The organism is Streptomyces sp. NPDC051963 (assembly GCF_044593495.1).
GTDB lineage: Bacteria > Actinomycetota > Actinomycetes > Streptomycetales > Streptomycetaceae > Streptomyces.
In genome coordinates this window covers 55,919-286,604 of sequence record NZ_JBIUCC010000003.1, presented here as the reverse complement: position 1 = coordinate 286,604, position 230,686 = coordinate 55,919, and the positions used below count along the sequence as shown (strand labels likewise).

The following is a 230,686-nucleotide window of genomic DNA, read 5'->3' as shown; positions in this document are numbered from 1 at the left end:
CGTCATCAGCCCGGCCCCCGCCGGGCCCCTGCTGACGCTCACCGCCCAGCACGGCCGGGGGCCCCGAGGGGGCTGGCTGCGACGGGATCCGGAGACCGTGCGCGCCGTGGCCCGGCGGGGTCTGGGCGATGCCGCCCACTGGAGCCGCAAGGTGATCTTCTGGCCGGTTATCGGCAAGGACCACCGCCTCATCGGCTACTCGTCGGAGGACTTCTCCCTGCGGGAAGACAAGGGCTGGCACACGTCCGCGTTCTACGCCGAGTTCGCCCTCGGCACCCCGCCGAAGGCGTACGTGATCGCCTTTCCTGATCAGCGCCAGTGGGAAGCGATTGAGCTGGCATGGACCGGACTGGGACAGCCGGCTCCGCTCATCGCGGACAACCACGGTGAGGCCGGCTTCACCAGCTGGCACACCCCGCGCGGAGAAATGCAGACATCCGGGCGCAAGTCCGGCCGGATGGTCCGGGCCCTGCTGGCACTGACCGGACCGTCCGAGGGCTACTCCGTCTTCAGAAGCCAGTGCTTCTCCGCGATGCCCAGCACGCGATCGCGCCGCGATATGACCGAGCCGGTGCTCCGCCGGGGCGAGCCGCGCGGGGCCGATCCGCTCGTGGACGTACCGGAGTTCCAGTACGACGCGGATTTCAACGGCACGATGTACTCCCTCGGCTATTACGCGCCCAATATCGACTGGCTGGAGAGTGACATCCCGGGCGCGAACGCGGGGGAGGCCGTATTCATGGCGTACCCGGACCCGCGGGGCGAAGGAGTGACCCCGGACAACGCCGTGCACATCGCCCGGCCGCGCCCCCGGGGAGAGGCGCTCGACGAGCTCGCGCGTATCGCCGGACTGCACACCGAGCCGGGGCCTGCGGACGAGGCGGTGCGCGAGCGGATGCTGCGTCTGGTGATGGCGCTGCGCAACGTCTTCCCTCCCGTTACGGACGCCCGCGCGTTGCTGCGCGCCGTCGACGAGCATGCGCTGAACCGGGACCCGCGCGACCCGGTGGGCAGGCACACCCGAACGCTGGTGCAGGGCGTGGGCGCGCTGGACCGGATGCGCCAGGTTGATCCGGCACTGGCCCATCAGGCCGTTGGCCATTTCACCGTCGAACTGTTCGGAACGCTGGCGTGGGAACACGCTCTTCGCCGTCAGCCGGCTCTTGCCCGGGCCACCGTCGCGTTCGGGCTGCCTCCGCTCGGCCGGGAGGCCTTCCTCCGTCTGCTGGCGGACGCGGCGAAGATGGGACCGGCGGCCGGGACGCGTCCGCTCACCGATTGGCTGCCGCTCCCGCAGGTGACCGAAGCCGTGCAGAAGTTGGCCGCGCTGCAGAACCCCGAGCGACTGGTACGGGACGCACTGGCGCTCCGGGACTCCGTGGAGATCCAGGGAGCGGACTGGTCCCGGACCCTGTGGGCCGGGATCTGGACCGAGGAGCTCACCGGCGGGCTCCGCGGCGACGCCGAGAAGCGGGCGTTCGCGGCCAGCATCCTGCGCCTGCACGAGGACGAGTCCGGTCCGGAGCTGTTCCCCCGGGCCCGTGCGGCGGTTGTCAAGGCGGTCGCTGCCGGCCGCGACATCGGGCGGCTGGACTCGCTGGCCTCGCACGGCCTGGAAGAGGCGGGAGCGCTGTCCGGCAACCGGCTGCTCCGTGACGGCGACGGTCAGCAGTGGGGCAGGTCCCTGGACCGCGCGAACCCTGCGCGTGGCGAGTTCGACGCCAGCCGCGTCACGCTGATGGAACGCAAGGACGGCTCTCTGCAGCCGTACGACACGGAGCCGGCCCCGTGGACGACGGGCAGCGAGGGTGCCGGGCTGCCGCGCATGTTTGTGTACGTCGCCGACGGGGACTTCGCGCCCACCGGCCCGTTGGCCGACCTCCTCTCCCACGACCCCGCCCCGGTCGCTGTCGCGAACCCCATTTACAGCCGGATCCTGGTGATCGACCGTGCCGCACGTACCGGCCTGTCCGCGCAGGCCGCCCGCGGCGCCGACGGGCTGACGTGGGGCTCCGACCGTCCGGTTCAGCTCCACTTCGACGAGGCCAGCCGTACCTACACCGTCCGCGTGCTTCCGGAGAACGGCGAATCGCGGGCACCGAGCGGCACTTGGCACGCGTACAACCAGGTGGGCCAGGAAGAGCTCGTTGTCCCCCATGGCCCGACGGCTCCCACTCCCCCCTCGTCCGGCCGCCGCGGGCGAGTCGGTGACCCGGCGGACCCCCGCCCGGCCGCCGCGACCGCGCCCGGCAGGGTGCTCGCGGGCGTGCTCACCCGCGCCGAGCTGGAGGGACTGGTGGACGCGGTCGCCGACCAGGGCCCGTCGGGCGAGCCGCGGCTGGGGGAGTGCGCGGCGCTGGTACGGGGACTGACCGGCGCGGTGTTCCCGTCCTCCGGGGTCGGGGCGCTCGTGGGCGGGGCGCGGGCGGCGGTCGCGCTCGACGATCTGGTCGTGGGCCGGACGGTGACCGAGCACGCGCTGGCGGCGGGGCCTGGCTGGGAGTCGGTCGCGGCGTGGGCGCAAGTGGAGCACGGGCTGCAGAAGTCCGGGCCGGGATCGATGGCGTTGGTGCTGGGGCGGCGGCAGGACGGCAGGCTGGACGGCAGGGGGCTGCGGAGGAGCCGGCCGGGGCATGCATGGGCGGCCTACCTCCTGGCGGACCGTACGGTGGTGTGGGTGGACCTGCTCCAAAAGCGGGGCAGCCGGCTGTCGTCGACGCCGGAGGGTTCGGGCCGGGCGGAGCTGCTGCAGGAACAGGGCCTTGGCCGCTCGCCGTTGGAGCTGCCGCCGCTGGAGGGGCGTGCGGTGATCGTCGCGCCGTCGGGCCGGGTGGAGCTGGACGCGCTGGAGCCGTTCGCGCAGTCCGAGTCCCTCGCGCAAGCGCTCGTGGACGAACCCTCGGGACGGGAGTACGCGGGTTTGGGCCTTGAGGTCGAGGACCGGCATATCCTCCGGTTCTCGGACGGCGTGGACCCGTGGAATGTCCGCAAGGAGACTCTGGCCACCGGCCCCGGCATGAAGTACGTCGTGGAGGAGGCGGTGCTCTTCGAGCATCCGGTCACCGGGGAACTGACCTGGACTCCCCGGTCCATCCCCGGAATGCCGCTGCCAAAGGCGCGTGGGGTAACCATCGGTGAGTTTGTCCTCGACCCGTCGCAGACAGCGAGAGAGGAACACCGGCAGTCCCCTGAGAGGGCTCTCTCCCTGCTGGAGGCGGCCCGGCATGCGTTGGCTCGCGTCGACAGACAAGGGAAGTCGCTCCCGCTGTCGGACCTGCTGCGGAAAGCCGATGGCTGGACGACGACCGAACTCGGCGACAAGACCACGGTCGATCCCGGACTCCCGGATTACAACGGCCGCGCTCTCACACACCTCAGCCCTGGGGTGAGCGCACTCGACCGGCGGGGCCTCCTGTACCTGGCCCACAAATGGTTCTCCCAGCGAGGGCGACTGGGACCGCTCTTCGAACAGGGAAACTATTTCGGCCTAGTGGTCAGCCAGGCTTACGTGCGGGAGATTCTGGGTGCCGATGGAGCGGCGGAGTCGAACGCCATGCCATTCCTTGCGGCGGTCCCGGCAGTCGAGGAGGTATGGGGATACGCGTGGCTGCTGCTCAACCATGCCGCCGCGCATCCGGCGGCATACGTGCTGAGGGAAATGGTGCAGGAACGGGGTGAGCGCAGGGTAGTTGTCCCTCTCGTAAAGAATATGCTTACCCAGGCGTCCCGGCATTCTCTCGAACACTCCCTGCGTGCACTGGCACCCCGCAATCGCAAATTCCTCAGCGATCACTATGCCCAGGTCACGGAGATCGCCGCCGAGCAGCTGACGGGCGTTATGGTTCCCTACCGGCGGATGGCCCGACGGATGAATCCGGACCTCCCGGATCTTCCCGATGAATTCTTCGACACGGCCGTCGGCCAGGCCCCAAGTCCGCGTGAATTCATGACCTTCGGGACGACAGGTCGCACTTCCCAGGGTCTGACGGCAAGTCCATCCGCGAGTTTCGGCATGGCGGATTACGGTGGACTGGACACCGATTCCGGCCGGTTGGCGATCGCGCTCGCCCTGGAGGAAATGCGGCACGTCGGCGTGGACGACGCCCATATGACTCCGGAGCAGATTCGTGAGGCATTTCTAGAGGTCGCGGAGTTCCTCCGGGCCGGATACGAGCGGGCGAAGGCGAATGCGGTTCCGATGCCGGAGCCCGTGCTACGGGAGTCCCTCTCTAGAATCCTGCACAGTCCCGAAGTGCGAGCCATGCGACCGTTCCTGGAGCTGGCGTCCAAGCCGTGGCAGTCCGAAGGCGGGTGGCGTCCGCTGCTCACACTGCTGGAGCAAGCGGAGATCGCCAGGGCGGTCGGCGCCCACGCGCTGGGTACCTCCCTGCCCACAGGGAACCCCGTGTACCAGTTGCTGCACGGGGCGATCCAGGACGCGGAGGACCGGCTCTCCCAGGTGCGCCTGGAACACCGCGCGTTGGTTCAGGGGATCATCGCGGATGCGCGGGCGGCGTTGCCGACGCTGGCGGACGCCGGGCAGACGCCTGATCCGGTGCGGTGGGACGGGACTGTCGCCGCGCTGGACGGGGAGCTGGTGCGGGCCCGGGATGCGGACGTCGGTACGCATCTGGGCACGGCGGGTAAGCCGGTGGGAGTGTCCGCCCGCGGGGGCTGGGAGGCGGAGCGGGAGTCCCACCGTCTGCTGCCCGAGGTGCGGGGGTTCACGCAGGTCTGGAGGGGCGCACGGCATCCGGGCGGACCGGTGGAGGTGCTGGGGGAGACGGCGCTCATGCCGTTGCCGTTCGACAAGGCGTTCCTTGTGGCCTTCGACGGGGACGGCGCAAGCGCGTGGCTCGCCCTGCGGTCGGGTGCGGTCAAGGAGTTCGGCTATCCGGGGCTGGTGAACGTGCTGTTCGTGACCGCTCCGGACTTGACGGCCCAGCCGTCCGGGACGGCCATGCTGGTGATGGGTGCCGATGTGGCGGGGCCGTCGGCGGCGGATCCGCTGGAGCATCCGGTGGCCGGTGAGTTCCTGTCCACTGACTGGAACCAGTGGCTGTGGGTGACCGCGAGCGGACGGGAACCGGTCATCGCCCCTGCCGACCCGGGGCAGGGCACCGTCGCCCGCTTCCAACTGGCGGCGGACGACTCGTGGGTGGGCTTCCGTCCGGCCCCGTCACTGCCGGAACTCGACGTCATCTCCGCTCGGGTGACGGGTGGTCAGGTGCCGGGGGCGCGAGTGCTGCGCTGGGTGCGGGCCATCCGCTTGATCTACGGCCCGATGCTGGAGGACGAGCGCCTGGACGAGCGCCCGGCGGCGTTCGACGCGCTGCTGCACGGCTTCTGGCTGCTGGACCAGTACCGGGAATTCCAAGGCGATCCGTCACCGCTGACCTGGGCTGCCCTGCGGCAGTTGTTGGACACGCCCTACGCCGGTTCGGGCCAACCGGTGCGGCCGCCGGCATCGGGGCTGCCGATGCTGATGGACTCGGTGGCCACCTCGCTGGGCGTGCCCCTGAAGCTGTCCGGCTTCGACCTCACGCCTCGGTACGCACCCTCGCGCGTGGGGGAATGGGTGGCCCGGGCTCGGGAGGGGCTGCCGCCGACCGTTTCGGATATCGAGGCTCGCACGGACGCCGAGCTCCAGGGTACGGGGGTAATCCCATCGAATATCGAGACTGTTGCGGCACGGGATCGGGATCTGTCTGATTCGGTTCGGGACGCGGGCCTCGATGCCCGGGCAAAGGCCATTGCGCGACGCTGGAGAACCGGAACGAACCCTGATGCGCGGACATTGCAGCAGAAAGTCCGCACCGAGCTCAAGGGTACGGGGGTAATCCCACCGACTATCCGGATCGTTGCGGCACGGGATCGGGGTTTGCCTGATTCGGTTCGGGATGCGGGCCCCGATGCCCGGGCCAAGGCCATCGCGCAAGTCTGGGCCGCCGAAATCGGCAAGGGGCGTGACCGCTTTAAGGTCAGCGGAGCGCAGGTTCAGCAGGGCCCGGCGGGCGGTCCGGGCGGGCCTGCTGGAGGGGTCACCACCCCGGGCGGTTCACCTGATACGGGTGTTGAGCCGGCGGGGGCTGGGCGGCCGGTGGGCTATCGCATCACGGTGGAAGGGCCGCGGTTGGGCCGGCGGTTCCGGCTGGGCAGTGCACATAGCGGGAACTGGGGGAGCGGCGGAAAGGGCAAGGCGCCTGCGCGGTGGCACGAGATTCGTCTTCGGGAGTCCAACGGGGGTTCGTCCCGGCCGGGTTATGAGGTCGACGACAGTGGCGTGGTGAAGTTGCCCGGTGATCAGGAGTTGTCGCCCGATGGGTGGGTGAGTTTCGGGGCCGACTTCATCCACACCGGTACCGGCGCTTTCCTGCGTGGTGACAGCGGGTGGATCGGCGTGATCGGCAACTGGGACACGCTCCGTGAGGTCCTGCGTGAAATGGACCCTCGTTCGCAGCGGTTCGTGCTGGAAGTGGGTCCCCCCGATGAAGCGGGTCCCTCCGGGGGAGACCAGCCCCAGATCCGCCTCGTTCCCCAGGACCCCGATGCCGGGGCGGCGGCCGTCCGTATCCCGTTCATCCCCGATGACATCGCGGCGGCCGACCGTGGCGCGGTGGCCGAGCCCGCCACGCCCGACGGCGATCCGAATAGCGAGAGCGAACTCACCGACAGCACAATCGGCGAGGACTCCGACGGGTTTTGGGACGGTGACTCGGACACGACGAGCGTCTGGGACACCGACGCGACCTCCGTCAGCACAGATGACCCTCCGGTCGTCCCTGTCCCCCGGGGCTTCGCGCACCGTGGCTGGCTGGCCCGGCAGGTGGAGCCCGGCGACGTTCCGGTGGGCCTGCCCAAACCTGGCTCGGACGAGACCGTCACCTTGGCGGACATGGAGGCGGCGGGCATGGTGCCGTCCCAGGGGATGCAGGTCGATGTGGTGATGCGGGGCTCGGAGCGGCTGCCCCTCGGCCGCTTCGAGCCGCACGAGCAGGTGCGGCTGCGGATGGTGCTCTCGGACACCTGGCCGGAGGCGCTGGAGGAGACGGCGGCCAGCGTGGCCCGCAGGCTGTGGGCTTCGGCTTATGAGAGCTTCGCGGGTGCCGCTGCGGACGGTGCCGAGGAGGCGGACGTCGCCCGCGCGTGGGACGCTGCCGTATTCCAGGTCCTGCCGTCGGAGCCGCGTGATGTGCGCGCGGACTCCCGCTACGCCGGGCCCGAGTACCGGGACGCGGTCCGGCAGGCCGCGGAGCGGCTGCTGGCCGGGGATTCGGATGCCGGGGAGACGTTCCGTGTTCCGTTCATCGGCGATGACTCCGCGTGGGCCGGTGGGCGTCGTCGGGGGCTTGGTGATCTGTGGGCGTCTCTTGATACGGGACATCTGGATTCCTTTGAGGCGCAGTTGTTGTGGCAGGACGTTCACAATCGTCTGGACGATCTGCGTTGGCCTGGTTTGCGTCCGGATGTGGCGGCGATGGTGGCGATGGATGCGGGGCTGCCTGCGCAGGTGAAGCGGCTGGCTCCGGGGCAGCGGGCCGAGTCGATTGCGGCGCACTGGGTGAATGAGCGGCTGGGGAATGGGGCCGGTCGGAGTTTGGGGCTGCTTGGCGGCGCGCCGCCTCCCTCCGGGGGTGGGGCAGACGGGGCTCGGGATGGTTCGGCGGCCGGGGACGACGTTGAGATGGCGGGGGCCGGTGAGTTCGTCGGGGATCCGTTCGGCGGGGAGGAGTGGGAGGGGCACGCGGGGGACGGTTCGCGTTTGCTGAATGTGGAGGATATGGAGGCTCTGCTCGCGGGCCAGGAGCCGGCTGGTATAAGCGGCGACCTGGGCATGGAGGGGGCCGGTGCGGTGGACGGGGATCCGTTCGCGGGCCAGGGGTGGGCTGGTGATGGAGACGCCGAGATGGCGGTGGACGGGGATCCGCTTGCCGGGGACGGGTGGGACTGGCTGGTTGAGGGTTCGCCGGATCCGGAATGGCTGTTGGGGGGCTTGGAGGAGTGGCCTGGTGATGACGACGTCGAGATGGCGGAGTCTGGTGCGGTGTTCGGGGGCTTGGAGGAGGGGGCTGGTGATGGCGACGTCGAGATGGCGGAGCCTGATGCGGCTGCCGGGGATTCGAAATTCGAGGAGAGGTTGTGGTCGGCGTTCGATGGTGAGCTCTCGGCATGCGGGTGGGAAGACGTTCGTCCGGATGCTGAGGCTGTGGCGGCGCGGTATCGGGATCTGCCGCTTGGGGTTCAGGGCGGGGATGTCCGTTTTTGGGGCAGGTATCTAGCACGGGGTTTCATGGTGGAGGAGGTCCATGAGGGTCGTGGGGGGTTCCGTCCCGCGGCTGCGGCTGCGGCTGCGGGTGCGGTTGCGGTTGCGGTTGCCGGGGAGCTTTCCCGCGCCGATCGGGAGGCGGTGTGGTATTGGGTTCGTGCCGAACTCGCTGAGATCGTGTGGACGGACGGGTCCCCGGTTCTTAAGGATGTGATGGACGCGCACGGAACTCTGCCGGTATTGGTTCGCCGTCAGGGCCGCGATATCCAGGCCAGGTTCAGCGCGCAGGCATACGTGAGCGACCGGCTCATCCAACGTTACGGCGAGAGGTTGTCCGGTGACGAGCTGGTAGAGCTGTGGTCGGCGTTCGATGCGGAGCTCACCGCACTTGGGTGGACGGGTGATCGTCCGAATGCGATGACTGTTGCGGGGAGGCTTGGGCGTCTGCCATTTGGGGTGTGGAGTTTCGATGTTGGCGCTCGGGCCAGGTTCATGGCGCGGGACTATGCTTTGGAGGAGCTCGGTGCGGGGCGTGGCGGGTTCCGTTCCTTGGAGGTGGGGACTGGCGCTGCCGCTGGTGTTCTGTTCCGCTCTGAATGGCGGCACCTGTGGTTGGTGGCCCGCGCGGACTTCACCGACAGCCGTTGGTGGGGCCGGTATCCGCTGCTCAATGCGCTGATAATGTTGCATCGGCGTCTGCCCCGTTCAGTTTGGGGTCAGGCTCTTGGCGTTCAGGCGAAGTTCACCGCGCATTCCTATATGGTCCGCGAGCTCGAAGGGCGACGCCATCGGCTCAGGTCGCGAGGTCGGGGGAGGTATGCCCGGGTCACTGAAGCGGATGACGAGTTGTTGTGGGCGGTTGATGCCGAACTCACCGCCAAGGGGTGGCTGGGTGAGTATCCGTATCTGGCGAAGGCGCTGGAGCTCGGCGGGAATCTGCCGTATCCGGTGCTGGGTGAGGGTCTGGATATCCGGGCTAAGCTCATCGCACGGGCCTGGATGTACGACAGGATGATCGATGGCCGTGATGAGCTACTGAATCCGGCTAGCCGGACCCTCACGTTCGCCCCCGCGGTGCCGGTTGAAAAAAATAAATTGTCGTTGGCGGTCTACGAAGAACTCCGCCGTATGCGCTGGACGGGCTCGCTCATCCCGGAGGCGGCGATTGTAAATGAACAACAGTACAGTGATATTCGAAGTCGTGATATTGGTGTCAAGGCCATGGTCATCGCATGGCGACACATACTGACTGAACTCGACCAGAACCGTGGTGGGTTTGAACCCATTGGTGTGGAGGACCAGCCGGATCCGGGTCCGGCGGATACGAGTTCGCCGGCCGTGGAACAGGAGTTTCCGGCCGGCGCCGGTGAGGACGCCGCGGCCGATGCTCCGGGCCCGGAGTCCGGCGCAGTGGCTGAGGGTCTTTCCGGCGACGATGCGCTGGAGCTGGTGCTGGTGTTCCATGCGGAACTCGCTGGCAGTGAGTGGCTGGGCGGCTACCCGGGTCGGGAGACGGTGGTGGCTAAGCACGGATTGCTACCGGAATCGGTTCGACGCCACGGATACGCTGACCAGGCCAGGTTCATCGCGCAGGCGTATATGGACGACGAGCGGAGCCGGAAGCGCCACCGGTCGAGGGTGCATGCGACCAGCACCGACGCCGGGCGGGTGGAGCTGTTGCTGGCGGTCGATACCGCGCTCAACAACAGCTTCTGGACGGACGAACACCCGAATCTCAGGTATGTGTTGGCGACACAGGGGTATCTGAAGGATTCGCTGCCGAACGAGGCACCTGGCGTCCTGGCCGAGGCGATAGCGCAGGCATATATGGCCGAGGCAAGGAGCCGCCGGGGCTACGTGCCTGGGGGAGCCTTCGAGGGTCTGTCCACTGGGGAGCGGGCGGAGTTGGTGTCGGCGGTCGGTGACGAACTCGGTGGCAGCGAGTGGAGGGGTGCCGGCCTGGATGACGGGGCTGTGGCGGAGAAGTACGACCATCTGCACCCTGTGGTTCGGTGGCAGGGTGTGGCTATTGCGGCCAGGTTCATTGCTCGGGCACATATGCTCGGTGTACTCACGGTGGGCGGCGGTGGGCTCAATGCCCCGGACCCGGAGTCCGTTGTGGGCATTGCGGATCTGTCCGGCGACGACGAGCAAAGGCTGTCGCTTGCGGTTCGCAAGGAACTCACCAACAGCCGTTGGGCGGGACCGTATCCGAAGCGCGTTCGTATGCTGGCGAGGTTTCAGGGTCTGCCGCCTGCGATTCGGGTCCGGGGCAGCGGGATCCTGCCCGGGTTTATCGCCCATGCCTATATGGCCGCCCAGGTGAAGAACGGCCGGTCCCGTTTGACGGGCGAAGGAGGGGCCGGGGCCGTCACCGAGGAGCAGGTGGAGCTGTTGTGGGCGGTTGATGTCGTACTCACCCGCGATGAGTGGAAGGGCCGCTACCCGTATATCCGTGAAGTGGAGGCGAGTCAGAAGGATCTGGCGCCTTCGGTGGGGAACGGGACGCTTGGTGTCCGAGCCGAGGCGATAGCGCAGGCATATAAGGCCGGGCGAAGGGAGCGCCGGGGAGCCTTCGAGGGCCTGCCCGCTGAGAAGCAGGCGGAGCTGGTGTCGGCGGTCGGTGACGAACTCACCAAGAGCCGCTGGGGGGGCGATGGCCTGGGTGCCGGGGCTGTGGCGGTGAAGTACAACGATCTGCCTCGTTTGGTTCGGTGGCAGGGTGTGGTTAGTGCGGCCAGGTTCATTGCTCGGGATCATATGCTCGGGAAAATCACGGAGGTCAGTGGTGGGCTTGATGCCCCGGCCCGGGAGTCCGATGCGGACATTGCGGATCCGTCCGACAAGGAAGGGCTGTGGCTTGCGGTTCGCGAGGAACTCGCCAACAACCGTTGGACGGGCTCGTATCCGTGGCTCGATGGCACGCTGAGGAGGTTTCGGGCGCTACCGCCTGCGGTTCGGGTCCTGGACACAAGGGTGCTGTCCTGGTTTATCGCCCATGCCTATATGGCCGACCAGATCGAAAAGCAATTCGGCCGGACCCGGTTGAAGCGCAAAGGATTGTCCGAGGCCGTCACCGACGAGCAGGTGGAGCTGTTGCTGGCGGTCGATGTCGCACTCACCCGCGTCGGGTGGAAGGGCAGCTACCCGCTTATCCGGACTGTGTTGGCGAGGCAGAAGGATCTGAAGGATTCGCTGGACGGCCGGGATCTCAATTTCCGGGCCGAGGCGATAGCGCAGGCACATATGGCCAAGGTAGGGAGCCGTCGGGTCTACGGGGCTGTGGTTGCCTTCAAGGATCTCTCCGATCTGGAGCAGGAGGAGTTGCTCTCGGCGGTCAGTGACGAATTCCGTGACAGCGGGTTTGGGGGTGATGGCCTGGACGACGGGGATGTGGCGGACAAGTTCGACGATCTGTCGGCTGTGGTTCGGTGGCAGGGTGTGGTTAGTGCGGCCAGGTTCATTGCTCGGGGTCATATGCTCGGGAAATTCGCGGAGGTCGGTGGTGGGCTTGATGCCCCGGCCCGGGAGTCCGGTGCGGACATTGCGGATCCGTCCGACAAGGAAGGGCTGTGGCTTGCGGTTCGCGAGGAACTCACCAACAACAATTGGACGGGCTCGTATCCGTGGCTCGATGGCACGCTGAGGAGGTTTCGGGCGCTGCCGCCTGCGGTTCGGGTCCTGGACGCAAGGGTGCTGTCCTGGTTTATCGCCCATGCCTATATGGCGCGCCAGATCGACCAGACCTTCGGCCAGTCCCGGTTGAAGAGCAAAGGATTGTCCGGGGCCGACGCCGACGAGCAGGAGAAGCTGTTGCTGGCGGTCGACGCCGCACTCACCCGCGTCGGGTGGAAGGGCAGCTACCCGCTTATCCGGACTGTGTTGGCGAGGCAGGAGAATCTGAAGGATTCGCTGGACGGCCGGGATCTCAATTTCCGGGCCGAGGCGATAGCGCAGGCACATATGGCCAAGGTAGGGAGCCGTCGGGTCTACTGGACTGTGGTTGCCTTCAAGGATCTCTCCGATCTGGAGCAGGAGGAGTTGCTCTCGGCGGTCAGTGACGAATTCCGTGACAGCGGGTTTGGGGGTGATGGCCTGGACGACGGGGATGTGGCGGACAAGTTCGACGATCTGTCGGCTGTGGTTCGGTGGCAGGGTGTGGTTAGTGCGGCCAGGTTCATTGCTCGGGGTCATATGCTCGGGAAATTCGCGGAGGTCGGTGGTGGGCTTGATGCCCCGGCCCGGGAGTCCGGTGCGGACATTGCGGATCCGTCGGACAAGGTAGAGCTGTGGCTTGCGGTTCGCGAGGAACTCACCAACAACAATTGGACGGGCGCGTATCCGTACCTCGATGGCGCGCTGGATAGGTTTCGGGCGCTGCCGCCTGCGGTTCGGGTCCTGGACGCAAGGGTGCTGTCCTGGTTTATCGCCCATGCCTATATGGCGCGCCAGATCGTACGGAATGCTGGCGGGTCCCGGTTGAAGAGCAAAGGATTGTCCGGGGCCGACGCCGACGAGCAGGAGAAGCTGTTGCTGGCAGTCGATGCCGCATTCACTCGCAGAAGGTGGACGAGCGGCTACCCGAATCTCCGGACTGTGTTGGCGAGGCAGGAGGATCTGAAGGATTTGCTGGAAGGCCGGGATCTCAATTTCCGGGCCGAGGCGATAGCTCAGGCACATATGGACAGGGTAGGGAGCCATCAGGTCTACGGGCCTGGGGGAGCCTTCGGGCGTCTCTCCGGTGATGAGCAGAGGGAGTCGGTGTCGGCGGGCGGTGCCGAATTCGGTGGCAGCGGGTTGGTGGGTGATGGCCTGGATGCCGGGACTGTGGCGCAGGAGTACGACGGTCTGCCTCCCGTGGTTCGGGAGCAGGGTCTGGTTGGCGCGGGCCTCGAAGCCCCGGCCAAGGCCATCGCGCAACCGCGGATCGTCGAGCAAAGGGGCGAGGGCAATGCGGGATCGAGTTCCATGGTGCAGGGACCCGGTGCAAATCCCTGGTATCCCTCTCCCGCCGACGGGAACAAGCTGTGGTCCGAGGTGCGCACCGAACTCATCGACCGTGGCTGGGGGGAGAAGCCCCTGCCGGATTTCAGGTTTGTTGCGGTGAAGTTCGGGCAGCTGGAGGCTTCGGTTCGGGGTGCGGGCCTCGATGTGCAGGCCAAGGCCATCGCACATGAGTGGATGATCCGGGGTTATGACGATGTAGCCAGCCCCGAGACAAAGAGAATGCGGTGGGCGGTCCTAGACAAACTCAAGGGTGACAGTTGGGTGGGCAGGTTTCCGCCGCTTGGTCATGTCGCGAGAAGGCACAGAACCCTGGACGCCTCTGTTCGCGCCAAGGAGTTCGGCGTCCGAGTTGCGGCCATCGCGCAGGACTGGGCCACCGACCGCAATGGGCACGGCCGTTTTGAGGGCAGCGGAGCGCAGCTTCAGCAGAGCCTGCCGGCCGCTCCAGCTCCCGCGACGTCGGCAGCCGGGCCGCCGCCTGGGACCAGGCGTATCCCGGTGCGGCCCGTGTCGGACGGGGACGGGCGCGGCGCGCCGCATCTTTCCGCCCCGCTGCCGGACGGTGAGTCGGGCACTTTGGGAGCGGGCCCGGCGGATGTGACTGCCTCCCGTGCGTCCGGTATGGACATGGACACGGACATGGACGGCGACGGCGATCTGGGCGACGGCCAGTTGCAGGAGTGGTACGAGAAGCTGGCGGGTCTGGAGTATATGGACTCTCAGGGGAACCTACGGGGGTTGCCGTATGACGTTCCTGAGGGTGGTGATCCGCTTCGTGCGCATCACATGGCCTTGAGTCTGCTGCGGTTGGGTGCGGGCGCGCGGGTGCGGATGATTTCCGTGGCCCAAGCGTCAGGGCTGACTTTCCGTTCGCATAATGGGGCAGGGGTGGCCAACCGGGAAACGGGCGTTGTGAATGTTCCGTATCGCATTGTTCCGGCCGTGGTGAGGGCATTGTCGGATGACTCCGTCGAAGTGGCGGCCGTTTTCGATCCGGTGCTGGGTCGGGGGCCACTGTCGGAGCAGGAGTGGTTGGCGGCCGTCCATGTGGAGCGGGCGGTACGGCGTTTTGAAGGCGAGTCCTTCGCGGAAGTTCAGGGTATTCTCGGCAGGGAAGCGAAGGAGAATCCAGAGAAATGGGATGCCAGGTACTTTGAGAGGGGGCTTCCGAACGATCCGGTGGTGGTGATTTCGGAAGTATTTACGCCTTGGTTCCCGTTCCCCTTCCCGGGTCGGAGTCGTGATGGTTATCTGGGTGGTGATGGTTATCTGCCTCGGCCACCGAATGGCGACGGTTTCTTCGTGTCGCTGGAGGCGACGCGCGCGTATTTCCGCGGCCAGCTAGCCGAGCTTGACCGTGTGGCGGCGGAGGGCGTTAGGCGTGCGAAGACCAGGGGCCTGCTGGACAGTGTCCGTGCGGGGAAGGTCACGCCTGAGCAGGCGCGTGCGATGCGCGTGCGGCTGGAGCCCGGGAAGCGGCCGTTGGATGCGCGGCTGGCCAAGGCGTTGGCGCCGTTGCTCCAGGGCGCCGCGGTCGGCGCTCCAGGGCCGGGGCCGGAGTCCGGCGCGGTCATCGAGGTACTGTCCGACGCCGAGCAGGAGGATCTGTGGTTGGCGGTCCGTACCGAGCTCGCCAGAATCCCTTGGCTGGGCACTTACCCGTCGCCGGCCGCTGTGACACTGTGGCGAGGATATCCGTCGCATTCGGTTCGGGGCCAGGGTCGTGATGCCCAGGCCAAGGCCATCGCGGATGCCTATGCGAAGGACCCGGGAAACTTGCAGCGTCGCGAGCTGAAGCTGAAGGACCCGGAGGGTCGCAAGGCCACCGACGATGAGCGCAAGCTGTTGTCGGAGGCCTATTCCGAGCTCGCCAACAACCGTTGGAGGGGCAGATACTACCCGTCGCTCGAGAGTGTGCTGGAGAAGCAGCGGAGTTTGTCTCGTCGGGTTCAATCCCAGCACTATAAAGTCCGGGCCAGAGTTGTTGCATGGTCCTTTATGGCTGGCGCGGGCGGCTTCGGGTTGCGATCCTCGGATCGGCAGACCAGTGAAGGCACCGGGTATTTGTCAGATAACGAGCAGCGGGATTTGATGTCGGTGTTCATGGCCGTACTCAAAGGCGTCGGCTGGGAGGACACTCCTCCGGATAATGCGAATGTGGTGGCGAGGTATTGGGGTCTGAAGGAAGACATCCGAGGCTGGGGTCTTGACGCCGCGGCCAGGGTCGTCGCATGGACCCTTATGCGCGGGGAGCTCGATGAGGGACGGGGTGGGTTCGCGCCCGGTGTTGAGGATGAGGCGGGGCGGGCCGCGGAGCGTCCGTCGGCCGCCGGGCCCGAGCCGGAAGAGGACGGTACGGACTACAGCCAGGCGGAGAACCGGATCGGGCTCGAAGCGGGGCCCAGCCGTGCGGAGCGGGTCCAGCGGGTCAGGGCGGCCGTGGGTGAGGTGGTTCCTCGGCTGTTGAGCCGTGAGCAGCTGGTTGAGGTGGTGCGTGGGGTGGTCCGGCGGGGGCCGGCGCCGTCGCCGTCGGGGGAGTCGACGGTGGAGCGGTGTGCGGAGCTGGTGCGGGGGTTGCGGGATGAGTTGTTTCCGCAGGGGGTGCGGGGTGCGGAGATTCTGGATGACGCGGCGGTGGGCGGGAGTGGGTGGGAGGGGGTGATGGCGGCGGGGCCGGGGTGGCGGTTGGTGGATAGGGACACGGACGTGGTCGCGGGCGTGGAGGGGGCGGGTGCGGGGTCGGTGGCGTTTGTGCTGGCGGGCAGGCCGGGTGACCAGGTGGGGCATGCGTGGGCGGCGTACCACCTTGGTGATGAGGACGGTGTGACGTGGGTGGATCTGGAGAATCCGGAGGAGGAGTCGCGGGTCTCCGGTGTTGCGCCGGATGTGGCGTGGTTGGAGACCCGGGCGGTGGTCGTCGGTCCTGAGGGCATGGTGATGCCGGATGTGCTGTCGTCGTTCGTGCCGTCCACCTCGACACCGCGGACACTGCCGGATGCGTCCACGAATCGGCTGTACGGGGCCGGGAGGTCCGGCGGGTCCTCTTCGGGTTGGCCGGCACCGGCACCGGCACCGGCACCGGCACCGGCACCGGAGCTGGGAGCAGTCGGGGGCGACGTCGAGATGGCGGAGGCCGGTGCGGTCGCCGGGCCTGAGCAGGACGGGGGCAGACGGGTACGGCCGACGAGCGAGGGGGCCCTGGCGCCCGCCCAAGCCCCGGCGCCCGACCCCGCCGCGATACCCGCCCTCGTCGCAAACGTCGGTCGTGGCTACCGCGGGTTCCCGGGCGGGGTGTACCCCATGCCGCTCCCGGAGCCGATGCTGGAGTGGGTGCGTGCCTTTGTCACCCGTGCCGTTATGTCAAAGGCGGTCGAGGAGCAGGGGGCAGGAGAGGGCCGTAGCGGGGGGCGGGATCCGGAGGCGCCGGATCCGCGCGCCGTCGAGGCGCTGGCGGCGCAGGTGGCAGCGGAATTCAGCCAGCCGGCCCTCTACAACAACCGGACGTACGTGCAGAGCCAGAAGGGCATGATCCGCACGCTGACCTACCTGGGCCGCCGGTACCGGGTCGCGGTGCGCCGCGAGCTCATTGATGCCCAGCCCGCGCCGGGGATGGCCTCCGAAGGTCCCGAGGGACGCCAGGTGCACACCGAGTCACGCATCAGGTCCACCCTCAGGAACAGCGACATCAGCAGTCAGGAGACCGCGCAGACCATCGTTCTCACCTACCTCATCATCGCCCTCTCCCTGCTGTTGGGCGAGAGCGCCTGGGTGCTGTTCCTGCTGGGGTTCAGGCTGAAGGCGATGCTTGTCCACAACCGGGAATCCATTAAATGGACGGTCAGGAACGACATCACGGTGATGACCGCGCTGGATTTCTCCAGCGAATCCTCACGCGCGTACCGCTACGGGACAACGTGGCAGGCCGACGTCCTCCCGCTCGACGGCCCGGGCACGGGTCCGACGCTGGCGCTCACCACCACCACAACCGCTGCAGCCGCCACGAACGGCAACTGGGACGGGGCCGTCACCGGCACCGCGCCCGGCCGGCTCGCCCTGTGGTTCCCGCACTACCTCACCCAGGATCCGGAGCCGCTCCCGCCCGGCGAGGTCCCGGCGCGCGAACGGCCGGCGGACGGGCGGGTCCTGGCGGCCACGGAACTGTCGCTGATCCACATGCACACCGTGCACGATCCGCACGCCCTGCACGACACGATCGTCGCGGCCCCCGAGCTGCACCCGTATCTGCGCCGGATGTCTCCGGACTCCGCGAGCGACCTGAAGGTCTTCCTCTCCGAGGCGAACGAACGCGGGATGTTCCCGCTCGCCCTGGCCGGTGCGGGCATGTCGCCGGTGCTGTACGACCGCGCCATGGATCCGCTGGGCTACCTGGTGTTGTTCGTGCGGTCCATCCGACTGAACCCCGAGGTGCTCGCCAAGTCGAAGAACCTGGTGACGGAGAGCACGCTGCAGTACGTCACCGGCGTCGAGAACGCCTATCAGGTGACCAACGCCGTGCAGACGGGCTTCTCCGTCCCCCTCACCTTCCAGGATTCCGGAGCCCCCGGTGTCGGCGGCAGCGCGACCTTCAGCGGTTCCCACCAGTACGAGCGCGGCCGCGTCCTCAACTCGGGCGGGGTTGCCTACGACTGGTTCGGCCTTGCCAGCGAGAACCCGCAGCTCTTGGTGGGCGCCGAGGTCGAGTACGGGACTTACCTCGTCTCCTCGGAGGGGGGCACCAGCGACACGCACGTCTTCCGGCCGCCGGAGGGCTATGGCCTACGGGTACCGAGCCAGGCCGACATCGATGGCGTCGACCCGGAGGAGAGCCGGTATCTGCCATGGGAGCTGGCGGAGCTGCGCGGGCTCCCGGCATCCGCCAACCCGCTGAGGATCACCGACGGGGAGGAGCAGCTTGATCAGGCAGAGACCGCGCTGCGCGGCCAGGGATTCCTCCCTCCGGCCGAACCCAGGTCGCTGCTCTGGATGCCAGAGGTCGAGCGCACGAAGCTCCTCCAGGCCCAGACGGAGAACTCCAAAAAGCTCCGCCTCCTGCGCACGCAGATCGGGCAGCGCGCCGGACTGAAGGAGATGATGGGCGCCGGCCACGCGACGTACTTCGAGCGGCCGTTCGGAACGAGCGTCTGGCGGGTCAGCCTGGAGCTGTCGGTGGCGGCGCGGCCCGGCACCTCTCCCCACCACCGCAAGAACCTGCCCGGCTGGGCCGCGCTGAACGCCAACGGGATGTCGGCGCCGGGCGGCGCGTCGTACGCCTCCTCGCACACGTGGTCCTTCGCTTACTCGGGCGAGGCCCACGGCCCGGTGTCCGAGGAGACGGCCATGCAGGGCGGTCTCCCATCCGGCCTGTCGTGGAGCCGGCAGCGTGGGAAGGCGAGCGGTTCCGCCTCCGGAGTGGGCCTGGACATGTTCCAGTACGCCCAGAACGGCCTGGCTCTCTACGACATCCCGGCGGTCCGCACCCTGGCGATGTTCTCCGACGGGGACCCCAGGCCGTTGGCGGTGTTCGAACCGGCGAACGTGACCGTCACTCTCACCTATCCGCTCGCCGCGACCCTCGGCACGCCGCCGGCCCCGCTCCCCGCGCCCACGATCAGGGCCGCCACGGAGGAGGACTACCGGCTGGCCCGGATGGCGCCGGACGATGAAGGCAACCGCCCGCAGGAGGCGGTGTTGCTGCCGGCCTCCGCGCATGTCGAGCTGGCGCTCGGGAGCGCCGAGCTGGTCAAGGTGTACCAGTGGTTCCTGGCGAACGACGATCTGGCCGGGGCCTTCCGGCGGTTCCTGGAGGGGGAGCGCTCAGGGCGCGTGGCGTCGGAGCCGGAGGTGCACGATGAGACGGGCGAGGCCGTTGAAGCGTTCCGCCGGTTCCTGTGGGGGAGTTGGGCGAAGGGTCGGTCGGGGCCGGTCACGGATGCGATCCGCGGTGAGTCGGCCGAGGCGCGTGCCGGGCTGGTCCATGAGTTCCGGCAATTCCTGGAGGCGGAGGGGCCGTCGGGCGTGGTGTCCGAGCTGACGGATGTGGTGGCGGAGCCCACGGGTGCGGGCACGGACGTGGCGGTGGAGCCCACGGGCGCGGGCAGTGGGTCGCCGGACGCGCGCGAAGAGCTGGTCGTGGTGTTCGGGCGGTTCCTGGACAGCGGCCTCCTCGGGAGCCGCCCGGAGGCGAGTGCGCTCGGTCAGGTCATGAACTGGACCGCTGAGCAGGGTGCCCGGGTCGGCCGGATCGGCACAGCGCTCCCGGCGCTCGTCACCGGGGCCGGCCAGTGGCTGAAGGACGTGACGTTCGGCAAGTCCCTGGCCGGCGCCGCGACATTTGCCCAGGAGGTCGGCCGTACCAGCCTGTCCAGTACCGCCCTCCAGGGCCGGGATCACCAGATCATGCGCGGCGTGCATGCCTTCGAGGCCGGCGGAGACGGATCCGTGGTGGGCACCGAAATCAAGGTCGAGGTGCGCGGCTACCCCAAGGACCTGGTCTACGTGGGCACCGACATGCCGCCGGCGGAGGGCATCGACGGTGTCAAGCCCACGCGGGCGATCGAGAGTGACGTCACCGCCACCGACTCGGCCCTGAAGAGCACCAGCTTCAGCCACACCACGGAGTACGGGTTCAGCGGCTCGCTCACCGGCACCGCCGGGAGTGGCGCGGTCACCATCACGGGAAGCGGCGGCCAGAGCCGCTCGGTGTCGGGTAGCGAGACGAACGCCACCGTCGTGACCAACAACCGGCTGAACGTCGACGCCAGGGAGACCCACCACGGGTTCCGGGCCACCGGGGTCTACCTCCTCAAGCTGTCCAGGGCCTACAGCAACGCGCCGGCCAACTCCGTCGGCATCGGCGCGGCCGGGACTGAGGACGTCGCCGTGGAAGTGCCGGGCGGCCAGGTGTTCTGGGTGCCCGAGACCGACGTCAGGCAGGACCGGCGGCTGGCGGAGCTGGCCGGGCTCCCCTACGCGGAGCCGCGGCTGGACCGGCTCCCCCCGCCGTCCTTCGTCCGGTCGGGCGGTGAGTCGGTGGGAACGATGACCGTGCCGGACGTCGTTCCGGACGGCGCCCTGGACGAGATCTTCACTACGATCCGCACCCTGGTGGAGCGGGAGGCCCCCGGGGCGCTCACTACGGGCGGCGGCAGCCGCGTCCGCGGGCTGGACTCGCGTATCGGGGACGAGGGCATGGTCGTCGCCCTGAGGGCGGCGATCGGCGCGGGCGCCCGCAAGTGGCGGCGGCCCATAACGTTCGTCTACCGGGGATGGGGGAGCCTATACCTGATCCAGGTGGCCGTCAGGGCCCGCCCGGCGCGCGGGGTGCGGCTGGCCGACGTGCGCGGGGCGCTGCGCACGAAGTCGGGGGTGGAGCACCAGCTCTCCTCGGCACTCAGCTCGGTGACGCGCACGGCCGGGCGCTCGGGCACCGTAAGCCTCGGCCTCAGCGGGAGCGGAGGCCCCGCCGGGGCCGCGGCGAGCCTGTCCTCGACCGGGTCCGGCTCCCGTTCCCAGGCCGACTCCCAGCATCGCCAGCAGTGGGAGCGCGTCGGCGCCCCGTCGGCGCAGTTCACGGTGCCGTACGAGCTCGAGTACGCGGTCATCTCGGAGCGGCTGACCGACTCGCTGCCGAGCTTCCTGATCAACACCGTCGTCTCGCCCCAGGAGCTGGCCGAGACGCTGAAGCGGAGCGCGCTGTCGCTGAGCGAGGCCATCGGCGTCACCGAACTGATAGCCGGCATGGCCGAGGGCGTGACGGGCGAACTGGCCCGCTGGCGGGAGCAGGCCCTGAGCCGGATCTCGGCCATCCGGTCGCGAGGGCCGGTGCTTCCGACGACCACCTCCGACGCCGACATACCCCTCGGCCCGTTGGCGGCCTTGCCTGCGCAGGGCGCCGACGAGGCAGCGCGCGAAACCGTGATATCCGAGTCCGAGTCCGGGACCGAGTGGGAGCCCCCGGTCGGCACGCCCGTCGCCACGTCGAACGTCACCGCCACGCTGCGCTTCCCCGCCGAGGAAACGCCGTACGTGCGCCCGGACGGCACCGTCGATTGGCCGGCCCCGCCCACGCTGCTGCAGCCGGGCATCCACACGACCGACCCGCGGGAGACCAGGGAGCTGCCGGCTCTGCCCGTGGACCCGTTCCCGCACGCCGCCACACCCGCCGTCCCGGACGCCGATGCGGCCACGGCCCCGCACCCGCTGGACCGCGCCCGCCGCTGGATGCCCCGGCAAGTGGTCGTCGTCACGCACGTCGACGCGACCGATGAGATTGCCGACGCACTGCGCGCCGTCGACCCCGCCCTGCGGGACACGCGCCTGGGGAAGGCTTCGGATTCCCAGGAAGCCACTCTGCTCCGCATCGGCGACGCCGTGGGAGCCGGCGAGGTCGAGCTGTCCGCGGTTCAGGCGTCCAAGCTCGCCGGGCTGGAGACGGCGTCCGACAGCTCGGTGGTCGTCGAGCTGATGCTCTACCGGCCGCGGTTGGAAACCCCCCGCCGGGCGGTCCACAGGATGGGGATGAACACCGCCATCCGCAGCGCTTTGAGCTCCAGCAGCCAGACGCAGACCGCGGTCGTGAACGTGCCGCTGACCCATCTGCTGACGGACGACGGCACGCACACACTCGGCGGCACGCTCCCGGCCGTGGGTGGGAGCACCACGACGGGTCGGTCCAGCGGCGTCACGAGCAACCACCGCGAGATCATCAGCTACGGCACGAGCGTCTCGCAGAACGAGGCGGGGGAACCGGACGACAGCGGCGTACTCGCCTTCACGCTGACCACGCACATCGTCATGAAGATCACCGGCCCCGACGGCACCCGATGGGCCCTCGGAAACGCGGTGGTGGGGGCCACCCTGGAGGACACCCTCGGCTGGGGCATCGCCCCGCCCCGGCCGTCCCCGAACGTCTACGACCTCCCGGCGATGCTCGCCGGGCAAAGCCAGGCGCACCTGCGCGACTGGACCCGGCATCCCGTCTCGGGCCTGCCGCGGTTGCTGGCCGACGGCTTCCACCCGGACGACGCGACACCGCAGCTCTGGCTCGCGCTGGGAGAGCACCGGGACCCGGAACTGCTGGCGCGCGCCCTCTTCGTGGCCTCCCGCACGGCGGTCGTCGCGGGCAGGCCGGTCGAGCTGGTGGTCAGCAGCGACGGCAGCAAGCACTGGACGTTCGACGCCGACGGCGGACTCACCGGACTCACCGGACTCACCGGACCGTACGCCGAGGCCGCGGGCGCCGACTGGGCGGCGCTGCGCGGAGCGATGGAGACCCATCTCCGCTCCCGGCAGGACGAACAGGCGGGCCGGGCAGCCGAGTCCCGGCTGCGGCAGCGCCTGCGGGACGCCCGTACGGCGCGGGACGCGGCGCAGGCCGTGCACGAGACCGCCGAGCGGGAGCACGGCGCCGCCGACCGGTCCCACGCCGCAGCGCGGGGCAGCGCCGATGCGCTCCGGGCCGAACTCGGCACCGTACGCGACGACATCCGTCGGCTCGACGCCGACATCGCCCGCCTGACCGACGCCGCGCGCGCGTCGCGCGAACGGCTCGACGCCACCCCGCCCGACCAGCCGGCGACGCGCGAGGAGCACGCGCGGGCCGTGGAGGCGGCGGACCGGGACGTCAAGGAGGCCACAGCCGAGTACGCGGCTTTCCGCGAGCGCGAGCACGGTCTCGTCGCGGACGTCGAGCAAGCCGAGACGGCCGTGCGGTGGGCGGGGGAGGCTCAGCAGAAGGCGGCGGACGAACTGACCCGCGCGACCGCGGCCCTCGACGCGAGCCGTACCCGGACGAACGAGACCAAGGAGGAACTGGCCGCGCTACGGCGCGAGGCCGCCGAACACGCCAACAGCTACCTGAACGCCTGGCGCTCCCTCCCCGCCCTCACCCGACGCCTGGACAGGGCGGGTGCGGCCGGTCGGCACAAGAGCGTGCTGACGGCGGCCCCCGCGCAGCAGAGCGCCCCGGCCGACTGGAGCCGCACGGGGCCTCCGGCCCTGACAACAGCGGAGCCGCCCGCGTCGTCGATCACCCAGGCCGTGCACCCGCACGCCGTGCGACTGCCCGCCGATCAGGGGGCCCGGGACGCCCGGATCGCGGAGTTGCGCGCCCAGGCTCGCGCCCAGGCTGCCGGACGGCAGCAGACCCGGGCGGTGGAAGGCGGGGCCCCCTCAGCCGGCCCGCCGCTGCGTCTGGTCGCCGACCTGGACGGCGGTGGCGGTGCCACGGCCGACGCTTTCCTGCGCTCCGCCCGCAGCCTGGCGGTGTCCACGGGGGAGCCGGTCGACCTCGCGCTCGTCCACTACGACGGCACCACCCCCGACCGCCTGGAACACCAGCTGATCGACCCGGGCCACGCGCGGCACGCCGACGCCGAGCGGTCGCACGCCGAGCACCGGGCGCTGGAGGCGGAGCGCGCCCCGCGGCAGGAGGCGGTGGAGCGGTCCCTCGCGGCACTTGAGGACGTCGTGGCCGAGGCAGGGCCCGACATCGAGGCCGCGAGAGCGGCCGGCGCGGCGCTGGCCGACGCGGAGCGCGACGACCCCCGGGACCTGGACCGGCTGCGGGCCGACGCGCGGCTCGCGGCGGACCTCGCGGAGGAGCTGGCGGCGGAGCTGGAGCGGAGTGCCGCGGCGGCCGGGCCGGACGTGCCGCCCGAGTGGAGCCGCGTGGCGGCCGCGGCTACCGAGGCGGTTGAGGCTGCCGAGGCGGCGAACCAGGAGGTCGCCGACCGGCAGTCGCTGCTCGACAGGTACGAAGAAGCCGACCGCAGGGGCACGGCCGCGCAGGCGGCGATAACCGAGGCCCTGGGGAGGCTGGAGGCGGACGAGGCACGCGTCGCCGAGATCGGCACCGCCGCCGTCCGCGCGGCCGAGGCCCACCGGGCCTCCGGCCAGGACGCCCTGCGGGAGGGAGCGGCCGCCACCGCGGCCGCGGAGAGGCGCTCCGGCCTCTCGGACCGTACGCCTGCGGAAGCGGTCCGCACCGCCTGGCAGACCACCGCCTCCGGCTACGCCCTGCCGGACGACGACACCGAACTGGCCACTGCCCAGCAACTGTCCGCACTGCCCGGCGCCCGCACTCTCGCGCTCGGCGCACCGGGAACCGACGGCGGCTACGCGATCCGGGGCCGGGCCATGACGACCGCCGAACTCGCCGAGCAGATCGCGGCCAGGCTCACCGCCGACGGCGAGCAGCCCCCGCGCCGCCTGGTCCTGCACGCCCCGGGCAGCGCCGCACTCGCCCGTGAACTCAGCACCCGGCTCGGCCGGCTCGTCCCGCACCCGGTGGACGTCGTCGGGGCGCACGGCGACCCGTCCCCGGCCGTCTCGGCCGCCGGGAGGATCCGGCAGGCCGCCGACCGCTTCGTAGCGCCCGCGCGGTCCGGGTGGGCGGCCTACCGCGGCGGCGAACCGGTCGCGACCGGGCTGCTCGCCCCCCGTACGTCCCTGCCGGACCTGTTGAAGGAACTGGCAAAACCCAAGCACGCGGCGACCGCCACGCCCGAGTCTGTTCTGGTGGTGCGTGAGGTGCGTGGTGCGGGTGGGCGGATTGCGGCGGTGGGGTTGTTTGATGAGGGGGACTGGGAGGTGCGGCGGGGGGCGTATGCCCGGTTGGGTGAGGTGTCGGAGTACACGTCGTGGGGGCGGGACGCGGACGGCAAGCGGGTGGCGTCGCGTCGGGTGTTGCCGGGTGGGGGTGGTCCGGGTGGGACGGTGTTCTTCGCGTCGCACGATGGTGATGCGGAATCGGGGCTGGGTGCGGGGTCGCCTGCGGCGGAGGTGTTGCGGAGGGCCGTCAAGGAGGGGGCTGCCTCGTCTGTCACGTCGGTGGTGTGTGTGCGGGGCAGTGGGTCGGAGAGTGTGGAGCGGGCGCGTGCGCGGGCTCAGTTGATCGCGGATACGGCGGGTGTGACGGCGTATGTGTTGGTGGGGCGGGCCGCGGTGACGCCGGGGCGTGCGGGTGGTCTGCCGGCGGTGCATTTGCTGGGGGATGAGCAGGGGCGGGCCACGGATTTCGTGGCGGCGTATCCGGCCGGCGGCGGTCCGCCGCGGGTTTGGGAGGCGGAGGAGTCCGCCGATGTCGGGCGGTCGGACGAGGCGTATCCGGATGTTCGGTTTGTGAATGCGGGGGAGGCTTTCGGGGACGCCCTCGAGTCGTCGGGGCATCCGGCGGCGCAGAGCGCGCCCGGGGGCGCCAGGTCCGTTGGCACCGCGTCCGCATCCGCGGCCGGCTACCAGCGCACCGGGTCCCATACGGCCAAACTTGACGGCTATGTCTACACGTTGCGCGAGCTCGGGAAGTTTGGCTGGGGCGTTGATCTCCTGCACGCCGCGCTCTGGAAAGCTGTGCCCGAGTTGCTTGTCGCTGTGGGGGCCGACTTGGCTGACGGCTTCCGCCGGATCGTCGCCCGCGACGTCGTCGAGGACGACCTGTCGTCGGTGACGGTGCCGGAACTTCACGCGCACCCGCGCCTCTCGACCGGCCTGCTGAAATCGATCGGCGCCGACACGAACCTCACCGCCGTCCAGCGCATCGAAGGGGAACTCGCTGCGCTGGCCCCCGCCGAAGTCAGGCTGAACCCGCTGGACCGACTCCGGGTGATGATCGCCGCGCCGTTCGACGGGGAAGAGGGAAGCCGGATTCCGCTGGCCGCACTGGTGGCGCCGGCCAGTCGCGCGCTCGGCGTGGGTATCGCCCTGGTGGATCCCCAGGGCGAGGTGGCCTCGTACGGCGTGCCCTCCCGGGAAGCCCGGCCTGTTCTCATCGTGCGAGATGACGACGGCGATCGCGTCGGGGTACCGGGCGAACCCGGCGGTGCCTCGGAGGAAGCGCCCGAACCAGGCGCGCACCCCTCCGACGAGGACACCGACGAGGACACCGACGACGACACAACCGAGGGCCGCGACCCATCGATTCCCAGCGGCAAGCGGGATGCCGGCGCTGCGGACGGCTCCCGGTCGGCCTCCCAGACCGGTTGGGATGGTTCGTTCACCGGTTCCGGCTCCGGCACGGCCCCCGCGTACATCGAAGGCGACGTCAGCGAAAGCGAGTTGAGCCGCTACAGCGACTCCGAGTTCGAACCCGACTCCGATGACGATGACTCGTCCGACGGGTCTGCCAACGATCCCGCACCGCGGCTGTCGGACCGGCCGCAGCTGATGGCCGACCTGACCAATGATCGGGGAGAAACGGAGACCGTTCCGGTCGGGCGGAACCTCACGAGTCAGGCAGTGATCTGGGTGACGGCGGGCCAGCGGTGCCACCATAAGACCCGCGACGGCGTGCCGCGGATAACGAAATACAGTTCCGCGCCGTGGGGAGAGCTGGCGTACATGCTGGCGGTCGATGTCGACGACCACGGCAATCTCCTGGACAACGACGACCGGCCCATGGACCTCCCGAGCCTGGTGCGACGGGTTGCTTCCGACGATGTGCTGGCCGAACTGGATGCCCGAGCCGGCCAGAAGGTGCCGGTGGTGCTGGTCACGCCGTTCGGTGCGGCCGGCTTCTACTCACCGGCGCAGATGCACGCCGACCAGATGGACCGCAGTGTCTGGGCACACACGCGGATCGGGCGGCTGGTGGCGGACGACAGCGGCGTACACATCCCGGCCACCCTCGACAGGGACCCGGACCTCCCGTACGGCGACTGGGCCCGGATCGAGCCGAGACTCGAGCGCCGGCTGCCTCCCGCGGACCGCTGGTTCACCGCACTCGACGGCACTCGGTTCCGGGCGAGCCAGGTGGACACCCGGCTTCTCGTCGCTCCCCGCGGTGAGTCGTTCGGCCGTGAGTCGACTGAAGAGATGCACGAAGACCGCGACAGCGAGTGGAAGTTGCGCGGCTATCGGGACCACATGGCGCTCGACCATGTCACGAAAACTACTCGCCATGACAGGCAGTTGCTCTACCGCGAGGTGTATCCCTCGCCGCCGGCCATCCTCGCCTTCTCCGCACACGGCAATGCTGGGCTGGTATGGCTCGCCATCCATATTGACGGGGCGGCCAAGGAGAAGGCCGTCCGTGCCAAGGAAGGCGCACGGTTCGTGGCCAGCCTGCCCGAATTCGCCGAGGCCCGGGCGAAGCTGGCGCGGGGCGAACTACCGCCGGACTTCAAAGTGCGCTTCCCGGTCTGCTATGGCGCCACGGCCGGCCACCACTCCGAGACGCTGGAGCCGACGCCGCACGGGCCGCCAGGGGTGCGTCCTGTGGACGATCCGCTGGACACGGTGTCGTTCGTGCAGCATTTCATCAACGTGACCGGGCTGCCCGCCGAAGCCAGCATCCTCAAGGCGTACGGTTCCGACCGGGTCGCCCACTCGCCCGATGGCCGTGGCGGTTTGGCCACCCCCAGAAGGGAGCCAACACGGGAGGAACTGGCGACGCTGGCACGGCGCGCGGGGTTGCATCGCCGGGCCGGCCGGGTGCCGCCCACCGTGCTGAAACGGACCCTGCGGCTGGTCCGCGCGCTGCGCCAGGTGTTCGGCGACGACGTCGAGGACGACCCCAGCACCTTCGACAAACTGCTCACCGGTATCGGCGCGCTGGAGCGCCTGCGCGCCAACGACGAGAAGCTGAACCGCCTCACCCCGTTCCGTATGGAGATGTGGAACCTGCTGGCCCGGCAGATGGATAGGAGCGACCCGGACCGCGACCCGGAGAAGGCCGCGTACCGGAAGGTACTGGACGCTGCCCGCGAGCAGGTGGCCGCCGATCCGAATGCCCGCCTCTCCGCCAATCCCGGCCCGCGGCTGGGCGAAGGTCCCGTGGCCAGTCTGCTGCGGGATGCCATCACCAGGCTGGACGAGCTTGGCGACGACCTGGTCCGTAAGACTTTGGATATCGAGGACAACAGCGTCCGGGTGCGCCGCGCGCAGCGCGCCCGCGCGCTGTGGGCCAGGGTCGGTTCCGGCCTGGCACTCTCCGAACTTCCCGGGGACGAAGCCGAGGTGCTGGCGCGCCAGGTGCTGCATGGAGCGTTCGACCGTCCTCATGAGAAGGCACGCCAGCGCCGGGCCCTGCGTCAGCTGATGACGAGGGCCCTCGCCGCCGACTGGGATGTGCGGGACGACGACGCGCTCGGCGCCTTCGACCTCCGGACCCGAGGCGCCTTCGACCAGTCGCTCCGCATCGGTACGCGGGACGAATCGCAGGGCATCAATTGGAGCGGCGGGCAGTTTCCGCATGGAGTGAAGACGAGCCGGCTGTGGGTCGACCGGCCCGATGGTTCGGCCCGGCAACAGAAACGTCCCCCGTGGCGAGAGACCGATTTCCAGCATGCGTACGTCGTGACTCTTGATCGGGACGCACGTCCGGACCGTCTCCTCATGCACCTTCCGGGCGGCGAGGTACATGCGACGGAAGGCGAGATCCTGGCGCTGCTGCGGGCCAACCCCGACAGGAAAGCCGTGGCCAGGAGGGGGGACTCGAGAATGCCGGTGGCCGTCTTGGTCACCGGTCGGGGCGGCGGGGCCATGCCCGAACTGCAGCGGTTCTCGGACTACAGCGGGTCCGACACTCACCTGTGGACCGGCGAGGCGGCGCTACTCCCCAGCCCCCGTCCGGGCTTGGCGCACAGGATCGTGCTCCGGCCCCAGCACGACGCGACGGCGGGTCGCTTCGAGAGCACCACCTGGACGCCTCCCACGGAATACGGCCCTTTCGCTGCCACCGCCTCCGCATCGAGCGCGGTGTCGGCGTTCGCGCTGGGCGGGGCGGAGGCATTCTTCGGACAGCAGGCTGTTTCCCCGGGCGCGGAGGGCAGTTCGGCTCCGGACGGTTCCGGCACCCTGCCGCCCGGGGGCACGCATGCCTACGTCCTTCCCGAGCCCGTGCTGACGGCTGCGCCCTCCGCGGGCACGCTCGCGCAGCCCGAGACCGAGGGGCCGAGTGCCGCGGCCGGTTCCCCGGCGCCTCCTGGTGTGGATCCCACGACGCATCCGCTGTTGGCGGACTACACGTCGGTGACGGGTCCGGCGTCCGGCTGGCAGGGGCGTAGCTGGCTGACGGACACTCAGGTGAAGCACGTTCTGCCGGGGAAGATGCGCCGGTTCGTGAGCGAGAACGGCCGACTCCGACAGGCGGCGAGCGTCCCGGGCATGGCGATCTCGTGGCCGGACTCGGCGATCGTCATCGCGGCGGCGAAGGCCGATCGCCGCGGGCTGCTGCTGGGCGGCTGGACGCTGAACGGGCACCGGCTGCCGGTTCGGCTGGAGGACCACTCCGACCTGGCGCATCTGCCCCGGGACCCGGAGACCGGTTTCCGGATCATGGCCCCGTCCGCCCTGGCCGATGTGCTGAGAGCCGACCCGTCCCTGGCCGAGCAGCCCAAGGACGCGCCCTTGGTGTTGGCGATCCCGCACGCGGGTGTGGTGAACATGGAGTTCGCGCGGGCGCTCGCCGACGCTCTGGGCAGGCGGGTGTGGATTCCCACCAGCGACTGGGGGCTGCACCCCGACGGGACCGGCCAGGGGCATCTCCTCGGGCTGGTCGACCCCGAAGGGGACACGCCGGTCGGAGGCTGGGTGCCGATCGATCCGAAGCCGGACCGGCTGCGGCGAACACCGCTGCGGCTGAAGGATCTTGACAGCAGCTTCGAATTCTGGGACGCAGACCTCCACCGCAGACCCTGGGTGGATGACGATCCCAAGTGGTCCGGCACCTCGTTCATGCCGGACAGCGACTTGGGGCGGGGCCGGGAGGCGCGGGGCCGGATGCTGGCGGCTCTCACCGAGCTGCACCACTACGCGAGGAGCGGCGAGAAGGGGGGTCTCTACATGATCACCAGTCAACTGGTCGACCTCCCCCCCAGGCTCTTCGCCCTCAACGTCCACGGGTTCCGGGGCGGCGCCCAGTTCACCACCTACTGGGGACAGATCGTGCATCTGGCTGCCCGGGAAGCCGGTCAGGTGCTCGGCACCCTGGCCGAGGTGGCTGACCAGCCGCCGGACGTCTGGCTGTATCTCAACGCCTGCTCCGGCGCCACGCCGGGCGACCCCATGTGGCGGATCAGGGGAAGTGCGCTGGTGCCGCCTGTCGATGATTCCCTGAGGGAGCGCCCACTCGGGCACTGGTTGGCAGCGGCCAGTCGGCGGGGCGTCCTCGCGTACACCTCGATCACCGGCATCTGGGGCGGCGCCCTCCAAGCCGAAGCCACTGCTGCCGGCCGACTGGGGCAGATCGTCCTGTTCAAGCCGCCGCCGGTTCGGGCCGAGTTGGCCGAGCTGGCAAGGAAGGCGGATCTGTACAGCGACCACGGCCCCGTACCGAAGGAGATCCTGGAGACGACGGACGTGCTCGTGTACGCGCTGCAGCTGCGGTTTCGCCACGTCGTGGAGGACGATCCGGTTGAGTACGAGAAGAAGCTGCGCGGGATTGCGGCGCTGGAGAAGATGCGCGCCAACGACTCACAACTCGCCTCCGTCACCCCGTTCCGGCTGGATTTGTGGACCTACATCGCCCGTGTGGTCGCCGGCCCTACGGTCGATCTGACGTTGGACCGCTATCTGGCCGTTCTCGAAAAGGCCCAGCAGCGGCTGGACGCCAAGCCGGACATCAAGCTGACCGAGGCGTTCCCCGACCCGGCGCTCCAGGCGGTCCTGACGCGATGGCAGGACGGCTCCGTCGACCACCGGGCCCGCGAGGTGCTCGGGCTGGCGACCAGCCCTCTGCCGCTGAGCGCGGCGAAGATCGCGCGAGCCTTCTGGGCCGCCGCCCGGACCGAACACGAACTGAGCGGGAAGCCGCAGATCGACCCCCAGGCGTCCGGCCCCGCCACCCTTCACCTCGATGTGAAGCTGTCCCCGGGGGAGTGGCGGGAGAAGCTGGCGGAACTGATGTCCCAGACCGATGCGGCGGGCCGGGTCAGCCGAACCGGCTTCGAGCACCCCTCGTTCGACCTGGAGAGGCGCGGGGCGTTCAAGCAGCTATGGAGGGCGCCGGACGGCACGGCCCATGGGTACGGTTGGGGAGGAACTCCGTTGCCCCAGGGCATCGACATGACGCAGGTCTTCTGGGAGGAGCAGCAGGCCGGGGGCGGAACTGTCGTCCGGGCGGAAGCCGCGCCGTGGCCGAGGAAGGACCATAGCGGCAAGGCACTGCCCGTCTACGGGATCCACCTGGAGGTGTCGAGCGACGGCCGCCGGGTGATGCACCTGCCCGGTGCCGCCGTCCCAGTGGCCGATGGTGAGTTCCGCGAACTGCTTCGGAACGCGCCCCTGGAGCGGGATCTTGAGCTCGAGGCGCGGATCGTGTTCCTGATCTCCGGCCTGGGAAGTTCGGGCCTCCGTCTGGTGCAGCAGCACAGCAACTTCACCGCTCGGTCCGGATGGGCCTTCACCGGTGATATCCGTCTCCGTGAGAACCCGCGGGGGCCGCGGCAGATCCTGCTGCTTCCCGAAGCCGGCACCGGAAACCCGGGCGTCTGGAAGAGCACAAACTGGCGGGTTCCGAAAGCGGTGCCGCCACCACCACCGCTTCAGCTGCCCGCCCACGTGCGCCACCAGCTGGGCACCTCCTGACCTGTGGGACAACGACACCACACATACCGACCGTTGGAGAGCAGCCATGTCGATCCCGGAGGACGACGTCCAGGAACAAGGTGCCGTCGAGGAACCACCCACGCTCGTACGCCCCGGTGAGCCGGGCTTCCCGGCTCCTCCCGAGGACGTCGTCGAGGCGGCGAAGCTGGCGCCCGACCACTGGCTCACCGTCGTCGACCAGCAGTGGGACGGCGAGGACGGCGAGGACGGGGAGGAGCCGCCGGCCTGGGCGATGCTCGGCCGCTGGCGCGCCGACGAGTACGGGGAGATCGTCGAGTGGCAGCGCAATCCCGGCTACCGGCCGTCGCCCGAGAGGATGGGGTGGCCCGAGCCGGTCAGCGCCGCCGACCGGGCCGCTCAGCGTGCTGCCACCGGCTACGGGCCGGACGAGGACGTCATCCGTGCGCTGGCGGACGCCGAGGTCGCCGTGTGCGTGGACGACGAGGGGCGACCCTCGGTCGACGAGACGCCCGAGGGGGCCCAGGCCGTGGCCGTCTTCTCCGCCTCGTCCGGCCTGGAGGCGGACCAGCTTCCCCGGCACGACGTGATGCCGATGACAGATCTGTTGGAGCGGCTGGGCGACGACGAAGAGGTGCTGTTTCTCAGCTCCTCCGCCCCGGTGGCGCTGCTCATCGGGAAGGGCGCGCTCCGGGCCGCGTCCCGGGACTGAACTCTTCCGGGCCGAAATCCGTGGCATGTGACGCGAGGTCTGATGCGGCGGTGCCGATGACCGCTCCGGAGCCATGCGACACCGTACGAACCAGTGAGTGAGGACAGGATGAGTGAGCCCAACGGCGAGGTCCGTACCGCAGACGTGGACGTAGACGTGGACGTAGACGCAGGGGCTGGCACGGACACGGACACGGACGCCGCGACGGGTACGGCGGCGGTGGACCCCGCCCCGCCGGAGGAGTTCGTCGAGGCGGCCCGGCTCGCGCCGAACCACTGGCTGTACCTGATCGACCCGGCCTGGTCCGGTGACGGACCGCCGCCGAACTGGGCCGTGGTCGGCCAGTGGCGCTCCGACTTCGACGGGGAGATCGTCGAGTGGCGGGACAACGAGGACTACCGGCCCTCGCCGGGCGCGATGGACTGGCCGGCGCCCACCGACGAGGTGGACGCCGCCATCCAGCTCGCCACGACCGGCTACGGCCCCGCCGAGGACGTCACCAGCGCCCTGGCGCGGGCCGAAGTGGCGGTACTGGTCACGGCGGAAGGTGACCCGGTACGCGCGTCGGCGCCCGACGGCTCCCCGGTGATTCCGGTGTACACCTCGCCGCAGTACCTCCACCTCGCCGGGCGGCTCGGCTTCGAGCAGGTGCAGGCGCGGGAATTCCTGGACCGGATACCCGAGGGGTACAACCTGTGCCTGAACAGCTCGGCTCCGGTCAGCATGGTGCTGCACACCGCCGGCCTGGAGGAGGCGATGGACAGGGCGGAGGCCGGGTCGGAGGACGGCTTGGAGGCCCGGTCGGAGGCCGAGTCCGAGCTGGAGACTGCCCCCGTCTCCGCCTCCGCGCCGGGGCCCCGTAGCCCGTCCGTGGACGACTGGCCGATGACGATGAGCACTGAGGACCTGGCCGGAGAGCCCGGAGAGCACAGCATGGAAGACGCCCCCGGCGGTCCGGAGAATTCCGAACCTGCCCCGGAAACGACACCGTGAGCCGCACCGGCGGCGGCCGGCCGAGGTGGTTCGGCAGACGTGGCGACCGGTCGGCCGTGGCGGAGTCGGCACCAGCCTCGCAGGCCGAGGGCTTCGCGAACTCGGGTGCGGGAGGGGAGCCGCTGCTCGTCGAGGAGTACGACGGCCTACGGCTGCTCCGTACGCCCTCCGACGACGCCCTCGGCACGTCCGACGTCGCGGACCTCGCCAGGGTCCTGGCCGCCGACACGGACACGGTCACGGTGCTGACCGGGGCCGACGCGTCGCACTCCGCCGACCTGTGGCCCCGGCTCGGCGGCGTCCTCGACGAGCTGCGGGACGACGGCATCCGCACGGTCCGGCTCGTCATGACGGCGGCCGGGGAGGACCGTCCGGAGGCACCCGCGCTGGCCCGCCGGATCGCGGACGCCTGGCGGCTGGAGGTCGTCGCGCCCGACGGGCTCGCTCTCGTGGTGCCCGGCGGTGGGCTGTTCGTGCCCGCTCGGGGGCCGTACGCCGGCGGGGGAGCCGTGGCGGAAGAGGGGAGCTGGTGGCGGTTCCTGCCCGACGGGGCCGAGCCGGAGCGGATCGGTCCCCGCCAGCCGGCGCCCGACTGGCAGGCGGCGATCGAGGTGCTGCCCGAGAAGGTCGGTGCCGCCTGCGTGATCGAGCAGATCCCGGCCGGGGTGCTCGCCCGGTCCCCGGACGTGGACCCGCCTGGCCTGGGCGACCTGTGCTACGCCGTACCGGTCGATCCTCGGGGACCTACCGTGCTGCTGGGCGTTCCCGGGGGCGGGGACGTCTCGGCCGGCGATGTCGTGGAGCTCCTCACCGCGCTGCCGGAGCCCGCGCGGAACCTGGTCAGGATCGCCCCGGGAGGCCACCGGGATGTGCTGCCCACCGTCCAGGCGGTGTCCGACACGCTGGGCGCCGAGGTCACGGCGTGCACCGGAATGCCGCTGCTGACGCACGGCCCGGCGGCGCGGTCCGGCGTGCACGCGGTGGTGCTGGGCGTCGACGGCTCGCCCAGGTGGCAGGCGTTCGTGGACGAGGTGCGGTGCCGTCCCGCCGAGCCGGGCGCGCCCGCGCCGGCCCCCCGGCTCCAGCGCTGGACCCCGCCTGTCGACGACGTGGGGCACGATGGCGACGACGGTCACGACGGCCGGGTGCGGCCCGAAGAGGGCGTCTTCCGGCTCTCCGAGGGCTGGCAGGTCGCGGTGACCCGCGCCGGCCTGTGGCTGACCGAAACGGACGAGCAGCGCCCGCCGTTGGCGGACCGGCCGGCGGATCCGGACGGCCCGGCGATAGAGGTGGGAAGCGCCGGGCGGTCCCTGGACGAGTCGCTGACCCCCGTACTCGGCACGCTCCTGGGCGGGCTCGCCGGTGAAGTCCGGGGAAAGGCACGGTTGTTCGTGCACGGCGTGAGCGCGGACGACGGCCGCGCGCTGCGCCGTACCGCCGCCGAACACGCCCTGCGCGCCATCCGCTTCGAGACCACCTCGGCCGCTCCGCAGGAGGCCGGCTACGGCACGACAACGCTTCCCCGGACCCCGCCGCGGCACGCGGCCAAGGAGCCGCCCGCCCCTGCTCGCCAGGCCCGACCTGCCCCCGAGGCCACGGCCGCCCCCGCCGCCGACGAATTGACTGCCCCTGCGGCTGCGCCCGTTCCCGGCTCCGTTGCCCCGTCCACCGGCAGCGAGTCGCCGCCGACGCCATCTTCCACCCCGCTGTCCGTACGGGAACTGAGGCAGGGCCTCCCTGTCTCGATGCAGAACATGTCCCCGGCGTCGCCGCCGGACCCACTCCCGCCGAGCCCTCCACCGGACATCCGCACCACCTCCGCCCCGGCCGAGCCCGCATCCGCCCGCGACCTTCCCGCGCGCGACGAGGCAGGCGAGGAGACCCCGGAGCCACGGACCCCGGAGGCACGGACCCCGGAGCCACGGACCCCCGAACCACCGCCCGTTGCGGCACCGGAATCACACCCGGCCGGTCCCTCGCACCGACGGCCCGCCGTCGTGTCCGAGTCCGCGGGACCGCTGCCCGCCGTCCCGTTCCTGCCGGAGCACGCCAGTACGGCAGCGCAACGCGCGGCGTTCCGGAGGCTGGCGGGGGAGAGCTGGGAGCGGCACGGCGCCGCCGTCACGCGGGCGCTCACCAGGATGCCCGCGCTGCGCGGGCCGGAGCTGTTGGACGCCAGGGACGACCTGATCGCGCTGCACGCGTATCTGCACGCCGCCGAAGGCCCGCTGGGGCATGACGAGTTGGCCCGGGGCGTGCGGGCCGGTGACGAGCGGGCGTTGTGCTACGCCGCGTGCGTGGCGTCGGCGCTGCGCCGGCTCCCGTCGTACCGCGGCCCCGCCTTCCGCGGCACCGATGGCGCGGACGACGGCGTCGTCCCGGGGAACCTGGTGCGCGATGCGGCCCCCGTCGGCGGGCTGCCGCATTGGCCGGGCACGCCGCGCCCCGGCGGTCCGCAGTACGTGATCTGGTCGGCGACGGGCCGCCGGGTGCGCGAGCTGACGGGCGGACCGGGAGCCTCCGCGAAGCGGGACGAGATCGTGTTCGCGCCGGGCACGCTGCTGCGCGTGCTCGACGTCCGCGAGAGCGACGGCGACGGCGCTCGACTGGTGCTGATGCGCGAGGTGTCCAGCGCTCCCGCCGCCAGGAACGCCGGAGCGATTCCCCAGAGCACGGAGCTCGACGAGTACGACCGCGCAACGCTCGACCGGCTCGACGAGACGCTGCGCAGCCAACCGCTCGCGCCCGGACCGTTCCACTGGCCGCAGACGTGCGCGGGGCCGCTCGGGGGGTAGGACGGGAACGCGGCCGGTGCAACGCTCGGCCAGGCGAGCTGATTTGAACCGTTGGGCGCCGCTCCACGTGTTGGGGGAGGTGGCGCGGCGGGAACCCCCCGTACCCGCCGCGCCCCCCCCGCTGCCGTCGGCATCGTTCCTTCGAAGGAACTGAGCACGTATCCGGACGACGGCGCCCCGACCGCAAACAGATGAGCCGCTGTGCCCATGTCCTCGTCTTCCGGTGATACGAAGCACTCTCGACCGGGCTTCGACCCACTGGCCATCGCCGCGATGACGGTCACCGTGGTCTCTTTCGCCGCCACCGCCCCGCTCACCGCCGCTGCCTCCGCCCCGCCTCTGGCCATGGCCTTCTGGCGCAACGCCCTGGGCTTCGTCACGCTCGTGCCGCTCCTCCTGCTGGTGCTGCGCCGCCGAGAGGTGGCGCGGGTCGCGCGCGGTGAACGCGGAGTGCTGCGGCGCGAGCAATGGCGGCCCCTGGCCCGCGGCTTCCTGGCCGCCACCTCGCTCGCGCTGCACTTCGCGACCTTCATGACGAGCACGCGGATGACCACGGTGGCCATGTCCACGGCGCTCGTGGCCACGCAGCCGGTCTGGCAGGCGTTGATCGCCGCGGGCCAGGGCGTGCCGGTCGCCCGCCGCACCTGGGCGGGGCTGCTGCTCGCGGTGGTGGGCGCGGCCCTGGCCGCCGGGCCCGGTGTGCAGGCGGGCGGTTCGGCGCTGATGGGCGACGTGCTCGCCCTGGCCGGTGCCATGGCCCTGGCCGGGTACACCGCGTTGAGCCAGCAGGCGCGGGCGGACCTGAGCACACCGCTGTACTCGGCGTTCACCTCACTGATCTGCGGGCTGGAGCTGGCTGGCTGTCTGCTTGCTGGCCGGCATCCCGCTCGCCGGCTTCGACCGGACGACGCATCTGTCGCTGCTCGGCCTGCTCCTGCTGCCTCAGCTTCTGGGGCCCGGCTCGATGAACTTCGCCCTGGGCCGCGCCTCGGCGACGACGTTGAGCGTCTTCCTCCAGCTGGAGACCCCGCTCGCCGCGCTGGCCGCCTGGCTGTTCATGCGCTCGATGAGCGCTACGACGATCCCAGGGTGGCGTGGGCGTCCCGCCGGTCCGGAACCCCCACGGTGACGCTCGTCCACCACGGCACCGGCGCCTTCGATACGTTGACGTTGCTCAGGATTTCCCGCGAGTAACCGCTTCCCGAATATAAGGCTCTGGTAAGAGCGGCAGTTACATTCGAGAAATGTTTCCGCCGTGAATTTAAAGGGACTTCACCGTGAGGGTGTCGAGATCCCGGTGTTTCTTGGTAGAGTTCCCATGCCGCCGAGGAATGCACTCCAGTGGCGGCAGTGAATGCTGTATGCAGTGCATCAAGAAATGAGGAACCTCATGAAGCTCTACAAGATGATACCCCAGCGTATGACGAAGATTACTCCGGCTAAGGACGAATTGTCGCGCCACAAGCAGCGCCGCGCACAGCCGGCGCGGAAGGCTCGTCTCATCGGCCGTAAAGGCTGACGTAGGTACATTCCGGAGGCGGGCCCAAGGGGTCCGCCTCCGGGCATGGGGGGCGCCGTGTCTGCGAACAACGATCAACCGAAGGTGCGAGTGCGGGCCATCCCGCTCGTATCGAAATTCCCGGCACCCAGCCCGGCGGCGGAAATCGCCGGTGGCAGCGGCGGTAAGGGCGATTCCGCAGACTCTGCCGGCGCCGATGTTTCAATAAGCGCGTCAGCGCGCCTTGCTTTCCGTTCCTTCTGGCCGCTGACCAAGGGCGACCGGCGCTGGATCGTGCTGATCTGCGCGTGCGTCATCGTCGCGGCACTCGCGGAGACCGGAGCCGTCCTGCTCTTCGGGAAATTGACCGACCATGCCCTTCAGGAGGGTTCGGTCAGTGCGTTCTGGATGCCCGCCGGTCAGTGGCTGGGACTCGCGGTCCTCGGCGCCATCATCGGATACGCCGGGAACTCCGCCGCCGTCTGGGTCGCCGAGCGCTTCGTCCTGCGGCTGCGTGCCCGGGTCTTCCGCCATGTGCAGGGGATGCCGCCGCACTTCTTCCAGCGCCACCGGCAGGGCGACCTCGTCGAGCGCCTCACCGGGGATGTCGAGGCCATCGAGCAGATGGTCGTCTCCGGCGTGGTCCAGACCGTGTCCGCACTGTTCAGCACGGTCTTCTTCTTCGGTGCCGCGCTGCTGCTGCGCTGGGATCTCGCCCTGGCCACCTTCGTGCTCGCCCCGCTGTTCTGGCTGGCGGCACGGCAGTTCGCCTCCCGGATCAAGAAGGCCTCCCGCCAGGAACGCGTCGCCGACGGGGCCATCACCTCGGTCGTCGAGGAGTCGCTGGGCAACATCGTGCTCACTCAGGCGTACAACCGGCGCCGCGACGAGGAGGCGCGGCTGGACGTCCAGGCCGGCGCCTGGCTGCGCGCGTCCGTGCGCGGCAACCGGCTCAGCGAACTGTACGAGCAACTGGTCGAGGTGATGGAGACCGTATGCGTGCTGGCCGTCATCGGGCTCGGCGCCTGGGAGATCTCCGAAGGACGAATGACGCTCGGACAACTCCTGTCCTTCGCCGCCTTCCTCGGTTACCTCTTCCCTCCGATCCGGCAGCTGGGCCAGCTCGGCCTCGCCGTCACCGCCGCCACCGCGGGCGCCGAACGGCTCCTGGAGATACTCGACGCCCGGCCCGCGGTCACCGACCCGCCCCCTGACGCACCCCGCCCGCCCCGGTTGATCCGCGGCGTCCTGGACGTGGAGCGGGTCTGGTTCCGCTATCCCGGGCAGGAACAGGACTCGGACGAGAGCGCTCCCTCAGAGTTCGAGCGCATCCTCGCCCCCGGCCCCGACGCCGCCCCGTACGCCCTGCGCGACCTCTCCTTCACGGCTCGGCCCGGAGAGCTCATCCTGATCACCGGACCCAGCGGCGCCGGCAAATCCACGCTCGCCAAACTCCTGCCCCGCTTCTACGACCCGGCCCTCGGCCACATCCGCCTGGACGGCTTCCTGCTGAGCGCCTTCCCTCTGGAACGTCTGCGCGAGCACATCACCCTCCTGCCCCAGCAAACGCTCGTCCTGCACGACACCATCCGCGAGAACATCGCCTGCGGACGCCCCGGGGCCACCGACGACGACCTGCTCCGAGCCGCTCGCGACGCCGCCGCACACGACTTCATCCAAGCCCTCCCGGACGGCTACGCCACCCTTGTCTCCCCGGGCACCGCCCAGTTGTCCGGCGGCCAGCTCCAGCGCGTCGCCATCGCCCGCGCCCTGCTGCGCGACTCCCCGGTGCTGGTCCTGGACGAGCCGACCGCCGGCCTCGACGCCGTCGCGGCGCGCCAGGTCATCACCCCGCTGCGCCGCCTGATGGCCGGCCGCACCACCCTGCTCATCACCCATGACCTGCGCCTGGCCCCCGACGCGGACCGCATCCTCGTCATCGACCACGGCCGCCTGGCTGAGTCCGGTCGCCATGACGAACTCCTGGCCCGTAAGGGCATCTACGCCCACCTCCACGGCACCGGCACCGGCACCCGCTGACGAAGGAGCCGGGTGCCGCAGCCGCAGGCGATACCCCGCCTTCCGCACGGTCTCCACCACCGTCGGCTCCCCGAGCTTCGCCCGCAGCCTGCTGACCGTGATCCGTACGGCATTACTCTCGACCTCCAACTCCCCGCCCCACACGCGCTTCACCAGCTCCCCGCCGCCGATCACCGCCCCCTCGGCCCGCATCAACACCTCCAGCACATCGCACTCCCGGCTCGACAACCGCACCGGCCGACCCTCTCGGCTGACCAGGCGGCGCGGCACGTCCAGAACGATCCCCGCACCCTCCAGAACGGTCGGGCCGTCCCGGCCGCTCCGGCCGCCGAGGACGCCGTCCGCTCCGCCCTCTCCGACGACCTCCACGTCGTAGCCGGAGCGCCGCAACTCATCAGCCAGCCGCTGGGCCGGCGACGTCCCACCCGCGAGGTCGTCCTCCACGATCAGCACACGCATGGTCACCGCAGGCCCTCGTAATCCGGCCCCACGGTGAGCGTCACCGCTCCCGACGAGTCATTGTCCGCCCACGTCGTGGAGTCCGGCAGGCGGGAGGCGAGCGCCTCGCCGGAGCGCCGCAGGCTCGCGGGGTAGCTCATGGTGGTCTTCCGCACCGGTTCGGGGGCGTTGCCGGCCGAGGTCACGGTGAAGCCGAGCGCCCGCAGCTCCGCGGCGGCCTCGGCGGCGCGTCCAGCTTTCCCGGTGCCGTTGAGCACGCGGACGCGGACGGAACGGGTGGGAACCGGGTTCTTGCTCTCGGCCTCCATCCGCTTCTTGTCGACCTCCTTGTCGTGGGCGAGCTGGTCGAACAGCCGGGCCGCCTGCGGGTACTGCCACACGACATTGGCCTTGTCGGTGGGGATGTCGGCCTCCCGGGGGTAATTGGGCACGGTCAGGAAGGTGAGCCGGTCCTTGGGGATGCCCTTGACCTCCGAGGCCAGCTCGTAGAGCGGCTTGAGCCCGGCCAGCCCTTTGTCCGTGGTGAGGGACTTGGTCATCGAGTCGAGGAAGTCGTACAGCTCGGCCGGGCTGGTGACCTTCTGCTGCGCCTTGCGGGCGAGGGCCCGCATGAACTCCTGCTGGCGGCCGATGCGCCCCAGGTCCGAGCCGTCGCCCAAGCTGTAGCGGGTACGGACATAGGCCAGCGCCCGCTCGTCCTTGACGGTCTGGCAGCCGGCCGCCATGTCGAGATGGGCCTTGGTGTCGTGGATGGGAGTCTTGGGGCAGACCTCGATGCCACCAAGGGCGTTGACCATACCCTTGAAGCCCTGGAAGTCGAGCGACATGAAGTGGTCCACGCGCAGGCCGGTGTTCTTGTCCACGGTCTTGATGGTGCAGGCCGACGCGGCGCCCATATCGCCCTTGCTGCCGCCGATGGCGAACGACTCGTTGATCTTGAACGAGTGCGGCGCCGACTTCTTGCCGTCGCCCCGCTCGCAGGAGGGGATGTGCACATAGGAGTCGCGGGGCAGCGACATGACCGTGGCCCATTCCCGGTTCGCGGCCAGGTGCACGACCGTCAACGTGTCCGACTGCATGGTGCTGAGATCCTTGCCGTACTTCGCGTTCGCCCCTGCCCGGCTGTCCGAGCCCACCAGCAGGATGTTCTTCGAGCCCGAACTCGCCTTCTCCGGACGGTCGCCGTCCAGGCGGTGCTCCACGTCGGCGGACGTGATGTTGCCGTCAAGCTGCCGGTACGCCCAGAAGCCCGCACCGGCGCCCTCGAGGACCAGCACCGCGAGCACGCCGCCCGTCCAGGCGAGTATCCGCCCGCGCCGCGTGCGGCTCCGCTCCTTTACCGGGCGTTTCCTCCGGTGGCCGCGGCCCGGTGGCCCGGCACCCACGACCGGGCTCCGTTCCGCGAGGCGTATCGCACTCTTGCTCACTCGGATCCTTCTTCGATGCGGATGCCGGACGGGGTGTTCCGTCCGGGGCGCCATGCCCGTATCACGACTCGCGTGGGGGAGGAGTTCACTGGCGTGACGGTTGACGACGAAACCCCTGCGGGGCACTGCCTGCCGCGGGGGTTTCGTCGGTCCCAAGGGGCCGCGGGCGGTCAGCTCATCCGCCACTCGTGGTCGTCCTTCGAGTTGCAGCGAAGGACTTTGAGCCGGGCGTCCTCGCCGCCACTGCCGTACGTCTTGCCGTCGACGTCCAGGCACATCTGCTCGCTGCGGTAATTGCGGATCCAGGAGTTCCTGCCGTCCTCCCGGCGGTCCAGCCACCAGAGCTGGTTGTCCTTGTACGTGCCGTCGCAGGGGGCCTCGACCACTCCCGTCCCGCCGGGCACGCCGCTGTATCCGGGCAGGTCCAGGCACAGGTTGTCTTTGGCGTTGCGGAACACGACGAGCCTGCCGTGCTTGGACGTCGTCTTCTTCACGTCCATGTACCACCCCTGGTTGTCCGTCCGCCGGTCCTTCGCGCACGGGTCCTGGTTGACGGGGCCGTTCACCCTCCCCTTGCCCTTGCCCGGGACGTCGACGCACATCCCGGTCATGGCGTTCACCAGAATCAACTGGTCCGGGAGCAATGGGCCGGGACCCAAGTACTGGGCCGTCGGGGATTCCGAGGAGTCCGGGGACTCGTCGCCCCGCGAACCGTCTTCCTTGAGGGAGTCGTTCCGGCTCCCCTTCTCTTCGCCGCCCTCATCCTCGGCCGCCTTCTTGGTGGCGGAGTCGGGACCGACGTCCGAGCCGTCCTTCTTGTCGTTCGTGCGCTCGGGCGAGGGGGACTTGCCCTGGTACGAGCCGGGGTTCTGCGGATCCTCGTTGTCGGGGATGGTCGCCCCGACGGCCTGTTCGGCGCCGGAGTCCTTCTTGTCGTCGTCCCCGGTGCTGAGGGCGATCAGGGGTACGGCGATCAGGAGGGCGCCGGCGAGGGCTGCGGCGGCGCGCAGCGCCTTGGTGGGGCGGCCGGAGGGGGGCTCCTCGTCCGTGCCGGTCGCGGTGGCGGACTCCGGCGGGTCGTTGTCGGCCCCGACAGCCGTCGCCCCGGCGGCGCCCTTGCTGCCCCGGCCCTCGTCGGGCACGGCCGAGGACGAGGTCTCGAAGGTCGTTGTCGGCCCCTCGGGGCGGACCGAAGCGGTGGGCTCGAAGGAGTCCGGTGCCGCGGCCGACCTCTCGGCCGATCCGGCCGATCCGGCCGATCCGGCCGATCCGGCCGATCCGGCCGGTTCGCCCGGCGCCGGCGCGCCGGGCGCCAGCGCGTCGGGGGCGGTCGCGGGCGTGGACCCGGGCAGCGGCACGGCGCGGCGTACCGCCGGTCCTCCCGGATCCGTCGGTTCCTTGTTGGGCATCGTGTCTCCGTTTCGGATCTGAGGTCAGGCGGCCGCTCAGTCGCGGAGGGCAGTGCTCCAGCCGCCGGGAGGGACAGGACGGGCGTGCCCGACTGGTCGCTGCGAACATAGGTGGAAAGCCGCGTGCGCCTCGAATCGCGCAATTACGGATGTTCGCCGTGGAAAATCGCCAACCGGGTGTTTCTGATGTGCATTTGGCAAGCGAAAAGCAATACCGACGCAAGGCAGCGGCGGCCGGGTCAGGAGGTGACGGCTTCGACGATGTAGTACGGAGGGGTGAGTGGTGTGGTGTTCGAGCGTTTGAGTCCGGCTGCTGCGAAGAGTCGGTCGAGGTCGTCGTGGTCGCGTTCGCGGCCGGGTTGCAGGGTGAGCATGTTGACGTCCATCGGTGCGGCGGGGCCGGGACGGGAGACCGGTCCGATCAGCATGTCGACGACAACGACTCGTCCGCCGGGCCGCATTGCTTCCCGGCATCGCTCGAGGAGCTGGGTGCAGGCCTCGTCGTCCCAGTCGTGGAGGACGAACTTCAGCAGGTAGATGTCGGCCGTCGGAACCGCTTCGAAGAAGTCACCTGCCTGGGCGGTGCACCGCTCGCTCAGCGAGCGGGCTTGAATGTGTGCGCGGGCGGAGTCCACCACGTGGGGAAGCTCGAAGAGGATGCCGGTGGTCCCGGGATGCTCGTCGAGCATGGAGAGCACGAATGCTCCGGTGGCGCCGCCGAGATCGACGATCGTCTCCCCGGGATCGGCAGGGATCTCCGGGACCGCCTCGCGGATGATCGGGAGCGACAGTTCGGTGATGCCCTGGGTGAAGAGCTCGCCTTCCTCGGGGGTGGCGCTGAAGTACTCCCACAGGGGTTGCTCGAGGACCTCCATAGCCCGGTCCTTGCCGGTGCGCACCGCGTCGGGCAGGCTGCCCCACAGCCGCCAGTGCCATACGATCGCGAGGTTGCGCAGCGAGTCGGCCGCGTCGGTGCGGAGCCGGTCGAGCAAGGGTGTGCTGGTGAACCGGCCGGAGGCGTCGTCGTGGCCGACCAGGCCTGTCCCCACGGCCCCTCGCATGAGCCGGAACGTCGTCTCGGGGTGGGTACCCGCGGCCTCGGCGATTTCGTCAGGTGTACGCGGAGCTTCGTGCAGCAGGTCGGGGACCCGCATTTCGGCGAGGGTCCGTGCTATCTGGCTGACCCACTGGGCGGTGATGATCGACATCATCGTTTCCTGGTCGCCGGTCTCGTAGTCGGTCACCGGGTACTTCTCCTAGACGTCGTCGCATATCGACCAGCGGCGTCAGCTGTACGCCCCGGGACGGTTCGGTGCCCCATCCCGGACGGTCCCTCCGGTGCCGCGGGTCGTCGTCCGTACGACAGGCGACAACGGAGGAAACCGGGCCGCGGTTCATTCGGGAGGGCCGCCCTGGGCCTCCGGCTTCCGGCCGACACGCTCGCGGATCAGCGCGATGCCGACGACCACAACCGCGGCCGGCATCGACATCGTGACCTGCTCGCGCGCGTCGGGCTCGGCCAGCATGTAGACGAGAACGAACGAGATCATCCCGATCGTCGCCCAGGTCGGATACGGAAAGAGCCACATCCGCACGGTCAGCTTCTCGGGGGTCTCGCGCAGGATGATGCCCCGCATCTTCAGCTGGGTGCCACAGATGACCAGCCAGACGAACAGAGCCACCGCGCCGGAGGAGTTGAGCAGGAAGGAGAACACCGTCTCGGGCCACTGGTAGTTGAAGAAGACCGCGAGGAAGCCGAAGACGACGGAGCCCAGGATCGCCGTCTGCGGGACGCCCCGCGCGTTCGTACGGGCGAAGGAGCGAGGCGCGTCGCCGCGCTCGCCGAGCGAGAATGGCATTCGGGAGGCCGTGTACAGGCCGGAGTTGAGACAGGACAGCACCGCCGTGAGCACAATGACGTTCATGACCTGCCCGGCGTGCCCGATGCCGATGGAGTCGAGCGCCGCGACGTACGAGCCCTTGTCGGCGATCGCCTTGCTGTCCCAGGGGAGCAGCGTGAGGACGACGAAGATCGAGCCGAGGTAGAAGACGGCGACGCGCCAGATCACGCTGTTGGTCGCCTTGGTGACCGCGCGGCGCGGGTCCTCCGACTCGCCGGCCGCGAGGGTGACGATCTCGCTGCCCATGAACGAGAAGACCACCAGCAAGGTGCCGGTGAGGATGCCCCGGGCCCTCGGGGAAGAAGCCGCCATGCGACCTCCCGCAGGTCACGGGATCCGGCATCGCCGGTGGCAGACCGTGCCAGACGCTCCCGCTTCCACGCCGTGTTCATCGGCTCGATCAACGGCCACCGCTCGTCCGAGAAGTCGCTCCGTCATACCTCTCGCTCCACACGTCGCATCGCTGCTTGCACACGACCTTCCCCAGCCCCGAGCGGCGATCAATACCACGAACAGGCAATCGCCAACCTACGGAGAAGGGACTCAACGCCCGGTCAAACTGAACCGTTGGCGGCGCGGGTCCGTTGTGCCCTGCAGGGCAGCGGGGCGCATTCCGCACCGGCACCGGCCGCTGCTCATGGAGCCACCGACCCAGCCATAGCATGTGGAGGATCAATGAAGCCCTCGCGCTCTCGCGTCACCGCCGCCCTCGCCGTCGGCGCAGCAGCCATCGCAATTCCGCTGACCGCGAGCCCCGCTTCAGCCGCTGACGTGGGCTCCCCAACGGCCATGGTCAAGTACGAGTGGGTGATTGCCGGTGGGGGGATGACCAAGTCGGATTGCCTAGACGCTCTGGCGAACGACGTGAAGTACGGACCGGCGGTAGATGGGTTCTGCTTCACCGAGGACGGGAACACGGACCCGGGAAGGAGCGTTTGGGCCGAGGTGCTCAAGAAGCCCCTCTAGCTTGATCTTTAAGAGCGTCCGCCAGTAGGTGGTGAGTTGTGGTTATCGGATGCGAGGGCTGGTGGGTCGGGTGTCCCAGCGGGGGGTGTACCAGGTCCTGCGGATGAGGCTGCGGACGACAATGGTCGCGGTGGCCAGCTGAAGGAAGAACTCGGTACAGGCGCGGCGGCGTTCGGTGTTGCGGCGGAGTTTGCCGAAGTTGTTCATCCAGGAGTTTGTGCGTTCTGCGCCCCAGCGGCCGTCGGTGTGGATCGGGGTTTTCGTGTCCCGCTTCGAGATCCGGTGTGTGATGTCACGCTCGGTGGGATCGCGGTAGACCGGCCCAGAGTCCTAGCCGGCGTCCAGGCTCAGGGCCGGGTGCCGCGGGACTCCGAGTTGGTCGGTCAGCTCGGCGAAACCATCGAGGGTTTCGGGCAGCAGCGTGTGGTCACGGATGTTCGCTCCGGTGGGCACCGTGACCACGGGTATGCCGTAGCTGTCGGTGAGCTGGGACCGTTTGAGGCTCTGCTTGCCCCGGTCCACCGGGGACCGGCCTGCGCACTCGCCGCCCGTTGGTGCCTGGGTGATACAGCCGTCCGCGGCCAGGTCCTCCAGCTCAAGACCCACCATCTGGTCGTGAGCCGGCAGGGCCGCGAGGACCAGGTGGCCGGCAACACCGGCAGCGATCCACTCCTCTCGCCGGCGCCGGATCGTCGTGGCCGAACACGCCTTGTCCGCGACCCGCTCGTAGCCCATCCCCGACACCAGTGTCACAACGAGCCGGTCGAAGACCACCGCGTCCTTGATCCGGGGATTGTGGCAGCCCAGCGGGTGCGAATCTTGCCGGGCGGGCAGCAGACGGAGGAACTCCTCGCGGATCGGAGCAATGATGGACGCAGACACGACGGACCTTTTCGAGTGATGTGGATGGGTGTCAGGATGCCTACGACCCATCGCTCCATCGACGGAGTTCAGGCGTGGAACCCTCCCCGCTGACCGTCGCCGAGTGGCGCAGGTTCCTCAGTGACTACAGCTCCACGTTCCTGAACTCGGGCCTTCTCCGTGAGGCCGAGTCGGATGGGAGGGCGCAGTTCCTGCTGAGTGAGGCCCAACTGGAGGCTGGATGGCTTGGCTACGGGCCGGCGAGCGAGGAGGCGGTGCTGGCTGCTGAAAGGCGACTTGGGGTCCGGCTGCCGCCGACGTACCGGAACTTCCTGCTGACCAGCAACGGCTGGAACAGCATCGGCCTTCTCGATCTGCTCAAGGTCGATGAAATCGGGTGGTTTCCTGACCTGACCGATCTCCTCGACTACTGGTCGTCGCCAGACTCGGGATACTTCGCCGAGGATCTCGAGAAATTCGAGCGGTGCCTGTTGATCTCAAATGACGACGGCGGCAGCGGTGGCCATTGGGTGCTGTATGCCGACAGCGCCGGGCAGGACGGCGAGTGGACCGCGTACGAGTGGTGGCCGGGCGACGGCACCGGTCCTGAGCGGCACGATAACTTCGCCGCCATGCTAACAAGCGCAGCGGAAGTCATTTCCTGACCATGTCTTTTAGAGCGTCAGTCGGTAAATCATGGATGCGTGGAGTTGGCGGCGCGGCGGGCAGGGGTTTGATGATCATGGAGCCTTGTGCGCTCTGTGACCGTCGGGAGAGTTCGTGTCCGTCGTGCCTGCATGATTTCGCCAGAGATGCCGGTCTGGATCGCTGAGCACTCCGAAGCCCCTGGGGGGGGAGGGTGAAGAGCCCCCAATACTTCCAACCTCGGCCTGACAAAGATCCCTGGCTGAGATGCTTTTCGGCCACGCAGGTTCAGGCGCGGTCGACAGTCGGGCCAGATTATGTGTCCAGCGCCAGGCTGGTGCCGGCAAGGCGGCCGTCGATGACGTGCGGCCGGCCCTGGATATTATTGAGGTTGCGTTTCGCGGCGCCGACGGATCCGACGTGCGTGACTCGCCTGTCTTCGACGTCGTGGGGACCTCGAGGGAGTGGGTGAGCATCTCCCGCACTGACCTGACGGTGCATCAGGAAGGTCGGCAAATGGTCAGCATGAGTCCTGAGAAACCTGGGGACCCATGCTCGAACATGCGACACGTTGTACGCTACGGAAATAGCCCTTGACCTGCAAAAACGCAGGCAGGGAGCCTACCTTCCGGAGTGCTTCGATGTTGCGTACAATGTTCAAGTCCAAGATCCACCGAGCCACCGTCACCCAGGCCGACCTGCACTACGTGGGATCGGTGACCATCGACGCCGATCTGCTCGACGCCGCGGACCTGTTGCCCGGCGAGCTGGTCCACATCGTCGACGTCACCAACGGCGCCCGGCTGGAGACGTATGTCATCGAGGGGGAGCGCGGCTCCGGCGTCGTCGGAATCAACGGAGCCGCCGCGCACCTCGTACACCCCGGAGACCTGGTGATCATCATCAGTTACGCTCAGATCCCCGACGTCGAGGCGCGGGCGCTGCGGCCGCGGGTGGTGCATGTGGGCCGCGACAACGCGATCGTGGGCCTGGGCGCCGACCCGTCCGCACCGGTGCCGGGCTCCGACCAGGAGCGCAGCCCGCAGGCCGTATCGGCCTGAGCTCGTCGGTGTGACCACTTCGGACCAGGAGCGTGCTCATGAGTGAGATCGACATCCGCGACGACCGCGCGGCGGGGCGCCTTGAGGCCCTCGCGGACGGCGAAGTCGTCGGCCGCATCGAGTACTTCGTCCTCGAAGTCCCGGGGCGCGCCCTGGTCCCGGTGCACACCATCGTGGAACCCGCTCACGAGGGGAAGGGCATCGCCGGCTCGCTGGCCCGCGAGCTGTACGCCATCGCCGAGCGCGAGGGCGTCGCCGTCGCCCCGCTGTGCCCGTACGTCGTGAAGTGGGCCGAGCGCCACCCCGCCGAGGCTCCGGTGGCCGACCCGGAGTTGCTGCGGGCGGCGATGGACTGGCTGGACGCACACCCCGACCGATTCTGAGGCAAAACCCTTGCTGGCACTTCTGCACACCTCACCTGTCCACATCCCCGTCTACGACGCTCTGCGCGACGAGGACCACCAAAGCCTGGAACTAAGGCACTTCGTCGACGAGTCGCTGCTCGCCCGTGCCCGCGCCGAAGGCCCCGAGGCGGTGGCGGACGACGTTCGCACCGCCGTGGAGCGGGCCGTCGCCGACGGTGCACGGGCCGTGCTGGTCACGTGCTCGACCCTCGGCGGAGTCGCGGAGGAGGCCGCCGACGGCATCGGGGTGCCGGTGCTGCGCGGTGACCGTCCGATGGCGGCCGCCGCCGTGGCCGCGGGGTCCCGGATCGTCGTCCTCGGGACGGTGGACAGCACGTTCGGACCCACCGCGTCGCTGATCGAGGAGGAGGCCCGCCGCGCCGGACGCCCCGTCGACGTAAGGACCGCTCTCGTGGCGGGCGCCTGGGCGCGCTTCGAATCGGGCGACCTGGAAGGCTACGCGCGGCTCGTCGCCGCCACGGCCGACGAGGTCACCGACGCCGACGCGATCGTCCTCGCGCAGCCTTCGATGGCCCCGGCCCGGCAACTGACGACGACACCGATCCCGGTGCTGTCCAGCCCCCGGCAGGGCCTTGCGGCGGGGGCAACGGCGGCGGGCCCACCCGGGTGAGTGGCCGAACCGGCCCCGGGTACGCGGGGGAGTAGTCCAGAGCCGACGTTTCATCACTGGCCGGAGGACCTCATGACCAACCCGCACCCCGACCCCGTCCCACCAGGACCCACACCGGGCCCAACACCCGGCCCCGACCCCGTACACCCCGACCCCCCACTCCCGCCCCCACCCCCGACCCCCCACCCGGACCCGTCCCCCATCCCACCGGGCCCGGACCCCGTACCCACCCCAGAACCGGGCCCCCCACTCACGTGACCCGAGACTAAAAGCAAGGTGGGCGGCACCCCAGAACCACCGCCCACCCCAACGCGGCCAGGGGCGCGGGGAACTGCGCGCCAAGCCCCCACGCACCCGCAGACGAAAAGGAAGGTGGGCGGCGCCCTAAAGCCGCCGCCCACCGCATCACGGTCAGGGGCGCGGGGAACTGCGCGCCAAGCCCCCACTGACCCGCACACGAAATGCCAGTGGGCGGCGCCACAAGAACGCCGCCCACCACATCACCGCAGGGGGCGCGGGGAACTGCGCGAAAAGCCCCCACTCACCCGCACCACGACCGATCCTCCCGAGCCGCTAGGCGGAAACCTCGGACTGGTCCCCGCCCCACAGCGTGTGGAACGACCCGTCCCGGTCCACCCTCCGATACGTGTGCGCCCCGAAGAAGTCCCGCTGCCCCTGCGTAAGCGCCGCAGGCAACCGCTCGGCCCGCAGCCCGTCGTAGTACGCCAGCGCCGCCGAGAACCCGGGAGTCGGCACGCCCTGCCGGGTCGCCGCGATGATCACCTCGCGCCAGTCGTCCTGCGCGTCGGCGATCTCCCGGGCGAACGTGTCGTCCGAGAGCAGACTCGGCAGGTCCGCCCGCGTGTCGTACGCGGCGCGGATGCGGTCCAGGAAGGCGGCACGGATGATGCAGCCGCCGCGCCAGATCGCCGACACCGCACCCAGGTCGATGTCCCAGTCGTACTCCTCGCTGCCCGCGGCGATCTCATGGAAGCCCTGGGTGTAGGAGACGATCTTGGAGGCGTACAGCGCCTGCTCGACCCGGTCGGCGAAGGCGCCGGCCTCGGACTCGCTCAGCGGCGTGGCCTTCGGGCCCGCCAGCCCGCGCGAGGCCTCACGCAGCGCCGCATGCCCGGACAGGGAGCGGGCGAAGACGGCCTCCGCGATGCCCGAGACCGGGACACCGAGGTCCAGGGCGATCTGGACCGTCCACCGCCCCGTGCCCTTCTGCTCGGCCTGGTCCACCACCACGTCCACGAACGGCTTGCCGGTCGCCGCGTCCACGTGCGACAGCACCTCGGCCGTGATCTCGATCAGGTACGAGTCCAGCCGCCCGGTGTTCCAGGTACGGAAGATCTCCGCGATCTGCGCGGGCTCGTACCCGGCGACATCACGCAGCAGCTGGTACGCCTCGCCGATCAGCTGCATGTCGGCGTACTCGATGCCGTTGTGCACCATCTTCACGAAGTGCCCGGCGCCGTCGGGACCGACGTGGGTCACGCAGGGCGCGCCGTCCGCGGCCTTCGCGGAGATCTTCTCCAGCATCGGGCCCAGCGAGTCGTACGACTCCTTCGGGCCGCCCGGCATGATGCTCGGCCCGTGCAGCGCGCCCTCCTCGCCGCCGGAGACGCCCATGCCGACAAAGTGGATGCCCTGCTCGCGCAGATCGCGCTCCCGGCGCCGGGTGTCCGCGAAGTGTGCGTTGCCGCCGTCGATGATCATGTCGCCGGGCTCGAGCAGCGGGGCGAACTCCTGGATCACCGCGTCCGTCGGGTCACCGGCCTTCACCATGATGACCAGGCGCCGGGGCCGCTCCAGCGCCGCCACGAACTCCTTCGCGGTCTCGGCCGCGACGAAGTCGCCCTCGCTCCCGAACTCCTCGACCAGGGCGTGCATACGTGCCGCCGTCCGGTTGTGCACCGCGACCGTGTAGCCGTTGCGCGCGAAGTTGCGGGCGAGGTTGCGGCCCATGACCGCGAGACCCGTGACGCCGATCTGGGCTGAATTGCTCATTGCGTTGGCTCCTAGTGACCTCGGTATCAGCGGTGCCGGTCCTGCATGCCCGCCAGTATTGCCCCATCGTCCATCCTGACGTGCCGGTACGCCGACCGCACATCCGGGTGGCCCGATGTCGCGCAGGCACATACGCATGGAAGGCCTCGCCGCACTCAGCCGTCCCGGGTGTCCCGTCAACGCCCGCCGATTCCTCGCCACTTGGCGTGACCATGCGGCTGATTGCGGTCTTGTCATGGCCTGTTCGCGGCGCTTACTTTTGGCCCTCCGACGTATGTCGAGGGGGCTCTTTCATGGCCGTACGCGGCCGGCACCGCCGGTATCAGCCGAACAGGATCAACCGCGCCTCACTCACCGTCACCGCGGGCGGTGCCGGAATGGCGCTGCCGCTCATCGGTACCGGTGCCGCGCACGCCGCGGACGTGGACACCTGGAACAAGGTCGCCGCCTGCGAGTCGACGAACAACTGGAGCATCAACACCGGCAACGGCTACTACGGCGGACTCCAGTTCGCCCAGTCGACCTGGGAGAGCTTCGGCGGCACCCGGTACGCGCCGCGCGCGGATCTGGCCACCAAGGACCAGCAGATCGCCGTGGCCGAGAAGGTGCTGGACGGACAGGGCCCGGGCGCCTGGCCGGTGTGCTCGGCGCAGGCCGGGCTGACCCGGGGCGGCGACACCCCCGACATCCAACCGGGCGGCACGGCCCCGCGTACCGCCAAGAGTTCCGTGGCCGACGTCCAGCCGCAGACCACGCCCCAGTCCCGGGCGGGCACCGCCGAGATGTACACCGTCGTCAGGGGCGACAGCCTCTCCGGGATCGCCGAGAAGAAGGACGTACGGGGAGGTTGGCAGGGGCTCTACGCCGCCAACCGCAAGACCATCGGCGCGGACCCCGACCTGATCCTGCCCGGCCAGCGGCTGAGTCTGCGCGGCAAGTCGGTCACGACGACGAGTGCGACGCCGAGCACGACGACAGTCGAGCCGGCACCCAAGAAGCAGCCCGTTTCGGACAGTGCCCCCAAGACGGAGACCCGCAAGAGCGGCTTTGTCGCGCCGGTGAACGCCGGGACCGGCACGCCGTACCACAAGGCGGGCTCGTCCTGGTCGAAGGGCTACCACACGGGCGTCGACTTCGCCGTCGCCACGGGGACCTCCGTGAAGGCCGTCGCCCAGGGGCGGGTCGTCAACGCGGGCTGGGAAGGGTCCTTCGGCTACCAGGTGGTGATCCGGCACGACGACGGCCGCTACACCCAGTACGCGCACCTCTCGGCGATCTCCGTGAAGAGCGGGCAGTCCGTGGGTGTCGGGCAGCGCATCGGCCGCTCCGGGTCCACGGGCAACAGCACGGGCCCGCATCTGCACTTCGAGGTGCGGACCGGGCCCGGCTTCGGGTCGGACATCGACCCGGTGGCGTACCTCCGGGCCGGTGGCGTCAGGATTTGATGCGCATGCGGTGCCGGTCCAGGACCGGCATCGGGACGTACGGGCCGCCGTAGAACGGTCCGTACAGCTGCGGGGGAGTCACGATGTGCGCCGGGTCCTCCTCCTTCTCGAGGTCCGGCGCCGGTGCCTGGGACGGGACCAGGGCCTCCGACGGGAGTTCAGCCGCGGGCTGCTTGAGGAGCTTCTTGACGGCCTCGGACGACTCGCCCGAGTGCTGTGCGAGCAGTTCCTCCACGGGTGCCGGCTCCGCCGCGGGCTCGACCACCGGGTGCGTACGCCCGATCCGCTCGGTCGTCAGCAGGATCAGCCCGCCGGCCGCCACGACGCCGCAGCTCAGCGCGAGCACGGTGCCCGTGGCGCCGTAGCGGAAGGTCTCGCCGAACATCGTGATGCCGACCGCGGCCGCCAGCACGGGGTTCACGACCGTGAGCGTGGCCAGCGGGGCGGCGAGTCCGGCGCCGCGGTAGGAGGCCTGGGAGAGCATCAGTCCGGCCGTGGCGAAGACACCGATGGTGGCCAGGGACGGCAGATCCGCCGCCGTGACACCGCCGGTCCAGTCGACGGCGACCGTCTTGGTGAAGACCGAGGACATACCGAACGCTATGCCGGACGCGGTGGCGAGCAGCACGCTGCGCACCGCCGGGTGCCGGTGTGCGGCCCGGCCCGCGATCATCAGTGCCACGACCGCACCAGCGGTGACCAGGGCCACGCCCACCCGCTGGGTCGAGTCCAGGGACTGGGTGTCGGCCGTGCCGACCAGAGAGAGGAGACCCGCGAGTCCGACGGTCGCCATGATCGCGCCCCGCCAGGCGGTCGTCCCGGCCTTGCGGCCCACGAACAGCGCGGCCATCGGCAGTGCGAAGACGATGGTCAGCGCGCCCAAGGGCTGGACCACGCTCAGCGGCCCGAACGCCAGAGCCACCACGTGCAGCAGACCGCCGAGGCCGTTCAACGCCACTGCCGCCCACCAGCTCGGCCGGCGCAGCGGCGCGTACTGCTGGTCGGGGGAGGAGTCCGCGACGCGCTCTTGTACGATCGCCCCGCCCGCGTACGCGACGGCGGAGACGAGCGACAGCAGAACGGAGAACGCGAGGGCACTCATGAGCGGCTCCTCTGCGTGAGGCGGGGGCCCCGGGCCCGTCGCGACGATCGGTCGGCTTCCATAATCAACACGATGCCCCGAAAAACTCTTCCCGTCGTCGTACCTGAGCACTCAATGGTTCCTACTACCGATGGAGTACGACTGGAGCCTTGTCCTCCCTCAGAGGGGTGACACCCCCTGGTGGCCCTCCTGGTCGGGACCCCTAGGGGCCTTGGTACTACTGGCCTTCGTGGACCTCGTCCCGGATCCCCCCGCGCTTCGCCGCGCTGGCCGGCTTCTTCGTACTACGCACACCCGGAGACGTTCACCGGCCACTTCCGCCCCGCGCGCAGACGTACGTCCACGGGCCATCGGATGTTTCAAGAAATTTCCTGAATTTTCCCGCCCGGAAGATCGCGAAGGCGCTGCGGGCTCCCGAGTTGCGGATCGCGGCGACTGTTGCTTCCCACGACCCCCGTGCTCTTCCCCGAGCGCCGCTCTTGAGTGACCATGAGGGAGCCGGGTGCCGAGACAGGGGGTTGCGGGTGCGAGTGGGACTGCTGACCCGGGAATACCCCCCGGACGTCTATGGCGGCGCGGGCGTCCATGTCGAGTTCCTCGCACGCGAGTTGCGCGGCCTCGTCGACCTGGACGTGCACTGCTGGGGCGAGGGCCGGGCGGAGGGCGTCCTGCGGCATCGCCCCTGGCCCGCACTGGACACCGCCAACGACGCGCTGCGCACCTTCTCCGTGGACCTCGCCATGACCGCCGCCCTCGAGGGCCGCGAACTCGTCCACTCCCACACCTGGTACGCCAACCTCGGCGGCCACCTCGGCAAACTCCTGTACGGCATCCCGCACGTGATGACCGCCCACTCCCTGGAGCCGCTGCGCCCCTGGAAGGCCGAGCAACTCGGCGGCGGCTACGCCCTGTCGAGCTGGGCCGAGCGCACCGCGATCGAGGCCGCCGACGCGGTGATCGCCGTATCGGGCGCCATGCGCGAGGACATCCTCGGCTGCTATCCCACGCTGGACCCGGCGAAGGTCCACGTCGTGCACAACGGCATCGACACCACCCTCTACCGGCCCGACCACGGCACCGAGGCCCTCACCCGCATCGGCGTCGACCCCGGCCGGCCGTACGTCCTGTTCGTCGGCCGCATCACCCGCCAGAAGGGCGTGCCCCAGCTGCTGCGCGCGGTTCGGGACATCGACCCCTCGGCGCAGGTCGTGCTGTGCGCGGGCGCCCCCGACACCCCGGAGATCGACCGGGAGTTCCGCGACCTGTTCCAGGAGCTCAGCAGCGTCCGCGAGGGCGTGCACTGGATCCCCCAGATGCTGCCGCGCGCCGACGTGATCCAACTCCTCACCCACGCGGCCGTGTTCGTCTGCCCTTCGGTGTACGAACCCCTCGGCATCGTCAATCTGGAGGCGATGGCCTGCGGAACGCCCGTCGTGGCCTCCCGGGTCGGCGGTATCCCGGAAGTCGTGGAGCACGGAGCGACCGGCCTGCTGGTGGACACCGAGAGGAACTTCGAGGCGAACCTGGCCCTCGCCCTGGACTCGGTGCTCGCCGACCCGGAGAAGGCCGAGCGCATGGGCGAGGCCGGACGGGAGCGCGCGGTGGGGGAGTTCGGCTGGGATGCGGTCGCCCGGAGGACGGCCCGGCTTTACCGGGAGATCCTCAAGCAGGCGTAGGACGGGGGCAGGCCCTCGAACAGGCTTAGCGGCCCCTGATCAAGGGCACATCATGGTCAACCAGGGTGAGGGGAGCGGCCATGCGGCGTGGCGGACCTTCGGTGCTCGGAATAGTACTCGCGGGCGGAGAAGGCAAACGCCTGATGCCCCTGACCGCGGATCGCGCCAAACCCGCGGTCACCTTCGGCGGCACATATCGCCTCGTCGACTTCGTTCTCTCCAATCTCGTCAACGGCGACATCCTGCGCATCTGCGTCCTGACGCAGTACAAGTCGCACTCGCTGGACCGCCACATCACCACCACCTGGCGGATGTCCAGCCTGCTGGGCAACTACGTCACACCGGTCCCGGCCCAGCAGCGGCTCGGCCCGCGCTGGTATCTGGGCAGCGCGGACGCGATCCTCCAGTCGCTGAACCTGATCTACGACGAACGTCCCGAGTACGTGGCCGTGTTCGGCGCCGACCACGTGTACCGCATGGACCCGCGCCAGATGCTCGCCCAGCACATCGAGAACGGCGCGGGCGTGACGGTCGCCGGGATACGCGTCCCGCGCACCGAGTCCTCCTCCTTCGGCGTGATCAGCCCCGGCTCCGACGGCCGCACCGTGGAACGCTTCCTGGAGAAGCCCGCCGACCCGCCGGGACTGGCCGACGACCCCGAGTGCGTCTTCGCCTCGATGGGGAACTACATCTTCACCACCAAGTCCCTGATCGAGGCACTCCAGCGCGACGCCGAGGACCGCAACTCCGTGCACGACATGGGCGGTTCGATCCTGCCGCAGCTCACCGACCGCGGCGAGGCCCAGCTGTACGACTTCAGCGACAACCACGTCCCCGGCGAGACCACCCGCGACCAGGGCTACTGGCGTGACGTCGGCTCGCTCGACGCGTACTACGAAGCCCACATGGACCTGATCGCCGAGCGCCCCGCCTTCAACCTCTACAACCGCCAGTGGCCCATCTACACCCACTCCGGCCAGCTCTCGCCGGCCCGCTTCAACGCGGGCGGTATCGCAGGCGAGTCCATCATCAGCGCCGGCTGCCTGATCCGCGGGCAGGTCACCCGGTCGATCCTCTCCCCGGGCGTCGTCGTCGACCCGGGAGCGGTCGTCCAGGGCTCGGTGCTGCACGACAACGTCCACATCGGCCGGGGCGCGGTCGTGCGCGGCGCCGTGCTGGACAAGAACGTCGAGGTGCCGCCGGGCGCGACGATCGGCGTCAACCCGGATCGGGACGCGGAGCTGTACACGGTGTCCAAGGGCGGGGTGATCGCGCTGGGGAAGGGGCAGTTGGTGACGTAGGCCGGCTACTCCCTCAGAGGTACGGGCGGCGTCGCCACGGGTACGACGACTGCACGGCAGGGACTGCGGACGATGATGGCTCACCGTCCGGAAGGAGCCCGTCGTGCGAAGTTCCACAGCCGTTCTCGTCGCAGCGACGTTCCCGTGCCGAATCAGCAGGCCTTCACCGTCACACTGGCCGTCGGCCGCGGCGGCACGGTGGCCGTCTCGTACTCCGACTTCCGCCGCAATGACGCGGGTGCTCCCCTGTTGACCGACCGTTGGCTGGTCCGGTGCAGGCCGCAGGCCGCCGATTGCGCCTCGAAGGGGGCGACTTGGCGGGAGGCCCGGCTGACCCCGGCCTCCTTCGACATGCGCCGGGCGCCCCGCATCCCTGACGAGTCCAGTCCCCGCGGATACTTCCTGGGCGAGCAGACGGGCCTGGTCGCCGCCGGGAGCGGGTTCGCCGCCGCCTGGGCCGCGCCGGACGCACCGGGCAGCGCGGCCGTTCATGCCGTGACGGTGCGCTGATCCAAGGGCCCGCCTCCCCGGGGAAGAGGCGGGCCCTTGTCATGTCCCTGGACATGAAGCGGAACGCCGTGTTGGGATGCCAACTGCCGTTGATGACAACGTTTCCGCGCAAGAGCCGCCACCCGTCCTCGACGAGGAGGATCCCGTGCGCCACCGACGACTCAGAAGCCGCCTGGTGCTGCTGCTCGCAGCAGCCCTCGGACTCGCGTGCCTCACCACCACGCCCAACGCGACCGCCGCATCCGACGACCCGGTCGAGATCCATGGCCTGAAGGGCGAGTACTACACCCACTCCGCCCCGGGCGCCTTCGACTTCCACGAGCTCAAGGCCACCGGCTTCGACCAGAACCTCGACTTCGACAACCTGGAGCCGCGCCTGCGGTTCGCCACCGGTCAGGACAACGATGTCAGCGTCCGCTGGACCGGAAAGATCGTGCCGGAGAAGACCGGCCCCACCACGTTCTCGATCATCGGCGACAACGGCTTCCGTCTCTGGATCGACGGACAGCCGGTCATCGACCACTGGGTCGACGACTGGGACCGTGAACAGACCGCCCAGCCCGTCGAACTGACGGCGGGCCGGGCCTACGACTTCAAGGTCGAGTACTTCGAGCACTTCGGCGGCTCCAACCTCCACCTCCGCTGGACGCCCCCCGGCGGCAGCAAGGCCGCCGTCCCGCAGTCGGCCTTCCGGCTCCCCGACGGCTACGACTACGACGGCGCCATCGCCACCACCGTCCTCGGGGACGGACGTACGCTCAGACTCGACTTCGCGCACGAGCTGTCCGCGCCCCCGGCCTCCGTCACCGACCACATCGAGGCGGTGATCGGCGGCGCCAAGTGGCCCCTGACCAGCGCCCGGTTGGACCCGTCCGACCCGAAGTCCCTGCTGGTCGGCCTGAAGGAACCGGTCGTCGGCAACAAGACCGGCACCGCGCCCGGCACGTCCGACGTGCGCTACGACGGTCAGGGCGGACTCACCGCCGGCGGCGAGGAGATCGGCGCCTTCTGGAGCAGCGGCCCCAACCACTCGACGTACGAACTGCGCACCCCGTGGGCCGAAGAGGTCGGCCCCGACAACGCACTGCCCGAGTACCCGCGCCCGCAGCTGACCCGCGACGCCTGGCAGAACCTCAACGGACGTTGGCAGTTCGCGGCCGCCGAGGCCGGCGAGCAGCCGCCCGTCGGCAAGAACCTGGCCGAGCGCATCCTCGTCCCGTACCCCGTCGAGTCCCAGCTCTCCGGCGTCCAACGGCACGAGGACCGCATGTGGTACCGCCGTACCTTCACGGTCCCGGCCGACTGGCGCATCGGCTCAGGCAAGCGGCTGCAACTCAACTTCGGCGCCGTCGACTGGCAGACCGAGGTGTACGTCAACGGCAGGAAGGTCACCGAACACAAGGGCGGCTACGACAAGTTCAGCGCCGACATCACCGACGCGCTGAAGCCGGGACGCACCCAGGAGCTGATCGTCGGCGTGTACGACCCGACCGACGCGGCCGACGGCGAGAACCCGCCGATCGGCAAGCAGCGACTGGACCCCAGCGGCATCTGGTACACGCCGAGTTCGGGCATCTGGCAGACGGTGTGGATGGAGCCGGTCGCACGCGACCACGTGGGCTCCCTCAAGCTCACCCCCGACGTCCCGAACAGCAGCGTGAGCGTCGAGGCGCAGGGCGTCCGTGCCGGCGTACCGATCACGGCGACGGCGTACGACGGCAAACAGAAGGTCGCCACGGCGAGCGGCCGGACCGGGCAGCCGCTGACCCTGACCATCGACGACCCGCACCTGTGGTCGCCGGACGATCCGTTCCTCTACGACCTGAAGGTGAGCGTCGGCGCCGACCGCGTCGGCAGCTACTTCGGGATGCGGTCCATCGCCGTGGAGAAGGTCGACGGCGTCCCGCGCACGGTCCTCAACGGCGAGCCGATCTTCCTGATGGCCACGCTCGACCAGGGCTTCTGGCCCGACGGTCTGCACACGGCTCCGACGGACGAGGCACTGGCCTACGACCTGAAGGTGCACAAGCAGCTCGGCTTCAACTCGGTGCGCAAGCACATCAAGGTCGAGCCGGACCGCTGGTTCTACTGGGCCGACAGGCTGGGCCTGATGGTGTGGCAGGACATGCCCGCGATGACCGCCGGGGTGACACCGAACGCCGCCTCGCGCGCCGAGTACGAGCGCGAGATGAAGGAGATGATCGACGAGCACATCAGCAGCCCGTCGATCGTCATGTGGGTGACCTTCAACGAGGGCTGGGGCCAGTACGACATCGGCCGCGTCGCCGCGCAGGCCAAGTCCTGGGACCCGACCCGGCTGGTCAACGGCCAGTCCGGACTGAACCTCGGGGCCGACGGCGGCACCGGCGACATCATGGACGAGCACGGCTATCCCAGCCCCGCCCTGCCACCCCGACCGGACGGCGAACGCGCCCTGGTCAGCGGCGAGTACGGCGGCCTCGGTCTCGCGGTCCCCGGGCACGCCTGGTCCGTGCAGCAGTCCTACGTCGACGTCGACCCGGCGACCTACACCGACGACTACCTCACCAAGCTCGACGAGGTGCGTGCCCTGGCCTGCCGGGGCGGCAACGGCGCCGTCTACACCCAGATCGCGGACGTCGAGGGCGAGCTCAACGGCCTGCTGACGTACGACCGCAAGGTCCTCAAGCCGGACGTGGCGCGTGTGAAGGCCGCGCACGAGGCCCTGATCCGCGACATGTCCCGGCCGGTACCCGCCGACTGCCCGTAACCCCTGGAGGCCCTGCACGATGAGATGGACCCGGCACCTGCGTCTGTGGGTGGCCGGGGCGGTGGCAGCGTCCGCGCTGTGCACCGTCCCGGCCGCCCGGGCCGCCGAGCAGCACGACGGGCACCTCACCGATCTGGTGAACCCGTTCATCGGCACCGAGAACGAAGGCAACACCTATCCCGGCGCCGCCGTGCCCTTCGGCATGGTGCAACTCTCGCCCGACACCGGCCACGGCACGGGCTACGACTACTCCGACGACCGTATCCGCGGCTTCTCCCTCGTCCACCTCTCCGGTGTCGGCTGCGGCCTCGGCGGAGACCTGCCCGTGCTGCCCACGACGGGTGACGTCACACAGACGGACTACGCGCAGTACGCGGCCGGGTTCAGCCACGAGGACGAGGAGGCGAGCCCCGGTTACTACAAGGTGGGGCTGGCATCCGGCATCGACGCCGAACTCTCCGCGACCGAGCGCACCGGCGTCCAGCGCTACACCTTCCCGGCCACCGACAAGGCCAACGTCCTGCTCAACGCGGGACAGTCGCTGCACCGGAACATCTCCACCGAGGTGGAGATCCTCGACAGCCGTACCGTGCGCACGGCCATCACCGGCAGCGGCTTCTGCCAGGACACCAAGCCGTACACCGTCTACACCGTCACCCGCTTCGACCGGCCCTTCACCGCCTACGGCACCTGGGACGGCAGCGCGGTGACCGCGGGCTCGAAGAGCGGGCGGGACGGCGCCTACGTCCGCTTCGACACGACCGGGGACCGCACCGTCGAGGCGACCACGGCACTGTCGTACGTCGACGCCCGTGGCGCGGCCGGCAACCTCCGTGCCGAGGGCGGGCGTTCCTTCGACTCCGTCCGCCACAAAGCTCAGCGGGCATGGGAGGACCGCCTCGACGACGTGCGCGTCCAGGGTGGCAGCGACACCCTGCGCCGCACCTTCTACTCCTCCCTGTACCGGTCGTTCCTCGCGCCGAACATCGGCAGCGACGCCGACGGCCGCTACACCGGCTGGGACCAGAAGATCCACCGCGCGCGGGGCTGGACGTACTACCAGAACTGGTCCCTGTGGGACACCTACCGCACCCAGTCCCAGCTGCTGGCCCTGCTCGCACCCCGCGAGGCCCGGGACATGGCCATCTCGGTGATCAAGATCGACGAGGAGAGCGGCTGGCTGCCCAAGTGGGGCTACGGCACGGTCGAGACGAACATCATGACCGGCGACCCGGTGACGCCCTTCCTGACCAACGCCTACCAGCAGGGACTGCTCCAGGGATACGAGGACTATGCGGAGCGGGCCTACCGGGCGCTGAAGAAGAACGCCGACGGCGTGCCGCCCGCGGACTCGCCGGCCGTGGGCCGGGAGGCGAACCAGGAGTACATCGCCGAGGGCTTCGCGCCCTACATCAAGGGCCGCCCGCATGCGAAGCCCGGTGACTCGGACTACGACCACGGGGCCTCGGCCACGCTGGAGTACGCGCTGTCGGACGCGATGCTCGCGCAGATGGCGCGGGATCTCGGCCACCCGGCGGACGCGGCACGCTATGCCGCCAGGGCCCAGAGCTACCGGCACGTCTTCGACGCCTCGACCGGTTTCTTCCGGGCCCGTGACGCCTCCGGCGCCTTCACCGGACCCGCCGACCCGGCAAAGAGCGAGGGCTTCCACGAGGGCACGTCCTGGCAGTACCAGTGGCTCGTGCCGCAGGACCTGCCGGGAATGGTCGACCTGATCGGCGGCACGCAGGCGGCCAACGAGCGGCTCGACTCCTTCTTCGCCTACGAGCAGCTCCTGGCGGACCCGGCGAAGACGGCGCGCGAGGTGTGGGTGAACGGGCCGTACGACTACTACAACGCCGACAAGTACAACCCGCAGAACGAGCCCGACCTCATCGCCCCCTACACCTACCTGTCCACCGGTCAGCCGTGGAAGACCACCGATGTGGTGCACGCCGCGCTGACCCTGTTCACCGACGCGCCGACCGGCATGACCGGAAACGACGACCTCGGGACCATGTCCGCCTGGAACGTGCTGTCGTCGATCGGGATCTTCCCGGTGCAGCCCGGTTATGACACCTGGGGCCTGTCCACGCCCGTCTTCGACCGCGTCGACCTCACCCTGGACCGCCGCTACTACCCGAAGGGCGGGCTCACGATCTCGGCGTCCGGTACCTCGGACACCGATCGCTACATCCAGTCGGCCCGGACGGACGGGTCGGCCTACGAGCGCACGTATCTGACCACCGGCACGCTGCGGTCCCTGCGGTCGCTCGTTTTCACGGTCGGCCCGCGCCCGTCTGAGTGGGGAACATCACCGGAAGCGGCGCCACCTGCGCTGAGGTGACCCCAGACGCCTCATGAGTCCCGCCCCTTTCGGCAGGGGCGGGACTTAATCTCTTGTTAACTGTGCGTAGCTTGATCGTACTTGACCGTAATCGGTCGAGGGAGGTTGACTGCTGCCTCACCCTTCTTCGACGCGAGGCAAGCCATTGACTTCTGACGTGCTCGCACCTCTCGACCTTGCGTTCTGGAACATCGAGTCCGACCGGAACCCGATGCACCTGGGCGCGCTCGGCGTCTTCAGCACGAACTCGCCGACCGCGGGTGCCCACGCGGCCGACCTGCTCGCCGCCCGGGCCGCCGCCGTGCCCGGGCTGCGGATGCGGATCCGGGACATCTGGCAGCCGATCGGCTTTCCGCCGGCGTTCCCGTCCGCCTTCGGCGGCGCCGCCCGCGTGCCCGCCGCCGACTTCGACCCCCTGGACCACATCCGGCTGCACGCCCCGACCGCGGACTTCCACGAGGTGGCGGGGCGGCTCATGGAACGGCCGCTGGACCGTGCCCGGCCGCCGTGGGAGGCGCATGTGCTGCCGGGGGAGGACGGCGTCTCGTTCGCCGTGCTGTTCAAGTTCCACCACGCACTGGCCGACGGGCTACGGGCGCTGACGCTCGCCGCCGCGGTGCTGGACCCGATCGACCTGCCCGAGCGCCGCCCCCGCCCGGAACCGCCGGCCCGCGGGCTGCTCCCGGACGTGCGTAAGCTGCCCGGGCTGCTGCGCGGCGCCCTGTCCGACGTGGGCCGCGCCCTCGACATCGGCGCCTCCGTCGCCCTGTCCAACCTGGGTGTGAGCTCCTCGCCCGCCCTCACCACCGAGCCGAGCGGCACCCGGGGCACGGCAGGTGCCGTCATCGACATCGACGATGTGCACATCGTCCGCAAGGCCGTCGGCGGGACCGTCAACGACGTGCTGATCGCGGTCGTCGCCGGCGCCCTGCGCCGCTGGCTCGACGAGCGCGGCGACGGCAGCGAGGGGGTCGCGCCCCGCGCCCTGATCCCCGTCTCCAAGCGCCGCCCGCGTACCGCCCACCCTCAGGGCAACCGGCTCTCCGGCTACCTGATAAGGCTCCCCGTCGGTGACCCGGACCCGCTCGGCCGGCTCGGCACGGTCCGCGCGGCCATGGACCGCAAGAAGGACGCCGGACCCGGGCGGGGCGCCGGTGCCGTCGCCCTCCTCGCCGACCACGTCCCGGCGCTCGCCCACCGGCTCGGCGGCCCCCTGGTCAGCCAGGGCGCGCGCCTCTGGTTCGACATCCTGGTCACCAGCGTGCCCCTGCCCGGCCTCGGCCTGAAGCTCGGCGGCCACGCCCTCACCGAGGTCTACCCCTTCGCCCCGCTGGCCCGCGGCCAGTCCCTGGCCATCGCGATCTCGACCTACCGCGGCCGCGTCCACTACGGCCTCGTCGCCGACGCCCAGGCCGTCCCCGACCTGGACCGACTCGCCGCCGCGATGTCCGAGGAGGTGGAGACACTGATCGCCGCGTGCGGTCCCTGACGGGGGTGGGGGTGGTCGGGGCGTGGTCCCACATGGGCCGTGGGGCGCGGTGCGGTGTGGTCCCTGGCGGGGCGCCGGCGTGATCGGTGCCTGTGGTCGCTGACCGCCGCGGGTTCGGGAGCCGTCTGCGGTTGTCGAACACCGCGGGTTCGATCTCCGGCCGGAGGCATGCGCACCCGCAGGTCCAGTCGCCTGCCGGTGAGTGTGGCCGCGGCTTGTGGCCCCTGGCGTATGCGGGCGCCATCGGCGTCGGCAGTCGCTGATCACCGCAGGTGCGAGAGCTGCACTTGGTCGCTGACTTCGGCGGGTTCGATCGCTGCCTGCGGTGCCGAGTACCCCGGGTCCGATCGCCGCCTGCCGTCGCGGCCCCGCACGTCCGATCGCCCTCTGCGGTCGCCGGCCACCGGGCGCTCGCCGGCCGGCCGGAGGCCCCCGCACCCGCAGGTTCGATCACCCGGCGCCGTTCATGATCGTCGCGGGTTTGGTGGTGTGGCCCGGTGCTCCGTAAAATTCCTCGTTCGAAAGCGGACTCGACCGGAGTGCCGCGCGGTGGATCAGGAACGGCAGCGGCGATGACGGTGACAGAGGACGGCTCGGCGGCCATGGATGAGGTCGTGTACGGGCCCGGCATCGACCCCGAGCGGCTGGCCGTCTGCCTCGGTGTGCTGGAGGAACTCGACAAGCTGGACGTCGACCACCCCGACGCCATCGCCGTGCGCCGGGCGACCGCGGGCATCTACCGCACGGTGAAGCAGCGTCGGCGGCAGGAGCGCCGGGCCGCCAAGACCGCTCACGACAAGGCGGTCACGGAGGCCACGGCGACCGGCTCCGCCGAGCGTATCGACGACGAGACCGAGGGCCTCCTGCCGTCGTCGATCACGGCGGAGGGCAAGATCGCGGGGATACTCCAGCGCCCGCGCTCCTGCTACACCTGCAAGGCCCGGTACGTCGAGGTCGACTACTTCTACCACCAGCTCTGCCAGAAGTGCGCCGCCGAGAACCGCGCGCACCGGGACTCCCGCGCCGACCTGACCGGCAAGCGTGCGCTGCTCACCGGCGGCCGAGCGAAGATCGGCATGTACATCGCGCTCCGGCTGCTGCGTGACGGCGCGCACACCACGATCACCACGCGGTTCCCCAAGGACGCCATCCGCCGCTTCAAGGCGATGGACGACTCGGCGGACTGGATCCACCGCCTGGAGGTCGTCGGCATCGACCTGCGCGACCCGGCCCAGGCCGTGGCCCTGGCCGACCAGATCGCCGGGCAGGGTCCGCTGGACATCCTGATCAACAACGCGACGCAGACGGTGCGCCGTATGCCCTCCGCGTACGCCGCGCTCGTCGAGGGCGAGAGCGCCCCGCTGCCGGCCGGTGAACTCCCCGCCCACCACGTCATCGGCGCCTTCAACTCCGGCGCGGTCGACGGACTCGCCGCACTGCCCGTCGGAGCCACCGGGCTCGACGCGCAGAAGGTGGCCGATCTCGCTCTGGTCGCCGGGAACGCCAGCGTGGAGCGGCACCGCGACGGCACCGCCATCGACGCCGGCGGTCTGGTCCCCGACGTCGTCGACAGCAACACCTGGGTGCAGAGCATCGAGCAGATCTCCCCGGTGGAGCTCCTCGAGACCCAGCTGTGCAACTACACGGCGCCGTTCATCCTGATCAGCGCGTTGCGACCGGTGATGGCCGACGCCGCGCGCAAGGCGTCCAGCAAGCGCGCGTACGTCGTCAACGTCTCGGCGATGGAGGGCGTGTTCGGCCGCGGCTACAAGGGCGCGGGCCACCCGAACACGAACGCCGCGAAGGCCGCCATGAACATGGTGACGCGCACCAGCGCCCAGGAGATGTTCGAGACCGACGGCATCCTGATGACCTCCGTCGACACCGGCTGGATCACCGACGAGCGCCCGCACTACGACAAGCTGCGGCTGGCCGAGGCCGGCTTCCACGCCCCGCTGGACCTGATCGACGGCGCGGCCCGCGTCTACCACCCGGTCGTCGCCGGTGAGCAGGGCGAGGACCTGTACGGCGTCTTCCTGAAGGACTACGCGCCGGGCAAGTGGTGAGGCGGGGCGGACGACGACGAGGGGGCCGTCACTCCACGGCCCCCAGCCGTGAGTTGCGGGCCGCCACCAGCTCCAGCACCGTCCGCCAGTCCTCCAGCACCCCCGCGTCGAACCCCGCGCTGCGGCCCTCCTCCTCGGCCTGCCGCAGGCTGACCAGGTCGTCGTCGACCGGAGTGCCGAGCCGGGAGTGACGGCGCACCAGACGGGAGACCCGTTCACCGAGCAGCCCCCGCACCGCGTCGGCCGTGCGGTCGGCGAGGCCGGCCGTGTCGCCGGGCCAGAGCAGCTGCCCTATCGGCTGCACCAGGCCCGCGACTTGGAGCTCCTTGTCGGCAGGCCGGCTGCGGCGCAGCAGCGCGGCGGTCCGCAGGGCGTGATCGTACAGATCGACGCGGTCACCGGCGTGCTGCCCGGCGTCCCACGTGCCTCGGCACGCATACAGAAGATCCATCAGCTCCTCGACGCTGCGCAGCTCCATGCGTCAGTCCTCCCGCGAGACAGCCGTTGTCTGACGGCAGCAGATCATGGCGAGCTTTCGACACAGCCAACGGGACTTGAACTGCTCGGCGATCGAAACGGCTGTCTCGATTGCGTCGCCCCTGACGCAACCCGGCGTAGGCCGAACGAGTGACTTTGTTGTAAGGCATCTCGTAAGAAATAATGGCATATCATGACCCAATGAACACGGGCGACTTGTGACGGTTACCCCAAGTTTTCAGCCCCATCGAGCGGACCCCCGCTCATTTGGTTACTCTGTAGGGGACGGACAGCAGTACGGGGTCCTACCCACACCCACAGTCCGTCCCGGGGCGGGCCGGACATCACGGCCTGCTCTCAGCTGAGTTACCGGCGCCACCGCGTCCGAACTGTTCTCGACCCAGACCCGAGCGGGCGTCAGGCGCACAGCAGCAGAGTGGCCGATACGCCCCGAGGGTGACCCGACACATAAGGAGTGCGCGGTGACACCGGAGAAGACGAATCGCGAACAGCGCCCGAAGGAACGTTCGGAGCGCGCGGGCCAACGGCCCGGGGAGATCGGCAGTCTCGACGTGTGGGCACGTTCCGCCCCCATCCGCCTGGCCGGCTACGAGGACGACCTCGCCGAGCCCCACATCCTGCCCAGCGTGGACTGACGCCCCAGGCAAGCCCCTTCGCGATCGAAGCCGCGGCCGACAACCGGCCGCGGCTTCGGCCTTTGCGGGACCTGGGCATCGCGCCCCCGTAAGGGGCGCGGGGAACTGCGCGGCCAGCCCCCACCGGCCCGCGGGTTCAGTACGGCGTTTCCGGCAGAGCGCCTAGTCGAGCGGTGCCGTCCGCTGCCACGGATGCAGCTTCTCCACCTGCTCCGCCAACTCCAGCAGCAACGCCTCCGACCCCGGGCGCCCCACGAGTTGTACGGCGCAGGGGGCGCCCGAGGGCAGCGAGCCGAACGGGACGGTGAGCGCGGGCCAGCCGGTCAGGTTCCACGGCGGAGTCAGCGGCGAGTAGTTCGTGTTGGCGAGCACATTGCGCAGCCAGCCCCGCTCGTGCCAGGCCTCTGCCTTGGGGGAGCGGCGGGCCAGCGCCGGTGTGAGCACCACATCGTGCTCGGCGAAGAACGGCTCCAGGCTTCTGCGCAGCTTCTCCCTGCTGTCGCCGCGGGTCACCCGGACCACGAAGCGCCGCCCCACGGCCGCGTGCACCCGGGTGCGCCGGGTCAGCAGCCCGGGGTCGAGATCCCTGGCGTCCACCGCCGTGCCCGCCGTCCAGTGGGTGAGCGAGGTGAAGCTCAGCGACATCGGGTACGGCGGGTCGGCGCGCCGCACCTGATGCCCGGCCTTGGCCAGGACACCGGCGGCCTCCCGGGTCGCCGCCGCATAGGGCTTGCTGATGGCGACGCCGGTGAGCGGGCTGCGCAGGGACACGGCGACCTTGCGCGAGCCCGGCTCGTGCGGTCGTACGGCATCGGTGTCGGCGAGGACCGACAGCATGAGACGGGCGTCCTCGACGGTCGTCGCGAGCGGGCCGTTCTCGGACATGCCGAACCAGTTGCTGGTCCCCGCGGGCACGACGCCGTGGCCCGGCTTGATGGTGACGAGGCCGCAGTTGGCCGCGGGGATGCGCAGCGAGCCCATGCCGTCGTTGCCGAGGGCGATCGGCACCATGCCCGCGGCGACCGCGGCCGCGCTGCCCCCCGAGGAGCCGCCGGCGGAGCGCGAGGTGTCCCACGGGTTGCGGGCCGTGCCGTGGACGCCCTCCGTCGTGCCGAAGACGCACAGCTCCGGCACGTTCGTCAGGCCCACGACCACCGCGCCCGCCGCCCGCAGCCGGGCCACGGTGACATGGTCCTCCTCGGCGGGGGTGTCCGGGATCGCGGCGGAACCGACGCGGTTCGACTCGCCGCGCACCGCGAGGTTGTCCTTGATGGCCACGGGCACGCCCGCAAGGGGCAGTTCGGCCAGGTCGCCGCGCGAGCCGACCTCGTCGGCCTCGGCGAGCGCCGCCTCGGCGCGCACCACGCGGAACGCCCCCACCCGGCCGTCCAGCCGCTCGATCCTGGCCAGGTGCTCGGCCACCACCTCGCGCGGTGTGGCCCGCTTCTCCCGTACGGCGGCGGCGATCTCGACGGCGGTCCGGCCGGCCCAGTTGGTCACGTGTGTTCCTCCGAGGTGTGTGTACCGGCGAGTATGTAGGGAGAACTGTGCTCGCGTCGGCGCGGCACGTCGAGAGGGAGCGGGGCTTGGACATTCGGGCCGCTGTTCTTGGACTTTTCGCGCGGGCGCGCACAGGAGCCGCCCGCTGAACAGCCGATCCTCCGATCAATCGCTCAACTCTCCTGCCGTTCCACCCCATTGACAGGCTCTGGAGCCCGCTCAATCATCAGACATCCGATGAATTGGAGCCGCTCATGAGTACGTATCCAAGACGTCTGGTCCTGGGTGTCGCGGCGGGCGCAGTCGCCTCCGCAGCCCTTCCGCTCACTGTCGCAGGCGAGGCGCACGCCGCCGCCGGTCAGTGGGTTCCCGTCCCGGACCCGGTCCCCGTCCCGCTCGACGGGCTGTACGACAACGACGGCATCGACACCGCGGCCTCCCCCGGCGGTGACTTCGACGGCTCGGGCTACACGTTCCCGGGCGAGGAACTCCCCTCCGGCCGGGTCGAGGTCGACGGCATCTCCTTCGACTTCCCGGGCTCGGCGGCGGGCGCCAAGAACAACGTTGTCGCACTCGGCCAGCGCATCGAACTGCCCCCGGGCCGCTATCTGTCGGCCCTCTTCCTGACCGCCGGCAGCTACGGCAACGCCACCGGCACGGCCACCGTCCACTACGCCGACGGCTCCACGACCACCGCCGGCATGGGAGGCGCCGACTGGTACTCGGCGGGCGGCCCGCTCTCGGCGCCGTACCGCTACACGCCGGGCGGCACCAAGGACGAGCACAGCGTCGGGATCGGCGTCTCGGAGGTGTGGACCGACCCCCAGCGGGAGGCCGTGGCCATCACCCTGCCGGTCACCAACCCGGCCGAGGAGGGCAAGACCTCCCTGCACGTCTTCGCGCTCGCCCTGCAACCGGTCGCCCAGGGACGGGCGTTGGTGCTGCGTGACGCGCACTCCACCAACTCCCTGCTGGACTCCACCGGCGCGCAGAGCGTCGAGGCCACCGTCATCAACGCGGGCACCGTCGCGATCCTCGGCGGCGACAAGGTGTCCGTACAGGTCGACGTGGACGGCGCACGCACCGTCGGACCCGCCCGCATCCGCCGTCTCGATCCCGGAGAGCAGTCGCGCGTGCGGGTCGGGATCCGCAACCGCACGGGCACGGCGCCCGGAACCGAGCAGGACGGCTCGGTGACCGTACGCGGCCGTGGAACCCAGGCCGCGGCCGCCCGCCGCAGGCTGACGCTGGGCGTGGCCGACTACGGGCCCACCGAGGCGTCCCTCTCCGGCCATCAGGCGCCCTACTGGTTCAACGGCGCCAAGTTCGGCATCTTCATCCACTGGGGCGTCTACTCGGTGCCCGCATGGGCGCCGGTCGGCGTGCAGTACGCCGAGTGGTACTGGGACCAGATGCAGGACCCGGCCAACCCCACACACGCCTACCACCGCACCACCTACGGCGAGGACTTCGCCTACGACGACTTCATCCCGCGCTTCACCGCGGAGAGGTTCGACCCGCGCGCGTGGGTGGAGCTGTTCCGCGAGGCCGGCGCCGAGTACCACGTACTGACGTCCAAGCACCATGAGGGCTTCGCCCTGTGGGACACCAAGGTCTCCGACCGCAACTCCGTGAAACTGGGCCCGAAGCGGGACCTCATCAAGGAGCTCTTCGAGGCGTCCCGCCGGTACACGCCCGAACTGCACCGGGGCCTCTACTTCTCCATGCCCGAGTGGTTCAACCCCGACAACCCCTGGATGGGACACGCCCCGCGCAACCCGTACACCCTTCAGCCGGTCCCGTACACCGGATACACCGCGGGCAAGGACTATGTGAAGGACCTTCAGGCCCCGCAGATGCTGGAGCTGATCCACGGCTACGACCCGGAGGTCATCTGGGCCGACATCGGCGGCGTCAACGACAGCCTCAACGTCCTCGCCGAGTACTTCAACCACGCCAAGAACCGGGCCCGTCCGATCGAGGTCGCCGTCAACGACCGCGCGGGCATCGGCTTCCACGACTTCACCACCCCCGAGTACACGACGTACGCGAACACGGTCGTCGCCAAGTGGGAGGCCAGCCGCGGGCTCGACCCGCGCAGCTACGGCTACAACCAGGCCACCCCGGACGACGCCTACATGACGGCCGAGGAGGTCGTGCACAGCCTCGTCGACATCGTCTCGAAGAACGGCAACTTCCTCCTGGACATCGGCCCCCGCGCCGACGGCACCATCCCGGAGATCATGCAGACCCGGCTGCGTGAGACGGGCCGCTGGCTGCGCACCAACGGGGAGGCGATCTACGACACCACGTACTGGTCGCGGATGGCGCAGCTCGGCGAGGACCTGCGCTTCACCGTCCGCCCGAACGAAGCCTTCTACATCCACTCCCTGGCCCGCCCGGGCGCACAGCTCACCGTCGAGGCCCCCGTTCCGATCCGGAGCGGGGACAAGGTGACGATGCTCGGCCACGACCGGCCCCTGACCTGGACCGTGAGGAACGGGGCCCTGGTGATCGACGTGCCCGAGGCGGCCCGGAAGGCGGGTCTGCACGCCTGGGTGTTCAAGGTGGAGTGGCATGGCTGAGCGAAGAAGGAGACGGTTCGCACTGATCGGCCTCGTCGCCGTGCTGATGCTCTTCGGAGTACCGGCACAGGCGACGGCCGGGCAGGTACCGCCACCGGTCACCGTGCCCGCGCTGACCAACTGGACGGCAGAGGCGGGCAGTTACTCGTACGGGCCAGGGACCCGTCTGGTCGCCGACTCGGGGACCGAGCGCCGGGTCGCCCGGACCCTGGCCGACGATCTGCGGGCCGCGGGACATGGCACCGTGCCCGTCGTACGCGGCGGGGCGCGCGCCGGTGACATCGTGATCGACGTACGGCCCGGCAGGACCTCGCTCGGCACGGAGGGCTACGAACTCCGGGCCGGCAAGCGGCTGTCGGTGACCGGCGCGACCGGGACCGGTGCCTTCTACGGCACCCGGACGCTCCTGCAACTCCTCGCGCAGGGCGACCGGATCCCCGCCGGACGCACCGTCGACGTGCCGCGCTACCAGGAGCGGGGGGTCGGGGTCTGCGCCTGCTACATCCACATCTCGATGCCCTGGCTGGAGAACCTCGTCCGCGAGATGGCGTACCACAAGCTCAACCAGCTGCTCCTGGAGCTGAAGGTGAAGAGCGACGCCCATCCCGAGGCCAACACCTGGGGCTACTACACCAAGGACGAGATACGCGGCCTCGTCGCCCTCGGCGCCGAGTACCACGTCGAGATCATCCCCGAGATCAACTCCCCGGGCCATATGGACCCGTGGATAGAGAACCGCCCCGATCTCCAGCTGACCGACGCCGACGGCAACAGGCAGCCCTCCCGCCTCGACATCACCCGGCCGGAGGCCTTCGCCTACTACACCGGCCTGATCGACGAGTACGCGCAGGCCTTCACGTCCACGTCCTGGCACATGGGAGCCGACGAGTACATGCTCGGCTCGGACTTCGCCAAGTACCCGCAGATCCTGGCGTACGCACGGGAGAAGTACGGCCCCGACGCCACTCCCCAGGACGCCTTCGTCGACTTCGTGAACCGCGTCCACGCCTACGCGGCCGCCAAGGGCAAGAAGCTGCGCATCTGGAACGACGGGCTCACCGGCGCCAACACCGTGCCCGTGGCGGCGGACACCACGGTCGAGCACTGGCTGAACATGGCGGTGAAACCGAGCCGGCTCATCGACCAGGGCCATCCGTTGATGAACGCGGCGTACGCCCTGTACCTGGTCCGCGGCGGCTTCCACTCCGACACCGAGGCGCTGTACGAGCAGAGCTGGGATCCGCGCAGCTTCGAGGGCGAGCAGCTCACCTCGGCCGACGGCATCACCGGCGCGAAGATCAGCCTCTGGCCCGACAACGGCCGTGGCGAGACCGAGAACGAGGTCGCGGTCGCCCTCTGGCCCGCACTGCGCCACATCGCCCAGGCCGCCTGGGGCGATCCGCACCCCGACGCCACCTACGCCGAGTTCACCGCGCGCGGTACCGCTGTCGGGCACGCGCCCGGGTGGCGGGACCTGACCAGGACGCCGGTCGCGGACGGGACGTACACCTTCCGGACGGACGGGCTCTCGTTCACCGCCCGGGTGAACCGTACGGCAGACGGCTATCTGACCCTGCGGACCGCGGACGGCTGCCTGGAGGTGCGCGGCGGCAAGCTGACGCTGAACGTGCCGCTCCAGCCGGGCGTCGAGGCGTCCGCGCAGGCCTGCGATACCGCGAACACCTTGCAGCGCTGGGAGTTGGAGCCCGTCGCCGGCGGCCACCGGCTCGTCAACGCCATCACCCGGATGACCCTGAGCCCGGACGACGGCCGGCTCGTGCAGTACCCGCCGGACCAACGCCCGTCCGCCGTCTGGCACCTGAGCTGAGGAGTCCCAGCCCATGACCGTCTCCAGACGCCTCTTCGTCAGTGCCGCCACCGCGGTCACCGCGCTCGCCGTGACCGGAATCCCCGCGGTGGCCGCACCCACCGAGGCCGATGACCCCCGCTACCGCATCCCCGTCTCCCCGGACGACACCGAGGCGGACCTCGGCCGCAAGGCCTCCCAGGTCCGGCCCACCGCACGGCAGATCGCCTGGCAGCAGCTGGAACGGACCGCGTTCCTGCACTTCGGCGTGAACACGTTCACCGGTCTGGAGTGGGGCACCGGCGACGAGGACCCCGATGTGTTCCAGCCGACCGGCCTCGACACCGACCAGTGGGCCGGGGCCCTGCGCGACGGCGGCTTCAAGCTCGCCATCCTCACCGTCAAGCACCACGACGGCTTCGTGCTCCACCCCTCCCGCTACACCGACCATTCCGTGGCCTCCAGCAGCTGGCGTGACGGACACGGCGACGTGCTGCGCCCGTTCGCCGACTCCCTGCGCCGGTACGGCCTCAAGGTCGGCGTCTACATCTCGCCCGCCGACGAGAACCAGTACCTCCACGGCGTGTACGCCAACGGCAGCGCCCGCACCGAGCGCACCATCCCGACCCTCGTCGAGGGCGACGACCGCTCCCCGGACTGCTACTTCACCCTGGAGGCCACCGACTACGGCGCCCATATGCTCAACCACCTCTACGAAGTGCTCACCGAGTACGGCCCGATCGACGAGGTCTGGTTCGACGGAGCCCAGGGGCGCATCCCGCCGGACAAGGTCGAGAAGTACGACTGGGACAGCTGGTACGCCCTGGTGCGCTCGCTCGCCCCGGACGCCGCGATCGCGGTCTCCGGCCCGGACGTGCGGTGGGTCGGCAACGAGGGCGGGCTGGCCCGTGAGGACGAGTGGAGTGTCGTACCGGTGCAGGAGAAGGACTACGGCCGGACCGACTACGCCCTCGCCTACGACGCCCCTGACATGGGCAGTCGTGACGCGCTCGTCGCGGCTCTGCCGACTGCGGACTATGTGCAGTGGTGGCCGGCCGAGTGCGATGTGTCCATCCGGGACGGCTGGTTCTACCATGCCGACCAACAGCCCAAGACCGTGGAGCAGTTGACGGACATCTACTTCCGGTCCGTCGGGCGCAACTCGGTGCTGCTGCTCAACATCCCGCCCGACACCGACGGGTTGCTGCCCGCCGCCGATGTGGTCCGGCTGCGGGAGTTCCGCGAACGCGTCGACCGGGAGCTGCCCGAGGACCTGGCACGGGGAGCCCGTGTCACGTCCGCACCGGGGCGGGTCACCGTCGATCTCGGAAGGGAGCGGGAGGTGGACCGGGTACGGCTGGCCGAGGACATCCGGCACGGCCAGCAGGTGGAGAGCTTCGTCGTCGAGGCGCACCTGGACGGCGCGTGGACGGAGGTGACCCGGGCGGGGGCCGTCGGCGCGAGCCGCATCCTGCTGCTGCCGGCTCCGGTGCGGGCCCGGCGGTGGCGGTTGCGGGTGACCGGTGCCCGGAGCGCCGTACGGATCACGGAGTTCGGGCTGTACCGGTCCCGGGTCTGAGGGACCGGGTGGCCACCGGGGCGTCGGTGACCCGGTGGCCACCCTTCAGCGCAGGTGTTCCTCGAAGAAGTCCATGGTGGTCTCCATCGAGCGCGGCCACTGCCCGTAGAAGGTGTGGCCCTCGCCCTGGTACGTGCGCAGCCGCACGTCCTTGCCGGCCTTCTCGAACGCGGCCACCGTGTGCCTGGTCCAGGCGATGGGGCAGGTGTCGTCGACGGTGCCGTGATGGATCAGCAGGGGCTCGGTGACCCGGTCGACGTAGGTGAGCGGGGAGACCTCGCGCCAGAACTTCGGGTTCTCCTCGGGCGTGCCGTGCTCGGCCTCGATCTCGGCCACCACCGGGTCGGCGTCGGGACGCTGGAACTGGTCGATGTTCTCCTCCGGGTGCGCACTGACCGGGGCGAAGGCGACGGCCGCGTCGAACAGGCCCGGAGCCACCACCAGCGAGTTGTAGACGACGCCGCCGCCCATCGACCGGCCCAGCAGCCCGAGTCGGTCGCCGTCGATCTCCGGCCGCCCGGACGACCGCAGCGCCATCGCCGCGCCGATGGCGTCCTCGGTGTAGCCGAGGCGCAGGCTGACGTTGTTGTCGGGGTCCTTGTCCGACCTCGCGTGGTTGCGGTAGTCGGTGTGCAGGACGACATAGCCGTTGCGGGCGAGGAGGTCCTGCTCGCGTGCGAGTCCCCGGCCGGTGGTGTAGACGGCCGGGTCGATGTAGCCGTGCGCCAGGACCAGCGCCGGGAACGGTCCCTTGCCCTCGGGGATGTTCATAAGCCCCGAGATCGTCAGCCCGTTCGCCTCGTACGTCACCTCGTAGCTGGTGTAGGCGGCGGTGCGGGCCAGGACGGTGCCGAGCTTCAGGCCGGAGCCCGTGTGCTCGCGCTGGATCAGGGCGGGGATCGACACGGGGTCGACCGGGCTGGGGGAGGGCGATGCGGTGGGACTTGCGGTGCGGGTCGATGCCGGTGGGCTGGTACGCGCCTGGTCGTCGTCACCGTCGCTCGCCGTGCAGCCCACCGCGGCCGACAGCGCCAGTGCGACGGCGACACGTACCGTTCCCCTGATCCGCATACGCCCATTGTCCCCATCGGGGCCCGCGATGTCCTCCGCCCGGTTCAGCTCCCTCGCGCCGACCCCGTGCTGTCCCGCACGATCAGCCGCGGCACCGGCACCCGCACCGTGCGGGCCGGGCCGCCGTCCAGCAGGGCGGTCAGTTCCGTCGCCGCCGTACGCCCGAACTCCACGCTGTCGCGGGACAGGGCGGACAGCCAGGGCTTGACCATGCGGCACAGCGCCGAGTCCTCCCAGGCCACCACCGACACGTCCCGGGGCACCGAGAAGCCCAGCTCGGTCGCGGCGGCGACCCCGGCGAGGGCCATCACGTCGTTGTCGTAGATCAGCGCGGTCGGGGGAGCGGAGGTCTCCAGCACACGACGGGTCACGGCCGCGCTCGCCGCGTCCGAGTAGTCGGTGGGCACCGATTCCACCCCGGTCAGTCCGCGCCGCCCGGCCTCGGCGCGCAGCGTGCGGATGCGGCGCTCGGTGTGCGCGAGCCCCGGCAGCCCCGCGATGTGCACGATCCGCCGGTGCCCGAGCGCGTACAGCTCGTCGACGACCGCGGCCATCGCGCCCGCGTCGTCCGCCCACACGGTCGAGAGGCCGGGGTGCCGTTCGTCCGGGGCGCCGCCGATCACCACGGCGGGCAGCCCCAGCTCGTCGAGCAGGTCCGGCCGGGGGTCGTCGGTACGCGGGTCGACCACCAGGACGCCGTCCACCCGGTGCTCGGCCCACCAGCGCCGGTACACCGCGCACTCGTCGTCGATGTCCTCCACCACCTGGAACAACAGCCCCAGATGACGCTCCGCCAGCACCTCCTGGATGCCCGAGACGAGCTGGAGGAAGAACGAGTCCACGCCCAGCGTCTCGGCCGGTCTGGCGAGGACGAAGCCGACCGTGGCCGCGCCCTCCCCGGACAGCGCGCGGGCCGCCGTGCTGGGCCGCCAGCCCAGCTCCTCGGCGACCTGCCGCACCCGGTCGCGGGTGTCCTCGGAGACTCCGGGCCGGCCGTTCAGAGCGAAGGAGACGGCGCTCTGGGAGACCCCGGCGTGGCGCGCGATGTCCTTCATGGTCGGCCGGCGGGCCGGTGACCGCTTGCCTGACATGGTGATTCCCCCATTCCACCGACGCATTACCGGGCCAGTATGCACTAATGCGGTTCAGCTCGGTGATCCTAATGCGCATTAGTCACTAATGAAATTAGCTGTGCGAGAGCCATTGACGGGCCGGTGAGAGGACGTGCAAGGTCTGCGTCGTTGGCCAACTCCGCCGTAAAGGAGGCCGTTCACGGTGCCTATTTCCCGCAGAGCCCTTGCTGCCGCTTTCGCCGTCTGTGTCCTCCTGCCGCTGAGTGCCTGCGGCTCCGGCGACGACGGCGGCTCGACCGACGCCTCGGGCAAGGTCGAGGGCGACATCACCTTCCAGACCTGGAATCTCCGCGCCAACTTCAAGGACTACTTCGAGGGTCTGGTCGCCGACTTCGAGAAGAAGTACCCCGGCACGAACGTCAAGTGGATCGACCAGCCCGCCGAGGGCTACGCCGACAAGATCAGCGCGGACGCGGCCGGCGGCACCCTCCCCGACGTCGTCAACGTCTCACCGGACCTGGTCGCCCCGCTCGCCAAGGCGGGCCTCGCGCTGGACCTGGACAAGGCCGCCGCCCAGTACAAGAAGGAGTACCTGGACGGCGCCTGGGCCAGCCACCGGATACCGGGGATGACCGGCACGTACGCCTTCCCCTGGTACCTCAACACCGGGCCGCTGTTCTACAACAAGTCCCTCTTCGAGGAAGCCGGACTCGATCCCGAGCAGCCGCCGACGACGTACGACGAACTCTTCGCCGACGCCCTCCGGATCGCGGAGAAGACCGACGGCAAGGTCGCCACCCTCGCCAACGTCCCCACCGTCGAGGACTTCGGCCGCTACGGCGTCCCGCTGATGAACACGGAGGGCACGGCCTTCACCTTCAACGACGCGAAGGGCGTTGAACTCCTCACCAAATACAAGGAGTTGTACGACGCGAAGGCGCTCGACCCGCAGGCGCTGACCGCCACCCCGGAGTCGTCCGGCAAGAAGTTCCTCACCGAGGCCGTCGCCATGAATCCCGGCAGCGCCCTGGACCTCGGCAACTTCAAGAAGCAGGCGCCGAACCTGTACAAGAACATCGGCATCACCGACCAGATCACCAGCACCGGCCACGTCAACATGTACGTGATGGGCGTGATGGTGAACGCGCAGACCAAGCAGAAGCCCGCCGCGGTCGCCTTCGCGCACTACGTCACCGACGCCGCGCACCAGATGTCCTTCGCCAAGAAGGTCGCGATCTTCCCGAGCACCGCCGGTTCGCTCGACGACCCGTACTTCACCAAGGAGGACGGGACCGACGAGACGCGGGTGCGGGTGGCCGCCGCCAAGTCGCTGAAGAACGCGGTCAATTACACGCCCGTGCTGTTCAGCGAGCAGATGAAGACGGAACTGCGCAACGAGGTCGCCAAGGCGTTGCAGGGCAAGGAGAGTCCGAAGGAAGCCCTCGACAACGCTGTCGAGGCCTGCGACCGGCTCCTTCAGCAGCAGGGGTAGCGATGTCCACCGTGACCCGGGTGCGGCGCCAACTGCCGGTGAGCCCGTGGCTGTTCGCCGCCCCCGGCCTGCTGGTCATCGGCGCCTTCATCCTCTACCCGTTCGTCTCCACGCTGATCAACGCCTTCACCGACCGCCGCACCCTGATCCCCGGCGAGTTCGTGGGCCTGGCCAACTTCCGCGAGCTGCTGCACGACGACATGTTCTGGATCGGGCTGCGCAACAGCACGCTGTACGTCGTCGGAGTCGTCCCCGCCCTGGTGATCCTGCCCCTGCTCCTGGCACTGCTGGTGCAGAAGAACATCCCCGGCATCACCTTCTTCCGCTCCGCCTTCTACACCCCGGTCGTCGCGTCGATCGTCGTGGTCGGGCTGATCTGGGTGTGGCTGCTCGACGAACGCGGCCTGGTGAACTCGCTGTTGGAGACCATCGGCGTCGGCCGGATCGGTTTCCTCAGCGACCAGTGGCTGCTGCTGCTCAGTGCCATGGCCGTCACGGTCTGGAAGGGCCTCGGCTACTACATGATCATTTACCTGGCGGCGCTCGCCAACGTGCCGCGCGAACTGCACGAGGCCGCCGCCGTGGACGGAGCGGGCGCGATACGCCGCTTCCTCACGGTCACCGTGCCGGCCGTCCGCTCCACCATGGTGCTGGTCGCGGCCCTGTCCTCGGTCGCCGCGTTCAAGGTGTTCTCCGAGGTGTACCTGATGGCGGGGCCGAGCGGCGGCCCGGCAGGTGAGGACACCACCCTCGTGATGCTCGTCCAGCGCACCGGCACCGGACTCACCGGCCGCGTCGGCTACGCCTCCGCCATCTCCGTCGTCGTCTTCGTCGTCACCGTGGCGCTGATGCTGCTCGTGCTGCGGGCCGACCGGAGGGAGGAGCGGTGAGCGTCATCGAGAAGGTGCGACCCGCCCAGCGCCCGGCAGCCGTACGCGAGCCCCGGGTCACGGACGAACACGGCCGCCGCATCCGCGTCTGGGAACTGGTCCTGCGCTACGCCCTGTTGCTGGCCGTACTCGCCCTGACCGTCGGCCCCTTCCTCTGGCAGCTCTCCACGTCCCTGAAGGGCCCGACCGAGGACATCTACACCTCGCCGCCGAAGTTCCTCCCGGGCGACCCGACGCTCCACAACTACGAGCGTGTCTCCGAGACCATCCCCGTCTGGGACTACGCCTTCAACTCGCTGAAGGTCGCCACCGCCAACGTCATCACCAACTGCGTCGGCGCGGCACTCGCCGGGTACGCCCTCGCCCGGCTGCGCTACCGGGGCCGTCGCGCGGCCACGCTCGCCTTCATCCTGGCGATGCTCGTGCCCGTGGAGGGCATCATCATCGCCCAGTTCACCACCATGCGGGAGCTCGGCCTCAACAACACCCTGGTCGGCGTCGTCCTGCCGGGCTGCATCGGCGCGATGAACGTGCTGCTGATGCGCAACGCCTTCCTCAACCTGCCGTACGAGATCGAGGAGGCGGCCTACGTCGACGGCGCCAACGTGTGGCAGCGGTTCCTGCGGGTGGCGCTGCCCTCCGTGAAGGGGACCCTCGCGGTCGTCGCGATCTTCGCCTTCATGGGCGCCTGGGACGACTTCCTGTGGCCGCTCATCGTGCTGAGCGATCCGTCCAAATTCACGCTGACCATCGGCCTCAACTATCTGCACGGCACCTTCGCCAACGACGAACGGCTCGTCGCGGCGGGCACGGTCATCGCCGTGGCACCGCTGATCGTGCTGTTCGCCTGTCTCCAGCGGTACTTCTTCCGCGGCGTCGGAGAGGGCGCCGTCAAGGGCTGACCCGCACCCGGCCGACCCCTCACCCGTACACCCGATTCGCAAGGATCCCGTATGCCCCCTGCCGTGCGCTTCGGCGTCAACTACACCCCGAGCGTCGGGTGGTTCCACCACTGGCTCGACTTCGACCCGGAATCCGTGCGCGCCGACCTCGACTCGATCGCCGCACTGGGCCTGGACCACATCCGGGTCTTCCCGCTGTGGCCGTATTTCCAGCCCAACCGCACCTTCGTCCGCCCGCGAGCCGTCGAGCAGCTGCTCCAGCTCGTCGACGCTGCCGCCGAACGCGGACTCGACGTCAACGTGGACGGTCTGCAAGGGCACTTGAGCAGCTTCGACTTCCTGCCCGCCTGGACCCGGACCTGGCACCGGCGCAACCTCTTCACCGACCCGGACGTGATCGACGGCCAGGCCACCTTCCTGCGCACCCTCGCCGCCGCGCTCGCCGACCGCCCCAACTTCATCGGCATGACCCTCGGCAACGAGGTCAACCAGTTCTCGGCCGGTCCGCATCCCGACCCGGACCGGGCGACCGGCGCGCAGATCGACGCCTGGCTGGAGCGGATGCTCGCCGCCTGCGAGGAGGGCGCCCCCGGCAAGCTGCATCTGCACGCCGAGTACGACGCGACCTGGTACCAGGACGACCAGCCCTTCACCCCGGCCCAGGCCGCCCGGCGCGGCGCCGTCACCGCCGTGCACTCCTGGGTCTTCAACGGCACCGCCCAGCGGCACGGCCGTACGTCCGTGCCCACCGAACACCACGCCGCCTATCTGATCGAGTTGAGCAAGGCATGGGCGGACGAGCCGCACCGGCCCGTGTGGCTCCAGGAGGTCGGCGCGCCGGCGCCCCTGATCCCGGCCGAGCACGCCGCAGCGTTCACCGAGGCGACCGTGGCCCATGCGCTGGACTGTCCGGACCTGTGGGGCATCACCTGGTGGTGCTCCCACGACGTGTCCCGGGAACTGGCCGACTTTCCCGAACTCGAGTACGGGCTGGGGCTGTTGACCAATGACCGGAGGCCGAAGGAGTCGGCCCTGGTGCTGGCGCGCGCGGCCCGGGAGCACACCCACGCCCCGGCACCTCGCACCACGGCGCTCGTCGTCCCCGCCGATCCGTTCGCCCGTTCCCTCTGCGCCCCGGGCGGCCCCGTCTTCGACGCCTACTTCCGGCTGGTCGCCGACGGTGCCCGCCCCACCACCGTTCTCGACGTGCGCGCCGACGACAGGGACCACCTCGCCGCGCGCGGCATCACCGAAGTCGTCACTCCCGAACAGGTACTCCCCGCCCCACAAGGAGGCACCCGCTCGTGAACCCCACCGGACGCACGGTCCTGCCCGACGGTACGCGGCGTGGTTCGAAGTGCTCGCCGTGGGGAGCTGTACTCCTCGTCGGCACCTGTGACCTTCAGCCACACCTGGTAAGAACCGCACCCGGACGACCTACGGAGCACCCCGCATGCATGACGACCGCAGCCTGGTCGAAGCCCGCCTCAAGCGCGTCCTCGACGAACGTGTCCGCCCCGCCGTGTACCCCGAGTCCGTACCGCTGGAAGTGGCGGTGTGGCACGCACCCGGCGAGCCCGTGCCGGTCGAGGAAGGGCTCGCCGCCGCACCCGAGCCGATCGAGGTGGGCGCCCGGTGGGGTGCTCCGTGGGGCACCAGCTGGTTCCGGGTCACCGGGACCGTGCCCGAGGCCTGGGCCGGACGGACCGTAGAGGCGCTCCTCGACCTCGGCTTCGACGAGAACATGCCCGGCTTCCAGTGCGAGGGCCTGGTCTACCGGCCCGACGGCACTCCGGTGAAGGGTCTCAACCCGCGCAACCAGTGGGTCAGGATCGGCGCGCCCGTCGAGGGCGGCGAGGAGGTCCGGCTGCACATCGAGGCCGCGTCCAACCCCGTCATCCTCGACTACCACCCCTTCCTGCCGACCCAGCTCGGCGACAAGGAGACGGCGGGAGGCGAGCCGCAGTACACGCTCACCCGCATGGACCTCGCCGTCTTCGACGAGACGGTGTGGCAGCTCGTCCTCGACCTGGAGGTGCTAGGCGAGCTCATGGCCGAGCTGCCGGTCGAGTCGGCGCGTCGCTGGGACATCCTGCGGGCGGTGGAGCGGGCCCTGGACGCCATCGACCTCCAGGATGTGGGCGGCACGGCGGCGCAGGCACGTGCACGGCTCGCCGACGTACTCGCCACCCCTGCCGCCCCGTCCGCACACCGCATCAGCGCCGTCGGACACGCGCACATCGACTCGGCGTGGCTGTGGCCGCTGCGCGAGACCGTGCGCAAGGTGGCCCGTACGACCTCGAACATGACCGCGCTGATCGAGGACGAGCCGGAGTTCGTCTTCGCCATGTCGCAGGCCCAGCAGTGGGCTTGGGTGAAGGAGCACCGGCCCGAGGTGTGGGCGCGGGTGAAGAAGGCCGTGGCGGACGGGCGGTTCGTGCCGGCCGGCGGCATGTGGGTGGAGTCGGACACCAACATGCCGGGCTCGGAGGCGATGGCCCGGCAGTTCGTGCACGGGAAGCGGTTCTTCCTCGACGAGTTCGGCATCGAGAACGACGAGGCCTGGCTGCCGGACACCTTCGGCTTCGCCGCGGGACTGCCGCAGATCATCAAGGCCGCCGGGTCCAAGTGGCTGCTGACGCAGAAGATCTCCTGGTCCCGGACCAACAAGTTCCCGCACCACACCTTCACCTGGGAGGGCATCGACGGCACGCGTATTTTCACGCACTTTCCGCCCGTCGACACCTACAACTGCTCCATGAAGGGCAGTGAACTCGCCCACGCCGCCCGCAACTTCAAGGACAAGGGCAAGGCCCGGCACTCCCTCGCGCCCACGGGCTGGGGCGACGGGGGCGGCGGCACCACCCGTGAGATGGTCGCCAAGGCGGCCCGACTGCGCGACCTCGAAGGATCGGCGACCGTGGTGTGGGAGACCCCCACGGAGTTCTTCCAGCAGGCCGAGGCCGAATACCCCAATCCGCCCGTCTGGGTCGGCGAGCTCTACCTCGAACTCCACCGGGCCACCCTCACCAGCCAGGCGAAGACCAAGCAGGGCAACCGCCGCAGCGAACACCTCCTGCGCGAGGCCGAACTCTGGGCGGCGACCGCGGCCGTACGGACGGGATTCCCCTATCCGTACGAGGAGTTGGACCGCATCTGGAAGACGGTCCTGCTGCACCAGTTCCATGACATCCTGCCCGGCTCGTCCATCGCCTGGGTGCACCGCGAGGCACGCGCGACCTACGAGCGGCTCGCCGGCGAGCTGAACGGCATCATCGACGCGGCCCAGCGCGCCCTGGCCGGGCAGGGCTCGACTCCGCTCGTCTTCAACGCGGCCCCGCACACCCGCGACGGCGTCCCGGCGGGCGGTGCGCGAACCCCCGTCACCGAGGGCCGCACCGCGCTCGCCCCGCGCACCGACGGCAGTCACGTCCTCGACAACGGCCTGCTCCGGATCGAGATCGACGCCCGAGGACTCGTCGTCTCCGCCTACGACATCGCCGCCGACCGCGAGACCATCGCCCCGGGACGGCCCGCGAACCTCCTCCAACTCCACCCCGACTTCCCGAACATGTGGGACGCCTGGGACGTCGACGAGTTCTACCGCAACACGGTCACCGACCTCGTCGACGCCGACGAGGTCACGGCGGGTGACGACGGCGTGTCGATCCGGATCGTACGGTCCTTCGGCGCGTCCCGCGTCACCCAGGTGCTGTCTCTCGCCCCGGGGGAGCGGCGGCTGGTGCTGGACACCGAGGTCGACTGGCACGAGACCGAGAAGTTCCTCAAGCTCGCGTTCCCGCTCGACCTGCACGCCGAACGGTATGCGTCCGAGACCCAGTTCGGGCACTTCCACCGGCCCACGCACACCAACACCAGTTGGGAGGCCGCCAAGTTCGAGGCGTGCAACCACCGGTTCGTGCACCTGGAGGAGCCCGGCTGGGGTGTGGCGATCGCCAACGACTCCACCTACGGCCACGATGTGACCCGTACCGTCCGCACCGACGGCGACGGTGGTACGACCACCACAGTTCGCGTGTCCCTCCTGCGCGCCCCGCGCTTCCCCGACCCCGAGACCGACCAGGGCATCCACCGGTTCCTGCACGCCCTGGTACCGGGCGCGGGCATCGGTGACGCCGTCCGTGAGGGCTGGCGGATCAACCTCCCGGAGCGGCGGATCACGGGCGCGTCCGACGTGGCCCCGCTGGTGAGCGTGGATCAGGAGGCGGTCGTCGTCACCGCGGTCAAGCTGGCCGACGACGGCAGCGGCGATGTGGTGGTCCGGTTCCACGAGGCCCACGGTGGGCGCGCCCGTGCGACGCTCACCGCGGGGTTCGAGGTCGCGGGCGTCGAAGTGACGGACCTGCTGGAGCGGCCGCTGACGGAGGCCGAGCCGCAGCGCGACGGCAACAGGATCACCGTACGCCTGCGGCCTTTCGAGCTGGTGACGTTGCGGCTGAAGCGGGCCTGAGCGGTGTAGGGCCGTGGGCTCAGCCTGCCAGCTGGGCCCGCAGCCACTCCTCCACTTCCCCCACATGCGCGGCCGCCGCCGCCCGTGCCGCCTCCGGGTCGCGGGCGGCCAGCGCGCGATGGATCGCGGCGTGTTCGCGGCGGGTGCGGGCGAAGGCGCCCTCTTCCTGGTAGCCGCGCCAGACGCGGGCGCGGAAGGTGCGGGAGGAGAGGCCCTCCAGGATCGCGGCCATGGTGTCGTTGCCGGCTGCGGCCGCGATCTCGCGGTGGAAGGCCAGGTCGTGGGCGAGGATCTCCTCCGGGTCGTCCGTCGCGTTCATCGCCGTCAGATGCTTCTCCACCTCGGCCAGCTGGTCCGGGGTGATGCGCGCGGCGGCCAGTGCGGTCGCGGTGGACTCCAGGATGCGGCGCACTTCGAGCAGTTCGACCAGGCGCGGGCCGCGTGAGAGGTCGGCCACGACACCGAAGGTCTCCAGCAGATCGCCGGCCTGGAGCTGGGTGACGTAGATACCGGAGCCGTGCCGGGCCTCCAGCACACCGAGGACGGTGAGCGCGCGGATCGCCTCGCGCATCGAGCTGCGCGAGATGCCCAGCTGGACCGCCAGATCGCGCTCGGTCGGCAGTCGCTGGCCGGGCTCCAGCCGGCCCTCGCCGATCATCGCCTTGATCTGCTCGATGGCGCGCTGGGTCACCGTGCCCTTCTGCGGGGCGGTCTCGTCCACGCCAGTCCTCCTGTCGCCGGTGCGCCGCAGTCTAATCACGGATGTGGTCGGACCACTACGGCCGGAAACCGCGATTATTTGCTGCGAGAGGGTGTTGTCAGGCCAAAGTGGTCTGATAAATATGCGGGCAACTGCTCGATCACGCTCGATGAGGAGCTGGCAGATGGCCGACGGATCTGTGCGGAACGGACGGTGGCGGATGTCCACGACAGCGGTGCGCCTGGCGGCGGTGGCCGCGTGCGGCGCCCTCGCGCTCACGGCATGCGGCAGCACCAAGGACACCGGCTCCGCGAGTGCCGGAGCCGGCGGCACCGGCAAGGTCGGGGTGATCCTGCCCTTGCTGACCTCGCCGTTCTGGCAGTCGTACAACGACTACGTGCCGAAGATGGCGACATCCGAAGGCGTGGAAGCGCTGAAGACGGTCAACTCCAACAGTGACCCCTCTCAGCAGATCACCGATATCAACAACCAGCTCAACCAGGGCGTGAAGGGCCTCGTCGTGGCCCCGCTGGACAGCGCCGCCATCGAGGCCGGCCTCGACCAGGCCGAGCGCAAGGGCGTGCCCGTGGTCGCCGTGGACGTGGCGCCCGAGAAGGGCAAGGTCGCCATGGTGGTGCGCGCCAACAACGTCGCGTACGGCGAGAAGGCCTGCGAGTACCTCGGCAAGCAGATCCCGTCCGGCAAGGTCGTACAGATCATGGGCGACCTCGCCTCGGTCAACGGCCGTGACCGCTCCGAGGCGTTCCGCGCCTGCATCAAGAAGAACTACCCGAAGCTGAAGGTCCTGGAGATACCGGCCAAGTGGGAGTCGGACACCGCGGCCTCCAAGCTCGACACGCTGCTGAACGCCAACCCCGACATCAAGGGCATCTACATGCAGGCGGGCGGCGTCTACCTCGCGCCCACGCTCCAGACCCTGAAGTCCAAGGGGATGCTGAAGAAGACGGGCCAGGCGGGCCACATCACGATCGTCTCCAACGACGGCATCCCGCAGGAGTTCGACGCGATCCGCAAGGGCGAGATCGACGCCACCGTCTCCCAGCCCGCCGACCTGTACGCCAAGTACGGCATGTACTACATCAAGGCGGCGATGGAGGGGAAGACCTTCAAGCCCGGCCCGACGGACCATGACTCCGAGATCGTCAAGCTGCCCAGCGGCATCCTCGAGGACCAGCTGCCCGCGCCGCTGGTCACCAAGGACAACGTCGACGACCCCGAGCTGTGGGGCAACACGATCGGATGAGCACACCACTTGTCGAGGCGCGTGGCATCACCAAGCGCTACGGCCCCACCACCGCCCTGTCCGAAGGCCGACTCACCGTGTTCCCGGGCGAGTCCCACGCCCTCGTCGGCCGCAACGGCGCCGGAAAGTCCACGCTGGTGAACATCCTCACCGGCCTTCAGCCCGCAGACGAGGGCACGGTCCTCTTCGACGGCGAGCCCGCGCCCCCGCTCGCCGACCGGGACGCCTGGCGAAGCAGGGTCGCCTGCGTCTACCAGAAGCCCACGGTCGTCCCCGAGTTGACCGTCGCCGAGAACCTGTTCATCAACCGGCAGCCCCTGAGCCGCGGCTTCATCAGCTGGCGCAGCCTGAGGTCCGAGGCCGCGGCGCTCCTCGCCACCTGGGACGTGCACGTCGACCCGGAGGCCCGCACCGCGGACCTCAAGGTCGAGGACCGCCAAATGGTGGAGATCGCCCGCGCGTTGAGCTTCGGGGCGCGGTTCATCGTCCTCGACGAACCCACCGCCCAACTCGACAACCGCGAGATCGAGCGGCTCTTCACGCGCATGCGGGCCCTCCAGGACTCGGGCGTCACCTTCCTGTTCATCTCGCACCACCTCCAGGAGGTCTACGAGGTCTGCCAGACCGTCACCGTGCTCCGCGACGCCCGCTGGATCACCACGGCACCGGTCACCGAACTCCCGCGGCAGGCGCTGGTGGAGGCCATGGCGGGGGAGTCCATCGAGACCATCGCGGAACAGGCCGTGGACCCCAGGGACGTCGACCACGACGCCCCCGTCCTACTCGCGGCCCGAGGGCTCACCTCCCCGTCGTACGAGGACATCGACCTCGTCGTCCGCCGCGGTGAGGTCGTCGGACTGGCCGGCATCAGCGGCAGCGGCAAGGTCGAACTCGCCGAGTCCTTCGCCGGACTGCACACGCCGACGGGCGGGACCGCTCAACTGGACGGGAAAAAGCTCCCGTTCGGCGATGTGCAGGCCTCGCTGAAGGCCGGGGTCGGCTGCGTCCCCCGCGACCGGCACGAGCAGGGGCTCGTCTCCGGCATGAGCATCGGCGACAACGCCACGATGACCGTCCTGAGCCGTCTGGGCCGGTACGGCTTCGTCGGCACCGACCGCAAACGCCGGGTCGCCACCGAGCTGATCGACCGCCTCGACATCCACACCGAGGGTCCCGACCAGCCCGTCTCCGACCTCTCCGGCGGCAACGCGCAGAAGGTCGTCATGGCCCGCGCCCTCGCCTCCGACCCCAAGCTCCTGGTCCTCATCAACCCCACCGCGGGCGTGGACGTGAAGTCCAAGGAGTCCCTGCTGGCCCGGATGGACAGCGCCCGCGAGGACGGCATCGCCGTGCTCGTCGTGTCCGACGAACTCGACGATCTGCGGCGCTGCGACCGCGTACTCGTTCTCTTCCACGGCCGTGTCGTCGCCGAGCACCCGGCGGGCTGGCGCGACCGTGAGCTGATCGCCTCCATTGAAGGAGTGGACCATGGCTGACACCAAGGCCCCGCCGGTGAAGCAGTTGCGGGTGCCCGAGGTGCGGGCGGCCCGCACGGTACTGTTGCGTCGCGCCCGTGAACTGGCCCTCGTACCAGCCCTGTTGCTGCTCATGGTGCTCGGTGCGGTGGTCAACGACTCGTTTCTCACCGAGCGCAACCTGATCTCCATCCTCGGTGCCTCGGCGGCGCTCGCGATGGTGGTGCTGGCCGAGTCGCTGGTGCTGATCACCGGCAAGTTCGACCTGTCCCTGGAGTCGGTCGTCGGTATCGCGCCCGCTGTCGGAGCGCTGCTGGTGCTGCCCGTCGCCCAGTCCGGCTGGGGCACCGAGTTCCCGGCCGCGCTCGCGCTGTTGGCGATTCTCGTGGTGGGCGCGGCGATCGGCGCGTTCAACGGCATCCTGGTCGTGAAGTTCCGGCTGAACGCGTTCATCGTGACGCTCGCGATGCTGATCGTGCTGCGCGGTCTGCTGGTGGGCGCGACCAAGGGCAAGACGCTGTTCGGGATGCCCGACAGCTTCTACTCCCTGGCCACCACCACCTTCCTCAACGTCCCGATGTCGGTGTGGCTCGCCGCCGTCGCCTTCGCGGTCGCCGGGTTCGTGCTGAAGTACCACCGCATCGGGCGGGCGCTGTACGCCATCGGCGGCAACACGGACGCGGCCCGGGCGGCCGGTATCCGGGTCGAGCGGGTGATGCTCGGCGTGTTCGTCGTCGCGGGAATGCTGGCCGCGGTGGGCGGGATCATGCAGACCGGCTATGTCGGGGCGATCAGCGCCAACCAGGGCAACAACATGATCTTCACCGTGTTCGCGGCGGCGGTCATCGGCGGCATCAGCCTCGACGGCGGCAAGGGCACCATGTTCGGCGCCCTGACCGGCGTACTGCTCCTGGGAGTCGTGCAGAACCTGCTCACCCTCGCCCAGGTGCCGTCGTTCTGGATCCAGGCCATCTACGGCGGAATCATCCTGGTCGCCCTCATGATCGCCCGCGTGACGACGGGCCGCGCCCAGGACTGACCCGCCCTGTCCCTGCCAGCGACCGAAAGGCCCTCTGTGTCCCAGACGCCCGGCTCCTCTGCCCGCATCTCCGCGCTCGACACCCATGACATCCGTTTCCCCACCTCGCGGGAGCTCGACGGCTCCGACGCGATGAACCCGGACCCCGACTACTCGGCTGCGTACGTCGTGCTGCGCACGGACGCCGAGGGCGGTCCCGAGGGGCACGGTTTCACCTTCACCATCGGGCGGGGCAACGAGGTCCAGGTCGCCGCGATCCACGCACTGCGCCACCACGTGGTCGGACGGTCCGTCGACGAGCTGTGCGACGACCCGGGATCCCTGTTCCGCGACCTGATCGGCGACAGCCAACTGCGCTGGCTCGGGCCCGAGAAGGGCGTGATGCACATGGCGATCGGTGCGGTGACCAACGCGGTGTGGGACCTGGCCGCCAAGCGGGCCGACAAGCCGCTCTGGCAACTGCTCGCCGACGCCGACCCCGAGTGGCTGGTCGGCCAGATCGACTTCCGCTATCTCACGGACGCGCTCACGCCCGAGGAGGCGCTGACCCTCCTGCGCCGCGGCCGCGAAGGCGCCGGGGACCGCCGGGCCCGGCTCCTGGAGCGCGGCTACCCCGCCTACACCACGTCCGCCGGCTGGCTCGGCTACGACGACGACAAGCTCACCCGGCTCGCCGCCGAGGCGGTCGCCGACGGCTTCCGGCAGATCAAGCTGAAGGTCGGCGCCGACCTGGAGGACGACATCCGGCGCTGCCGGGTCGCCCGGTCCGTGGTCGGCCCGGACATCCGCATGGCGATCGACGCCAACCAGCGCTGGGACGTCGACGAGGCGATCCGCTGGACCAAGGCCCTCGCCGAGTTCGACCCGTACTGGATCGAGGAGCCCACCAGCCCCGACGACGTCCTCGGCCACGCGGCGATCCGCCGTGCCGTGGCCCCGGTGAAGGTCGCCACCGGCGAGCACGTGCAGAACCGGATCGTCTTCAAGCAGCTGCTCCAGGCCGGCGCGATCGATGTCGTCCAGATCGACGCGGTCCGGGTCGCCGGCGTCAACGAGAACCTGGCGATCCTGCTGCTCGCGGCCAAGTTCGGCGTGCCGGTCTGCCCGCACGCGGGCGGGGTCGGCCTGTGCGAACTCGTCCAGCACCTGTCGATGTTCGACTACGTCGCGGTCTCCGGGACCACCGACGACCGCGTCATCGAGTACGTCGACCATCTGCACGACCACTTCCTCGCCCCGGTGGTGATCCGCGAAGGTCACTACACGGCACCCACCGCGCCGGGCTTCTCGGCTGCCATGCGGCCGGAATCCATCGCGCGGTACACGTTCCCGGACGGCGCCTTCTGGGCCGCCGACCTCCAGACGCAGAACGTCACGGACAAGAAGGGCCAGGCAGCATGAGCGACTTCGAGGGCCTCAAGGCGTTGGTGACGGGCGGCGCTTCCGGCATCGGCCGGGCCACCGCGGAACTCCTGGCCGAGCGCGGCGCCCAGGTCGCCGTCCTCGACCTGGACCCGTCCTCGGTGGAGAAGCCGCTGCTCGCCCACCGTGCCGACGTCACCGACGACGCCTCCGTCCGCGAGGCAGTCGCCGCCGCGGTCGCCGACCTCGGCGGACTCGACATCCTGATCAACAACGCGGGCATCGGCGCCCAGGGCACCGTCGAGGACAACGACGACGCCGAATGGCACCGCGTCCTGGACGTCAACGTCGTCGGCATGGTCCGCGCGGCCCGCGCCGCCCTCCCGCACCTGCGCAGGTCCTCGCACGCCGCGATCGTCAACACCTGCTCCATCGCCGCCACCGCCGGCCTTCCGCAACGCGCCCTGTACAGCGCGACGAAGGGCGCCGTGTACTCGCTCACCCTGGCGATGGCCGCCGACCACGTCCGTGAGGGCATCCGCGTCAACTGCGTCAACCCCGGCACCGTCGACACCCCGTGGGTCGGCCGTCTCCTCGACTCCGCTGACAGCCCGGCCGCCGAACGCGCGGCCCTGGAGGCCCGCCAGCCCACCGGCCGACTGGTCACCGCGGCCGAAGTCGCGGGCGCCGTCGCCTACTTGGCGAGCCCCCTGTCCGGCGCCACCACCGGCACCGCGCTGGCCGTCGACGGCGGCATGCAGGGCCTGCGACTGCGCCCGGCGGGCCAGTGAGCACCCTCGGCAGGAGCGGCGTCGAGGTCACCGACCTCGCCCTCGGCGCCGCTCCGCTCGGCAATCTGTTCACCGAGGTCACGGACGAGCAGGCGGACGAAGCCGTGGCCGCCGCCTGGCAGCAGGGCATCCGCTACTTCGACACCGCCCCGCACTACGGCCTCGGCCTGTCCGAGCGCCGACTGGGCGCCGCCCTGCGCGAACACCCGCGCGAGGCGTACACGATCTCCACGAAGGTCGGCCGCCGTCTGGAACCCTCCGACGCCCCGGGCGACGACCTGGCGAACGGCTTCGCCGTGCCCGCCACCCACCACCGTGTGTGGGACTTCAGCGCGGACGGCATACGACGCTCCCTCGACGCGAGCCTGGAACGGCTCGGCCTCGACCGCGTCGACGCCGTCTACCTCCACGACCCCGACGACCACGCCGAACAGGCCTTCCGCGAGGGCTATCCGGCTCTGGAGAAGCTGCGCGCCGAGGGCGTGGTCGGCGCGATCGGCGCGGGCATGAACCAGGTCGAGATGCTCACCCGCTTCGTCCGCGACACGGACGTGGACGTGGTGCTGTGCGCCGGCCGGTACACGCTGCTCGACCAGAGCGCGCTGACCGATCTGCTGCCCGCCGCCCTCGCGCGCGGCACGTCCGTCGTCGTCGGCGGCGCCTTCAACTCCGGCCTGCTGGCGGATCCGAAGCCGGAGGCGACGTACAACTACGCCCAGGCGCCTGCGGAGTTGCTGGACCGCGCCCTGCGCATGAAGTCCGTCGCCGACCGCCACGGCATCACCCTGAGAGCGGCCGCGCTCGCCTACTGCGCCGTGCACCCGGCCGTCGCCTGCGTGCTCGTCGGCGCGCGGTCGGCGGCCGAAGTCCGGGACTGCGCCGAGCAGTTCGCGACGGAGGTGCCCGCGGCGTACTGGCAGGAGCTGAGAGAGACCGGCCTGCTGACCGACGAGGAGCCGTCATGAGAGTCGCCCTGCACACCAAGGTCCGCGCGGACCGCATCGCGGACTACGAGGCCGCGCACCGCGAGGTACCCAAGGAACTCGTGGTCGCCATCCGCGCCGCCGGTGCCACCTCCTGGACGATCTGGCGCAGTGGCACCGACCTCTTCCACCTCCTGGAGTGCGAGGACTACGCGCGACTCCTCGCCGAGCTGGACGAGCTTCCGGTCAACGTCGCCTGGCAGGCCCGGATGGCGGAAATCCTGGACGTGGTGCACGACTACTCCGACCAGGGGGCGGGCGACGCCCTGCCCGTCGTATGGGAGCTGCCGTGACCGTCGACGCCCACCACCACGTCTGGGACCTCTCCGTACGCGACCAGGACTGGATCACCGGGGACGAACTCCGGCCGCTGAGGCGGAACTTCACCGTCGCCGACCTGGAACCCGAGGCGCGGGCCGCCGGAGTGGACCGGACCGTCCTCGTCCAGACGATCACCGTGCCGGAGGAGACCCCGGAGTTCCTCGCCCTCGCGGCCGAGCACGAGCTGATCGCCGGTGTCGTCGGCTGGACCGACCTCACCAGCCCGGGCGTCGCCGACGAGCTGGCCCGGCTGCGCGAACTCCCCGGCGGCGGCTACTTGAAAGGCATCCGTCACCAGGTCCAGGGCGAATCCGACCCGGAGTGGCTGCTGCGTCCCGACGTACGCCGCGGCCTCGCCGCCGTCGCCGACGCGGGCCTGGTCTACGACCTCGTCGTCCTTCCCCAGCAGCTGCCCGCCTGCGCGAAGGCCGCAGTCGACCATCCGGGCCTCACCCTCGTCCTGGACCACCTGGGCAAACCCCCCATTGCCGCCCGTGAACGGGAACCCTGGGCGAGCGCCGTCCGGACCCTCGCCGCGCTGCCCAACACGGTCTGCAAGCTCTCCGGCATGGTCACCGAGGCCGACCCGGGCTCCTGGACGGTCGACGACCTGCGCCCGTACGCCGACATCGTCCTCGAAGCCTTCGGTCCGGACCGCCTGATGTTCGGCTCGGACTGGCCGGTGTGCACACTGGCGGCGACCTACGGTGAAGTGATGGAGACGGCACGGCAGTTGACGGACGCAGCGGATCGCGCCCGGATCCTCGAATCCACCGCCACCCGCGTCTACGACCTCTGAGCCGTCCCCGCCAGCCGCGTCGGCGGCAGATACTCCCGGACGTACGTCCGCTCCCAGCACGCGCCCGTCTCCCGCAGCTCGCGCCAGGTGGTGTAGCGGTAGCGGAAGAGCCGGGCGCGGACGAACCGCGGGGGCCCGTCGGGCGGGAAGGGGGAGCGGCGCAGCAGCTTCAGGGTGGCGGGGTCGTTCTCCAGGAGCCGCTCCACCAGGGCGCCGAACCAGGATTCCGCGTAGGCGGGCGACAGCGCGGCGAACCACATCATCCAGTCGAGTCGCAGATGGTAGGGCGCGAACTGGCGCGGCCAGCGCCGGGGATCACCCGGCTTGCCCTTGAACTCGTACTCCCGCCAGTCCGAGTCCTCGTGCGGCACCGGATCGGCCGTGCCCTCGACCACCACCTCGTAGCGGATCCGGCTGACGCTGCCGAACGCGCCGTAGGTGTTGACCAGGTGGAGCGGGTCGAAGGAGCGGTTCATCACCTGGCGGCGGGAGATCATGTTGCGGACGGGGTGGTAGCTCAGGCCCACGAGCAGTGCGGCGACGGCGAGGACGAGGACCTCGTACCAGAGCGGGGCGTCCGCGGCGGACGGCGGTGAGCCCGGGAACCGTACGGCCGACAGGGCCAGCACGATCGTGATCCAGTTCAGCCAGGAGAAGTTGCCCGACAGGACCAGCCACAGCTGGGTGACGATCATCAGTGCCGCGGCGGCCGTCGCGAGGGGCTGCGGGGTGAACAGCAGGACGGGCACGACGAGTTGGGTGAAGTGATTCGCGGCCACCTCCGCCCGGTGCAGGGGCCGGGGGAGATGGTGGAAGAACCAGCTCAGCGGGCCCGGCATCGGCTGGGTCTCGTGGTGGTGGTCCAGGCAGGTCAGGTTCCGCCAGCAGGCGTCACCGCGCATCTTGATCAGACCCGCGCCGAACTCCACCCGGAACAGGATCCAGCGCAGCAGGAACAGGACCACGATCGGCGGGGCCACCTCGTTATTGCCGAGGAAGACCGCGAGAAACCCGACCTCCAGAAGCAGCGACTCCCAGCCGAAGCCGTACCAGGTCTGGCCGACGTTGACGATCGACAGATACAGCACCCACGGCACCAGCCACAGCGCCATGCCGCCCCACAGCGGCAGCAGCGAGTCGACCCCCGCCAGCAGTGCCGCCGACACCGCGCAGCCCGCCCAGGCCGAGGCCGCGAAGAACCGGTCCGAGTAGTGCCATTGGAAGAGGCTCGGCGCCCGCCCGAAGGGCACCCGCGCGACGAACCGCGGGATCGGCAGCATGCCGCGCTCGCCCAGCAACGCGCGGAACTGCAGCGCCGCCGTCACAAACGCGACGAGATACACGGCGGCCAGAGCCCGCTGGAAGACCAGCCGGCTCAGCCAGTAGTCGGAAGCGGTGAACCAGTCCACAGCCCTGCTTTCCTGACTCCATTGTCGCGCCGGAAACCCATGTCACTCTCCGTGTGTATCTTCTCCCGCTTGCGTAACCCAAGTGAGCGAAGCAGACAATAGTGACGAACTGTGCCCGGGACGAAGCGGGAGGACGACGTGCGGCTACCCATCCGAACCGTCGTCATGGCCTGTGTGCTCTCGGCGATCCTCTTCGTCGCCGGCTGCGGCGACACCGGCGGCGACACGGACCGGGCTGCGCATGCCACGCGGGCCTCGCAGCCGAGCGGAGAGCTCTTCCTCCAGCCGGCCGCCGCCCGGGGCCCGGATCCCTTCACGGCCTCCACCGCGACCTCGACGGCCACCCCGCCGACGGTCGTACAACCGGCCTCGTCGACGCCCACGGGGAGCGCCTCCGCCCTGCCCGGAGTGCGGTCCTTCTCCGGCGGGACGCCCGGTCTGTACGGCGGCCGGCCGAGGCAGGGCAGTTGCGACCTGAACCGGCAGATCGCCCTCCTCGCCGCCGACCGGACCAAGGCCGGCGCCTTCGCCCGGGTCACGGGCGTCTCCGAGGCCTCGGTCCCCTCCTATGCGCGCGGTCTGACCCCGGTCGTGCTGCGGGCCGACACCCGGGTCACCAACCACGGCTACCGCAGCGGCCGGGCGACCGGCTACCAGTCCGTGCTCCAGGCCGGTACGGCCGTCCTCGTCGACAACCGGGGTGTGCCGCGCGTCCGCTGCGCCTGCGGCAACCCGCTCCGGCCGCCGGTCGCGATGCGGGGCACTCCGGGCACCAACGGCCGCCCCTGGTCGGGCTACCGCCCCGCGCAGGTCGTCGTGGTCGCCCCCGCGCCCCGGATCATCACCGACATCACGATCGTCAGCACCGTCGACAACACCTGGATCGAGCGACGGGTCGGCCATGACGTCCGCCACGACCGCAGGGTGCCCCCGCCGCGCCCGGTGACGCCGACGCCGCCCCGCACGTCCGAGCCGACTCCCACACCACCGCCGAGTGAGTCCGGCGCGTCTCCCGGCGAGGAGAGCCGAGCCCCGAGCGACCGCCCCTCCGACGGGCAGCGCCACTCCCCGGAGGAGTCGGCCACCGTCACCGCGACGCCCCCGACCAGCGAGCCCGAGAGCCCGCCCGAGCCGCCGGACGTCACCACGACCCCTCCGGAAGAGAAACCCGACTCCCCACCCGACACCTCTCCGGAGACCTCACAGTCCCCGGTGTCCCCCGACGAGGTCGGCCCCGAGACCGTGCCGGACACCCCGGACGCGCCCGACGGCGGCGGGCTGGTCCCCGACGAGCCGGAGAGCACCGACATCATCCTCGGCAGCCCGACAGACGTCTTCGGCGGCTGACCACCGGACCATTTCCCGGAGCTGCGCTCACCGGTCGAAGAATCCGTCGAATCCTGGCAAGGTGGGCCCATGGTTGATCGGGGAGCGAGCGCCCCGTCACTCCCGGACGACTGGCCCGCCCACCCGGACCCGATCCTGGCGCTCAACCGAATGGGCAGCTTCGACTGGGACCTGGACACCGGCCTGTTCCACATGGATGCCCAGGCCCACGAGGTCTTCGACCTGCGCCCTGACGAATACGACGGACACCCCGAAACCCTGGCCGTCCGGGTCCCACGCCCCGAGGCATACCGGCTCGACGGCCTCGTCTCCCAGGCCATGAAGGACGGCAGCGAGAACTACGGCGTCTACTTCCGCATCCGCCGCAGAGACGGCACCCTGCGCTGGACCCACACCCAGGGTTACATCCGTCGCGACGAGACCGGCCGGCCACGCCGCATCATCGGCATCGTCCGGGACGCCACCCAGGAACTCGCCGAGATCGAGGACCGCCGCAACCAGGCCGCACAGGACGAGGCCCACCGCCGGCAGACCAACGTCGTCCAGCTCACCACCGCCGCCCTCGCCCACGCCCGTACCGTCCAGGACGTCATCGACGCCCTCAAGGACACCCACGGCCTCACCCACCTCGGCGCCACCAGTCTGGTCATGGGCCTGGTCGAGGCCGGCCGTATCCGGCTGATCGCGGAGGGCCCCGCGGGCAGCTTCGTGCCCGGCACCGACGTCACCCGCATCGACGAGCCCTACCCCATGAGTGAGGTCGTCCGCACCCTCACCCCGAAGTTCATCGAGTCGCCCGAGGAGTTCGCCGAGGGCTATCCCGTGCTGTGGCCGCACATCACCGACCTGGACATCACCTCGGCCGCCTACCTCCCGCTCATCGCCCAGGCCAGGCCCATCGGCGCCGTCGGCCTGCTCTACAGCGACCGGCGCGGCTTCACCCCCGACGAACGCAACGTGCTCGTCGCCCTCGGCTCCAGCATCGCGCAGAGCCTCCAGCGGGCCATGCTCTACGAACAGGAGAAGGACCTCGCCGCCGGCCTCCAGCAGGCCATGCTGCCGCGCAGCATCCCCAGCGTGCCCGGCGCCGAGGTCGCCGTCCGCTACCGATCGGGCTCCCTGGGCCGGGACATCGGCGGCGACTGGTACGACCTGATACCGCTGCCGGGCGGCCGCGTCGGGGCCGTCATCGGCGACGTCCAGGGCCATGACACACACGCCGCCGCCGTCATGGGTCAGCTGCGCATCGTCCTGCGGGCCTACGCCGCCGAGGGCCACACGCCCGCCACGGTGATGGCCCGCGCCTCCGTCTTCCTGCACGAACTCGACACCGACCGCTTCGCGACCTGTCTGTACGCGGAGGCCGACCTCTCGACCGGGGTCGTCCAGGTGGTCCGGGCCGGCCACATCGACCCGCTGGTCCGGCAGACCGACGGGACCTGCCGCCGGGTGGCCGTGGAGGGCGGGCTCCCGCTCGGGCTGTCCGCCGAGTTCGGCCGCATCGAGTATCCGGTCGGCACCATCGAGCTCGATCCCGGCCACACCCTGCTGCTGTGCACCGACGGCCTGGTGGAACAGCCCGGCGCCGACCTCGACGACGGCATGCAGACCCTGGCAGCGATGATCAAGACCGGCCCGGACGACGTGTACGACCTCGCCGACCTGCTCATCGACGTGGCCGAGGAACGCGGCGGCGACGACGACGTGGCCCTGCTCCTGCTGCGCCGACGCAGTCTGGACACCCCCAAGTCCGGCGGCCGCCTCCAGCAGCACGTGGCACCCGGCGACCCCGAGGCGCTCAGCCAGGCCCGGCACATGATCCGCGCCGCCGTCCGGGCCTGGGGCGCCCGTGAGCGCGCCGACGAGATCGAACTCGTCGCCGACGAACTGATCACCAACGCCCTGATGCACACCGAGGGCTCCGCCGTGGTCACCCTGCGGGTGCTGGCCGGCACCGACCGGCGGCTGCGTGTCGAGGTCGAGGACTCCTCCAGCGCTCTGCCACGCCGCCGCGACGCGGGGGAGTCGGGTGTCTCCGGGCGCGGGCTGCTCCTGGTCGACATGCTGACGGACGTGTGGGGCGTGGAGGCGCGGGGCGGCGGCAAGTGCGTGTGGTGCGAGTTCGTGGTGCCGGAACGGGGCTGAGTCCTTCGGTCCCGGATGGCACTCTGGACGTATGCCGGAACTGCCCGAGGTGGAAGCGCTCAAGGACTTCCTGACCGAGAACCTGATCGGCCACGAGATCGTCAGGGTGCTGCCCGTCGCGATCAGCGTCCTGAAGACGTACGACCCTCCGCTCACGGCCGTCGAGGGCCGCGCGGTCACCGCCGTGCGGCGGCACGGCAAGTTCCTCGACCTGGAGACCGACGGCGGCCCGCACTTCGTGACCCATCTGGCCCGCGCCGGCTGGCTGCACTGGAAGGACAGGCTTCCCGACGGCCCGCCCAAGCCCGGCAAGGGCCCCCTCGCGCTGCGCGTCGCCCTGGAGACCGGCGAGGGCTTCGACCTGACGGAGGCCGGCACCCAGAAGCGACTGGCGGTGTACGTCGTACACGATCCCCAGGAGGTCCCGGGCATCGCCCGCCTCGGCCCGGACCCGCTCGCCGACGACTTCGACGAGCCGCGCCTCGCGGCCCTGCTGGGGGACGAGCGACGGCAGCTCAAGGGCGCCCTGCGAGACCAGAGCCTGATCGCCGGCGTGGGCAACGCCTACAGCGACGAGATCCTGCACGCGGCCAAGATGTCGCCCTTCAAACTGGCCGTGTCCCTGACCCCGCAGGAGACCTCCCGGCTCTACGAGGCGCTGCGCTCCACGCTCACCGAGGCCGTCGAGCGCTCCCGAGGTGTCGCCGCCGGACGTCTGAAGGCCGAGAAGAAGAGCGGTCTGCGCGTGCACGGCAGGACGGGCGAGCCCTGCCCGGTGTGCGGCGACACCATCCGCGAGGTCTCCTTCAGCGACTCCTCGCTCCAGTACTGCCCGACCTGCCAGACCGGCGGCAAGCCGCTCGCGGACCGCAGGATGTCGCGGCTGCTCAAGTAGCGTGCCGCGCTCAGCCAGCGCCGGCGGTCAGGCAGCGCCCGAAGGGGCGCGGGGCTGTATCAATTTGCGGCTCCGCCGCGCGGGCGCGACCAGCCACGACGGACCCGCAGCCGACCGACGGCCCATCGCGGCCACACAGCCCGCGGAGCCTAGCTGGGTTCGAGTGTCACCAGATGCTCGCCGTCCGTCGTGCGGACCTCGTACCGGTCGATCTGCTCGGTGTGCATGGACGAGCTGCCGTGCATGGTGTTCTCGCGGGCGTCGTGGCGGGGGGTCATCCAGTTGGTGACGGTCTCCTCCGAGCCGTCGCGGCCGAGGACGACCAGACGGCAGGGGCGCGGCCCGGCCCCGTCCTTCACCTTCAGCTCGATATGGCTGCCCGAGGCCCCGTTCTCGGCCGTGACCTGCGCCCATACGCCCGACCGCTCGTCGGTCGCGGTGATGCTCACCCCGCTGTTGCCGCCGCCCGCCGTGATCGCGAGTGCCGGTGCCGCCACCGCGATCGCCACGGAGGCCGCCACGGAGTACAGCAGGCGCCTGCGCCCGACCCGTCGCCGGGCGGTCACCTCGCCGAGCAGCCGGTCCAGCAGCCGGGGGCCGGGCTGGGTCATGGGGTTGACGAAACGCGGCGTGGCCCGCCGGTACAACATCAACTGTCGGGTCGCCGGCCCGAACTCGGTCACGTGTGCCGCACAGCTGGGGCACTCCATGAGGTGGTCCTCGAAGCGGAACGCGTCCGCCTCGTCCAGCACGCCGAGCGCGTACGCGGCGACGTCGCGATGCCTCTCCAGGGACCTCATGCCGAATCCTCGTGCCGTTGGGTGCGGGTGGGGTTACTCCTTGCTCCCACCGGTACGCACCAGGCCGCCGAATCACTCAAGCCGCTTACCGAATCGTGAACCTTGGGATTCGGAGCGGCCCGGGCCGAGGATTGGTCGGATCCCCGCCGAATCTAAAAAAGATGGATGGCGAGATGTCCCAGCGGCAGTCCCAGCTGCCAGGCCGGCGTCCACACCTTCGGTCCTTCGTCCTCGCCGACCACGGCACCACCACCGGGCACCGCGTTCAGGTCGGGCGCGAGCAGTTCGGTCTCCTCCAGCCAGCGCCAGGCCGCCTCCGCCAGCTCCAGGTCGGGCGTGGGGTCCCCGGACTCGATCGCCTCCGCGGCGAGCTTCGCCATACGCTCGCAGACCCAGTCCTGCCACGGCTGGTCGTACGCCGTCAGCGAAAGCCAGGTCTCCAGTTGCGAGACGACGCGGATGCCGGAGAGCTCGCCGTCGGTGTCGGAAAGGAAGATGGTCAGCGCCAGTGCGTCCCGTCCGGCGCGGAACTCGAAGGACGTCGGCGGCATCAGGTCGCCGGTCCGCAGCAGTTCATCGGCGATGTACTCGGCGTACAACCACGCCATGGGGACGGTCAGTTCACCGCCGCCGGTGCCGTCCGTGCTCTCTTGACCTCTGTGCAGCATCCCTTCCTGCCTTCCTCCGGTGCGTGCGCGTCGCCCGACCCCGGGCTCCAGTCCGGAACACGGATGAAGACAGCTGATTGCTCAACAGGGGTCTTAAGCAAGGCGCTTTACGGAGGTTTGACTCACCCATTGGTTTCACCGCAGGTCGGCCGCGTATCCCGGAAGCACCCTGCGCAGGGCGCGCAGCGCGTAGTACGCGCGGGACTTCACCGTACCGGGAGGAATTCCGAGCGCCGCCGCGGCCTCCGCCACACTCGCACCGTGGAAATACACGAGCACCAGGACTTCACGGTGCTCCGGAGTGAGTGTCTTCACAGCCTCGCGCACATCGAGTGCCGCGGCCGCTCGTTCGGCGTGGTCGGCGATCACGCGCGAGTTCTCCAGGACCGCGTCCCCGACCTCGGCGGGTCGTGCCTGCCGGGCCCGCCGCGCGTCGATGGCGAGCCGCCGTCCCACGGTCAGCAGCCACGGCCGTACTGACTCGAAGTCGTCCGCGCGCAGCGCCTCGGGATGCTGCCAGGCGCGTACGAGCGTCTCCTGCACGAGGTCCTCGGCGCGCTGCCGGTCGCCGTCGCAGAGCCGGAGCAGCAGCGCGAAGAGGGGCCGGCCGTGCTCGCGCTGCAGTGCGGCGAGCTCGTGCTCGGCGGTCGTCCCGTTCGTGAGGGTGGTTCCGGCCGTCATGGCCGTATGGCATCGCAGGGTGTCCGCAGGGGACAGGGACCCGACCAGGATCTGCGGCGGACGGTCGATCGCGTCGACGAACGGTTCGGTGAACGGTCCCTTCCGCTGCCCGTGAGTGCCGGACGGCCTAATGAAACCAGTCGGGTTGTTTGCGGAAGCGTGCAGACTCGTACCTATTTATCTGTAAATAGGATTACAGCGGGGTGAGTCGATGATTGCACGCAGACGACAGGTTGCCCTGGCCCTCACGGCCGTTCTCGCCGCGGGCGCCGCCTGTCAGGCCCGAGCCGGCGACCCGTCCGACACGGGGCGTCCGGCCCCTTCCGGCGCCGGGACCGGCGGCTTCACGCTCGTCGCATCCGGCGACGTCCTGCCGCACAGCTCGGTCATCGACCGGGCGAGCTTCGACGCGGGCGGCGCCGGATACGACTTCCGCCCGATGTTCGCCGGGATCGAACCCGTCGTCTCCCGCGCCGATCTGGCGCTGTGTCACATGGAGACGGTGTACGGAGAGAACGGCGACTACACCGGCTACCCCACCTTCAAGTCCCCTCCCGAGGTCGCCACCGGCCTCGCCGCCACCGGCTACGACGGCTGCTCCACCGCCTCCAACCACAGCCTGGACGACGGCACCGAAGGCATCCGCCGCACCCTGGACGCCCTCGACCGCGCGGGCCTGCGGCACGCCGGATCGGCGCGCAGCGAGGCCGAGGCGCGCACCGCCACCGTCCTGCTCGCGGGCGCGGCGAAGGTCGCCCACCTCGCCTACACGTACGACACGAACGGCTTCCCGATGCCGCCGGAGCAGCCCTGGGCCGTCAACCTGATCGACGAGGACAAGGTCATCGCGGACGCCCGCGCGGCCCGGCAGGCCGGTGCCGATGTGGTCGTCGTGTCCATGCACTGGGGCACGGAATGGCAGGACACGCCCGACCGGCGGCAACTGGACCTGGCGCAGAGACTCACCGCGGCCCGCACCGGGGACCGACCGGCCATCGACCTGATCCTCGGCACCCACGCCCATGTCCCGCAGGCCTACGAGAAGGTCAACGGCACCTGGGTGATCTACGGAATGGGCGACCAGATCGCCGGCCCGATGTTCAACAACCAGGGAACGCAGGACCCGCGTGGCAACCAGTCCACGCTCGGCCGCTTCACCTTCGCGCCGCCCGCCCGGCCCGGCGGCCGCTGGCAGGTGACGAAGGCCGAGTTCGTCCCGCAGCTGTTCGACATCGACGCCGGCCGAGCGGTGAACCTCAACAAGGCGCTGGCGCAAGGCGCCGACGTGGAGGGCGTGCGCGACCGGATCCGGGACGTGGTGCTGAGCCGCGGCGGGGCGAGCGACGGACTGGTGATGGGGGAGTAGGCACCCGGGGCCCGGCGGTTACGGAACCACCGTCACCGGCCACCGCCCCGCTTTCACCAGGCGGATCGCGACGGACCCGATGATCCGATGGCCGGCCTGCTCGGAGGCGCCCACCACCACGGCGTCGGCCTTGAGTTCGTCGGCCGCCTTGACCAGGCCGTTGAAGGGGTCGCCGCGGAACGTGTGGAACTCCCAGCGCACGTGGAATATCCCCTTCATGCGCTCGGTCGCGTCCCGGATCTCGGCGACGAGGTCCTCGGCGATCTCGTCCGTCGTCTCCGCGACCGGCGCTCCGAGCGCCGCGCCCGCCGACATCACGGGCTGCACGTACACGATCGCCAGGAGCGCATGCTGGCGCCGGGCCAGCCCACCGGCGTAGGACGCGGCCCGCCACGAGGAGTCGGAGCCGTCCACGCCGACCACGATGACCTTCGGCCCGTCCGTGCCCCGCTCGAACCCCTGCGAGTGTGAGTGCGAGTGCTGCTGTTCCGTCACGCTGCGAGGTTATCGGAAGCAGCTGGTCCCGCAGGTGCGGGCGTACACCTCTCCATCGATCCGATCACCGGTGGGGCACCCGCCGTTTCCCTGACGGACCGTCATACGCCGCCCGGGTGGATTCATGCCGCCGCTGAGGTGTTGACCTGGTGCGTCGGGGCCCGAAACGGCGACTGATCAGTCATGAAGAAGGATCAGTTGATCACCCGGCGCCGGGCGTTGGCCGTCGGCGCCGCCGCTGTCGGAGCGGCCGGCACCGCCGGTCTGTTCGCCGTGCGCGCGGGCGACCAGCCGGTCCGGTCCGCCGCCGGGTCCGCGGGCGCCGCGGGCCCGCAGGCGCGCCGCGCCCTCAAGCCCTCCGCCTACCGTCTCCAGCCGCTGACCGGCCTCGGTCCGCCGAAGGCCGCCTCCCGGCGGCTCCTGGTGCGGCGCGAGCCCTTCCTGCGTGTCTCCGGCCGCGGTCGCACCATGGTGCTGACCTTCGACGACGGCCCGGACCCCCGCTACACCCCGGAAATCCTGGACACGCTGTGGGAGTACGACGTCCGCGCGATGTTCTTCGTGTGCGGCGAGATGGCGGCCGAGAACCTGGACCTGGTGGAGCGCATGGCCGACGAAGGCCATGTCGTCGGCAACCACACCTGGTCCCACCCCCTGCTCACCCAGCTCACCAGGAAGCAGATCCGCTCCGAGATGGAACGTACCTGCAAGATCATCGAGAAGGGGAGCGGCGAGTGGCCCCGCTGGTTCCGCGCGCCGTACGGGGCCTGGAACCGCGCGGCCTTCCAACTCGGTGCCGAGCTGGGCATGGAGCCGCTGGCCTGGACGATCGACACCCTGGACTGGACCGAGCCCGGCTCCGGCAGCATCATCGACCGGGTCGAGAACGGCGCCGCCCCCGGTGTCGTGGTGCTCTCGCACGACGCCGGGGGCGACCGCTCGCAGAGTGTCCGGGCGCTGCGTGACTATCTGCCGCAACTGCTGGACGACGGCTACCACATCACGGTCCCGCGGCGGCGGCGCGTCTGACGGGCGGGGCCCGCCCGGGCGGGACCGTTCAGCGGACCTCGACCAGGCGGGCGAAGACGACGACGTTCCCGTCGTAGCCGTTCTGCTTGGAGAAACCGCCCCCGCAGGTGATGACCCGCAATTCGGGGCTGCCCTTGGAAGCGTAGACACGGTCGCCGGGGAAGTTGTTCTTCTCGAAGACCTCGATGCCGTAGATCTCGAATACGGCCGTTTTCCCGTCCTTGCGTGCGACCTCGACGCGATATCCCTTCTTGAGGGCCCCGAGTCCGTAGAACACGGCGGGGCCCTGACTGTTGTCGACATGCCCGACGACCACGGCCGTGCCCTTTTCGCCCGGGGAGACGGCGCCGGTGAACCAGCCGGCCAGGTTCGGGTCCTCGGGCGGCGGCGCGTCGACCCAGCCGGCGGCGTCCAGACCGACCGGCATCACGGGTGCGTCGACCTGGATCGCCGGGATCCTGACCCGGTCCGGAATGGCGTACGGCAGCGCATCCGAGGCCTGGAGGAAGGCGCCCTGGGGTGCGCGGCTCTCCGCGGCGGCCGCCGTGGCGGGCTGCGGGGGGCCCACGTCGAACTCTCCCGAACCATTTCGAATGAGCGCGAGACCGGTCAGCAGAACAAGCGCTATCACGCCCCAAGGAGCGCGCTTCTTCCGCTGCTCCTCCTCTTCGGCCAGCTCGTACCCAGACATTCGACTTCCCCTCTCGACGAGGCCGTCGCCGCGTCAATAGCGCATAGGAGAACGCTAAGTCCCGCGGACTCGGCCGGCGACGGGGCGAACGCGAATGGGTGGCCCTCAAGCGCAGGTGGTGAGCCATCCGAGTCGCCGTGAACAGGAATTTTCTGACGGTCCGTGACCTGCGACAATATCCGATTGTGTGGTTTTCCTTCGGCGTGTCCTCTCACCAGGACGGACCATTCTCGAAATGCGGGCGGGTGCACAGCAACTGAGGGTCTATCTGGGAGGCGCTTTCTCGCCGATCGACCGGGGACGGGTCCCGGGGCGTCTTCCGCGGAGGATCACATGCGTACTACTCGTGCCCTGGCGGCCTCGGTCGCCGCGGTCGCCGTCCTCGGGCTCGCCGCTCCCACGGCCGTCGCTTGGGACGGCATGAACGACCCCGGCGGCAGCGGCGACATCAGCGGTGGCTTCGGCGGTGACGGTGGCGATCTCGGCGGTGGCTTCGGCGGGGACGGCGGTGATCACGGTGGTGGGTTCGGCGGGAATGGCGGCGACCACGGTGGGTTCGGCGGCAACGGCGGTGGCTTCGGTGGCAATGGCGGCAACGGTGGTGGGTTCGGCGGGAACGGCGGTGGCTTCGGCGGCAATGGCGGCGGCCACGGCGGCAACGGCCGCTTCTTCCCGAGCAATATCGTCGCGCTGCCCAGCGTCATCCCCCGAGGCGGTCGGCTGACCGTCACGGTCGATGGCTGCCCCAACGGCGGCTCCATGACATCCCGGGCCTTCCCGAGGGCGAGGCTCTCACCGATCAGAGGGGCCAACGACACGTCGAGGGGCAGCGCGACCATCGACAACAATGCCAGGCCCGGCCGGTACGACATCACCGTCAACTGCTCCGGCTCCACCCTCACCCGGCCGAACGCCTTCACCGTCATCGGCGGTGTGCGCGGCGGTATCGGCGGCAGCAGCTCCACCGGGGCGACTGGGACCGACATGGTCATCGGCGGCGGACTGGTGGCCGCCGCCGTCATCGGCGGCGGGGTGTTCTGGATGCGCCGCCGGTCAGAGAAGCAGATCTGAACCGCCGTAAGAGATCTGACCCAATCTCTTCGGAGTTCCGATCGCTTCTACAGGCCTTCGCCCCGGACCCTTCTCGGGATCCGGGGCGAAGGCCTGTGCGGACGGGGTGCGGTCAGGCGCCGTCCTCGTCCGTGCGGCGTCGGGAGAAGTGGTACGCGGTTCCGACCGCGCCCGCGACGAGCGCGAGGCCAAGGCCGATCTCCTGGAGGTCGAACCCGGCGACGCTGCCGCCCTCACCGGCGTGCACGCCCCGCGGCGGGTGGCTCGGGCGGCCACCGGCGATGGCGAGGTCCACTTCCTGCCAGAAGGTGCCGCAGCTGAACTTCACCGAGTACACGGCGCCCTCTTTCGCGTCCCAGTCGACCGCTGCCGTGGCCGAGGTCTGGCCTCTTCGGATCGTCACCGTGTCGAATACCCCCGAGGACACGTACACGTCCTGGTCGCAGCCGATGACGCGCAGGCTCACCTGCCCGCCGGCCGCGATGCTCGTCGGTGCCACGCTGGCCCGGAAGCCGGTGTAGTCGTCACCGCGGGCGTGGGCTGCGGGAGCGGCCAGGGCCAGGGCGGTGGCGCCCAGCAGTGCGGCCGAAGCGACGCGTATCGCGTGCATGGTGGAACCTCCGGTCCCCGAGGAGCAGCTGCGGACCTTTTCCGCTTGCGCCTGAAATGCACCTCGACGATCGAAACGCTAGGAAGGTGTATGCGGCGGCGCGATCGGTGTCGCGCGAATGGGGTAATCGTGTGGGCCGCACAGGGGACGGCGTTCCTGCGGTCGGGGGACGGCCGCGGCGTGGCGGCCACCCCCCGATGGGTTTGCCGGGGTGAGGGATCCTCAGCCGCCGATGTTCGGGAAGAGATCCAGGAACGGACCGGCGGACGCCGTGATGCCCCGGCTGTACGGCGAGTCGAAGTCCCAGATGAGGAAGAGCAGGAAGGCGATCAGCGCCGAGAACAGCGCGGCGAGGATCAGCTCGCGTGCCGTACGCCGGATCTGGAGTGCGAAGATCATCCCGATCGTGACCACGGCCCCCGCGATCAGCCCGAACCACACCACGCCCGGCATCGTCTCCCCGGTCGAGCTGGCGCGGGCGCTGCGCGCCTGGTCCGCCGCGGTGACCTGGTCGACGAGCGGCTGGTACGCCTGGGCCTGGAAGTCAGTCTTCGGCTCGTAGTCGGTGACGTCCCGGCGGATGCGGTCGAGGAGTTCGGTGCCGCGCTCGGTGACCTTGCCGTGGTCGGACATCTCCTTCCACTCGGTGGTCACGACGTGTCCGACATAGGTGTTGACATCGTCACGAATACGGTCACGGATGTCCGAGGGGTAGACCCGGACCCGTTCCGAGATCTCGTGCAGGGCGACCGCCTCGGCCTGGACATGGTCCTGCGCTGCGCTGCGCCCCTCCCAGACGCCCGCGATGGCCAGGCCCAGGACGATGGCGTACACCACGCCGATCCACATCGTCATGTACTCGATGACGTCGGGAGTCTCGTCGGTGTCCTCGTCGTCCGCCGCGGTGCGATGGCGAACGACGGTGATGATCACCACCACGGCGCAGACGGCCAGCATCGCGAAGGTGAGAACAAGCCATTCCGGCAAGAGATGCCTCCAGGGATCAGCGCGGACGCAGCGCGGCCACGGCGACAGCCGCGGGCACGGTGATGAGCAGGACGAAGGTGAGCGGCGACGGAGCACTGTTGGTCGGCCGCCTGCGCGGCGCCGCGTGGTACTTCGGATAGCTCACCGGGGTCACGGACGGACGCGGGGTCGGCTCCGCCGATGGCGTCGGTGTCGGTGTGGGATCGGGCGGGGGTGTCGGCTGCGGACGCGGGGGCGCGGGCCGCGGAGCCGGGGGCGCAGGTGCGGGCGGCGGCTCGGGGGCCGGCGTGGGCCGCGGCTTCGGAGGCGGCTTCGGAGCGGGGGTGGGGGTGGGCTTCGGCGGCTCCGGTGTCGGGGTGGGTGTCGGCGTCGGCGTGGGAGACGGCGTAGGCGTGGGCGTCGGGCACGACGGGGGAGTGGGCCATGTGGCGCTCCCCACGACGGCCACCGCCTCCGCGCCGCCCGGGCCCGTCGAGGCGTACGCGCAGGTGTCGGCGACCGCCGTGCCCGCCGGGGCGCCGACCAGCAACCAGGCCAACGTGACCAGGGACAACACCCGTACGGCGACGGCGCCTTGGGTCGGTTCGGGTCCATGCACGACGAAGATCATGGGCCCTTGTGCACCCGGCGCACGCGAGAGCGCCGGGGTATTGCCCCGAAGGAGGTACAGGCCGGGTTGACCGGTTTGATCGGCTCGCGCTCGCCTGTCCGGTGATCCGCACGCGCGTACGGGCGACGGCACGGCAGTGGTACAGGTCGCGGACGGGGTGTGGCACAGGTTTCGGAAAGAAATCCGCGAGGCGGTTGAACACAACGACGGTCACCGTCCGTACCTAGGACCGTGCGTGGCGCAGTAGGGCGCTGCAACATCCTTGCGATGATCGGGGAGTTGAAGATGAAGACCTCCTGGCGGAGCGCCTCACTCGTGGCGAGCGCTGCGGCTGTACTGGCGCTGACGACGGCGTGCGGTCAGGAAAGCGCGCCGTCCAGCAGCCAGAACGTGGGCGCCACGGCCGCGGCCGGCGACTACGGAACCGCCGGTACCGGCCTCGGGACCGGCGCCGGCGCCCAGAACGAGCAGAGCAACGCGAACCAGGCCAGTGCCGCAGGCCAGTTGGCCGTCTCCGCCAACGCCGAGGTCGGCAACATGGTGACGGACGGTGCGGGTAAGACCCTGTACCGCTTCGACCAGGACACGGCCGAGCCGCCGAAGTCGAACTGCGACGGCGACTGCGCCACCACCTGGCCGCCGGTTCCCGCGGGCGACGCCACGGCCGGCGCGGGCATCGACAAGGCCCTGCTCGGCGAGGTCACCCGCGCCGACGGCACCAAGCAGCTGACGGTCGGCGGATGGCCGGCGTACCGGTTCGCGAAGGACACCGCCGCCGGCGACACCAAGGGCCAGGGCGTGGGCGGCAAGTGGTACGCGCTGGCGCCCGACGGCAAGAAGGCCCAAGTGGCCGATCTGCCGGGGCTGTCCACCCGTGAGGACCCCACCCTGGGCGAGATCGTGGTCGACAAGAACGGCCACACGGTCTACCGCTTCCTGAAGGACTCGCCTTGGCCGATGAAGACGGCGTGCACCGGCGCGTGTCTGGAGAAGTGGCCGGTCATCAAGCCGGTCGACGCCGCGGACACCAAGGGCATCGATCTGAAGGGGTCCGGTCCCACAGGTCAGGGTTACGTGGTCTTCGACCGGCCCGACGGACTGAAGCAGCAGACCATCGACTGTGTGCCGATCTACACCTTCGCCGGCGACAAGAAGCCGGGTGACACCAATGGCCAGGGCGTGGGCGGTACTTGGTACGCCATCGCACCCGACGGAAAGGCTGTGGGCGCCCCGGCCGAGTAGGAGTGGGCGCAGCCTTCCGGCTTCCGCCACGAACCCCGGTCCGCCCCTTCCGCACCGCGCGGAGGGGGTGGACCGCTTTTGTCGTAATTCACCGCATCTCTTCACACTCGTCGTGACTCTTCACCACGCTTCGGAACTCTCCGGAGCGCCTCGGATACTTTTCGTTGAGTCAGTAGCGGGCATCAATTCGGCACGTGCCGCAGGCAGTGACCGGGAACGGACGGTCAATTTCCGTTTCGGCTCGCTCCTTTGGCGGGCGATCAGTAGCCTCAGCTCGAACACCGGATCGCCTACGCCTTGGAGAGATTGATGGAGCGTCCCGCCTGGGCCCCACGTGGCATCGACATCTCGGTGCCGAGCGTGTCCCGGATCTACGACTTCTACCTGGGCGGTTCGCACAACTTCGAGATCGACCGGGAAGCGGCCCGCAGGGCCATGGAGTTCATGCCGGGGCTGCCCAAAATCATGCAGGCGAACAGGGCGTTCATGCGCCGTGCGGTGCGCTTCGCGCTGGATGAGGGCATCACCCAGTTCCTGGACATCGGCTCCGGCATCCCGACCTTCGGCAACGTCCACGAGGTGGCCCAGGCGGGGAACCCGGGTGCGCAGGTGGTGTACGTCGACCACGACCCGGTGGCCGTGGCGCACAGCCAGGCGGTGCTGGAGGGCAACACCGGCACCGGCGTGGTGGCGGCCGACCTCCGCAAGCCCCGGGAGATCCTCGCCGCTGGGGAAGTGGAGCGGCTGATCGACCTGAACCGCCCGGTGGCGCTGCTTCTCGTTGCCATACTGCACTTCGTGGAAGACGAGGACGACCCGTACGGAGCGGTGGCCGAGCTGCGCGACGCGCTCGCGCCCGGCAGCCTGCTGATCCTCACCCATGCCTCGTACGAGGGAATCCCACTTCCGGCGGAGCGGGCCGAGGGCACGGTGGGCGTATACAAGGACATTCGCAACCCGCTGATCATGCGCTCGCGCGACCGGATCGCGCGGTTCTTCGAGGGGTACGACATGGTGGAACCCGGACTGGTGCCTATGCCGCGCTGGCGGCCGGACACCGCGCCGGAGGACGAGGATCCGTATGCCTTCTCCGGTTTCGCCGGCGTGGGGCGCACCGCGTGAGCGCGGAGCCGGACGGGCCGGAGGACAGACTGCGCAGGTTCGCGACGATCTGGAGCCGGGCGGTGTTCCCGGTGACCTCCACGTCGCTGACCCGGCCCGAGCTCGAGGAGCAACTGCTGCCGCTCGCCCGGCGGTTGAGCGTGGCACTGCGGGCCCGGGTGTTCGACGCCTACGAGGCGCGGGCGGTGGGCGCCACGCTGGTCGCCGTGCACTGCACCGACCCGGAGGTGCTCAGCCGCACCCTGGACTGCGTGGACGCCTACCTGGTGCTCTACTGCGGCGAGGACGGCCCGAAGGAGCAACTGCGCGCGCGTGCCTCGCGGTTGCAGCACGCGATGGCGGCCGGGTTCGCCGCGGCGCTGCGTGAGCGGACCCTGACCGAGCAGGAGGCGATCTCCTCGGCCGCCCTGAAGGCGCAGGGCGTGGTCGCGCAGGCCCTGCACGCGACCGAGGCCCGCTTCCGCGCGGTCTTCGAGGGCGCCGCCATAGGGATCGGCATCGCCGACCTGGAGGGCAACATACTCCAGGTCAACGGAGCGTTGGTGCGCATGTTCGGCGGCGCCGAACAGACGGTGCGCACCCGCAACGTCATGGAGTGGACCCACCCCGAGGACGCGCCCCAGGTCTGGCGGCTGTACGAGGAACTCGTGAGCGGCCAGCGCGAGCACTACCACGTGGAGAAGGCGTTCTACCGCCCCGACGGCACGGTCCTGTGGACCAATCTGACGGTCTCGCTGCTCCGCGACGCGGACGGCAACCCCGAGTACCAGCTCGCCCTCATGGAGGACACCACCGAGCGGCGGCTGCTGAACCTCCGGCTGCGCTACGAGGCGACGCACGACGCGCTCACCGGACTGCCCAACCGCACGCTGTTCTTCGAGCGGCTGGAGAAGGCGCTGGGCGGCGCGGGCGAGGGCCAGCGCTTCGGGCTGTGCTATCTCGACCTCGACGGTTTCAAGACCATCAACGACAGCCTCGGCCACGCGGCCGGTGACCGGCTGCTCGTCGAGGTCGCCGACCGGCTCCAGTCCTGCGCGACCGCGCCGGGCGAGATGGTCGCCCGGCTCGGCGGCGACGAGTTCGTGGCGCTGACCATCGGGCCGGACACCGAGCGCGAGGTCGACGAGCTGGCCGGGCGCATCATGAACGCGCTGGTCGCCCCGGTCAGCGTCGACGGCCGGGAGCTGACCGTGCGCGGCAGCATCGGCATCGTCGAGGGGCCGGCGGGGGAGCGGAGCGCGGCCGAGGTGCTGCGCAGCGCCGACATCACCATGTACCGGGCCAAGTCGGCGGGCGGCAACCGCTTCGAGCTGGCCGACGCCGAGGCCGACGCCCGCGCCATCACCCGGCACGGACTGACCACGGCGCTGCCGACGGCCCTGGACCGCGGCGAGTTCTTCATCGAGTACCAGCCGCTGGTCCACCTCCTCGACGGCACCGTCCGTGGCGCCGAGGCCCTGGTGCGCTGGCTGCATCCGCAGCACGGCGTGCTCGGCCCGGACCGGTTCATCCCGCTCGCCGAGCACACGGGACTGATCGTTCCGCTGGGACGGTGGGTGCTGGAGCAGTCGGTGCGCCAGGCCCGCGAGTGGCGGGAACGGTACGACGCGACCGGACCCGAGGGCTCGCTGCGCATCAACGTGAACCTCTCGCCCTGCCAGCTGACCCACCCAGGGCTCGTCCAGGACACCGTCGACATCCTGGAGCGCGCGGGCGTCACACCGGACGCGCTGTGCCTGGAGGTGACGGAGTCGGCGCTGATCGGTGCCGACGACGACCTGCTGAAACCGCTGCGCCGGCTGGCCGAGATGGGCGTCGACATCGCCCTGGACGACTTCGGCACCGGCTACTCGAACCTCGCCAACCTGCGCCGGCTGCCGGTGAGCATCCTCAAGCTGGACCGGTCCTTCACCCAGAGCATGCAGCGCTTCCCGGCGGACCCCGTCGACCTCAAGATCGTCGAAGGGATCGTTTCTCTCGCCCACGGCCTGAACCTCTCGGTGACGGTGGAGGGCGTGGAGACGGGCGCGCAGGCCGAGCAACTGCGGATACTGGGCTGCGACACGGCCCAGGGCTGGTACTACGCCCGCCCCGGGCCGCCGGAGCGGTTGCACGAGCTGGCGTTGGTGGACGCGACGGGGTGAGGCCTCAGGAACGTACGGCCTCGGCCACCTCCGTGGCGGTGCGCACCAGCGCCGCCACGGCCCTCGAACGGGACTGCTGCGGCCAGGCGATGACGAGGACCGCGGGCGGGGCGTCCACGACCGGCCGGTAGACGACTCCGGGTCGTGGATAGCGGGCGGCGACGGAGACGGGCAGCAGCGGGACGACCTCGCCCAGTCCGGCGAGCGTGAGCAGTTGGGCGAGGTCGCGACCCCTGCCGCGGATCTCGCTGAGGTACGGGTGCACGGTGCCGGAGTCCAGGCCGAGGTCGGCGAGGGCCAGCCGGTCGCGGCCGGCAAGAGGGTGGCCGGTGGCGAGGGCCGCGACCCGTGGCTCGGTGGACAGCGCCTCGGTGTCCAGGCCCGTGCGGTCGAACGGCTCGTAGATCAGGGCCGCGTCGGCCTCGCCCAGGCGCAGCAGCCGCGGCTGTTCGAGCCGGCCTAGGCAGGAGCCCCCCAAAGGGGCGCGGGGCTGTATCGATATGCGGCTCCGCCGCGCGGGCGCGACCAGCCACGATGGCGCTGCAGCGGACCGACGGCACACAGCGGCACCACCAGCGGAGCGTCACCGCTCCAGCAGCATCCGCTGCAATTCCCTTGCGGCCCGCGGCGGAGCCACATCGCTGCGATGGGCCAGGGCGATGGTGCGATACAGCCCGGGCCGGGCGAGCGGGGTCACCCGCAGCCCGCGTCCGGACCGGGCGGCCACCATACGCGGTACGACGGCCAGCCCCAGCCCCGCCCGCACAAACCCCAACACCGCGTCCATCTCCCCGCCCTCCACCGCGAAGTCCGGCTCGAACCCCTCGGCGCGGCAGGCGGCGACGGTCAGTTCCCGCAGGTCGTAGCCGTGCCGGAACATCACCAGGCGTTCGCCCTCCAGGTCGGAGACATGCACGGTACGCCGTCCGTGGCCCGGCTTGGGGGCGTCCGGCGAGGAGACGACGACCAGGTCCTCGCGCAGCAGCTCCACCGTGGTGAGCGCGGGGGAGGGCGTGGGCAGGGGCAGCACGACCAGGGCGAGGTCGAGGGCGCCGCGCGCGAGTTCCCGTACGAGATCGTGTGAGCCGCCCTCCTCGATCATCAGGCGGATGCCGGGATAGCGGTCGTGGAAGGCGCGCAGCACGTCCGGCAGCAGGCCGGTGCACACGCTCGGGGTGGCGCCCAGCCGGACCCGGCCGCTGCGCAGCTGCACCAGCTCCTGCACCTCGTGCCGGGCGGTGTCCGCGTCGGCCAGGATGCGGCGGGCCAGCGGCAGCAGCGCCTCGCCGGCGTCGGTGAGCGTGATGTTGCCGCGCGCCCGCAGGAACAGATCCGCCCCGAGCTCCCGCTCCAGCGCCTTGATCTGCTGGGAGAGGGACGGCTGCGCCACGTGGACCAGATCGGCGGCCCGGGTGAAGTGCCGGGTCTCGGCGACCGCCACGAAGTACTGGAGCTGCTGGAACTGCATGGACCCACGATAGCTGGAGCCTATGGAATCGAGCCGGACCATGTCTTGGACCGATGCTCCATCATGGGCCTAGCGTCTTGTGCCATGGCATTGGCAACGCGGACGGACCGACGGCCGTCCATGGCACGCACGGTGTGGGACAGCTCCGTCGGCAAGAAGACCGTGATGGCGGTCAGCGGACTGATCATGCTGCTGTACCTGGTCGTCCACATGATCGGAAACCTGAAGATCTTCTTCGGGCCAGGGGAGTTCAACCACTACGCGCACTGGCTGCGCACCGTCGGCGAGCCGTTCATGCACTACGAGTGGACGCTCTGGCTCATCCGCGTCGTCCTCGTGGTCGCGGTCGTCGCCCACGCCACCTCCGCCTACCAGCTCAGCCGCCGCGACATCAGGGCACGCCCCAGCAAGTACGCGCACAAGAAGGCGCGGGCCAGCTACGCGACCCGCACGATGCGCTGGGGCGGGATCATCCTCGGCCTGTTCATCGTCTGGCACATCCTCGACCTGACGACCGGCACCGTGCACTCCGGCGGCTTCCAGGAGGGACACCCGTACCAGAACGTCGTGGACACCTTCTCCACCTGGTACGGCAACGTGATCTACATCGTCGCGATGCTCGCGCTCGGACTGCACGTCCAGCACGGCTTCTGGAGTGCCGCCCAGACCCTGGGCGTCGGCAGCCGCAGCCGCGACCGCGCCCTGAAGACCATCGCAAACGTTCTCGCGCTGCTGCTCACGGCGGGCTTCATCGCCGTACCCGTGGGCGTCATGACCGGAGTGGTGAGCTGAGATGAACTCTTCCGCCGAATACAGCGACTACGTGACCGGCGAACCGGTCGTCGACGCCAAGGCCCCGTCCGGGCCGGTCGAAGAGCGCTGGGACAAGCGCCGCTTCGAGGCCAAGCTGGTCAACCCCGCCAACCGGCGTAAGCACACGGTGATCGTCGTCGGCACCGGACTCGCGGGCGGTTCCGCGGGCGCCACCCTCGCCGAACAGGGCTACCACGTCGTCCAGTTCTGCTACCAGGACTCCCCGCGCCGCGCCCACTCGATCGCCGCACAGGGCGGCATCAACGCCGCGAAGAACTACCGCAACGACGGCGACTCCATCCACCGGCTGTTCTACGACACCGTCAAGGGCGGCGACTTCAGGGCGCGCGAGTCCAACGTGCACCGGCTCGCGCAGATCTCCGTCGAGATCATCGACCAGTGCGTGGCGCAGGGCGTGCCGTTCGCGCGGGAGTACGGCGGTCTGCTCGACACCCGCTCCTTCGGCGGCGTACAGGTGTCACGTACGTTCTACGCCCGCGGCCAGACGGGCCAGCAGCTCCTCCTCGGCGCCTACCAGGCCCTGTCCCGGCAGATCGCCGCCGGGAACGTCGAGATGCATCCGCGCACCGAGATGCTCGACCTGATCGTCATCGACGGGAAGGCACGCGGCATCGTCGCCCGCGACCTGATCACCGGCAGGATCGACACATACTTCGCGGACGCCGTCGTCCTCGCCAGCGGCGGCTACGGCAACGTCTTCTACCTGTCGACGAACGCCATGAACTCCAACGCCACCGCGATCTGGCGGGCCCACCGGCGCGGCGCCTACTTCGCCAACCCCTGCTTCACCCAGATCCACCCCACCTGCATCCCGCGCACCGGCGACCACCAGTCCAAGCTCACGCTGATGAGCGAGTCGCTGCGCAACGACGGCCGGATCTGGGTGCCGAAGGCGCACGGTGACGATCGTTCGCCGACAGACATCCCCGAGGACGAGCGCGACTACTACCTGGAGCGCATCTACCCGTCCTTCGGCAACCTGGTGCCGCGTGACATCGCCTCCCGCGCCGCGAAGAACGTCTGCGACGAGGGAAGGGGCGTCGGTCCCGGCGGACAGGGCGTCTATCTCGACTTCGCCGACGCCATCGCGAGGATGGGCCGCAAGGCCGTCGAGGCCAAGTACGGCAACCTCTTCGACATGTACCAGCGGATCACCGACGAGGATCCGTACGAGGTGCCGATGCGGATCTACCCCGCCGTGCACTACACGATGGGCGGACTCTGGGTCGACTACGACCTCCAGACCACCATCCCCGGCCTGTTCGCGATCGGCGAGGCCAACTTCTCCGACCACGGAGCCAACCGGCTCGGCGCCTCCGCGCTGATGCAGGGCCTGGCCGACGGTTACTTCGTGCTCCCGGCGACGATCAACGACTACCTGGCGCGCAACCCGCACCAGGAGTCCGTCACCGTCGAACACCCCGTCGTGCAGGAGGTGCTGGCCGAGACCGAGGACCGGCTCAACCTTCTCCTCTCCGTCGACGGCGACCGCACCCCCGACTCCTTCCACCGCGAGGTCGGCGAACTCATGTGGGAGTTCTGCGGCATGGCCCGCACCGACTCCGGACTGCGCAAGGCCCTGGAGCGGATCCCGCAGATCCGTGAGGAGTTCTGGCGCCGGATCAAGGTGCCCGGGACCGGTGAGGAGTTCAACCAGTCCCTGGAGAAGGCCAACCGGATCGTCGACTACATCGAGCTCGCCGAGCTCATGTGCCTCGACGCGCTGCACCGCTCCGAGTCCTGCGGCGGCCACTTCCGCGAGGAGTCCCAGACCCCCGACGGTGAAGCCGCCCGCAGGGACGAGGAGTTCTCCTACGCGGCCGCCTGGGAGTTCACCGGTACCGGCGAGGCCCCGGCCCTGCACAAGGAAGACCTGGTCTTCGAGTACGTCCACCCCACTCAGCGGAGCTACGCATGAAGCTCACCCTGCGCGTCTGGCGGCAGCGACACGCCGACGCCGAAGGCGCCATGTCCACCTACGAGGTGGACGGAATCTCCTCCGACATGTCCTTCCTGGAGATGCTCGACACCCTCAACGAGGAGCTCATCCTCAAGGGCGAGGACCCGGTCGCCTTCGACCACGACTGCCGTGAGGGCATCTGCGGCGCCTGTTCGCTCGTCATCAACGGCGACGCGCACGGTCCCGAGCGCACCACCACCTGCCAACTGCACATGCGGTCCTTCCGGGACGGCGACACGATCGACATCGAACCGTGGCGGGCGTCCGCCTTCCCGGTGATCAAGGACCTGGTCGTGGACCGTACGGCCTTCGACCGGATCATCCAGGCCGGCGGTTACGTCACCGCGCCGACCGGCTCCGCACCGGAGGCGCACGCCACGCCGGTGCCGAAGCCGGACGCCGACTTCGCGTTCGAGCACGCCGAGTGCATCGGCTGCGGCGCCTGCGTGGCCGCCTGCCCGAACGGCGCGGCGATGCTCTTCACCTCCGCCAAGGTCAACCACCTGAACGTCCTGCCGCAGGGAGCGCCCGAGCGCGAGACCCGCGTCCTCGACATGGTCGCGCAGATGGACGAGGAGGGCTTCGGCGGCTGCACGCTCGCCGGAGAGTGTGCCACCGCGTGTCCGAAGGGCATCCCGCTGGTGTCCATCACGGGCATGAACAAGGAGTGGCTGCGCGCGACCCGGAAGGTGGCCGGGCGCTAGACGCCGCAGCTCAAGGAACGTTCGCCGACAGGGTGCGGACGGGCGGGACCGGGGTGGTGCTCACGCCCGGTCCCGCCAGGCACCCCTGCCATTCAACAAGCCCACACCCGCTCTCCCTTCGCGGGTTACGCGCACGACGCCCGGCATAGGAAGAACTGTTGCGGCCGGACGAACTGAACCGGCCAGCAAGCCGCTCAGCCGTCCCCGGCCCGTGTTCAGGAGAGTGCCATGACCGGCGTTTCCACGCTCGACCGCCCCCCACAGCCGTCGGCGCCCACCCGCTACACCGTGACCGTGGCCCGTACGGAGGACGACGTACGGGCCGCGCAGCGACTGCGGCACGACGTCTTCGCCGGCGAGATGGGCGCCCTGCTGTCCACCCCGCAGCCGGGTCACGACATCGACGCCTTCGACGCGTACTGCGACCACCTGCTGGTCCGCGACACGATCACCGACCAGGTCGTCGGCACCTACCGCCTGCTGCCCCCGGACCGCGCCGCGGTCGCCGGGCGGCTGTACTCGGAGGGCGAGTTCGACCTCTCCCCGCTCGACCCGATCCGCCCGGGCCTCGTCGAGGTCGGCCGCTCCTGCGTCCACCCCGACCACCGGGACGGCGCGGTCATCGGTCTCATCTGGGCCGGCATAGCGCGATACATGGTCGCGGGCGGCCACGAGTGGCTCGCGGGCTGCTGCTCCATCCCGCTCGCCGACGGCGGCGCCGTCGCGGCCGGCACCTGGGACCGGGTGCAGGACAAGTACCTCGCCCCGGAGGAGTACCGGGTACGTCCGCTGCTGCCCTGGAGCGCGGAGGGCGTGGCCCGGCCCGCCACCCGCACCGAGCTGCCGCCCCTGCTGCGCGGCTACCTCCGCCTCGGCGCCTGGGTCTGCGCGGAGCCCGCGCACGACCCGGACTTCGGGGTCGCCGACCTGTACGTGCTGCTTTCGATGCGCCGGGTCAACCCGCGCTATCTGAAGCACTTCCTCTCCCTCGTACCGGCCTGATGAACGTCATACGTACGGGGCTGCCGCACCGCCTCCGCCCGGGCGCGGCCGTCCTGCCCGCCGGGCGGGCGCCGAAAGCGCGGCGCGAGCGCGGGGCGGCGGCCGTGCCCCGCCCCGTCATCCCGAGCAGCGCCTGGCTGCCGGCCGCCCCCTGCTCCCCGCAGGTCTGCGTCACGTCCGTCCGGTCCCTGACGGACGTGCCGCGCGCCGTGCTGCGGATCGGGGCCATGCTGGCGGTGCTCCTGTTCGGCATCATGCTGATGCCGGTGTTCGGGAGCATCCCCGCGTCGCGGCGCTCCGGCCTGGTCCGGTACTGGGCCCGGACCGTCGTACAGGCCGCCGGTATCCGCGTCCGCATCACCGGTGCGGCGGCGCCCACCGGGGGACTGCTGCTCGTCGCCAACCACATCTCCTGGCTGGACATCCCGCTGCTCGCCGCCGTCCGCCCGGCCCGGATGCTCGCCAAGGCAGAGATCCGGAAGTGGCCGGTGGCGGGTGGGCTCACCGCGGCCAGCGGGGCCGTGTTCATCGAGCGGGACCGGCTGCGCGCACTGCCCGAGACGGTCGCCCGTATCGCCGAGGCGCTGCGCGGCGGTGCCGCGGTGGTGGCCTTCCCGGAGGGCAGCACCTGGTGCGGCCGGGCCCAGGGCCACTTCCGCCGGGCGGTGTTCCAGGCCGCGCTCGACGCGGGCGTCCCCGTCCAGCCGGTCCGTGTCCACTACCGGTTCGACAACGGACCGTCGAGCACCGCGCCCGCCTTCGTCGGCGCGGACTCCCTGCTCTCGTCGCTGTGGCGGGTGGTCACGGCTCGCGGACTCGTGGCCGAGGTCGAGATCCGGGACGAGATCCCGGCGGGCAGCCACCCCGACCGCCGGGCCCTCGCCCATGCCGCCCAGCCCGGCCCGATGGGCGGCGAACTGGAATGGGCCCATGTCGCCGTGGTGTCCGAGGAGTCACGGGCACGGACCCGCGGGGCAGCCGCGCCGACCCCACGACGGGGCAGCGGTCCCGAGGGGCTGGCGGTCCCGCAGCGCGGTTGAACACTCCGCGAGCCGCGTTCGGCATGCGGCTCCGCCGCGGCGCCCGGACCCGCTCAGCCCTGGGGCAACGCGCGGGCGAGATAGGGAGCCGTCGCGCTCCGCCCGCGCCACCACGGCCGGTGGCCCCGCCGCGACGATCCGCCCGCCCGCGTCACCGCCGCCCGGCCCGAGGTCGATCACCCAGTCCGCGCCCGCGACGACGGACATGTCGTGCTCGACGACGACCACGGTGTTCCCGGTGTCGACCAGGCCGTGCAGCTGACGCATCAGCACCTCCACATCGGCCGGGTGGAGTCCGGTCGTCGGCTCGTCGAGGAGGTAGAGGGTGTGGCCGCGGCGTCCGCGCTGCAACTCAGCTGCCAGCTTGATCCGCTGGGCCTCCCCGCCGGACAGCTCGGTGGCGGGCTGGCCGAGCCGCAGATAGCCGAGCCCGACGTCGAGCAGGGTGCGAAGGCTCCGCGCGACGGGCGGAGTGTCGGCAAAGAACTCGGCCGCCGCCTCGACGGTCAGGTCGAGCACCTGCGCGATGTCCCGTCCCCGGTACGTCACTTCGAGCGTCCCGGGGTTGTAGCGCGCCCCGCCGCAGTCCGGGCACGGCGCGTACGTGCTCGGCAGGAACAGCAGCTCCACGCTGACGAACCCTTCGCCCTGACAGGTCTCGCACCGCCCGCCCGCGACATTGAACGAGAACCGCCCGACCCCGAACCCGCGCTCGCGGGCCGCGTCCGTCGCCGCGAACGCCCTCCGTACGACGTCGAAGAGCCCGGTGTACGTCGCCAGATTGGAACGCGGCGTCCGTCCGATCGGCCTCTGGTCGACCGACACCAGCCGCCCCACGCCCGCCGCACCGTCCGTGATCTCGCCGATGAGCGTGGACTTCCCGGACCCCGAGACACCCGTGACGGCGGTGAACACGCCGAGGGGGAACTCGGCGGTGACGCCACGCAGGTTGTGCCGGGTGACCGGTCCGATCTTCAACTGACCGTGAGGTGTACGCAGTTGACGCACCGTCCCGGATGGGCGTCCGAACAGGAAGCGCGCCGTCGCCGACTCCGCCACGGACGCCAACTGCGCCACCGGCCCGCTGTGCAGCACCTGCCCGCCGTGCTCCCCGGCGCTCGGGCCCACGTCCACGAGCCAGTCGGCGCCGCGCACCACGTCCAGATGGTGCTCGACCACGAACACCGAGTTCCCGGCCGCCTTGAGCCGCGCCAGCACCGTCAGCAGCGCCTCCGTGTCCGCCGGATGCAGTCCCGCCGACGGCTCGTCGAGGACGTACACGACACCGAACAGCCCGGACCGCAGCTGGGTCGCGAGCCGCAGCCGCTGCAACTCGCCCGCCGAGAGGGTGGGCGTGGCGCGGTCGAGGCTGAGGTAGCCGAGGCCGAGTTCCAGGACCGGGCCGATACGGGACGTGAGGTCGGCGGTGAGCACACGGGCTGCCTCCGACCTCCCCTCCAGCGACGCGGCCAGCGCCGCCAGCGGCAGCGCGGCCAGCTCGGCGATCGTACGGCCCGCGAAGGTCACGGCCAGTGCCTCGGGACGCAGCCTGCTGCCGCCGCAGGCCGGACAGGGCGCACCGGCGAGGAACCGCTCCGCCTTGGCCCGCAGCGTCGCGCTCCTGGAGTCCGCGAAGGTCTTCATCACATACCGGCGGGCGCTCATGTACGTCCCCTGGTACGGCCGTTGGATGCGATCCGCGTCCCGCACCGGATGGACCGTGACGACCGGCTGCTCGTCGGTGAACAGGATCCACTCCCGCTGGTCGGCGGGCAGCTCGCGCCAGGGCCGGTCCACGTCGTACCCGAGCGTGTCGAGGATGTCGCGCAGGTTCTTCCCCTGCCAGGCACCCGGCCAGGCGGCGATCGCCCCGTCCCGGATCGACAGCGACGGATCGGGGACCAGCAACTCCTCGCTCGTACGGTGCACTTGACCCAGCCCATGGCACTCCGGGCACGCCCCGGCCGCCGTATTGGGGGAGAACGCGTCCGAGTCGAGCCGCTCGGCCCCCGGCGGATGGTCGCCGGCCCGGGAGAACAGCATCCGCAGGGAGTTCGACAGATTCGTCACCGTGCCCACCGACGAGCGCGACGTCGGCGCCGAGCGGCGCTGCTGGAGCGAGACGGCAGGAGGCAGACCGGTGATCTCCCCGACCTTCGGCGCCCCGACCTGATGGATCAGCCGGCGCGCATACGGCGCGACCGACTCGAAGTAGCGCCGCTGCGCCTCGGCATAGATCGTGCCGAACGCCAGCGACGACTTCCCGGACCCCGACACACCGGTGAACACCGCCAGCACGTCCCGGGGGATGTCGACGTCCACACCCTTGAGGTTGTGCTCGCGGGCGCCGCGGACGCGTACGTACGGGTCATGGGGATGGTGCGGGTCGTGCATGAGGGGGACTCTAGCCGGAGGTGATCCGGGCCAGCCGCAGGTAGGAGTCCAGCAGCGCCTCGCGGTCGTACGTGCTGGTGGTGACCAGGACCTCCTGCGCGCCGGTCTCCTTCAGCACCGTCTCCAGTTCGTGGGCGACCTGTTCCTCGGTTCCGGCGAGATGACCGGTGAGCCCGGACTCGAAGAAGCCGCGCTCCTTGGCGGTCATGGTGAGGGTCTCGACGCGTTCGGCGGGCGGGAGCGGCGGGAAGGTGCCGTGGGTGCGGGAGTACGCCATCGACCAGGCCTCCGGGATCAGGAGTCGCCGGGCGGCCTCGGGGGTGGCGGCGACGGCGATCGTGCCGGAGATGACGACGTACGGTTCGCCGGCCCAGGGGGACGGTCGGAAGTCGGCGCGGTACTGGTCGATGCCGCGCTGCATCTTCTCGCGGTTCCTGAGGTCGCCGATCACCATCGGCAGCCCCGCGCGGGCGGCGATCGTGGCGCCCTCGCCCATGGCCAGCACGAACGGCGGCACGGTCAGGCCCTCCGCGGGACGCGCGTGCACACCCGTCGGGGACGTACCGGCGAACCAGCCCAGCAACTCCTCGAGTTGGGCCGCGAAGTCCTCGGCATCCTCCTTGTCGCGCCCCAGCGCCCTGCGCACGCCGTCCGTGAAGCCCACGGACCGGCCGAGGCCCATGTCGATCCGCCCCGGGAACAGGGATTCCAGCACCCCGAACTGCTCGGCCACGACCAGGGGCCGGTGATTGGGCAGCATGACGCCGCCCGTCCCGACCCGGATGGTCCGCGTGGCCCCTGCCACGGCGGCGGCCAGCACGGTGGGCGCGGAACCGGCGACACCGGGGACGCCATGGTGCTCCGAGACCCAGAAGCGGTGATACCCGAGCTCTTCCAACTCCTGCGCGAACCCCACGGTGGCGCGCAGCGCCTCGGCATCGGTGCCGCCCTCGCGGGTGCGGGAACGGTCGAGCACGGAGAAGCGGGTCGAGGCGATCAGGGAGCTCATACGGGGTTCAACGCCCGGGTGACGGTGACATTCCCGCGGTCACCCGGCGTTACGTCCGATCAGGCTTCGGGACGCAGCAGTCCACGCTCGTAGGCCTTGACCAGATGCTGCGGTACGAGGTGACGGACGCCGTCGACCGTGACCGGGACCAGCTGCGCGGTCGTGGCCTTCCATTGCGAGCGGCGGTGCCGGGTGTTGCTGCGGGACATCTTCCGCTTGGGGACAGCCATGGGACTCCTACTTCCGAGCAGTGCGGGGTGCCCTGTGGCGGGCGCCCCGCGACGCTATATGAAAATGGATCCCATTAACAAATGGCGGCTCGCGGCTTGGCTAGGGTGAGTGGTGTGACAGAAAGCAACGAGCGTCCGTTGGCCGTGTTCGACCTGGACAACACCCTCGCCGACACCGCGCACCGGCAGCGGTTCCTGGAGCGCAAGCCGCGTGACTGGGACGCCTTCTTCGCCGCGGCGCCGCAGGATCCGCCGATCGCTCAGGGCGTGGCGCTGGTGCTGGAGAGTGCCGAGGAGTGCGAGGTCGTCTATCTGACGGGGCGGCCCGAGCGCTGCCGGCGCGACACGAGGGACTGGCTCGCGGCGCAGGGGTTGCCGGAGGGGCAGATCTTCATGCGGCGGAACGCAGGGCGGGCGGGTGGGAGAAGGGGTGACTACCGGCCCGCCCGGCAGGCCAAGCTGGAGATTCTGCGCCGGCTCGCGCGCACCCGGGAGATCCGTGTGCTCGTGGACGACGACGAGTTGGTGTGCGCGGACGCCGAGCGGGCCGGATTCGCCGTCGTACGGGCGCGCTGGACCGCCCCTTCCGCCGCCCTGAATGTGGCGCAGGAGCGGGAGGGGCGGACCTGAGCTTCCCCAGAGACCCGGCGGGTCAGCCGGTGTCCTCCAAGCGGAAGCCGACCTTCAGGCAGACCTGCCAGTGCGCGATCTGACCGTTGTCGAGTTGCCCACGGACCTGTGTCACCTCGAACCAGTCCAGGTTGCGCAGGGTCTGTGAGGCGCGGGTGATGCCGTTGCGGATGGCCTGATCGACGCCTTCGTGCGAGCTGCCGACGATCTCGGTGACTCGATAGGTGTGGTCCGACATGCGGGTGCTCCTCTCCGCGAGGGCGACATGCTTGTCACACGTCATTCCACCGTGCCTCAGGCGGCGGCGGAGCGCGAGCCGTCCGTCATCGCACCACGCTCAGTGACAGCGCGAACCGGCCTTCGCCGTCCGTCCACCAGTGGGCCAGGTCAAGGCCCGCCGCGGACAACTCGGCGCGCACGCCCTCCTTCCGGAACTTCGCGGACACCTCCGTGCGCATCTCCTCGCCCGCCGCGAAATCGATGGCGAGGTCGAGCGCGGGCACTTTCACGGTCTGCGCGGTACGGGAGCGCAACCGCATCTCGATCCACTCGTTCTCCGCGTCCCAGAGCGCCACATGGTCGAACGCGCCGGGATCGAAGTCGGCGTCGAGTTCGCGGTTGACGACGGTCAGTACGTTCTTGTTGAACGCCGCCGTCACCCCGGCCGAGTCGTCGTACGCACGCACCAGGACCTGTTCGTCCTTGACCAGGTCCGTGCCGAGCAGCAGCGCGTCGCCGGGGGAGAGCAGGGCGCGGATCGAGGCGAAGAACGCCGCTCGTTCCGCAGGGAGCAGGTTGCCGATCGTGCCGCCCAGGAAGGCCAGCAGCCGCGGGCCCGGCGTGTCCGGCAGCTCCACCCGGGCGGTGAAGTCGGCGATCAGCGCGTGCACGCTCAGCCCCGGCCGCTCCTCGATGAGCGCGTGCCCGGCCTGGGTGAGGGCGCTGTCGCTGACGTCGACGGGGACGTACGTGTGCAGCTCGGTGAGCGCGTCGATGAGGTAGCGGGTCTTCTCGGAGGAGCCGGAGCCCAGTTCGACCAGGGTGCGGGCGTGGGTCGCGGCGGCGATCTCCGCGGCCCGGGAGATGAGGATCTCCCGTTCGGCGCGCGTCGGGTAGTACTCGGGCAACTCGGTGATCTGCTCGAAGAGTTCGCTGCCGTGGGCGTCGTAGAACCACTTCGGCGGAAGTGTCTTGGGGGTGCGGGTCAGGCCGTGCAGGACGTCGGCGCGCAGGGCGGCGTCGGTGGCGTCCTCGGGCAGGGTGCGGGTGAGAAGGAACGGGCTCACGTACGGGGCTCCTTCGGTGGTGCCGTTGCTATGTCGCCGGTTGGGTCCTTGAGCGGCGTGAGCAGCACGTCGGTGCGGCTCGCTGTGAGGAGGGTGCGGTCGGGGACCTCTTGCCAGTGCGGATCGTCGTCGTAGGGCTCGGAGGCCACGACCGTGCCGGGGCCCGAGCGGTACCAGAGGGTGTCGCCCCAGGCGGTCGCGGCGATCGTCTCGCCGTCCGTGAGGAGCAGGTTGAGCCGGGAGCCGGGGGCCGCCGCGGCGACCTCCGGCACGGTGTCGGAAAGGGCCTGCCCCGGATCGTCCCCCGCGCGCAGCCGGGCCAGGACCAGCGCCCAGACCAGCGCCGAGTCGCAGCGGGCCTCCAACGACAGCAGGTCCGCCGCGGGCAGTTGCCGGGCCGGCGGGGCGAGCGAGCCGGGCCAGCCCTTGACGGCGCCGTTGTGACTGAACAGCCACCGGTCCGCCGCGAACGGTGCCGCCGCCGCCTCCCCGTCCGCGCCCGCCTCGGTCGCGTCGCGGACGGCCGCCAGCAGAGCCGTCGTACGGATAACCCGGGCGAGGTCGGCGAAGGACAGGTCCGCCCAGATGGGTCCGGCCCGACGGTAGCGCGCCGGGACCGGGTCCCCCTCCGCGTACCAACCGACCCCGAAACCATCGGCGTTGACCGTCCCGTGCCGCTGCCGCCGGGGTGCCCACGACTGGACGTACAGGCTGTGCGCAGGCTCCGTCAGCAGACGGCCCACCGACATTTCTGGCCCGACATAAGCCAGATGACGGCACATCAGACGTCTCCCGAGCGGGCCGTGCGGAACCCGCAGAAGATCTGCCGCCGGATCGGATAGTCCCAGTTGCGGAACGTGCCCCGGCAGGCCACCGCGTCCACGGCGAACGCACCGCCGCGCAGCACCTTGTGGTCGGGGCCGAAGAACACCTCCGAGTACTCCTTGTACGGGAACGCCTGGAACCCCGGGTACGGCAGGAAGTCGCTCGCCGTCCACTCCCAGACATCGCCGATCAACTGCCGTACGCCGAGCGGCGATTCACCCTCCGGATAGCTGCCCGCCGGGGCCGGGCGAAGGTGCCGCTGGCCGAGGTTGGCGTGTTCCGGCGCCGGATCGGCGTCGCCCCACGGATAGCGCATCGAGCGGTCGCCGGCCGGGTCGTGGCGGGCGGCCTTCTCCCATTCCGCCTCGGTCGGCAGCCGGCGCCCGGCCCAGCGGGCGTAGGCGTCGGCCTCGTACCAGCTCACGTGCAGCACCGGCTCGTCGGACGGTACGACCTCGGTCACGCCGAAGCGGCGGCGCAGCCACTGCTTGCCGTCGCGGCGCCAGAACAGCGGTGCGTGGATCGAGTGCTGCCGGATGTGGGCCCAGCCGTCCGCGGCCCACCAGCGGGAGTCGTCGTAGCCGCCGTCCTCGATGAACGCCTGGTAGGCGCCGTTCGTCACCGGGGTCGTGTCGATGTAGTACGGCGCCACCTCGCGCCGGTGCGCCGGACGTTCGTTGTCCAGCGCCCAGGGCTCGGTGGAGGTGCCCATGGTGAACGGGCCGCCGGGGACGAGGACTTCGGCCGGACCGGTGAACAGGGGGACCGGGTCCGGGTCCGGGGCGGTGAGCGCCTGCGGGCCCTTGCGGAGCTGATGGGTGATCAGCATCGTCTCGTCGTGCTGCTGTTCGTGCTGCGCGATCATCCCGAAGGCGAACCCGGCATCGGTGAGCCGGGTCCCGTGGAACTCGGTGCTCTCCAGCACGTCCATCACCCGTCCGCGCACCTCCGCCGCGTAACCGCGGGCCTCGGCGGGCGGCAGCAGGGGCAGCGAGGGGCGCTCGGCGCGCGGGTGCTCGAACGCGTCGTACAGGCCGTCGATCTCGGGCCGCATCGCCTCGCGGCCGCCGACGGTCCGCAGCAGCCACTGCTCTTCCTGGTTGCCTATGTGGGCGAGGTCCCACACCAGGGGGGACATCAGCGGTGAGTGCTGCGCGGTGAGGTCGGGCTCCTCGACGCAGGAGGTGAGGAGTGTGGTGCGGTCGCGGGCCGTGGTGAGGGTGGCCAGCGCCCGTTCCCGGAGCTTCTCTACATCGGGGTCGGTCATGTGCGGATGTCCTTCTCGTGCGGGGGGTGGCTGGTGCCGTCAAGCCGGTCCAGGAGGTCGTCGGCGGGGCAGCGGCCCTGGGTGACATAGCGGTCCAGGTACGCCCGGACGGCGTTCGTGACCTGAGTGGTGGCGCCGAGCCTGGGCAGTGCGTCCAGCGCGGCCGCGAAGCAGACGACGGCCGCCTCGTGCAGCTCGGAATCGGCCAGCCCGTACCGGGCCGCGTCGAGCCAGAGCGGATTGTGCGGCGCGGGCAGCGACAGGGCGCGCTCGGCCAGCGGTTTCACGGCTCGGTACGCGGTCTCGGCGGCCTGTGCGTCGTCGAACAGCGCCGTCGTCACGGCGAGCGGCACGATCCACCCGTCGTCGCCGGGCTGCGCGTCGATCATGCGCAGTTCCAGATGGCCGCGCGGTCTGACCGGTGGGAACAGGGTCGTGATGTGGTAGTCGAGGTCCTCGTGGGTCGGTGGTCGCGGGGTGGCCGATCTGGTCCACTCCCGGAAGGTCATCCCGTCCGGGACGTCCCAGGGGCCGCCGTCCTGTCGTACGCACATCACCGGCGCGTCCAGCACATGCCGGGCCCAGGTGGCGCGCGGGTCCCCGTCCAGCGGGGGCGCTCCCGCGCGGCCCGCACCGATCTCGATCCACAGCAGCTGCCGGGTGGAGCGCCATCCGGTGGGCCGCCGTGCGGCGAGCGGGGAGTTGGCGAACGCGGCGAGCAGTACCGCGCCCAGCTGGTGCGCCAGCCACCAGCGCCGCCCGTGCCCCAGCGGGCCGGGCTCCTCGTAGCCGGCGTCCAGGCAGACCTGCACCGATGCCGAGGTGCACATCATGGCGCGGCCGGCCGGACCGGTGCGGTCGAAGTAGGTCTCCATGGCGTCGTACCGCGGTTCGTGCAGGAACCGGCGGGGCGAGTGCCAGGGGTCCTGGCCGACGCCGACAAGGCCGAGATCGTTCTCGGCGAGCACCGCGCGGACGGCGTCCAGGTCGGCGGCGACGGTACCGATGCACTCCATCAGGGAGGCGGCGGGCGGCGAGCTGAGCTCCAGCTGGCCGCCGGGCTCGACGGTGAGCGCCGACCTCAGAGGCACGGTACGCAGTGCGGCGTAGGCCGCTTCGAGTCGTTCGGGTGTCACGGGGAGCTGCGGTGTGTGCAGCTCGTGGACGAACCATTCCACTTCCACCCCGAGGGTGCGGGGTGGACCGGTCTTGAAGCAGATGCCGCGGACGAGCGCTTCGACCTCGGCTTCGGAGACAGCTGTACGAGGCCTCGTACAGCCACTTGCCGAATCGGACATGTCGGGATCCTCCTGAGATTCCACCACGCCACCGGCCCGGCTTTCGGGTGGGCCGGGGCGAACACCCGATCTACCCAAGACCCTCGCGTCGCTCCGCACAAGGGGGCGTTCCGGCACGTTCGGGACCCGTAATCTCTGCGTCCCGAGCGCTTGTCCGGGCGTTTCCGGGGGCGGAAAACTCTGTTGCACCGCATGACCAGCATCGCTCACGATGCGTACATGAGCACCACGGGGGAGCGCGCGGGGCGCGCGCTCATGACGCCTACGGGGGTGGCGCCATGAGCGCGCGCCTGCGTGGTGTCGCACGGGAGACGGAGAGAATCGTGGCGGCGGGCGCGTACCGCGCCTCCGACGGCCGCGAGGTGTCCGTCGCCGCGGCGATCGAGGCCGCGCGGCAAGGCACGCGGATGTGCGGGCCGGACCCGGTGCCGGTGGCTCCGTCGACTCCGGTGGACACGTTCTTCGAGGTCACGGGCGAGAGCAGCCTGGAGGCGGCCCGCAGGCTCGGCCCCGGAACGGCCGTCCTGAACTTTGCCTCGGCCCGCAACCCGGGCGGCGGCTTTCTGAACGGCGCCCAGGCCCAGGAGGAGGCCCTGTGCCGGGCTTCGGCGCTGTACACGTGCCTGGCGGGCGTGCGGCAGTTCTACGACCACCACCGCGCCCACCGCGACCCCTTCTACACGGACCGTGTCATCCACTCACCCGCCGTACCCGTCTTCCGCGACGACCGCGGCCGGCTGCTGGACGAGCCGTACACCGCCGGATTCCTGACGGCGGCGGCGCCGAATGCCGGTGTCGTGCTGCGTACGGCGCCGGAGCGCGCGCAGGAGCTGCCTCGAGCCCTGTCGGTACGGGCCGAGCGGGTGCTGGAGACGGCCGCGGCGAACGGCTACCGGCGGCTGGTGCTGGGCGCCTGGGGCTGCGGGGTGTTCCGCAACGATCCGGAACAGGTGGCCGGTGCGTTCCGCGGGCTGCTGGCCGAGGGCCGTTTCGCCGGGTGCTTCGAGCACGTGGTGTTCGGGGTGCTGGACCGCACTCCGGGTGCCGTGGTGCGAGCGGCGTTCGTACGGGTGTTCCCGGAGCGTCAGTTCCAGCCGTAGCGCAACCGCAGCCGGTGCACCACGAGGTTGAACCGCATCCGGTCGAGCGCGCAGGCCTCCCGGCGCATGCCCTCCTCGTGCAGCCGTAGCATCCGGTCCACGTCGACCCACGAGTCGCGCCCCGACTTGTCCCACGGCCCGTTCCCGATCGGCACCCACTCCCGATCGCCGTCGTGCCGCTTGCTGGACAACTGCACGGCGAGAAACGTGCCGGCGGCCTCGCGGGCGACCACGAGCACGGGACGGTCCTTGCCCCGTCCGTCGTTCTCCTCGTACGGCACCCACGTCCACACGATCTCCCCGGGATCGGGGTCGCCGTCGTGCGCGGGCGAGTACTCGGTGCGCACCTTGCCGACCTCACGGGGGTCGGCCTCGGTGGTGGCGGACGGGCCGAAGCGGCCGGGGATGTCATCGGTCGGTGCACTCACCCGGCACACAGTAGAGGGTGACTGCGGGCCCCCGGCAACGAGGGCCCGCGGTCGTTCAGTTCCCGTCCTTCTCCACCGGCACCTGCTGCACGGGCGGTTTCGCGAGCCCGTTCGGCGTCGGGGCCCCGTTCGGGCTCTGCCCGTTCTGGTTCATCGACGCGAGGAGCTGGCGGGCCAGCCCCAGCCCCGTGCCGCCCATCGTGAGTGCCTTGGCGAGCATGTCGGCCATGCCGTCGGCGCCGTTGAGCACCACCATGTTGTCGACACTGCCGAACGCGCTCGCGCCGGCCTTCACGATCTCCGGCCAGTTCTCCGCGAGTTGCTGGGCGACGACCGCCTCCTGGTTCTCCGCCAGGGCGGCGGCCCGCGCCTTGATGGCGTCCGCCTCGGCCAGGCCCTTCGCCCTGGTCGACTCGGCGACCGCGATCCCCCTGGCCTGGGCCGCGGCGGCCTCCGCCTCACCCGTGGCCTTGGTCGCCGTGGCGGCCGCGGCACCCCGCGCCCTGGTCGCCTCCGCCTCGGCGCCCGCGGCCGTCTTGACCCGGGTGGCCTCGGCGGCGGCAGCGAGCTCGGTCTCCTTCGCCTTGGCCTGCGCGGCAGAGATCCGCGCGTCGCGTTCCGCCTCCGCCAGCGTCCGCTTCTCGTACGCCTGCGCGTCCGCGGGCTTACGGACGTCCGCCTGGAGCTGCTGCTCGCGGCGGTGCGCCTCCAGCTCGGCGACCCGCGTCTCCTGGACGACGACTTCCTGGCGGGACGCGGCATCGGCGAGCGGCCCTGCCTGACGCGCCTCGGCCGCCGCCTTGTCCCGCTCCGCCTGGTAGCCGGCCTGGAGGATCTCGCTGTCCCGGGTGGCCTCCGACATCCGGGCCGCGGCCTGCTGTTCGGCCTCGGTGGCACGCCGGTTCGCCTCGGCCTGCGCGATGCGCGCGTCCCGCTGTACGGCGGCGGCGTGCGGCATGGCGAGATTCTTGATGTACCCGGTCGGGTCCTCGATCTCGTGGATCTGGAGCGAATCGACGATCAGACCCAGCTTCTCCATCTCGGTACCGCACGCGGCCCGGGTCTGCCCGGTCAGCTTCTCCCGGTCCCGGATCATGTCCTCGACCGTCAACCCGCCCACGATGGACCGCAGATGACCGGCGAAGACGTTGTGCACCCGCTCCGACATCAGCTTCTGCTGGTCCAGGAAGCGGCGGCCCGCGTTGGCGATCGACACGAAGTCGTCGCCCACCTTGAAGATGACCACGCCCCGCACCTTGAGCGGAATGCCCTGGTGGGTCACGCAGTCAACGGACAGTTCGGTCTCGTTCAGGTCGAGGGAGAGCTTGCGCACCGCCTGCACCCCGGGCAGCACCAGCGTGCCGCGCCCGGTGACGATGCGGAATCCCATGCCCTCCTCAAGGCCCTCGGTCCGGTGTTTGGAACCGGAGATGATCAGCGCTTCGTTCGGTTCCGCGACCCGCCACATCATCTTGAACAGACCGATCACAACGAGGACGGCAACGACCGCCACCCCCGCAACGACGCCGACAACCATCGGCACACGCCCCCTTTTGCATGGTGCCTTTCAAGCACCGAATGAAGGGGAGTGTGCGCCTGTCCAGGGCCGGGGTGAAGGCGCTGACGGATCCTTGTCACAACCTTGACGCATACGGCTCTCACCTGCGCAGGTGCGGGCTCAGCTGTCGTATGCCGCCTGCACGTAGACGGTCCTCGGCGGCAGATATTCCACGACCATCACCACCGTGCCGCGCTCGATGCGGTCCGTCCCGGAGGCGGGGTAGGCGAGAAAGTGCTCGGCGCCCCCGCGCACGCGGACGATCACCTCGCCGACGAGCCCGGGCCCGATCGTCCCGGTGACCCGCCCCATGAGCCCGACCATCGACGCATCGTCCATGGTCACAGCGTACGGGCTGCATGGTCACCGCGTGATGGGCCGAACACCCTTACCCCGCCGGGGAATCAGCGGTGGTCTGGTGCGGCGGCCACCGCTCGTGCCAGCGCAGGTCCGCCTCCAGCTGGGCGGCGAGGGACACCAGCAGGGGCTCGCTGTTCGCCGGGCCGAGCAACTGGGCGCCGACCGGCAGTCCGCCGGGCGCGAAGCCCGCGGGGACGTTGACGCCGGGCCAGCCCAGCACGTTCCACGGCCAGGCGTACGGACAGGCGGCGATCATGGCCCGGTCGGTGGCGAGGCCGCCGAGGTTCAGCATCGAGCCGATGCGCGGCGGGGGAGCGGCCGTCGTGGGCGCGAGGATGACGTCGTACGACTCGAAGAACGCGCCGATACGGCGGTGCAGGACCGCTTCGGCCCGCCGGGCGGCACGCAGCGGCGGCCCGCCGAGGAGCCGGCCGAGCCGGGCGGCGTCCCGGGTGCGCCGGTCGAGGAGGCCGGGGAAGGGCACGTCGCGGACGCGCTCGGCGATCCCGGCGGTCGCGCGGGGGACGAAGGTGAGGCCGATCTGGCCGTACGGGGGGTCGGCCTCCTCGACGGTGTGCCCCAACCGGCTGAGTTTCTCGGCGAGTTCGACGACTCGGCCACGGACCTCCGGAAGGAGCCGGGCGGGCAGGGCGGTGAAGGGAGGTTTCAGGGAGAGCGCGATGCGCAGCCGTCCGGGGTCGCGGCCCACCGCCTCGGACAGGTTCAGCGTGGGGGGCCGGTGCGGGTCCTGTGCGTGGTTGCCGCTCGCCGCGTCGAGGAGCAGGGCGGCGTCGGCGACCGTACGCGCGAGGGTGCCGTTGACGGTGATCCCCTGGAACGACTCGCCGCGCGGCCAGGTGGAGATGCGCCCGCGCTGCGGCTTGACCCCGATCAGATGGGTCCAGGACGCCGGAATCCGCACCGAACCGGCGCCGTCCGAACCGAGTGCGGCCGGCACCAGACCCGCCGCGACCGCGGCCGCCGAACCACCCGACGAGCCGCCCGGGGTGTGCTCCGGATGCCATGGGTTGCGGGTGGCGCCGAAGGACGGTCCCTCGGTGAACGGCCACTGGCCGAGCTCGCACGTGTTGGTCTTGCCGACGATCACGGCTCCGGCCGCGCGCAGCCGCCGTACCGCCTCCCCGTCCTCGGCGACCGGCGGGAACTCACCCGGACAGCCGAACGCCGTCGGCTCCCCGGCCACGTCCATGTCGTCCTTGACGGCCACGGGCACCCCGAGCAGCGGCCGGCGCACACCGGACGCCAGCTCCTTGTCGGCCGCCTCCGCCTCGGCGAGCGCCGCCTCGGCCCGTACGATCCGAAAGGCGTTCAGGGATCCCTGGCTCGCCTCGATCCGTGCCAGCGCCTCGGCCACCATGGCGCGGGACGTCACCTCCCCGTCGGCCAGCGCACGGGCGGACTCCGCGAGGCCTGCGGCGCGGTCGAGCGTCATACGGGACACCTCCGGAAGCACGTTGTCTACCGAACGGTAACGTCCGTGGGGCGGTGACGGAACGTCCCTGGCGGAGCGTCACTTCCCGGGATTTCACACGGGGCTCACCGAGTCGTGTCCAAGGCATTGACGGCTCTGCACCTCACCCCTACTTTCTGACCGACTTGCCGAACCGTGTTCGGTATTTCGTACGCCCGTGCTGTCGGGCCAGTGTCTTAGGGAGAGCCGCCCGTGACCACCACACGTCCCCCCACGCCGTCCCGCCGCACCCTCCTGCGCGCCATGGCCGTCCTGCCCGTCTCGGCGCTCGCCGTGGGCGAAGTGCCCGGCCTGCTCGGCACGGCCGCGGCGGCCGCACCGCCGAACGGCTCGGCGACCCGCTACACGATCGTGCCGTTCCTCAACAGCAACGACGGCACGGTGAACGTCTATCAGTCGGACGACGCCACCGATTTCCGCCTCGCGAAGGCATCCGCCTACACACCGCCGAGCAACCGCATCCGCGACGCCGGCGTATTCCGGCACACAAACGGCTACTACTACATCACCTACACCACGCACACCTGGCAGGACACCAGCACCACCATCGGCTTCGCCCGCAGCTCCGATCGCCTCAACTGGACCTTCCTGTACGACTACACGGTCCCGATCGCCAACCTGTCCCGCGCCTGGGCGCCGGAGTGGTTCGTCGACAGCGACGGCAGTGTGAACGTGATCGTGTCCTGCTCGACGGCCAACGACGAGTGGATCTTCACGCCTTACCTGCTGAAGGCGACCAACTCGGCGCTCACGGCCTGGAGTTCACCGGTGGCCCTGTCGGGCATCGGCGCCAACCACATCGACACGTTCCTCGTGAAGTCCGGCTCGACGTATCACGCCTTCACGAAGAACGAGACCACGAAGTACATCGAATACGGCACGGCAACGAGCCTCACCGGCCCCTACACCATCAGCCGGACCGGCAACTGGGCCGGCTGGGGCGGCACCCGCGAGGGCCCGGCGCTGGTGCAGCTCGACAACGGCGGCTGGCGCATCTTCTTCGACGGCTACGGCGACGGCACGTACTACTACAGCGACAGCTATGACACCTTCGCCACCTGGTCCGCCCCGGCCGCACTGCCCGCCGTCTCCGGTACGGCACGCCACTTCACGGTGATCAAGGAGACGGTCACGGGCGGACCGACCCTGGCCAAGGGCATCACCCGCTCCTTCCAGTCGGTCAACTACCCCACCCGCTACTGGCAGACGCAGTCCTCCCTGCTCAACCTCCCCGTGGTGAGCGGCTCCAGCACGACGGCGGAGAGGCAGGCGGCCACGTTCTCGGTGGTCGCGGGCCTGGCCGACGCGAACGGCTACTCCTTCCGCGACGCGTCCGGCAACTATCTGCGCCACTACGACTTCCGCGCCCGCTTCGACGCGAACAACGGGACGACCACGTTCGCCAGGGACGCCACCTTCATCGCCCGCACCGGCACGAGCAGCGGTGCGCTGCGCTTCGAGTCCTACAACTACCCCGGCCACTACCTGCGCCACTACAGCTACCAGCTGCGCGTGGACCGCTCGGACGGGACGGACGTCTTCCGGCAGGACAGTTCTTTCGTGCCGGTGGGTGCCTGGGCCTGAGCTGCGCGCGCGTTGCTGCCGTTTGCCTATTGGGCAAATTAAATCGCCCTGTGGGTTGACCTCGTGTGGTGCCCGGCCGATCCTGGGTGCATCCGCAGGGACCCGCGACTCGCAGGAGGAAGAGCAGCATGGCGACGTTCGTACTGATCCACGGTTCCTGGGGTGGAGGCTGGGTCTGGGACCGTATGCGGCCCGTCCTGGAGGACGCCGGCCACCGAGTTCTGACCCCCACGCTCACCGGGTTCGCCGAGAAACACGATCTGTCCGGGCCGCACGTGGGGCTCTCCCGCAATGTCCAGGACGTCGCCGACCTGCTCACCGCAGAGCAGGTCGGCGACGCGATCCTCGTGGGCCACAGCTACGGCGGCATGGTCATCACCGGGGTGGTGGCCCTTGTCCCGGACCGCATCGGCCAGTTGGTGTACGTGGACGCCTTCGCCCCCACCACCGGCGAGTCGGCCTTCACGGTGCTGCCCTGGCTGGAGGACGCGTTCGTGGCCCCAGAGGGGGGCCCGGACTGGGAGGTCGCCCCGCTGGACCCGCGCGCGCTCGGCGCGGACGAGGAGGGTGCCACGTGGTTGGAGGGCCGGCTGACCCCCATGCCTCGCCTCACCCATGCCGAACCGCTGGGACCCGGCAGCGAGGAGGTCCTCGACGGCAAGCAGGTGACCTACGTCCACTGCGCGGCCCAGGAACTGTTCAACGACACCGCTGCCGCCGTCACCAAGCGCGGGTTCCGTGTGGTCACCCTCGATGAGGTCACCCACGTCGAGGTGCTGGTGCAACCGCAGGTATTGGCCCGCGAACTGCTGCTGCTTCCCTGACGGTTCGGCGAAGGTCAGCGCCGGGGCTTCTGCGACGGAACCGGGTGGTGCATCGGCATCGTCGCGGCAGTCGACGCGACCAGCACGGTGGCGGGCTTCTCGCCCTTGTTGGTCAGCCGGTGCACCTTCGACGAGTCGAAGTGAAGGGAGTCGCCGGAGCCCAGGGTGATGTCCTTGCCGGCCAGACGGAAGAGCACGTCGCCCGACACCACGTGCAGCCACTCCTCGCCCGCGTGCTTGGCGTCCTTGGTCGACTTTCCGGGCTCGACCTCCACACGGATGACCGCGATCGTCGAACCGGGGCCGCTCAGGACGGTGTAGTGCCCGTCCTGCCCGGGGTGCTCGACCGCATCGCCGGCTCGTACGAGGTGGAAGTCCTCCTGCTCCTGCTCCTGGATCAGCTCACTCACCGAGATCCCGTACACCCGGGCGATCTGGAGGAGGCTGCCGATGGACGGCTGCCGGTGCCCCTTCTCCAGACGGGAGAGGTGTGTGACGGAGATGCCGGTCTGCTCGGACAACGTCACCAGCGTGATGCCGCGTTCGCTGCGCAGGTCCTTCAGTCGATGACCTACCCAGGTGTCCACGTCGTCCTCGTGCGCCATGGCGGTAAGATACACGCCTCACAGGCAAAGCACGTTGCCGAGTTGGCGAATACCGGAACGTGACCCGCCTCCCCCTCACCGCCCGGCAAGGATCGCGGCCACCCCGGATTCGAACCGCTCGTCGAAAGACGTCGGCGCGAGATGTCCGGCCACCCGGTGGAGGGAGGGATGGGCCGCCTCGGAGATCGCGCCCGCCAGGATGTCGCCCAGCGGGCGCTGGTCGACCGCCTGCTCCTCCTGAGTCAGGCCCAGGGTGAAGTAGATGACCGCCCACGCCGTCCATGCGGCCTCGCGGTCACCGGGGCCGCACTTCAGCAGCGCCTCGACCAGGCTCTCCGCGAAGCGCAGGGTGTGCGGCTCGGCGGCGAAGGTGCCCACCACCAGTGCGGCGCCGTCGCGATGGGACAGCAGGGCGCGGCGGTAGCGGCGGGTCAGCTCGCGGGCGCGCTCCTCGGGGGCGGACGGCAGGTCGGTCAGCGGGATTTCGCCCAGCACGGCGTCCGCCATGAGCTCCAGCATCCGGGCCTTGGTCTTCACATGCCACTGCACGGTGTTGATCCGTACACCGAGGCGGTCGGCGACCGCTCTCGTGGACACCGCGTCCAGGCCCTTTTCGTCCAGGAGGGTCAGCGCCGTACGGATCACCGTGGCCGGGTCCAGCCGGTCGCCCTGTTGCTTATTGGTCACCGACCTAGTTTACTGCAAAGACAACCCCTTGGTCACTGACCTAGGGCTGTTGCGGCAATGCATACCTGGTCGCTGACCAAGAAAGGGTGATCGTATGGAGACACAACAGGTCGTCATCGCCGGAGGCGGTCCCGTCGGGCTCTGGCTCGCCGCCGAACTGCGGCTGAACGGCATCTCCGTCACCGTCCTGGAAGTACGCACCGAGATCGACCAGCGCTCCAAGGCGCTCACCGTGCACCCGCGCGGCGTCGAGGTGCTGGCCTCACGCGGGATCCACCAGCGGTTCCTCGACGAGAGCCTGAAGATCTCCACGGGTCACTTCGCCAACCTGTCCAACCGGCTCGACTTCTCCGTCATGGACACCTCGTTCCCGTACACCCTGTTCATCCCCCAGGCCCGCACCGAGGCGCTCTTCGAGGAGTACGCCCTCGGGCTCGGCGCCACCGTCCGGCGCGGGCACCGCGTCACCGGCTTCACCGAGCACGCGGACTCGGTGACCGTGTGGGTGGAGGGGCCGGAAGGACCGTACGAGATCCAGGCCGAGTACATCGCCGGCTGTGACGGCACCAAGAGCACCGTGCGCGAGGCCGCAGGCATCGGCTTCCCCGGCACGCCCTCCACCTACCTGGGCTGGCTCGGCGATGTCCTCTTCGACAACCCGCCCCCGCCCGGTTTCAACCGTTTCAACGAGCGCGGCGGGCTGATGATCATCCCGCTGCCGGACAACCAGTGGCGCATCGCCGGCACCAGCGCCGACGGGGCGACCACCGAGTGGCCCGGCGACCTCACGATGGACGAACTGCGGCAGAAGGTCATCGACATCGCCGGTGACGACTTCGGCATGCACGACCCGTCGTGGCTCTCCCGCTTCGGCAACGCCACCCGGCTGGCCACCCACTACCGGCGCGGACGCGTCGTACTCGCGGGCGACGCGGCCCACCAGCACTACCCCACCGGCGGCGTGGGCATGAACGTCGGCTTCCAGGACGCCTTCAACCTGGGCTGGAAGCTGGCCGCGACGATCAACGGCTGGGCCTCGGACGGGTTGTTGGACACCTACCACACCGACCGCTATCCGATCGGCGAGCAGTTGATGGAGCACAGCCGCGCACAGACCTATCTGTTCCACGCCTTCACACCCGAGGGGCTCGCCCTGCGTGATCTGCTCAGCCGGATGGTCCCCCAGTCACGGGAGTTCAGCGACGTACTGGCCGGCCGCCTCACCGCGCTCGACGTCGCCTACCCGAGCACTGACCCGACGGCCCACCCGGTGACCGGCACCCGCGCCCCCGACCTCACCCTCACCGGCTCGGAGGGCACCCTGTTCGGCGCGCTGCGGGCGGACTCGTACGTCCTGCTCGATCTCACCGCCGACGGTGCGCTCGCGGGCCGCGCCCAGGAGCGGATCACCGTGCACGGAGCGGCGCCCGACCGGACACGGGACGCCTGGGAGGACGTACGCGCCGCACTGATCCGGCCCGACGGGCATGTCGCCCTGGCCTGGACGGAGCAGGACGACACCAAGCTGGCGGCCTACGTGGACGCAGGCGTCGCCACCGCGCTCGGCCGTTAGGAAGGGATCGGGTTCATGGATCTCGGACTGAAGGACAGGGTGTACGTCCTCACCGGTGGCACGCGCGGGCTGGGTTACGCCGTCGCGCGCGAGCTGGTCGCGGACGGGGCCAAGGTGGTCGTCACGGGCCGCGACGGGAAGCGCGCCGTCGAGGCGGCGGCCGAGCTGGGGCCGAACGCTGCCGGAGTCGCCGTGGACAACTCCGACGCACAGGCACCGGAGCAACTGATCGCCACCGCACGGGAGTTGTTCGGCGGCTTCGACGGCATCCTCGTCAGCGTCGGCGGACCGCCCGCGGGCAACGTCGCCGACAACACCGACGAGCAGTGGCAGGCGGCCTTCGAGTCGGTGTTCCTGGGCGCGGTACGGCTCGCCCGGGCGGCGGCCGCGGAACTCGGCGAGGGGGGCTCCATCGGGTTCGTCCTGTCCATCACGGCGCACGAGCCGACCCCCGGGATGGTCATCTCCAACGGACTGCGGCCCGGACTCGCCGGGTTCGCCAAGTCGCTCGCGGACGAGCTGGGCCCGCGCGGAGTCCGCGTGTTCGGCCTGCTGCCGGGGCGGATCGGTACGGACCGCATGCGCGAGCTGGACGGACTGTCCCCCGATCCCGAGGCCAGGCGAGCCGCCAACGAGTCCGGGATTCCGCTACGGCGGTACGGGGCGCCGCAGGAGTTCGGACGCGTCGGCGCGTTCATGCTGTCGCCGGTGGCTTCCTATGTCACCGGGGTGATGCTGTCGGTGGACGGCGGGGCACGGCGCGGTTTCTGACGCCGCGGGGCGCGGGGCGCTTGCACAGCCCCCCGCGCCCCTGTTCTGGAGCATCGGCACCAGGACGGGCCTCAGGCCAGTACCGCGAACCCGTCGACCTCGATGAGCCACTCGGGCATGCCGAGCGTCTGCACACCGAGGAAGGTGCTGGCTGACACCGGCCATGTGCCGTCGAAGGCGCGTTGACCCGCGGCGAAGATGGGACCGATCAACTCGGGTCTGTGGCCGACGACATGAATCGTGTTCTTGATCAGATCGCCCGCGGTGGCGCCCGCGGCTTCCAGGGCGGCCCTGAAGTTGCGAAAGGCCTGTTCGGCCTGTGCTTCATGGTCTCCCGGTCCGACGAGGTGACCGTCGGCGTCGAGCGCGATCTGCCCGGCGATCGCGATGAAGCGGCTGCCCGTGCCGATCGCCGCGTGGGTGTAGAGGCCCTGGACCGGGGGCGCGACCGTGTCCGGGTTGACTCGTTGAACTGACATTGCGTCTCCGCTCTCGTTTCGGGGTCGGCGCACAGGTCTCGGTGCCTCCGTCACCCGAGGACGTCGGGCTCCTCGTCCACCACGAGTCCGGCGAGCAGGTTGAAGTTGTGCCGGGCCATGTTGGCGTTGCTGAACTGCCGGTGAGCCAGCGTCACTTCCTCGTCGCTCATGACCCGCGGCCGGCCCGCCGCGTCGGCCAGCAGCTGCATCTGGCAGGCCCGGTCCATCGTGATGAACCACCACGCCGCCTCCTCGACGGACCGGCCCACGGTGAGCAACCCGTGATGGCGCAGGATCGCCGCCCTGCTGTCTCCCAGCCGGTCGGCGATGCGCTCGCCCTCCGCCTTCTCCAGGACCAGACCCTTGTACTCGTCGAAGAGCACATGGTCCCCGGCGAAGGCGCAGGATTCCTGGACGATCGGGTCGAGCAGCTTGTTCAGCGAGGCGAAGGCCCGGCCGTGGATCGTATGGGCGTGCGCGACGGCGACCACGTCGGGGCGCGCGTGGTGAATGGAGGAGTGGATCCAGAAGGCGGCCTTGTTGGTGCGCCGATCACCCTCGATCACCTGCCCCTGCTCGTCGATGAGCAGCAGATCGCTCACCCGGATCTTCGAGAAGTGCACGGCGTACGGGTTGACCCAGAACCGGTCGGGGAACTCCGGGTCGCGTGCCGTGATGTGTCCTGCGATGCCTTCGTCGAATCCGTACCGTGCGAAGACCCGGAAGGCGATCGCGAGCTGTTCCTTGCGGTGCCGGCGCTCGGACTCGACCGACCCCTTCACGTCTGCCAGCTGCGGTATGTCGAGCTCGCCGATGTCGTCCACATCCTCTGCGCCGGCGCTCTCAGTCGACACGGACATGTGCTCATGCCTCCCTGTTCGGTGCTGCTGGGCCTCCTTCAGCGTGCGCCCGGCGAACCAGGGAAGTCAACCCAGGAGGCAACTTGATGTGCCCCCTGGGCAAATTGCGACGGGTCGTCGTGCTCCGAGCTCAGCCGTCCCGCCTCCATGCACCCAGCACCATCAGGGTCTTCGTCCCGATTACCGGCCCAGCTCGGCGCAGTCGGTCGATGACGTCCCGCAGATGCTGGACGCCGGACACCCGGACCCGGACCAGCGCGTCGGGATCCCCGGCCACCGTGAAGACCTCCAAGACCTCGGTGACGCTGGTGGCCGCCATGGTGATCATCTCGACCTTGACGTCCCCCGCGAACCTCAGCTCGACGAAGGCCTCGAAGCTGGACCCGAGCTTGCCGTGGTCCAGGACCACGGTGTAGCCCGCGATCACCCCGATCCGTTCGAGGCGGTCGATGCGCCGCTTCACCGCGGAGGGGGACAGGCTGACATGCTCCGCGATCTCCGTGACCGCCCGTCGGCCGTCCTGCACCAGCAGGTCGATGATCATGCTGTCGACGCTGTCGACGTGCTCGGTACCCGACATGGACACACCTCGCTCGGGAGCAGTTTTTTTGCGCGGAACCCTGATCGAACTTCATGAAGTTTGCGCGCATCGCAAGATCTCAGCAGGTTAATTGCACCATGAGCGGCGCGCTGTCGACTGTGGTCGTCCACGGGGCCCATGACAGTCATCCGCCGGCGCCCCGACCGGCGCAGCCGAAACGAGAGCCGCGATGCCACGCAAGCAATCCAAGTCGACCGCGGACGCCGAACCCGCAGACGGACCGGTCCAGTTCCTCTCGCCCGCGGGCGTGCTTGAGCCCCACAGCAGGCTCGAACTCCCTCCTGAGATCGACCTGTTGGCCCTCTATCGGGACATGGCGCTGGTCCGCCGCCTTGATACCGAGGCGATCGCGCTCCAGCGTCAGGGGGAACTGGGTCTGTGGCCCTCACTGCGCGGTCAGGAGGCGGCGCAGGTCGGTGCGGCGCACGCGCTGGCCGAGCAGGACATGGTGTTCCCCACCTACCGTGAGCACGGTGTGGCCTGGTGCCGCGGGCTCGATCCGGTGTCGCTCCTCGGCCTCTTCCGCGGTTCGACGCTGGGCGGCTGGAACCCGTACGAGCGTCGCTTCGGCCTCTACACCCTGGTCATCGGCGCACAGACCCTGCATGCGGTGGGCTACGCCATGGGCCTGGTGCGGGACGACGCGATCGGCTCCGGAGACGGCACGCGCGACACCGCGGTGCTGGTCTTCCTCGGTGACGGGGCCCTGAGCGAGGGCGAGACCAACGAGGCGTTCCTCTGGGCCGCGGTCCAGAACCTCCCCGTGGTGTTCTTCTGCCAGAACAACCAGTGGGCCATCTCCGCTCCCTACAGCGTGCAGAGCCGTGTCCCCGTCGCTCAGCGCGCGAAGGGCTTCGGCTTCCCCGGCGTGTCCGTCGACGGCAATGACGTCCTGGCCTGTCTCGCGGCGACCCGTGAAGCGCTGACCCGTGCCCGGTCCGGCGGCGGACCGACCCTGATCGAGGCGGTGACCTACCGGATCAACGCGCACACCACCGCCGACGACGCCACCCGTTACCGCCCGTCCGCCGAGACCGACGAGTGGGCGGCGAAGGATCCGCTGGAGCGGCTGCGGCTTCATCTCATCGCGAGCGGCGAGGTCGGTGATGTCGGCGACAACGGCGCTGTCGGCGAGGAGTACTTCGCCGACATCGAGCGACAGGAACAAGAACTGGCCGAGCACCTGAGGGCCGGCTGCCGGGCACTGCCCGCGCCGGACCACGCCTCGTCCTTCGAGCACACCTACACCGACATGCCGGCCGAGCTCAGGCGCCAACTGGCCGAGCACTCGGAGTACCTCGCCGCCGGCCCGGAGATCGGAGCCACTCGATGAACATCTCCATGGTCAAGGCCCTCAACAACGGGCTGCGCAAAGCCCTGGCGGACGATCCCAGAGTCCTGCTGATGGGCGAGGACATCGGACGGCTGGGCGGGGTGTTCCGGGTCACCGACGGCTTGCAGAAGGAGTTCGGATCCCTGAGAGTCATCGACACCCCTCTCGGTGAGGCAGGCATCGTCGGTTCCGCGATCGGGCTCGCCATGCGCGGCTACCGGCCGGTGTGCGAGATCCAGTTCGACGGCTTCGTCTACCCGGCCGTCAACCAGATCATCAGCCAGCTCGCCAAGCTCCGGCACCGCTCGGGCGGTGTGATCACCCTGCCCGTCGTCATCCGCATCCCGTTCGGCGGCGGCATCGGCTCCATTGAGCACCACTCGGAATCGCCCGAGGCCTACTTCGCCCACACCGCCGGGCTCAAGGTCGTCACCTGCTCCAATCCGCAGGACGCGTACGACATGATCCGCCAGGCCGTGGACGACGACGATCCCGTGATCTTCCTCGAACCCAAGCGGCACTACTGGACCAAGGGCGAGGTCACCGACGGGCCGCCGGCACCGTTCTCCCGCGCCCGTGTACTGCGGGCCGGCACCGACGCCACACTCATCGCCTACGGTCCCATGGTCCCGGCAGCCCTCGAAGCGGCCGATGTCGCCGCCGAAGAAGGCCGCAGCGTCGAGGTCGTCGACCTGCGCAGCCTGTCGCCGCTGGACCTGGACACCGTACGGGAATCCGTCCACCGCACCGGCCGCGCCCTGGTCACCCATGAGGCGTCCCTGTCCCACGGGTTCGGGGCGGAGCTGGCCGCGCGGATCCAGCAGGAGGAGTTCCACTTCCTCGAAGCGCCGGTTCTCCGGATCACCGGATACGACACCCCGTACCCGCCGAGCCGTATCGAGTCGGACTGGCTTCCAGGGGTCGACCGGATCCTCGATGCCCTCGACCGCAGCATGAGTTACTAGAGGAGGAGCGGGTCACCGTGTCAACAGAGCAAGTTTTCCTGCTGCCCGACGTCGGCGAGGGCCTCACGGAGGCCGAAATCCTCCAGTGGGCAGTGCGGGTGGGCGACTCCGTGGAGATCAACCAGGTCCTCGTCGAGGTGGAAACCGCCAAGGCCGCAGTCGAACTCCCCTCGCCGTACACGGGTGTTGTCGGGACACTGCATGCGCAGGAAGGGGAGACCCTGCCCGTGGGCAAGCCCCTCATCACCATCCTCAGTGACGTCAGCGACACTCCGACGGTGCCCGACGGGGAGGCGCTGCTGGTGGGGTACGGCCCGCAGGAGGGCGGCGGTCGCCGCAGACGCCGTCGGCCCGGGGCCGCACCGTCGCCGCCCACGGACCAGCCGACAGCTCCGGCGACGGAGCGGACGGCGGCCAAGCCCCCCGTCCGCAAACTCGCCAAGGACCTGGGTGTCGACATCACCACCGTCACACCCACAGGCCCTGTGGGCACCGTCACCCGCGACGATGTGCGCCGGGCAGCGGAGGCCGAACTCGTGGCGGCGGAACCTCCGAAGCCCGGGACCCCTCAGGTCGCGGCCGAGACCCGTATCCCGATTCGCGGTGTCCGCAAGCACACCGCGGCCGCCATGGTCGCTTCCGCGTTCACAGCACCCCACGTCACCGAGTTCATTACGGTCGACGTCACGGCGACCATGCGGCTCCGTGACACGGTGGCCGCCCGCCGCGAGTTCCGTGATCTGCGCGTCACGCCGCTGCTGTTCGTGGCCCGGGCGCTCCTGCTGGCCTTGCGCAACACGCCTGAGGCGAACGCCAGTTGGGACGAGTCGGCGCAGGAGATCGTGCTGAAGCACTACGTCAACCTGGGCATCGCCGCCGCGACCGGGCGAGGGCTCATCGTCCCCAACATCAAGCACGCCGACCAGATGTCGCTGCGTGAACTCGCCGAAGCACTTGCCGCGCTCACCGCCACGGCCCGCGACGGCAGGACAACGCCCCAGTCGATGACGGCCGGCACCATCACGATCACGAACGTCGGCGTGTTCGGTGTGGACACCGGAACGCCGATCCTGAACCCGGGTGAGGCGGCCATCCTCGCCATGGGCGCCATCCGCCGCACCCCCTGGGTCGTGACCGACACGTCGGGGACCGAGACGATCGAGCCCCGGTGGGTCACCCAGCTGGCACTGTCCTTCGACCATCGGCTCGTCGACGGCCAGCAGGGCTCCCGGCTGCTGGCCGACCTGGCCGCCGTCCTGCACGATCCCGGACTGGCGATGCTCTGAGGCGGCACGGGTCGTGACGGCGAACCGCCCGCTCGAGTCGTCTCACCGGCGATTCGTCAGGCGCCACCCCCGGGCGCGTTCGTAGTCGCGCCACAGGGAGGCGTAGCGGCCGTCGGCGTCGAGGAGTTCGGCGTGCCGGCCCTGCTCGACGATTCGGCCGGCGTCCAGGACGGCGATGCGGTCGGCGGCGGCGATGGTGGACAGACGGTGGGCGATCACCAACAGGGTTCGGCCGGCGCCCAGTTCCCGCAGGGCCTCGTGGACGGCGGCCTCGTTCTCGGCGTCCAGGGCGGAGGTCGCCTCGTCGAGCAGCACGATCGGGGTGTCCTTCAGCAGCGTGCGTGCGATGGCGACACGCTGCCGCTCGCCACCGGAGAGCAGCGAGCCGCCCTCACCGACGCGGCTCGCCAGACCGTCGGGCAACCGGTCGGCGATGATGTCGACCCGGGCCCGCCGCACCGCCTCGCGGACCTCGGCGTCGGAGGCGTCCGGACGGCCGAGGCGGATGTTCTCCTCGATGGTGCCGTCGATGAGGTGTACGTCCTGGAAGACCAGGGACACCAGGTTCATCACGTCGTTTCCGGCCAGCTCGCGGACATCCACGCCGCCGAGCCGTACGGCGCCCGCGTCGACGTCGGCGAAGCGGGCGATGAGCTGGGTGACAGTGGTCTTGCCCGCGCCCGAGGGCCCGACCAGGGCCGTGGTGGAACCGGCGGGAACGATCAGGTCGAGGCCGTCGAGGACCGGGGTCGCGGAGCCGGCGTAACCGAAACGGACACGGTCGAGCTCGACGGACGCCTCGAGCCCGGCGACGGAGTGCGGACGGGCGGGCTCCGGCAGGGGCGCGGTGCCGAGCAGTGCGTCGATACGGTCCACCGCCGCACGGGTGACACGCAGGGCGGACGCCGCCGCGGCGATGACGGCGAGCGGCTGGAGGAAGTGCACGCCGAGCACCAGCAGCGCGGTGATGCGGGCCGGGGTGACCTCGTTGCCGGTGGCCAGCAGCAGGCCGACGACGAGGACGGCCGTGAAGGCGAGTTGGATGGCGAGCTGGCCGAGATGCAGGCCCGGCAGCGCCCCCATCACCTGACGGCGGGCCGCGCGGTGCTGGCTCCGCAGGGCTTCGCCCAGCTGCCGGTGACCGCTGGTGGCACGGCCGTTGGCACGCAGTACGGGCTGCGCGCCGGCGAACTCCACCAGCCGCGCGCTCGCTTCTCCGGCGGCCCTGTCGTGCTCCGCCTCGGTGCGGTCGGTGAGCCGTCCGGCCAGCGTGAACACCAGCAGCACCACCGGGACGGTGACCAGCACGGCGACGGCCACGCGCCAGTCGTAGCAGAGCAGGAAGACGACGATGGTGGCGGGTGTGAGGACGGCGCCGAGCAGCGTCTGCGCCAGATGCACGACGCTCGTGACGGTGTTGACGTCCTGGCCGAGCAGACGCTCCAGCCGCGCGGTGCGGGTCCCGTCGAACCAGCCGAGCGGCAGCCGGACCACGTGGGCGCCGATCCGCTCGTACAGGGCGCGGCGCCAGGCGGAGGCCAGCCACAGGGCGCGCAGTTCCTTGTCGTAGTGGGCGAACCAGCCGACGACGACCGCGCCCGCGAGCGGCAGCAGCCACCAGCCGGCCTCGCCGGTACGGCCGTTCAGCAGCGCGGTCAGCAGCGGCACCAGCAGGCCGAAGGCGGCGCCCTCGCTGATCGCGTACAGGGCGGTCGAGAGCAGGAAGCGGACCAGCAGCGGGCGCCCCGCGCCGCCGACGATCCGCAGAAGCGGAGTGATCATGCGGCGCTGCTTCCGTGTTGGGCGCGCCACATGCGCGCGTAGCGTCCGTCGGCGGCGAGCAGGTCCTCGTGCCGCCCGCGTTCGATGATCCGGCCTTCGTCGAGGACCAGGATCTGGTCGGCCGCGGCGATGGTCCGCAGCCGGTGCGCGATGACCAACAGGGTGCGGCCGCCCGCGAGTTCGGCGAGCGCGTCCTGCACGGCGGCCTCGGACTCGGGGTCCGCGAACGCGGTCGCCTCGTCGAGCACCACGATCGGCGTGTCCGCGAGCAGCGTCCGCGCGATGCTGACGCGCTGGGCCTCGCCGCCGGAGAGCCGCGCGTCCTCGCCGACGACCGAGTCGTAGCCGCGTGGAGTTGCGGAGATCCGGTCGTGGACGGCTGCCGCCTTCGCCGCGGCGCGTACGGTCTCCTCGCCCGCGTCGGGCTGGGAGAGCGCGATGTTCTCGCGTACCGAACGGCGCAGCAGCACCACGTCCTGGAAGAGGAAACCGATGTGCCGGTACAGCTCGGCCCGGTCCAACTCCCGTATGTTGACGCCGTCGAGGCGGATCGCCCCGCCCGTGACGTCGTAGAAGCGGGCGAGCAGCATGCCCAGCGTGGACTTGCCCGCGCCCGAGGGCCCGACCAGTGCCGTGACCGTGCCGGGGGTGAAGACGGCGTCCAGGCCGTGCAGCACCTCGCGGTCAGGAGCCTGGTCCTGCGACGGGTATCCGAAGCGGACACCGTCCAGTTCCAGGACCGGGGGAGTGCCCGGCTCGCGGGGTGGCAGGGCGGCCGGGTGCCGGGTGAACTCCTGGGCCGGTTCGCGCAGCAGGCCGGCGATGCGGTGTGCGGCGGCCCGGGCGGTTCGGCTCAGGAAGCGGGCCGCGTAGATGGGGGTGATCTGTTCGAACAGGCCGAGGCCGAGCAGGGTGAACGCCAGGATGTCGACCGGGTCCGTCCAACCGAGCGCGACCAGGCCGATCCCGCAGCCGGTGATCAGCAGCAGGATCGTCGCCGGGGCCACGGTGGCGCGGGTGAGGCTGCGCTGGCGGACGAAGAGGCGCTGTGCCTCGTCGTTCACGTCCGCGTAGGCGGCGGCCGCCGCACGGAAGCGGTGCGGTGTGTCACCGCCGCCGAACGCCTTGGTCACACTGATGCCGCGTACCAACTCGATGGACGCCGCGGTCAGTTCGAGCTGTGCGGCGGCGATCCGCTGCACCGGCTCCGCCGAGCGGGCCGCCATCCGCATCCGCACGCTCTGGGCCGCCGCGATCACCGCGAAGGTGAGCAGGGCCAGACGCCAGTCGGCCCACAGCAGGTAGGCGCCGATGACCAGGGGACCGGCCACGGCGGCGGCGAGGTCGCCGCGAGCGTGCGCGACGGCATGGTGCAGCGCGCCCACGTCGTCCTGGACGGTCGTCTTCACCTTCGCCGAGACACCGCCGGCGAACCAGCCGAGCGGCAGCACCGCGAGATGGTCCGCCAGTCTGAGCCGCAGGCCCAGGGCGAGTTCCGCGTCGGCGAGATGGCTGAGGGTGCCGGCGAGCAGATAGAGCACGAGGCGTACGGCCAGCAGGGCCACGGCGGTCCAGGCGATGGCCCACAGATGGTCGTCCCGGCCGTCGAGGAGCCGTCGGCCGATCTCCACGACGGCCACCATCGGCGCGACCGACAGCGCCGCGGCGAGCGCCTGGAGGGCCGCGGCGGCGGTGACCCGGCCGAGCACCGGGGCCTGGAGCTCGGCGAGATCGTGGGCGGCGTCGTCTCCGGTGCGCGGGTCGGCGGAACGCATGCGTGGGGTCACGGGGGTTGGGCCTCTCCGGCGTGTGTGGTGGGCGCAGGGCGAAGCGAGGTGAGATGACGTGGGCGTATGGGGCGGTGGCAGTCAAGCACTAGAAGTAAGGCAAGGCTAACCAGTTGGCGCGGTCGGCAGTCCTACGAACCTTCCGTCCCGCCCGAGCAGTTCGCGCCGGCTCTCCCCGTTCGGCCGTCCCACCTCGGTAAACTGCTGAAAGCGGTAGCGCCCCGAGCACTGAGGAGACCCGGATGCCGGCACACGACTCGTCCGTCTCCGACGCTGCGGCCGGCGTGAGCGGCGTCTCCGGGGCGCCGGTCCGGCAGGTGTTGTCCGACAGTGTCTACGAGGGCATCAAGGCCATGGTCATGGACCATGAGATCGCTCCGGGCGCCCGGGTCGGCATCGAGGCCCTGGCACGCACGCTCAATGTCTCACCGACCCCCGTGCGCGAGGCCCTGGCCCGGCTGGAGGCCGACGGGCTCGTCGTCAAGCGCTCTCTGTCGGGGTACCGGGCGACCGAGTTGCTGACCCGGCAGGGCGTGGAGGAGCTGTTCGAGATGCGGCTGCTTCTGGAGCCACGGGCCGCGGCGCTCGCCGCCCGCCATGCCGACGAGTCCCAACTCGACGCCATCGAGGCGATCCTGGAGGCCATGCAGGCCCATCCCGGTCCCGCCGGGACCTACGCGGCCTACCGTGACTTCGCCGCTCTGGACCAGCGTTTCCACGACGCGGTGGCGGAGGCCGCCCACCGCCCCCTGCTCGCCGACGCGGTGGAGCGGCTCCACGCGCATCTGCATGTGTTCCGGCTCAGGAGCCTCCGGAGTGAGGACGATCCGACCCTGGCGGAGCACGAGCGGGTGGTCCGCGCGATACTCCGCCGCAAGGCCGAGAGCGCGGCCGAGGCGATGGCGGAGCACCTCACGCGCAGCCTGGAGCGCCAGCTCGACCGGTTCGAACCTCTGTAGACCTACTTCATGAAGAAGGCCTACTCCATGTGGCCGGATCGTCGGCGATGTGGCAGCGCCGCGACGCGCCTCATGCGCCGGCACTCTCCGTGGAGACAGGGGGCACGACCGAGACGGCACGGTCGTGGATGATGCGGATGATCTTCCCGCTGATCCGGTCGTAGTCGTGGTCGTTGGCCACCTCTCCGCGGATGCGGTGATCGGCCATGACGACGACCCGGTCGGCGAGCGTGATCATCTCCGCCAGGTCGCTGCTGATCAGCAGGATGGGCAGACCACCGCGGGCCAGCTCCCAGATCAGCTCGTGAAAGGCGTGCTTGGTGCGCACGTCCACGCCGACGGTCGGTTCGTCGACGACGAGCAGGCGGGTGTCGGCCGCGAGCCACTTCGCCAGGCTCACCTTCTGCTGGTTCCCGCCGGAGAGTTCACCGGCGTTCTGGTCGATGCCGGAGACCCGGATGCCGAGGCGCTCGACGAGATCCTCCGAGACACCCCGCTCCTCGCGCGACGAGACGTATCCCAGTGCCCGGGCGAGCTTCCTCCACACCGTGACCGTGATGTTCCGGACGATGGGCTGCTCCAGGAAGACGCCTTCCTCCTTGCGGTTCTCGGTCAGATACCCGATGCCGTACTTGTGGAGAGCCTCGCGCGGCGAACCGATCCTCGCGGCCTCGCCGTACACGCGGATCTCACCGCCGGTGACGCGGTCGAGGCCGAGGACGGCCTTGACCAGTTCGCTGCGGCCGGCGCCGACCAGTCCGTAGAGGCCGACGATCTCCCCGGGGCGCACGCTGAGCGAGATGTCCTGGTGGCCCGCGGCCGTGGAGACCCCGGTGAGGGCGAGTGCCGGGGCCGCGGAGGCGTCCACGGTGCGCGGGGTCATGTCCGTCACCGCGTGGGCGCGGCCGACCATGAGCGTGACCACGTCGTCCTGGGTGTGGTCGGCGAGCGGGGCCGACTCGAGCACGGAGCGGCCGTCGCGCAACACGGTGACGGTGTCGCAGACGGCGAAGACCTCCTCCAGCTTGTGGCTGACGAACACGACACAGGTGCCGCGTTCCGCGAGCCGCCGTACGACATCGAAGAGGCGCTCGGCCTCCTGGGGGGAGAGGGAGGCGGTGGGCTCGTCGAGCAGGAGCACCCGGCTCTCGGTGTAGAGCGCCTTGGCGATCTCCACCAACTGCTGCTGGGCGACCGACAGTTCCCGTACCGGCCGGTGCGGGTCGATGTCCAGGCCGAGCTCGGCGAGGCAGCGTCTGGCGGGGGCGGTCATCGCCTCCCGGTCGACCAGACCGCGTCGCGAGGGCGGGCTCTGCAGCGTGATGTTCTCGGCGACGGAGAAGCCGGGTATCAGGTTGCGCTCCTGGTGGACGACGCCGATCCCGGCCCGGGCGGCCTCCAGCGGGGACCGCAGGTGGATTTCCTCGCCGCGCCGCATCAGCCTGCCGCCGTCAGGGGTGTGCACGCCGGTGAGCACCTTGATCAGCGTCGACTTGCCCGCGCCGTTCTCGCCGAGCAGCGCGTGCACGGAACCGGCGGTCAGCCGCAGGCCCACGCCGTCGAGGGCCCGTACACCGGGGAAGACCTTGACGATGTCATCGCATTCCAGCAGAACGTCTTCCGGCGGAACGTCCTGAGGCAGGACCTCGCTCATCGTGTGCCTCCCGTGGTCGGCAGCGCGCCGGCCGGCTGTGCGTCGCTCTCCGGCGGCACGGGCGGTGTGCGTCCCGGCGCCCTGCCCCGCTTGTCGAGATGGGTCTGATGGATACGGCCGCCGACGACCGTGCCGAGGACGACCAGGCCGATGAGGAAGTTGACCCAGCTCGGGTCGAGCGAGAACTGGGCCCGGGCGGTGTCGATCAGGCGCATCACGAACGCGGCGAGCACCGTTCCGAACACGGCCACCGAGCCGCCGGTCAGGGCGACGCCGCCGATGATGGGGGCCGCGAAGCTGGGCAGCAGCCAGTCCCCGCCGACGCTGCGGTTGACGCCGGGCAGCGAGGCCGTGGCGGTCAGCGCGGCGATGCCGATGAGCAGTCCCGACAGGGTGTGCGCGAGCACGATCTGACGGTCGGTGGAGATGCCCGACAGCCTGGCCGCGAGGGGGTTGCCACCGGCGGCGAGCAGCCGACGTCCGGCGACGGTGCGGTACATGAACGCCGCCAGCAGGGCCGCCGCGACGAGCGCGGTGACGAAGACGAGCGGGATGTTCAGCGGTGCCGCGCGGCCGAGGTCGCGCAGTGTGGGGGAGTACCCGTCGATGGTGCGCGTCCCGGACAGCCGGTACTGCGCCCCGAGCAGGATCGTCATGGTGCCGAGCGTGACGATGAAGCCGTTGATGCGCGTGGCGACGATGAAGACGCCCGTCACCAGACCGATCAGGGTGGCGGCCAGCACACCGATCAGCACGGCGGGACCGGCGGGCACCCCGTGGTCGGCCATCAGCACACCCATCAGACAGGCGCTGAATCCGCCCAGGGCACCGACGGCGAGGTTGAGCTGCCCGACGCACAGGGCCACCATCTGGGCCAGTCCGATGAGGATCGGCGTGGCGAGGTACTGGAGGAAGGTACGCAGGGACGGTCCTTCGAAGAAGGAGCCGGACGACGAGATCCCCAGCGCCACATAGCCCGCGAGGACCACGCACAGCAGGGTCATCGTCGTGGAGCGGGAGAAGCGCCGCAGCGCGGGCAGGGCGGCGGCTCCCCGGTCGTGGAGCGTGGTCATGTGGAGCGCACCACCTTGCGATAGGACACGACGGTGCGTACCCGGTCCGCGGACAGGGCCAGCAGCAGGACGCAGCCGAGATAGATGTTGAGGCTTTCGAGGCCGACGCCGAGCAGATCGAGGCCTTTGCGGATCACGCCGACGAGGGAGGTGCCGAGCAGGGCGCCGATGACGGAGACCACGCCGCCGGTGAGCAGGGTCCCGCCGAGGACCGCCCCGAGGAACGAGGGCAGCATGAAGTCGTCGCCGATGGAGGCGCTGAACGTCCCCGTGCCGACGGCGGCCATGAACCCGGCGAGTGCGGCCAGCAGCCCGGACAGGGCGTGCGCCAGGACGATCCGGCGGCCCGTCGGGATGCCGGACAGCTCGGCGGCGGCCGGGTTCGCACCGGTGAGCAGCAGTTCGCGTCCCATGCGGGTACGGGTGTAGAGGAAGCCGAGACCGACGAGGGCCAGCACGGTGAACTGGGCCAGCTGCGGTATGGCCGGGGAACCGCAGACGGGCCCGACGCAGATGTCGGCGAGCGAGTAGGACCGCAGCTCCGCGAGCCCGTCGGGCCGGGTGGTGAACGCGGCGTTCTCGGTGAGGGCCGAGTACAGGAGGGAGACCAGACCCAGCAGGGCGAAGTCCATCGCGAGCGTCACGACGAAGGAGCTCACGCCCGTGCGGGCGATGATCCATCCGGTGAGCGCCCCGATGAGGCAGCCGCCGACGAGACACACCAACAGCCCTGCCGGGAGCGGCAGTCCGAGCCGGTCGTAGCCGAATCCGGCGAAGAAGGCGCCGAAGGCGGCCATGCGTCCGACGGCGAGGTTCATGTGCCCGACGGAGAGCACCACCATCTGCGCGAGGGCCACGACGGTCAGTGTCGAGATGTCTCTCAGCAGCGGGAAGAGCACCAGCCGCTCGTCGAAGAACGCCGGCCGCAGGATGCCGAAGAAGGCGCTGAGTGCGATGACGAGTACAAGGAGCCCGAGCCGCTGGTTGACCCAGAACGGCAGCCGGTGGTCGGGGCGCGCTCCCTCGGTGGGGCGGTCCGACCCGCTGCCGGGCTCGGTGCCGGCCGCCTCGGTGACATCCTCCGGCGTCCTGGCGACACCTTCCGGCGTCTTCATGACACCCTCCGGTCGTCGAGGGCGTCCATGTCCCAGTCGATGCCGATGCCCGGTTCGTCGGGCGCCACGGCCAGGCCGTCCCGGACGGTCAGCTCGGTGCGGGTCACGGCGCGCAGCTGCGGGATGTACTCCACGTACGCGCCGTTGCTGACCGCCGCGACCAGGCTGACGTGCAGTTCCATCAGGAAGTGGGGGCAGACCATCACGTTGAAGGTCTCCGCCAGGTGCGCGACCTTGAGCCACGGGGTGATGCCGCCGACGCGGGCGACGTCGACCTGCACCACGGACGCCGCGCCGGTCTCCAGGTAGGTGCGGAACTGCATCGGCGAGTACATCGACTCACCGACCGCGATCGGGATGCTGGTCGAGCGGGCGAGTGTCGCGTGGCCGCTGATGTCGTCGGCGGGCAGGGGCTCTTCGAGCCAGTACGGGCCGAACGGCTCCAGTGCGGCCGCCAGTTGCACGGCGCGGGACAGCGACTGCGACTGGTTGGCGTCCGTCATGATGTGCAGGGCCGGTCCGACGGCCTGGCGTACCGCGCGCAGCCGCTCCACGTCCTCGGCGATGTGCGGCTTGCCCACCTTGATCTTGACTCCGGCCCACTGCGCGTCCTTCGCCCTGAGGGCCGCCTTGACGAGGTCCTCGGTGCCGAGGTGGAGCCAGCCGCCCTCGGTGTCGTACACCGGGACGTGCTGGCGGTGACCGCCGGCGAGCCGCCACAGGGGCTCGCCGGACCGCTTGCAGCGCAGGTCCCACAGGGCGGTGTCGACCGCGGCGAGTGCGAGCGAGGTGATGGCACCGGTGGTCGTCGCGCGGGTCAGCCCGAACAACTCCTGCCAGAGCGCTTCCACGTTGCGTGCGTCCTTCCCGGCGAGGAGCGGCAGGAGGTGGTCGCGCAGCAGAGCCAGTACGGAGGTTCCGCCGGTGCCGATCGTGTACGAGTAGCCGGTTCCTTCCAGGCCGTCCGCCGTGGTCAGGCGGACGACGATCGTCTCCTGCTTGACGAACGACTGCACCGCGTCGGTGCGGTCCGTCTCGACCGCGATGTCGGCCAGCAGGGCAGTGGCGTCGGTGATGATGCTCATGTGGTGTGGCGGCTTTCTTTCGTTCGTGGCCCGGGGTTCAGCCGCAGGAGAGGTACTCGTCGGCGAACTGCTTCTTCAACTCGGCGGTCTTGGCCTGCCGTGCGCTGTCGTAGTCGGCGACGTTCGCCTTCGTGACGACGAAGGAACCGGAGTCGACGATCTGTCCGGGCTTCGCCATCGTGCACTGCTCGGTCTGGAGCAGGGCGAGGGCCCAGGTTCCGATCTCCGCCTGGCCGACGGGGTTCTGCACGACCGTGGCGGTGACCGAGCCGTTCTTGATGGAACCGAGGATCTTGGCGTCGTCGTCGATGGCCACGACCTTGGCCTTCGAACCGGACTCGCGTACGGCCTCGGCGGCGGCGACCGCCGGGTTGTAGGCGGTGGAGACGATGCCCTGGATCTGTGTGCCCTTGGCGGCGAGAAGGTCGGAGACCGCCTTCTGCGCGGTCTGGAGGTCCTTGTCGATGTCGGTGATGGTCTGGAGCAGGGTGACCTTGCCGCCGGTCTCCTGCACCGCCTTCTTCACGCCCTTCATCCTCAACTGGGTGTTGGCGTCGACGTTGTTGCCCGTGAGGTGGACGAGGGCGCCCTTGCCGCCCATCGCCTCGATGGCGGCCTGCGCGGCCTTGTAGGCGGCGAGTTCGACGTCCGTGGACAGACAGAAGTCGGCCTCGTTGGTTCCGCCGGCGGGGCAGGAGGCGAGCGAGGCCACCGCGAAGCCCTGGGACTTGAGGTCGGCGAAGGTGGTGTTGATGTCGGTCGGGGACACACCGAAGATGCCGAACGCGTTGTAGCCGCGGGCGGCCAGGGTCGAGAGCAGGTCGTTCTGCTTCTGCTGGTCCCATTCGGCGGTCTCGTCGAAGGTGACGTCGCCGAGGCCGAGGGTCTTCTTCGCCTCCGCGCCGGTCTGCTTCCACGGCTGGAAGTAGGGATGGGCCCCTCCGGGCACCAGCGCCACCTTGGTCCCGGAGCCGTCCGCCAGCTCGGCCGACCCGCTGCCGGCCCGCGCGGAAGCGGCACCCGCCGAGTCCGTGTCGCCCGAGTTCTTGATCGTGCAGGCGGCGGTCGAGGTGGCGAGGAGGATGAGGGTGACGGTGGCCGACAGCACTGATCTACGACGGGTCATGGTGCTCGCCCCACTTGAATCAAATAGGATTTCTGTTTGCCCGTGATGCTGGGGGAGGGCTGATTGCCACGTCAAGACTCGTGCAGCGATTGGCTGTTCATTGTGCCGACGACGGATCACATAGGATTTGCGGCGGAGTTGAGGAGGGGGACGCGGCAGGGCGGTGCCGGTCCTGGTGTCATTGAACCCTCTGGCCGACGTTCGAAAATGTTGAAAAAGTTACCTATCCACTCCTCTGGGAAAAGATGCGCGCTTTGTGACTCTGTGGTGATCTGAGTTGTGGAGGGGGTGACCCCAGAGGAGATGGTGATATGCCTTCCACTGACAAGGCGTTCGAGGACATGACGGACGTCCGGAGTATCGAGATCGAGGCGGCACTCGACCCCGCCGAGGCCGACGGTGTATTCCGCGACAGCCGAGAGTGCGCCGCGCTTGCGCTGCTCTCCGCGGACACCCAGCTGCTGCTGTCCCCGCCGACCCCTCGCCCCAAGAAGGGCTGAGGGACCGACGGGAGCAGCTGAATGAAGCAGTCAGGCGCTACGCCTCTCTTGCAGGGCGCGGTGCAGGACGTTGCGTCGGATGTGGTCTCCGCCCTTCGTGGCGGGGACCACGTCCGAGTGTCCGGCACCGGAGCAGCAGACGGCCATGGGGGAAGTCTCGCGCTCGCGGCCGTACGTGTGTTGGGAGCGGACCTGCTGTTGCCGCACGTCCTCTTCCGCACCCCGCCCGCCCCCGAGACCCTCACCGCGTTCCAGGAGACGGTGGCGGCCTTCCCGCCCCGCCCCGACGCGGCCCCCACCGTCAAGTGGACCCACTGGGCCATGAGTTGCACGCTACGGCGGCTCGACATGCCGCTGAACGACTCACCCGCCCGGGACCCGTCCACGGAACCCGACACCGGCTGGCTCGACGTGGCGAGCTGGCAGGTTCTGACACACCAACTAGCGGTCCTGGCCCCCCTCGCGCTGCCCGGTGAGGACTGCGCGGTGGCCCGCGTGGCCCGGCACCGCCCGGTCGACGTGGCCCGCGGCTTCGTACGCGCGGTGCGACGCCGGGACTGGCAGCAGGCGGCCGGGGCAGGACGCTGGCTGACCCTGCTCGACGGGGTACCGGACACACTCGGCCTCGAGGCGGGACTGGACTTCGTGGACCTGATGGGCGGCAGCGACCCCCGGGTGGCCCTCCAAGTGCAGGCGGCACGGGTCATGCGGGCGGCCGGAGCCCTCGTATGACCGCCGTGGGCGTCAGGGAGATCCGCGAGGTGGCAGCCGGGGCGTTCGCCTGGCTGTCCGGACACCGCGGCGATTTCGCGTTGGGCGAGGACGCGCTCACCGTCGACGGCCAGGTGGACGTCACCTGGAAACCGCTCGGCGAGCTGGCCCAGACCTGCGCGAGCGTACGGTCGCACACCCCGCCGTCGGACCCCCTGCACGGGTGCGCGTCGGATCTGTTGCGGTTCGCCTGGCAGCAGACCGGCCGGGGCGAGCTGTTCCTCCGGCTCCAGCGGCTGGAGCCCTTCGCGACGTACCCCCTGGAGGTCTACTCCGTCTTCGCCTCGGCAGGGCTGCGGCACTCCGGGTACGAGGCCGCAGCGGCGACGACGGCCCGCACCCGGGGCTGGCGGCTCACCGAGCAGGATCCGACCCGCCGGCTCGGCGTCCTGAGAGCCGAGCGGCGCAGCGGGATCCATCGACCCGAAGAGGACACACAGGTGCTGCGGCGCACCTGGCTGGGCGGCCTGCCGGAACCCTGGACGTTCGAGCGCTCCTCGGGGTACGCGCTCACCCACGTCGTCTTCCACCTCACCGACTGGGGCCGCCTCCCCGAGGGCGTCCCCGGGGACCTGGCCGACTACCTCGCCCACTGGCTGCCCGCCTGGCTCGACACCTGCCTGGACGCGGGGATGTGGGACCTGAGCTGCGAGCTGCTGGTCGTGTCCGGGAGCCTGCCGTGCCCGCCCGACCTTGCGACCCTTCAGGACGCCTGGACCCGGATCGCACGGGCGCAGCACGACTCCGGTGCGCTCCCGGGCCAGGCACACCAGGGCGAGGCGGGAGTGGATCCGGAGCCGGACTTCCTCCGCTGCTACCACTCCACGCTGATGGCCGCCTTCGCGGCGGCACAGACCCTCAAGTGCCTGACCGACGAGGGCGGCAGGGACGATCGCGGACCGCACACAGGCGGCCTCCAGAACCGCTACGGGGAACAAGGAGTGCCCGGATGACCGACACCCGGCTGATGCACACCGTCGGCGTCCGCGCCCTGGAGTGGCTGTGGGCCCATCGCGACGGATTCCGCCTGGAGCCCGACGCCGACCCGGAAGTGGGATTCCTGGACCGGTTCAAACCGGTCGGCGAACTGGCCTCGATCTGCCGGGTGCTGTTCCGCGAAGGGGTGGCCGGCTCACAACAGGCCGACCTGGCACGCCGGTTGGTGGACCACACCTGGCGGCACACACTGGACGGCGGCCGCATGCTGGTACGCGGCCAGCGCATCGAACCGCTGTCACCCATCCCCTTCGAGGTGTACCTCCCGTACAAGGAACTGGGGTACAGCGAGCCCGAGGTGGAGCGGGCCACCGTCCTCTACCACCGTCTGAGCAGCTGGGCGGCCCTGGAGCTGAACCCGACCCGACGCCTCGGACTCTCCGCGTTCCAGCGCCGCTTCGGCCTCCCGTCCCGCCCGCCCGAGGCGGACCTCGTCGGATCGACCTGGCTGGCCCGCACGCCCGAGCCGTGGACGGTGAGCGGGCACATCGCCTACGACATCACCCACGCGGTGTTCCACCTCACCGACTGGGGAGAGCACCCCGAGGCCCTGCCGCCGGACATCGCCGACTACCTCGCCACCTGGCTGCCTGTCTGGATCGACGACTGGCTGGACCTCAAGCGCTGGGACCTGCTCGGCGAACTCCTCGTCGTCGACGCCTGTCTGCCCCGCCCGACCCTGGACGAACGGGCCTGGGCGGGCTTCGCCGCCGCGCAGCAGCCCGACGGTGCCATGCCCGCCTTCGCAACCATGCCGGAGGGCGAGCCGGACGAGGTGTTCGACATGGTCTACCACCCGACGCTGGTGGCCGCCTTCGCCTCGGTGCTGGCCACCTCACGCGCCCTCACCCAGTTGGCGCACGCCACCTCATGACCGGGGGACCCACGCCCTGGCCGGGCGCCGCCGATGATCTGGCCCCTGCCCCCACGGGCGCCCCACCGGGCAGCGACGACGCGCTGCGGGAGCGGCTGGAGAGCGCCGTAGCCGCCGTCGACGCGCCCGACACCGTCTTCGCCGTCTCCCGGTCCGGTCAGCGCACCCTGTACTGCGGTGGCACGGCCCCGCCCCCGCCGGTCCCCCGGGAGGACCTGCGCTACGAGATCGGGTCGGCCTCCAAGACGTTCACCGGTCTGCTGCTGGCCCAGCTCATCCAGCGCGGCCTGCTGACCGGCGGCGAACCGGCCGCCGCCTGTCTGGACCCGGCCCGGCGGACCGACCCGGCCCCGGTGACGCTCGCCCACCTCATCACGCACACCGCCGGACTGCCCGCCCTGCCGGCCGACTTCTACGCACGGGCGCTGCCCGCCTGGCACACCAACCCCTACGGCCGCTATCCGGCCGAACGGGTGACCGACGCCTTTCTGCGCCGGCGCATCCGGCACCGGCCCGGCACCCGGTGGGAGTACTCCAACTTCGGCGTCGCCGTGCTCGGCCACGCGGTCGCCGCGGCGACGGGCACACCCTGGGAGGAGTTGCTCGGCACCCACGTGCTGCGTCCGCTCGGCCTGGACGGTACGGCCCTGCGCGCGGAGGACCCGAAGACGGACGCCACCGGCCATGGCAAGGACGGCCGTACGCGGACCCTCGCCTTCGACGCCGGCGGCTTCCAGGCGGCGGGTGCCGTCCGCGCCACCCCGCACGACCTGCTGACGTTCCTCGAAGCCCATCTCGACCCGGCCGGGTCCCCGCTGGCCGACGCGCTGCGGGCGGTGCGCACGCCCGTGCTCCGACGCGGCCTGGGACACCGGCACGTGCACACGATGGCGTGGTTCCGGCATCCCACGGACGACGGGCCGATGTACTTCCACAGCGGGGCGACCCTCGGCCAGCAGGCCTTCCTGGGCTTCAGGCCCGACACGGGCACGGCCCTGGTCGCCCTGTGCACCCGCCGATTCCGCGCCCGCGACGCCTTCGTCGCCACCGCGTACGCGCTTCTCGCGGAGCAATAGCGCAAAGGTCAGGAGCAGCGGAAACGGGTGAGCGGCCGGTGCGGGAGCCGCGCCCCCGCACCGCACCGGTGGAGCCGTACGACTCCTACAACCGCTGCCACAGGGCCGGAGTGGCGCCCGGCTGCCACGCACCCTGCGCCTGGTGGGTCTGAAGGCACTGGTAGCGCACACCGGAGTGGGTCACCGTGGCGCCGGCCTCGTAGACCCGGCCCGCGCTCCATACGCTCGTCGCCCCGTTGTCCTGGGGAGTCTCGGACTGGGCCGCCGCGGTCTTCAGAACGAGGCCGAAGTCGCTGAGGATCGGGTTGATCGGCTGGTAGAAGGTGGTACCGCCGTCCGTGCAGTCACCCGAGCCGCCGGAGGTCACGCCCTGTGCCTGGGCGCCGGAGACGTACGAGCCGCCGGAGTCACCCGGCTCGGCGCACACCGTGGTCTGGGTCACCCCGTCGACGGTGCCCTGGGAGTAGCTGACACTAGTGTTGTGCTGCTCGATGGTGCCGCAGTGCCAGCCGGTGGTGGAGCCGGAGCGGCAGATCGACGCCCCGACGAGTGCCTGGACCGAGCCGGTGATCTGCACCTTCTGACCACCCTCCCCCTTGACGTCGGGCGTGGCGGTCCACTCGCTGTTGACGCTGACCCAGGACATGTCCTTGCCGGGGAACGTGGAGGCCTGGAACGAGCCCTGGTCGGCCATGTTGTAGCCGGCGGTCGTGTCGCCCGCGCTGCCGCAGTGGCCCGCACTGGCGAAGCCCTGCTTCTGGTCCTTGGTGATGGAGAACCCGATGGAGCAACGGGCGGAGCTGTCGATGTAGTAGGCGTCGCCGCCGACGAGGTCGTCGAGCACCCGCGGCCGTTCCGCCGACACCCGGACGCCCACGTCCTTGACGCCTGCTGCCTTGATGAAGGCGGTGGCGGCCGACTGCGTGGTCGCCTGGACGACGACCCGGTTCGCCGGTACGTCGACGTACCAGACCGGCGTGTCGCGCGTCTTGACGCGGGCGGCGGCCACGTCCAGCTTCTCCTTGGCGGTCTGGAGCTCGCTCAACGGCCGTTTGACGACCGCGGCCTTCGCGCCCTGGGCCTGGATGGTGGGCGCGTCGGCGGCATCAGTGGTCGCGACGGTGAGCTCGGCGGAGGTCTTCCCCTGCACCCAGGCCCCGGCGAAGCGCTGGCCGAGGGCGTTACGGAGGCGACCCGCGCGGGTGCCCGCCTCCGCCTCGTTGACCAGCCGCTCGGCCGCCTGACCCGGCGTCAGCCTGAGGTCACGCTGCATGGCACGCAGCAGCGCGGCCGATGGTCTGTCGGCACCGAGCGTCTGTGCGGCGGTGGACCCGGGCACCGGCTTGGGTGGATCGGCCGCCGCGGCCGGGGTGATTCCGGCGAGCACGAGGGTGCCGAGAGCGGTCAGGGCGACGCGGCGACGGGCCGCGGCATGTCTGCCGACCATGCGATGTACCTCCAGCGAGTACGGGTGAGAATCGACAAAGTCAAGTACTTGACGGAAAGACACGCGTTCATGTCGAAAACTTCGTCTTTTCGCGCTTTGGGGGACGTTGAGTGGTGCCAAGTGCGCCAGGCGGAGGGAAGCCGGGTTGCGGACCTGTGCACCGCCGGGCACGCCATGCTGTGACCGACGAGAGGAAGGACCCAAGTGGCCGACTATTCACTGACGCTCAGCGACTCGGAGATCGAGCGCTACCGGCTCATGGCCGATGCCGCCGAGCGGTGGGAACGCGACCTGTGGGTGGACGCCGGAGCGGTTCCCGGCGCGCGGATCGCCGACGTGGGATGCGGGCCCGGCGCGATCGGGGTGCGGTTGGCGGGCATGGCGGCCCCGGACGGCGCCGTATGGGCGGTCGACCGGGACGGCGACGCGCTGGCCGTGGCCTCGGCGCTCGCCGCACGCTCCGGCGTACCGATGCACACCGGCATCGGATCCGCCGATGCCACCGGACTCGCCGAGGGCACCTTCGACCTGGTGATGCTCCGCCATGTGCTGGCCCACAACGGCGGCCGGGAGCAGGCGATCGTCGACCACCTCGCCACGCTGGTCAAGCCCGGCGGAGCGGTGTACCTGGCCGACATCGACGCGAGCACTTTTCGCCTGCGGGGAGCCCCTCCCGAGTACGAGGAGATGGACGAGCGGTACCGCGAACTGCACCGACGCCGGGGCAACGACCTGACCGTCGGCATCCGGCTCGACGAACTGCTCACCGCGGCCGGCCTGGAAGTCGTCGCCTTCGAGGGCCACATCAACGTCATCGCGCCCCCGCCCGGCATGCGCGGTCCCGCCTGGGCCGCCCGCGACGCCCTCGCCGGCGAGGGATTGGCCACCCCGGACGACATCGCCCGCTGGGACGACGCCTTCCGGCAGGCTGAGAGCGACACGAGCGGGCGCCGCTTCTTCGGCGCCACCTTCGTCGCCGTCGGCCGACGCGCCTGACAGCCCGGGCGGCCCGGGCGGAGGTCACCTCGGTCCAGTCCCCTGTCCGGAGGAGTTCATGAGCACTCTCGACATCCTGTCGGAGGACGAGCAGTTCATCGTGCGTACGGTGCACGACTTCGTGGACAGGGAGGTCAGGCCGGTCGTCCGGGAGCTGGAGCACGCCGACGCCTACCCCGAGGCCCTCATCGAGCAGATGAAGCGGCTCGGCGTCTTCGGCCTTGCCGTCCCGGAGGCGTACGGCGGCACCCCTGTCTCGACCCCGTGCTATGTACTGATCACCGAGGAGCTGGCCCGTGGCTGGATGAGCCTGGCCGGGGCGATGGGCGGGCACACCGTGGTCGCCAAGCTGCTGCTGCACTTCGGTACCGAGGAGCAGAAGCGGCGGTACCTGCCGAGGATGGCCACCGGTGAGATCCGCGCGACCATGGCGCTGACCGAGCCGGGCGGCGGCTCGGATCTTCAGGCGATGCACACGGTCGCCCGCAGGGATGCCGAGGGCTATGTGATCAACGGAGCCAAGACGTGGATCACCAACTCCCGTCGCTCGCAGCTGATCGCACTGCTCTGCAAGACCGACCCGGATGCGAGCCCCGCGCACCGGGGCATCTCGATCCTGCTCGTCGGGCACGGCCCCGGTCTGACCGTCTCCCGTGATCTGCCCAAGCTCGGCTACAAGGGGGTGGAGAGCTGCGAGCTGTTCTTCGAGGACCACCGGGTTCCGGCCGACGCCGTGCTGGGCGGCGTGCCGGGCAAGGGCTTCGCGCAGATGATGAAGGGTCTGGAGACCGGGCGGTTGCAGGTCGCCGCCCGTGCCCTCGGCGTCGGCCGGGCGGCATTCGAGGACGCGCTCGCCTACGCGCAGGAACGGGAGTCGTTCGGCAAGCCGATCTGGCAGCACCAGTCGATCGGCAACTACCTGGCGGACATGGCGACTTCGCTGACTGCCGCCCGGCAACTGACCCTGTATGCGGCCCGGGAGGCGGAGGCCGGGCGACGGGTGGACATGGAGGCGGGCATGGCGAAGCTGTTCGCCTCCGAGACGGCCATGCAGATCGCCCTCAACGCCGTCCGGATCCACGGTGGTTACGGCTACTCGACCGATTTCGACGTGGAGCGCTACTTCCGTGACGCCCCGCTGATGATCGTCGGCGAGGGCACCAACGAGATCCAGCGCAACGTCATCGCGGACCAGTTGGTGAAGCGTGGCGGGCTCGACGCGTGAGGATCGTCAGCCCGCGCGGCGCAGCGCGGCCGGTGTCGTACCGAGGTGGGAGCGGAGCACCCGGGTCAGATGCTCCTGGTGGGAGAAGCCGCACGCCGCCGCGACCTGCGCGATGGGCATGCTTCCCGCGCGCAGCAGCCGGGTCGCGTGCTCGACGCGCAGTCGCACGAGATACCGGTGCGGCGGGCACCCCGTGCGGGCCTTGAACCGTCGGGCGAACTGGCTGACGCTCAAGCCGGTGGCCGACGCGAGGTCCTCCAAGGACAGCGGCTCGGAGAGCCGGGCGTCGAGAAGTTCCCGTACAGCCGCGAACTGCCGGGCGCTGAGGCCCACTTGCCGTCCCGTCGCCTCGGTGTCGAGATGCCGCACGCTGTGCCGGCCCGCCAGCTGGGCCGCGGTCATGAGGGCGAGCTGGTCCGCGTAGGCGGCGCCGCTGGGCTCCCAGCGGCGTACGACACCGTCGAGCGCGAGAACGAGCTGCTCCAGCAGCGGGTCCGTGGTGCCGAACTCCTCCTTCAACCGCACGGGCCGCCTGTCGTCCGCCGTCGCCTGGAGAGCGGCGTCCGACAGATAGACGTGCACCGTGTTGAGATGCCCGCCGAGCTCCACGTCCAGTTCCGTGGCGGCCGGATGGAGGAACAGACCGCCGGGCGGCACCTGCCGGGCCGCGGTCAGTCCCCGTCGGCCCCGCCGAACGGTCACGGGACCGTCCAGGTGCAGGATCAGCAGGTGGCTGTCGGCTCCGGGGAAGGCGTCCCGGTACGGCAGCTCCCGCTGGGTCGACACAAACAGCCGCTGCCAGCCGAGCCCCGTGCTGTTGCGGACGGGACACACACCGGGCCGGGCCAGAATGCCGTGGGTGTCACCGAGTCCCATCTCGCTCATACGGCCCTCCTTCGCGCCACGACCAGTCTCGCGGCGCTGCACCCGGGCGGGCAAGCGGCGGTGGTTCTCGCGCTTTTCGTGCAGCGGGATGCGGCGTTTGTGCAGGCGCGACGCGCCACCGGGTACGGATACTGCGGCAGACGCCCCGACCCCCACACAGCACAGCATGGAGAGCGGCCTCATGAGGAGCTTCGTACATACGGCCGACCCGAGCCGGGTGATCTTCGGTGCGGGCACCCTGGAGCGGGTGCGCGATGAGGTGGAGCGGCTCGGAGGGTCCCGGGTCATGCTCCTGTCCGGCGGGTCACATGCCCTGCGCAAGGACACCGAACGACTCCGTGACGTCCTCGGTCACCTGGTGGCGGCGGAGTTCGCGGGCGCGGCCATGCACACGCCCGTGGAGGTGACCGAGCAGGCCCTGAGCCTCCTGCGCGAGCGGCAGGTGGACTGTCTGGTGGCGATCGGCGGCGGTTCGACGACGGGCCTCGCCAAGGCACTGGCGGTCCGCACGGATCTGCCCCAGGTCATCGTGCCGACCACCTACGCCGGCTCGGAGGTCACCCCCGTGCTCGGCGAGACGGTCGACGGCCGCAAGACCACCCGTTCCTCGCCCGCGATCCTGCCGGAAACGGTCGTCTACGACGTGGAACTCACCCTCGGTCTGCCCGCCGCGGCTTCGATGACCAGCGGCGTCAACGCGCTGGCCCACGCCGTGGAGGCCCTCTACTCGCCGGACGCCACTCCGGTCACCGACGCCATGGCCCTGGAAGCGGTCACCGCCGTCGGCCGTGCCCTGCCGGCCCTGCACACCGACCCTTCCGACCTGGCGGCGCGGGCCGAGCTGCTGGAGGCGGCCTGGCTGGCGGGCATCTGCCTGGGTGCCGTCGGCATGGGACTGCACCACAAGCTCTGCCACACGCTGGGCGGCACGTTCGGTCTGCCGCACGCCGAGACCCACACCGTGGTCCTCCCGCACGCGATGGCGTACAACGCGCCCGCCGCACCTCAGGCGATGGAGCGCATCGCGCGCGCCCTGGGCGTGCCCGACGCTCCCGCGGGCGTCTTCGACCTGATCAGCCGGGTCGGCGGCCCCACCTCGCTGGCCGGTCTCGGCATGGCAGAGTCCGACCTGGACCGGGCGGCGGAACTGGCCACCTCACAGCCGTACCCGAACCCGCGCGAGCTGACCCGGACCGGGCTCGCGGACCTGCTGCGGGACGCCTGGCAGGGCCGTCGTCCCGAGGGGGCCCCCGACCTGCGCCCGCTCACCGACGAGGTGGTGGCGAGCTTCGACCGCTGTACGAACCCGCGGCTGCGGCAGCTCCTGACCGATCTCGTCCGCACCCTGCACGTCTACTCGATCCGCAACGACCTCACCCCGCAGGAGTGGCAGCGGGCGATCGACTTCCTGACCGAGGCCGGCCACATCACCACCGACACCCGGCAGGAGTTCATCCTGCTCTCCGACACCCTCGGCGTGTCCAGCGTGGTCGACGCGCTCACCAACTCCCGTACGCCCGACACCACTTCGTCCGCGATCCTCGGCCCCTTCTACGTGGCCGGACCGCCCGCCGCCGAACACGGCAGCGACATCGCGGGAGACCTCCCGGGCACCCCGCTGTGGGCGGACATCCGGGTCACCGACCGGGAGGGGGAGCCGGTCGCGGGGGCCGTGGTGGACGTGTGGCAGTCGAACGAGGACGGTTTCTACGACGTCCAACTGCCCGATCTGGACGGGCCTGTGCTGCGCGCCCGGTTCACCACCGACGCGGAGGGGCGGTTCACGTTCTGGTCGATCCTTCCGTCCGCGTACCCGATCCCGGACGACGGCCCGGTCGGCAGGATGCTCTCCACCGTGGGCCGCCACCCCTACCGCGCACCGCACGTGCACTTCCTGATCGACGCCCCCGGCTACCAGCCCCTGATCACCCAGCTGTTCGTCCGCGGCGGTGCCTACCTCGACGGCGCGACCGGGCAGCGCGACACGGTCTTCGGCATCAAGGACGACCTGATCACGGACTTCGTCCCGCGCACCGGCCCGACGCCCGACGGCAGGTCCGTGGACGGCGAGTGGCGCCTGCTCGACTTCACCTTCCGCATCGCGCGCCTCGACGGCTGAACAGCCCTTTCCCGCACGACTTTTGACGCAGCCTCACGGAGACAGCATGAGTACGCCCGAGCACTACGACACCGACGTCCTCGTCATCGGCAGCGGACCCGCCGGCGGTACCGCGGCCCTGCTGCTGGCGACCTACGGCGTACGCACCCACCTGGTCACCAAGTACGGCTGGCTCGCGGACACGCCACGCGCCCACATCACCAACCAGCGCGCGATGGAGGTCTTCCGCGACGCCGGAATCGAGCAGGAGGCCCTGGAGAAGGGCACACCGAGCCATCTGATGGGTGACACCGTGTTCGCCACGTCGCTCCTGGGCGACGAGATCGGCCGCATCCGCACCTGGGGCACCGGAGACGAGAGCCTGACCGAGTACGGCGCACAGAGCCCGTGCGGCATGATCGACCTGCCGCAGACCTATCTGGAGCCCATCCTCCTGTCGAACGCCGCGAGGCGCGGCGCCGTGATCCGGCTCAACACCGAACTCGTCGACTTCGAGCAGGACGCCGACGGCGTGACCGCCACCCTGCGCGACCGGCCCAGCGGAACCCAACACACCGTGCGTGCCCGGTACATGATCGGTGCCGACGGCGGCCGAAGCCTCGTCGCGGACAAGCTCGGGCTGCCCATGGAGGGGCAGATGGGCAAGGCCGGCAGCATGAACATCGTCTTCGAGGCCGACCTCACGCAGTACGTCGAGCACCGTCCCAGCATCCTGTACTGGATCATGCGGCCGGGCGCCGACGTCGGCGGCATCGGCATGGGCCTGCTGCGCATGGTGCGGCCCTGGAACGAGTGGCTCATCGTCTGGGGCTACGACATCGACAGCCCCCCGCCGGAGGTCAACGACGAGACGGCGGCAGCGATCGTCCGTGACCTCGTCGGCGACGACGAACTCGACGTCCGAATCGACAACGCCTCTCTGTGGACGGTCAACCACGCCTACGCGACACGGCTGCACGCCGGACGCGTCTTCTGCGCCGGGGACGCCGTCCACCGCCACCCGCCGTCCAACGGCCTCGGCTCCAACACCTCCGTCCAGGACTCCTACAACCTGGCCTGGAAGCTGGCGGCCGTCGTCAAGGGACACGCCGGGCCCGAACTACTGGACACCTACTCCGACGAACGCGCTCCCGTCGCCCGGCAGATCGTCGAACGCGCGAACCTCTCCAGGGACCAGTTCCTGCCGCTTTTCGAGGCGCTCGGCGTCGTCGGCGGCGACGAGGAGGGCATCACCAAGGCGTTGCAGGCCGCCCGGCAGCCCGACCCCGACGGGGCGAAGAAGCGACGGGCCATCCGCGAGGCGATCGAGCTGAAGAACTACGAGTTCAACGCCCACGGCGTCGAGCACAACCAGCGCTACGAGTCGGCCGCCGTCATCCCCGACGGCACCGGCGAGACCGACTCCCGCGACGACGAACTCTTCGGCCGCCCGACCTCCCGCCCCGGAGCGAAACTGCCGCACGCCTGGCTCGTCGACCACAAGGGCGGTCGTATCTCCACGCTCGACCTGGTCGGCAAGGGCGGCTTCTCCGTCGTCACCGGCCTCGCGGGCACGCCCTGGGCCGACGCCGCCGACGCGCTGGCCCGGGAACTCGGCCTCGACCTGCGCGGCGTCGTCATCGACCGCGACGCGCACGACGCGTACGGCGAGTGGAGCCGCCGTGCGGAGATCGACGAGGAGGGTGTGCTGCTGGTCCGCCCCGACGGGTACGTGGCCTGGCGACGGCCGAGCGGTGCCGCCGACGCCGCCGAGGCGACACGTCTGCTGCGGGAGGCGCTGACGACTGTCCTCTCCCGGCCCGTGTGAGTCGACTTGTCGTTGCGCCCGTTCGTCTGATCGATTGATCGGTACCATAGGAGGTATCGCGGGCAATCGATCGGAAGCGGTGGGGGCATGCGGGAGTCGGCGGAGCGGCGGCAGGCCCGGATCGCGGAGCTGGTGCGGGCGCGGGGCGTCGCGCGCATCACCGATCTCGCCGACGAGTTCGGGGTCTCGGTCGTCACGGTGCGCCGGGACGTCGAGGACCTGGCCCGGCGCGGAGAGGTGCGCCGGGGGCACGGGGTGGCGCGGTCGCTGCGTCCGGTGTCCGAGCCCGCCTTGGTCGGGGGCGACTCCGTGGCGATGATCGTGCCCGAGCGCAACACGTACCTGACCGAGGCGGTCCAGGGCGCCCGTGAGGCCGCCGAGAAGGCCGGGCTGCGGGTCGAACTGCACATCGCGGCCGGTGACGGCGGGGCGGAGCGCGAGGCCGTGCGCCAGGCGCTCGACGGGGGTGCGCGCGGGCTGCTGCTGTCGCCGCACTGGCGCACGCGCGCGGAGGAGACGGAGGCGGACCACGGGTGGCTGTCCGCCCTGTCGGTGCCGACCGTGCTGGTGGAGCGGCGCCCCGCCCGCACCAGCGCCATCTACCCGCTGGACTCCGTGCGCTCGGACCACGCGTACGGCGTGCATCTGGCGCTGGAGCACCTGACCGGCCTCGGACACCGGCGGATCGTCCTGGCCGCGCGCGACGACAGCCCCACCGCGCGGGTGATCCGCGAGGAGTTCGCCGGGCAGACCGCCGCCCGGGACCTCGCCGCCGGATGCCGTACGGTCCTCAGCTCCCGTACCGCGGGCCCCGACCCGTCCGCCGTCGACCCGCGCTCCGCGGACCTGGTGGCGGCGGTGCGGGAGACCGGCGCCACGGCGGTGCTGATCCACAGCGACATGGACGCGCTGGTGCTGGTGCAGCGGTTGCAGGCCGCCGGCATCGAGGTGCCGGGGCGCTGCTCGGTGGTGGCGTACAACGACGTGGTCGCCGACATGGGCCCGGTCCCGCTGACGGCCGTCGCCCCACCCAAGGCCGAGCTCGGCCGGATCGGTCTCGGCCTGCTGCTGCGGCGTCTCGACGCGGCCCGCGAGGGACTGCGCCCCGGGCCGACGCGCCACGTGGAGCTGCTGCCGGGCCTCGTGGTCCGGGGGTCCACGAGCCCGCCTGCCGCTGGGTGACCCGGCACCTTGTTCGTTTGACCGCTTAAGTTTCTTCTGTTCGATGTCTTGACGCCTTTTTCGTCTCCCGCTCAGGATTTGGGTAATCCAGCAACGAGGCAGGAGGCCCCATGCCTGCTCGACCACGCGCACGCCTGGCCACAGCCGCACTCCTCGCCACCCTCACCCTGTTGCTCGCCGGCTGCTCCTCGGGCGACAGCGATACGGCCGGGACCGGGCCGCTGCACCTCACCTTCTGGTCGGCGCTCCGCGGCACCCAGGAGGTCGTGGACGAGTACAACCGCAGCCAGGACAGGATCCGGGTCGACTACCAGCAGGTCCCGTCCGGCCCGCAGGGCGGCTGGGCCAAGCTCAGCAACGCCGCCCGCGCCGGCAACGCCGCTCCAGCGGTACTGGAAGTCGGGACTGACCGCAGGGAGCGTGAAGTGACCCACCCCGAACGCCGGCCCCGTGCCGTGCTGGCCATGGCGCAGCGGACCGCGCGCCAGGTCCTCGACGCCGATCTGCGGGCCCGCCTCGCGGCCCTCACCGACATCGATCCGCATCTCGTCCTCGACGACCTGACGACATCCGCCGCGCACCGCGCCCTCGCCGACGCCGAACTGCTCGTCACGGGCTGGGGCTGCCCGCCGCTCGACGCCGCGGTGCTCCAGGCCGCGCCCCGGCTGCGTGCGGTCGTGCACACCGCGGGCACGGTACGCCACCACATCACCCCCGCCTGCTGGGAACGCGGCCTGCTCGTCTCCTCCGCCGCCGCGGCCAACGCCGTGCCCGTCGCCGAGTACACCCTCGCCATGATCCTGCTCGCCAACAAACGGGTCCTGGAAACCGCCCGCGTCTACCGCACCGAGCGCCGCCGCGTCGACTGGAACGAGCGCCACCCCGACGCGGGCAACTACCGTCGCACGGTGGGCATCCTGAGCGCCTCGACCATCGGCCGCCGCGTCATCGACCTGCTCCGCCCGCACGACCTGACGGTCCTCCTCCACGACCCCTACGTCACGGCCGACGAAGCCCGCGGACTCGGGGCGCGGGCGGTCTCCCTTCCGGACCTGTTCGCGCAGAGCGACGTCGTCAGCGTTCACACACCGCTGCTGCCGGAGACCCGCGGCCTGGTCAGCCGCGAGCTCCTCGCACGGCTGCGCGCGGGCGGCACCCTGATCAACACCGCGCGCGGCGCAGTGATCGACCAGGACGCCCTCACCGACGAAGTGGTGTCGGGGCGCCTGTACGCCGTCCTGGACGTCACCGAGCCCGACCTGCTGCCCGCCGACTCCCCGCTCTACGACTGCCCGAACGTCCTGCTCACCCCGCACATCGCCGGCTCCAAGGGCGGTGAGCTGCGCCGCCTCGCCGAACTGGCCCTGGCCGAGATCGAGTCGTACGTCCTCGGCCGCCCCTTCGCCCACCCCGTCCGCCCCGAACGCCTGGCGCGCCTCGCCTGAGGCCGCCCGAGACGAACAGGAGGCGTGGCCCCGCCATGCCCGAACTCCCGCTGCCCCTCCCGCCCGAGGACCGCACCCTCAGCCCGCACACCGGCTACACCCGCGCCCACTGGGAAGCCGTCGCCGACCACCTCGTCACGGCCGCCCTCCGCTACGCCACCCCCGGCCACGCCCTGATCGACCTGCCCGGCCCGCCGTCGAAGTCCGGCGTACGCTCCGACGGCCTGGAGGGCTTCGCCCGTACGTTCCTGCTGGCCGCCCTGCGCACCGCCGGGGCCTTGGGCAAGGACCCGCAGGGCTTCCTGGAGCGCTACACCGCCGGCCTCGTGCGCGGCACCCGCACCCCCGGCCGCGACGACACCGAGTCCTGGCCGGAGATCGGGCACCACGGCATCCAGGGCCAGCCCATGGTGGAGTCCGCCTCGGTGGCCCTCGCCCTCCGCCTCACCGCACCCTGGACCTGGGACACCCTCTCCGCCGCCGACCAGGACCGTGTCGAGCGCTGGCTGCGCGGCGCGCTCACCCACACGCCCGCCCCCAACAACTGGTACCTCTTCCCGCTGACGGTCGCAGGGTTCCTGGAGTCCGCCGGCCGGGGCGACGCCGAGACCCGCCGGGCGATCGAACGTGCCCTCGACCTGCTGGACGGCTGGTACCAGGGGCAGGGCTGGTACTCAGACGGCGACGGCCGCTCCTTCGACCACTACAACGGCTGGGCCCTGCACCTCTACCCCCTGCTCCACGCCCACCTCGCCGCGGACCGGCCCCTGCTCGACCGACTCGGCCCCCGTCTGCACGAGTTCCTCGGCGGCTTCGCCCTCCTCTTCGACACGAACGGCGCCCCGATCCACCACGGCCGCTCCCTGACGTACCGCTTCGGAGCGACCGCCGCCGTGGCCCTCGGCGCCCTCACCGACGCCACCCCGCTCGCCCCCGGCACCACCCGCCGCATCCTCAGCGGAGCCCTGCGCCACTTCCTCGACCGCGGCGCCCTCACCGAGGACGGCATCCTGAGCCTCGGCTGGTACGGCCCGCACGCGGCGACCCTCCAGCGCTACTCGGGACCCGGCTCCCCGTACTGGGCGTCGAAGGGCTTCCTGGGCCTGCTGCTGCCACCCGAGCACCCGGTGTGGACGGCCACGGAGGAGCCCGCCCCCGCCGAGGGCCCCGACCGCGTACTCGCCCTGCCCGCCCCCGGACTCCTCGTCCAGACCACGACCCGGGACGGCCTGGTACGCCTGCACAACCACGGCAGCTACAAGCTCGACTCCCGCGAACCGGAAAGGCCCCCCGGAGACCCGCTCTACGCCCGATTCGCCTACTCCACCCGTACCGGCCCCACCAGCGCCTCCAACACCCCCGACAACCACATCGCGTTGGAGGCCCGCGGTACCCGCAGCGCCCGCATCCGCATCAACCCCCTTGCCGACGGCCCGAATTGGCTTGCCTCCTGGCACCGCCCGGTCTTCCCGGAGGGCGGTCCCGTCCTGCCGTCGTCCCGCATCGAGAGCCTGACCCTCGCGCGCGGCAACCTCGAACTGCGCGTGCACCGCACCGTCGGCGTGCCGCCCGGAACACCCGTCCACCACGCCGGCTGGGCCGTCGCCCTGCCACCGGAGGCAGCCCCCGACGCCGCCGAACAGCCCGACGAGATCCGCATCGAGGGCCCGGAGGTGACCAGCCGACTCCTCGGCCTGTACGACTGGCAGACGCACCGAACCCTCCGCGCACCGCAGGGCACGGCATACGGCCCCTGGGCCCTGCTCCCCGAACTCACCGGAACCGTCGGCGACCACGAGTCCGGCACCGTGTTCGCCGCCCTCGCCTCCCTCACCGCCGAAACGGACCCACCCCCACTCACCGGCCAGGTCACCGTCGAGGTCGCCGGCCTCGCCCTCACCGCACGCTGGTCCGACGGCACCCGCACGGTCGTACACCTCGGCGAGGGCGGTCCGACGGTCACCGAGCACCGGGCATGACCGAGCGCGTCGGCTTGAGATCGATGATGACCGTCCCGGCGCGGTCGCACGTCGGGCGTTAACCTGCTCCTCGTTGGCGACTGCCCGGAGGGTGCGTGGTGTCGGAGCCGATCGAAGTCGCGCCGGGCGACGACCCGCGCGCCGCGGCGGCGCTACTGACAGGGCGCCGCGTGATCGATGAGCGGCCCCTGAACGCGACGTTGTCCGAAGTCACCCTCGACGGTGGCCACGTGGTGATGGTCAAGCGCGGTGACGGCCCCGCCGCCGCACAGGCCGAGGCGGCCGGGCTGCGCTGGCTCGCCGCTGCCGGCATGGTCCGCGTACCGGACGTGCACGGTCACGACCGGCACTGGCTGGTGACGGACCACGTCCCGCCTGGCGCACCGAACCCCGAGGCGGCGGCCCGTCTCGGCCGGGAGCTGGCCGCTCTGCACGCGTCCGGTGCGCCCGCGTTCGGCGCCCCGCCGCCCGGTGGTCCTGTGGACGCGTACATCGGGCTCGCGCCGATGCGGAACACCCCGGGTACCGACTGGCCGGGCTGGTACGCCGAACACCGGGTGCTGCCGTACCTGCGGCACGCGGTCGACGACGGCATGATCCGCCCGGCGGAGGCGGCCGTGATCGAGCGGGTCTGTGAGCGGCTGCCGGAGCTGGCGGGCCCCGCCGAGCCACCCGCCCGGTTGCACGGCGACCTGTGGAACGGAAACGTGCTGTGGGCCGCCGACGGACACGCCTGGCTGATCGACCCGGCCGCGCACGGCGGACACCGTGAGACCGACCTGGCGATGCTGCGGCTCTTCGGCTGTCCCCACCTGGACCTGGTGCTGGACGCCTACCAGGAGACGGCACCGCTCGCCGAGGGCTGGACGGACCGTGTCGGGCTGCACCAGCTCTTCCCGCTGCTGGTGCACGCGGTGCTCTTCGGCCGGAGCTATGCCGACCAGGCCCTGATGGCGGCCCGGTCGGCCATGGAGAAAGGGCGAGGAAAGCGAACGGACTAGAGCCATTGGTTTGGAATAGAAGGAAGCCCGTTCATGGCCTCGCCTGGACAGACCGTAGCAGTCAGCCCGGGATCAGGTCGCGCAGGTTTTCCGGTGTGAACACCCGGGAGTCCGGGTGCAGACCGTCGGGGCGTTCGAACCCGATGTACGTGACGGGACCCTCCGGGACCGTCTTGCCGTCCCACAGAACCGTGCCGGTCGCTCCGTCCGTCATCAGGTCGGTCAGGTAGCGGACCGTGAGGTGGTCGCGCTCGACGATGCCGCGCAGCAGCGTCGCGACCGAAATGCGGTTGCCCTCCACCTGATTGGCCACGGGATGGCCCTTCAGGTACAGGTGCAGCCACCGTGCCCGCCAACGCCCGTCGCCCTCGCGCTGGAACGCCAGCGGCAGCGCGACCCGGCCCGGGCCGCGCAGCTCGGACTTCATGCGCACGGTACGCGGCTCGAACGGGCGCCCCCGCTGCTCGCCTTCGCGCAGCATGAAGCCGAAGAACGACTCCTCCACTTGCTCGAATCCCTCGCCCGAGTAGATGTCGACCTGCGGCACGATGTAGCTGCCGCGCACGGCACCCAACCGCAGGTTGATGAACTCGGAGGCACCCTCGGGCGCTTCGGTGATGTCGCCCGAGTGCTCACCCTCGACGTCCGAGAGATTGGTGTACGACAGCCAGGAGACCGTCGAGTAGTCGGCGGCCAGCAGCACAGCGGACAGATCGTAGTCGGTGTCCCGATCCTTCTGCTTCCAGTGCACGAAGAAGCGCAGCAGGTCGCCCTCGACCGGGGAAACGGAGCCACGGGGCAGCACGCCGAGCCCTGACGAGGTCGCCTTGCCACTGAGCGGGAGCGCCACGTCGAGGAAGTCCGGGTCGACCAACAGCCGTTCCGGCGCCGGGAGCCGGCGCCGTATCTCCGCGTCGAGCGCCGCGATCAGACGGGTGCGTTCCGACGGAAGCACCGGCGGCCGCTCGTCGTCGGTGACCCAGGCGCGACCGAGGCGGTTGACGAACACACGGCGCTCGCCGGACTCCTCGGCGCGGTTGTGGAGATGCTGACGGACCGACAGCACGACGCGACCGGAGACCTGGGGCGCCACCTGCTCGGCGGCGCTGACGACTGCGTCCCGTTCGTCCTGGGTGAGTGCCGTGCGCAGCAGCCGGTCCAGGGACCGGAACAGCCTGCCCGGCGCGGACGTCAGCAGCGCCGCCGCACCCGTGACGTCGCTCCTGCCGAGGAGTTCCTCGACCCGGCCGTCGAAGGACGGCGCCCGCTTCTCGCCGCGGGCGACCGCGAACACCTCGGCGGCGTACGGCAGTTGCGGGTACTCGTGCGGATGCAGCCGCTCACCGAGGCGCTTGAACGCCTCGCGATGCGCGTGTACGTCGGCCAGCTTGGCGTCGGACGCTGCGACGACCGAGTCGAGGCCGGCCATCAGCGCCCGGCGGACCCGGCGGGACAGACCCCGGAAACGCGTCGGCTCCTGAAGGCTCACGTCCCCGTCCGACAGGGCGCAGGCCAGGCGCAGCACATCGGTCACCGTGTCCAGCAGCAGCTCCGAACCGGCGTGCAGACGGGCCCGGTTGACCAGGGCCCGGTTCTCCCGGACCGGGATCGTCTCGGGCTGCGGACCGTGCACGCACACCTCGGCCAGGCTCCCCAGGTCGCGCAGATGGTCCTCGCCCAGCGGCGTCCGGCTGCCCGCGAGAGCCAGGTAGAGCGCGGTGACCTCGGCGTCCAGGTCTCCGCCCAGGTGCAGGACCGTCATCCGGTCGCCCGCCGCCGCGATGAGCTCGTCGTGCGCGGCGAGCATCTCGGCATACGTGTGGCGGTAGTTGCCGTACGTCGGCAGGGTGAGGAGGTTCACCACACCGGTGCTCAACTGCTCCAGCGTGCGGTCACGCGACGTGTCGTCGGCGAGCGCCTCGGCGATGCAGCGCATCCAGAAGTCGAACGAGTCGGGCACGTTGGCCGGGAAGTCGATGAAGTAGACGTTGTGTGCGACATGATTGCCGACCAGCTCGCGGACGGTCCCCAGCGTCCGTACGGCCGTGTCCACGACCGTTCCCTCCGACAGCCCCGACAGCCGCTCCATCAGCTCGGCGGAGAGCTTGAAGCCCACCGACATCAACGCCGCGTCGAACTGCCGTGCCGCGACGGCGCCTTCACCCGCGGGGCCGAGGGGGGAGGGGAGACGGCGGGTGTGGCGTACTACCAGTGCTTCGGACAGTGCTTCGGAGGTGTGGACGACCATCCCGGAATCGTCCCAGAGCACTTGGAGCCGGTGCATTCGAGTTTTCGGTTGGTGTCGTACGGACCATTGACGTGCCCACCGCGACTCCCGACACTGGCATGACTACGTAGTCAGCCGCACTGCTGGCGGCATGTTCATCGTCATGACTACGTAGTCGGAGACGAGGAGAGTGCATGGCGAGCACGGCAGCCGAAGGCGGACGGCGTCGTCGGGGTCCCGGAATGACGGAGGTGGCCCGGGCCGCCGGTGTCTCGCAGAAGACCGTGTCGCGGGTCGTCAACGGCGAACCGCATGTCAGCCCGGAGGTACGCGACCGCGTCCTGCGAGTCATCCGTGAGCTGGACTACCGCCCGAACAACGCGGCGCGTGCCCTGCTCCTCGGCCGGTACCGGCGGATCGGCGTCGTCTCGTTGGGGACCGCGCTCTACGGACCGTCCGCCCTGCTCAGCGCGCTGGAACGGGCGATGCAGCGGGCGGGCTACTCCTTCGCCCTGGCCGGAACCCTGGAAGGACAGCGGGTGTCGGTGGCCGTGGAGGCGCTGCTGGAACAGGGCGTGGACGGGATCGTCCTGTCCGAGCCGATCGACGACGGCACCCCGCTCCGGCTCAGCGCGGACGTGCCGGTGGTCAGCCTCGGCGAGGGCGTGGAGCTCACCGAAGGGGTGGGCGCCGTGGTCGGCGCCGACGGTGTGGCGGCCGCCCGGATGGCCACCGAGCACCTGCTCGCGCTCGGCCACCGCACCGTCTGGCATCTCCCCGGGCCGCAGGACTGGTTCGCCGCCCGTGACCGACTGCGTGGCTGGCGCGAGGCTCTCGCGGCCGCCGGTGCCCCCGAGCCGCCGCTGCCCACGGCGGGCGACTGGACCCCGGCCTCCGGGTACGCGGCCGGTCGCCAACTGGCCCAACTCTCCGATGTCACCGCCGTGTTCGCCGGCAACGACGACATGGCGATCGGCGCCCTGCGGGCGTTCGCCGAGGCGGGACTGTCCGTCCCCGGCGACGTGAGCGTCGTCGGCTACGACGACATCCCCGCCGCCCCTTACCTCTCCCCGCCCCTGACCACCGTCCGGCAGGACTTCACCGCCGTCGCCGACCACGCCGTCGACACCCTGATCGCCATGATCGAAGGAACGTCCCGTCCGGACCGACACGCAGCCCTTGCTGTCGAGTTGGCCGTACGGTCCTCCACCGCACCCCGTCCCTGACCCGTCGGCGGGACGGCCGGGGCAGCTCGCCCTCGGCCCGATCCGCCCTGCCCGCGTGCGCCGCCCGGGACGGCCGCGTACGCGTGAACCCGTAGCCGCATCACGTGAGGAGTCACGTGTGTACACCCCACCACGCAGAACCCTGCTCCGCAGCGCCCTGGGACTGGGAGCAGGTGCCGCACTCGCCGCCTGCGGCGCCGGGAGCACCACCGTCCGTACCTCCGGAGACGTGACGCTCTCCCTGTGGACCCACGACCCCGGCTACGAGGCCTTCTTCACCAAGGGAATCCCGGACGCCGACCGGCTCACCGACTTCCGCTACCGCCTGAAGGTCACCCGCGCCGGAGCCGCCGACCTCGTCACCAAGCTGCTCGCCCAGGCCGTCGCCGGACGGGGCACACCCGACCTCGCGGGATTCGAGATCGGCAGCTTCCCGCGGATGCTGCGCGGCGACATCGCGCCACGTCTGCTGCACGACCTCACCCCCGACATCGCCGCCGTCCCCGGCCTCAAGAACGACCTGCTGCCGGCCCGCACCGCGCCGTACAGCATGGACGGCAGCGTCTACGCCCTCGACTCGGACACCCCGATGGTCGTCTACTACTACCGCGACGACCTCTTCACCGAGTACGGCCTCTCGGACACCGTCCCGACCTGGGAGGAGTTCGCCGAACTCGGCGCCCGTGTGCACCAGGACCACGACGCCTCGCTGTGCGTCGTCTCCACGGCCGGCAGCGACGTCGGCCAGGTCGTGCAGTCCTTCCAGATGCTGCTGTACCAGCGCGGGGGAGCCTTCTTCGACGCCGACCAGAACCTGGTGCTCGACTCGGCGGACGCGGAGGAGGTGCTGCGCTTCCTGTGCGACGGGCTGCGCAGCGGATTCGTCGTCGACATCTCCGACTACTACGGGGCCGCCATGCAGACCGCCCTGAAGCAGGGCAAGGTGATCGGGCTGCCCATGGCCATCTGGTACAAGAACTACGGCCTGCTGCCCAACGTGCCCGAACAGAAGGGCAAGTGGCGGGTCAGGGCGCTGCCCCGGTTCACCAAAGGCGGCGGGGTGACGGCGGCGGCAGGCGGTACCGGATTCGGCGTCCTCAAGGACAAGGCCAACACCCGGGCCGCCACGGAGTTCCTCCTCAACACCTGGCTCACCCACGACGGTCAGGTCCGCCGCTTCATCGAGACCGGCTACCTCCCCACCCGCCGATCCGTGTTCGAGGATCCCCGGCTCAACGCCCTCACCGACGAGTTCTGCGGCGGCCAGCGTCTCTTCCGCCTCTACCGCTCGCTGCTCCCGGACGTGCCCGCCTTCCACCAGAGCCCTGACCAGTCGATTCTCTACGACGTCCTGGCCGGCAACCTGCTGCGCGCCTACCACGGCGACCTCAGCCCGCGTCAGGCGCTGAAGCAGACGGCGCGGGACTTCCGCGACCAGGCCGGACGCTAGGAGGGAGGCCGGACATGACCACCACCACGACGCTCGCAGGCCAGGCTCGCACCGCCCGCGCACCCGGCGACCGGGCCAGGACGGGACACCGCCCGAAGAAGCCCTGGGCGCCCTACCTCTTCATCTCGCCCTTCTACCTGCTCTACGTCCTGTTCATGCTGATCCCCGTCGCCGTCTCGCTCTGGCTCAGCCTCACCGAATGGGTCGGCCTGGGCACCCCGCACTGGGTGGGCCTGCGCAACTACCGCAACCTCGCCACCGACATCAGCTTCCACCGGGCCCTCGGCAACACCGGCGTCTTCGTCCTGATCTCCGTCTGTGTCGTCGTACCGCTCGCCCTGCTCATCGCCCAGGCGCTCAACACCCGGGGGCTGAAGGTCCGAGACCTGTGGCGTACGGCGTACTTCGTCCCGGTCGTCGTCTCGCCGATCATCGTCGCGCTCGTCTTCGGACTGATCTTCGACCGGCAGTTCGGGCTCCTGAACTCCGTGCTGCGCGCCCTGTTCGGCACCGGCGGCGTCGACTGGCTCGGCGACCCCGGCATGGCCAGGATCAGTATCGGACTGGTCATGCTGTGGCGCTGGACCGGCTACCTCACCGTCTTCTTCCTGGCCGGACTCCAGGCCGTGCCGAGGGAGTTGTACGAGGCCGCCGCGATCGACGGAGCCGGACGGCTGCGCACCTTCGCGACGGTCACCCTCCCGGCGCTGAAACCGGTGACCGCGTTCGTCGTCGTCACCTCGTTCATCGGCGCCGCCCAGATCTTCGAGGAGCCGTATCTGCTGACCGGCGGCGGCCCGGCCGAATCCACGCTGTCCGTGACCATGTTCATCTACCGGGCCGCCTTCCAGCGCCAGCAGTTCGGGTACGCGGCCGCGGCGGCGGTGGTGCTGTTCGTCGTGGTCTTCGGCCTGAGCATGCTCTTCAACCGGCTCCTCGGCATCGGGAGGGCGACCTCATGAACACCACCGACGAGGACCGGCCGCGTCCTGCTGTACGCGGCACTCGTCCTGCTGCTTCTGGCCTTCCTGGCCCCGCTGCTCTGGGCACTGAGCGGCTCGTTCAAACCGCGCGGCGACATCTTCGCCTACCCGCCCGAGCTGATCCCCGACCCGTTCACCCTCCACAACTACCGTGCACTGATCGACGATCAGCCCTTCGTGCGCTGGTTCCTGATCAGCACCGTGGTCGCCGTTGTCGCGACGGTCGTGTCGGTGTTCGTGTGCGCCCTGGCCGGCTACGGCTTCGCCAAGTTCCGCTTCGCGGGCAGACGGCCGCTGTTCGCGGTCATGTTCAGCTCGCTGTCCATCCCGTTCGCGGTGATCCTCGTGCCGCTGTTCGTGATCCTCGTCAAGACCGGTCTGGGCAGCCCGTGGTTCGCGCTGATCGTGCCGTGGGTGGCGCCCGCGTTCGGGATCTTCATGATGCAGCAGTACATCGTGCAGTCCGTCCCGGACTCCGTGCTGGAGGCCGCCCGTATCGACGGGGCGAGCGAGTTCGGTATCTTCCGCCGCATCGTGCTGCCCCTGCTGCGCCCCGCGCTCGGCGCGCTCGCCGTATGGACGTTCCTGCAGAGCTACAACAGCTTCCTGTGGCCGCTGGTGCTGGTCTCCGACAGCTCCCAGTACACCCTGCCGCTCGGACTGCAGACCCTGTTCGTCTCCGAACAGCGCCAGTACGACCTGGTCCTCGCCGGAGCGGTCCTCGCCGTCCTGCCCGCCGTCGCCCTCTTCGTCCTGCTCCGCAAACAACTCCTCGAAGGCCTGTCCACGGGCGCCGTCAAGGGCTGACGCCGCCTCGATCAACGTATAGGAGAAGCATGTTCGAGCTGCCCCGACGGGTCCTGTTCGGTGCCGCCTACTACCACGAGTACCAGCCTTACGAGCGCCTCAAGGACGACCTGGATCTGATGGCCGAGGCCCGCTTCACGGTGATCCGGGTCGGCGAGTCGGTGTGGTCGACGTGGGAGCCGGAGAACGGCCGCTTCGACCTCGACTGGCTGCAACCGGTGCTGGACGGCGCCCAGGAGCGCGGCATCTCGGTCGTCCTCGGGACACCGACGTACGCGGTGCCGCCGTGGCTCGCCCGCCAGTACCCGGAGATCGCGGGGGAGCGGCGCACCGGCGAGCGCATCGGCTGGGGCGCCCGGCAGGAGGTCGACTTCACCCACCCGGCGTTCCGCTTCCACGCCGAGCGGATCATCCGCAAGGTGGTCGGCCGCTACGCCGCCCACCCGGCCGTGATCGGCTTCCAGGTCGACAACGAACCCGGCCTCGAACTCTTCCACAACCACGGCGTGTTCCAGCGCTTCACCGACGAACTGCGCGCCGAGTACGGGGACGTGGAGAGCCTCAACCGTGCCTGGGGCCTGGTCTACTGGTCGCACCGGCTGTCGACCTGGGCCGACCTGTGGACCCCCGACAACAACGCCCAGCCGCAGTACGACCTCGCCTGGCGCCGCTTCCAGGCCCGCCTCACCACGGAGTTCATCGCCTGGCAGGCGGAGCTCGTGCGCGAGTACGCCCGCCCCGGCCAGTTCGTCACCACGTGCATCTCCTACGACCGCCGGGCCGTCGAGGACGACAAGCTGACCGAGCGCCTCGACGTCACCGCCGGCAACCCCTACTACACGATGCAGGACGCCCTGGCCCTGCCCGACCCGGGCCGCGACGACCAGGGCTGGACGACGAACGGCACCTGGGCGCTGTACCGCAGCGCGGACCGTATGTACTCCTCCCGCCAGGAGCCCTACCTGGTGACGGAGACCAACGCCCAGGCCATCGGCGGCCCGTGGGACAACCGCCCCGCCTACGACGGCCAGTGGCGCCAGGCCGCCTGGGCGCTGATCTCCCGCGGTGCCTCGATGATCGAGTACTGGCACTGGCACACCCTGCACTTCGGCACCGAGACCTACTGGGGCGGCATCCTGCCGCACAACGGCCGGCCCGGCCGCGTGTACCGCGAACTCGCCGTGCTGGGAAAGGAGTTGGAGACGGCGGGTGACCTGGTGGCGGCACTGACACCGGACGCCGAAGTGGCCTTCCTCTACTCCTCGCCGAGCAAGTGGGCGCTCCAGGCCCAACCGCCGCTCGCCGCCCCCGACTCGGGCCCGGACGAACGGTCCTACCAGACGATCTTCGATGCCTTCTACCGCGGCGCCTTCGACGCGGGCCTCCAGTCCCGCATCCTCCACCCCGGCCAACTGCCCGACCGTGAACTGCCTCCCGTACTGATCGCCCCCGCCTTCTACGCCGCCGACGACGAGACCCTGGACCGGCTCAAGGAGTACGCGGCGAACGGCGGCCACCTGATCCTGGGCCCCCGCACGGCCTACGCCGACGCCGAGGCCAGGGCCCGCACCGAAGCACAGCCGGGACGACTCGCCGAGGCGGCCGGAGTGACGTACGACGAATTCAGCAACGTCGGTGCACCGCTGCCCGTGACCGGCACCGGCGACCTCCACCTCCCGCCCGGCGCCCACGCGTTGCACTGGGCGGACGGTCTGCGGACGCAGGGCGCCGAGGAGTTGGCGACGTACCGGCATCCGCACTTCGGGCGCTGGCCCGCGGTCACCACACACCGCCACGGCGCCGGCCGGATCACCTACGTCGGCACGGTCCCCGACCCGGAGTTCGCCCGCGCCCTGTTCCAGTGGGCCGTCCCGGCGGATGGATGGCGCCCGGCCCTGTCGAGCGTCACCGCCACCGCGGCCACCGCACGGGACGGCCGTCGGGTCCGCTTCCTGCACAACTGGTCGTGGGACGAGGTGTCGGTTCCCGTGCCGGCGGCCGTACGGGATGTGCTGTCGGGTGCGGTGTACCCGGACACGGTGCCGCTGGGGCCCTGGGACGTGAAGGTCCTTCAGGAGGAGCGGCCGTAGGGACCGCTGCTGCGGCGGACGACGAGTTCGACCGGGACGAGCGGCTCGACGAGGGGCGGCTCTGCGGGGCTGTCGATGCGGTTCAGCAGCAGCCGCAGGGACCGGGTGCCGATCTCGGCGAAGTCGGTGCGGACGGTGGTCAGCGGGGGAAGGAAGTGGGCGGCCTCGGGGATGTCGTCGTAGCCGACGACGCTGACGTCCTCGGGGACGCCCCGCCCGGCCTCGTGCAGCGCGTGCAGAAGGCCGAGCGCCATCTGGTCGTTGGACGCGAACACCGCGGTGACGTCGGGGCGGCGGGCCAGTTGCCGTCCCAGGTCGTATCCGGACTCGGCACTCCAGTCGCCGGTCAGCGGGGCATGGATCTCGGCGCCGGCCGACTCCAGCGTCGACTGCCACCCGGCGAGACGCAGGTCGGCGGAGGTCCACCCGGCCGGGCCCGCGATGTGGAAGACGGTGGCATGTCCCAGGCTCAGCAGGTGCCCGGTGGCCTCGCGGGCCCCGGTGCGGGAGTCCGCGGTGACCAGGGGAGGGCCGCCCTGAAGGTCGTTCTCCAGGACCACCAGCGGGGTGTCCAGCCGGGCTTCCGCCAGGGCCCGGCCCACCCACAGCTGCGGGGCGATGGCGATCACGCCGTCCGCCCCTTCGGCCGACAGCCGGTCCACGGCACGGACCACCGTGTCGGGGTCGGCCGTGTCGAGCGCGATGGAGCTCACCAGGTAACCGGCGTCCTGCGCGGCCGTGTTGATCGCGGTGAGGACGGAGGCGGGTCCGTAGCGCGCCGCGTCGAAGGAGATCACGCCGAGCATGCGGGTCCGGCCGCTCGCCAGGGACCGGGCGCTGCGGCTCGGGCGGTAGCCGAGGGTACGCATCGCGTCCCGGACCGCCTCGCGCGTCTCGGGCCGGACCGCCGGGTTGTCGTTGAGCACCCGGGACACCGTCTGCTTCGAGACCCCGGCCAGCCGGGCCACGTCGTCCATGACGGGACGCACCCCGGCGAAGTTCCGTCGGCTGCGCCCCCTCGGAACGGCGCTACTGGTCATGGCGGATGTTTCCTCGACATCGTGACGACGGGCCCTCAGCATAGGCCGGACCTACCCCGTGTCCTGTCCCTGCCGGAGCGTTCACGACCGGGCGGGCCACCCCCGCTGCAACACCCCAGCCGCACCCCCTCGGCGCACAGTGCGTCGGCTAACCCCGGCCGCCTTCTTCATCTTCCATCGCCCTTCCTCCCGACCCCGTGCCGGGTAGCGGGGGTGGCGTGCGGCCTGGCCGAAGGGATCAGGGCCGCCGGGTGGCGCGGACGAGCCAGAGTGTGGCGGTCAGGCAGAGCGCCGAGACAGCGCAGAGCAGCAGGGGGACCGCACGGATCCCGGACCACTCGATGGCCTTGCCGAGTGCGGGGCCCGCCGCGACACCGCCGACCATCGAGGCGGCGATCACGACGGCACCGGCCCGCCGGGCGCCGGGGGCCGCCCGATGGAGCCAGGGCAGCCCGGTGGGGAAGATCGGCGCGATGAACAGCCCGACGCCGGCGTACGCGTACGGGGCGAGACCCGGCACGGCGGCCAGCAGCAGACAGACCGTCATGCCCGCGCAGGAGACGGTGATGATGGCCTGCGCCGAGTAGCGCAGCGCGAGCGGCGCCACCAGGAAGCGGCCGACTGTCATCATCAGCCAGTACACGGACGTGGCGGTGGCGGCGAACCCGGCGCCGTAGCCCACGGTCTCCAGATGGGTCGGCTCCCAGCCGCCCACACCGGCCTCGATGCCCACGTGCAGGACGTACAGCGCGACGAACACGGCGAGCACCGAGCCGAGGCTGCGGCCGAGGACGCCCTCACCGGACTCGGACACCTCGCCGTCGGGCGGCGGCACCCGGTTCCGTACGCCCCGCAGGCACAGCAGCAACGGCAGGTTGGCCAGCGCGAAACCGAGGAACACCGCTGGATAGTGCTCGGCGCCCACCGCGCCGATCAGCGCCGGGCCGAGGATCGCGCCCACGCCGAAGTGCGCGTTGAGGATGTTCAGCATCGCGGTGGAACGACGGCCGAAGCCGACCGCGAACAGCTGGTTCAGCCCGTAGTCGATCCCGCCGAACCCGAGCCCGGCGAACAACGCGGCGCACAGGGCGACCGGCCAGCTCTGCGCCAGCGCGAACCCCGCCGCACCGACGGCCATCAGCAGATACGAGGCGCCGAGGACCCGCCGGTTGCCGATCCGGCCGTACAGCCGGTCGAAGAGCAGCACACCGGCCACCCCACCGACGAAGTGCGCGCTCAGCCCCAGCCCAGCGGCCGAGGGGGACAGGCCGAACTCCTCGCGGAAGGCGGGGATCGAGGGACCGTACAGGGCCTGGAGCGCACCGATGAGCACGAAGCCCACGCAGGACGCCACCACGGCGGACCGGCTGAAGACGGGAGCTGTCGGGGGAGTGGCGAGGGGCCGAACGGTCTGGTGGTCGGTCACGGCCGGCAATGTTACCGGTAACATCCGGCCCCCCTCAAGATCCCGGGGCATTGCTGGAGGGAGCGCTTTCTAATCAACAATGCGAATAGTGTATTAGTTAGGCATCAACCTCGACGGCGGAAGGCGGTCCACCCGTGCCGAACGGCGGATATCTGCGGTACGTCGCTCTGGGCGACAGCCAGACCGAGGGACTCGGCGACGGCGACGACACCCGGGGCCTGCGCGGCTGCGCGGACCGGCTCGCCGAGCAACTCGCGCGGAACAACCCGGAGTTGCGCTACGCCAACCTCGCCGTACGCGGACGTCTCGCCGGTCAGGTCCGCGCCGAGCAGCTCGCTCCCGCCCTCGCTCTGCGGCCGGACCTCGCCACGGTCGTCGCCGGTGTCAATGATCTGCTGCGGCCCCGTTTCAACGCCGACGAGGTGGCGGGCGAACTGGAGGCGATGTTCGCCGCGCTCACCGCACAGGGCGCCCGCGTGGCGACCGTGACCTTCCCCGACATGGCCCGGATCACCCCGCTCGCCCGCCCGCTCGGCTCCCGGGTGTCCGCCCTCAACGAAGGCATCCGGCAGGCCGCACGGCGTCATGGCGTCGTCGTGGCCGAGATGGCACCGCACCCCGTGGTGACGGACCCGCGCCTGTGGAGCTCCGACCGGCTGCACGCCAGCCCTCTGGGGCACGAGCGCATCGCGGCCGCGGTCGCCCACGCCCTCGAACTCCCCGGCAGCGACGACGGCTGGACGCGGCCGCTGCCTGCCGACCGGGGAGAGCCCCGCGGGCTCGGGGCCGATCTGCGCTGGGTCGGCTCCTTCCTGGGGCCGTGGCTCGTCCGTCGGATCCAGGGCCGCTCGTCCGGCGACGGACGCCAGGCCAAGCGGCCGGCCCTGCTGCCGGTGACGGTGTTCGCCGAATCGCGTCCGTAGTCGCCCCGTTGAGTAATCAACGGAGTGTAAATTTGGCCCATGGCGTTGCGTAATGCGGTGATGGCCGCGCTGTTGGAGGGCGAGGCGTCCGGGTACGACCTCGCGAAGGGATTCGAGGCCTCGGTCGCCAACTTCTGGATGGCGACGCCCCAGCAGCTCTACCGGGAGCTGGAGCGCATGGAGAGCGAGGGTCTCGTCCGCGCCCGGGTCGTGGAGCAGGAACGACGCCCCAACAAACGGCTCTTCTCGCTCACCGAAGCCGGCCGCGACATCCTGCGCGCCTACGTCGCCGAAGGACCCTCGAAACCGACGGCCATTCGGGACGAGCTGATGGTCAGGGTCCAGTGCGTCGACATCGGCGACATCGACGCCGTACGCGCCGGGGTCGTCGAGCGCGTGGAGCGGTCCACCGCCAAGCTGGCCCGGTACGAGCGGATGCGTGAGCGGCTGCTGGCCGGGCGCACCGAGGACGAGTACTTCGCCGACGCCGAGCGCGTCGGGCCCTACCTCACGCTGATGGGCGGGATGGCCTTCGAACGGGGAAACCTCGAGTGGGGCAACACGGTGCTGCGGCGACTCGACCGGCGTGCGGCGTCCGGGGTGAGGTAGAGGCGCGGTGCAGGCGGCGCACGCCAGCGACCTGCCGGCCGCTCACCGGCTCACGGGCTCACCGGTTCGCGGGACTCGGCTCGGCGAGGGCGGGGCGGCTGCGGGAGACGATGCGCATGCCGTGGGCGTCGACGACCCGGACCTGGAGCGATCCGCAGCCGCAGCGGGTCCATACCGTTCCGCCGGCCGCGGTGACGTGCCGGGACACGACCTGGAAGGGCTCGGCGCCGTCGGGCCAACCGCAGTACGGGCAGCCGGTGCCGGGCGTGCTGGTCATGGCAACTCCTTGAACGTCGTGGCTGATCGACCGTCGCGACACAGCCAGCGTGCAACCTCGCCTCCGTACACGTCCAGGTTGACTTTGTGGACTTCACCTTGAAGCGTGGACTTCATGATTGACCTGCGCCGACTGCACGTCCTGCGGGCCGTCGCCCACTACGGCACGGTCACCGCAGCGGCCCACGCCCTGCACTTCACGCCGTCCGCCGCCTCCCAGCAGATCCGGCAGCTGGCCCGCGACCTGGGCGTCGACCTCCTGGAGCCCCAGGGCCGCGGGGTACGTCTCACCCCGGCCGCCGAGAGCCTGCTCGCGCACGCCGACGCCATTGAGGCCCGCTGGGACCAGGCCGAACTCGATCTCCGGGCCGATCAGGGTGACCCCGCCGGACTCCTGCGTACGAGCGGGTTCCCGATGGCCGTCTCGGTGTTGCTGGCGCCCATGGCGGCGCGGTTGCGTGACCGCCATCCGCGCCTGGACGTACGGATTCAGGAGGCGGAGGTGCCCCAGAGCTTCAACCAGCTCTTCGAGGGCGAGATCGACCTGGCGGTCGTGGAGGCCACCGTGTTCAACCCGCCCCTGAGCGACGCACGTTTCGATCAACAGCCGCTGCTGGACGACCCGTTCGACCTCGTGGTCCCCGACGACCATCCCTTTGCGGGGCGCGGCCGGCTCGACCTGGCGGAAGCGGCGCACGAGCGCTGGATCGCGCCCGTGCCCGACAGCCCCTGCCGTCCGCATGTGCTGTCGGCGTGCGGGGCGGCCGGGTTCACGCCGGACGTCGTCCACCATGCGCTGGACTGGAACGTGACGGCCCATCTCGTCGCCCACCGGCTCGGGGTCGCCCTGATCCCGCGGCTGGCTCAGCTGACACCCCACCTGCCCATCACCCGGGTGCAGTGCGTGACCGAACCGCACCGCAAGCTCCTCACCTGCACGCGCCGCGGCGGCCACGAGCGTCCCGCGGTCGCCGTCGCGCTGGCGGAACTGCGCGAGCTGGCGCCCAGGGCGGTGGCCTGACACAGGAAGGGGCCGGAGCCCTCGGCTCCGGCCCCTTCGCGGCGCGCTTTCGGTCAGGCCGCGAGGGCCTCGCCGGTGTGACCGTGCAGCCGGGCGATGACCTCGGTGAGGTCGGCGACGACCTCGGCGTCGTCGGCCGGGTGGGTCTCGGCGAAGCGGGTCACCGAACCGGGGATGGACAGCTTGACGTCCTCCAGCACCCTGCCGCCGGCGATGCCCACGGCCTTGCGGGCCTCGTCCTGCGCCCACAGGCCGCCGTACCGGCCGAAGGCGGTGCCGACCACGGCGACCGGCTTGTCGGTGAGGGCGCCGGCGCCGTACGGGCGGGACAGCCAGTCGATCGCGTTCTTCAGAACGGCCGGGATGGTGCCGTTGTACTCGGGGGTGAACAGCAGGAGGGCGTCGGCCTCGGCGGCGGCCGCGCGCAGTCGGGCGGCGGCTGCCGGGACGCTGCCCTCGACGTCGATGTCCTCGTTGTAGAAGGGGATGTCGGCCAGACCCTCGAAGAGCTGCACGGCGGCGCCCTCGGGAGCGAGCTTGACGGCCGCCTCGGCGAGCTGGCGGTTGTGCGAACCGGCACGCAGGCTTCCGATGAGCGCGAGGATGCGAACAGACATGGGGGTACTCCAAGGGGCTGAGACTTTGCGTTACGATCCGGACCGAGGTCCGGTTACTGCTGTAGCACCATAACCGGACCACGGTCCACTTTGTTCCCGATGCTCTACGCTGTCCCCATGTCCGCGTCCCTGCCCCCCTTTCCGGGGCGCCAAGAGCCCTTCGGCGAAGACGAGTTGTTGCAGCTCGGCAGCGCCGAGGATGCTGCGTGTCTGCGTGCTGACGCGGCCCGAAACCGGGCCCGGCTGCTGGAGGCCGCAGCCGCGCTGATCGCGGAGCACGGTGCGGCGGGGGTCACCATGGAGGCCGTGGCCGCGGCGGCCGAGGTGGGCAAGGGGACGGTCTTCCGTCGGTTCGGCGACCGCACCGGCCTGCTGATGGCGTTGCTCGACCACTCGTCGACCAAGCTCCAGTCCGACTTCCTCGGCGGACCGCCGCCGCTCGGCCCCGGCGCGCCGCCGACCGAGCGGCTGCGGGCGTTCGGCGTGGCGGTGCTGTACCGCTCGGCCGACCAGCTGGAGCTGTATCTGGCCGCCCAGCCGGAACCGACCCGGCGGTACTCCAACCCGCCCTTCCGGGCGCTGCGCACGCACGTGCTGATCCTGCTGCGGCAGATCGTGCCCGACGCCGACTGCGAACTCCTCGCCCAGACGTTGCTGGGCTACCTCGATCCCGCCGTGATCCACCATCTGACCGAGCAGTGCGGGATGCCGATGGAGCGGCTGGAGGCGGGCTGGGTCGCCCTGGTCGACCGCGTCACGGGTGCCGAACCCCGTCCGTGAGGTCGGCGTCTTCGCCCGCGTGCAGGAGCAGCCGTCGTGCTCGCGTTCGTGACGAACGCGTTCGTACAATGCTCACCGGTCCCAGCCCGCCCCCAGCCCCGCACCCGGCTTCTGCCAAGATGCCGTACGTCATGGTGCAGATACCGAAAACGCCCGCCCCCGCGGCATCGCCCGCGCAGCGCTCCGTGCCCACGAGCGCCGATGTGGCCCGCCTGGCCGGCGTCTCGCGCGCGACCGTCTCCTACGTCCTCAACAACACCAGCGCGGTCCGGATCAGCGAGCCCACCCGCCGCCGGGTGCACGAGGCCGCCAAGGAGCTCGGGTACGTGCCGCACGCCGCGGCCCGCAGTCTGCGCGCCGGGCACAGCCGGCTGGTCCTGATGCCCGCGCCGACCATCCCCGTCGGCCCGCTCTACAGCCAGTTCATCAACGAACTCCAGTGGGCGCTCAGCCGGCTCGACTACACGGTCGTCCAGTACGGCACCGTCGGCCTGCACGGCGACGAGGCCGCCCGGGCCTGGGCGGAGTTGCGGCCCGTGGCCGTCCTCGTCCCCGGCACCGGCCTCGGCCCGCAGGGCGTCGCGGTGCTGAAGCGTTCCGGTGCCCGGGCCGTGGTCACCCTCGGCCCCGAGACCGTCGACGGCGCCCATGCATTGCTCATGGACCATGAGACCGTCGGCCACTGTGCCGGCGCCCACCTGTACGACCGAGGCCGTCGCCGGATCGGCGTCGTCGTACCGGAGGAGCCCGGCCTGGAGACCTTCTCCGGGCCCCGTCTCGCCGGCGTGCGGCGGGCCCTGCACGGCACGGACGCCTCCGTCACCGAACTGCACCTCGCCTACGAGGAGTCGGCCGGTGCCCGGCTCGCCACGCGCTGGCGGGAGCTCGACCTGGACGCTGTGTTCGCGTACAACGACGAGTACGCGATGCTGCTGATGCGCGCTCTTCAGGACGAGGGGGTCGACATTCCCGGGGACACGGCGTTGATCGGAGCCGACGACCTGATGCTGGGCCGGCTGCTGCGACCCCGGCTGAGCACGGTCCATATCGAGCTGCCGTCCGGCCGTGACCTCGCCGAACTCGTCGACCGCGCCGTGCGCGACCCGGGTATCGCACCCGAGCGGCACACCGTCCTCGGCGCCACCGTGGTGCACCGCGAATCCAGCTGAACCCCACGGGAGGCGCGCCATGCGCACGACGGTCGGCATCATCGGCGGCGGCCCCGCCGGACTGCTCCTCGCCCGTCTGCTGCACCGCACGGGCATCGACTGCGTGGTGCTGGAGAGCAGAACCAGGGAGTACGTCGAGCAGCGCCAGCGCGCCGGAATGCTGGAGCAGGGCACGGTCGACGCCCTGCGCGAGGCCGGGGCGGCCGATCGGCTGGCCGCCGAGGGACTGATCCATCAGGGCATCGAGCTGCGCTTCGACCGCGAACGGCACCACGTCGACTTCCCGGCCCTCACCGGCGGGCGCACCGTCACGATCTACGCCCAGACCGAGATCGTGAAGGACCTGGTGACGCTCCAACTAGCAGAAGGGCCACCGCTGTTGTTCGAGGCGGAGGCGCTCGCCGTGGAGAAGGCGGAGAGCGCGGCGCCCGTCGTACGCTTCCGGCACGAGGGCCGTGAGCAGGCGCTGACCTGCGACTGGGTGGTCGGCTGCGACGGCTCCCACGGCATCGCCCGCGACGCCTTCCCGGCCTCTTCCAGCCGGACGTACGCCCACGACTATCCGTACTCATGGCTCGGGATCCTCGCCGAAGTCCCCCCGTCCGGCGACGAGTTGATCTACGCCCGTGGCGAGCGCGGCTTCGCCCTGCACAGCATGCGCTCACCGAGCGTCTCACGCCTGTATCTACAGGTACCGAACGGCACCGACCCCGACGACTGGTCCGACGACCGCATCTGGGACGAACTCGCCGCCCGCTTCGCCATCGACGCCGACTGGACCCTGCATCGCGGCCCGATCACCGCCAAGTCCGTGACACCGATGCGGAGTTACGTCCACGAACCGATGCGCCACGGCCGGCTGCTGCTCGCCGGGGACGCCGCCCACATCGTGCCGCCCACCGGCGCCAAGGGCCTCAACCTCGCGGTGTCCGACGTACGCGTCCTCGCCCGCGCCTTCGTGCAGCTGCACCGCACCGGTTCCGAACAACTCCTGGACACCTACTCGGAGTTGTGCCTCGCACGGGTGTGGCAGGCGATGCGGTTCTCGTACGACATGACGAGCATGCTGCACGTACGACCGGACGGCGACGCCTTCGACGACAGACTCCAGCGTGCACGTCTGCGTCGGATCACCGAATCCCGGCACGCTGCGGCCGAGCTGGCCGCGAACTACGCGGGACTGCCGCTGTCACTGTAGGAGGCCGGGCACCACGCCGCCGTGCACACGGCGACGCGGCCCCGCTCGGCCCCGGGACCTGCCTTTACTCGCCGTTCTGCTCGGCCTTGGTCTGCTGCTCCTCGACGGACTTGCGGACCTCGTCCATGTCCAGCTTCCGGGCCTGTCCGATGACATCCGTCAGCGCGGACTCCGGCAGGGCGCCGGGCTGCGCGAACACGGCGACACGGTCCCGGACGATCATCAGCGTCGGGATCGACTGGATACCGAACGCGCTGGCCAGCTCGGGCTGGGCCTCCGTGTCGACCTTGCCGAAGACCAGGTCGGGGTTTTCCTCGGCGGCCTTCTCGTAGACCGGGGCGAACTGACGGCACGGCCCGCACCAGGACGCCCAGAAGTCGATCAGGACGAAGTCATTGTCCGTGACCGTCTGGTCGAAGTTCTCCTTGGTGAGCTCCACGGTGCTGCTCATGGCGTGATTCCCTCTTCCTGATGTCGGGGCGAAGCCGTCCGCACAACACGTCCGACCCGTTGTGTATTCCGCGCACGTACCCGTGTGGCAACCGCGCACACCACCCACCAGACTGACCCCATGACGGAAACGGATTCCAGCATGTACGACGTCGTGGTCCTCGGAGCCGGGCCCGTGGGGGAGAACGTCGCCGACCGCACCCGTGCGGCCGGCCTCGCCACCGCGGTCGTGGAGAGCGAGCTGGTCGGCGGTGAGTGCTCGTACTGGGCGTGCATGCCCAGCAAGGCCCTGTTGCGCCCGGTCATCGCCCAGGCCGACGCCCGCCGCCTCGGCGGTCTGCGCGAGTCGGTGCAGGGCCCCCTCGACACGGCCGCGGTCCTCGCCCGCCGTGACGAGTTCACCTCGCACTGGAAGGACGACGGCCAGGTCCAGTGGCTCGACGGCATCGGCGTCGACCTGTTCCGCGGCCACGGCCGTCTCACCGGACCGCGCGAGGTCACCGTGACCGGCCCGGACGGCGAGCGGCACGTCCTGACCGCCCGGCACGCCGTCGCCGTCGCCACCGGGAGCAGCGCCGTCCTGCCCGATCTGCCCGGGCTCGCGGACGTCAAGCCGTGGACCAGCCGTGAGGCCACCAGCGCGCAGGCCGCGCCCGCCCGGCTGATCGCGGTCGGCGGCGGCGTCGTCGCCACCGAGATGGCCACGGCCTGGCAGGCCCTCGGTTCACAGGTCACGCTCCTCGTCCGCGGCAAGGGCCTGCTGAACCGCATGGAGCCCTTCGCCGGCGAACTGGTCGCCGAGGCGCTCACGGAGGCGGGCGTGGACGTCCGTACCGGCACCTCGCTCGCGTCGGTGACCCGCGAGAACGGCACGGTCGTCGCGGTCACCGACGCCGGCGACCGTATCGAGGCCGACGAGATCCTCTTCGCCACCGGGCGTGCCCCGCGCACCGGCGACATCGGCCTGGACACGGTCGGTCTGGAGCCGGGCTCCTGGCTGCCGGTCGACGACAGCATGCGCGTCACCGGCAGCGACTGGCTGTACGCGGTCGGCGACGTCAACCACCGAGCCCTCCTCACCCACCAGGGCAAGTACCAGGCCCGGATCGCGGGCGCCGCCATCGCCGCCCGCGCCTCCGGGGTACCGCTTCTGGAGTCGGACCCGTGGGGTGCCCATGCCGCGACCGCCGACCACACGGCCGTACCCCAGGTCGTCTTCACCGACCCGGAGGCGGCGTCCGTGGGACTCTCCCTGGCCGAGGCGGAACAGGCGGGCCACCGCGTCCGCGCCGTGGACGTCCCGCTGTCCTCGGTCGCCGGTGCGGGCCTGTACGCCGACGGCTACCGCGGCCGCGCCCGCATGGTCGTCGACCTGGAGCGCGAGATCCTGCTCGGCGTCACCTTCGTCGGCCCCGGCGTCGGCGAACTCATCCACTCCGGGACGGTCGCCGTCGCGGGCCAGGTCCCGATCAGCCGGCTCTGGCACGCGGTGCCGTCCTACCCGACGATCAGCGAGGTCTGGCTGCGCCTGCTGGAGGCCTACCGGGACAACTGAGTCACGCGGGCTCCTTCAGCCCGGCAGCCGGAATCCCAGCGCAGCCGACGCCGCATCCGGCGTCGGCTGCGCCCAGCGCTCGGCCATCGCCTGGCCCGACGACAGCGAGCGCAGCTCCGCGCGGTCGAGGTAGAGCGTCCCGTCGAGGTGGTCCGTCTCGTGCTGCACGATCCGCGCGGGCCAGCCGCTGAACACCTCGTCCACGGCACGGCCGTACTCGTCCTCGCCCGTCAGCCGCACCTCGGCGTGGCGCGCCACCACCGCCTGCCAGCCCGGCACGCTGAGGCAGCCCTCGAAGAAGGCGGCCCGGGCGGTGCCGACGGCTTCGTACGACGGATTGACCAGCACCCGGAACGGCTGCGGCACCCGCCCGCGCGCCACCCGCACCTCCTCGGGAACCGGCGCCGGGTCCTCGATCACCGCGATCCGCAGTCCCACCCCCACCTGCGGGGCCGCCAGGCCCACACCCGGCGCCGCATGCATCGTGACGCGCAGTGCCTCGACGAAGCGTGCCAGCAGCGTGGGGTCCAGCTGCCCGTCGAAGGGTTCGGCGGCGCGCCGCAGCACCGGGTCACCGGCGGCCACGATGGTCAGCGGTCCTTCGGCGGCGAGGAGTTCCTCGACCAGCTCGGCAAGGGGCGCGCGATCAGGGGGAGATGCCATCGCGCCAGAATGCCACGGCACCCGGGACGACAGGGGCACACCCACGTGACGCAGGTCACTCAGGTCGCCGGGAACTCAGGGCTGTCGCTACCCGACCACTGGACCGTCAGACCCCGAAATCGTCCCCCTGACCCGGAGTTGCCGCCGATGTCCATCGCTCCCTCGACCTCCACGGACGAGGCCCCGAAAGCCGCCGCCCCGGCGCCGTCCCCCAGCAGATGGGCCCCGCTCCGCCCGCTGGTACTGCGCCTGCACTTCTACGCGGGACTTCTCGTCGCACCGTTCCTGCTCATCGCCGCCACCACCGGTTTCCTGTACGCCGGCTCGTTCCAGGCCGAGAAGATCATGTACGCCGACGAGATGACCGTCCCGGTCGGCGACTCCAAGCTGCCCGTCTCCCAGCAGGTGGCCGCCGCCCGCAAGGCGCACCCCGAGGGCACGGTCTCGGCGGTTCGCCCCTCCCCGGCGGACGACGAGAGCACCCGGGTCATGCTGTCCGGCGTCGAGGGCATGGCCGACACCCATGCGCTCGCCGTCTTCGTCGACCCGTACACGGCCGAGGTGCGCGGCGCCCTCGAACAGTACGGCTCGACCGGGGCGCTGCCGCTGCGCACCTGGATCGACGAGTTCCACCGGGACCTGCACCTCGGTGAGAACGGCCGCCTCTACAGCGAGTTGGCCGCGAGCTGGCTGTGGGTGATCGCGGGCGGCGGCGTCGTGCTGTGGCTGTCCCGCCGCCGGGCCCTGCGGAAGGTGAGGGGCACCAGTGGGCGGCGCCGCACGCTGGGTCTGCACGGGACCGTGGGCGTCTGGGCCGCGATCGGCTTCTTCTTCCTCTCCGCGACCGGCCTGACCTGGTCGACGTACGCCGGCGCCAACATCGACGAGCTGCGGACCTCGCTCGGCCACTCCACCCCGTCGATCTCGTCGACCGCCGGCGGGGATCACGGCGGCCATGGCGCCGCGGCCGGCTCCGGCGGCACCGCCGAGCACGGCGTCGGCCTCGACCAGATCCTGGCCGCCGCGCGGGCCGAGGGGCTCGGCGACCCGGTCGAGATCGTCCCGCCCGCTGACGCGTCGTCCGCGTACGTCGTCAAGCAGGTGCAGCGCAGCTGGCCGGAGAAGCAGGACTCGGTCGCGATCGATCCGGCCACCGGTGAGGTCACCGACGTACTGCGGTTCGAGGACTACCCGATGCTCGCGAAGCTGACCCGCTGGGGCATCGACCTGCACACCGGAGTCCTCTTCGGTCTGGTGAACCAGATCGCCCTGATGCTCCTCGCGCTCAGCCTGATCGTGCTGATCCTGCTGGGCTACCGCATGTGGTGGCAGCGCGGCCGCGGCTCCGCCTTCGGCCGGCCGATCCCGCGTGGCGCCTGGCAGCAGGTGCCTCCGCAGATCCTCATCCCGCTGGTGGCGGCGATCGCCGTCGTCGGGTACTTCGTGCCGCTGCTCGGCATTCCGCTGGCCGCGTTCATCGCCGTGGACGTCGTGCTCGGCGAGATCGCCCACCGGCGCAGCCGACGGACCCCGGGCGACGTGGGGGTGTGAGCCGACCGGGGGCGACGCAGCGGGGCCCGGTTCCGTCGAGGAACCGGGCCCCGGTCGTGTGTCAGAGCCGCTCGAAGTCGCCGGCGAGCGCCGAGGCGACGCGCAGGTGCCGCTCCGCCTCCTCGTGCCTGCCCTGCCGCTCCAGGGTCCGGCCCAGCATCAGACGGGCGTAGTGCTCCACCGGGTCGAGTTCGACGATCGTGCGCAACTCGGTCTCGGCGCGGCGCAGTTGGGCCGAGTGGTAGTAGGAGCGCGCCAGCAGCAGCCGCGGTCCGGTCTGCTCCGGCACCTCCTCGACCAGCCCGGCCAGCACGCGCGCCGCGGCGGCGTAGTCCCTGGCGTCGAAGAACAACTGCGCGCGTTCCCAGCGCTCCGCCTCTGTTCCGTGGTCGTAGTACGTCGTGTCCACTCCTGACCTCCTTCGACGCCGTCAACGGAGCAGGGTGGTTGAATATTCCATTACTGGCTCACTGGCTCACTGGCTCACCGGTCACTGGGCCATGGCCGCCAGCTCGGCGTCGGCCCGCTCGGTGATGAGGGTCAGTACCCGTCCGGCGGCGGCCAGTTCCTCCGGCGGGATGCCGGCGTAGATCCGGGCGCTGATGGGGGCGGTCTCGGCCGAGGTCCTGCTGTACAGCTCCCGTCCGGCGTCCGTGATCCGCACCTGCGACGGCTCCTGGGGAGCCAGCAGGTCCGCGGCGAGCAGGCCGTCGACCACGGAGTGCGCCTCCGCGGGGTCGATCTTCAGTGCGCCGACGACACCGTCGACGATGTGGTCCCGCTCGACGGATCCGTCGGCGACGGCGGCGAGCCGGAGGGTGACGGACTGCTGGAAGGTGGCGCCGTGCCGGGCCAGCACCCTTTCGAGCAGCGCGCGGCCGGCGTAGTGGGCCAGGGCTATGACTCGGGGATCGACCGGGGGAGTGGTGGTGGTCGTGGTGGTCATGACTGCTCCTTGTCGGACTCACTGTTCGTGGCGAACGGGTCAAGGGGTGCGTCGAGCAGGATCGCCAGGTCGCGGGTGAACTCCTGCGTACGCGGGCTGTCGAGACCGCCGAGGGGCTCCAACAGCTGTTGCAGCAGCCCGTGGACGACCTTGATCGCCCGCCGGGTGACCTCGCGGCCCTGGTCGGTGAGCGCCAGTTGGACGGCGCGGGGGTCGTGCGGGTCGCGCATGCGCTCCAGAAGGCCTGCGGTCTCCAGGGCGCGGGCGAGCTTCGAGACGTAGAGCGGCTCCAGGCCGGTGTGGTCGGCGAGACGCCGTTGACTGGGGCGCAGCCCTGAGCGCTGCATGCCGTACAACGAGGCCACCAGCGAGTACTGCGCGTGGGTCAGCCCCAGCGGGGTCACCGCGCGGTCGACCGCGACCCGCCACTTCGTGGAGAGCCGCCAGACCAGGAAACCGGGCGTCGCGCCCTCGGAAGCCTTGCTCATGTGAATAGAGTACATGGCTACTATGTACATGGCTACTATTTTCGGGGCTGCCTGGCCTGCGTTGGACTGACGCGAGGAGTCCCGCGGGGCTAGGTTGGGCGCCATGAGCAATCTTGATCGGGAGGCGGTTCCCGCCCTGTGCGGTGGCCGCGGTTTCGTGGTGGCGGAGCCTGTGCGTGAACTCCTCAGCCCTCGCCACGTCAAGCTCGGCGAGTCCACCGAGGTCCGCCGCCTGCTGCCCAACCTGGGCCGCCGTATGGTCGGCGCCTGGTGCTTCGTGGATCACTACGGCCCCGACGACATCGCCGACGAACCCGGTATGCAGGTCCCGCCGCACCCGCACATGGGACTCCAGACGGTGAGCTGGCTGCACGAGGGCGAGGTGCTGCACCGCGACTCGACGGGGAGCCTGCAGACCATCCGCCCGCGCGAACTGGGCCTGATGACCTCGGGCCGGGCGATCAGCCACTCCGAGGAGAGCCCCCGCTCGCACGCCCGCCTCCTGCACGGCGCTCAGCTCTGGGTCGCCCTCCCCGACGGCCACCGCCACACCGACCCGCGCTTCGAGCACCACGGCGACCTGCCCGTGGTCACGGCACCCGGCCTCAAGGCCACGATGATCCTCGGTGCACTCGACGGGGCCGCTTCCCCCGGCACGACGTACACCCCGATCGTCGGCGCCGATCTGGCCCTCGCCGAGGGCGCGGACGTACGCCTGCCGCTGGAGCCCGACTTCGAGTACGCGGTGCTGTCGATGTCCGGTGAGGCGCGGGTGGACGGCGTGCCGGTGCTGCCCGGCTCGATGCTCTACCTCGGCTGCGGCCGTACCGAACTGCCCTTGCGCGCCGAGTCGGACGCGGGGCTGATGCTGCTCGGCGGCGAGCCGTTCGACGAGGAGCTGATCATGTGGTGGAACTTCATCGGACGCACCCAGGCCGACATCGAACAGGCCCGGCAGGACTGGATGACGGGCTCCCGCTTCGGTGAGGTGAAGGGCTACGACGGCGACGCGCTGCCCGCTCCCGAACTGCCGCCGGTGCCGCTCAAACCACGCGGAAGAGTGCGCTGACCAGCGGGTGTCCGAGGGGCGTTGTCGCTCCGGTCGCGTGGCCACGGCGACTTGCCTGCCGTCCCCTGCCAAGGCGGGCACCCGCAGATTCTTCGTCTGCCGGTGGTACACGCGAGGCGCCTGGCGTGCCTGCGGAAACGGGACTGTCGGCGCCTTCGGGTAGCGACTTGGCCCGGTAGCCCCGCGGGCCGCGGTTCACCTCCGCTCGGGCGGAGAGCACGCGGTCTGCCGCTGGGCCGAGTCCACCCGAAGCGGCGTGATCGGGCCTGCCCCGCCCAGCCGGCCCGCACCCGCCGATGGGCGACTACGTCCTGCCCCAATCTGAAGTCGGCGGCAGGGGGTGCGGGCCACCGATGCCTCGCTCGGTTCAACCTGCCGCGTCGGTGTTCCACTCCAGAGGCCCGCCACTCTCCGTGCCGACCGGCGCTCCCAGGTGCCCTGATCGGCAAGGGCATACGATGGCGCGGCTTTCGCGGCCTGGCCTTGAACGGCACACACCACCCCACGAACCGAAGGGAGCCTGTCGGTGCACTCGCTCTTCCTCCCAGCCGTCGGCGGTCACATCCGCTGGATCGACATCCCCGGCAGCGAGACGGAGCTGCCGCATGTCTATGTACACGGTCTGGGATGCGCGGGCTCCGCCGACTTCGCCCACATCGCCACACAGCCTTCGCTCGTCGGCCACCGAGCCATCATCGTGGACCTGCTCGGTCATGGATACAGCGACCGCCCGGCCGATTTCTCGTACACCCTGCACGACCACGCGCAGACCGTCGCCGACGTACTCGACCACCTCGGCATCCGGCGGTCCGTCCTCGTCGGCCATTCCATGGGCGGTGCCATCGCCATCATCCTGGCCTCGGAGAGAGAGGGCCTCGTCTCCCGCGTCATCGCGGCAGAGCCCAACTGGCATGCCGGGGGCGGGCTGTTCAGCAAGCCCATAGCCCAGTACGGCGAATCCGAGTTCCTGGACCACGGATTCGACTTCCTGCTCAACCGCTACGACCCGACCTACGCGGCCCGTGTGAGGGTGACCGATCCACGTGCCATGTACCGCGGCGCCGTCGGGCTCGTCCAGGCAACGGAACCGGACATGGCCGAGCGCTTCCTCGCTCTGCCTCACCGCCGCGCACTCATCGTGGGGGCTCACAGCCGGCCCTACGAAGAGGAGGACGTGATGTGCGCCGCCGGGATTCCTGTCATCGGCGTTCCCGACGCCGGACACGACCTGATGCACGAGAACCCGCAAGGCTTCGCCGCCGCCATCGCACGTTCCTTGCGCTGAGCAGCCCTGACGACGCGTCGGGTGTCGAACCAGCGGCACCCGAACACGCCGTGCCCCCGGGCGCGTCGAGCGACGGCGGGACGGTCGGTGCGGACACGGTCCGCTGAGCGGGACACGGTGCTTCACCCGCCGTTTCGGAATGGGCAGGGTACCGCTCACCAACCACCGTACTCAGTACGGATCCGATCCCAACCGGGAGGTTTTGGGATTGCAGCACATCACCGGACTCGGCCCAACCAGCCGCCCTCTCACGGGTGCGGGACTGATGAGGCGGGCAACGAGCCTGCCGCCCCTGATTCCGTTCATCGCCCGAAGGGTCCTTCGAGGGCTCGCCGTCCTGTTGGTGCTGTCGATCGTCGCGTTCGGACTTGTCCGGCTGCTGCCGGGAAACCCGGCGGACGTCCTGGCCGGGCCGTACTCCGACGCGGCGACCCGGGCACGGCTGACGGAGGATCTCGGGCTCAACCGTTCAGTGACGGAGCAGTACCTGTTGTGGCTCGGCAGGCTGTTCCACGGGGACTTCGGTCAGTCGGTCTACAACGGCCTGCCGGTCCTCGACCTCATCAAGCAGCGACTGCCGAACACGTTGCAACTCGCCCTGGCCGCCACGGTGGTGTCGGTTCTGTGGGGTGTGCCCGCCGGCGTGCTCGCGGCCCTTCGCCAGGGCCGGCTCGTCGACCGGCTGGCCCGTGGATCGGCCTTCCTCGGGCTGGCCACGCCGGTGTTCGTCTTCGGTCTCTGCCTGATACTCGCGGCCTCGTACGTCGTCCCGACCTGGCCGGCCGTCGGCTTCGTGCCCTTCTCGGACGACCCGGTGCGCAACCTGCAAGCCATCGTCCTCCCCGCGCTCGCCCTGGGGCTTCCTCTCGGTTCGACACTGTGCCGGTTCATGCGCGCCTCGATGATCGAGGTCTATGAACAGGACTACATGCGCACCGCTTTGGCGACCGGGGCGACGCGCCGGCAGGCGACGCTCCGGCACGGTGTGCGGAACGCGTCGGGACCGGTGGTCACGGTGGCCGGACTGCAACTGGCAGGACTGGTCGGCAATTCCATCCTGATCGAGAACGTCTTCGCGATCCCGGGCATCGGCCAGCTCACCGTCAACTCGCTGCTCCAGAAGGACTACGCCGTCACCCAGGCCTGCATCCTGCTGCTCGGCCTGACCTACATCGTGATGAACCTCGCCGTGGACCTGATCCACCGTCTGATCGACCCCAAGGTAGGTGAATCACGATGAGTGAGTCGCCGGTGCTGTCCAACACATCCGACGCGCCCAACGCAGTCGACGCCGTGGACGCTTTGGACGCCGTCGAGGGATCCGCCGTTCGCCCGCGGCGGCGGAGGTTCCGGCCGAGCGCCGGGGTCGCCGTCGGTCTCGGCATCCTGGTCGTGCTGGTCGCCATGGCATACGTGGCGCCCCTGATCCGGCCGTTCACCGCGAACGAGGTGGCCGGAGCGCCCTTCGCGGCTCCCAACGGGACCCACTGGCTGGGCACGGACGACCTGGGCCGGGACTACTTCGTCCGGCTGTGCGTCGCCGGGCGCACCTCGCTGTCGATCGCGCTGGCAGGTTCGGTGCTGGCGCTGGTGGCCGGCTCGGCCGTCGGGTTCGCGGCGGGCGTCGGCGGACGGTGGCTGGACACCTTGCTGATGGGCGGGGTCGACCTGATGCTGTCGTTCCCCTCGCTCCTGCTCGGGCTCGCCGCGGTGACCGTCTTCTCGCCCTCGACGACGACCCTGATCGCGGTGCTGTCGTTCGTGTCGCTACCGCACTTCGCCCGGATCGTGAGGGCGCGCTGCCTCGAAGTCCGCGAGCTGGAGTTCGTGCTCTCCGCGCGGATCTCCGGAGTGCCGTCCTTCATGATCGTCCTGAAGCATCTGCTCCCCAACGTGCTTCCTCTGATGATGGTCCAACTCGCCAACTCGGCAGCCATCGTCATCCTGCTGGAGTCGGCGCTCAGCTACCTCGGCCTCGGAGTTCAGCCGCCGACCCCCAGCTGGGGCCGGATGATCGCCGAGGCGCAGAACTACCTGACGGACTCCCCATGGCTGGTCCTCGGCGCAGGCGGAGCCCTGCTCCTGTCCTCCGTCGCCTGGGGACTCATCGGCGAGGGCTTCGCGATCTCCCGCCGCTCCGTCGTCTGACCCCAGCCGCACGGCACAGAACCAGCGGTCAACCGTCCCTGCCCCACGCCCGAAAGAAGGCGGCCTCACCATGTCCTCACCGATCTCGCCGACATCACCCAGATCGCTCAGATCACTGAAACCGGTCAGGAAACTGGCCCTCACCCTGGCGGCGATCACCGCCGCGTCGATGGCGCTCTCCGGCTGCGGGGGCGGCGGGCAGACGCAGTCCGGTACGGGAGGCGGCAAGCCGCACCGCGGTGGCACCCTCGTCGTCGGTGACGAGAGCCAGCCGCTCAGCGGTCTGGATCCCATCCTGGCCCAGGCCTTCGACGCGAAGCGCATGGCCGCACAGTTCTACGAGGGCCTCCTCTCACTGGGACCCGACGGCAGCACTCTGAAGCCGGCCCTGGCGGCCTCGTGGAAGCAGGCGACGCCGACCAGCTATGAGTTCACGCTGCGCCCCGGTGTCACGTTCCACGACGGCCAAGCCGTCAAGGCGAGTGACGTCGCGTTCAGCCTCAAGCGGATCACCGATCCCACGGTGCACTCGCCGTACGCGGCGCTCTACAAGTTCAAGGACGTGACCGCCCCGAGCGCGGACAAGGTCGTGGTGACGCTGGCGCAGCCGCAGTCGTCCCTGCTGCACCTGCTCGCCCAGCCGTGGAGCGCCGGCATCGTCAGCGAGAAGTGGGTCAAGTCCCATTCGGCCAACGCCCTCAAGACGCAGGAGAACGGCACGGGCCCATACAAGCTCGCGGAGTTCCGGGAAGGCTCCCTCATCAAGACCGTTCGGTTCGACGGTTACTGGGACAAGCCGAAGCCGTACATCGACCAGATCGAGTACCGGGTCATACCCGACGAGGCCACCAGGGTGCAGGCCCTGCAGTCGGGGACCGTGGACAGCATCCAGGTCACCCTGCCGAAGAACGCGGCCTCGCTCAAGAAGCGCAAGTTCAACGTGGGCGACGGATACGACGTCGGCGCCTACTGGCTCGGCCTGAACACCCTGGACGGGCCGCTGGCCAACGACAAGGTGCGGCAGGCGATCAGTCTCGGCATCGACCGTAAGCAGCTGATCAGCATCGGGGCGCAGGGAGCCGGTGTCGCCTCCGGGGTCATCCCGGCCGGAGACCCGATCCTGTCCGGCGAGAAGACAGACCTGCCCAACACCCAGTACGACCCGGCCAAGGCGAAGCAGCTCCTCGCCGATTCGGGTGCGGGACCCGTGAAGCTCAAGCTGGCGATCCGGTCGAACCGGCCGGACAAGCTCGCCACCGCACAGCTCATCAAGGAACAGCTGTCGAAGATCGGCGTGACGGTGGACATCGCCCAGATCCCCTTCGAGCAGCTGGTCAGCAACCTGCTGTCGGGCAACTGGAACGCCGACATGATGCAGCTGACGTCCTCGCTCAACGCCGACGCGAGTCAATACCTGAGCCTGTGGTTCGAGAAGAACGGGAAGACGACCAAGGTCGACGACCCGGAGCTCTGGCAGCGGATGTCGGACGCCATCGCCAAGGCCGACAGTGACAAGGACCGCAGCGGGATGTACCAGGAGCTGAACCGGTACGTGGCGGAGAAGACGTACATGCTCGTCCCGTATGCCGCACCCACGGTGTACGACGTCTGGTCGAGCAAGCTGGCGGGCTTCGAGACCGAGGCATCCAGTACGCGCATGTTCTTCAAGGACGCGTGGATCGCATGACGGAGCGACGATGAACGCCACAGTGGTGGACGGTACGGGGAAGACGGAGAAGGACGACGAGTCCCGCGCTGAAGCCGTCCTGCGATTCCGTGACTTCTATGTCCGGTACGGAACGGCACCGGCCAGCGTCCGCGGCGTCGACCTGACCGTGCGGGCCGGGGAGATCGTCGGCCTGATCGGCGAGAGCGGGAGCGGCAAGACCTCCGTCGCGATGGCCTGCCTCGGACTGCTGCCGAAGCAGGCACAGGTGACCGCCGAACTGTTCGAGGTGTGCGGCACCGACCTGTCGGCCGCGGACGACAAGGCGCTCACGCGACTGCGCGGCAGCGACGTCGCGATGGTCTTCCAGGACGCCATGGGGGCCCTGGACCCGAGCATGCGGGTGGGCAGGCAGATCGGTGAGGTGCTGACACGTCACCGCGGGCTGAAGGGAGACGCACGGCGGCAGGCGGTGGTCGAACTGCTGCGCCGGGTACGGGTGCCGGAACCGGAGCGCAGGGCACGCCAGTACCCGCACCAGCTCTCCGGCGGACTGCGCCAGCGCGTGGCCATGGCGCTCGCCCTGGCCGGCGAGCCACGGCTGCTCCTGGCCGACGAACCGACGACCGCGCTGGACGTCACGGTGCAGGCCGAGATCCTGCGGCTGCTCCGGACGATCCGCGACGAGTTCGGCGTCGCGATCCTGCTGATCTCGCACGACATCGGCGTGATCGCCCAGACCGCGGACCGCGTGGCGGTCATGAGGGACGGCGAGATCGTCGAGACCGGCGCAGCGGAGGAGGTGCTGCTGCGCCCGGCTTCGGAGTACACGAAGATGCTGCTCGGTTCGGTGCCCACGGTGGGCAAGCGGGTCCGGCCCGAGTCCGCGAAGGGGCTGGACGGTACCGCCGATTCGGACGGCTCCGCACTCTTCGCGGTGGACGGGCTGAGCCGCAGTTTCCGCTCGGACGGCCATACCGTGCACGCGCTCAGCGACGTCTCCCTTCAGGTCGGAAGGGGTGAAGTACTGGGCGTCGTAGGCGAGTCCGGCTCGGGCAAGAGCACCCTCGCCAAGATGCTGGTCCGGCTGGACCGGCCGACCTCGGGCCGGCTGGAGAAGGACGGCACCGACTTCGGCGGACTCCGGGGCAAACGGCTCAAGGCCTTCCGGCGTGCCGTGCAGATGGTGTTCCAGCATCCGGCGGGTTCGCTCAACCCGAAGCTACGGGTGGCGACTTCGGTGCGCGAGCCACTGGCCACGAGCGGTGTGACGGGCGGTGAGGCCCGCCTGCGGATAGACGAGGTGCTGGCCGAGGTCGGCCTGCCGCCGGAGGCCGCGGACAGGCTGCCGCACGAGTTCTCCGGCGGCCAGAAGCAGCGCATCGCCATCGCCCGAGCGATCGCCGCCCGGCCGGAGGTCGTGGTCCTCGACGAGCCGACCTCGGCGCTGGACGTCTCCGTGCAGGCACAGGTGCTGGATCTGCTGCTCACGATCCAGCAGGCAGAGGAGTTGACCTACGTCTTCATCTCCCACGACCTCGCGGTGGTCCAGGCCGTCTCGGACCGGGTGGTGGTGATGTACGCGGGTCGTGTCGTGGAGGTCGCGGAAGCGGAAGCGCTCTTCGCCTCACCGGCGCACTGGTACACCAGGGCGCTGCTCGACGCCGTTCCGTCGCCCGATCCACGCGACCGGCCCGAACCGGACGCGACGAGCCCGTCGGACGAGGCTGCGCGCGAGCAGCGGGCAGACGCTCAGGGGTGCGCGTTCGCCTCCCGGTGTTCCCATGCCGAGTCCCGTTGCTGGGCGGAGGTTCCGGACCTGTCCACCGTGCGGGCGGGGCACGCCGTGGCCTGTCACTTCCCCGCCGACGTAGAGGAGGTACGTGAATGACGAGGGCCCTGGCCGCCATGGACGCAGTGGCCCAGGCGGACCTGGTCCGGCGGGGTGAGGCGTCACCGAGGGAACTGGTCGAGGCCGCCATCGAGCGCATCGAAGCGACCGATCCACAGATCAACGCCATCACTCACCGACGGTACGAGCAGGCACTCGCCGAGGCGGGGCGCATCCGCGAGGACGCCCCCTTCGCGGGTGTGCCCACGCTGGTGAAGGCGCTCAACGACAGCGAGGGCGACCCGGCGAACTACGGGTCCGCGTGGGTGGCCCGGCACCGCCGCGTCGCCACGGAGGACGCTGTCATCAACCGACGGCTCAGAGAGGCCGGCTTCGTGGTCGTCGGCCAGACCTCGACGCCGGAGTTCGGCCTGCTCTCGGTCAGCGAGAGCGGCGTCCACGGCGTCACGCGCAATCCGTGGCGTACGGACCTGACGTCCGGCGGTTCGTCGGGCGGCGCGTCGGCGTCGGTCGCCGCGGGCATGGTGCCGGTGGCGCAGGGAGGCGACGGTGGCGGTTCGATCCGGATGCCGGCCGCGTTCTGCCATCTGGTCGGCCTGAAGCCGAGCCTCGGGCGGATCAGCGCGGGCCCGGGCAAGGCCAACAGATGGGGACACAGCGTCCCGGCGGTGATCACCCGGACCGTGCGGGACACCGCGGCGGTGCTCGACGCGGTCAGCGGTGGTGCGCCCGGCGACCGGGGCGGCCCCGCCCCTCTTCCCCCGGGCGGCCTGGCCGGGATGGTCGGTCGTGATCCGGGACGGCTCCGGATCGGTGTCCTCGCCCGAACGCCCGACGACGCTCCGCAGCTCGCGAAGCCCGTAGGGGAGGCGGTGCTGGACACCGCCCGGATACTTGAGCGGCTCGGACACGAGGTCGAGGAGGCCCATCCCGAACCGATGCTGGATCCGATGTGCCTGAAGGCGTTCTTCGACGCGCTCAGTGTCACCGCGGTCCAGACCGTCGAGGCGCTGAGCGCGGAACTCGGTGAGCGGCCAGGACCGGACGACCTCGACGCCGTGACCAGGTTCTGGCTGCGGCGTGGGCGGGAGATCACGGGACTGGAGCTCGCCGACGCCTTTGTCTGGCAGGAGCGGCTGCGGGCCGCCATGGCGGACTGGTGGCAGGAGTACGACCTGCTGCTGAGCCCGGTGTTCGCCACACCGCCGAAGCCGGTGCGCTGGCCGTGGCAGGAAGCCGACGGCCTACGGAAGTCGGTGGACGTGCTCACCTTCACCGCGCCGTTCAACACGACCGGGCAGCCCGCGATCGCGGTGCCCGCGACGCTGACCGAGTCGGGCGAGCCCATCGGAATCCAGCTCGCGGCGGCCTACGGGCGGGAGGACCTGCTGGTCTCCGTGGCGGCACAGCTGGAGGCGGAGCGTCCCTGGGCCTCGCTGCGCCCGCCGGTGTTCGCGGACGAGGCAGGGGATGGACCGGACGTTGCGACACCGCGCCTGTCGCGGGACAGGAGTGGGAAATGACCGAGAACCGCGCACATCGATCCGCGGACCCTACCGTGTTCACCAACGCTCGCCTCATCGACGGAACCGGCGCGGCCCCCGTCGAGTCGACGGCCGTGGTCGTGGAGAACGGCAGGTTCACCTATGTCGGTCCTGAGACCTCGGCACCGTCGCCCGACGGCGGGACGGTCATCGATCTCGGCGGACGTACGCTCCTGCCGGGTTTCTTCGACTGCCATGTGCATTTCCTCATGGACAGCAACGCCGATTTCAGGGGGAGGCTGCTGACCAACCGGCCGACGGTCACCATCTTCGAGCGGGCGCGCCGCATGCGCGAGACGCTGTATGCCGGAATCACGACCGCGCGGGACCTCGGCGGCATCGACGCCGGCTATCGGGACGCTGTGGCGCAGGGCCTCATCGAAGGGCCCCGGCTGCATGTCGCGGTGAGGCTGATGAGTCACACCGGCGGACACGCCGACTTCAGTCTGCCGAGCGGGTTCGACCCGTCGGCGGCCCTTCCCGAGCCCTTCAGCGAACTGGCGGACGACCCGGTCCAGGTTCGGCTGGCAACGCGGCGGTTGCTCCACGACGGTGCCGACGTCATCAAGATCTGCGCGACGGGAGGCGTGAACAGCCCGAGCGACCAGCCCGAGGACGAGGGCCTGACCGTCGAGGAGATCGCGGCGGTCGTGGACGAGACACGACGCCATCGGGGCCGGCCGGTCGCCGCGCACGCACAGGGCGCACAGGGCATCAAGAACGCCCTGCGTGGTGGCGTGTCCAGCATCGAGCACGGCTATCTCATCGACGACGAGGGCATCGATCTCATGCTGGAGAAGGGCGCGTTCGTCGTACCGACCCTGTCGACCTTCCATATGGGCCGGGAACGCTACACAGCCGAGGCGTACGAGAAGAAGATGCGTATGGCCGACGCTGCCATCGAGCGGCTGAGCGAGGCGGTCCGGCGCGGAGTCAAGGTGGCCCTCGGCACCGACGCGGGAGCCGTCCCGCACGCCCGGAACCTCGAAGAGCTCGGCCACATGGTGAAACTGGGCATGTCGCCGCTGGACGTCATCCGCGCCGGGACGCTGAACGCCGCTCAGCTGATGGGGTTGGACGAGACTCTCGGCACGGTCGAACCGGGAAAGACCGCCGACCTCGTCGTGTGCGACGGCGATCCGGTCGCCGACATCGATGTGCTCGGTGATCCGGCGAACGTGGTGCTGGTCATGCAGGAAGGCCGCCTGGCCAAGCGCACGCTGACTGAGGCCGCCGTAGCGAAGGTGGTGTGACGAAGAGAGAGTGGCGTTCTCCTCGCACGGCTGCTTCGGTGACTCACTCGGCCCGACTGTTCTCACAGGAATCAGCAAGACCTGACAGAACAATTGACGCCATGTCACCACGCCTCTACCTTCTGACCGATTCACCGAACTGCGTTCGATATTTCGGAAATCGGTGACCTCTTGGAGGGTAGATGAGCACCAGTGCCCAGCCCGGCCCCCGCCCCTCGCGCCGGACGTTCCTCGGCATGGCGGCGACCGTGCCGCTGGCCGTGACCGGAACGCTGACCGTCGGCGCCGGCTCGGCCCACGCGGCCGACTCGGCGTACGTCATGTGCTACTTCACCGAGTCCACGACCATGCTCGAGGCCAACTACGGGCTGCATCTCGCCGTCAGCACCGACGGCCTTCAGTGGATGCCGCTGAACCAGAACAACCCCGTGGTCACACCGACCGGTGGCGCCGGCGGGCTGCGCGACCCCTTCGTGCTGCGCAAGCAGGACGGCACCTTCGTCGTGCTGGCGACCGACCTCAAGGGCACCGACTGGTCCCGCACGAGTGTGTACATCCATGTCTGGGACTCGGTCGATCTCAGGTCCTTCACCGGCTACCGCCTGCTGAAGCTGCACGACATGACGGGCACGCACAGCTGGGCCCCGGAGGTCTTCTGGGATGCCGCACGCGGTCGGTACGGGATCCTGTACTCGTCGGTGAACAGCAGCGGCCACAACGTGATCATGGTGAGCTACACCGCCGACTTCCGGACGACGGAGAACCCGCAGGTCTTCTTCGACCCCGGCTACGACGTCATCGACGGGAACCTGACCGTGGGCGTGAACGGCGTCAACTACCTGTACTTCAAGCGGGACCAGACCCTCGTCGGCGCCAGATCCACCTCGCTCGACCCCGGCAGCTTCACGGTCTTCAGCACGCCCGTCGCGCACGGCGGCACCGAGGCCCCGACCGTGGTGAAGTCCCTGACCTCCAACACCTGGTACCTCTGGGGCGACACCTACACGCCGAACGGTGTCTTCTACGCCTGGCAGACCACGAACCTGGCCGCCGGCACCTGGACGGCGCTGGACCAGCGCCGCTACACCCAGCCGCTCAACTCCAAGCACTGCGGCATCCAGTCGATCACCTCGGCCCAGTACGGCAATCTGGTGACGGCCTGGGGCGCCCCCGCCTGGAACCGGCTGAAGTCGTACAACTACCCGGCCCGTTACGTCCGGCACAGCGGTTTCGTGGGCCGGATCGACGCGTACCCCTTCGACCCGTATCCCGACTCGCAGTGGAAGCTCGTGCCTGGCCTCGCCGACTCGGCGGGGGTCTCCTTCCAGTCGGTCAACTACCCGGCCCGCCATCTGCGCCACTACAACTACAACCTGAGGCTGGACGAGAACGACGGCACCTCCGCGTTCGCCGCCGACGCCACCTTCTACCGGACGGCGGGGCTCGCCGACTCCTCCTGGTCGTCGTTCAGGTCGTACAACAACCCGACGCGCTACATCCGGCACGCGGACTACGCGCTGCGCATCGATCCCGTCTCCACCGCCACGGAGCAGCAGGACGCGACGTTCTACGTCGGATACTGAGGACTTGGACTGTGACTTGGACTGTGAGTACAGAGATTGGACTGCTAGTCTAGAAGTGTGAAGCCAAGCCTGGATGCGGAGAGGGACGCGATCGTCGCCGCGCTGGTGCCCGTCGTCGACGGGATCGCGGCGACGTTCGGCCCGGTGTGCGAGGTGGTGCTCCACGACTACCGGCGCTCGGAGGAGTCGGTGGTCGCCGTGGCCGGTTCGGTGACCGGACGTGCGGTGGGCGGGGCGATGAGCGAGATCGGCATGCGAGTCCTCGCCCACGGCGACGCGGCGCGCGACGAGCTGAACTACGTCACCCGCACCGACACCGGCAAGCTGGTCAAGGCGTCGACGATGGTGTTGCGGGACTCCACGGGCGCGGTGTTCGGCGCCCTGTGCGTCAACCTGGACGTCACCGCGGTGCAGGACGCCCAGTCGCTGCTCGGTGCGCTCGCCGGAATCGGGGCCGACGTGGGCGAGGTACCCGTCATCACGTTCGGCAACGACATCGACTCCGTCGTCGACGCCATCCTCGACGCCCACCAGCTCCGGCAGAACCGCAGCTGGGCGGGGCTCGACCGGGCCCGGCGCCTGGAACTCTTCCGCAGCCTGGACGACCGCGGTGTGTTCGCCGTCCGGCGTGCGATCGAGCAGGTCGCCGCCCGGCTCGGCATCTCCCGTGCCTCCGCGTACAACTACCTCTCCCAGGCCCGGGCCTCGACCGAGCCCGAGGCCGCCCCGCACCCCGATGGAGGACACGCGTGACCACCAACCCGCCGGTCACCCTCGACGCGATCCGCGATGCCGCGGCCCGGCTCAAGTCGGTCGCGCACCGCACCCCGGTGCTGCGCTCACGGACCCTGGACGCACTCGTCGGCGCCGAGGTGTTCCTCAAATGCGAGAACTTCCAGCGCGTCGGCGCCTTCAAGTTCCGCGGCGCCTACAACGCGGCCTCCCGGCTCGCCCCCGAGCAGCTCGCCCGGGGCATCGCCGCCTACTCCTCCGGCAACCACGCCCAGGCCGTCGCCCTCGCCGCCCGTGAACTCGGCACCACCGCGGTGATCCTCATGCCGGAGGACGCCCCGCGCTCCAAGAGGGACGCCACCGCCGGATACGGCGCCGAGATCGTGACGTACGACCGCTACACCGGCGACCGCATCGCCCTCGGCGAAGCCCTGGCCGCCGAGCGGGGCCTCGCCCTCATCCCGCCGTACGACCATCCGGACGTCATCGCCGGACAGGGCACCGTCGCCCTTGAACTCCTCGAAGAAGTGGGGGAGTTGGACGCGCTGGTCACACCGGTCGGCGGCGGCGGGCTCATGGCCGGCAGCGCGACGGCCGCCAAGGGCCTGCACCCGGGCACCCGGATGATCGGCGTCGAGCCGGAGACCGGGGACGACACCAAGCGGTCCCTGGAGGCGGGCCGGCGCATCGCGATCCCGGTGCCCCGCACCATCGCCGACGGACAGGCCCTGGACACGCCCGGAGAGCTCACCTTCTCCGTGAACCGACGGCTGGTCGACGAGATCGCGCTGGTCGGCGACGACGAAATCAGGGACGCGATGCGGTTCGCCTTCGAACGGCTGAAGATCGTCGTCGAGCCCAGCGGCGCCACCGGGCTGGCCGCCCTGCTCACCGGCCGGACGGGCACCCTCCCACGCCGGGTCGGCGTGATCGTCTCCGGCGGCAACATCGACACCGAACGCTTCGCACAGCTCTGCGGCGGCGCTGACTGACCTGGTGGCCTGAGCCCTTCGGGAGGACGATGGAGGGATGGGGCACGGTCACCGCCGGTGCCGCGTGTGGCCGCCCGGAGACGGAGACCGGCCCCGGCCGCGGTGCGGCCGGAAAGGAGGAGCGTCATGCTCGAGATCAAGACGCTCGACAAGCCGGACGAGCGGAGGGACTTCCCCCGAGGTCATCTGGAAACCGTTCACATGACCGGACTCGACTTCGCCGTGGCGACCTTCGAGCCCGGCTGGCGCTGGTCGGAGTCCATAGCGCCGATAGCCGGGACCGAAAGCTGCCAGATCCACCACAACGGCTATATCGTCGCGGGCCGTTTGCGCATCCGCATGGACGACGGAGCCGAGAGCGAGGTAGGACCCGGCGACGTCTTCGTGTGCCCGCCGGGACACGACGCCTGGGTCGTGGGCGACGAACAGGTCATCGCGTACGACTTCGCGGGAGGCATGGCGCAGGAGTACGCCAAGGCCAAGGACGCGTAGCAGCTCTCACACCGTGATGACGACCTTGGCGCGTGCGTGCTCCACCTCGAGGTACCGGATCGCCTCCCGTGTCTCGGCGAACGGGTACGTGCGGTCGATGGCCGGGACGACCTTTCCGGACTCGGCCAGCTCGCCCAGGGCCGTCAGGTACTCCGTGGTGACCACTGCCGGGAGTTCGAGCACACGGTGCTGAATGAACCTGCTGACCGCACGCCCCTGAAAGAACAGACTCATCGGCCCGAAGAAGGTGCCGCCGTTGTAGGTCCCTCCGCCGGACAGCACCAGCGTGCCGGTGGGGGTCAGTACGCGCCGGAACTCGCTGAGGGACTTGTTGCCGACCAGGTCGAGCACCACGTCGTACGGGTGCTCGCTCCGGGTGAAGTCCTCCTGGCTGTAGTCGACGACATGGTCCGCTCCCAGAGAGCGGACCATGTCCACGTTGCGGGTCCGGCAGACCGCGGTGACGTCCAGGCCGTAGACCTTCGCGAGCTGCACCGCGAACGTGCCGACGCCGCCGGACGCGCCGTTGATCAGGATCTTCTGTCCGGATCGCACCCGGGCCACATCACGGAGGCCCATCAGTGCGGTGCACCCCGCCACGGGGATGGCGGCCGCCTGCTCGAAGGTGACGCCGGCCGGTTTCCGGGCCACGGCGCCGGCCCGGGCGCACGCGTACTCGGCGAAGGTTCCGTCGGTCTCGCCGAACACCTCGTCGCCCACGTGCAGTCCCTTGACCGCGCTGCCGACGGCCTCGATCCGGCCCGCGAAGTCATTGCCGCGGATCTTCGCCTTGGGGCCGCGGAGCCCCATGGACATGCGCATCAGTTTCGGGTCGCCGTGCATGAGGTGCCAGTCCTTGGCGTTGACGGACGCCGCGTGCACCCGTACGAGCACCTGGTCGGCGCCCGGCGCCGGCCGGTCGACGTCCCTGAGCTCCAGCTCGTCCGCCGAGCAGTACCGGTCCTGGATCCAAGCCTTCATGGATTCCCCCTCTGTCATTCCGGAGCGTAGGAGAGCGAGGTCCGTCCGGGAATGAGGGACGAGCCCCAGTTCTCCCGGAGAAGCGCCCCCTAGGGGGTGCGGGGGAGGCACACGGCACGAGGGGTGCGCTTGCGCCATGAAACCGATCGGTTTACGCTCCTCATGTCGAGGGGGAAACCGATCGGTTTCCTCTTTTCATGCCCGAGGATTGCGGAGCGTCCCATGACAACGATCGAAGGCTCAGTCGCCCTGGTCACCGGCGGCAGTCGCGGCATCGGCCGCGCCCTGGTGGCGGACCTGTACGAGCGGGGCGCGAAGAAGGTCTACGCCACCGCCCGCGACCCGCGGACCGTCACCCACCCCGAGGCCGTCCCGCTGGCCCTCGAAGTCGGCGACCCGGCCTCCGTGGCGGCCGCCGCCGAGCAGGCGCAGGACGTCACGCTGCTGATCAACAACGCGGGCGCGAGCGTGAACGCCAACTTCCTCACCTCACCCGTCGACGACGTCCGCCGCGAGTTCGAGACGAACTTCTACGGACCGCTCCTCGTCACCCGCGCCTTCGTGCCGGTCATCGAGCGCAACGGCGGCGGCCACATCCTGAACGTCCACTCGGTGCTCTCGTGGGTCGGGCTCGCCGGCTCCTACAGCGCCTCCAAGGCCGCCTTCTGGTCGCAGACCAACTCCCTGCGCCTCGACCTCAAACCGCGCGGCATCGACGTCACGGGTCTCCATGTCGGCTACGTCGACACGGACATGGCGGCGACGATCGACGCGCCGAAGTCCACGCCCGCGCACGTGGCGGCGCAGGCCCTCGACGGCATCGAGGCCGGAGCCTACGAGGTGCTGGCCGACGACATCTCCCGGCAGGTCAAGTCGGGGCTGTCCGCGGATCTCGCGATGCTGTATCCGCAGCTCACGGCCTGATCACACCGGCAGCAGACGGGCGACCAGCTCGCCGAGCTGCCGGGCGTTGCGGCACTCGTGCATCCCGACGACACCGGCGTAGTCGGGCGCGGCCGAGTCGCCGGTGCCCCACAGGGTGCGCGGCTCGGGGTTCAACCAGTAGATGCGGCGGGCCCGTTCGGCGATGTCGCGTACGGCGGGCAGGTTCGGGTCGCTCATATTGGTGCGGGCGTCACCGAGGACGAACACGGTCGTGCGCGAGCCCACCGCGTCCCCGAACCGTTCCGCGAACTCTCCCAGGGCGACGCCGTAGTCACTGCTGCCGTGCCAGCCGGTCAGCGTCGCCTCCGCCCGGATACGGGCGCCGAGTCCCTGGGGATCGGCGATGCCGTGCCGGAGCAGCCCGGTCACCTCGTCGATCCGGTTGACGAAGGCGAACACCCGCACCTTGCTGAACTGGTCGTGCAGCGCCTGCACCAGCAGCATCGTGAAGTCCGAGAAGCCGGACACCGAGCCCGACACATCGCACAGCAGCACCAGTTCGGGGCGGGCGGGACGGCGCCGGCGCAGCACGGGCCGCATCGGCACCCCGCCCGTCGACAGCGAGCCGCGCAGGGTGCGGCGCAGGTCGATCGTGCCCCGCGAGGCACGGCGACGGCGCGCGGCCAGCCGGGTGGCGAGCTTGCGGGCAAGCGGCTGCACCGTCCTGCGCAGCTCGGCCACCCGGTCCCGCCCGGCATACAGGAAGTCGACCCGGTCGGCGGTCGGGGCGACGGCCCGCCGGGCGATCTCGTCCCGGCCGCGCCGCTCGGCGACCCGACGCCGGGCCTCCGCGGCCACCATCGCTCGGAAGACCTCGATCCGCCGCCGGATCTCGTCGTCGAGGAGCCGGTCCGTGAACCCCGTGGCGCCGCTCTGCGCCCGGATCTCGTCGCGGACGCGGGCGAGCAGCGTCTGCGGGCGGAGCCGGTCGAGCGTCTGGTACGACGACCAGCCGTCCGACGCCGGCGAACTCCCGTACCCGCCGAAGCCGTCGACGGCCTCGCCCGCCAACCGGCCCATCAGGGCCGCATCGTCGGCCGCGAGTGCCGCCGCGAGCCGGTCGCGCAGGTCGTCCCGGTCCGCGGGCTCCTCCTCGGGCGCTCCCACACCCCGCGGGAAGTACAGGTCGAAGACGGGGTCGAACACCGGCCGCTGGCCCGTGCCGTGCAGCAGCGTCGCGGCGAGCCCCTCGCGCAGTTGCTCACGGTCCGCGAGCCCCAGCGCCGTCACCGCCCGACCGGCGTCCACACTCTCGCCGGTGCCGATGCGGATGCCGTGCGCACGGAGCGCGGCGACGAAGTCCGTCAGCCGCCCCGCGACATCCGACGCCCCTTCGGTCATACGGCGTCCAGGTCCAGCTTTGCGGCCGCCTTCAGGACGTCGTCCTGGTGCTTGAGGAGCACGCCCAGGCTGGCCCGTACGACCGTCTCGTCGAGGGTGTCGGCCCCCAGGGCCAGCAGTGTGCGCGCCCAGTCGACGGTCTCGGCGACCGAGGGCACCTTCCGCAGGTCCATCGCCCGCAGGGCCCCGACGACCCGCACCACGGAGGTGGCCAGCGCCTCGTCGAGATCCGGCACCTTCAACCGTACGATCCGGCGCTCCAACTCCTCGTCGGGGAAGCCGATGTGGAGGAACAGACAGCGGCGGCGCAGTGCTTCGGAGAGCTCGCGGCTCGCGTTCGAGGTGAGGACGACGAAGGGGCGGCGCGTCGCCGTGACCGTGCCCAGCTCGGGGACGGTGACCTGGAAGTCGCTGAGCACTTCGAGCAGCAGGCCCTCCACCTCGACGTCCGCCTTGTCGGTCTCGTCGATCAGCAGGACCTTGGGGTTGTCGCCGCGTATGGCCGTGAGCAGGGGGCGGGGGAGCAGGAACTCCTCGCTGAAGATGTCGGTACGCGCCTCGTCCCAGGTCTCGTCGCGCCCCGCGCTGATGCGCAGCAGTTGTTTGGCGTGGTTCCACTCGTACAGCGCGCGGGACTCGTCGACCCCTTCGTAGCACTGGAGCCGGATGAGTTCCGCGCCGGCGACCGCGGCGACGGCCTTGGCGAGTTCCGTCTTGCCGACGCCGGCCGGGCCCTCCACCAGGAGCGGCTTGCCGAGCCGGTCGGCGAGGAAGACGGTGGTGGCGACCGCGGGCGAGGCGAGATAGCCGGTTTCGGCCAGGCGCGCGGAGACTTCGTCGACGGATGTGAACAACGGGGCCTCCCGCTCGGAGTCGGTTTCCGGACCTATCTAAGCGCTTGTTCAGCTCGCGTGTCACGTGATCCCCGGTCGGTATACCGATCGGTTTCCGATGTGGCCCGGTGCGCGGTAGCCTCGCTGTATGGCCATGACAGACAGGGCGTCCACGAGGGACCGGTTGCTCGACGCGGCGGCCGAGATGTTCTACCGCGACGGTGTCTCCATCGGCGTCGAGGCGCTGTGCCGGGCGGCCGGAGTCTCCAAACGGTCGATGTACCAGCTCTTCGCGAGCAAGGACGACGTCCTCGCGGCGAGCCTGGAGCGCCGGGCGCCCGAGTACGAGCGGCAGCTCACCCCGGACCCGCAGCAGAAGCCCGGCACCCCGCGCGAGCGCATCCTCGACGTCTTCGAGCGGCTGGAGAAGGCGTCCGCGGAGCCCGACTACCGAGGCTGCCCCTATCTGTCGGCGATGGTCGAGCTGAAGGACCCCGAGCACCCGGCGAGTGTCGTAGCCCGTGCGATGAAGGAGCGGCTGACCGAGGCGTTCCGTGGGCTGGCCGAGCTCGGCGGCGCCCCCGATCCGCAGCTGCTGGCCCGCCAGCTGACACTGGTCTTCGACGGCGCGAGCGCCCGGGCGGGCGCGGGGGTCGAGACGCTGGACGGGCTGACCACCTCCACCGTGACGGCGCTGCTGGACGCGGCGGGGGTCAAGTAACAGGGAGGCAAGCAGGAAAGAGGGGCAGCCGCCGTGGCGACCGCCCCTCCCGAAGTCCCCGTGCTCAGGCGGCGAGCCCCACCGCCTCCACCGCCGGCTTGCGCAGCACCCGCCGGGCCGTGGCCAGGCCCGTCCCCATCGTCACCGCCGCCGCGATCGCGGCGACCGCGAGCCAGATGCCGAAGAACTGGCCCGGCAGCACCTCGTCCGAGCGCACGACGGTGAAGGGGACGATGCCCGCCAGCGCGGCCACCGTGCCGAAGAGGACGCCGGTCACCGTGAGGACCAGCCCCTCGGCGCCCACCACACCGAGCACCTGACCGGGAGTCGCCCCGGCCAGCCGCTGCTGCCCGAACTCCCGGGCCCGGTATGTCGTCGCCGCGTACAGCGAGTTGATCAGCATGACGCAGACGAACGCCACGATGATGCCGACGACCGTGAAGTTCAGCGTCTCCAGGGTCTTGGCGTCGACGTCCTTGACGATGCCCAGCTTCGCGACCTCGTCGCTCTCCACCGCCTGCATGGTGAGCGTCGCCGTGGACACCGCCGTGAACAGGATCAGCGACATCAGGATCCCGGCGAGATGATCCGCCCGCTCACGCAGATTGCGCACGGCCAGCCAGCCGCTGGCCCCCGACAGCGACAGCCGGTTCAGCAGCCCCTTCAGCAGTCGCGTCGCCAGCAGTGCGAAGCCCACCGACAGCAGGATCGCCCCGTACGCCGGCGCCGCCATCAGCGCCTCGTCCGTCGCCGACATCGCAAAGGTCGAGGTCACCGCCACAGCGCCGAGGCCCAGCGCGGCGTACGCGAAGAACTTCCGCGCCCCGCCCCGCCGTTCACGCCGGTGCGTCGCCCGCCGTACGGCGAGAAACGCGGCGCCCGCGGCGGCGAGCAGCGTGATGCCGACACCGGAGTCCAGGGCGATCGGACCGAAGGCGTGGTCGACGGAGTCGGCGACCTGGCCGCTGTCCTGGAACACGTCCAGCAGCAGCTGTCCGCCCAGCATCGCCGGGCCGATCGCCAGCACCGCGCCCACCAGGGCCACGGCCACCGCCTCACCGACGACCATCCGCTTGATCTGCGCCGGGGTCGCCCCCGAGCAGCGCAGCAGCTCCAACTCCGCCGAGCGCTGACGGACGTTGACCGTGAGCGTGGAGGCGATGGCGAAGAACACCAGCAGCGTGCCGTAGCCGCCGACCACGCTCGCCGAGAGGCTCAGCGTCTCGGAGCTGGTCGAGTCGATTCCGGGCTGTCCGGCCGTGTCGTGCATCGAGTTGAACGTCATGATGACGGCCGCGCCGAGGAAGGCGGCCAGCAGGGTCGCGAGGAAACGTCCGGGGCGTTGCCGGATCGAACGCATGGCCAGTACGAACATCGCTCACACCGCCTTCAGCGCATCGTCGCCCAGGTGGGCGAGCCGCTCGGCGACCGCGTCGGGGGTCGGCGCGTCCATCCGGCCGGCCAGCCGGCCGTCCGCCAGGAACAGCACCGAGTCGGCGTACGAGGCGGCGACCGGGTCGTGCGTCACCATCACCACGGTCCGGCCGTGCACCCGCACCGCGTGCTGGAGCAGCCGCAGCACCTCGCGGGCACTGCGTGTGTCCAGGGCGCCGGTCGGCTCGTCCGCGAAGACCACCCGGGGTTCGGTGACCAGTGCGCGGGCGATCGCCACCCGCTGCCGCTGACCGCCGGACAGCTGGTCGGGACGGTGGCCGAGCCGGTCGCCGAGCCCCACCGAGCTCAGGATCTCCTGGGCCCGCTTCCGGTCGACGCGCTGCCCGGCCAGCTTGAGCGGCAGCACCGTGTTCTGCGCGACCGTCAGCGTCTCCAGCAGGTTGTACTGCTGGAACACGAACCCGATCCGGCGGCGCCGGAACCGCGTCAGCTCGGCCTCGGTGCCGCCCGTCATCTCCGCCCCGTCGACCAGCACGATGCCGCTGTCGGGCCGGTCGAGACCGGCCGCGCACTGGAGCAGCGTCGTCTTGCCGGAGCCCGACGGCCCCATCACGGCGGTGAAGGTGCCCCGCCCGAGGCTGAGCGTGACCCCGTCCAGGGCGGTCACGGCGCTGTCGTCGGCGCCATAGGTCTTGGTGACCTTGACCAGCCGCAGGGCCTCGGCGGCGGGTCCCTTGTCGTGCGTACGTCGTGATCCTGTGCGAAACATTTCGTCATCACCCTCCGTCGGGCACCTCCTGTGCCACGCCCAAGACGCTACGGAGACCGGGGCCGGACCACATTGGGCGCAGAACCCGTATCGGGGGGTGTACTCGGCAACACCCCGTACGGGTCACCAGAACGAGCCGACCCCGTGGACGGCCCGATGCAATGGACCCGTGACCGCGCCACCGGACGACTGCCTCGCGCGCAACGAGTGGATCTGCGGCGAGTATCTGAGCACCCGCCGCGACATCCTCCTCGACGCGGTCGGCCAGCATGTGCAGCTGACCGGGATCTCGGTCCTGATCGGCCTGGTCATCGCCCTGCCGCTGGCCGTGCTGGCCCGTCGCTGGGGCTGGTCGGCCGGGCCCGTCCTCGCCGTGACGACGATCCTCTACACGATCCCGTCCCTGGCGATGTTCTCGCTGCTGCTGCCGGTCTACGGCCTCTCGGGGAGCCTGGTCGTCGCCGGGCTCGTGCTGTACTCGCTGACGCTGCTGGTGCGGAACATCCTCGCGGGCCTGCGGGCCGTCCCCGAGGAGACCCGGCAGGCCGCACGAGGTATGGGCTACGGCCCCGTCCGCCTCCTGCTGACGGTGGAACTCCCGCTCGCCCTGCCCGCCGCGATGGCCGGGCTGCGCATCGCCACGGTCTCGGCGGTCTCCCTGGTGACGGTGGGCGCGATCGTCGGCTTCGGCGGGCTCGGCAACCTCATCTACGCGGGCATGAACACCTACTTCAAGGCGCAGGTGCTGACGGCGTCCGTGCTGTGTGTGGTGATCGCGGTCGCGGCCGACGTACTGCTCCTGGGTGTGCAGCGGCTGATCACCCCGTGGACGAGGGCGGCCTCCGGATGACGACCCTCACCGACGCCTGGGACTGGCTCACCGACGCCGCGCACTGGGCCGGCGACGACGGCATCTGGCACCGGCTCCTGCAACACTTCGTGCTGACCGTCGTCTGCCTCGTCGTCAGCTGCCTCATCGCACTGCCGGTGGCCATCGTCCTCGGGCACCTCGGCAAGGGCGGCGCACTGGCCGTGAACATCTCCAACATCGGCCGCGCCGTCCCGACGTTCGCCGTCCTGGTCCTGCTGCTCCTGACCCCCGTCGGCGACTGGGGAGAGGGCCCCACGGTCGTCGCCCTCGTCCTGTTCGCCATTCCGCCCCTGCTCACCAATGCGTACGTCGGGATGCGCGAGGTCGATCGCAGCGTCGTGCAGGCGGCGCGGGGGATGGGCATGACGGGCCGCCAGGTGATGGTGGGGGTGGAGCTCCCCCTCGCACTCCCGATGATCATGAACGGTGTGCGTATCGCCGCCGTCCAACTCGTCGCGACCGCCACGATCGCCGCGCTGGCGGGCGGGGGAGGGCTGGGTCGGATCATCACCGCGGGCTTCAACCTCGCGAGTACGCCGCAGGTGGTGGCCGGTGCGGTGCTCGTCGCCGTCTTCGCGCTGATCGTCGAGGGTGTCTTCGAGCTGGCCGAGCGCCTCTCGCCACGCTGGGTGAGGGGAGCGCGATGAGACGGCGCTCGGCGTTCGCCGCCCTGCTGCTGCTCACCGGCTGCGCGACCGGACCGTCCCTGGAAAGCCAGGGCGAGGTCACCGCGCCGCCCGGCGACAGCCGCAATCTCACCATCGGATCCGCCGGATTCACCGAGAGCGATCTGCTCGCCCAGATGTACGCGCTGCTGCTGAACCAGGCCGGATACAAGACCTCGATGCTCACCGTCGCCAACCGCGAACTGTACGAACCGGCCCTGGAATCCGGCCAGATCGACGTCGTGCCCGAGTACGCGGCGACCTTCGCCGACTGGCTGGGCGCCAAGGCCAACGGAGCCGACGCACCGCCGGTCGGCTCACCCGACCTCGCCGCCACGATGAAGGCGCTGCGCGAACTGGCCACACCCCGCGGGCTCACCGTCCTGGACCCCGGCCGGGCCGTCGACCAGAACACCTTCGCGGTGAGCGCGTCCTACGCCCGGCAGCACGGCCTCAAGACCCTCAGCGACCTCGGTGCCTCCGGACTCCCGGTACGGCTCGCCGCGGGCGACGAGTGCGTCCAACGGCCCTACTGCCGACCCGGGTTGGAGAAGACCTACGGCATCGACATCACGGGCGTCGACCCCAAGGGCGTCGGCACCACCCCGGCGAAACAGGCGGTCCAGAGCGGCCGGGACCAGATGGTCCTCACCACCACGACCGACGCCACCCTCCCCGAATTCGGCCTCGTCATCCTCACCGACGACAAACACCTCCAGAACGCCGACTACGTCGTCCCGGTCGTCAACCGCTCCCGCGCGGGCGGCGAAGGAGTGACCCGGGCCCTGGGCGCGCTGAACGACGTGCTCACCACGGCCGACCTGGCGTCCATGAACCAACAGGTGGACAGCTGGCGCCGGTTGGCGACGGACGTGGCGCGCACCTACCTGGAGGACAAAGGGCTGCTGAAGTGAGCGTCCCGACCCCGCTCACGCGTCCGCCACCGAGTCGAACGACACCTGATCGCGCGGCACGCCCAGCGCGTCCGCGTCGACGGAGCGCCGTAGCGCCTCATGCAGCTTCGCCGGGGTCAGGACGCCCAGGAAGCGGGCGCCGTCCAGGACGGCGACCCAGCCGGCGTCGTGCTGGAGCATCACGCCGAAGGCCTGCTTGAGAGGTGCGCCGACCGGGACCCAGGCGTTCATCCGGTGCGCGCGCTCGCCGACCGAACCGCCCGTCCCCAGGTCGTCGACCCCGACCCAGCCGAGCAGTTCACCGTCCTCGTCGAGCACCACGGCCCAGCGCGCGCCCTCCGCGCGCAGCCGTTCGGCCGCGGTTCCCGCCGGCTCGTCCGGGCGGGCGAGCGGCGGCTGCTCCAGGTCGTCGGCCTCGATCTCGGTGACGGACAGCCGTTTCAGCCCGCGGTCGGCGCCCACGAACTCCGCGACATACGGAGTCGCCGGGGCGCCCAGCACCGCTCCAGGGGTGTCGTACTGCTCGATCCGGCCCTGTCCGTACACGGCGATACGGTCACCGAGCCGCACCGCCTCCTCGATGTCATGCGTGACCAGCAGCACCGTCTTGCGTACCGCGGCCTGCATCCGCAGGAACTCGTCCTGCAACTGCTCCCGCACCACCGGGTCGACCGCGCCGAACGGCTCGTCCATCAGCAGCACCGGCGGATCGGCGGCCAGCGCCCGCGCCACCCCCACCCGTTGCCGCTGTCCGCCTGACAGCTGCTCCGGATAGCGACGCCCGTACGTCTTCGGATCCAGCCCCACCAGATCGAGCAACTCCGCCGCCCGCGCTCGGGCCTTCGCCTTCTTCCAGCCGACCAGTGACGGCACGGTCGCCGTGTTGTCGAGGATCGTGCGATGCGGGAACAGGCCCACCTGCTGGATGACGTAACCGATACGGCGGCGCAGCCGCACCGGATCGACCTCGGCGATGTCCTCGCCGTTCACGAAGATCTGTCCGGCCGTCGGTTCGATCAGCCGGTTCACCATCATCATGGTCGTCGTCTTGCCGCAGCCGGACGGGCCCACCAGCGTGACGAGCTCCCCCTCGGACACCTCGAAGCTGAGCCCGTCCACGGCCGTCGTACCGTCCGGATACCGCTTGGTGACCTGATCGAACCGGATCATGCCTTCACGCTAACGGCCCGACCGAACCACCGCTCACCGGCCGCGTCCCCCCGGGTCCGGTTCAGTCCGGAAGAGGCGGCCGACCGCCCTCCCCGGCGCGCAGCCCGTCGAGGACGACCGCCAGATAGCGCCGCCACAGCGGGCGGGAAGCGGACTCCGGCAGGGCGAGCACGGCGTTGATCATCGCGGCGATCGGCGGGATGTCGGCGGCGGTGAGACCTTCGCGCAGCGCACCCTGGCTCCGCGCCCGGTCGATCAGGGTCTCGCAGTGCCCGGCGATCTCCAGCCGTGCCCGCCCAAGGCCCTCGCCGCCGAACTCCGCGCGCTCCATCACCTCCCGCAGCGCGCGGTTGCGCGAGGCCCGCTCCAGCGCCCGCTCGAGAAAACCGGCGAGCGCGGCGAACGCGTCGTCCTCGTCCAGCGCCTCACGCGCCATCGCCGCGATCTCGTCGAGTTCGTCGGCGAAGACGGCGTCCGCGAGCGTCTCCTTGTCGGGAAATCTCCGGTACACGGTGCCGACGCCGAGCCCGGCGTGATGGGCCACGTCATTCAGCGTGGCCTGGAGGCCACGGGCGGCGAAGACCTCGCGCGCGGCCTGCACGACACGCCGCCGGTTGTCCTCCGCGTCCCGGCGCAGTGGACGTGCCGCGCCGGTCGGCCGGCTGCTCATGAACTTCTCCTCGGGCAGGGGCACTCGGGCCCACGGTAAGCGGATAAGGGATATCCACTTCATGCTACCGTCGCAATAAGTGGATACGGCATATCCACATCGCTAGTGGAGGGGAGTCCGACATGCACACCGTCGTCGTCACCGGAGGAACGGACGGGCTCGGCAAGGGGCTCGCCCTGCACTACCTGCGCCGGGGAGCCCACGTCATCGCGGTCGGCAGCACCCGGGCCAGAGGGGAAGCCCTCATCGAAGAGGCGGCGGCAAGCGACGGTCGCGTCACCTTCCTCCAGGCCGACCTCACGTCGGTGCGGGCGAGCCGGGAACTGGTCGCGACGATCGAGGAGACCTGCCAGGCGGTGGACCAACTCGTCCTGTGCGCCCAGCGCTACCGGCTCCTCGGTCCACGCAGCCTCACCGGCGAGGGGTTCGAGCACAGCTTCGCCCTCGCCTACCTCAGCCGATACGTCCTCAGCCACGGCCTGCGCGGCCTCCTCGAACGCGCACCCCGTCCGGTCGTCCTGAACGTCGGCACCCCGGGCATCCCGCTGGGTCGGATCCACTGGGACGATCCGCAACTGACCCGCCGCTACAGCGGTACCAGGGCCACCCTGCAGTCCTTCCGCGCCAACGACCTGCTCGGCGTGGCCTACGCGGAGCTCTACCCCGGAACCCCCGTTCGCTACATCGGCTACAACCCCGGCGTCGTGGCCACCGGCATGCCGGACCACCTCCCGCAGCCGCTCCGAGCCCTGACCAAGGCGTCGTTCGCGCTGTTCGCCACCTCGGTGGGCAAGGCCGTCACCCCGATGGCTCGCCTCCTGGACGACCCACCGGCCACTGCCTTCACCGCATATCGCGGCAAGCGCCCCGTCCCGCTGAAGGGCGCGGCGTTCGACCGGACCGCCGCTTTGCGCCTGCACGCGCTGACCCGGGACCTGCTCGACACGGCCGTGACCCCGTCGGGATGACGGACGCTCAGGCCGTCACCAGCACCACCTCCAGGGTGCGCGGTCCGTGCACCCCCTCGACCCGGTCGAGTTCGATGTCGCTGGTGGCGGAGGGGCCGGAGATCCAGGTCAGCGGGCGGGTCGGGTCGAGGTGCCGCATCGCCTGCGGGACGGAGGAGACGACCTGGTCGGGGACGCGTACGACGCAGATGTGGTGATCGGGGACGAGGGTGATGCGGCGACGGCCCTGGTCGGGGGAGCCGTCCAGGACGATCGTGCCGGTCTCGGCGATCGCGAGCGCGCAGCCCGTCACCACGCTGTCGACGCGGTCCAGTTCGTACGAGGTGTTCTCCGCCCGGTCCGGTACCCGTGGCACCTCGGTCGCCGCCAGCCAGGCCTCGTCCAGCCCCGGCGGTACGGCGACGGATGTCGAGTGCCGTGCGTCGAGCAGTCCCGCGATCACCCCGGAGAGTTCCGCGCCGGAGGTGCGGTGCACGATCGCCCGGTAGTCCGCCAGGTTCTCGGCGAGGAGATCGACCGTCTCCGCGACAGTCCGGTTGCCGTGCTCGCGCAGATAGGAGCGTGAGATGGCCTGGTCGTACGGCGTGTCGTCCGGTCGTACGTCCGCGAGTGCGCGTTGCACCCGGCCCAGGATCCGTTCCCTGCTGGTCACTTCGCGGCTCCCTTGTCGGAGTTCTCGCCGTGGGTGCGCTGCCACCAGTCCCGGAAGGGTTCGGACGGCACCGGGGGCAGCTCGCGGCTGTCGCTCCACGCCTTGCCGGGGCCCGGCAGCGTGCGCGGATGGAGGCGGCGGGTGCGCGAGGCGAGTCGCTGACCCGTTCGCAGGACTCCCGGCCGGGCGAACGCCCAGCGTGCCGCCCGCATGGCCGTCCGCTCGGCGGCATGTCCCTTCGCGGGCTTCAGCACCACCTTGTTGCCCTCGCGGGTCACCTGGCCGCCCTCGACGACACGTTCCCGCAGGTGGACGAGGACCTCGGGGATGTCGATGGCGACCGGACACACCTCGTAGCAGGCACCGCACAGCGACGAGGCGTACGGCAGCGAGGCGTCGATCTCGCTGTCGGTACCCCGGAGCTGCGGGCTGAGGATGGCGCCGATCGGGCCCGGATAGACGGAGCCGTACGCGTGACCGCCGGCCCGTTCGTACACCGGGCAGACGTTGAGACACGCCGAGCAGCGGATGCAGCGCAGGGCCTGGCGGCCGACCTCGTCGGCGAGGGTGTCGGTGCGGCCGTTGTCGAGGAGCACGAGATGGAAGGTCTGAGGGCCGTCAGCCGTCTCGGAGTCCGTCGTTCCCGTCCACATGCTCGTGTACGGGTTCATGCGCTCCGCCGTCGACGACCGCGGGAGCGTCTGCAGGAACACCTCCAGGTCCTGCCAGGTCGGCAGGATCTTCTCGATGCCGACCACCGAGATCAGCGTCTCGGGCAGGGTCAGGCACATCCGTCCGTTGCCCTCGGACTCGACGACGACCAGCGTGCCGGTCTCGGCGATCATGAAGTTGGCGCCGGAGACACCGACCTTGGCGCGCAGGAACTTCTCGCGGAGATGGAGGCGGGCGGCCTCGGCGAGTTCGGCGGGTGTGTCGGTCAGGCCTTCGGGAGCCGGTCGGCCCCACTCGCTCATCTCGCGGATGAAGATGTCCCGGATCTCGCCGCGGTTGCGGTGGATGGCGGGGACGAGGATGTGCGAGGGCCGGTCCTTGCCCAACTGCACGATCAGCTCGGCGAGATCGGTCTCGTAGGCGTGGATGCCCGCTTCTTCGAGCGCCTCGTTGAGCCCGATCTCCTGCGTGGCCATCGACTTGACCTTGACGACCTCCGACTCACCGGTCTCCTGGACCAGTCGCGTCACGATCCGGTTGGCCTCGTCGGCGTCGGCGGCCCAGTGGACCGTGCCGCCCGCGGCCGTCACCGACTCCTCCAACTGCTCCAGATAGCGGTCGAGATGGCGGAGCGTGTGGTCCTTGATCTGCTTGCCCGCCTCCCGCAGCGCCGCCCAGTCGGAGACCTCGGCGACCGCCTTGGCCCGCTTGGCGCGGATGGTGTGGGTGGCATGGCGCAGATTGCCGCGCAGGGTCTGGTTGTGCACTGCCTCGTGCGCGGCCTCGGGGAAGGCCGGCATCCCTACGAACGTGCCGCTCATGCCGCCGGCTCCTCTTCCGTGCTCGCCAGGATCTCCGCGATGTGCACCGGCCGCATACCGGTGCTGAGCCGGGCCATGGTCCCGCCGATGTGCATCAGACAGGAGTTGTCGGCCGCGCACAGCACCTCGGCGCCCGTCGACTCGGCGTTGCGCACCTTGTCCGCGCCCATCGCCGCGGAGACGTCGGAGTTCTTCAGCGCGAAGGTGCCGCCGAACCCGCAGCACTCGTCGGCGCCCGGCAGCTCGGCCAGCTCCAGCCCCTTGACGGCCTGGAGCAGCCGCCGCGGCCGGTCACCCAGGCCCAGGCTGCGCAGCCCGTGGCAGGTCGGGTGGTAGGTCACCATGTGCGGGTAGTACGCGCCGACGTCCGTCACCCCCAGCACATCGACCAGGAACTCCGTGAGTTCGTACGTCTTCGGGATCACCGGAGCCAACGTGGCGGCGAGCGTGTCCCCGCGCCCCTCGGCCCGCGCCCGCTCGCCCATCCGCGGATACAGCTCCCGCACCATCGCCCCACACGACCCTGACGGGGTCACGATCGCCTCGTACTCCCCGAATACATCGGAGAAATGCCGGGCCAGCGGCTCTGCCTCATGCCGGTAACCGGTGTTGTAGTGCGCCTGCCCGCAGCAGGTCTGGGCCATCGGGAAGTCGACCTCGACGCCCAGCCTGGTCAGCAGTTTCACCACGGCGCGACCCGTGTCCGGATAGAGCGTGTCGTTGACACAGGTCAGGAACAGGGCGACACGCATCGCGGCTCCTTGTGGTTGATCATCGGATGAGTGCAGCGTAGTCCGGCAACAGGACGCGGGGGAGTCCCCGGTCACCGCCCGGTGAGCCGGGCCTGAGCCGAACGCCAGCGTGCGGTGCCGCCGCGCGGCTCGTACCGCGTGAGCGGCTGCGTACGGGTGAGCAGTCGCCGCATCTCCGCACGGTCGCCGACGAGCCCGTGCGCCCGCGCCTGCACCAGGACGTTCCCGAGGGCGGCCGCCTCCGTCGGACCGGCCACCACCGGCAGTCCACAGGCATCGGCGGTGAGCTGGCACAGCAACGCGTTTCGGGTGCCGCCCCCAACCACGTGCACGACGTCGACCGGGTGGTCGGCCAGCCGCTGCGCCTCCTCGACCGCCCCGCGATGGGCGAGCGCGAGGGAGTCCAGGATGCAGCGCGTGATCTCGGCCGGGGACTCGGGCACCGGCTGCCCCGAGGCCCGGCAGGCCTCCGCGATCCGCTCCGGCATCCGCCCCGGCGCGAGAAACGCCGCGTCGCCCGCGTCCACGACCGACCGCAGCGCCGGCGCCTTGGCCGCGTCGAGCAGCAGCCCGCCCAACTCCGGCCCACCCCAGGCCCGTACGCACTCCTGGAGCAGCCACAGCCCCATGATGTTGCGCAGATAGCGGACCGTGTCGTCCAGCCCCAGCTCATTGGTGAAGTTGGCGGCCCGGCTCGCCTCGCTCAGCACCGGTGCATCCAGCTCCAGGCCCGCCAGGGACCAGGTGCCGGTGCAGATGTAGGCGAACCGCTCGCCCTCGGCAGGCACCGCCGCCACCGCCGACGCCGTGTCGTGCGAACCGACCGTCGTCACCGGCACCGGCCCGCTGAGCCCGGTCTCCTCCAGCACCTCGGGCCGCAGCACCCCCGCCGGATCGCCGGGTCGCCTGAGCGGCGCGAACAGGCCGAGGTCGATACCGACCCGGGCGGCGATGTCGTACGACCAGTCACGCGTCCGGGGATCGATCAGCTGGGTCGTCGAGGCGTTGGTCAGCTCGGTGCCCTGCTCGCCGGTGAGCCAGTAGGAGACCAGGTCCGGCACGAGCAACAGACGCTTGGCGTGGGCGAGTTGCTCGGCGGAACGGGCGGCGACCAGCTGGTACAGCGTGTTGAAGGGCGCGTACTGAAGTCCGGTCGCCGCATACAGCTCGGGGGCCGGCACGGTCGCCCACACCTTCTCCGCGATCCCCTCCGTGCGGGGGTCGCGATAGTGCACGGGATTACCGAGCAGCGCCCCGTCCGCGTCGAGCAGACCGTAGTCCACGGCCCAGCTGTCGATGCCGACGGAGTCCACCTGCCCGGCCGCCCGCAGTCCGTCGAGCACACCGGCGTAGAGCGAGAGAATGTCCCAGCGCAGCCCTTCGGGCACCCGCACCGGCCGATTGGGAAACCGGTGCGCCTCGCCCAGTTCGAGCGAGCCGGGCCCGACGCGGCCGACCATGACGCGCCCGCTGGACGCGCCGAGGTCGACCGCGGCGTACGACTTCACGGCGGCGCTCATCGCAGGAACGCGGCCGCGACACCGGCGTCGACCGGGACATGCAGCCCGGTGGTGTGCGTCAACTCCCCACCGGTCAGCGCGAACACGGCGTTGGCGACATGCTCGGGCAGCACCTCGCGCTTGAGGATGGTCCGCTGGGCGTAGAACTCGCCCAGCTTCGCCTCCTCCACCCCGTACACGGCAGCCCGCTGCGCACCCCAGCCGCCCGCGAAGATTCCCGACCCACGCACCACACCATCGGGATTGATCCCGTTGACACGGATGCCGTGCTCGCCCAACTCGGCGGCCAGCAGCCGCACTTGGTGTGCCTGGTCGGCCTTGGTGGCGGAGTAGGCGATGTTGTTGGGCCCGGCGAACACGGCGTTCTTGGAGGCGATGTAGACGATGTCGCCGCCCAGCCCCTGCGCGATCATCACCCGGGCGGCCTCGCGGGAGACGAGGAAGGACCCGCGGGCCATGATGTCGTGCTGCAGGTCCCAGTCCTTCGACGAAGTCTCCAGCAGCGGCTTGGAGATGGAGATACCGGCGTTGTTGACCACCAGATCGACCCCGCCGAAGGCCAGCACGGCCGCCTTGAAGGCGTCGGCGATCTGCTCCTCGCTCGTCACATCCACCGCCACGGCGACGGCCTTGTCCGGCCCGCCGAGCTCCTCGGCGACCTTGCCGGCGTTCTCCGCATTCAGATCCGCGACGACGACACACGCCCCCTCGGCCACGAGCCGCCCGGCGATCGCCTTTCCGATCCCGCTCCCGGCCCCCGTCACCAGCGCCACGCGCGTGGCCAGCGCCTTGGGCTTCGGCATCCGCTGAAGCTTGGCCTCCTCCAGCGCCCAGTACTCGATACGGAACTTCTCGGACTCCTCGATCGGCGCATACGTCGACACGGCCTCGGCCCCGCGCATCACATTGATGGCGTTGACATAGAACTCGCCGGCCACCCGAGCGGTCTGCTTGTCCTTGCCGAAGCTGAACATGCCGACCCCGGGAATCAGCACGATCGCCGGGTCGGCCCCGCGCATCGCCGGGGAGTCGGGCAGGGCGTGCCGCCGGTAGTAAGCGGCGTACTCCTCACGGTAGGCGGCGTGCAGCTCCTTGAGCCGTGCGAGCGCCTCGTCCAGCGGGGCGGTCGGCGGCAGGTCGAGCACGAGCGGCCGCACCTTGGTCCGCAGAAAGTGATCGGGACAGGAAGTACCGAGCGCGGCGAGCCGAGGATGCTCGGCACTCGCCAGGAAGTCGAGGACGACCCCGGAGTCGGTGAAGTGTCCGACCTGCGGCCTGTCCTGCGAGGCGATGGCCCGGACGTACGGCGCCAGAGCCGCGGCCCGCTCCCGACGCTCCGAAGCACCCAGGGCCGCGTACCCCTCGACGACCGGCCCGAAGGGCTCGGTCTTCCCGCGCTCCGCCAGAAACGCCTCGGCGGTACGGATGATGTGCAGCGAATTCTGCTCGCACTCCTCGGACGTGTCACCCCACGCGGTGATCCCGTGCCCGCCGAGAACGCACCCGACGGCCTGCGGGTTGGCCTCCTTCACGGCAGCGATGTCCAGCCCCAGCTGAAAGCCGGGCCGGCGCCACGGCACCCACACCACGCTGTTCCCGAAGCACTCGGCGGTCAGCTTCTCCCCGTCGGCGGCACAAGCGAGGGCGATGCCGGAGTCCGGGTGCAGGTGATCGACGTGCGCCGCGTCGACGAGGCCGTGCATGGCGGTGTCGATGGAGGGCGCGGCGCCCCCCTTGCCGTGCAGGCAGTAGTCG

At 70.5% G+C, this 230,686-nt stretch carries 173 protein-coding genes and 5 pseudogenes (2 of these 178 cut by a window edge); 105 read left to right on the top strand and 73 right to left on the bottom strand.

From position 1 onward, the window contains the following. From ACIHFB_RS13715 to ACIHFB_RS13685, 7 genes are all read left to right on the top strand, one after another. On the top strand, positions 1–31,795 hold the 3' portion of the coding sequence (locus ACIHFB_RS13715) for a lonely Cys domain-containing protein (protein ID WP_400126877.1). It extends 21,428 nt beyond the left edge of the window; 31,795 of the gene's 53,223 nt are visible here — the last part of the coding sequence; its start codon lies off the left edge, out of view; its stop codon occupies positions 31,793–31,795. Between the two features lie 46 nt (positions 31,796–31,841). Continuing rightward, positions 31,842–32,486, top strand: coding sequence for a type VII secretion system-associated protein (locus ACIHFB_RS13710; protein WP_365280214.1), 645 nt, complete (start codon positions 31,842–31,844; stop codon positions 32,484–32,486). A gap of 108 nt (positions 32,487–32,594) precedes the next feature. Further along, positions 32,595–33,479: a type VII secretion system-associated protein gene (locus tag ACIHFB_RS13705; RefSeq protein WP_400126876.1), complete on the top strand. Its 885-nt coding sequence runs from the start codon at positions 32,595–32,597 to the stop codon at positions 33,477–33,479. Next, complete coding sequence (locus tag ACIHFB_RS13700) at positions 33,476–36,274, top strand: hypothetical protein (protein WP_400126875.1); 2,799 nt, start codon at positions 33,476–33,478, stop codon at positions 36,272–36,274. The genes ACIHFB_RS13705 and ACIHFB_RS13700 overlap by 4 nt, the downstream gene beginning before the upstream one ends. Positions 36,275–36,481: 207 nt before the next feature. Further along, the gene (locus tag ACIHFB_RS13695) at positions 36,482–37,468 is read left to right on the top strand and encodes an EamA family transporter (RefSeq protein WP_365280206.1); all 987 of its coding nucleotides are present in this window, start codon (positions 36,482–36,484) and stop codon (positions 37,466–37,468) included. Positions 37,469–37,664: 196 nt separating this feature from the next. Continuing rightward, positions 37,665–37,793: a hypothetical protein gene (locus ACIHFB_RS13690; RefSeq protein WP_365280205.1), complete on the top strand. Its 129-nt coding sequence runs from the start codon at positions 37,665–37,667 to the stop codon at positions 37,791–37,793. A 45-nt stretch (positions 37,794–37,838) separates the two neighbouring features. Continuing rightward, on the top strand, positions 37,839–39,812 hold the full coding sequence (locus ACIHFB_RS13685) for an ABC transporter ATP-binding protein (RefSeq protein WP_400126874.1): 1,974 nt from the start codon (positions 37,839–37,841) through the stop codon (positions 39,810–39,812). 84 nt (positions 39,813–39,896) lie between these two features. Here the strand turns inward: ACIHFB_RS13685 and ACIHFB_RS13680 are convergent. From ACIHFB_RS13680 to ACIHFB_RS13660, 5 genes and pseudogenes are all read right to left on the bottom strand, one after another. Next, positions 39,897–40,004: pseudogene (locus ACIHFB_RS13680) on the bottom strand (response regulator transcription factor); the annotation flags it as partial. Positions 40,005–40,273: 269 nt separating this feature from the next. Next, positions 40,274–41,557, bottom strand: a complete 1,284-nt coding sequence (locus ACIHFB_RS13675; protein WP_400127151.1) for an LCP family protein — start codon at positions 41,555–41,557, stop codon at positions 40,274–40,276. Between the two features lie 311 nt (positions 41,558–41,868). Next, positions 41,869–43,107: an RICIN domain-containing protein gene (locus tag ACIHFB_RS13670; RefSeq protein WP_400126873.1), complete on the bottom strand. Its 1,239-nt coding sequence runs from the start codon at positions 43,105–43,107 to the stop codon at positions 41,869–41,871. A gap of 239 nt (positions 43,108–43,346) precedes the next feature. Continuing rightward, on the bottom strand, positions 43,347–44,351 hold the full coding sequence (locus tag ACIHFB_RS13665) for a methyltransferase (protein ID WP_400126872.1): 1,005 nt from the start codon (positions 44,349–44,351) through the stop codon (positions 43,347–43,349). A gap of 150 nt (positions 44,352–44,501) precedes the next feature. After that, positions 44,502–45,318: pseudogene (locus ACIHFB_RS13660) on the bottom strand (amino acid permease); the annotation flags it as partial. Positions 45,319–45,683: 365 nt separating this feature from the next. Here ACIHFB_RS13660 and ACIHFB_RS13655 point away from each other — a divergent pair. Continuing rightward, a complete protein-coding gene (locus tag ACIHFB_RS13655; protein WP_365280193.1) occupies positions 45,684–45,974 on the top strand; it encodes a hypothetical protein in 291 nt (96 codons plus the stop codon). A gap of 42 nt (positions 45,975–46,016) precedes the next feature. Here ACIHFB_RS13655 and ACIHFB_RS13650 read toward each other — a convergent pair. Then, positions 46,017–46,907: pseudogene (locus ACIHFB_RS13650) on the bottom strand (transposase). A 23-nt stretch (positions 46,908–46,930) separates the two neighbouring features. Between ACIHFB_RS13650 and ACIHFB_RS13645 the strand changes: the two are divergent. The 4 genes from ACIHFB_RS13645 to ACIHFB_RS13630 all read left to right on the top strand — a co-directional run bounded on the left by ACIHFB_RS13645 (position 46,931) and on the right by ACIHFB_RS13630 (position 49,576). Continuing rightward, positions 46,931–47,500, top strand: coding sequence for an SMI1/KNR4 family protein (locus ACIHFB_RS13645; protein WP_400126871.1), 570 nt, complete (start codon positions 46,931–46,933; stop codon positions 47,498–47,500). A 621-nt stretch (positions 47,501–48,121) separates the two neighbouring features. Continuing rightward, complete coding sequence (gene panD / locus ACIHFB_RS13640) at positions 48,122–48,541, top strand: aspartate 1-decarboxylase (RefSeq protein WP_400126870.1); 420 nt, start codon at positions 48,122–48,124, stop codon at positions 48,539–48,541. Positions 48,542–48,579: 38 nt separating this feature from the next. Then, positions 48,580–48,924: a GNAT family N-acetyltransferase gene (locus tag ACIHFB_RS13635; RefSeq protein ID WP_365280183.1), complete on the top strand. Its 345-nt coding sequence runs from the start codon at positions 48,580–48,582 to the stop codon at positions 48,922–48,924. A 10-nt stretch (positions 48,925–48,934) separates the two neighbouring features. Continuing rightward, positions 48,935–49,576 carry an aspartate/glutamate racemase family protein gene (locus tag ACIHFB_RS13630; RefSeq protein ID WP_400126869.1) on the top strand — a complete coding sequence of 214 codons (642 nt, stop codon included), beginning with the start codon at positions 48,935–48,937 and terminating at the stop codon, positions 49,574–49,576. A 573-nt stretch (positions 49,577–50,149) separates the two neighbouring features. Here ACIHFB_RS13630 and gndA read toward each other — a convergent pair. Beyond that, on the bottom strand, positions 50,150–51,589 hold the full coding sequence (gene gndA, locus ACIHFB_RS13625) for an NADP-dependent phosphogluconate dehydrogenase (protein WP_400126868.1): 1,440 nt from the start codon (positions 51,587–51,589) through the stop codon (positions 50,150–50,152). Positions 51,590–51,882: 293 nt separating this feature from the next. Between gndA and ACIHFB_RS13620 the strand changes: the two genes are divergently transcribed. Continuing rightward, the gene (locus ACIHFB_RS13620) at positions 51,883–53,034 is read left to right on the top strand and encodes a transglycosylase family protein (protein WP_400126867.1); all 1,152 of its coding nucleotides are present in this window, start codon (positions 51,883–51,885) and stop codon (positions 53,032–53,034) included. Here ACIHFB_RS13620 and ACIHFB_RS13615 read toward each other — a convergent pair. After that, complete coding sequence (locus ACIHFB_RS13615) at positions 53,024–54,136, bottom strand: DMT family transporter (protein ID WP_400126866.1); 1,113 nt, start codon at positions 54,134–54,136, stop codon at positions 53,024–53,026. The two genes, ACIHFB_RS13620 and ACIHFB_RS13615, sit on opposite strands and share 11 nt — an antisense overlap. Positions 54,137–54,660: 524 nt before the next feature. On the opposite strand from ACIHFB_RS13615, the gene glgA reads away from it, so the two are divergent. From glgA to ACIHFB_RS13580, 7 genes are all read left to right on the top strand, one after another. After that, on the top strand, positions 54,661–55,812 hold the full coding sequence (glgA, locus tag ACIHFB_RS13610) for a glycogen synthase (protein WP_400126865.1): 1,152 nt from the start codon (positions 54,661–54,663) through the stop codon (positions 55,810–55,812). A gap of 80 nt (positions 55,813–55,892) precedes the next feature. Beyond that, a complete protein-coding gene (glgC, locus tag ACIHFB_RS13605) occupies positions 55,893–57,113 on the top strand; it encodes a glucose-1-phosphate adenylyltransferase (protein WP_365280166.1) in 1,221 nt (406 codons plus the stop codon). A 144-nt stretch (positions 57,114–57,257) separates the two neighbouring features. Then, positions 57,258–57,623, top strand: a complete 366-nt coding sequence (locus ACIHFB_RS13600; RefSeq protein ID WP_400126864.1) for a hypothetical protein — start codon at positions 57,258–57,260, stop codon at positions 57,621–57,623. A gap of 145 nt (positions 57,624–57,768) precedes the next feature. After that, entirely contained in the window at positions 57,769–60,372 is a 2,604-nt protein-coding gene (locus tag ACIHFB_RS13595) for a PA14 domain-containing protein (RefSeq protein WP_400126863.1), read from the top strand. Between the two features lie 19 nt (positions 60,373–60,391). Beyond that, a complete protein-coding gene (locus ACIHFB_RS13590; protein WP_400126862.1) occupies positions 60,392–62,719 on the top strand; it encodes a GH92 family glycosyl hydrolase in 2,328 nt (775 codons plus the stop codon). A gap of 145 nt (positions 62,720–62,864) precedes the next feature. Beyond that, entirely contained in the window at positions 62,865–64,208 is a 1,344-nt protein-coding gene (locus ACIHFB_RS13585) for a wax ester/triacylglycerol synthase family O-acyltransferase (protein ID WP_365280157.1), read from the top strand. A gap of 572 nt (positions 64,209–64,780) precedes the next feature. Beyond that, positions 64,781–66,274, top strand: coding sequence for an SDR family NAD(P)-dependent oxidoreductase (locus ACIHFB_RS13580; RefSeq protein WP_365280154.1), 1,494 nt, complete (start codon positions 64,781–64,783; stop codon positions 66,272–66,274). Between the two features lie 28 nt (positions 66,275–66,302). Here the strand turns inward: ACIHFB_RS13580 and ACIHFB_RS13575 are convergent, their stop codons facing one another. Beyond that, positions 66,303–66,752 (bottom strand): hypothetical protein, encoded by a 450-nt coding sequence (locus ACIHFB_RS13575; protein ID WP_365280151.1) that lies wholly within the window; start codon positions 66,750–66,752, stop codon positions 66,303–66,305. Between the two features lie 481 nt (positions 66,753–67,233). Here ACIHFB_RS13575 and ACIHFB_RS13570 point away from each other — a divergent pair, with 481 nt between their 5' ends. Continuing rightward, positions 67,234–67,407: a hypothetical protein gene (locus tag ACIHFB_RS13570; RefSeq protein ID WP_365280149.1), complete on the top strand. Its 174-nt coding sequence runs from the start codon at positions 67,234–67,236 to the stop codon at positions 67,405–67,407. A gap of 162 nt (positions 67,408–67,569) precedes the next feature. Here the strand turns inward: ACIHFB_RS13570 and ACIHFB_RS13565 are convergent, their stop codons facing one another. Beyond that, positions 67,570–68,907 carry an amidase gene (locus ACIHFB_RS13565; protein WP_400126861.1) on the bottom strand — a complete coding sequence of 446 codons (1,338 nt, stop codon included), beginning with the start codon at positions 68,905–68,907 and terminating at the stop codon, positions 67,570–67,572. Positions 68,908–69,161: 254 nt separating this feature from the next. Here ACIHFB_RS13565 and ACIHFB_RS13560 point away from each other — a divergent pair, with 254 nt between their 5' ends. From ACIHFB_RS13560 to ACIHFB_RS13550, 3 genes are read left to right on the top strand one after another with little or no spacing between them, the layout of a single operon-like run. Further along, positions 69,162–71,492, top strand: coding sequence for an alpha-L-fucosidase (locus ACIHFB_RS13560; protein WP_400126860.1), 2,331 nt, complete (start codon positions 69,162–69,164; stop codon positions 71,490–71,492). Then, positions 71,485–73,320, top strand: coding sequence for a family 20 glycosylhydrolase (locus ACIHFB_RS13555; RefSeq protein ID WP_400126859.1), 1,836 nt, complete (start codon positions 71,485–71,487; stop codon positions 73,318–73,320). The genes ACIHFB_RS13560 and ACIHFB_RS13555 overlap by 8 nt, the downstream gene beginning before the upstream one ends. A gap of 13 nt (positions 73,321–73,333) precedes the next feature. Next, positions 73,334–74,878, top strand: a complete 1,545-nt coding sequence (locus ACIHFB_RS13550) for an alpha-L-fucosidase (RefSeq protein ID WP_400126858.1) — start codon at positions 73,334–73,336, stop codon at positions 74,876–74,878. A 45-nt stretch (positions 74,879–74,923) separates the two neighbouring features. Here the strand turns inward: ACIHFB_RS13550 and ACIHFB_RS13545 are convergent, their stop codons facing one another. Together ACIHFB_RS13545 and ACIHFB_RS13540 are read right to left on the bottom strand one after the other, a co-directional pair. After that, positions 74,924–75,949 carry a prolyl oligopeptidase family serine peptidase gene (locus tag ACIHFB_RS13545; RefSeq protein WP_365280134.1) on the bottom strand — a complete coding sequence of 342 codons (1,026 nt, stop codon included), beginning with the start codon at positions 75,947–75,949 and terminating at the stop codon, positions 74,924–74,926. Positions 75,950–75,993: 44 nt separating this feature from the next. Beyond that, positions 75,994–77,040 carry a LacI family DNA-binding transcriptional regulator gene (locus ACIHFB_RS13540; RefSeq protein WP_365280132.1) on the bottom strand — a complete coding sequence of 349 codons (1,047 nt, stop codon included), beginning with the start codon at positions 77,038–77,040 and terminating at the stop codon, positions 75,994–75,996. A gap of 184 nt (positions 77,041–77,224) precedes the next feature. On the opposite strand from ACIHFB_RS13540, the gene ACIHFB_RS13535 reads away from it, so the two are divergent. From ACIHFB_RS13535 to ACIHFB_RS13515, 5 genes are all read left to right on the top strand, one after another. Next, entirely contained in the window at positions 77,225–78,514 is a 1,290-nt protein-coding gene (locus ACIHFB_RS13535) for a sugar ABC transporter substrate-binding protein (protein WP_365280129.1), read from the top strand. A gap of 2 nt (positions 78,515–78,516) precedes the next feature. Next, a complete protein-coding gene (locus ACIHFB_RS13530) occupies positions 78,517–79,404 on the top strand; it encodes a sugar ABC transporter permease (RefSeq protein ID WP_365280126.1) in 888 nt (295 codons plus the stop codon). Next, complete coding sequence (locus tag ACIHFB_RS13525; protein WP_365280123.1) at positions 79,401–80,306, top strand: carbohydrate ABC transporter permease; 906 nt, start codon at positions 79,401–79,403, stop codon at positions 80,304–80,306. Before ACIHFB_RS13530 ends, ACIHFB_RS13525 begins: the two co-directional genes overlap by 4 nt. Positions 80,307–80,357: 51 nt before the next feature. Then, the gene (locus tag ACIHFB_RS13520) at positions 80,358–81,614 is read left to right on the top strand and encodes a glycosyl hydrolase (protein ID WP_400126857.1); all 1,257 of its coding nucleotides are present in this window, start codon (positions 80,358–80,360) and stop codon (positions 81,612–81,614) included. 145 nt (positions 81,615–81,759) lie between these two features. Then, complete coding sequence (locus ACIHFB_RS13515) at positions 81,760–84,777, top strand: alpha-mannosidase (protein WP_400126856.1); 3,018 nt, start codon at positions 81,760–81,762, stop codon at positions 84,775–84,777. Positions 84,778–84,796: 19 nt separating this feature from the next. Here ACIHFB_RS13515 and ACIHFB_RS13510 read toward each other — a convergent pair whose 3' ends face one another. After that, entirely contained in the window at positions 84,797–85,498 is a 702-nt protein-coding gene (locus ACIHFB_RS13510) for an FCD domain-containing protein (protein WP_365280115.1), read from the bottom strand. Positions 85,499–85,697: 199 nt separating this feature from the next. Between ACIHFB_RS13510 and ACIHFB_RS13505 the strand changes: the two genes are divergently transcribed. Genes ACIHFB_RS13505 through ACIHFB_RS13470 form a run of 8 tightly spaced genes read left to right on the top strand, consistent with a single transcriptional unit; the run spans position 85,698 to position 93,511 of the window. After that, positions 85,698–86,741 (top strand): sugar ABC transporter substrate-binding protein, encoded by a 1,044-nt coding sequence (locus ACIHFB_RS13505; protein WP_400127148.1) that lies wholly within the window; start codon positions 85,698–85,700, stop codon positions 86,739–86,741. After that, positions 86,738–88,237, top strand: coding sequence for a sugar ABC transporter ATP-binding protein (locus ACIHFB_RS13500; RefSeq protein WP_365280112.1), 1,500 nt, complete (start codon positions 86,738–86,740; stop codon positions 88,235–88,237). Before ACIHFB_RS13505 ends, ACIHFB_RS13500 begins: the two co-directional genes overlap by 4 nt. Then, positions 88,230–89,255: an ABC transporter permease gene (locus ACIHFB_RS13495; protein ID WP_365280109.1), complete on the top strand. Its 1,026-nt coding sequence runs from the start codon at positions 88,230–88,232 to the stop codon at positions 89,253–89,255. The genes ACIHFB_RS13500 and ACIHFB_RS13495 overlap by 8 nt, the downstream gene beginning before the upstream one ends. Before the next feature lie 36 nt (positions 89,256–89,291). Beyond that, a complete protein-coding gene (locus ACIHFB_RS13490; protein ID WP_365280106.1) occupies positions 89,292–90,656 on the top strand; it encodes an L-fuconate dehydratase in 1,365 nt (454 codons plus the stop codon). After that, positions 90,653–91,408, top strand: coding sequence for an SDR family oxidoreductase (locus tag ACIHFB_RS13485; protein ID WP_365280103.1), 756 nt, complete (start codon positions 90,653–90,655; stop codon positions 91,406–91,408). Before ACIHFB_RS13490 ends, ACIHFB_RS13485 begins: the two co-directional genes overlap by 4 nt. Further along, positions 91,405–92,373, top strand: a complete 969-nt coding sequence (locus ACIHFB_RS13480) for an aldo/keto reductase (RefSeq protein WP_365280100.1) — start codon at positions 91,405–91,407, stop codon at positions 92,371–92,373. Before ACIHFB_RS13485 ends, ACIHFB_RS13480 begins: the two co-directional genes overlap by 4 nt. Beyond that, the gene (locus ACIHFB_RS13475) at positions 92,370–92,684 is read left to right on the top strand and encodes an L-rhamnose mutarotase (RefSeq protein ID WP_365280097.1); all 315 of its coding nucleotides are present in this window, start codon (positions 92,370–92,372) and stop codon (positions 92,682–92,684) included. The genes ACIHFB_RS13480 and ACIHFB_RS13475 overlap by 4 nt, the downstream gene beginning before the upstream one ends. After that, positions 92,669–93,511, top strand: a complete 843-nt coding sequence (locus tag ACIHFB_RS13470; RefSeq protein ID WP_400126855.1) for an amidohydrolase family protein — start codon at positions 92,669–92,671, stop codon at positions 93,509–93,511. The genes ACIHFB_RS13475 and ACIHFB_RS13470 overlap by 16 nt, the downstream gene beginning before the upstream one ends. Here the strand turns inward: ACIHFB_RS13470 and ACIHFB_RS13465 are convergent. Then, complete coding sequence (locus ACIHFB_RS13465) at positions 93,499–94,920, bottom strand: lipase maturation factor family protein (protein WP_400126854.1); 1,422 nt, start codon at positions 94,918–94,920, stop codon at positions 93,499–93,501. The two genes, ACIHFB_RS13470 and ACIHFB_RS13465, sit on opposite strands and share 13 nt — an antisense overlap. Before the next feature lie 138 nt (positions 94,921–95,058). On the opposite strand from ACIHFB_RS13465, the gene ACIHFB_RS13460 reads away from it, so the two are divergent. The 3 genes from ACIHFB_RS13460 to ACIHFB_RS13450 all read left to right on the top strand — a co-directional run bounded on the left by ACIHFB_RS13460 (position 95,059) and on the right by ACIHFB_RS13450 (position 99,307). Continuing rightward, a complete protein-coding gene (locus ACIHFB_RS13460) occupies positions 95,059–96,267 on the top strand; it encodes a DUF6777 domain-containing protein (RefSeq protein ID WP_365280090.1) in 1,209 nt (402 codons plus the stop codon). A gap of 69 nt (positions 96,268–96,336) precedes the next feature. Then, on the top strand, positions 96,337–98,412 hold the full coding sequence (locus ACIHFB_RS13455; protein ID WP_400126853.1) for a SpoIIE family protein phosphatase: 2,076 nt from the start codon (positions 96,337–96,339) through the stop codon (positions 98,410–98,412). Between the two features lie 31 nt (positions 98,413–98,443). Continuing rightward, a complete protein-coding gene (locus ACIHFB_RS13450; protein WP_400126852.1) occupies positions 98,444–99,307 on the top strand; it encodes an Fpg/Nei family DNA glycosylase in 864 nt (287 codons plus the stop codon). Between the two features lie 149 nt (positions 99,308–99,456). Here ACIHFB_RS13450 and ACIHFB_RS13445 read toward each other — a convergent pair whose 3' ends face one another. The 3 genes from ACIHFB_RS13445 to ACIHFB_RS13435 form a co-directional block, all read right to left on the bottom strand. Then, positions 99,457–100,107 carry a zf-HC2 domain-containing protein gene (locus tag ACIHFB_RS13445; RefSeq protein WP_365280081.1) on the bottom strand — a complete coding sequence of 217 codons (651 nt, stop codon included), beginning with the start codon at positions 100,105–100,107 and terminating at the stop codon, positions 99,457–99,459. A gap of 152 nt (positions 100,108–100,259) precedes the next feature. Then, on the bottom strand, positions 100,260–100,775 hold the full coding sequence (locus ACIHFB_RS13440) for a hypothetical protein (RefSeq protein WP_365280078.1): 516 nt from the start codon (positions 100,773–100,775) through the stop codon (positions 100,260–100,262). 135 nt (positions 100,776–100,910) lie between these two features. Further along, positions 100,911–101,456, bottom strand: a complete 546-nt coding sequence (locus ACIHFB_RS13435; protein WP_365280076.1) for a sigma-70 family RNA polymerase sigma factor — start codon at positions 101,454–101,456, stop codon at positions 100,911–100,913. Positions 101,457–101,667: 211 nt separating this feature from the next. On the opposite strand from ACIHFB_RS13435, the gene ACIHFB_RS13430 reads away from it, so the two are divergent. Next, positions 101,668–102,822 carry a CapA family protein gene (locus tag ACIHFB_RS13430; RefSeq protein ID WP_365280073.1) on the top strand — a complete coding sequence of 385 codons (1,155 nt, stop codon included), beginning with the start codon at positions 101,668–101,670 and terminating at the stop codon, positions 102,820–102,822. An 18-nt stretch (positions 102,823–102,840) separates the two neighbouring features. Here the strand turns inward: ACIHFB_RS13430 and ACIHFB_RS13425 are convergent, their stop codons facing one another. Continuing rightward, positions 102,841–103,317, bottom strand: coding sequence for a universal stress protein (locus ACIHFB_RS13425; RefSeq protein ID WP_365280071.1), 477 nt, complete (start codon positions 103,315–103,317; stop codon positions 102,841–102,843). Positions 103,318–103,500: 183 nt separating this feature from the next. Here ACIHFB_RS13425 and ACIHFB_RS13420 point away from each other — a divergent pair, with 183 nt between their 5' ends. After that, the gene (locus tag ACIHFB_RS13420) at positions 103,501–104,346 is read left to right on the top strand and encodes a polysaccharide deacetylase family protein (protein ID WP_400126851.1); all 846 of its coding nucleotides are present in this window, start codon (positions 103,501–103,503) and stop codon (positions 104,344–104,346) included. 28 nt (positions 104,347–104,374) lie between these two features. Here the strand turns inward: ACIHFB_RS13420 and ACIHFB_RS13415 are convergent, their stop codons facing one another. Both ACIHFB_RS13415 and ACIHFB_RS13410 read right to left on the bottom strand, forming a co-directional pair. Beyond that, entirely contained in the window at positions 104,375–105,037 is a 663-nt protein-coding gene (locus tag ACIHFB_RS13415; RefSeq protein WP_365280065.1) for a class F sortase, read from the bottom strand. A 264-nt stretch (positions 105,038–105,301) separates the two neighbouring features. Continuing rightward, positions 105,302–105,688 carry a hypothetical protein gene (locus ACIHFB_RS13410; RefSeq protein ID WP_400126850.1) on the bottom strand — a complete coding sequence of 129 codons (387 nt, stop codon included), beginning with the start codon at positions 105,686–105,688 and terminating at the stop codon, positions 105,302–105,304. Between ACIHFB_RS13410 and ACIHFB_RS13405 the strand changes: the two are divergent. Further along, positions 105,675–106,108, top strand: a pseudogene (locus ACIHFB_RS13405) (hypothetical protein). The gene ACIHFB_RS13410 and the pseudogene ACIHFB_RS13405 overlap by 14 nt on opposite strands. Positions 106,109–106,220: 112 nt before the next feature. Here the strand turns inward: ACIHFB_RS13405 and ACIHFB_RS13400 are convergent. From ACIHFB_RS13400 to ACIHFB_RS13390, 3 genes are all read right to left on the bottom strand, one after another. Beyond that, entirely contained in the window at positions 106,221–106,718 is a 498-nt protein-coding gene (locus ACIHFB_RS13400; protein WP_365280062.1) for a hypothetical protein, read from the bottom strand. 222 nt (positions 106,719–106,940) lie between these two features. Continuing rightward, positions 106,941–107,705, bottom strand: coding sequence for a DUF4239 domain-containing protein (locus tag ACIHFB_RS13395; protein WP_400126849.1), 765 nt, complete (start codon positions 107,703–107,705; stop codon positions 106,941–106,943). Between the two features lie 16 nt (positions 107,706–107,721). After that, a complete protein-coding gene (locus ACIHFB_RS13390) occupies positions 107,722–108,303 on the bottom strand; it encodes a hypothetical protein (protein WP_365280058.1) in 582 nt (193 codons plus the stop codon). Between the two features lie 297 nt (positions 108,304–108,600). Here ACIHFB_RS13390 and ACIHFB_RS13385 point away from each other — a divergent pair, with 297 nt between their 5' ends. From ACIHFB_RS13385 to ACIHFB_RS13375, 3 genes are all read left to right on the top strand, one after another. Beyond that, positions 108,601–109,557: an SCO0930 family lipoprotein gene (locus ACIHFB_RS13385; RefSeq protein WP_365280535.1), complete on the top strand. Its 957-nt coding sequence runs from the start codon at positions 108,601–108,603 to the stop codon at positions 109,555–109,557. Positions 109,558–109,866: 309 nt separating this feature from the next. Beyond that, positions 109,867–110,679, top strand: a complete 813-nt coding sequence (locus ACIHFB_RS13380) for an SAM-dependent methyltransferase (RefSeq protein ID WP_365280055.1) — start codon at positions 109,867–109,869, stop codon at positions 110,677–110,679. Then, entirely contained in the window at positions 110,676–112,823 is a 2,148-nt protein-coding gene (locus ACIHFB_RS13375) for a putative bifunctional diguanylate cyclase/phosphodiesterase (RefSeq protein WP_400126848.1), read from the top strand. The genes ACIHFB_RS13380 and ACIHFB_RS13375 overlap by 4 nt, the downstream gene beginning before the upstream one ends. Positions 112,824–112,827: 4 nt before the next feature. Here ACIHFB_RS13375 and ACIHFB_RS13370 read toward each other — a convergent pair. Beyond that, positions 112,828–113,283 (bottom strand): annotated as a pseudogene (locus ACIHFB_RS13370) (LysR substrate-binding domain-containing protein); the annotation flags it as partial. 123 nt (positions 113,284–113,406) lie between these two features. Continuing rightward, positions 113,407–114,291 carry a LysR family transcriptional regulator gene (locus tag ACIHFB_RS13365; protein ID WP_400126847.1) on the bottom strand — a complete coding sequence of 295 codons (885 nt, stop codon included), beginning with the start codon at positions 114,289–114,291 and terminating at the stop codon, positions 113,407–113,409. Positions 114,292–114,411: 120 nt separating this feature from the next. Here ACIHFB_RS13365 and ACIHFB_RS13360 point away from each other — a divergent pair, with 120 nt between their 5' ends. The 5 genes from ACIHFB_RS13360 to ACIHFB_RS13340 all read left to right on the top strand — a co-directional run bounded on the left by ACIHFB_RS13360 (position 114,412) and on the right by ACIHFB_RS13340 (position 119,831). Next, positions 114,412–115,083, top strand: a complete 672-nt coding sequence (locus tag ACIHFB_RS13360) for a succinate dehydrogenase (protein ID WP_400127146.1) — start codon at positions 114,412–114,414, stop codon at positions 115,081–115,083. A 1-nt stretch (position 115,084) separates the two neighbouring features. Continuing rightward, the gene (locus ACIHFB_RS13355) at positions 115,085–117,043 is read left to right on the top strand and encodes a fumarate reductase/succinate dehydrogenase flavoprotein subunit (RefSeq protein ID WP_365280043.1); all 1,959 of its coding nucleotides are present in this window, start codon (positions 115,085–115,087) and stop codon (positions 117,041–117,043) included. Further along, the gene (locus ACIHFB_RS13350; RefSeq protein WP_365280042.1) at positions 117,040–117,789 is read left to right on the top strand and encodes a succinate dehydrogenase/fumarate reductase iron-sulfur subunit; all 750 of its coding nucleotides are present in this window, start codon (positions 117,040–117,042) and stop codon (positions 117,787–117,789) included. The genes ACIHFB_RS13355 and ACIHFB_RS13350 overlap by 4 nt, the downstream gene beginning before the upstream one ends. Before the next feature lie 228 nt (positions 117,790–118,017). Then, positions 118,018–118,791: a GNAT family N-acetyltransferase gene (locus tag ACIHFB_RS13345; protein ID WP_400126846.1), complete on the top strand. Its 774-nt coding sequence runs from the start codon at positions 118,018–118,020 to the stop codon at positions 118,789–118,791. After that, complete coding sequence (locus ACIHFB_RS13340) at positions 118,791–119,831, top strand: lysophospholipid acyltransferase family protein (protein ID WP_400126845.1); 1,041 nt, start codon at positions 118,791–118,793, stop codon at positions 119,829–119,831. Before ACIHFB_RS13345 ends, ACIHFB_RS13340 begins: the two co-directional genes overlap by 1 nt. Here ACIHFB_RS13340 and ACIHFB_RS13335 read toward each other — a convergent pair. Genes ACIHFB_RS13335 through rpmF form a run of 3 tightly spaced genes read right to left on the bottom strand, consistent with a single transcriptional unit; the run spans position 119,745 to position 123,464 of the window. Beyond that, a complete protein-coding gene (locus tag ACIHFB_RS13335) occupies positions 119,745–122,225 on the bottom strand; it encodes an ATP-binding cassette domain-containing protein (RefSeq protein ID WP_400126844.1) in 2,481 nt (826 codons plus the stop codon). The genes ACIHFB_RS13340 and ACIHFB_RS13335 overlap by 87 nt on opposite strands. Positions 122,226–122,235: 10 nt before the next feature. Next, positions 122,236–123,234 (bottom strand): LLM class flavin-dependent oxidoreductase, encoded by a 999-nt coding sequence (locus tag ACIHFB_RS13330; RefSeq protein ID WP_365280030.1) that lies wholly within the window; start codon positions 123,232–123,234, stop codon positions 122,236–122,238. Between the two features lie 59 nt (positions 123,235–123,293). Continuing rightward, positions 123,294–123,464 (bottom strand): 50S ribosomal protein L32, encoded by a 171-nt coding sequence (rpmF, locus tag ACIHFB_RS13325; protein WP_400126843.1) that lies wholly within the window; start codon positions 123,462–123,464, stop codon positions 123,294–123,296. Between the two features lie 114 nt (positions 123,465–123,578). Here rpmF and ACIHFB_RS13320 point away from each other — a divergent pair, with 114 nt between their 5' ends. Next, complete coding sequence (locus tag ACIHFB_RS13320; RefSeq protein WP_400126842.1) at positions 123,579–124,094, top strand: hypothetical protein; 516 nt, start codon at positions 123,579–123,581, stop codon at positions 124,092–124,094. 22 nt (positions 124,095–124,116) lie between these two features. On the opposite strand, the gene ACIHFB_RS13315 is transcribed toward ACIHFB_RS13320, so the two are convergent. The 5 genes from ACIHFB_RS13315 to egtA form a co-directional block, all read right to left on the bottom strand. Continuing rightward, complete coding sequence (locus ACIHFB_RS13315) at positions 124,117–124,332, bottom strand: dodecin (protein ID WP_400126841.1); 216 nt, start codon at positions 124,330–124,332, stop codon at positions 124,117–124,119. An 85-nt stretch (positions 124,333–124,417) separates the two neighbouring features. After that, on the bottom strand, positions 124,418–125,380 hold the full coding sequence (gene egtD / locus ACIHFB_RS13310; protein WP_365280018.1) for an L-histidine N(alpha)-methyltransferase: 963 nt from the start codon (positions 125,378–125,380) through the stop codon (positions 124,418–124,420). Continuing rightward, entirely contained in the window at positions 125,377–126,162 is a 786-nt protein-coding gene (gene egtC, locus ACIHFB_RS13305; protein WP_365280015.1) for an ergothioneine biosynthesis protein EgtC, read from the bottom strand. Before egtC ends, egtD begins: the two co-directional genes overlap by 4 nt. Continuing rightward, positions 126,162–127,472: an ergothioneine biosynthesis protein EgtB gene (gene egtB, locus ACIHFB_RS13300; protein WP_400126840.1), complete on the bottom strand. Its 1,311-nt coding sequence runs from the start codon at positions 127,470–127,472 to the stop codon at positions 126,162–126,164. The genes egtC and egtB overlap by 1 nt, the downstream gene beginning before the upstream one ends. Beyond that, on the bottom strand, positions 127,469–128,770 hold the full coding sequence (gene egtA, locus ACIHFB_RS13295; protein WP_400126839.1) for an ergothioneine biosynthesis glutamate--cysteine ligase EgtA: 1,302 nt from the start codon (positions 128,768–128,770) through the stop codon (positions 127,469–127,471). The genes egtB and egtA overlap by 4 nt, the downstream gene beginning before the upstream one ends. A 278-nt stretch (positions 128,771–129,048) precedes the next feature. Here egtA and ACIHFB_RS13290 point away from each other — a divergent pair, with 278 nt between their 5' ends. Then, a complete protein-coding gene (locus tag ACIHFB_RS13290; protein WP_400126838.1) occupies positions 129,049–129,870 on the top strand; it encodes a TIGR02452 family protein in 822 nt (273 codons plus the stop codon). Here the strand turns inward: ACIHFB_RS13290 and ACIHFB_RS13285 are convergent. The 4 genes from ACIHFB_RS13285 to ACIHFB_RS13270 form a co-directional block, all read right to left on the bottom strand. Next, the gene (locus ACIHFB_RS13285; RefSeq protein ID WP_365280004.1) at positions 129,855–130,298 is read right to left on the bottom strand and encodes a type II toxin-antitoxin system PemK/MazF family toxin; all 444 of its coding nucleotides are present in this window, start codon (positions 130,296–130,298) and stop codon (positions 129,855–129,857) included. The genes ACIHFB_RS13290 and ACIHFB_RS13285 overlap by 16 nt on opposite strands. A gap of 55 nt (positions 130,299–130,353) precedes the next feature. Next, positions 130,354–131,841 (bottom strand): flotillin family protein, encoded by a 1,488-nt coding sequence (locus tag ACIHFB_RS13280; protein WP_400126837.1) that lies wholly within the window; start codon positions 131,839–131,841, stop codon positions 130,354–130,356. Positions 131,842–131,976: 135 nt separating this feature from the next. Beyond that, positions 131,977–132,195 (bottom strand): hypothetical protein, encoded by a 219-nt coding sequence (locus ACIHFB_RS13275; RefSeq protein WP_030044637.1) that lies wholly within the window; start codon positions 132,193–132,195, stop codon positions 131,977–131,979. A 49-nt stretch (positions 132,196–132,244) separates the two neighbouring features. After that, on the bottom strand, positions 132,245–133,669 hold the full coding sequence (locus ACIHFB_RS13270; protein ID WP_365279998.1) for an amidase: 1,425 nt from the start codon (positions 133,667–133,669) through the stop codon (positions 132,245–132,247). A gap of 282 nt (positions 133,670–133,951) precedes the next feature. On the opposite strand from ACIHFB_RS13270, the gene ACIHFB_RS13265 reads away from it, so the two are divergent. Further along, positions 133,952–135,292, top strand: coding sequence for a glycoside hydrolase family 43 protein (locus ACIHFB_RS13265; RefSeq protein WP_400127144.1), 1,341 nt, complete (start codon positions 133,952–133,954; stop codon positions 135,290–135,292). Positions 135,293–135,420: 128 nt separating this feature from the next. Continuing rightward, on the top strand, positions 135,421–136,116 hold the full coding sequence (locus ACIHFB_RS13260) for an alpha/beta fold hydrolase (protein ID WP_400126836.1): 696 nt from the start codon (positions 135,421–135,423) through the stop codon (positions 136,114–136,116). A gap of 14 nt (positions 136,117–136,130) precedes the next feature. Here ACIHFB_RS13260 and ACIHFB_RS13255 read toward each other — a convergent pair whose 3' ends face one another. Further along, on the bottom strand, positions 136,131–136,721 hold the full coding sequence (locus ACIHFB_RS13255; protein ID WP_365279993.1) for a cupin domain-containing protein: 591 nt from the start codon (positions 136,719–136,721) through the stop codon (positions 136,131–136,133). Positions 136,722–136,796: 75 nt separating this feature from the next. Next, the gene (locus tag ACIHFB_RS13250; protein WP_365279991.1) at positions 136,797–137,408 is read right to left on the bottom strand and encodes a TetR/AcrR family transcriptional regulator C-terminal domain-containing protein; all 612 of its coding nucleotides are present in this window, start codon (positions 137,406–137,408) and stop codon (positions 136,797–136,799) included. Positions 137,409–137,502: 94 nt separating this feature from the next. Between ACIHFB_RS13250 and ACIHFB_RS13245 the strand changes: the two genes are divergently transcribed. Next, positions 137,503–138,981: an FAD-dependent monooxygenase gene (locus ACIHFB_RS13245; RefSeq protein WP_400126835.1), complete on the top strand. Its 1,479-nt coding sequence runs from the start codon at positions 137,503–137,505 to the stop codon at positions 138,979–138,981. A 15-nt stretch (positions 138,982–138,996) separates the two neighbouring features. Continuing rightward, positions 138,997–139,752 carry an SDR family oxidoreductase gene (locus ACIHFB_RS13240; RefSeq protein WP_400126834.1) on the top strand — a complete coding sequence of 252 codons (756 nt, stop codon included), beginning with the start codon at positions 138,997–138,999 and terminating at the stop codon, positions 139,750–139,752. 71 nt (positions 139,753–139,823) lie between these two features. Here the strand turns inward: ACIHFB_RS13240 and ACIHFB_RS13235 are convergent, their stop codons facing one another. The 3 genes from ACIHFB_RS13235 to ACIHFB_RS13225 form a co-directional block, all read right to left on the bottom strand. Continuing rightward, a complete protein-coding gene (locus ACIHFB_RS13235; RefSeq protein ID WP_365279984.1) occupies positions 139,824–140,231 on the bottom strand; it encodes a Rid family hydrolase in 408 nt (135 codons plus the stop codon). 50 nt (positions 140,232–140,281) lie between these two features. Further along, positions 140,282–141,091, bottom strand: a complete 810-nt coding sequence (locus ACIHFB_RS13230) for a class II aldolase/adducin family protein (protein WP_400126833.1) — start codon at positions 141,089–141,091, stop codon at positions 140,282–140,284. 130 nt (positions 141,092–141,221) lie between these two features. Then, positions 141,222–141,671, bottom strand: coding sequence for an Lrp/AsnC family transcriptional regulator (locus ACIHFB_RS13225; protein ID WP_365279978.1), 450 nt, complete (start codon positions 141,669–141,671; stop codon positions 141,222–141,224). Positions 141,672–141,861: 190 nt separating this feature from the next. Here ACIHFB_RS13225 and ACIHFB_RS13220 point away from each other — a divergent pair, with 190 nt between their 5' ends. The 3 genes from ACIHFB_RS13220 to ACIHFB_RS13210 are packed head-to-tail and all read left to right on the top strand — an operon-like array spanning position 141,862 to position 145,276. Beyond that, positions 141,862–143,025: a thiamine pyrophosphate-dependent dehydrogenase E1 component subunit alpha gene (locus ACIHFB_RS13220; protein WP_365279975.1), complete on the top strand. Its 1,164-nt coding sequence runs from the start codon at positions 141,862–141,864 to the stop codon at positions 143,023–143,025. After that, complete coding sequence (locus ACIHFB_RS13215) at positions 143,022–143,990, top strand: alpha-ketoacid dehydrogenase subunit beta (RefSeq protein ID WP_400126832.1); 969 nt, start codon at positions 143,022–143,024, stop codon at positions 143,988–143,990. The genes ACIHFB_RS13220 and ACIHFB_RS13215 overlap by 4 nt, the downstream gene beginning before the upstream one ends. A 17-nt stretch (positions 143,991–144,007) precedes the next feature. Then, positions 144,008–145,276, top strand: coding sequence for a dihydrolipoamide acetyltransferase family protein (locus ACIHFB_RS13210; RefSeq protein ID WP_400126831.1), 1,269 nt, complete (start codon positions 144,008–144,010; stop codon positions 145,274–145,276). 42 nt (positions 145,277–145,318) lie between these two features. On the opposite strand, the gene ACIHFB_RS13205 is transcribed toward ACIHFB_RS13210, so the two are convergent. Both ACIHFB_RS13205 and ACIHFB_RS13200 read right to left on the bottom strand, forming a co-directional pair. Then, entirely contained in the window at positions 145,319–147,058 is a 1,740-nt protein-coding gene (locus ACIHFB_RS13205; protein ID WP_400126830.1) for an ABC transporter ATP-binding protein, read from the bottom strand. Beyond that, on the bottom strand, positions 147,055–148,845 hold the full coding sequence (locus ACIHFB_RS13200) for an ABC transporter ATP-binding protein (protein WP_400126829.1): 1,791 nt from the start codon (positions 148,843–148,845) through the stop codon (positions 147,055–147,057). The genes ACIHFB_RS13205 and ACIHFB_RS13200 overlap by 4 nt, the downstream gene beginning before the upstream one ends. 242 nt (positions 148,846–149,087) lie before the next feature. Between ACIHFB_RS13200 and ACIHFB_RS13195 the strand changes: the two genes are divergently transcribed. Then, the gene (locus tag ACIHFB_RS13195) at positions 149,088–149,804 is read left to right on the top strand and encodes a GntR family transcriptional regulator (protein ID WP_365279962.1); all 717 of its coding nucleotides are present in this window, start codon (positions 149,088–149,090) and stop codon (positions 149,802–149,804) included. Positions 149,805–149,874: 70 nt separating this feature from the next. Here the strand turns inward: ACIHFB_RS13195 and ACIHFB_RS13190 are convergent, their stop codons facing one another. The 5 genes from ACIHFB_RS13190 to ACIHFB_RS13170 are packed head-to-tail and all read right to left on the bottom strand — an operon-like array spanning position 149,875 to position 155,857. Then, a complete protein-coding gene (locus ACIHFB_RS13190) occupies positions 149,875–151,458 on the bottom strand; it encodes a sugar ABC transporter ATP-binding protein (RefSeq protein WP_400126828.1) in 1,584 nt (527 codons plus the stop codon). After that, complete coding sequence (locus tag ACIHFB_RS13185) at positions 151,455–152,531, bottom strand: ABC transporter permease (protein WP_400126827.1); 1,077 nt, start codon at positions 152,529–152,531, stop codon at positions 151,455–151,457. The genes ACIHFB_RS13190 and ACIHFB_RS13185 overlap by 4 nt, the downstream gene beginning before the upstream one ends. Next, positions 152,528–153,646: an ABC transporter permease gene (locus tag ACIHFB_RS13180; RefSeq protein ID WP_400126826.1), complete on the bottom strand. Its 1,119-nt coding sequence runs from the start codon at positions 153,644–153,646 to the stop codon at positions 152,528–152,530. Before ACIHFB_RS13180 ends, ACIHFB_RS13185 begins: the two co-directional genes overlap by 4 nt. After that, a complete protein-coding gene (locus ACIHFB_RS13175) occupies positions 153,643–154,731 on the bottom strand; it encodes a mandelate racemase/muconate lactonizing enzyme family protein (protein ID WP_400126825.1) in 1,089 nt (362 codons plus the stop codon). Before ACIHFB_RS13175 ends, ACIHFB_RS13180 begins: the two co-directional genes overlap by 4 nt. A gap of 37 nt (positions 154,732–154,768) precedes the next feature. Then, on the bottom strand, positions 154,769–155,857 hold the full coding sequence (locus ACIHFB_RS13170) for a substrate-binding domain-containing protein (protein WP_400126824.1): 1,089 nt from the start codon (positions 155,855–155,857) through the stop codon (positions 154,769–154,771). Positions 155,858–156,168: 311 nt separating this feature from the next. Here ACIHFB_RS13170 and ACIHFB_RS13165 point away from each other — a divergent pair, with 311 nt between their 5' ends. Genes ACIHFB_RS13165 through ACIHFB_RS13145 form a run of 5 tightly spaced genes read left to right on the top strand, consistent with a single transcriptional unit; the run spans position 156,169 to position 160,074 of the window. Then, entirely contained in the window at positions 156,169–156,357 is a 189-nt protein-coding gene (locus ACIHFB_RS13165) for a hypothetical protein (protein ID WP_365279945.1), read from the top strand. A gap of 21 nt (positions 156,358–156,378) precedes the next feature. Then, positions 156,379–157,089 (top strand): hypothetical protein, encoded by a 711-nt coding sequence (locus tag ACIHFB_RS13160; protein ID WP_365279943.1) that lies wholly within the window; start codon positions 156,379–156,381, stop codon positions 157,087–157,089. Then, entirely contained in the window at positions 157,086–158,081 is a 996-nt protein-coding gene (locus tag ACIHFB_RS13155) for a DUF6895 family protein (protein WP_400126823.1), read from the top strand. The genes ACIHFB_RS13160 and ACIHFB_RS13155 overlap by 4 nt, the downstream gene beginning before the upstream one ends. Further along, on the top strand, positions 158,078–158,998 hold the full coding sequence (locus ACIHFB_RS13150) for a DUF6895 family protein (protein ID WP_400126822.1): 921 nt from the start codon (positions 158,078–158,080) through the stop codon (positions 158,996–158,998). The genes ACIHFB_RS13155 and ACIHFB_RS13150 overlap by 4 nt, the downstream gene beginning before the upstream one ends. Further along, positions 158,995–160,074, top strand: a complete 1,080-nt coding sequence (locus ACIHFB_RS13145; RefSeq protein WP_400126821.1) for a serine hydrolase domain-containing protein — start codon at positions 158,995–158,997, stop codon at positions 160,072–160,074. The genes ACIHFB_RS13150 and ACIHFB_RS13145 overlap by 4 nt, the downstream gene beginning before the upstream one ends. Before the next feature lie 85 nt (positions 160,075–160,159). On the opposite strand, the gene ACIHFB_RS13140 is transcribed toward ACIHFB_RS13145, so the two are convergent. Beyond that, on the bottom strand, positions 160,160–161,521 hold the full coding sequence (locus tag ACIHFB_RS13140) for an alpha-lytic protease prodomain-containing protein (RefSeq protein ID WP_365279932.1): 1,362 nt from the start codon (positions 161,519–161,521) through the stop codon (positions 160,160–160,162). A 204-nt stretch (positions 161,522–161,725) separates the two neighbouring features. Between ACIHFB_RS13140 and ACIHFB_RS13135 the strand changes: the two genes are divergently transcribed. Together ACIHFB_RS13135 and ACIHFB_RS13130 are read left to right on the top strand one after the other, a co-directional pair. Further along, on the top strand, positions 161,726–162,517 hold the full coding sequence (locus ACIHFB_RS13135) for a methyltransferase domain-containing protein (protein WP_365279929.1): 792 nt from the start codon (positions 161,726–161,728) through the stop codon (positions 162,515–162,517). 58 nt (positions 162,518–162,575) lie between these two features. Beyond that, on the top strand, positions 162,576–163,742 hold the full coding sequence (locus ACIHFB_RS13130; RefSeq protein ID WP_400126820.1) for an acyl-CoA dehydrogenase family protein: 1,167 nt from the start codon (positions 162,576–162,578) through the stop codon (positions 163,740–163,742). A gap of 6 nt (positions 163,743–163,748) precedes the next feature. Here ACIHFB_RS13130 and ACIHFB_RS13125 read toward each other — a convergent pair whose 3' ends face one another. Further along, positions 163,749–164,627 (bottom strand): AraC family transcriptional regulator, encoded by an 879-nt coding sequence (locus ACIHFB_RS13125; RefSeq protein WP_365279923.1) that lies wholly within the window; start codon positions 164,625–164,627, stop codon positions 163,749–163,751. Between the two features lie 181 nt (positions 164,628–164,808). Between ACIHFB_RS13125 and ACIHFB_RS13120 the strand changes: the two genes are divergently transcribed. From ACIHFB_RS13120 to ACIHFB_RS13095, 6 genes are all read left to right on the top strand, one after another. Then, positions 164,809–166,746 (top strand): maleylacetate reductase and hydroxyquinol 1,2-dioxygenase domain-containing protein, encoded by a 1,938-nt coding sequence (locus tag ACIHFB_RS13120; RefSeq protein ID WP_400126819.1) that lies wholly within the window; start codon positions 164,809–164,811, stop codon positions 166,744–166,746. Positions 166,747–166,792: 46 nt separating this feature from the next. Continuing rightward, positions 166,793–168,553, top strand: coding sequence for an FAD-dependent monooxygenase (locus ACIHFB_RS13115; protein ID WP_400126818.1), 1,761 nt, complete (start codon positions 166,793–166,795; stop codon positions 168,551–168,553). An 87-nt stretch (positions 168,554–168,640) separates the two neighbouring features. Next, complete coding sequence (locus ACIHFB_RS13110; RefSeq protein ID WP_400126817.1) at positions 168,641–169,735, top strand: substrate-binding domain-containing protein; 1,095 nt, start codon at positions 168,641–168,643, stop codon at positions 169,733–169,735. Between the two features lie 464 nt (positions 169,736–170,199). Then, the gene (locus ACIHFB_RS13105; RefSeq protein ID WP_400127142.1) at positions 170,200–171,180 is read left to right on the top strand and encodes a hydroxyacid dehydrogenase; all 981 of its coding nucleotides are present in this window, start codon (positions 170,200–170,202) and stop codon (positions 171,178–171,180) included. A gap of 35 nt (positions 171,181–171,215) precedes the next feature. Next, complete coding sequence (locus ACIHFB_RS13100; RefSeq protein WP_400126816.1) at positions 171,216–173,159, top strand: DUF2264 domain-containing protein; 1,944 nt, start codon at positions 171,216–171,218, stop codon at positions 173,157–173,159. Positions 173,160–173,257: 98 nt separating this feature from the next. Beyond that, entirely contained in the window at positions 173,258–174,160 is a 903-nt protein-coding gene (locus tag ACIHFB_RS13095) for a fructosamine kinase family protein (protein ID WP_400126815.1), read from the top strand. 61 nt (positions 174,161–174,221) lie between these two features. Here the strand turns inward: ACIHFB_RS13095 and ACIHFB_RS13090 are convergent, their stop codons facing one another. Continuing rightward, positions 174,222–176,408 carry a hypothetical protein gene (locus tag ACIHFB_RS13090; protein WP_400126814.1) on the bottom strand — a complete coding sequence of 729 codons (2,187 nt, stop codon included), beginning with the start codon at positions 176,406–176,408 and terminating at the stop codon, positions 174,222–174,224. A gap of 173 nt (positions 176,409–176,581) precedes the next feature. Here ACIHFB_RS13090 and ACIHFB_RS13085 point away from each other — a divergent pair, with 173 nt between their 5' ends. From ACIHFB_RS13085 to ACIHFB_RS13065, 5 genes are all read left to right on the top strand, one after another. After that, the gene (locus tag ACIHFB_RS13085; protein ID WP_400126813.1) at positions 176,582–177,613 is read left to right on the top strand and encodes a LacI family DNA-binding transcriptional regulator; all 1,032 of its coding nucleotides are present in this window, start codon (positions 176,582–176,584) and stop codon (positions 177,611–177,613) included. Positions 177,614–177,731: 118 nt separating this feature from the next. Then, a complete protein-coding gene (locus ACIHFB_RS13080; protein WP_400126812.1) occupies positions 177,732–179,063 on the top strand; it encodes an ABC transporter substrate-binding protein in 1,332 nt (443 codons plus the stop codon). A gap of 14 nt (positions 179,064–179,077) precedes the next feature. Further along, a complete protein-coding gene (locus ACIHFB_RS13075; protein ID WP_365279896.1) occupies positions 179,078–180,025 on the top strand; it encodes a sugar ABC transporter permease in 948 nt (315 codons plus the stop codon). A 198-nt stretch (positions 180,026–180,223) separates the two neighbouring features. Further along, entirely contained in the window at positions 180,224–180,853 is a 630-nt protein-coding gene (locus tag ACIHFB_RS13070) for a carbohydrate ABC transporter permease (protein WP_400126811.1), read from the top strand. Between the two features lie 29 nt (positions 180,854–180,882). Continuing rightward, on the top strand, positions 180,883–182,943 hold the full coding sequence (locus ACIHFB_RS13065; RefSeq protein WP_400126810.1) for a beta-galactosidase: 2,061 nt from the start codon (positions 180,883–180,885) through the stop codon (positions 182,941–182,943). Here ACIHFB_RS13065 and ACIHFB_RS13060 read toward each other — a convergent pair. Both ACIHFB_RS13060 and ACIHFB_RS13055 read right to left on the bottom strand, forming a co-directional pair. Next, on the bottom strand, positions 182,925–183,983 hold the full coding sequence (locus ACIHFB_RS13060; RefSeq protein ID WP_365279887.1) for a LacI family DNA-binding transcriptional regulator: 1,059 nt from the start codon (positions 183,981–183,983) through the stop codon (positions 182,925–182,927). The genes ACIHFB_RS13065 and ACIHFB_RS13060 overlap by 19 nt on opposite strands. 238 nt (positions 183,984–184,221) lie before the next feature. After that, positions 184,222–185,433 (bottom strand): MFS transporter, encoded by a 1,212-nt coding sequence (locus ACIHFB_RS13055; RefSeq protein ID WP_400126809.1) that lies wholly within the window; start codon positions 185,431–185,433, stop codon positions 184,222–184,224. Between the two features lie 110 nt (positions 185,434–185,543). On the opposite strand from ACIHFB_RS13055, the gene ACIHFB_RS13050 reads away from it, so the two are divergent. Together ACIHFB_RS13050 and ACIHFB_RS13045 are read left to right on the top strand one after the other, a co-directional pair. Continuing rightward, positions 185,544–186,332, top strand: a complete 789-nt coding sequence (locus ACIHFB_RS13050; RefSeq protein WP_400126808.1) for an SGNH/GDSL hydrolase family protein — start codon at positions 185,544–185,546, stop codon at positions 186,330–186,332. Between the two features lie 39 nt (positions 186,333–186,371). Further along, complete coding sequence (locus ACIHFB_RS13045) at positions 186,372–186,941, top strand: PadR family transcriptional regulator (RefSeq protein WP_400126807.1); 570 nt, start codon at positions 186,372–186,374, stop codon at positions 186,939–186,941. A gap of 58 nt (positions 186,942–186,999) precedes the next feature. Here ACIHFB_RS13045 and ACIHFB_RS13040 read toward each other — a convergent pair whose 3' ends face one another. Continuing rightward, positions 187,000–187,218 carry a hypothetical protein gene (locus tag ACIHFB_RS13040; RefSeq protein WP_365279875.1) on the bottom strand — a complete coding sequence of 73 codons (219 nt, stop codon included), beginning with the start codon at positions 187,216–187,218 and terminating at the stop codon, positions 187,000–187,002. Positions 187,219–187,332: 114 nt separating this feature from the next. On the opposite strand from ACIHFB_RS13040, the gene ACIHFB_RS13035 reads away from it, so the two are divergent. Continuing rightward, positions 187,333–188,238 carry a LysR family transcriptional regulator gene (locus ACIHFB_RS13035; protein WP_400127140.1) on the top strand — a complete coding sequence of 302 codons (906 nt, stop codon included), beginning with the start codon at positions 187,333–187,335 and terminating at the stop codon, positions 188,236–188,238. Between the two features lie 53 nt (positions 188,239–188,291). Here ACIHFB_RS13035 and ACIHFB_RS13030 read toward each other — a convergent pair whose 3' ends face one another. Next, a complete protein-coding gene (locus tag ACIHFB_RS13030; protein WP_400126806.1) occupies positions 188,292–188,855 on the bottom strand; it encodes an NAD(P)H-dependent oxidoreductase in 564 nt (187 codons plus the stop codon). A 99-nt stretch (positions 188,856–188,954) separates the two neighbouring features. Here ACIHFB_RS13030 and ACIHFB_RS13025 point away from each other — a divergent pair, with 99 nt between their 5' ends. From ACIHFB_RS13025 to ACIHFB_RS13015, 3 genes are all read left to right on the top strand, one after another. Next, positions 188,955–189,635 carry a TetR family transcriptional regulator gene (locus ACIHFB_RS13025; RefSeq protein WP_365279870.1) on the top strand — a complete coding sequence of 227 codons (681 nt, stop codon included), beginning with the start codon at positions 188,955–188,957 and terminating at the stop codon, positions 189,633–189,635. Between the two features lie 119 nt (positions 189,636–189,754). Then, positions 189,755–190,804 carry a LacI family DNA-binding transcriptional regulator gene (locus ACIHFB_RS13020; RefSeq protein ID WP_365279867.1) on the top strand — a complete coding sequence of 350 codons (1,050 nt, stop codon included), beginning with the start codon at positions 189,755–189,757 and terminating at the stop codon, positions 190,802–190,804. Between the two features lie 19 nt (positions 190,805–190,823). Beyond that, on the top strand, positions 190,824–192,002 hold the full coding sequence (locus ACIHFB_RS13015) for a 4-hydroxybenzoate 3-monooxygenase (RefSeq protein WP_400126805.1): 1,179 nt from the start codon (positions 190,824–190,826) through the stop codon (positions 192,000–192,002). 64 nt (positions 192,003–192,066) lie between these two features. On the opposite strand, the gene trxA is transcribed toward ACIHFB_RS13015, so the two are convergent. Beyond that, a complete protein-coding gene (trxA, locus tag ACIHFB_RS13010) occupies positions 192,067–192,453 on the bottom strand; it encodes a thioredoxin (protein WP_365279861.1) in 387 nt (128 codons plus the stop codon). Between the two features lie 120 nt (positions 192,454–192,573). On the opposite strand from trxA, the gene ACIHFB_RS13005 reads away from it, so the two are divergent. Next, on the top strand, positions 192,574–194,007 hold the full coding sequence (locus ACIHFB_RS13005) for a dihydrolipoyl dehydrogenase family protein (protein ID WP_400126804.1): 1,434 nt from the start codon (positions 192,574–192,576) through the stop codon (positions 194,005–194,007). Positions 194,008–194,022: 15 nt separating this feature from the next. Here the strand turns inward: ACIHFB_RS13005 and ACIHFB_RS13000 are convergent, their stop codons facing one another. Beyond that, complete coding sequence (locus ACIHFB_RS13000; RefSeq protein ID WP_400126803.1) at positions 194,023–194,670, bottom strand: peptide deformylase; 648 nt, start codon at positions 194,668–194,670, stop codon at positions 194,023–194,025. A gap of 147 nt (positions 194,671–194,817) precedes the next feature. Here ACIHFB_RS13000 and ACIHFB_RS12995 point away from each other — a divergent pair, with 147 nt between their 5' ends. Continuing rightward, positions 194,818–196,221, top strand: a complete 1,404-nt coding sequence (locus ACIHFB_RS12995; protein ID WP_365279852.1) for a PepSY-associated TM helix domain-containing protein — start codon at positions 194,818–194,820, stop codon at positions 196,219–196,221. Positions 196,222–196,282: 61 nt separating this feature from the next. Here ACIHFB_RS12995 and ACIHFB_RS12990 read toward each other — a convergent pair whose 3' ends face one another. From ACIHFB_RS12990 to ACIHFB_RS12980, 3 genes are all read right to left on the bottom strand, one after another. Continuing rightward, positions 196,283–196,630: a tetratricopeptide repeat protein gene (locus ACIHFB_RS12990; protein ID WP_365279849.1), complete on the bottom strand. Its 348-nt coding sequence runs from the start codon at positions 196,628–196,630 to the stop codon at positions 196,283–196,285. Between the two features lie 81 nt (positions 196,631–196,711). Next, positions 196,712–197,167 carry a MarR family transcriptional regulator gene (locus tag ACIHFB_RS12985; protein WP_365279846.1) on the bottom strand — a complete coding sequence of 152 codons (456 nt, stop codon included), beginning with the start codon at positions 197,165–197,167 and terminating at the stop codon, positions 196,712–196,714. Next, positions 197,164–197,655, bottom strand: a complete 492-nt coding sequence (locus tag ACIHFB_RS12980; RefSeq protein ID WP_365279843.1) for a MarR family transcriptional regulator — start codon at positions 197,653–197,655, stop codon at positions 197,164–197,166. Before ACIHFB_RS12980 ends, ACIHFB_RS12985 begins: the two co-directional genes overlap by 4 nt. Before the next feature lie 103 nt (positions 197,656–197,758). On the opposite strand from ACIHFB_RS12980, the gene ACIHFB_RS12975 reads away from it, so the two are divergent. The 12 genes from ACIHFB_RS12975 (at position 197,759) to ACIHFB_RS12920 (ending at position 212,271) form a co-directional block, all read left to right on the top strand. Next, positions 197,759–198,724, top strand: coding sequence for a pirin family protein (locus ACIHFB_RS12975; RefSeq protein WP_365279840.1), 966 nt, complete (start codon positions 197,759–197,761; stop codon positions 198,722–198,724). Between the two features lie 526 nt (positions 198,725–199,250). Then, the gene (locus ACIHFB_RS12970; protein WP_365279837.1) at positions 199,251–200,009 is read left to right on the top strand and encodes an alpha/beta hydrolase; all 759 of its coding nucleotides are present in this window, start codon (positions 199,251–199,253) and stop codon (positions 200,007–200,009) included. 265 nt (positions 200,010–200,274) lie between these two features. Beyond that, on the top strand, positions 200,275–201,249 hold the full coding sequence (locus ACIHFB_RS12965; protein ID WP_365279834.1) for an ABC transporter permease: 975 nt from the start codon (positions 200,275–200,277) through the stop codon (positions 201,247–201,249). After that, positions 201,246–202,157, top strand: a complete 912-nt coding sequence (locus ACIHFB_RS12960) for an ABC transporter permease (RefSeq protein WP_365279831.1) — start codon at positions 201,246–201,248, stop codon at positions 202,155–202,157. Before ACIHFB_RS12965 ends, ACIHFB_RS12960 begins: the two co-directional genes overlap by 4 nt. 70 nt (positions 202,158–202,227) lie before the next feature. Then, the gene (locus ACIHFB_RS12955; protein WP_365279828.1) at positions 202,228–203,844 is read left to right on the top strand and encodes an ABC transporter substrate-binding protein; all 1,617 of its coding nucleotides are present in this window, start codon (positions 202,228–202,230) and stop codon (positions 203,842–203,844) included. A gap of 10 nt (positions 203,845–203,854) precedes the next feature. Beyond that, complete coding sequence (locus ACIHFB_RS12950) at positions 203,855–205,714, top strand: dipeptide ABC transporter ATP-binding protein (RefSeq protein ID WP_400126802.1); 1,860 nt, start codon at positions 203,855–203,857, stop codon at positions 205,712–205,714. Then, a complete protein-coding gene (locus ACIHFB_RS12945) occupies positions 205,711–207,198 on the top strand; it encodes an amidase (RefSeq protein ID WP_365279822.1) in 1,488 nt (495 codons plus the stop codon). The genes ACIHFB_RS12950 and ACIHFB_RS12945 overlap by 4 nt, the downstream gene beginning before the upstream one ends. Continuing rightward, on the top strand, positions 207,195–208,472 hold the full coding sequence (locus tag ACIHFB_RS12940) for an amidohydrolase family protein (RefSeq protein WP_400126801.1): 1,278 nt from the start codon (positions 207,195–207,197) through the stop codon (positions 208,470–208,472). Before ACIHFB_RS12945 ends, ACIHFB_RS12940 begins: the two co-directional genes overlap by 4 nt. A 182-nt stretch (positions 208,473–208,654) precedes the next feature. Continuing rightward, positions 208,655–210,055 carry a glycoside hydrolase family 43 protein gene (locus ACIHFB_RS12935; protein ID WP_365279816.1) on the top strand — a complete coding sequence of 467 codons (1,401 nt, stop codon included), beginning with the start codon at positions 208,655–208,657 and terminating at the stop codon, positions 210,053–210,055. Positions 210,056–210,112: 57 nt separating this feature from the next. Next, positions 210,113–210,808: a transcriptional regulator gene (locus ACIHFB_RS12930; RefSeq protein ID WP_400126800.1), complete on the top strand. Its 696-nt coding sequence runs from the start codon at positions 210,113–210,115 to the stop codon at positions 210,806–210,808. After that, positions 210,805–211,779 (top strand): threo-3-hydroxy-L-aspartate ammonia-lyase, encoded by a 975-nt coding sequence (locus ACIHFB_RS12925; protein ID WP_400126799.1) that lies wholly within the window; start codon positions 210,805–210,807, stop codon positions 211,777–211,779. Before ACIHFB_RS12930 ends, ACIHFB_RS12925 begins: the two co-directional genes overlap by 4 nt. A gap of 126 nt (positions 211,780–211,905) precedes the next feature. After that, positions 211,906–212,271 carry a cupin domain-containing protein gene (locus tag ACIHFB_RS12920; protein WP_365279807.1) on the top strand — a complete coding sequence of 122 codons (366 nt, stop codon included), beginning with the start codon at positions 211,906–211,908 and terminating at the stop codon, positions 212,269–212,271. Positions 212,272–212,277: 6 nt separating this feature from the next. On the opposite strand, the gene ACIHFB_RS12915 is transcribed toward ACIHFB_RS12920, so the two are convergent. Next, positions 212,278–213,252 (bottom strand): NAD(P)-dependent alcohol dehydrogenase, encoded by a 975-nt coding sequence (locus ACIHFB_RS12915; protein ID WP_400126798.1) that lies wholly within the window; start codon positions 213,250–213,252, stop codon positions 212,278–212,280. 222 nt (positions 213,253–213,474) lie between these two features. On the opposite strand from ACIHFB_RS12915, the gene ACIHFB_RS12910 reads away from it, so the two are divergent. Then, positions 213,475–214,176 carry an SDR family oxidoreductase gene (locus ACIHFB_RS12910; RefSeq protein WP_365279802.1) on the top strand — a complete coding sequence of 234 codons (702 nt, stop codon included), beginning with the start codon at positions 213,475–213,477 and terminating at the stop codon, positions 214,174–214,176. On the opposite strand, the gene ACIHFB_RS12905 is transcribed toward ACIHFB_RS12910, so the two are convergent. Both ACIHFB_RS12905 and ACIHFB_RS12900 read right to left on the bottom strand, forming a co-directional pair. Continuing rightward, the gene (locus ACIHFB_RS12905) at positions 214,177–215,538 is read right to left on the bottom strand and encodes a VWA domain-containing protein (protein ID WP_400126797.1); all 1,362 of its coding nucleotides are present in this window, start codon (positions 215,536–215,538) and stop codon (positions 214,177–214,179) included. Beyond that, on the bottom strand, positions 215,535–216,392 hold the full coding sequence (locus ACIHFB_RS12900; RefSeq protein ID WP_365279796.1) for a MoxR family ATPase: 858 nt from the start codon (positions 216,390–216,392) through the stop codon (positions 215,535–215,537). The genes ACIHFB_RS12905 and ACIHFB_RS12900 overlap by 4 nt, the downstream gene beginning before the upstream one ends. Before the next feature lie 127 nt (positions 216,393–216,519). On the opposite strand from ACIHFB_RS12900, the gene ACIHFB_RS12895 reads away from it, so the two are divergent. After that, positions 216,520–217,092, top strand: a complete 573-nt coding sequence (locus ACIHFB_RS12895; RefSeq protein ID WP_365279793.1) for a TetR/AcrR family transcriptional regulator — start codon at positions 216,520–216,522, stop codon at positions 217,090–217,092. Between the two features lie 64 nt (positions 217,093–217,156). On the opposite strand, the gene ACIHFB_RS12890 is transcribed toward ACIHFB_RS12895, so the two are convergent. After that, positions 217,157–218,467: an FtsX-like permease family protein gene (locus ACIHFB_RS12890; protein ID WP_400126796.1), complete on the bottom strand. Its 1,311-nt coding sequence runs from the start codon at positions 218,465–218,467 to the stop codon at positions 217,157–217,159. Between the two features lie 3 nt (positions 218,468–218,470). Beyond that, positions 218,471–219,256 carry an ABC transporter ATP-binding protein gene (locus ACIHFB_RS12885; protein ID WP_365279787.1) on the bottom strand — a complete coding sequence of 262 codons (786 nt, stop codon included), beginning with the start codon at positions 219,254–219,256 and terminating at the stop codon, positions 218,471–218,473. 169 nt (positions 219,257–219,425) lie between these two features. Here ACIHFB_RS12885 and ACIHFB_RS12880 point away from each other — a divergent pair, with 169 nt between their 5' ends. The 3 genes from ACIHFB_RS12880 to ACIHFB_RS12870 are packed head-to-tail and all read left to right on the top strand — an operon-like array spanning position 219,426 to position 221,706. After that, positions 219,426–220,106 carry an ABC transporter permease gene (locus ACIHFB_RS12880; protein ID WP_400126795.1) on the top strand — a complete coding sequence of 227 codons (681 nt, stop codon included), beginning with the start codon at positions 219,426–219,428 and terminating at the stop codon, positions 220,104–220,106. Continuing rightward, complete coding sequence (locus ACIHFB_RS12875; protein WP_365279781.1) at positions 220,103–220,774, top strand: ABC transporter permease; 672 nt, start codon at positions 220,103–220,105, stop codon at positions 220,772–220,774. Before ACIHFB_RS12880 ends, ACIHFB_RS12875 begins: the two co-directional genes overlap by 4 nt. Beyond that, positions 220,771–221,706, top strand: a complete 936-nt coding sequence (locus ACIHFB_RS12870; protein WP_400126794.1) for an ABC transporter substrate-binding protein — start codon at positions 220,771–220,773, stop codon at positions 221,704–221,706. Before ACIHFB_RS12875 ends, ACIHFB_RS12870 begins: the two co-directional genes overlap by 4 nt. Before the next feature lie 15 nt (positions 221,707–221,721). On the opposite strand, the gene ACIHFB_RS12865 is transcribed toward ACIHFB_RS12870, so the two are convergent. Then, the gene (locus ACIHFB_RS12865) at positions 221,722–222,876 is read right to left on the bottom strand and encodes a betaine/proline/choline family ABC transporter ATP-binding protein (protein WP_365279775.1); all 1,155 of its coding nucleotides are present in this window, start codon (positions 222,874–222,876) and stop codon (positions 221,722–221,724) included. Positions 222,877–222,937: 61 nt separating this feature from the next. After that, complete coding sequence (locus ACIHFB_RS12860) at positions 222,938–223,546, bottom strand: TetR/AcrR family transcriptional regulator (RefSeq protein WP_400126793.1); 609 nt, start codon at positions 223,544–223,546, stop codon at positions 222,938–222,940. Positions 223,547–223,668: 122 nt separating this feature from the next. Here ACIHFB_RS12860 and ACIHFB_RS12855 point away from each other — a divergent pair, with 122 nt between their 5' ends. Further along, positions 223,669–224,514 (top strand): SDR family NAD(P)-dependent oxidoreductase, encoded by an 846-nt coding sequence (locus ACIHFB_RS12855; RefSeq protein ID WP_365279769.1) that lies wholly within the window; start codon positions 223,669–223,671, stop codon positions 224,512–224,514. A gap of 7 nt (positions 224,515–224,521) precedes the next feature. Here ACIHFB_RS12855 and ACIHFB_RS12850 read toward each other — a convergent pair whose 3' ends face one another. From ACIHFB_RS12850 to ACIHFB_RS12830, 5 genes are all read right to left on the bottom strand, one after another. Continuing rightward, a complete protein-coding gene (locus tag ACIHFB_RS12850) occupies positions 224,522–225,166 on the bottom strand; it encodes a lactate utilization protein C (RefSeq protein ID WP_365279766.1) in 645 nt (214 codons plus the stop codon). Beyond that, positions 225,163–226,659 (bottom strand): LutB/LldF family L-lactate oxidation iron-sulfur protein, encoded by a 1,497-nt coding sequence (locus ACIHFB_RS12845; protein ID WP_365279763.1) that lies wholly within the window; start codon positions 226,657–226,659, stop codon positions 225,163–225,165. The genes ACIHFB_RS12850 and ACIHFB_RS12845 overlap by 4 nt, the downstream gene beginning before the upstream one ends. Continuing rightward, positions 226,656–227,411 (bottom strand): (Fe-S)-binding protein, encoded by a 756-nt coding sequence (locus ACIHFB_RS12840; RefSeq protein ID WP_365279760.1) that lies wholly within the window; start codon positions 227,409–227,411, stop codon positions 226,656–226,658. Before ACIHFB_RS12840 ends, ACIHFB_RS12845 begins: the two co-directional genes overlap by 4 nt. A gap of 71 nt (positions 227,412–227,482) precedes the next feature. Beyond that, positions 227,483–228,931: a rhamnulokinase family protein gene (locus ACIHFB_RS12835; RefSeq protein WP_365279757.1), complete on the bottom strand. Its 1,449-nt coding sequence runs from the start codon at positions 228,929–228,931 to the stop codon at positions 227,483–227,485. Continuing rightward, positions 228,928–230,686, bottom strand: partial view of a bifunctional aldolase/short-chain dehydrogenase gene (locus ACIHFB_RS12830; protein ID WP_365279754.1) — the 3' portion only. It continues 281 nt past the right edge of the window; only the last 1,759 of its 2,040 coding nucleotides appear in the window; the start codon falls outside the window, past its right edge — the gene reads right to left on this strand; the stop codon is at positions 228,928–228,930. The genes ACIHFB_RS12835 and ACIHFB_RS12830 overlap by 4 nt, the downstream gene beginning before the upstream one ends.

Excerpts from the sequence above, each read along its gene's own strand:
- ACIHFB_RS13580 (WP_365280154.1), top strand. The coding sequence starts at position 64,781 with ATGACGGTGACAGAGGACGGCTCGGCGGCCATGGATGAGGTCGTGTAC.
- ACIHFB_RS13560 (WP_400126860.1), top strand. The coding sequence starts at position 69,162 with ATGAGTACGTATCCAAGACGTCTGGTCCTGGGTGTCGCGGCGGGCGCA.
- ACIHFB_RS13540 (WP_365280132.1), bottom strand. The coding sequence starts at position 77,040 with ATGTCAGGCAAGCGGTCACCGGCCCGCCGGCCGACCATGAAGGACATC.
- ACIHFB_RS13400 (WP_365280062.1), bottom strand. The coding sequence starts at position 106,718 with ATGCACGCGATACGCGTCGCTTCGGCCGCACTGCTGGGCGCCACCGCC.
- ACIHFB_RS13005 (WP_400126804.1), top strand. The coding sequence starts at position 192,574 with ATGACGGAAACGGATTCCAGCATGTACGACGTCGTGGTCCTCGGAGCC.
- ACIHFB_RS12945 (WP_365279822.1), top strand. The coding sequence starts at position 205,711 with ATGACGAGGGCCCTGGCCGCCATGGACGCAGTGGCCCAGGCGGACCTG.
- ACIHFB_RS13345 (WP_400126846.1), top strand. The coding sequence starts at position 118,018 with ATGACCGGCGTTTCCACGCTCGACCGCCCCCCACAGCCGTCGGCGCCC.
- trxA (WP_365279861.1), bottom strand. The coding sequence starts at position 192,453 with ATGAGCAGCACCGTGGAGCTCACCAAGGAGAACTTCGACCAGACGGTC.
- ACIHFB_RS12885 (WP_365279787.1), bottom strand. The coding sequence starts at position 219,256 with ATGTTTCGCACAGGATCACGACGTACGCACGACAAGGGACCCGCCGCC.
- ACIHFB_RS13065 (WP_400126810.1), top strand. The coding sequence starts at position 180,883 with ATGTTCGAGCTGCCCCGACGGGTCCTGTTCGGTGCCGCCTACTACCAC.
- ACIHFB_RS13475 (WP_365280097.1), top strand. The coding sequence starts at position 92,370 with ATGAGAGTCGCCCTGCACACCAAGGTCCGCGCGGACCGCATCGCGGAC.
- ACIHFB_RS13170 (WP_400126824.1), bottom strand. The coding sequence starts at position 155,857 with ATGACCCGTCGTAGATCAGTGCTGTCGGCCACCGTCACCCTCATCCTC.
- ACIHFB_RS12965 (WP_365279834.1), top strand. The coding sequence starts at position 200,275 with ATGAGGCGGGCAACGAGCCTGCCGCCCCTGATTCCGTTCATCGCCCGA.
- ACIHFB_RS12855 (WP_365279769.1), top strand. The coding sequence starts at position 223,669 with ATGCACACCGTCGTCGTCACCGGAGGAACGGACGGGCTCGGCAAGGGG.
- ACIHFB_RS13230 (WP_400126833.1), bottom strand. The coding sequence starts at position 141,091 with ATGTCCGTGTCGACTGAGAGCGCCGGCGCAGAGGATGTGGACGACATC.
- ACIHFB_RS13175 (WP_400126825.1), bottom strand. The coding sequence starts at position 154,731 with ATGAGCATCATCACCGACGCCACTGCCCTGCTGGCCGACATCGCGGTC.
- ACIHFB_RS13180 (WP_400126826.1), bottom strand. The coding sequence starts at position 153,646 with ATGAAGACGCCGGAAGGTGTCGCCAGGACGCCGGAGGATGTCACCGAG.
- ACIHFB_RS13260 (WP_400126836.1), top strand. The coding sequence starts at position 135,421 with ATGGCGACGTTCGTACTGATCCACGGTTCCTGGGGTGGAGGCTGGGTC.
- ACIHFB_RS13500 (WP_365280112.1), top strand. The coding sequence starts at position 86,738 with ATGAGCACACCACTTGTCGAGGCGCGTGGCATCACCAAGCGCTACGGC.
- ACIHFB_RS12935 (WP_365279816.1), top strand. The coding sequence starts at position 208,655 with ATGAGCACCAGTGCCCAGCCCGGCCCCCGCCCCTCGCGCCGGACGTTC.
- ACIHFB_RS13380 (WP_365280055.1), top strand. The coding sequence starts at position 109,867 with ATGGAGCGTCCCGCCTGGGCCCCACGTGGCATCGACATCTCGGTGCCG.
- egtB (WP_400126840.1), bottom strand. The coding sequence starts at position 127,472 with ATGACCGACCCCGATGTAGAGAAGCTCCGGGAACGGGCGCTGGCCACC.
- ACIHFB_RS13685 (WP_400126874.1), top strand. The coding sequence starts at position 37,839 with ATGGGGGGCGCCGTGTCTGCGAACAACGATCAACCGAAGGTGCGAGTG.
- ACIHFB_RS13025 (WP_365279870.1), top strand. The coding sequence starts at position 188,955 with ATGCTCTACGCTGTCCCCATGTCCGCGTCCCTGCCCCCCTTTCCGGGG.
- ACIHFB_RS13315 (WP_400126841.1), bottom strand. The coding sequence starts at position 124,332 with ATGTCGGACCACACCTATCGAGTCACCGAGATCGTCGGCAGCTCGCAC.
- ACIHFB_RS13550 (WP_400126858.1), top strand. The coding sequence starts at position 73,334 with ATGACCGTCTCCAGACGCCTCTTCGTCAGTGCCGCCACCGCGGTCACC.
- egtA (WP_400126839.1), bottom strand. The coding sequence starts at position 128,770 with ATGTCCGATTCGGCAAGTGGCTGTACGAGGCCTCGTACAGCTGTCTCC.
- panD (WP_400126870.1), top strand. The coding sequence starts at position 48,122 with ATGTTGCGTACAATGTTCAAGTCCAAGATCCACCGAGCCACCGTCACC.
- ACIHFB_RS13290 (WP_400126838.1), top strand. The coding sequence starts at position 129,049 with ATGAGCGCGCGCCTGCGTGGTGTCGCACGGGAGACGGAGAGAATCGTG.
- ACIHFB_RS12920 (WP_365279807.1), top strand. The coding sequence starts at position 211,906 with ATGCTCGAGATCAAGACGCTCGACAAGCCGGACGAGCGGAGGGACTTC.
- ACIHFB_RS12955 (WP_365279828.1), top strand. The coding sequence starts at position 202,228 with ATGTCCTCACCGATCTCGCCGACATCACCCAGATCGCTCAGATCACTG.
- ACIHFB_RS13265 (WP_400127144.1), top strand. The coding sequence starts at position 133,952 with ATGGCCGTCCTGCCCGTCTCGGCGCTCGCCGTGGGCGAAGTGCCCGGC.
- ACIHFB_RS13215 (WP_400126832.1), top strand. The coding sequence starts at position 143,022 with ATGAACATCTCCATGGTCAAGGCCCTCAACAACGGGCTGCGCAAAGCC.
- ACIHFB_RS13440 (WP_365280078.1), bottom strand. The coding sequence starts at position 100,775 with ATGCTGCACAGAGGTCAAGAGAGCACGGACGGCACCGGCGGCGGTGAA.
- ACIHFB_RS13415 (WP_365280065.1), bottom strand. The coding sequence starts at position 105,037 with ATGTCTGGGTACGAGCTGGCCGAAGAGGAGGAGCAGCGGAAGAAGCGC.
- ACIHFB_RS13545 (WP_365280134.1), bottom strand. The coding sequence starts at position 75,949 with ATGCGGATCAGGGGAACGGTACGTGTCGCCGTCGCACTGGCGCTGTCG.
- ACIHFB_RS12890 (WP_400126796.1), bottom strand. The coding sequence starts at position 218,467 with ATGTTCGTACTGGCCATGCGTTCGATCCGGCAACGCCCCGGACGTTTC.
- ACIHFB_RS13485 (WP_365280103.1), top strand. The coding sequence starts at position 90,653 with ATGAGCGACTTCGAGGGCCTCAAGGCGTTGGTGACGGGCGGCGCTTCC.
- ACIHFB_RS12940 (WP_400126801.1), top strand. The coding sequence starts at position 207,195 with ATGACCGAGAACCGCGCACATCGATCCGCGGACCCTACCGTGTTCACC.
- ACIHFB_RS13710 (WP_365280214.1), top strand. The coding sequence starts at position 31,842 with ATGTCGATCCCGGAGGACGACGTCCAGGAACAAGGTGCCGTCGAGGAA.
- ACIHFB_RS13635 (WP_365280183.1), top strand. The coding sequence starts at position 48,580 with ATGAGTGAGATCGACATCCGCGACGACCGCGCGGCGGGGCGCCTTGAG.
- ACIHFB_RS12985 (WP_365279846.1), bottom strand. The coding sequence starts at position 197,167 with ATGACCACCACGACCACCACCACTCCCCCGGTCGATCCCCGAGTCATA.
- ACIHFB_RS13455 (WP_400126853.1), top strand. The coding sequence starts at position 96,337 with ATGGTTGATCGGGGAGCGAGCGCCCCGTCACTCCCGGACGACTGGCCC.
- ACIHFB_RS13030 (WP_400126806.1), bottom strand. The coding sequence starts at position 188,855 with ATGTCTGTTCGCATCCTCGCGCTCATCGGAAGCCTGCGTGCCGGTTCG.
- ACIHFB_RS13385 (WP_365280535.1), top strand. The coding sequence starts at position 108,601 with ATGAAGACCTCCTGGCGGAGCGCCTCACTCGTGGCGAGCGCTGCGGCT.
- ACIHFB_RS13220 (WP_365279975.1), top strand. The coding sequence starts at position 141,862 with ATGCCACGCAAGCAATCCAAGTCGACCGCGGACGCCGAACCCGCAGAC.
- ACIHFB_RS13115 (WP_400126818.1), top strand. The coding sequence starts at position 166,793 with ATGAGTACGCCCGAGCACTACGACACCGACGTCCTCGTCATCGGCAGC.
- ACIHFB_RS12895 (WP_365279793.1), top strand. The coding sequence starts at position 216,520 with ATGGCCATGACAGACAGGGCGTCCACGAGGGACCGGTTGCTCGACGCG.
- ACIHFB_RS12910 (WP_365279802.1), top strand. The coding sequence starts at position 213,475 with ATGACAACGATCGAAGGCTCAGTCGCCCTGGTCACCGGCGGCAGTCGC.
- ACIHFB_RS13330 (WP_365280030.1), bottom strand. The coding sequence starts at position 123,234 with ATGAGCTCCCTGATCGCCTCGACCCGCTTCTCCGTGCTCGACCGTTCC.
- ACIHFB_RS13105 (WP_400127142.1), top strand. The coding sequence starts at position 170,200 with ATGGCGCAGCGGACCGCGCGCCAGGTCCTCGACGCCGATCTGCGGGCC.
- ACIHFB_RS13590 (WP_400126862.1), top strand. The coding sequence starts at position 60,392 with ATGAGATGGACCCGGCACCTGCGTCTGTGGGTGGCCGGGGCGGTGGCA.
- glgC (WP_365280166.1), top strand. The coding sequence starts at position 55,893 with ATGCGGCGTGGCGGACCTTCGGTGCTCGGAATAGTACTCGCGGGCGGA.
- ACIHFB_RS13620 (WP_400126867.1), top strand. The coding sequence starts at position 51,883 with ATGGCCGTACGCGGCCGGCACCGCCGGTATCAGCCGAACAGGATCAAC.
- ACIHFB_RS13120 (WP_400126819.1), top strand. The coding sequence starts at position 164,809 with ATGAGGAGCTTCGTACATACGGCCGACCCGAGCCGGGTGATCTTCGGT.
- ACIHFB_RS13020 (WP_365279867.1), top strand. The coding sequence starts at position 189,755 with ATGCCGTACGTCATGGTGCAGATACCGAAAACGCCCGCCCCCGCGGCA.
- ACIHFB_RS13575 (WP_365280151.1), bottom strand. The coding sequence starts at position 66,752 with ATGGAGCTGCGCAGCGTCGAGGAGCTGATGGATCTTCTGTATGCGTGC.
- ACIHFB_RS13075 (WP_365279896.1), top strand. The coding sequence starts at position 179,078 with ATGACCACCACCACGACGCTCGCAGGCCAGGCTCGCACCGCCCGCGCA.
- ACIHFB_RS13085 (WP_400126813.1), top strand. The coding sequence starts at position 176,582 with ATGGCGAGCACGGCAGCCGAAGGCGGACGGCGTCGTCGGGGTCCCGGA.
- ACIHFB_RS12840 (WP_365279760.1), bottom strand. The coding sequence starts at position 227,411 with ATGCGTGTCGCCCTGTTCCTGACCTGTGTCAACGACACGCTCTATCCG.
- ACIHFB_RS13270 (WP_365279998.1), bottom strand. The coding sequence starts at position 133,669 with ATGACGCTCGACCGCGCCGCAGGCCTCGCGGAGTCCGCCCGTGCGCTG.
- ACIHFB_RS13225 (WP_365279978.1), bottom strand. The coding sequence starts at position 141,671 with ATGTCGGGTACCGAGCACGTCGACAGCGTCGACAGCATGATCATCGAC.
- ACIHFB_RS13155 (WP_400126823.1), top strand. The coding sequence starts at position 157,086 with ATGACCGCCGTGGGCGTCAGGGAGATCCGCGAGGTGGCAGCCGGGGCG.
- ACIHFB_RS13470 (WP_400126855.1), top strand. The coding sequence starts at position 92,669 with ATGGGAGCTGCCGTGACCGTCGACGCCCACCACCACGTCTGGGACCTC.
- ACIHFB_RS13100 (WP_400126816.1), top strand. The coding sequence starts at position 171,216 with ATGCCCGAACTCCCGCTGCCCCTCCCGCCCGAGGACCGCACCCTCAGC.
- ACIHFB_RS13355 (WP_365280043.1), top strand. The coding sequence starts at position 115,085 with ATGAACTCTTCCGCCGAATACAGCGACTACGTGACCGGCGAACCGGTC.
- ACIHFB_RS13015 (WP_400126805.1), top strand. The coding sequence starts at position 190,824 with ATGCGCACGACGGTCGGCATCATCGGCGGCGGCCCCGCCGGACTGCTC.
- ACIHFB_RS13365 (WP_400126847.1), bottom strand. The coding sequence starts at position 114,291 with ATGCAGTTCCAGCAGCTCCAGTACTTCGTGGCGGTCGCCGAGACCCGG.
- ACIHFB_RS13515 (WP_400126856.1), top strand. The coding sequence starts at position 81,760 with ATGCATGACGACCGCAGCCTGGTCGAAGCCCGCCTCAAGCGCGTCCTC.
- ACIHFB_RS13160 (WP_365279943.1), top strand. The coding sequence starts at position 156,379 with ATGAAGCAGTCAGGCGCTACGCCTCTCTTGCAGGGCGCGGTGCAGGAC.
- ACIHFB_RS13705 (WP_400126876.1), top strand. The coding sequence starts at position 32,595 with ATGAGTGAGCCCAACGGCGAGGTCCGTACCGCAGACGTGGACGTAGAC.
- rpmF (WP_400126843.1), bottom strand. The coding sequence starts at position 123,464 with ATGGCTGTCCCCAAGCGGAAGATGTCCCGCAGCAACACCCGGCACCGC.
- ACIHFB_RS13505 (WP_400127148.1), top strand. The coding sequence starts at position 85,698 with ATGTCCACGACAGCGGTGCGCCTGGCGGCGGTGGCCGCGTGCGGCGCC.
- ACIHFB_RS13335 (WP_400126844.1), bottom strand. The coding sequence starts at position 122,225 with ATGCACGACCCGCACCATCCCCATGACCCGTACGTACGCGTCCGCGGC.
- ACIHFB_RS13615 (WP_400126866.1), bottom strand. The coding sequence starts at position 54,136 with ATGAGTGCCCTCGCGTTCTCCGTTCTGCTGTCGCTCGTCTCCGCCGTC.
- ACIHFB_RS13360 (WP_400127146.1), top strand. The coding sequence starts at position 114,412 with ATGGCACGCACGGTGTGGGACAGCTCCGTCGGCAAGAAGACCGTGATG.
- ACIHFB_RS13435 (WP_365280076.1), bottom strand. The coding sequence starts at position 101,456 with ATGACGGCCGGAACCACCCTCACGAACGGGACGACCGCCGAGCACGAG.
- egtC (WP_365280015.1), bottom strand. The coding sequence starts at position 126,162 with ATGTGCCGTCATCTGGCTTATGTCGGGCCAGAAATGTCGGTGGGCCGT.
- ACIHFB_RS12915 (WP_400126798.1), bottom strand. The coding sequence starts at position 213,252 with ATGAAGGCTTGGATCCAGGACCGGTACTGCTCGGCGGACGAGCTGGAG.
- ACIHFB_RS12995 (WP_365279852.1), top strand. The coding sequence starts at position 194,818 with ATGTCCATCGCTCCCTCGACCTCCACGGACGAGGCCCCGAAAGCCGCC.
- ACIHFB_RS13450 (WP_400126852.1), top strand. The coding sequence starts at position 98,444 with ATGCCGGAACTGCCCGAGGTGGAAGCGCTCAAGGACTTCCTGACCGAG.
- ACIHFB_RS12975 (WP_365279840.1), top strand. The coding sequence starts at position 197,759 with ATGAGCAATCTTGATCGGGAGGCGGTTCCCGCCCTGTGCGGTGGCCGC.
- ACIHFB_RS13240 (WP_400126834.1), top strand. The coding sequence starts at position 138,997 with ATGGATCTCGGACTGAAGGACAGGGTGTACGTCCTCACCGGTGGCACG.
- ACIHFB_RS13090 (WP_400126814.1), bottom strand. The coding sequence starts at position 176,408 with ATGGTCGTCCACACCTCCGAAGCACTGTCCGAAGCACTGGTAGTACGC.
- ACIHFB_RS13000 (WP_400126803.1), bottom strand. The coding sequence starts at position 194,670 with ATGGCATCTCCCCCTGATCGCGCGCCCCTTGCCGAGCTGGTCGAGGAA.
- ACIHFB_RS13185 (WP_400126827.1), bottom strand. The coding sequence starts at position 152,531 with ATGACCACGCTCCACGACCGGGGAGCCGCCGCCCTGCCCGCGCTGCGG.
- ACIHFB_RS13495 (WP_365280109.1), top strand. The coding sequence starts at position 88,230 with ATGGCTGACACCAAGGCCCCGCCGGTGAAGCAGTTGCGGGTGCCCGAG.
- ACIHFB_RS13045 (WP_400126807.1), top strand. The coding sequence starts at position 186,372 with ATGGCGTTGCGTAATGCGGTGATGGCCGCGCTGTTGGAGGGCGAGGCG.
- ACIHFB_RS13165 (WP_365279945.1), top strand. The coding sequence starts at position 156,169 with ATGCCTTCCACTGACAAGGCGTTCGAGGACATGACGGACGTCCGGAGT.
- ACIHFB_RS12950 (WP_400126802.1), top strand. The coding sequence starts at position 203,855 with ATGAACGCCACAGTGGTGGACGGTACGGGGAAGACGGAGAAGGACGAC.
- ACIHFB_RS13555 (WP_400126859.1), top strand. The coding sequence starts at position 71,485 with ATGGCTGAGCGAAGAAGGAGACGGTTCGCACTGATCGGCCTCGTCGCC.
- ACIHFB_RS12980 (WP_365279843.1), bottom strand. The coding sequence starts at position 197,655 with ATGAGCAAGGCTTCCGAGGGCGCGACGCCCGGTTTCCTGGTCTGGCGG.
- ACIHFB_RS13245 (WP_400126835.1), top strand. The coding sequence starts at position 137,503 with ATGGAGACACAACAGGTCGTCATCGCCGGAGGCGGTCCCGTCGGGCTC.
- ACIHFB_RS13255 (WP_365279993.1), bottom strand. The coding sequence starts at position 136,721 with ATGGCGCACGAGGACGACGTGGACACCTGGGTAGGTCATCGACTGAAG.
- ACIHFB_RS13060 (WP_365279887.1), bottom strand. The coding sequence starts at position 183,983 with ATGACCAGTAGCGCCGTTCCGAGGGGGCGCAGCCGACGGAACTTCGCC.
- ACIHFB_RS13130 (WP_400126820.1), top strand. The coding sequence starts at position 162,576 with ATGAGCACTCTCGACATCCTGTCGGAGGACGAGCAGTTCATCGTGCGT.
- ACIHFB_RS13275 (WP_030044637.1), bottom strand. The coding sequence starts at position 132,195 with ATGGACGATGCGTCGATGGTCGGGCTCATGGGGCGGGTCACCGGGACG.
- ACIHFB_RS12960 (WP_365279831.1), top strand. The coding sequence starts at position 201,246 with ATGAGTGAGTCGCCGGTGCTGTCCAACACATCCGACGCGCCCAACGCA.
- ACIHFB_RS13040 (WP_365279875.1), bottom strand. The coding sequence starts at position 187,218 with ATGACCAGCACGCCCGGCACCGGCTGCCCGTACTGCGGTTGGCCCGAC.
- ACIHFB_RS12835 (WP_365279757.1), bottom strand. The coding sequence starts at position 228,931 with ATGAGCGCCGCCGTGAAGTCGTACGCCGCGGTCGACCTCGGCGCGTCC.
- ACIHFB_RS12875 (WP_365279781.1), top strand. The coding sequence starts at position 220,103 with ATGACGACCCTCACCGACGCCTGGGACTGGCTCACCGACGCCGCGCAC.
- ACIHFB_RS12865 (WP_365279775.1), bottom strand. The coding sequence starts at position 222,876 with ATGATCCGGTTCGATCAGGTCACCAAGCGGTATCCGGACGGTACGACG.
- ACIHFB_RS13195 (WP_365279962.1), top strand. The coding sequence starts at position 149,088 with ATGCCGGCACACGACTCGTCCGTCTCCGACGCTGCGGCCGGCGTGAGC.
- ACIHFB_RS12905 (WP_400126797.1), bottom strand. The coding sequence starts at position 215,538 with ATGACCGAAGGGGCGTCGGATGTCGCGGGGCGGCTGACGGACTTCGTC.
- ACIHFB_RS13190 (WP_400126828.1), bottom strand. The coding sequence starts at position 151,458 with ATGAGCGAGGTCCTGCCTCAGGACGTTCCGCCGGAAGACGTTCTGCTG.
- ACIHFB_RS13125 (WP_365279923.1), bottom strand. The coding sequence starts at position 164,627 with ATGAGCGAGATGGGACTCGGTGACACCCACGGCATTCTGGCCCGGCCC.
- ACIHFB_RS13520 (WP_400126857.1), top strand. The coding sequence starts at position 80,358 with ATGCCCCCTGCCGTGCGCTTCGGCGTCAACTACACCCCGAGCGTCGGG.
- ACIHFB_RS13445 (WP_365280081.1), bottom strand. The coding sequence starts at position 100,107 with ATGAGGTCCCTGGAGAGGCATCGCGACGTCGCCGCGTACGCGCTCGGC.
- ACIHFB_RS13145 (WP_400126821.1), top strand. The coding sequence starts at position 158,995 with ATGACCGGGGGACCCACGCCCTGGCCGGGCGCCGCCGATGATCTGGCC.
- ACIHFB_RS13340 (WP_400126845.1), top strand. The coding sequence starts at position 118,791 with ATGAACGTCATACGTACGGGGCTGCCGCACCGCCTCCGCCCGGGCGCG.
- ACIHFB_RS13430 (WP_365280073.1), top strand. The coding sequence starts at position 101,668 with ATGATTGCACGCAGACGACAGGTTGCCCTGGCCCTCACGGCCGTTCTC.
- gndA (WP_400126868.1), bottom strand. The coding sequence starts at position 51,589 with ATGAGCAATTCAGCCCAGATCGGCGTCACGGGTCTCGCGGTCATGGGC.
- ACIHFB_RS13690 (WP_365280205.1), top strand. The coding sequence starts at position 37,665 with ATGAAGCTCTACAAGATGATACCCCAGCGTATGACGAAGATTACTCCG.
- ACIHFB_RS13235 (WP_365279984.1), bottom strand. The coding sequence starts at position 140,231 with ATGTCAGTTCAACGAGTCAACCCGGACACGGTCGCGCCCCCGGTCCAG.
- ACIHFB_RS13140 (WP_365279932.1), bottom strand. The coding sequence starts at position 161,521 with ATGGTCGGCAGACATGCCGCGGCCCGTCGCCGCGTCGCCCTGACCGCT.
- ACIHFB_RS13655 (WP_365280193.1), top strand. The coding sequence starts at position 45,684 with ATGAAGCCCTCGCGCTCTCGCGTCACCGCCGCCCTCGCCGTCGGCGCA.
- ACIHFB_RS12870 (WP_400126794.1), top strand. The coding sequence starts at position 220,771 with ATGAGACGGCGCTCGGCGTTCGCCGCCCTGCTGCTGCTCACCGGCTGC.
- ACIHFB_RS13150 (WP_400126822.1), top strand. The coding sequence starts at position 158,078 with ATGACCGACACCCGGCTGATGCACACCGTCGGCGTCCGCGCCCTGGAG.
- ACIHFB_RS12845 (WP_365279763.1), bottom strand. The coding sequence starts at position 226,659 with ATGAGCGGCACGTTCGTAGGGATGCCGGCCTTCCCCGAGGCCGCGCAC.
- ACIHFB_RS13530 (WP_365280126.1), top strand. The coding sequence starts at position 78,517 with ATGTCCACCGTGACCCGGGTGCGGCGCCAACTGCCGGTGAGCCCGTGG.
- ACIHFB_RS13420 (WP_400126851.1), top strand. The coding sequence starts at position 103,501 with ATGAAGAAGGATCAGTTGATCACCCGGCGCCGGGCGTTGGCCGTCGGC.
- ACIHFB_RS13695 (WP_365280206.1), top strand. The coding sequence starts at position 36,482 with ATGTCCTCGTCTTCCGGTGATACGAAGCACTCTCGACCGGGCTTCGAC.
- ACIHFB_RS12860 (WP_400126793.1), bottom strand. The coding sequence starts at position 223,546 with ATGAGCAGCCGGCCGACCGGCGCGGCACGTCCACTGCGCCGGGACGCG.
- ACIHFB_RS13205 (WP_400126830.1), bottom strand. The coding sequence starts at position 147,058 with ATGATCACTCCGCTTCTGCGGATCGTCGGCGGCGCGGGGCGCCCGCTG.
- ACIHFB_RS13035 (WP_400127140.1), top strand. The coding sequence starts at position 187,333 with ATGATTGACCTGCGCCGACTGCACGTCCTGCGGGCCGTCGCCCACTAC.
- ACIHFB_RS13110 (WP_400126817.1), top strand. The coding sequence starts at position 168,641 with ATGCGGGAGTCGGCGGAGCGGCGGCAGGCCCGGATCGCGGAGCTGGTG.
- ACIHFB_RS13670 (WP_400126873.1), bottom strand. The coding sequence starts at position 43,107 with ATGCCCAACAAGGAACCGACGGATCCGGGAGGACCGGCGGTACGCCGC.
- ACIHFB_RS13350 (WP_365280042.1), top strand. The coding sequence starts at position 117,040 with ATGAAGCTCACCCTGCGCGTCTGGCGGCAGCGACACGCCGACGCCGAA.
- ACIHFB_RS13055 (WP_400126809.1), bottom strand. The coding sequence starts at position 185,433 with ATGTTACCGGTAACATTGCCGGCCGTGACCGACCACCAGACCGTTCGG.